The sequence below is a fragment of the Saccharopolyspora sp. CA-218241 genome, assembly GCF_050954615.1.
GTDB lineage: Bacteria > Actinomycetota > Actinomycetes > Mycobacteriales > Pseudonocardiaceae > Saccharopolyspora > Saccharopolyspora cebuensis.
Genome location: NZ_CP191860.1, coordinates 5,035,039 through 5,265,724, shown reverse-complemented (window position 1 = coordinate 5,265,724; position 230,686 = coordinate 5,035,039). Strand labels below are relative to the sequence as shown.

Here is a 230,686-nt window from a genome sequence, read left to right as displayed (position 1 = left end):
GCCGACGCCGCCGCCGCGCGCCGCGACTACCTCGACGAGACCGGCGGTCGCTACGTGCACGTGATCGCCGACGGCGCGCTGGCGTACTCCGGCGAGATCGCGAAGGCCATCGCCTGCGGCGCGGACGCGGTCATGCTCGGCGAGGCCCTCGCCGAAGCCACCGAGGCCCCCGGCCAGGGCTACTACTGGACGCACGCGGCGGCGCACCCGAGCCTGCCGCGCAGCGAGATCGTCGGCTTCGCCGGTTCGGACGCGGACCTGGAGCGGTTGCTGTTCGGCCCGAGCACCGACCCGTACGGGACGACGAACCTGTTCGGCGGCCTGCGGCGCGCCATGGCCAAGACCGGCTACCGCGAGCTGAAGGAGTTCCAAAAGGTAGGACTCATGCTCCGCGGCTGACTTTGCTTCTTGTGTTGTGGTCCGGTTGGCGCGCGGTGCGGGTGACCGCGATCGACGTTCGCGCCGGGTGCGCCGCCGTGGCCGTCGGGGACCATCGTCAGGCAAGCGGCGAAGCCGCTTCCGCTTTGCCCACCTACGCAGCTTGCACCGCCGCGGGTTCTCAGCGGCCTTCTCGCGAGGACGCCCTGACGCTGTGTACGTGGTTGGTACATGAGGAAGGGCGCCCGGAGCGAGAAGGCCGCTGAGGTTCCGCTACCCGCACCGCCACGCAAAGCGACCACGGCTCTGGCTACTCGTGAGTAGTTCGGTTTAGCCTGTCCGGCATGGCTGGAGCGCGCGACTTCGACGTGGTGGTCATCGGTTCCGGGTTCGGCGGCAGCGTGGCCGCGTTGCGGTTGACGGAGAAGGGCTACCGCGTCGCGGTGCTGGAGGCGGGCCGCCGCTTCTCCGACGACGAACTGCCCAAGACGTCGTGGGACTTGCGCCGGTTCCTGTGGGCGCCGCACCTCGGCTGCTTCGGCATCCAGCGCATCCACCTGCTGCGGGACTGCCTGATCCTGGCCGGGGCCGGGGTGGGCGGCGGATCGCTGAACTACGCCAACACGCTCTACCGGCCGCTGAAGCCGTTCTACACCGACACCCAGTGGGCGCACATCACCGACTGGGAGTCCGAGCTGGCCCCGCACTACGACCAGGCCACCCGGATGCTGGGCGTCGTCGAGAACCCCACCGAGACCCCGTCGGACCGGGTGATCAAGCAGGTCGCCGGGGAGATGGGGGTGGGCGGGACCTTCCACCGCACCCCGGTCGGCGTGCACTTCGGCGAGCCCGGCCGCACCGCCGAGGACCCGTACTTCGGCGGCGCGGGCCCGGCGCGCACCGGGTGCACCGAGTGCGGCGCCTGCATGACGGGTTGCCGGGTCGGCGCGAAGAACACCCTGGTCAAGAACTACCTGCACCTCGCCGAGGCGGGCGGGGCGCGGATCTTCCCGATGACCACGGTGCACCGGATGGCGCGGGGCCGGGACGGCCGCTGGCGGGTCGGCACCCGGCGCACCGGGGCCGCGGCGGCGTTCGACCCGCAGGTGTTCACCGCCGACCAGGTGGTCGTGGCCGCGGGCACCTGGGGCACCCAGAACCTGCTGCACCGCTGCCGCGAGCGGGGCGACCTGCCCGCGCTGTCGTCGACGCTGGGGCGGCTCACCCGGACCAACTCCGAGGCCATCATCGGCGCCCAGACCCTGTCGGTGGACCCCGAGCGCGACTTCTCCACCGGCGTCGCGATCACCTCGTCGTTCCACCCCGACGAGGACACCCACATCGAACCGGTCCGCTACACCAAGGGCGCCAACGCGATGGGGCTGCTCCAGACGCTGCCCACCAAGGGCGGGCTGGACACCCCGCGCTGGAAGCAGTGGCTGGCGTTCCTCGTCGCGCACCCGCTGCGGTCGCTGCGGCTGCTGTGGGTGCGGCACTGGAGCCAGCGCACGGTGATCCTGCTGGTCATGCAGAGCCTGGACAACTCGCTGACCACCCGGCTCAAGCGCCGCTTCGGCCGCGCCCGGCTCACCTCGGAGCAGGGCCACGGGGCGCCGAACCCGACCTTCATCCCGGCCGGGGAGGAGGCCAACGAGCGGGTCGCGGCGGCGATCGGCGGCGTCGCGGGCGGGAGCTGGGGCGAGCTGTTCGACATGCCGATGACGGCGCACTTCATCGGCGGCTGCCCGATCGCCGAGGACCCCGGTCGCGGCGTGATCGACCCCTACCACCGGGCGCACGGCTACCCGACGCTGTCGATCGTGGACGGCTCGGCGATCAGCGCGAACCTGGGCGTGAACCCGTCGCTGACGATCACCGCCCAGGCCGAGCGGGCGTTCGCGCTGTGGCCGAACAAGGGCGAGGCCGATCCGCGACCCGAGCAGGGGGCGGGCTACGTGCGGCTCGACCCGGTCGGACCGCGCCGCCCGGCGGTGCCCGAACACGCCCCGGCGGCGCTGCGGCCGCGGTGAGCCCGGAGGGCGGTGCGGGTCGGTCACCTGGGACAATGGGGGCCAGCGCACCGATCCCGCCAGGAGGTTTCGACGACGTGTCAGGTACCACGAGCAACGGCGACAAGGGGCCAGTCCTCGTCGTCGACTACGGCGCCCAGTACGCCCAGCTCATCGCGCGGCGGGTGCGGGAGGCGCAGGTCTATTCCGAGGTCGTCCCGCACGACACGCCGGTCGAGGAGCTGATGCGCCGCGATCCGGCCGCCATCGTGCTCTCCGGCGGGCCGTCCAGCGTGTACGCCGACGGGGCTCCCCGGGTCGACAGCGCGCTGTTCGACCAGGACGTGCCGGTGTTCGGCATCTGCTACGGCTTCCAGGTGATGACCCAGGCGCTCGGCGGCACCGTGGAGCACACCGGGACCCGCGAGTACGGCCGCACCGAGCTGGGCGTCACCGGCGAGGGCGGTGCGCTGCACGAGGAGCTGCCCGGCCACCACCCGGTGTGGATGAGCCACGGCGACTCGGTGAGCAAGGCGCCGGAGGGCTTCACCGTCACGGCGGGCACCGACGGCACCCCCGTCGCGGCGTTCGAGGACGTCCAGCGGCGGCTGGCGGGCGTGCAGTACCACCCCGAGGTGGCGCACTCGCCGCACGGCCAGGAGGTGCTGCGGCGCTTCCTGCACGACATCGCCGGCATCAAGCCGCAGTGGACCACCGCGTCCATCGTCGACGAGTCGGTGGCGGCGATCCGGGAGCGGGTCGGCAGCCGGCGGGCGATCTGCGCGCTGTCCGGCGGCGTCGACTCGGCGGTCGCGGGAGCCTTGGTGCAGCGCGCCATCGGCGACCAGCTGACCTGCGTGTTCGTCGACCACGGGTTGCTGCGCGCGGGGGAGCGGACCCAGGTGGAGCGGGATTTCGTGGCCGCCACCGGGGTCAACCTGGTGACCGTCGACGTGGCCGACCGGTTCCTCGACGCGCTGGCCGGGGTCACCGACCCCGAGGAGAAGCGCAAGATCATCGGCCGGGAGTTCATCCGGACCTTCGAGCAGACCGCGCGCGACCTCGTCGAGCAGGCGGGCGAGGCCGGTGAGCAGGTCGACTTCCTGGTGCAGGGCACGCTCTACCCGGACGTCGTGGAATCCGGCGGCGGCTCCGGCGCGGCCAACATCAAGAGCCACCACAACGTCGGCGGCTTGCCCGAGGACCTCCAGTTCGAGCTGGTGGAGCCGCTGCGGGCGCTGTTCAAGGACGAGGTCCGCCGGGTCGGCCTCGAGCTGGGCCTGCCGGAGACCATCGTGCACCGGCAGCCGTTCCCCGGCCCCGGCCTGGGCATCCGGATCATCGGCGAGGTCACCGCGGACCGGCTGCGCACGCTGCGCGCCGCCGACGCCATCGCCCGCGAGGAGCTCACCGCGGCGGGCCTGGACCGCGACATCTGGCAGTGCCCGGTGGTGCTGCTCGCCGAGGTCCGCTCGGTCGGCGTGCAGGGCGACGGCCGCACCTACGGTCACCCGATCGTGCTGCGCCCGGTCTCCAGCGAGGACGCCATGACCGCCGACTGGACCCGCCTGCCCTACGAGGTGCTGGAGCGGATCTCCACCCGCATCACCAACGAGGTCGCCGAGGTCAACCGGGTCACCCTGGACGTGACGTCGAAGCCCCCGGGGACCATCGAGTGGGAGTGACCCCCGACTCCCGGTGACCCCCGACTCCCGGTGACCCGGGGCCCCGGTGAACCCAGGGCCCCGGTGACCCCCGGCGGCCCGTCCTCACCCGTTCGGTACCTGAATGAGGGGCACCTCCATCCGGCATGGTCGGACGAAGGTGCCCCTCATTTCATTCAGGTCGATCGGTGGGTCACTGGCGGGCCAGGGAGGCGATCAGGAAGGCCCCGCCGAGCAGCACCGCTCCGGCTCCCAGCGCCCACCGCAGGTCCCAGGTGAGCCCGAGCAGCAGGTAGCCGGAGACCGCCAACGTCAGCAGCCCCGCCACCAGGGCGAGAGGGTCGGGTCCGCGCTCAGCCACGGTGCACCTCCACGTTTCCCGTACCGACGGACAGGTCCAGGACCAGCCGTCCGCCGCCTTCCCCGTCCGCACCCCAGTCGTGGTGGGTCCGGTGCACGCCTTGGCCTTCGAAGCGGCGGTCCAGGCACTGCACCGAGCCGGTCCCGGCCGAGCAGGTCGTCACCACGTCCATGTCCGGCGGCAGCCACACCACGACGTCGCCGATCGCGACGTGGACCTCGGTGCGCAGCATCCGGTCCGGCGGCAACACCAGGTCTTCCAGGTCGAGCTGCACGGTGCCCATGCCGGTCTCGTAGCGCGGGGCCAGCGCCTCCGGCGTGGTCGGGCTCGCGCTGTGGTCGCCGATGCCCTCGAGCTGGTCGGGCAGCGTCGCCGAGCTGACCAGGAGCGCGAACGCCCCCACCGGGATCGCCACCGCGATCAGACCCCGGCCGCCGCGCAGGAACGCGCCGAGCACCATGCCCAGTCCGAGCACGCCGAGCGCGCAGGCCACCACGACGGGGGCCGCGATCCCCGACGCGTGGAGCAGCACCGCCACGCCCGCGGCGACCAGCAGCGTGCTCAGGGTGATCCAGCGGCGGTTCCGGCGGGGCGGCGGCGGGGGTTCCTCGGGCGCGGGTTCGGGCAGGTCCCAGGCGAACGGCGCGGCCCCGAGCGGATCCCACGAGGGCGGTGCCTGCTGGGTCTCCGAGGGGTAGACCCAGACGTTGTCGCCGGTCGGTCGGACCGGCGCGGTCGGCGCGGTGGTCGGCGGGGCGGCCGGTGCGGCGGCGGGCGCGGTCACCGGCTGCACGCGGTCGCCGTGGGAGCGGTGCAGCAGGAACAGCCCCAGCAGCCCGAGGGCGACGCCGAGGAACCCGGTCATGTGCTGGGCGAACGCGGTGGCGGGCAGCATCAGCAGCACCAGCACCGCGGCGACCGGCATCGAGGTGGGATGCCGCCTGCCCTGGTCGTCCTCCCTCGGGAACAGCAGCGCGCCCAGCAGGTACAGCAGGATGCCCGCCCCGCCGTAGCAGGCCGCGACCACGAAGGCCACGCGCACCAGCACCGGATCGATGCCGTAGCGCAGGCCGATCGCCGCGCTCACCCCGCCCAGCTTCCGGCCGACCTTCGGACGCACCGGACGCGTCGCCCAGAAGTCGCGCATGGTGTCCTCGAAGCCGCTCGGCTTGGACCGCTCGCTCATGGTCCCCACTATTCGGGTCGGTGATCGGTCGGTGCATCAGGGTCCTCCCTGAGCGCCCCCGGAACGGTGCGGGCCGTTCCCCGATGTGGTCGCCCGTGCGATCGTGTGAACATCGATGACGTGAAGGTCAAGGACAGGCACCGCCCGAAGGCGTCGGCGGTGCGCCGCGCCGCGCAGCGGGCGATGGCCCCGGTCCCGGAGCAGCACTCGTTGCGCAGGCGGCGCGACGGCCGGTTGATCGCCGGGGTGGCGGGCGGCGTCGCCGAGCACCTCGCCATCCCGCTGCTGTGGGTGCGCGTCGCGTTCGTCCTGCTCGCGGCCTTCGGCGGCTCCGGCGTCCTCGCCTACGCGATGCTGTGGGTGTTCGTGCCGCAGCGCGCCGAGGAGGAGCAGCGGCCGGCCAGCGCGCGGGAACGCCAGCAGGGCTACGGGCTGGTGCTGCTCGGCGCCGGCCTGATGGTCGCGGTCGGCTCCCTGATCTCGCTGCCGCAGTGGGTGACCCTGCCGATGGTGGTCGGGCTGGTCGGCGCGGCGGTGGTCTGGCGGGAGGCCGACGAGTCGCAGCGCCGCCGCTGGCGCGAGGGCGCCCGCTCGGGACTGCTCGAAAGCGGCTGGAAGTCGCCGGTGCGGCTGCTGGCGGGCGCCGCGCTGGTGGTGCTCGGGATCGTGCTCTTCCTGGTCACCGCGGCCTGGGAGAACCAGGTGCAGTTCGTGCTGCTGGCGGTGCTGGCGACGCTGGTCGGGGTCGCGGTGCTCACCGTGCCGTGGTGGGTCCGGCTGGTGCGCGACCTCAACGTGGAGCGCGCCGACCGCATCCGGTCCGAGGAGCGCGCCGAGATCGCCGCGCACCTGCACGACTCGGTGCTGCAGACGCTCGCGCTGATCCAGAAGCAGGCCGAGTCGCCGCGCGAGGTGCAGCGGCTGGCCCGGGGGCAGGAGCGCGAGCTGCGCGGCTGGTTGTACGGCGCGGACGGCTACGGTGGTGGGCGGCAGCAGACCGTCGCGGCGAGCGTGCTGTCGGCCGAGCTGGCCCGGATCTGCGGCGAGGTGGAGGACGGCTTCGCCATCCAGGTCCAGCAGGTCGCGGTGGGCGACTGCGACCTCGACGAGCGGCTCGCGGCGCTGCTGGCGGCGGCCCGCGAGGCGATCGTCAACGCCGCCAAGCACGCCGGGGTCGGCGAGGTCAGCGTGTACGCCGAGGTGGAGGGCGAGGCGGTGTCGGTCTACGTGCGGGATCGGGGGCGGGGCTTCGACCCCGAGCAGGTCCCGGACGACCGGCACGGGCTGGCCGATTCGGTGCGCGGTCGGGTCGAGCGCCACGGCGGCGAGGTGCGGCTGCGCACCGCGCCCGGGTCCGGTACCGAGGTGCAGATGCGGATGCCGCGCGCGGACGCGGCGTGAGGGGAGTGGATCGTGACGAGTCCGGAGGGTGACGACCAGCGGCCGGTGCGGGTGTTCCTGGTCGACGACCACGCGCTGTTCCGCGCCGGGGTTCGGGCCGAGCTCGCCGCGGCGGCCGACCGGGTGGAGGTCGTCGGCGAGGCGGGATCGGTGGCCGAGGCGGTCGCGGGCATCGGGCACTGGGCGCCGGAGGTCGTGCTGCTGGACGTGCACATGCCCGACGGCGGCGGCGCCGAGGTGCTGCGCCGGGTCAAGGCGGGGGAGTCGGCGGCGGTGTTCCTGGCGCTGTCGGTGTCCGACGCCGCCGAGGACGTCATCGCGGTGATCCGGGCGGGTGCCCGCGGCTACGTCACCAAGACGATCTCCGGTCGGGAGCTCGCCGACGCGGTGGTCCGGGTCCGGGGCGGCGACGCGGTGTTCTCGCCCCGGCTGGCGGGGTTCGTGCTCGACGCGTTCGCCGAGGGGCCGGGGTCGACGCCGGTGGGCGATCCGGAGCTGGACCTGCTCACCCCGCGGGAGCGCGACGTGCTGCGGCTGCTCGCGCGCGGCTACGCCTACAAGGAGATCGCCGCCGAGCTCTACATCTCGGTGAAGACGGTGGAGACCCACGTCTCCAGCGTCCTGCGCAAGACCCAGCTCTCCAACCGCTACGAGCTCTCCCGCTGGGCCACCGACCGCCGCCTGGTCTGACCCGCGCACGGCCGGTGACCGGCCACCACCCGATCGTGAGCCGAGTGAGGGGCACCCTGTACCGAGTCATGTGGTGCAGGGTGCCCCTCACCAGGTTTCGAGTTCACTTCATCGGGTGGTTGCGGGCGAGGTCGGCGTAGACCCGGAGGCCGTGCTCGCGCTTCGCGGTGGTTGCCGTCGGGGTGGCGGTGGTGGGCTGCTGGATCGTGGCCGGACCCGCCGTGGCCGTCGCCGCCGTCGTTGTGGCCGCCGGTGCGGTGGGGGGCTCCGGTGGCGTCGGCTCCGCTGGCGTCGGGGTGGTGGGGCGGTGGTTGCGGGTGAGGGCGACGCCGAGGAGGACGACGGCCATGCCCGCGAGGACGCGCCAGCCGAGGGGTTCGTCGAGGACCAGGCGGCCGAGCAGCACCGAGACGATCGGCATCAGGTAGGCGACGGTGGAGGCGGTGGTCGCGCCCTCGTCGGCGATGAGCTGGTAGTTCAGCGCGAAGGCGAGCCCGGTGCCGAGGACGCCGAGCACCGCGACGGCCAGCAGCGCCACCGGGTCCCACCCGATCGGCCGCAGCCCGTCGATCGGCAGCGCCAGCACCGCGAGCCCGGTCGCCGCCACCATCTGCATGGCCGCCAGCGCGAGCGGCGGCGGGATGTCCGGTCCGGTCAGCTTCCGCCCGATGTAGACGTAGCCGACGCCGTAGCTGGCCGCCGCGCCGAGGCAGGCGAGCACTCCCCAGCTCAGCTCCTCGCCGCCCCGCCACGGGGCGAGGATGAGCAGCACGCCGAGGAAGCCGAGCACCAGCCCGCCGATCCGGGTGCCGGTGAGCCTGGCCTCGCGGCCGACGAGCAGCCCGAACAGCAGGGTCCACAGCGGTGTCGTCGCGTTGAGCACCCCGGTGAGCCCGGAGCCGACGGTCTGCTCGCCGACGCCGAAGAGCACCCACGGCAGCGCGCTGGCGAACAGCGCCGCGACCGCGACCCGCCGCCACAGCGACGGCCCGCCGCGCGGTCGCAGCCCGCGCAGCGCGCAGAGCCCGAGCAGCACCAGCGCGCCCAGCGCGATGCGGGCCAGCGCGATCTGGGTGGGCGCCAGCGCGGCGAGCGCCAGCTTGATCAGCAGGAAGCTCGATCCCCACAGCAGGGCCAAGGCGCCGAGCCGCAGGTGGCTCATCGGGTTGTTCATCACCGCTCCGCGTGATCGCCGGGTCGTACCGCTTCACCATGCGCGCGAACAGTGGTAAGGACAAGTGAAAAGTTCTCCAATGACATTTCAGCGATGCTGTAAGGTGGCGCCATGCTGGACGTACGCCGGATGCAGGTGCTGCGCGCGGTGGTCAGCAGCGGATCGGTGAGCGCGGCGGCGGCCAACCTCGGCTACACGCCCTCGGCCATCAGCCAGCAGCTCGCCACCCTGGAACGGGAAGCGGGCATCCCGCTGCTGGAGAAGGCCGGTCGCGGCCTGCGCCCCACCCCCGCCGGGGTGCTGCTGGCCGAGCGCGCCGAGGCGCTGGCCGGGTTGCTCGGCGAGACCGAGGCCGAACTCGCGGATCTGCGCGCCGGGCGGACCGGGCTGCTGCGCCTGCGGTTCTTCCAGACCGCCTCGGTGGGCCTGGTCCCCACCGCGGTCGCGAAGTTCCGGGCCGACCACCCCGAGGTGCAGCTCGACCTGGAGATGCAGGAGGAGCACCTGCTCGCCGACCTCGCCGCCGGGACCGCCGACGTCGCGGTGCTGGTGGTGTGGCGGGATGTCCCGCAGCGACGCGGGATCCGCTTCGCGCACCTGGTGGACGACCCGTACCGGGTGGTGCTGCCGCTGGACCACCCGGCCGCCGGGCAGGACCGCGTGGACCTCGCCCGGCTCGCCGACCAGCCGTGGGTGAACAGCGCCCCCACCGGCACCGACGACGTGTGCTCCCGCGCGCTGGCCGACGCCTACGCCAGCGCCGGGTTCACGCCGCGGGTGGTGCTGGAGGCGCCGGACAGCTACTCGGCGCAGGGCTTCGTGGCCGCCGGGCTGGGGGTCGCGCTGGTGCCCCGGCTCGGCCTGGAGGTGGTGCACCCCGGGGTGGCGGTGCGCCCGGTGCGCCGGCCGGAACCGGTGCGCAGCCTGCACGTGGCGGTGCGCGAGTCGATCGCGGACCTGCCCGCCACCCGGACGATGGTGCGCGCGCTGCGCGAGACGGCGGAGATCACGCCAGCCGGTCGGAGTTGATCAGGACGGTGCCGTCCCCGCGCATGGCCATGCCGAGCACGTGCCGCTCGGTGCTGTCCTCGCCGTCCTTGGTGAACCTCAGCGTCACCACGACGTTGTTGCCGGAGGCCTTCGGGCCGTCGACGATCTTGACGTCGTCGATGCCGTCCCAGAAGTTCTCGTAGGACTTCTTGCCCTGCTGCTTCAGTCCCGGCCCGAGCAGCTCCCAGCCCTCGTCGGTGTCGTCGGGCATCAGCTTGTAGTACTCGCGGACCGTCTTCTCCAGGTCCTTGGCGGTGGGCTGCTCGCGCTCCTGCTCGCTGGTCGTGGTCGGCGTGGAGGTCGTCGTCGTGGTGGTGGCCGCCGCCGTCGTCGTGGTGGGCGCCGCCTCGGTCGTGGTCGGCTGGGACGCGACCGGCGGCGGGGCCGGTTCGGACGGCGGAGGCGCGCTGGACTGCGCGTCCCCGCCCCGGCCGCCGAAGGCGTTCGCGGCCAGCACGCCCACCAGCACCGCCGCGATGACCGCGGCCACCCACACCGCGATGGTGCGCCAGTTGCGCTGCGAGGAGGGGGATTCGGCGACCGCCGGGCCGTAGTGGGTCGCGGGCGCGGCACCGGCCGCGACCCGGGTGCGCGAGGGCGGCTGCTGCTGGCGGGTGGTGCCCGCCGCCGGGCGCTGCCAGCCCGCGTTCGGCGTCGCGTTCGGGATCGGGCGGCCGTCGACCACGGCCTGCAGCAGGTCCCGCGCCTGGGCCATGGTCGGGCGCTCCACCGGGTCCGGCCGCAGGAGCTGCATCAGCGCGGGGCCCATCGGACCGGCCTGCTGCGGTTCGTCGACCTCACCGCGCGCCACCCGGTGCAGCAGGCTGATCGCGTTGTCGTCCACGCCGAACGGCGGGGTGCCCTCGATCGCGGCGTAGAGGGTGGAACCCAGGGAGAACACGTCGGAGGCGGGCGCCGGATCGCGTCCCAGCGCCACCTCCGGGCCAGGTAGGCGGGCGTGCCCGCGAGGATGCCGCTCTTGGTCACCGCCACGTCGCCGATCGCGCGGGAGATGCCGAAGTCGGTGATCTTGGCCATGCCGTTGTCGCCGAGCAGGATGTTGCCCGGCTTGAGGTCGCGGTGCACGATGCCGGCCATGTGGGCGGCGGCCAGCGCGCCGGCGACCTGGAGGCCGATCTTGGCCACCTGCATCGGCGGGAGCACGCCGTGCTCGCTGATCACGGTGGCCAGGCTCTGCGACGGCAGGTATTCCATGACCAGCACGGGCTGGCCCTCGTCCTCCGCCGTGTCGAACACGACGATGGCGTTCTGGTGCTGCAACCGCGCGGCGATCCGGCCCTCGCGCATGGTGCGCTGGCGGGCCTCCTCGGTTTCCTCGGGGGTGTAGCCCGGCTGCACGATCAGCAGCTTGACCGCCACGGTCCGGTGCAGCCGCTCGTCGACGGCCCGCCACACCACGCCCATGGCGCCACTGCCGATGCGCTGTTCCAAGCGGTAGCGGCCCGCGATCAAACGACCTTCGGCGCTCACAGGTGTCTCCTGGTACTGGCTCTGCCTACTCGAACAGGACTGACCGGACCCCCGTGGCCAGCTTCACCCGACGGTGTCCCACGTTACTGGGCCGCACCCGGCCCGCTGCACGCCGGGTGCGCCAACCGCCCAAAACGGGAGGCCGGGGCGCCACGCCGCGGTGCGCACCCCGGCCTCGCCGGTGTTCGTCGTCGACCCGTCAGCCGGTCGACTCCGCGCCCCCGCTGGCGGTGGAGGTGGCGCCGCCGGTGGGCTCGCCGCTGCCGCCGTCCTCCTGGCTCTCCGACGTCGGCGCCTCCGAGGTCTCCTCGGACGGCGTGGTCTCCTCGGAGGTCTGCTCCGAGGTGGTCTCCTGCTGCGTGGTCGTCTGCTGCTCCGTCGTGGTGACCGAGGTTTCCTCCTCGTAGGTCTGGGACTGCTCGGTCGACTCGGTGGTCGGCGCCGGAGGTGGTGGCAGCGCCGGCTGGGTGTTCTGCGGCTGCTGGTTGCCCGCGTTCTCCGGCTGCGACGGCGAGCGCAGCAGGGCCGTGGTCACCAGCACCGCGATCACCGCGACGGCGACCATCGCGATGCCCGAGACCACCATCGGGCGCTTGCTGCGGCGCTCCCGGACGTCGTCGGCCCGGGTGTCCTTGCCCATGTACGAGGTCGCGTCGTCGTACTCCCGCTCGGTGTACGGGTCGTCCTCGTAGTGCGCGACGGTGGTGCGGTCCTGCGGCGTGACCGAGGTCGGCGCCAGGTCCGGCCTGCTGCTCTCCGGCGCCAGCGCGGGCGGGATCGGTGCGGCCATCGTCGGGATCGAGGTCACCGCGGCGCCGTCGGAGACCTGTTGCAGCATCTCGCGGACCTGCGCCATGTCCGGCCGGTCCTCGACGCGCGCGGCCATCATCGCCATCAGCGGGTCGGTCATCGCACCGGCCTGCTGCGGCGGCTCGATCCGGCCCGCCGCGACCGCGTGCAGCAGCGCGAGGGTGTTCTCGTTGAGGCCGAACGGCGGGTGGCCCTCGATCGCGGCGTAGAGCGTGGCGCCGAGCGAGAACACGTCGGACGCGGGCGTGGGTTCCTGCCCCATCGCGACGTCCGGCGACAGGTAGGCGGGCGTGCCCGCGAGCATCCCGGTCTTGGTGACCTGGACGTCGCCTTGGGCGCGCGAGATCCCGAAGTCGGTGATCTTCACCATGCCGTTGTCGCCGAGCAGGATGTTGCCGGGCTTGATGTCCCGGTGCACCACCCCGGCCGAGTGCGCGGCGCCCAGCGCGGAGGCGACCTGAGCACCGATCCGGGCCACCTCGCGCGGCGGCAGCGGACCGTGCTCGGACATCATCGCCCCGAGGCTGGTCGACGGCAGGTACTCCATGACCAGAACAGGCTGGCCTTCGTCCTCCGCCACGTCGTAGACCGAGATGGCGTTCGGGTGCTGGAGCCGGGCCGCGATGCGGCCCTCCCGCATGGCCCGTTGCCGCGCTTCCTCGGCCTCACCCGGGTCCAACCCGGGCTGCAGCAGCAACTGCTTGACCGCGACCGTGCGGTGCAGGCGTTCGTCGACACACTCCCACACCACGCCCATCGCGCCACTGCCGATGCGTCGCTGCACTCGGTAGCGTCCGGCGACCAGGCGACCTTCGTCGCTCACCGACGTCTCCCCGTACTGCTATCGATGCCCGAAGCGGCCGTTGGCGGCGGTCGTCCCGGCCGCGCGACCCCGCCGGACATCGGCGGATACGGCGGGCCGTGATCGGCTCGCCGACATGTACACGTTGCGGCGCGGCCCGGCTGTCATCCCGACCGCGTTACGGCAGCCTAGCCCACGCCGGTTCGGCATAGGCCCGAAGTGCGGAAGTCGGCGCCTCCGATCCGACGGTACGCGGCCCGGCCGGTCCCGCGGTGCGGCGGGGGAGGTCCGCTCCCCGCGGCGGTGTGGTGCAGGTCATGGGCGGTACGGGCTCGGGGTGCGGTGCCGGGCGCGCAGCAGCTCGGCACCGACGATCCGCGGCGCGATGCCGACCTCGACGTCGAGCCGCTGGTGCAGCACCACCCGGTGCCCGTCCGGGTAGTCCACCTCGACCTCCGCCCGCACGGCGCCGCCGCGTTCGACCCACGCGGAGTGCCGGGTCGCCGACACCGCGTCCCAGGCCCGCACCAGGTCGGCGCGGTCGCCGATCAGCTCGGGGGCGATCAGCTCGGCGGCAGCGGCGGCATCGTCGGCCACCAGCGCGTAGAAGTCGGCGACCACCGCCAGCGCGGCTTCGGAGCTGCCCGCGATGGGGTTGGCCACGACGTCGGGGCGGACCGGGTCGGGCACCGGCGGGGCGGGGAGCTCGGCGGACGGCCAGGTGGTCCCGGCGTACGGCCAGCTCGCCTGCCGCGCCACGTCCGGGCGCAGCGCCGCGGCACCGATGATCGCCTGGGTGCGGGTCACCGGGTTCGGGCGCGGGACGGGCAGCGCGATGATCGTGCTCGCGGCGGCGCCCGACCCCAGCACCAGGACCGCTCCCAGGGAGAGGAAGACGAGCCGGCTGCTGATGGTCGGCGTGCCCTCGTTGGCCTGCGGCGGGCGGAACAGCAGCTCGGAGAACCACCGGTGGTGCTCGGAGGCGGACCGCTGCCTGCTCCGCAGCTCCTCGACGGTGCGCGCACGGGTGTCTCGGCCGTTGCTGCCGCTGGCGGGCGAGTGGTCCACGTCGGGGTCCGTCTTCTGTCGGTTCCAGCCTCTGGTGCAACTCGTACCGCCTCTCGGCGGCGGGTTGGTCGGCTGGTCCGCTGGTTCACCCGGCGTTACCGGCAGTGATCACACGATCGGAGCAGTCGCCGTGATCAGGTTGCCGTCCTGGCGGTACCGGGCGGCGCCCCGGTCGCCTCCGGGCACCGGTCGGCGAACGGCCAGGAGTGCTGCCCCCGGCGCGCCTGGTCGCAGAACCGGTGGAGCTCTTCGCGGGTGATCTCGTCGAGGTACTGCTGCGCGGCGGATCCCGGAGGCTGCGGGGACGTCGCGGTGGGCTCGGCCGGTTCCGCGGTCAGCGGGCTCGGCAGCGGCTCGATCAGCGGTTCCCGGTCCGGCGGCGCGGTGGTCGCCGACGGCGGGGCGGGCGCGGTCGCGGCCGGGGACGGCGCGGGCGGGGGCACCGCCGGGGGCGGCGGTGCGGGGGACGGGGTGGTCGCGGTGCCCGGTGGGCGCGAGGTGGCGGGCGGTGCGGGCACGGGCCCGCGGGACGGACCGGCGGATTCCCCGCGCACCGCGGCGGGCGCCCGGTCCGAGGAGTCCGGCGCGGCGGGCGGGGTGGGGGCGTCGGTGCGGCGCAGCAGCGGCGGGTACTCGCCGCCGCGCGGCATGCTCGGCAGTTGCAGCCCGTCGATGGTGTGGCCGCCGCCGACCAGCATGGTGGTGGCGACCAGCAGCCCGCCCAGCGACGCGGCGGAGGCGGTGATGGCGAACCAGGCGGCGTGCCGCCAGGTGCGCGGCGGGGTGACCGAGGCGGGCACCATGCCCAGGTTGAAGGCGTGCAGCCCGTCGGCGTCCGGATCCCGGTCGTCCGGGGCGGACGCGCGTGCGTGGTGCATGGGAACCCCCGATCCCGCGTAGTCCTCGGAGTTCACGACGTGTCGACCGCGTGGAAGACCTCGGCGAGGCGCCCGGCGGCGAGGCCGTGCCGCTGCGCGTTGCGTTCGAGGTGCTGCCGCATGGTGTCCCGGAGATCGTCCAGGTGCGCGGTCTGGGAGCGGTGCGCCGCGAGGGCGGCGAGCTTCGCTTCGAAGTGATCGGTGATGTCGACCGCGCGGTTGATCCGCTGTTCGGGTGAACCGGAGAGCCACAGCGCGGGCACCGTCCACGGCGCCAGGCCCTCGTCGAGCAGCTCCGGGTGGGCGTGCTCGTTGCGCGCGTCGGGGTAGACCGCGGCCAGCGCCGCTTCCCCGACCGCGCGGTGGTCCGGGTGCGAGACCACGAGGTGCTCCCAGGCGATCTCGGGCGAGTGGCTGACGACCAGCTGCGGCCGGACCTGCCGGATCACCCGGGCGATGTCGCGGCGCAGCCCGAGGTCGGCGACCACCCGGCCGTCCTGGTGGTCGAGGAAGCGCACGTCGGAGACGCCGACGGCGGTCGCGGCGGCCCGCTGCTCGTCCCGGCGCAGCCGGGCGACCTCGCCGCGCGGGACGCCCTCGAAGGCCCCCGAATCACCCGCGGTGCAGACGCAGTAGGTGACCGCGATGCCCGCGCCGGTCCACGTCGAGACCGTCCCCGCCGTGCCGAAGTCGACGTCGTCGGGGTGCGCGGTGACCACGAGCGCCCGCTCGACGTCGACATCCGGCGGAGTGGTCATGGTCACATCGTAGTGCCCCGACCCCCCATGATCCTCCCGGACGCGCCCCCATCACCCGAGTTGATCAAAGGTTGTTCACGCCCACCCGTGCCAAAAACCCAACCCCGGTCAGGCAAACGGCGAAGCCGAAGCGCCCACCCACGCGCCACCAGCAACCACCGTCAGGCAAGCGGCGCGAACCGCTTCCGCACTACCCCACCCTCGCAACTTGCACCGCCGCGGGTTCTCAGCTGTCTTCTCGCGAGGACGCCCTGATGCCGTGTATTGGAATACATCAAGAAGGGCGCCCGGAGCGAGAAGACAGCTGAGGTTCCGCCACCCGCACCGCCACGCAAAACGACCACCGCACAGATCAAAACTGGCCGTTGCGGAACTTTGCTTGCGTGTTCTGCAACTGCTTCAGCGAGTAGAACCCGCCGCCACCGGCGAGCAGGATGGCCACGATGTCGGTGCCGCCGTCGCCGAGGGAGAACAGCAGCGCGAGCAGCCCGATGCCGAGGCCGACGCCCGCCGACGGCATCCGCTTCTTGGCGAAGTCGACCGCGGGCTGTCCGCCGGGCCGCTTCTTGGCCGCCGAGGACAGCATCCCGAGGTAACCCGCGTGCCCGGCGCCGATCAGCACCGCCACGAGGGTCACGAGGGTGGCGACAACTCCGATGATGAACATGCCCCCAGTCTGCCTTGTTCCGGGCCTGCCCGGTATGGGTGATATCCCGGAGAAGGCCTGAGCACCGGGGTGCGGGGCCGCCGGGGCGGCGCTCCGTGAGGTCCGGGCGCGGAAACGGTTGTGCTCCGGGGCTGGATTGAGACGCGCCTCACGCCTAGGTTGCGTGGGTATGAGCGCCCTTCACACGCCGGAGCACGTGCTGGCCGGCAAACGCGCCGTGGTCACCGGCGGGGCCAGCGGGATCGGGGCCGCCGTGGCGCGCGGGCTCGTCGGGGCGGGCGCCGAGGTGGTGCTGGCCGACCGCGCGGCGGAGGCGGTGGAGGCGGTGGCCGCCGAGCTCGGCGCGGAGGCCCGGGTGGTGGACCTGAGCGATCCGGAGGTCGCCGGTGCGCTGGGGGAGCGGGCCGACGTGGTGGTCAACAACGCCGGTTTCCAGCACGTCGCGCCGGTGCACGAGTTCCCGCCGGAGACCTTCAGCGCGATGCTGCGGGTGATGGTGGAGTCCCCGTTCCGCATCGTGCGCACCGCGCTGCCCGGGATGTACCGGCGCGGCTGGGGCCGGGTCATCAACATCTCCTCGGTGCACGGCCTGCGCGCGTCCCGGTACAAGTCCGCCTACGTCACCGCCAAGCACGCGGTGGAGGGGCTGTCCAAGACGATCGCGCTGGAGGGCGCCCGCTACGGCGTGACCTCGAACTGCGTCAACCCCGGCTTCGTGCGGACCCCGCTGGTGGAGCGGCAGCTCACCGAGCAGGCCGAGCTGCACCGGGTCCCGGAGTCCGAGGTGCTGGAGGACGTGCTGCTGGCCCGCAGCGCGGTCAAGCGGCTGGTCGAGCCGGAGGAGGTCGCCGAGCTCGTGGTGTGGCTGTGCGGGCCCGGGACCAGCTCGGTCACCGGGGCGTCGATGGCGATGGACGGCGGCTGGACCGCGCACTGAGGGCCGTCCCGCCGCGGACGACGAGGACGTCGAAGAAGGCCCTGATCCCGAGGAGGCGCCGCGATGCGCACCGAACCCGACAGCACGCCCGCGCGGACCGGCACCGGTCGCGTGGTGTTGGCGAGCCTGGTCGGCACCACCGTGGAGTGGTACGACTTCTTCCTCTACGGCTCGGCGGCGGCCCTGGTCTTCAACCGCCTGTTCTTCCCGACCGGCGATCCGCTGATCGGCACCCTGCTGGCCTTCGTCACCTACGCGGTCGGCTTCGTCGCGCGGCCCATCGGCGGTCTGGTGTTCGGCCACTTCGGCGACCGGCTCGGCCGCAAGAAGCTGCTGGTGCTGAGCCTGGTGATGATGGGCGGCGCGACGTTCCTGATCGGCCTGCTGCCCACCCACCAGGCGGTCGGGGCGGCGGCACCGCTGCTGCTGACCCTGCTGCGGCTGGTGCAGGGCTTCGCGATCGGCGGCGAGTGGGGCGGTGCGGTCCTCATCGTCACCGAGCACGGCTCGGCGAAGCACCGGGGCTTCTGGGCGTCCTGGCCGCAGGCCGGGGTGCCGCTGGGCAACCTGCTGGGCACCGCGGTGCTGGCGGTGCTGGCCGCGGTGCAGACCGAGGAGGCGTTCCTGGCCTGGGGCTGGCGGATCGCGTTCCTGCTGTCCGGCGTGCTGGTGCTGGTCGGGCTGTGGGTGCGGCTGGCGGTGGAGGAATCGCCGGTGTTCCTGGCCGCGCGGGCGGAAGCCGAGCGCACCGGCGCCGCGGACAAGCCGCCGGTCGTCGAGGTGCTGCGCCGCTACCGGCGCGAGGTGCTCACCGCGATGGGCGCCCGGTTCGCCGAGAACGTCGTCTACTACATGCTGACGTCGTTCGTGCTCACCTACGTGACCACGTTCCTCGGGCTGCCGCGCGGGGTCGCGCTGAACGCCTCGCTGATCGCGGCGCTGGTGCACTTCGCGAGCATCCCGCTGTGGGGCGCGTTGTCGGACCGGGTCGGGCGGCGCCCGGTGTACCTGGTGGGCGCGGTCGGCACCGGGCTGTGGGCGTTCCCCTTCTTCACCATGCTGGACACCGAGTCCTTCGCGGTGATCACGGTGGCGACCACGATCGGGCTGGTGTTCCACGGCGCGATGTACGGCCCGCAGGCGGCGTTCTTCTCGGAGCTGTTCGGCACCCGGGTGCGCTACTCCGGCGCGTCCATCGGCTACCAGCTCGCGTCGATCGTGGCCGGCTCGCTGGCGCCGATCATCGCGACGGGGCTGCTGGCCGCGTTCGGCTCCTCGGTGCCGATCTCGATCTACGTGGCGCTGTGCGCGGTGGTCACGGTGGTCGCGGTGGTGTGGTCGCCGGAGACGCGCGACCGGGACCTGACCGCCGACCACGCGGTGTGAGCCGCGAGCGCGGCGGCGACAGGCCCGCGGCATCCTGGCTCCCCCGGCGATAGGTTCCACCTATTCGCCGCGGGAGGCTTCGGATGGATTCACGACAGTTGAGCTACTTCCTGGCGGTGGTCGACCACGAGGGCTTCGTGCGCGCCGCCGAACACCTGCACCTGGCGCAGCCGTCGCTGTCGCAGGCGATCAAGGCGCTGGAACGCAAGCTCGACGCGCCGCTGTTCCACCGCCACAGCCGGGGGGTCACGCTCACCGAGGCCGGGCGGGCCCTGGTCGGACCGGCCCGTCAGGTGCTGCGGGACCTCCAGGTGGCCGGGGAGACGATCAACGCGGTCAAGGGGCTGCGCCACGGCCGGATCGACATCGCCAGCATGCCCTCGCCCGCCATCGACCCGCTCAGCGACCTGATCGGCGAATTCGGGCGCCGGGCCCCCGGTGTCACGGTGAACGTCGTCGCCGCGGCCACCGCCGAACGCACCATCGAGATCGTCCGCTCCGGCTCCTGCGAGCTCGGCGTGCTCGGCACCCCGCACCCGCTGCACGACGCGGACCTGGTGACGCGGCGGTTGCGCAGCCAGCGGTTCGTGCTCATCACCAGCGGCGACGACGAGGCGCCCGAGGGCGCCCTCCGGCGCGAGGACCTGGCGGGCAGGCGGCTGATCGCCGGGCCGCGCGGCACCGGGATGCGGTCGCTGATCGAGGAGATGCGCAGCCGGGGGATCGACCTGGACGTGGTGGTCGAGACCGAACACCGCGAGCAGGTCCTCACGCTGGTCGCCGGCGGGGTGGGCAGCGCCGTCCTCACCGACGGCTGGGGGGCCGTCGCGCGCCGGATGGGCTTGCGGGTGCTCGACCTCGAACCGCCCGCGCACCTCGACCTGTGGCTGATCACCAGGCGGGCACCGATCACGCCCGCCGCGCGGGAGTTCTGGGACATGGTCGAGCGCGACGACCGGTAGGAGCATCCGCGCGCGGGGCCCGTTCCGGCCACCCCGCGCGCGGGTCGGTCACCCGAGGCGGCCGCGGCCGAGCCGCAGCAGGATCATCGCGAGCTCGCGTCCCTCGGCGCCCAGCTCGCGGTAGCGGGCCAGCACGTCCATCTCGCGGTTGTAGACGATGCGCGGACCACCGGCGGCCATCCGCGCCCGGCCGACCTCCTGGGAGACCTCGGCGCGGCGCTTGACCAGACGCAGGATCTCCGCGTCCAGGTGGTCGATCTCCTGGCGGAAGCCGTCGATCGCGGCGGCGGCTTCCTCGGCGTCGGACTTCGGCTGGTCACCGTCCACGGTGGCGTTCATCGGGCGTTGTCCTCCGGCTCGTCGGCCCCGTCCCGGCCCGGATGCGCGAAACGCCCCGAGTCCGCGGACTCCGGGGCGTCGTAGTGGTCGTGTGTGCTCACGCTGCCACGGGCGCCGGAGTCCGGGGCCCGTAGAAAAACTCGTACATCCGCGTCAGCACCCCACCAGTCTGCCACAGCGCCGCGAGGCGGGGCCATCAGGTGAGGCAGCTCTCCCACCTGCTGGACGCGCCCCGCGCCGGTCAGCCGACCGGGGTGCGCCGGGCGGCGCGCTGCCTGCGCAGCGCGCGGACCAGGAGCACTCCCGCCGCGACCACCCCGGCACCGGTGACCACCGCGGCGGCCCAGCCGTAGCCGATCGCCTCGGCCGCCTGCCCGAGGAGCAGCGAGGCGGTGGTGTGCACCGAGGCCCACAGCAGCGAGCCGATCACCGCGGGCAGCAGGAAGCGGGCGAAGGGCATCCGCAGCGAGCCGATCACCGCGGGCACCAGGGAGTGCACCACGGCGACGAACCGGAGCGTGATCAGCGCGCGGCCGCCGGTGTCCCGGACCACCGCCTCAGCGGTCTCCCAGCGGGCGGCGCCGATCGCCCGGCCGACCCGGCTGCCGCGCAGTCCCGGCCCCAGCCCCCGGCCCAGCCAGTAGCCGCCGACCTGCCCGAGCAGGCTGCCCAGCGCCGAGGCCGCCACCACCAGCGGCGCCCAGCGGGGCCCGAGGGCGATCGCCCCGAGCAGCAGCACCGCCTCGCCGGGCACCACCAGCCCCACGAACAACGACGCCTCCAGGGCGATCACCGCGCACAGCGCCGCCGCGCACGCCCACGGGTCGAGCGCCGCCGCGCTCGCCACCAGGTCGGTCAGGAACGCGTCGAGGCGCCCGATCCACTCCACCACGCGCCCCACCGTCGTCGCCGCCGCGGACCGGGACATCCGGGGCGATCCCCGAGGCATCCCGGAGGAATGCGCGGGCCCGTCGGGGGCGACCGGTAACGTGGAAGGACGATGAGCACCCTCTTCGACCTCCCGCAGGGTTCCGACCGCACTCCTGGCTCCGGGTCCGGTGGCTCCGACTCCGGTGAATCGCTGCTCACCGGGCTGAACCCGCAGCAGCGCGCGGCGGTCGTGCACACCGGCGGCCCGCTGCTGGTGGTGGCGGGCGCGGGCTCCGGCAAGACCCGGGTGCTCACGCACCGCATCGCCTACCAGCTCGAACGCGGCGCGCACCCCGGGCAGATCATGGCGATCACCTTCACCAACAAGGCCGCCGCCGAGATGAAGGAGCGGGTGGCCGCGCTCGTCGGCAGGCGGGCCGGGGCGATGTGGGTGTCGACCTTCCACTCGATGTGCGTGCGGATCATCCGCCGCGAGGCCAAGACCCTCGGCCTGTCGTCGAACTTCTCGATCTACGACGGCGACGACTCGCGCCGGTTGATCACGCTGGTGGCGCGGGAGCTGGAGCTGGACTCCAAGCGGTACCCGGCGCGGACCCTCGCGGTGCAGATCTCGAACCTCAAGAACGAGCTGATCGGGCCGGAGGAGGCCGCCGAGCAGGCGGGCAACGACGTCGAGCGCAAGGCCGCGCAGGTCTACGCGACCTACCAGCGGCGGCTGGCCGAGTCGCAGGCGATGGACTTCGACGACCTGATCATGCGCACCGTCGAGCTGCTGCGCGACCACCCGGCGGTGGCCGAGCACTACCGCAGGCGGTTCCGGCACGTGCTGGTCGACGAGTACCAGGACACCAACCACGCGCAGTACGCCCTGGTTCGCGAGCTGGTCGGCACCGCGACCACCGACAGCGGCGTGGAACCGGCGGAGCTGTGCGTGGTCGGCGACGCCGACCAGTCGATCTACGCCTTCCGGGGCGCCACCATCCGCAACATCGAGGAGTTCGAGCGGGACTTCCCGCAGGCCACCTCGATCCTGCTGGAGCAGAACTACCGCTCCACCCAGACCATCCTGTCCGCCGCCAACGCGGTGATCCAGCGCAACCCGAACCGGCGGGACAAGCGGCTGTGGAGCGACGCGGGCGACGGCGAGCGGATCGTCGGCTACGTCGCCGACAACGAGCACGACGAGGCCGCCTTCGTGGCGGGCGAGATCGACCGGCTGGTCGACGAGGGCGCCGCGACGTTCAACGACATCGCGGTGTTCTACCGGACCAACAACCAGTCCCGGGTGTTCGAGGAGGTGTTCATCCGGCTGGGCCTGCCGTACCGGGTCGTCGGCGGGGTGCGCTTCTACGAGCGGCGCGAGGTGCGCGACGCGCTGGCCTACCTGCGGGTGCTGGACAACCCGGAGGACACGGTGAGCCTGCGCCGCATCCTCAACGTGCCCAAGCGGGGCATCGGCGACCGGGCCGAGGCCGTGGTCGCCGCGCACGCCGAGCAGGAGCGGATCTCGTTCGCGGCGGCGCTGCGGGAGGCCGCCGAGGGCCGGGTCTCGCTGCTCGGCACCCGCGCGCGGCGGGCCGTCGCGGAGTTCACGGCGCTGCTCGACGAGCTGCACGAGGTGGCGGCGGAGTCCGACGTGGCCGAGGTGCTGGAAGCGATCCTGGAGCGCACCGGCTACCGGGGCGAGCTGGAGGCCAGCGACGACCCGCAGGACGCCACCCGGGTGGAGAACCTGACCGAGCTGGTCACGGTGGCCCGGGAGTTCGTCGAGTCCCGCGCCGGCGCGCCCGCGGGCGAGGCGTCCGAGGACGCCGAAGCCGCGCTCACCGAGCCGGAACCCGAGGGCCTGCCCGCCGACGACTCGCTGTCGGCGTTCCTGGAGCGGGTGTCGCTGGTGGCCGACGCCGACTCGCTGCCCGAGTCCGGCGACGGCGTGGTGACGCTGATGACGCTGCACACCGCGAAGGGCCTGGAGTTCCCGGTGGTGTTCAGCAGCGGCTGGGAGGACGGCGTCTTCCCGCACAACCGCGCGCTGGGCGATCCGGCGGAGCTGGCCGAGGAGCGGCGGCTGGCTTACGTCGGCATCACCCGGGCCAGGCAGCGGCTCCACCTGTCGCGGGCGCTGATGCGCTCGGCCTGGGGGCAGCCGATGACCAACCCGGCGTCGCGGTTCCTCGCCGAGATCCCGGAGGAGCTGCTGGACTGGCGCCGCGTCGAGCCGGAACGCGCCGCTCCGCAGGTGCGCAGCACTTGGGGCAGTCGCGGCTTCGACCGCGCCGGCGGGGATTCGGCCCAGGCCGGGGTCGCCGCGCGGGGGATGCGCAGCACCCCGGCGACCGGCTGGAAGGACTCGGTGGCCATCAAGCTCGCCGCGGGCGACCGCGTCACCCACGACAAGTACGGCCTGGGCACGGTGCTGGCCACCGAGGGCGAAGGCCCCCGCGCCACCGCCACCATCGACTTCGGCAGCTCCGGCACGGTCCGCCTGATGCTCATCGGCAGCGTCCCCCTCACCAAGCTCTGACCGGACCGCCGCCGCGCCGCCATCACCCGATGGGGAACTGAGCGAGGGGCACCCTTGCCCGAGTGAGGACCGCTTTCGCCAATGATCTGCGTGGCGGTGCGGGTGGCGGAACCTCAGCGGTCCCCTCGCTGCGCCGATCGCCTCCTGATGTACCGACGACGTACCCGGCGTCGGCGCTGTCCTCGCGAGAAGACCGCTGAGCGGTCACGTCCGAGCGCGGGCCGCGGTGCACGCTGCGTGCCTCACCGCATGCGGCTTCGCCGCATTCCGAAAGGACCCCTAACTTGGGCAAGGGTGCCCCTCACTCAGTGCGCGAACGGGTGGCGTCGGCGTGTCGGGCAGCCGGTGCGGTGCGGTTCAGGTGGGGCGGACGTCCGGGTGCCAGCCGGTGCGGACCAGGGCCTCGGCCGGGCCGAACAGCGGGGTGGGCAGCGCATCCCAGCGGTGCCAGCTCCAGCCGTCGACCTTGTCCGGCTCGCGCACCTCGGGTTCGCCCTCGGCGCGGACCGCGTGGTGCAGGGTGATGAAGTGCAGCCCCTCGTCGGGGAAGACGTCGCTGGTCCAGCGCAGCGGGACCACCTCGACCGCGCGGAGCCCGGTCTCCTCGGCGAGCTCGCGAGCGGCGGCGTCCTCGGGCGACTCCCCGGGGTCCACCTTCCCGCCGGGGAACGACCAGGTCCCGGCGCCGTGCGCGCCGCGCCGCCTGCCGAGCAGCACCCGATCGCCGCGCAGGACCACGGCGCTGGTCCCGGCGAACGGGCCTCGCAGGAGTTCCACGGCCGCCGATCCTGCCAGTCCCGGCACCACCGGGTCACGCACCCCGGTCGTCGACGCCGGAGCGCAGCTCGCCTCCGGAGCCGGGACGGCCCGGGCCTCCCACGAGGACACGTCCCGCCGTCATCCGGCGTGGTGAGACCAGCGGTCAGAACCGGTAGTGCAGCACGCGACCCATCCGGCGCAGCGGGGTGATCCGCCCCCAGGCGCGCAGGAAGAGCCGGAACGGCGGGGAGAAGCGGGCGATCTCGGGTGCCTGGTCGAAGGACCACTCCTCGGCGAGCTCCACGCCGGGGACCGGCAGCTCCCGGGGGTCGTCGATGGCCCACCCCAGGCGCGCTCCGGCGGTCACCACGGCGGGGTTGAACCGGCGGGAGAACTCGACGCCCAGGGTGTTGAACGCGTCGAAGATCAGGTGTCCGGCGGGGAAGTGCGCGGTGATCCGGCGCAGCAGGTCGCGTCCGTCCTGTTCGGACAGGTACATGGTGAGCCCCTCGGCGATCACCAGCACCGGCCGGTCGCCGGGAATCCCCCGCAGCAGCGCGGGATCGGTGACCGACGAGCCGACGGCGCGGTACCCGGGGGCGTCCACCGGCAGCACCGCGCGGCGCAGCGCGATCACGTCGGGGTGGTCGACGTCGTACCACGCGACGTCGGCGGGCGGGGCGATCCGCTCGTACCGGGCGTCGAGGCCGCAGCCCAGGTGCAGCACGGTCATCCCCGGCCGCAGCACCCGCCGCACCTCGCGGTCCAGGGCCTGCGCGCGGATCGCGACCGACGCGGGATTGCGGTCCAGCTTCCGGAACCGGTCGAAGTCGTAGTCCAGCCGCCGCACCGCGCGTTCGGCCCACCGGTCGCCGAGGATGGGGTCGGCGCCGCGGGCGTCCAGGGCGCGCAGCCGCAGGGTGGCGAGCATGGTCTCCGGGGCGCCGCGCAGCGACACCGGTCGCCGCTCGCGCTCGAAGGCCAGGCGCAGCACCCGGAACCCGTCGCGCGGACCGGGCAGCGCGCTGGCCACCCGCGCGGCGACCCGCGACCCGATCGGCAGCCGGTCCAGCTCCGGCCGGGTGGTCATCCGGACCTGGTGCAGCAGGCGCAGTCCCGGCACCCGCGCGGTCAGCCCGCGCGGATCGCCGAGGCCCCAGCGGAAAGTCGTGCCGGTCTGGCGCAGCGCCGACACCCGGTGCGCCAGGGCCACCACCCAGGGGTGGATCACGTCGAGGACGATCTCGCCGCGCGGGAACCGGGTGCTGATCCGGCGCAGCAGCGCGAGCACGTCCGCCTCGTCCAGGTACGGCGCGAGCCCTTCGGCGAGCACCAGCACCGTGCGGTCGGCGGGCACCTCGGCGAACCACTCCGGGTCGGTGACCGAGGCGGCGAGCAGGTGGTGGTCCGCGCCGGGCGGCGGCTCGCCGAACACCCGGCGCCGCAGCGCGATGACCTCGGGCTGGTCCACGTCGTACCAGCGCACCCCGGGCGGGACGGTGACCCGCCAGGCCCGCGCGTCCAGGCCGCAGCCCAGGTTGAGCACGACGGCGTCGGGGTGCGCGGCGAGGAACCGCTCGGTCCGCTCGTCGAACAGCTTCGCGCGCAGCGCGGTGAACACCGCGCCGGTGCCGCTCATCCCGGTGTCGCCGAGGTCCGCGCCGAGCCGGTCGGCCACCCGCGCGGCCTCGGCGTCGCCGAGCACCGGACGCACCGAGCGGTGGTCCAGGGCCCGCGCGTGGAGGGTGCTGAGCAGGGTGCGCTGCACGGCGCCGAGCTGCTTCGGGGTGAGCGGCTTCGGATCGGTCACCCGATCACGCTACTGCGCGGCGGGCGGATCAGGAGACGGAGACGCCCTTCTCCTCCATCCACGGCAGCGGGTTGATCTTCTTGCCGCTGGCGTTCCAGATCTCGAAGTGCAGGTGGGTGCCGGTGGAGAAGCCCCGGTTGCCCATGGTGGCGATCTGGTCGCCGGCCTGCACCCGGTCGCCGACGTCGGCGGTGATGGTGTGCACGTGGCCGTAGACGCTGATCGTGCCGTCGTCGTGCTGGACCCGGACCCACATGCCGAAGCCGCTCGCCGGCCCGGCTTCGATCACCACGCCATCGGCGAAGGAGACGATCGGGGTGCCCTTGGAGTTGGCGATGTCGATGCCGTAGTGGGTGGTGCCCCAGCGGCCGCCGAACCCGGAGGTGAACCAGCCTTCCGCGGGGACCACGTACTTCGGCCGCGCCGCCTCCTTCTCGGCGGCGATGCGGGCGGCCTCGGCGGCGGCGCGCTCCTCGGCGAGGCGGGTGCTCTTGGCGAGCTTCTCGACCTCGGAGTTGCTGTCGGTGGCGTGCGCGACGGGCAGCACCTCGGGGGTGCTGCCGCCACCCATGCCTTCGTAGGTGACGTCGTCCGCGGCGCTGCCGAAGGAGGCCGACGCGCCCTGCGGGTCGAATTCGTCGTGATCGGTGGCCGCGTGCCCTTCACCCGCCGCGATGGACTGGCCCGCGGCGGCGAAGGCGCCCGCGGCCACGGCGGCCACGACCACGCGGCCGCGCCACACCGATGCGGTGGATGGTGCTTTCCGGCCGCGCTGCGCGTCGGGGGACGCTGCCCGGACCGGAGAAGGTCGTTCGCCGCTGGGGGAGCGGTGCTGAGACAAGGCCTGCCCTTCCGCCTCGGGGAGTCCGATCACGACGTCGGACGGGGGATCCGACTACCGGTCGGGGAACCGGCGTTGACTTTCGTGATCAGACCGTGACAACGGACCGGAGGACAGTAACCAAGCTGATCCCCTAGGGGCAAATCCCGGATCGTGGCCCCGCGGATACGGGGAGTGGTCGGCGGTGGTGGGGGTCCGCCGGTCGTCCGGCGCGCGGCGGGGCTGGGGCTGCGCGGCAGGGGTGTGCACTGCCTGCGACTACGTGATCGGAGGTCGGGGGCCCGGTGGTACCAGGAGGCCCCGACAGGTGCCTCGATCCAGATACCCGCGAGTAAAGAGTTGTGTCACAAATCACATACAAAGAGCCGCTTGATGGGCAACCTGTCGTGCTCCGTTCGGGTCTGATCACCTCAGGGTGATCATCGAGTCCCCCTCCCGTGCGCGCGATTCCCCCGTCCGCGTGCCCCCTCGGGGTGTCCGTCCGCTCCGCGCGGGTTGCTAGCGTCGGCGCGGTGACTGCGCGGCCAAGCCCCACGTCCGGCGGTGCACCGGCGACAGCCGTGGCGCCGCGGTCCACTCCGTCCTCCCGGCCGACCGCGGCGCTGGTGATCGCCGCCGCCGGAGCCCTGCTGGTGGGCCTCGGGCCGCTGCTCGGCCTGGTCTCCGCCGAGTCCTCGGCGGCCTTCACGGCCTGGCCGGCGCTCCTCGTGCTCGCCCTGCTGCCGCCCGCGCTGGCCCTCGCGCTGCTGCGCACCGGCCGGTCCACCGCCGCGGCCGCGGTGTTGGTCGGCGCCGCCGCCCTCGCCCCCGGTCGCCTCGCCCTGGACGTCCAGTTCCTGGTCGACGCCGGGCTGGCGGCCCGGCCGGAACTGCTCCGGCTGGAGGTGATCGACGCGGGAGCGCCCGGGGCCGGTCTGTGGCTGCTGCTGGCCGGACACGTCGCGGCGCTGGTCGCCGGGGTGCTCGCGGCCGGCGAGCGCGGTGACGAGGAGACCGCGAGCGGCCCACTCGCCCTCGGCCTGCTCGCCGGCGTGCTCGGGGCGGTCGGCGTGCTGTTGACCCCGTTCACCTCCGCCGATCCCTTCCTGCTGCCGCGCGCCGCGCTGGACTCCCCGGTCGCGGTGCTGGTCGGCGGCCTGCTGCTGGCCGTCGCGCTGCCCACCACCGCCGCCTACGCCGCGGGCTCGGGCGACCGGGAGTTCGCCCGGGGCGGCCTGCTCGGCCTCGCCGCCGCGCTGGCCGCGGTCGTGCTGCCCCCGCTGATCGCGGTCGCGGCGCTGCCGACCGCCGGGATCACCACCGGCCCGCTGCTGGGCCTCGGCGCGGTGGTCGCCCTGGTGGTGCTGGCGTGGGCGCCGCGCCGCACCGCCGACGCCGGCGACGACCTCCGGCTGCCCGCGCTGACCCGGCTGCACCGCACGGCCGGTCTGCTGGCGCTGGTGGCGGGGGTGCTCGCGGTGGTCGGCGCGCTGACCCCGCTGCTGCGGATGCCCGCCGGGCTGAGCGACCCCACCGAGTACCCGGGCCGGATGCTGTGGCCCGCCGGGCTGGTGCTGGTCGCGGTCGGTGCGGCCCTGCAGCTGCGCTCCGCCGAGCGGGTGCGGCCGGTGCTCGCGGCGGTCTGGGCCGTGGTCCCGATGGCCGCGGCGGGCGCGCTCGGCTCGGTGTTCGCCGGGCTCCAGGTCGGTGCCCGGGCGGGGGCGGGCGCGTGGGCCGTCGGCCTCGCCGTGGTCCCGGCCGCCGCCGCCGTGGTGGTCGCCGCGGTGGCCGGGGCGGTGGAGCGCGACGACGTGGACCTCACCGAGATCGCGATGCGCCGCGCGGTGCTGGTGCCCGTCCTGGTGGCGCTGGTCCCGGCCGCCGGTGCGTTCGCGTTCCCGGTGCTCACCGCGCCCGGGTACGCCCCGCCGGGGATCTTCACCGACTTCGACACCGCGTCCTGGGGCCTGGTGGTCGGCCTGGTCGCCGTCGTCGGCGCCGCGGTGCTCGCCCCGATGTGCCGACCGCCGCGCGCGGCGGCGCTGCTGGCCGGTGCGGCGCTGGTCGTGGCGGTCCGGGTCGCCGAGCTGCCGATCACCGCCGGTCGCGTCGACGGATCGACCCCGGGCGTCGGGACGTGGTGCGGGCTCGGCGCGATCGTCGTGCTGCTGGTCGCCGCGGCGGTGGCCGGGCGGCGACCGGAACCGGGCGGAACCGGGGCGGACCGGACATCGCGGCGATTGTGAATTGCGCGGCGACCGAGGTCCGAAAAGGCGTGCGAAAACCACTGCCCGTGATAGGGAATTGCTGTTCTGTTCGTCACCAGGGACCCCGGAAGGCGAGGGCTCGACCCTGCTCCTGACGCGTCCACCTGCGGAAAAGCGCTGCTCACGTGAGGCAGTTCACCGGGTGCGGCGCCCCGCGCGTCATCGCAGGTCGATATCGTCACCGGGTCCGACACCGACGTCGCAGGAGACTCGAGTGGACCTGTACGAGTACCAGGCGAAGGAGATCTTCGCCTCCCACGGAGTGCCGACGCTGCCCGGCTCCGTGGCCACCGACCCGCAAGGGGCCAAGGCAGTCGCCGAGGAATTGGGCGGGCCCGTAGTAGTCAAGGCCCAGGTCAAGACCGGGGGCCGTGGCAAGGCCGGCGGCGTGAAGCTGGCCGAGAACCCGGACGAGGCGCAGACCAAGGCCGAGGCCATCCTCGGGCTGGACATCAAGGGCCACGTCACCCGCAAGGTCCTGGTCACCGTCGCGTCCGACATCGCCGACGAGTACTACTTCTCCTTCCTGCTGGACCGCGCCAACCGGAACTTCCTGGCGATGGCGTCGGTCGAGGGCGGCATGGAGATCGAGGAAGTCGCCGCCACCAAGCCGGAGGCGCTGGCCAAGGTCGCCATCGACCCTATCCAGGGCGTCGACGCCACCAAGGCGCGCGAGATCGTCGAGGCCGCGAAGTTCCCGGCCGAGATCGCCGATCAGGTCGCCGACATCATCGTCCAGCTCTGGGACACCTTCGTCGCCGAGGACGCGACCCTCGTCGAGATCAACCCGCTGGTCAAGGACCCGCAGGGCAAGGTGCTCGCGCTCGACGGCAAGGTGACGCTGGACGAGAACGCGGCTTTCCGCCAGCCCGCGCACGCCGAGCTGGTCGACAAGGAGGCCGAGGACCCGCTGGAGGCCAAGGCCAAGGCGAAGGACCTCAACTACGTCAAGCTGGACGGTCAGGTCGGCATCATCGGCAACGGCGCCGGACTCGTCATGTCCACCTTGGACGTCGTCGCCTACGCCGGTGAGGCCCACCAGGGCGTCAAGCCGGCGAACTTCCTGGACATCGGCGGCGGTGCGTCCGCCGAGGTGATGGCCGCGGGCCTCGACGTGATCCTGGGCGACCCGGACGTCAAGTCGGTGTTCGTCAACGTCTTCGGCGGTATCACCGCCTGCGACGCGGTGGCCAACGGCATCGTCCAGGCGTTGGAGATCCTGGGCGACGAGGCCACCAAGCCGCTGGTCGTCCGCCTCGACGGCAACAACGTCGAGGAAGGCCGTCGCATCCTGGCCGAGGCGAACCACCCGGTCGTGACGATGGTCGACACCATGGACGGCGCGGCCGACAAGGCCGCCGAGCTGGCTGCGGGGGCGTGAGACCGATGGCTATCTTCCTCAACGAGAACAGCAAGGTCATCGTCCAGGGCATCACCGGCTCCGAGGGCACCAAGCACACCGCCCGGATGCTGCGCTCCGGCACCAACATCGTCGGCGGCGTGAACGCCCGCAAGGCCGGGCAGACCGTCGAGATCGAGGGCAAGGAGCTCACGGTCTTCGGCAGCGTCGGCGAGGCGATGAAGGAGACCGGCGCCGACGTGTCGGTCGTGTTCGTGCCGCCGAAGTTCGCCAAGGACGCCGTGATCGAGGCGATCGACGCCGAGATCGGCCTCGCCGTGGTCATCACCGAGGGCATCCCGGTGCACGACTCGGCGTACTTCTGGGCGCACGCCTGCGCCACCGGCAACAAGACCCGGATCATCGGGCCGAACTGCCCCGGCATCATCTCGCCCGGCAAGTCCAACGCGGGCATCATCCCGGCCGACATCACCGGCGAGGGCAGGATCGGCCTGGTGTCCAAGTCGGGCACGCTGACCTACCAGATGATGTACGAGCTGCGCGACATCGGCTTCTCCTCCTGCGTCGGCATCGGCGGTGACCCGATCATCGGCACCACCCACATCGACGCGCTCCAGGCGTTCCAGGACGACCCGGAGACCGAGGCCATCGTGATGATCGGCGAGATCGGCGGCGACGCCGAGGAGCGCGCGGCCGAGTACATCAAGGCCAACATCACCAAGCCGGTCGTCGGCTACGTCGCGGGCTTCACCGCGCCGGAGGGCAAGACGATGGGCCACGCGGGCGCGATCGTCTCCGGTTCGTCGGGCACCGCCCAGGCGAAGAAGGAGGCGCTGGAGGCCGCGGGCGTCAAGGTCGGCAAGACGCCGAGCGAGACCGCCGGGCTGATGCGCTCGATCATCAAGGGCTGAACGCCACCGTTCGAGCCGTTGTCGGGGGCCGGGCACCTGGATCAGGTGTCCGGCCCCCGCCTGCTGTCCGGGCCCCGGAGCGAGGCGCCCCCGACCCCGCTCCGCGCCGGACGGGCCGGCGGTTCCGCTTCCGCGCAGCTCGTGCTGAGCAGTCCTTAAGCCCGCTGAAACGATCACTTCCGGACACGCCGGACGCGGTCCGATACCGTCGAAAACCGGCCCCCAATACCCCGAGGAGTCCGAGAACCATGTCCTACCCACCGCCCCCGTCCGGACCGAAACCGGCGGCCTCATCCGGATTAAGGAAGGACCTCGACGGGATCCTGCTGCTGGTGGCGGCCGGCGCCGGCGTGGTCGGCTACCTGATCGGCTTCTTCAGCGACACCGCGGGCGTGCTCGTCGGCGGGATGACGGGGTTCTCCTCGATCGTCGCCGCCGCGCTGGCGGGCATCCGGTTGCTGCCCAAGGCGCCGGACACGCTGTACTGGGCCGCCCCGCTGGCGGCCTACGGGATGCTCGCGCACCTCCAGGACCTCGTGCGCGGTGCCTCCGGCGGCATCGTGGTGGTGCTCCTGCTGCTCCAGATCGCCCAGGCCGGTGCGCTGGTGGCGCTGCTGCTGTTCGAGCAGGGCCTGGTCAAGCGCCCGGGTGCGCGCGGTGAACCGGGGACGACCCGGGTGCCCGCCTCGGCGACCGGACCGCACCCGTGGAACAGCGGCCCCGGCTCCGGCCAGTTCGCGCAGCAGCCCGGCGGCCCGCAGACCGGGCCCCAGCAGACGGGGCCCCAGTCGGGCGGCCCGCAGCAGGGTGGCCCGCCGACCGGGCCGCAGCCGGGTGGCCCGCAGCAGGGTGGTCAGCCGCCGGTCCCACCGCCGCCGCCGTGGAACCAGCAGCCCGGCGGCTGGAACCCGGGCTCGAACCCGCCCGGCGCGCCCCAGCAGGGCCAACCGGCCCCGTTCCCGCCCGGCCAGCAGCACCAGGGCCAGTCCCCGCAGGGGCAGCCCGCGCAAGGCCAGCAGGGCCAAGGCCAGCAGTCCCAGGGCGGGCAGTCCGGCGGTCCGTCCGGCACCCAGAAGATGCCGCACCCCGGCGGTTCCGGTTTCTGATCCACACCCGCACGCGCGGTCGAGCCCGCTCGGCCGCGCGTGCGCGCGTTCGGGGCGGAGTCGCCCGATGGGCGGATGCGGCGGCGTGTTGCGGGCGGTCCGCTGCGGGCCCGGTGCGACATTCGCCGCGTGTCGCTGCTCGCCCAGATCCCGCACGCCATCGCCGAAATCCCAGGTCGACGGGCTCTCGGTCGCTGGCTGCTGACCCCGGCCGCGGCGCTGGGCGTGCTGCTGACCGGCTACCTCGGAGTGGTCGGGCTGCTCGCCTTCGCGGTGGCCACCGCCCCCGGCGCGGACGTCGACCTGCCCGCCCTGCTGCTGGTGGCGCTGCCCGGCTGGCTGGCCGCCCACCAGGTGTCGCTGACCATCGACGGCGCGCCGCTGGGCGTCCTGCCGCTGCTGCCCACCTGCGGTCTCGCGCTGCTGGTCGCCGTCGCGGCGGGTGCGCTCGCCCGTCGGCTCCGGCTGCGCCGACCGGACCAGGCGTGGCCGGTGATCGCGGTGTTCGGCGCGGTGCACGCCCTCGCGGGCGGCGCGCTGGCGCTGCTGGTGCGCGGCCCGGTGCAGGCGCTGCCGGTCGACGCCTTGCTGAGCTGCGGGTTGCTCGGCACGGTCGCGGCCACCGCCGGGCTGGCCAACCGCTGCGGACTGATCTACCTGGTGTGGGGGCGGGTCGAGGCGCACGTGTGGTCGGGCTTGCGGATCGGCGTGCTCGCGCTGGCCGGGGCCCTCGCGGTCGGCGGGTCGGTGCTGCTGCTGGCCGTGCTCGTCTCGGCCGGGGAGATGGCCGGGGTGCTGCGCGGTCTCGGCGGACCCGGTGCGGCGATCGGCGCGACCCTGCTCTCGGTGCTCTACGTGCCCAACGCGGTCGTCGGGAGCTGGGCGTTCGCCGCGGGCCCCGGCCTGTCGCTGGGCGCCCTGCACGTCCGGCCGGTGCTGTCCACGCCGGGCCCGGTGCCCGATCTGCCGCTGCTGGCGGTGCTGCCCGCCCAGGAGTCCTCGCCCTGGTGGCTGGTGGTCTTCGCCGCCCCCGTCGCGCTCGGCGCGCTGGTCGGCCTCGCGGCACTGCGGGTGCACGACGACCTCGCTCCCCGGCTGCTGGCCGCGGGGCTGGCCGCCGTCGTGGTGTCGGTCGGAGCGCTGGTGGCCGCCGCGGTCGCGGGCGGGCGGCTGGGCGGCGGCGACTACGGCCCGGTGTCGCTGCACCCGGGATCGGTGGGCGTGATGACGTTGTTCTGGCTCGCCGTTCCGGCGCTGCTCGTCGCGTGGTTCGGCGAGCCGGCGGCGACGGCGGAGGAATCGGACGTCCCGGAGCAGCGCCCGGCCGAGCCCGACGACCCCGACGCCGACCCCCCGGACGTCCGGCCGGACTGAGGACCGCTCGCAGAATGGCTTGCGTGGCGGTGCGGGTGGCGGAACCTCAGCGATCTTCTCGCTGCGCCGATCGCCTCCTGATGTACCCACTTCGTACCCGGCGTCGGCGCTGTCCTCGCGAGAAGAGCGCTGAGCGGTCACGTCCGGGCACGGGCCGCGGTGCAAGCTGACGGCCTCACCGCATGCGGTTCCGCCGCATTCTGCAAGGACCCCTAGGCGGTACCGCAGGACGCGCTCGGCGCGGCGGGAGGACCGCCGAGGTTCCGCGCCGAGCGGGCCATCGGTGACAGCGGTCCGCAGCGGGTGTTGAGTGCTGCGCCACCGGCACCTCACCCTGGCGCCACCGCCCCGGCGGTCGACGCATACGCTGCGGGAAGAGATCGTGCCGCGCCCATGTCAGGAGCGAAACGCTGAACCCGAGTACGCCTGGCTCGGAGCCCGACCGGTTCACCACGTCCCGCCCGGCGCGGGTGGTGGTGCTGGTCTCGGGCTCCGGAACCCTCTTGCAGTCCCTGCTGGACGCCACCGCCGCCCCGGACCACCCGGTCCGGATCGTCGCCGTCGGAGCCGACCGCCCCGGCATCGAGGGCCTGGCCCGCGCCGAGCGCGTCGGCCTCCCGACCTTCGTCGAGCGGGTCCGGGACCACGCGTCCCGCGAGGAGTGGGACCGCGCGCTGACCGAGGCGTGCGCCGAGCACGAACCCGACCTCGTGGTGTCCGCGGGCTTCATGAAGCTGGTCGGCACGGATTTCCTCACCCGCTTCGCGGGCCGCTACCTCAACAGCCACCCGGCGCTGCTGCCCTCGTTCCCGGGGATGCACGGCGTGCGGGACGCCTTGGAGCACGGCGTCCGGATCACCGGGTGCACGCTGTTCGTCGTGGACGACGGGGTGGACACCGGGCCGATCCTGGCGCAGGAGGCGGTCGAGGTGCGTCCCGACGACGACGAAGCGAGCCTCCACGAGCGGGTCAAGGCGGTCGAGCGGCGACTGCTGGTGGACACCCTGGAAAAGCTGGCGCTGCACGGCTGGACCGTGCAGGGACGGAAGGTGAGTATCCCGTGACCGCGAATCCCCAGGAGCGCAAGCCGGTCCGCCGCGCCTTGATCGGCGTGTCGGACAAGTCGGGGCTGCTGGAGCTGGCCACCGGGCTGCACGCCGCCGGTGTCGAGATCGTCTCCACCGGTGGCACGGCCCGCACCCTCGCCGACGCGGGCGTGCCGGTGACCCCGGTCGAGGAGCTCACCGGGTTCCCGGAGGCGCTGGACGGCCGGGTCAAGACGCTGCACCCGAGGGTGCACGCCGGGCTGCTGGCCGACGTGCGGCGGCCGGAGCACGCGCAGCAGCTCCGGGACCTCGACATCGCGGCGTTCGAGCTGCTGGTCGTCAACCTCTACCCGTTCGTGCGGACGGTCGCCTCCGGTGCCGCGCAGGACGAGGTCATCGAGCAGATCGACATCGGCGGGCCGGCGATGGTCCGCGCGTCGGCGAAGAACCACGCCAACGTCGCGGTCGTGGTGGACCCGAGCCGCTACGAGTGGGTGCTGGAGCAGGTCCGCGGTGGGGGCTTCACCACGGCCGAGCGGGTGGACCTGGCCGCCGAGGCGTTCCGGCACACCGCGTCCTACGACGTGGCGGTGGCGACCTGGATGAGCAAGGTGCCGACCGGTGACGACTCGGTGTTCCCCGGCTGGATCGGGGAGACCTGGGAGCGCCGCTCCTCGCTGCGCTACGGCGAGAACCCGCACCAGCCCGCCGCGCTGTACGTCTCGGGCGGTGAGGCCACCGGCCTGGCCGCCGCCGCGCAGCTGCACGGCAAGGAGATGTCCTACAACAACTACGTGGACGCCGATGCGGCCTGGCGCGCCGCGCACGACCACGCCGCCCCGTGCGTCGCGATCATCAAGCACGCCAACCCGTGCGGCATCGCGGTCGCCGACGACCTCGCCGCCGCGCACCGCAAGGCCCACGAGTGCGACCCGGTGAGCGCCTTCGGCGGCGTCATCGCCACCAACCGCGAGGTGTCGGTGGCGATGGCCGAGCAGGTCGCCGAGATCTTCACCGAGGTCGTCGTGGCGCCGGGCTTCGCCGAGGGCGCGGTGGAGGTGCTCAGCCGGAAGAAGAACATCCGCATCCTGACCGCCCAGCCGCCGAGCCCGGGCCGGGTCGAGATGCGCGCGGTGTCCGGCGGCGTCCTGGTGCAGGGCTCGGACGAGCTCGACGCCGAGGGCGACTCCCCGGCGAACTGGACGCTGGCCACCGGCGACCCGGCGGACGAGGCGACGCTGGCGGACCTGGAGTTCGCCTGGCGGTCCTGCCGCGCGGTGAAGTCCAACGCGATCCTGCTGGCCGACGCGGGTGCCACGGTCGGCGTCGGCATGGGCCAGGTCAACCGGGTCGACTCCGCGCGGCTCGCGGTCTCCCGCGCCGGGGACCGCGCCCAGGGCTCGGTGGCCGCGTCCGACGCCTTCTTCCCGTTCGCCGACGGCCTGCAGGTGCTGCTCGACGCGGGCGTGCGGGCGGTGGTGCAGCCGGGCGGTTCGGTCCGCGATGCCGAGGTCACCGCCGCCGCCGAGGCCGCCGGGATCACCCTCTACCTGACGGGCACCCGCCACTTCGCCCACTGACCGAGGCGAGGGGGACCCTGTACCAAGTGACGTGGTACAGGGTGCCCCCCACTCACGTCACGAACGGGTGGCGCTCCCGTCCCGCAGGGTTCTGAGTGAGGGGCACCTTCATCCGGCATAGTCGGATGAAGGTGCCCCTCACCTGCGTGTACGCCATCCGTTCGAGTGGATTCGAACTGACGTTCGCCCGAGCCTTGACGGCGGGGTGGGACGCGGGGTTTAATCAAAGTGTTCGAACTGAGGTTCGAAGATCGAAGTGGCCGGGTCGGGGTGGTCGCTTCGATCAGGAGCGGCGCTGCGTTGGGTGCAGGCGCAGTGCTGCTCCGCCGCTGTCTTCCCCACAGCGGCGGATGGGTGCCCGGGCCGGGGTCGGGCACCCATGCGGTCGCGATGTGGGGAGGCAGCAGCGATGTCCGCGATGGCGTCTTTGGCGGCGCTGGACGGGGTGTCCACGGCTAACGGGGTGTCCGTGGGTTTTCCCGCCGCCGGGACCGAGGGCGGCTCCGATGCGGGTCGGATGCTGCCTGCGCGGGCGGAACTCGCCGCCGTGCTGCCGTGGCCGGGCCTGCGCCGCGGCAGCACGGTGGCGGTGGACGATTCGGTGTCCCTGCTCTTCGCGCTGCTGTCCGAGGCCACCGCCAACGGCTCGTGGGCGGCGGTGGTCGGCCTGCCCGGCACCAACCTGGTGGCGGCGGCCGAATCGGGCGTGGCGGTGTCCCGGCTGGCCGTGGTCCCGGACCCCGGGGCGGAACCCGCCGCCGTGGTCGCGGCGCTGCTCGACGGCGTCGACCTGGTCGTGGTCGGGGGAACCCGGCGACTGGCCGACCAGGACGCCCGCAGGCTCTCCGCGCGCGCCCGCAACCGAGGTGCCGTGCTGGTCCCCTTCGGCCCGTGGCCCGGTGCCGACGTGCGGCTGGACTGCTCGGGCGCCCGGTGGCGCGGCCTCGGCCGGGGCCACGGCCACCTGCGGGAGCGCGCCGTCACGGTGCGGGCGAGCGGACGCGGGGCCGCGTCCCGCCCGCGTTCCTGCCGCCTCCTGCTGCCCGGTCGGGACGGCGCTCCCGCGCGCCTCGTCGAGGAGCAGCCGGAGCGGATCGCGCGACTGCGGCCGGTGGTCGGATGACCCCCGCGACCGACACCCCGGACCGGCCCCGGCGACTCGTCCTGTGGTGTCCGGACTGGCCGGTGGTCGCCGCCGCCCAGGAGGGCGGCTTCGGCCCGCTGGTGCCCGCGGCGGTCTTCGCGGCGAACCGCGTGGTGGCCTGCTCGGCGACCGCCCGGGAGGCCGGGGTGCGCCGGGGGATGCGCCGCCGGGAGGCGCAGGGGCGCTGCCCGGAACTGCTGGTGCGCGAGCACGACCCGGCGCGGGACGCGCGGTGCTTCGAGCGGGTGGTGCTCGCCGTCGAGGCCCTGGTCCCCGGGGTCGAGGTGGTGCGCCCGGGACTGCTGGCGATGCCGGTGAAAGGCCCGGCCCGCTACTTCGGCGGCGAGGAGTCCGCCGCCGAGCGGCTGGTGGACGAGGTGGAGGCCCGGATCGGCGTGGAGTGCCTGCCGGGCGTCGCGGACGGGTTCTTCGCGGCGGTGCTGGCCGCCCGGCGCGGTGCGGTCGTCGAGCCGGGCGGCAGCGCGGAGTTCCTGGCACCGCTGGGGGTCGAGGAGCTCGACCAGCTCCCGGCGCACGAGGTCGACGGCGGGCTGGTGGACCTGCTGCGGCGGCTGGGCATCGGCACCCTCGGCGGGTTCGCCGCGCTGCCGGCCGCGGACGTGCTGACCCGGTTCGGCGCCGTCGCGCTGGTGGCGCACCGGGCCGCGGCGGGCCTGGAGGAACGCCCGGCGCTGCGCCGCGAGCCGCCGCCGGACCTGGCGGTGACCGAGCAGCTCGACCCGCCGGTCGAGCGGGTGGACGCCGCGGCGTTCGCGGCCAAGGTCCTGGCCGACCGGCTGCACGCCGAGCTGGCCGAGCGCGGGCTGGCCTGCACCAGGCTGGCCATCTCGGCGCGCACCGAGAACGGCGAGGAGCTGCGCCGGGTGTGGCGGTGCGCCGATCCGCTGACCCCCGCGGCGACCGCCGACCGGGTGCGGTGGCAGCTGGACGGCTGGCTGAACTCCCGGCGCGGCGAGCCGCGTCCGACGGCCGGGATCAGCGTGCTGGGCCTGTTCCCGGACGAGGTGGTGGGCGCGGGTTCGCTGCAGCTCGACCTGCTCGACGCCGCCACCGGGGAGGCCGATGCCCGCGCCGGGCGGGCGTTCGCCCGGGTGCAGGGGATGCTCGGCCCGGACGCGGTCCTGACCCCGGTGCTCGGCGGCGGTCGGGATCAGCGCGACCGGGTGCGCTTCGTGCGGTGGGGCGACGAGCGGCGTCCCGCGCTGGAGCCGGAGCACCCCTGGCCGGGGCGGCTCCCGGCGCCGTCGCCCTCGGTGCTGCCGGAGTCGCCGTGGCCGGTGGACGTGCTCGACGCCGAGGGCGCTCCGGTCGGCTTCACCGAGCGGCACCGGCTGACCGCGGCACCGCACCGCGTGGTGGCGGGCGGCCGGTCCCGGGAGGTGACCGGGTGGGCCGGGCCGTGGCCGGTCGCCGAGCGCTGGTGGGTCGAGCTGCTGGCGGTGGGGGAGCTGACCCCGGCGTCGCAGGTCCCGCCGCGTTCGGTGGCGCGGGTGCAGGTCGTGCTGGCCCCGGACGCGGCGGATCCGGAGGCGGACGAGGTCGCGCTGCTGCTGGTGCACGAGGGCGAGCGCTGGTGGGGGCACGGTGCCTACCGGTAGCCGAACACTCGTTCGAGTGTATATCGGCGCCGCTGCTGGCGATCGCGGTTCGAACAGGAGTTCACTGGTCCCATGAGTTGGTTCAACCCGCCCCGGACGTGGTCCGAACTGGAGCGCGCGCTGTCCGGCCGCCCGGCACCTGCCGGGGCGCCGCCGGAGGCGGGTGGTCCCGCGCCCGCGCCGCCCCCGCGCGAGGTGCCCGCGGTGCCCTACGCGGAGCTGCACGCGCACTCCAACTTCAGCTTCCTCGACGGCGCGAGCCACCCCGAGGAACTGGCGGCGGAGGCGGCGCGGCTGGGTCTGGAGGCCATCGCGCTCACCGACCACGACGGCATGTACGGGGTGGTGCGGTTCGCCGAGGCGGCGGCGGAGCACGGGGTGCGCACGGTGTTCGGCGCCGAGCTGAGCCTCGGGCTGCGGGGACCGCAGAACGGCGTGGCCGATCCGGAAGGCGGGCACCTGCTGGTGCTGGCGCGCGATCCGGAGGGCTACGCGCGGCTGTGCCGGGCGATCAGCACCGCCCAGCTCCGCGGTGCGGAGAAGGGCCGCCCGGTCTACGACCTGGCCGAGCTGGCGGCCGAGGCGGACGACCACTGGCTGGTGCTGACCGGCTGCCGCAAGGGTGCGGTGCGCGCCGCCCTGGCCGGTTCCGGGCCGGAGGCGGCGGCCGGGGAGCTGGACCGGCTGGTGGCGCTGTTCGGCCGGGACAACGTGGCGGTCGAGCTCACCGACCACGGCCTGCCGCTGGATTCGGCGCGCAACGACGCCCTCGCCGAGCTCGCCGCGGCGGCCGGCCTCCCCGCGGTGGCGACGACGGGGGCGCACCTGGCCGCGCCGCACCGGGCGCGGTTGGCCGCCGCGGTGGCGGCGATCCGGGCCCGGCGCAGCTTGGACGAGATGGACGGCTGGCTGCCCGCCTGGGCGGGGCACTACCTGCGGTCCGGCGACGAGATGGCCGAGCTGTTCGCCCGCCATCCCGACGCGGTGCGGCGGGCCGCCGAGCTGGGCCGGGAATGCGCCTTCGACCTGCGGCTGGTCGCCCCGGAGCTGCCGCCGTTCGACGTCCCGGCGGGGCACACCGAGGACAGCTGGCTGCGCGAGCTGGCCCACCGGGGCGCGCGGGAGCGCTACGGCCCGCCCGCGGCGAACCCCGAGGCGTACCGGCAGATCGAGCGCGAGCTGGCGATCATCGAGGAACTGGGCTTCCCGGGCTACTTCCTGGTGGTGCACGACATCGTGGCGTTCTGCGGCCGGGCCGGGATCCTGTGCCAGGGCAGGGGTTCGGCGGCGAACTCGGCGGTGTGCTTCGCGCTCCGCATCACCAACGTCGACCCGGTGCGCTACCGGCTCCTCTTCGAGCGGTTCCTCGCCCCGGAACGCGACGGGCCGCCGGACATCGACCTGGACATCGAATCGGACCGCCGCGAGGAGGTGATCCAGCACGTCTACACCCGGTACGGCCGGACGCACGCCGCCCAGGTGGCGAACGTGATCAGCTACCGGCCCAAGTCGGCGGTCCGCGACGTGGCGCGGGCGCTCGGCCACTCGCCGGGGCAGCAGGACGCGTGGAGCAAGGAGATCGACCACTGGGGACCGCTGCCCGAGGACTCCGGGATCCCCGGGCCGGTGCGCGAGCTGGCCGACGAGCTGATCGGCTTCCCCCGGCACCTCGGCATCCACTCCGGCGGCATGGTGATCTGCGACCAGCCGGTCAGCGAGGTGTGCCCGGTGGAGTGGGCGCGGATGCCCGGGCGCACGGTCCTGCAGTGGGACAAGGACGACTGCGCGGCGGTGGGCCTCGTCAAGTTCGACCTGCTGGGCCTGGGCATGCTGTCCGCGCTGCACTACGCCATCGACCTGGTCGCCGAGCACCACGGCGTGCGGGTCGACCTCGGCGAGCTGGACCTGGCCGACGACGAGGTGTACGCGATGCTGCGCCGCGCCGACGCGGTCGGGGTCTTCCAGGTGGAGAGCCGCGCCCAGCTGGCCACCCTGCCCCGGCTCCGGCCGAGGGAGTTCTACGACCTGGTGGTGCAGGTGGCGCTGATCCGGCCCGGGCCGATCCAGGGCGGCTCGGTGCACCCGTACATCCGGCGCCGCAACGGGCAGGAGGACTGGGACTTCGAGCACCCGCTGATGGCCGGGGCGTTGCAGAAGACCTGCGGTGTCCCGCTGTTCCAGGAGCAGCTCATGCAGCTCGCCGTGGACGTCGCGGGGTTCTCCCCGGCGGAGGCGGACGAGCTGCGCCGGGCGATGGGCGCCAAGCGCTCCGCCGAGCGCATGGAGCGCATCCGGGACCGGCTGTTCGAGGGGATGGCGGCCAACGGCATCTCGGCGGAGCTGGCCGAGCGGATCTACCAGCGGATGCTGGCCTTCGCCAACTACGGCTTCCCGGAGAGCCACGCGCTGAGCTTCGCGCTGCTGGTGTTCGCCAGCTCCTGGTTCAAGCACTACTACCCGGCGGCGTTCTGCGCGGCGCTGCTCCGGGCGCAACCGATGGGCTTCTACTCCCCGCAGTCGCTGGTGGCCGACGCCCGGCGGCACGGGGTGGTGGTGCGCGGGCCGGACGTCAACGCCAGCCGCGCCCGCGCCGACCTGGAACCGGAGGGGAGCAGCACCGGGGGCGAGGCGGTCCGGCTGGGGCTGGGGTCGGTGCGGCTGCTCGGCGACGATCTCGCCGAGCAGCTCGTCGCCGAGCGCGCTGCGGGCGGCCCCTTCCGGGACATGGCCGACGTGGCGCGGCGCCAGGAGTTGTCCGCCGCGCAGATGGAGGCACTGGCCACGGCGGGGGCCTTCGGCTGCTTCGGCCTCTCCCGCCGGGAGGCGTTGTGGAACGCCGCGGCGGCGGCAGGCGATCGCCGCGACCGGTTGCCCGGTACGACCGTCGCCGCCGAGGCCCCGGCGCTCCCCGGGATGGACGGCGTCGAGCTGGCCGCCGCCGACGTGTGGGCCACCGGGGTGTCCCCGGACAGCTACCCGGTGCAGTTCGTGCGGGCGCGCCTGGACGAACGCGGGGCGCTCAGCGCGGCTCGGCTGTCCGAAGTGGAGCACGGTACTCGGGTGCTGGTCGGCGGCGCCGTCACCCATCGCCAGCGACCGGCGACGGCGGGTGGGATCACCTTCCTCAACCTGGAGGACGAGACGGGGATGATCAACGTGATGTGCTCGCCGGGGCTGTGGGCGCGCTACCGCAAGGTCGGCCGGACCAGCGCGGCGCTGCTCGTGCGCGGCATCGTGGAACGGGCCGAGGGGGTGATCAACCTGCGCGCTGACCACCTGCAGAAGCTGGACGTCCGGATTCCCACCACGTCCCGCGACTTCCACTGAAACGACGAGGGTTCCCGCCCGGCCGCGGCACGGTCCGGAGCGCGGCGCGCACGACGCGCCGCATCGAGACCCGGTGCCGGTCCACCCGCGTCACACCGAAGCTGTCCATCCCCTCCCAGGACGGGCTCACCAGGTGACGCGCGGAGCCAGTGGACCAGCACCTCGTGGCCCGGGTGCGGTCGGCCGGCATACCGGCCGCACCCGGGTCCTCTCCGGAAACCGCGCAACAGGCGACGTCCACGCCCGTGGTCCTACGGCGTCGCCGCCGCACCGGTCCGGTGCCCGGCTCGGGGCTCAGCGCTGCGGCGCCGGGGCGGTCCTGCCGGTGCGGTGCGGCGCGGCGCCCCACCACCGCCGCCACCACATCCGGCGCTGGAATACCGCCGTACCCGGTCCGGCGATCAGCTCCGGCCTTGGTGCCACGACATCGCCGAGGACTGTCGAGTTGCGCCCCACCGATCCGAGCGCGGCAGCAGCACCACACCGGAACCCGGCCTGAGCAAGTCCCTGCCGTCGAGAGGTGCTCCGTGAGTCGTGGGCCACGCTGAAGCCCTGCGCCGGTCCGCCGCGACACCGCGAAGCAGTTCGTTCCCTCCCAGGACGTTGCTCCAGGTGCGCGTGGAAACGGTGGACCGGTGTCCCCTGGTTCGGGGGTGGTCGGCTGGCATACCGACCACCTCCGCACCCTCTTCGAGCGCCCGTGCCGGAGACGACAGCCGGAGCTGGACGGGAGCAGCCGGGTTCGCTGCGCGTGGTGGTGACCGCGTGGGCCGAGGCCGCTCCCGCTCGCGCACTTCGAGGAGTCATTCAGAAAGCGGCGGAGCCGCTGCGCGGTGCGGCCCGCAGCCGGTACCGCGGCGGTTCCCGGCGGTCCTTCGCGAGGACAGCCGTGATGCCGGGTCGGCCCAGGTGCAGCAGGAGCGGTTCGGTGGCGCGAGAAAACCGCTGAGGTCCTGCCATCGGCGCCGGTGGCGAACATTCCAAGAGCATTCCTCAGGAACGGGAACGAGCTGTGCGGGTGTACCGGCCCGGAGTCGTGCCCAGGAACCGCCGGAAATGCCGGGTGAGATGGGACTGGTCGTAGAAGCCGACGGCGGTCGCCACCTCGCTCGGCGGTCGTCCGTCGAGAAGCAGGCTGCGGGCGAGATCGACACGGCGGGAGGTCACGTACTGGTGCGGTGCGATGCCGAAGGCGGTGCTGAAGGTGCGCACGAGATGAGCGGGATGGACGTGGAGTTCGCTCGCGGCCTCCGCCAGGGCGGTGCCTTCGATCACCCGCTCATCGAGGAGGTCGCGCAAATCGCGGGCGACCCCCGGGCCGCGTCCCGCATCGCCCGCGGTTGTTCGGGGGCGCAGGTGCGCGCGCAGGCGTTCGCCGACCAGCGCCAAGTGGCTCTCCGCTTCGAGCGTCTCCCCGGGGTGGGCGAGGGCCGTGTGCAACCGTCCGATCCGGTCGCGGAGCAGGGGATCGGTGAGGTCGGGCCGGTCGACCGCCGGGCCGATGAAGCTCTCGTCGAGCTGGGTCGAATCGAGGTAGAGCACCCGCTTGCGGAAGCCGCGGGCGGTGGCGGGTGAACCGTTGTGCGGCACCCGGGGCGGGAGCAGGCTGACGGTGCCGTGCGGAGTGCTCCGCTCGTGGCGGTCGAGGTCGTAGCGGACCGCGCCGTCGTCGACGATCAGCAGCGTCCAGGCATCGTGGACGTGCATGGGATACGCGTGCTCGGTGAAGTGGGCGTGGAAGACCTCCACGATGCCCGGTACCGGCGGGCGCCAAGCGGAGACTTCCTGCCGGGATGCCACGTGAAGAACGTACAAGACGGTGGAGCGGGCCTCCGGCAGTCTCGCGGCATGACGACGAATCAGATGGCGGCCGAGGCCGGGACGGCGGAGCAGGCGCTGGTCCGCTTCGACACGAAGATCGCCGTCCTCTTGCGCGACGACTTGGAGACCTGGCAGCGGCTGAACGTGACCGCCTTCGTGGTCAGCGGGCTCGGCACGGCATCCCCCGAGCTGATCGGCGAGCCGTACGCGGACGCCGACGACACCGCGTACCTGCCGATGTTCCGCCAGCCGGTGCTGGTCTTCGCGGGAGCGGAGGAGGTGCTGACCCGCGCGCACGCCCGGGCGCTGTCCCGCTCGCTGACCACCGCCGTGTTCACCTCGGACCTGTTCAGGACGGGACACGACCGGGAAAATCGGGCCGCCGTCCGGGCCGTGGGCACGGACCAGCTCGACCTGGTGGGCATGGCCGTCCACGGACCGCGCAACGCGGTGGACAAGGTCCTCAAGGGCGCGCGAATGCACCCCTGAGCGCCCCACCTGCCCCCGTTGGTCGATCAGCTCGGGTTCGACCGGTACCGCTGCCGCCCCCGCTCGCACCACTGCCCGAACCCGCTGGCGACGCGACGCCGCGAACCGTCAGGCGACGCCGCAGCGTCGCAGGGCGAGCAGGACGTAGGCGCGGGTGGTCTGCTCCAGTTCGGCGATGGAGACGTGCTCGTCGTGGGCGTGCGCGTAGCGCACGTCACCGGGGCCGTACTGCAGCGTCGGCACGCCCGCCGCCGCGTACTGCCGCAGGTCGGTGCCGTAGGGCGCGCCGACCGGGGTCGGTCGGGGAGCACCGGCCTGCTCCGCGGCGTCCTGGGTTTCGGCGAGCAGCGGGTGTCCGGCGGGCAACCGTCCGCTGGCGAAGATGCCGCCGGGCCAGCTCACCCGCACCGGGTGCTCGGCCAGCCACGGGTCGGCCGCGCACGCGCGGGCGATGGCGTCGTGGAACTCCGCCTTGGCCGCGTCGACGGATTCGCCGATCCGGACGCCGTAGCGCCCTTCGGCGACGGCCAGGTCGGGGACGGTGCTCGCCCAGTCCCCGGCGCGCGCCACACCCACCGACAGCGGGTACGGGATCTCCAGGTGGGCGACCAGCGGGTCCGGATCGGCGTTGCGGCGCGCCTCCAGCTCGCGGAGCATCGGCAGCAGCCCGGCGAGCGCGTCCAGCGCGCTCACCCCTCGGTAGCGGGTCGAGCCGTGGGTGCCCTGGCCGGGGATCTCCAGCCGGAAGGTCAGCGACCCGCCGTTGGCGGCGACCACCGTCCCGGCGCTGGGCTCGGCCAGCACGCAGGCGTCGGCCCGGTGACCGCGGCGCAGGGTCGCGAAGGCGCCGAGCCCGCCGTCCTCCTCGCCGACCACCGCGTGCACCGCGAGCGGTCGCGCCAACGTGATCCCGGCGGCCCGCAGCGCCCGCACCGCACCGAGGATCGCGGCGACCCCGCCCTTCATGTCGCAGGTGCCACGACCGGCGGCGATGCCGTCGTGGATCCGCAGCGCGTACGGGTCGCGGTCCGGCCACCGGTCCAGGTCACCGGGTGGCACGACGTCGGTGTGGCCGCACAGCGCCAGCGCCGGTTCGCCCGGGCCGGTGGTGGCCACGCAGCCGTAGGCCACGTCGCGCTCGGCCTCCTGGCCCGGGAAACCGTCCTGGGCCGCGAGTTCCGGCACGTCGATGCGCCAGTGATCGACATCGCACCCGAGCTCGCCGAGCCGGTCGGCGCACCACCGCTGGGCGTCCTGCTCGCCGGGGGTGCCGCCGACGCTGGGGATCGCGACGAGTTCGCGCAGGTCGGCCAGCACTCCGTCGAGGTCGACGGCCTCCAGCGCGCGCCGCGCCAGGTCTTGAGAAGTGCTCACATCTCGAGTGTGTCGCATCCGTCCGACTCACCGGCACCGGCCCACTACCATTCCCGCGTGGCCGAAGGCGACAAGACCGAGCGGGAATTCGAGATCGGCAAGGACGGGCTGGGCGGCATCGTCGTCGGGATGGACGGCAGCCCCGCCAGCTTCCACGCCGCGGCGTGGGCGGCGGGACTGGCGCGCCGCGAGCGGGCGCGGCTGGTGCTCGTCTACGTCGAGGCGGTGGGCGGCGTGGCCTACTGGTCGCCGATGGGGGTCGCGGTGGCCAGCGAAGCGGCCGAGAGCCTGGTGGAGGAACTGAAGAAGGAGGTCGTCTCCCACCTCAAGTGGATCGACATCGACTGGGACTTCGTGCACCACCGGGGTGATCCGGCGGTGGGCCTGGAGCAGGTCGCCGAGCAGTACCGCGCCGACCTGATCGTGGTGGGCCGCTCGCGGCGGCGCGGCGGCTTGCTCGGCACGGTGCCCGCGACCCTGGTGGTGGAGGCGGTGCGACCGGTCGTCGTCGTGCCCTGATCGCCTGCTGGCATGCTGGTGCGGTGCACGCCGTCGACGAAACCTTCGAGGATGCGGTGCTGACCGGGCAGCAGTGGTCCGGCCGGAGCTTCGAGCGCTGCGACTTCAGCGACGCGGATCTGCGCGGGCTGCGCACCGAGAACTGCGTGTTCACCGACTGCACCTTCAGCGGGGCGGACCTCAAGGACTCCACGCACCGGGCGTCGGCGTTCCGCTCCTGCCGCTTCGAGCGCACCGTGTTCGGCCGCTCCGAGCTGACCGGCTGCAGCCTGCTGGGTTCGGCGTTCCTGGACTGCGGTCTGCGCGCGATCCGCCTCCGCGAGACCGACCTGACGTTGACCGGCATGGGCCGGGCCGACCTGCGCGGACTCGACCTGCGCGGCCTGCGGTTCCGCGAGGCCAACCTCGGTGATTGCGATCTGCGCCGCAGCGACCTGCGCGACGCCGACCTCACCGGTGCCCGCCTGCACGGCGCCCGGCTCCAGGAAGCCGACCTGCGCGGTGCCCGCCTCGACGCCGACGCCCTCGTCCAAGCCCAGCTCGTCGGCGCCCGCGTCGACGCCCCCACCGCGCTCGCCTTCGCAGCCGCCCACGGCCTCCGCGTCGACGACTGACCCCGGAACACGCCTCCCCCGGGACCAGGGCCGCCTACACCCAGGTGCAGCCCGGACCGCAGCGCATCCAGAATCCCAACGCAGCCAGAAGACCAGCGCAGCCAGAATCCCAGCGCAGCCAGAAACCCAGCACGGCCAAGAACCCCAGCGAAGCCGGAACCCAGCGAAGCCGGAACCCCAGTGCGGCCAGACCCCCGGTGCGGCCAGAACCCCCAGCGCAGCCCGGCCGCAGCGCAACCCGGACCACATCGCACAGCAGGCCGAACCGCACAGCAGCCCGAAATCCCCAGGGCAGACCGAAATCCCCAGGGCAGACCGGGCAACAGGGCAGACCGGGCAACAGGGCAGACCGGGCAACAGGGCAGGCCGAACCGCAGCGCAGCCGGAAGCACAGGGGGCCGTCGAAGCCGGGGCCGGTCGCCGAGGAAGCGCAGACGGGGAGCCGACCCGCGCGAGCCGATGTCCGGCTACTGCCAAGAAATACCCGAACGGGTGGTGAGTGAGGTGCCCCTCACCTGGCCGAAGATCAGCCGGACGAGTGGGGTGCGGGTGTGTTGGTCACCACTGCCCGGACTGGGTGTCCACTGTGTCACCACTTCGGCGGACCGCTGGAGAAGCTGATCCGGCCGGGAATTCGGGCCGACCCGGGACTGCGGGAGGCGGCGGACGGCCGTGCCGGGCGGGATGTGGGGCCCGCGCCCGTGTCCCCCGGCGGGTGGGCCGGGGGACACGGGGCGGCTCACTCCATGGGCGGGCGCTGGACCTCGTTGCCCGGGATCTCGACCAGCGCGCCGTCGGCGAGCAGGTCGTTGACCGCCGCGGGGAGGACGAACGCGGTGCCGCCGCCGGGCTGCTCGAACCACGGGACGGCGACGCCGCGCAGCGCCTGGAGCGGTCGCTGCACCCGGTACGCCACATAGCTGCGCTGCGCCCACTGCGGCGGAAGCGACCGCTGGCTGTACGGCGTCCGCGCGGCGTAGGTGACGTTCCCGGCGGGTTCGCCGAAGCGGTCCAGCTCGGTGCCCGGCTGGAGCATGACCACGCGGCGGTCCCGGAACAGCGTCAGCGGCGGTTCGCCGTTGAGCGGCTGGATCGGCTGACCGGCCGGGGGCTGCTGCGGCGGGCGCGGCGGCTGCTGCGGCGGGGCCTGGCCCTGCCAGGGCGGCCCGGCCATCCCGGGGCCGCCCGGACGCCGTTCCTGGCCTCCCTGCCCGCCTTGGCCCGGCTGCCCGCCTTGGCCCGGCTGGCCACCCTGGCCCGGCTGCCCGCCTTGGGCGGGCGGGGCGCCCTGGGCGCCTGGGCCCGGCTGCGCCGGTCCGGCCGGGGGCGCCGGAGGCGCACCGGCGTCGGGCTGCTGGGCCGACCGGGGCTGCCGCTTGGGCAGCGGCGGCGGACCGCCGGGACCGGTGGGGCCGGTGGGCCGGGGGCCTGCGCGGGCTGGCCCATCGGGGGGACGCCGGTCCGGTGGGCGGCATCGGCCGCTCCGGTCGCGGCGGCGCCTGGAAGCGGGTCGCCTCCTCCTGCGGGGCCGCGGGTTCGGGCCGCGGCGGCGGGGGCTCGGGCAGGTCCTGGTTGGCGGTGAACAGCGGGTTCGAGCCGTTCGCCGCGGCCGGGCGCCGCTGCTCGGGTTCCGGCGTCGCGGGCTGCCTGCGCGGCAGGTCGTCGGGCTCGCCGTAGGACTCCGCCGGTGCTTCGGCGATCGGCTCCGGCTCGGGCTCGACGACCGGTTCCGGCGGTGCGACCGGTTCGGGGGCCGCGGCCTGCTCGGGTTCCGGCGCGGCGGGCTCCGGAGCGGCGGTGCGCTCCAGCAGCAGCGCCCCGAGCAGGAACGCCGCGGCCTGCTCGGCGCGCTCGAAGCGCACGTCGCCGCCTTCCTCGGCGTTGCCGGTCACGACCCAGTCCGGGCCTTCCCGCAGCAGGCAGCGCGCGTCGACGCTGTGGGTGCCGACCCGGTAGCGCTCGCCGTCCACGCCGTGCTCGACGAGGCGGTCGTGCAGCCGGGCGAGCACGGCGGGCTCGTCATCGTCCGCCGACTCGGGTTCGGACGACAGCTCCGGCTCCACCGCGGGCTCGGGCTCGGGCGACAGCGCCGGCTCGGCGGGCAGCGCTGGCTCGGCGGACAGGGCCGGCTCGGCGGGCAGCTCCGGCCCGGGCTCCGGTTCGGGCGCGACCTCGTCGACCTCCGGTGCGCGCTCGGGTTCGTCCGCCGGCTGGTCGAGCAGCTCGCCGACCGCCGCGTCCCGGGTGGCGTCGTCGACCTGCGGCAGCGCGAAGTCGCGGGACCGGATGTGGTCGATCAGCGCGGCCTCCGGCGGCACGCCGTACTGGGCGAGGTAGTAGGCGACCGCGCCTTGCCAGAGCCAGGTGCCGTCGGTGTGCCAGGTGCCGGGCACCGCGGTGGTCCGATCGGGGTCGAGCTGGTCCTCCTCGTCGTCGCGGGAGGCCAGCACGATCGGCGCGTTCTCCAGGTAGTGCCGCAGCGGCCCGGCCTCGTCCGGGCTGACCGGCTCGCGACCGCCGACCAGCGGCCTGCCGTGCTCGTCGACGTCGGCGAAGACGCTCGCGATGTGGAAGCCCTCCGGCGGCACCGAGGCGACCGGCCCCGGGTCGACCGGCCCCGGGTCGACCGGCCCGGGCTCGACCGGCGCCTCCGCGGGCGGCCCGCCGTCGAGCCGTTCGCGCAGCCAGTCCGGGACGTTGGCGTCGGTGCGCGGGAAGCGGCGCAGCTCGTCGAGGTAGGCCGCGCGGGGCAGCGGCTGCTGCCAGCTCGGCTCGGAGTCGAAGTTGATGTCGATGCGGTAGCTCGACGGGCGCTCCACGACGTAGAGCGCGCTGAGCCAGGTCCCGACGTCCGGGCGGTACATCCCCTCGCGCAGGCCCTCGAAGATGTCCTGCAGCTCGGCCGGCGGCTCCCACGGCCGGCTCGAGCCGTCCTGCAAGGTGAGCTCACCCAGCAGGTCGTGGTACTCGCCGGTGGCGCGGTACTCGACCGTGATCTCCTGCCAGTCCTCGGGAGCGGCTTGCAGCAGCAGCACACCGATCTTGCGGGCTGCCTGCTCCTGCTCCTCGGGACTGATCGCTGTCGGACGCGACATGGGTGACATCCTCCCCCTCTCGACCGGGCACACCGACCCCACCCCGGCCAGACGCTACGCGATGCGGTTCGCGGGCTGACGCGCCGAGGCAGGTTCACGGCAGGCACCGGTCGTCCGTCCGGGTTTCCGCCGATGCCGGACATGGTGCCGCGCCACGGCGTGCTGGTGGAAGCGATCGCCGAACATCACACCTCCAGGTGCGACGCGCCCGCGCGTCGCGCGGGCGGGAAACGCAGTAGCGGTACGCGCGTGCCAGATGTCAGGATGGGTGATCGTGCTTCATCCGTACCGGTTGCTGCTCGGTGTGCCGCACGCCCCGGCGCTGATGGCGGCGAGCCTGCTCGGCAGGCTGCACACCCCCGCCGTCGCGCTGGTGCTCACCTTCCTGATCGTGGACTGGACCGGCTCCTACACCACAGGGGGGCTGGTGGCCGGGGTCCTCACGGTCGGCCAGGGCATCGCCGGGCCGCTGCGCGGGCGTGCCGCCGACCGCAGTTCCGCGCCCCGATTGCTGCTGGTCACCGGGGTGCTGTGGGCGCTGGGGATGCTGGTCGTCGTGCTGCTGGCGACCCGGCTCGACCCGGCGCTGTGGTGGGTGGTGCTGCCGGTGGCGCTGCTGACCGGGCTGTCCCACCCGCCGGTGACGCAGGTGGGCCGCGCGATCTGGCCCCGGCTCTCCGGCGGCGCCGCGCGCGAAGCCGCGTTCGCGGTCGAGGCGACGCTGCAGGAGTTGCTGTTCATCATCGCGCCGATGGCCGCGGCGTTCCTCGTCGCGTTCTGGGGGTCGGCCCCGGCGGCGCTGGCCCTGGCGGGCTGCTCGGTGGTCGGCCCGGCGCTGTTCGCGGCGGCCCTGCTCCGCGCCGGGCTGCGCGCGCCGCTGGCCGGGGCCGGACCGGTGGCGGGTTCCACGGCGCTGTTCCGGGTGCCGGGTTTCGCGCCGATGATGCTGTTCGCGGTGCTCGTGGTCGGCGGCCTGATCACCGTCGACCTGGTGCTGGTCGGCTGGGCCCGGGAGCGCGGCACGCCGGAGCTGGCCGGGCTGCTGGCCGGGGTGTGGGCGCTGGGTTCGCTGCTGGGCGGACTGCTGGTCGGCGGGCTGCGCGGACCGTCCCGGTTGGGGCGGCGCGCGGCGCTGGCGGCGGCCGGGCTGGTGGCGATCGCCCCGGTGCTGCCGCCGGTGGCCGACCCGGCGTCGCCGTGGCTGGTCGCGGCGGTGCTGCTGGTCGGCGGCACCGCCATCGCGCCGACGCTGGCCGCGGTCAACGGGCGGCTCGCCGGGCTCGTGCCGCAGGCCCGGCACAACGAGGCGTTCGGCTGGTACGCCAGCGCGACGATGCTCGGCGGTGCGGTGGCCAGCCCGCTGGCCGGGTGGGCCCTGGACGGGGCCGGTCCGGCGGCGGCCGCCGCGCTGGGCGGCGGGCTGGCCGTGCTCGGCGCGGTGTGCGTGCTGCACCGGGCGTTGCGCGGCGAACCCGACGCGACGCGGGAAGCGGTGCTGCCGTGAACGCGCGGGCGCTGGGCATGATCGGCGCGGCCGTGGTCGGCGTGCTGCTCGCGGCGCAGGCCCGGTTGAACGGGGCGCTGGGCGCCGAGCTCGGCGACGGCGTGATCGCGGCGCTGATCTCCTTCGGCGGCGGGCTCGCGGTGCTGCTGCCCGCGGCGGTGCTGCACCCGGCCGGTCGGCGCGGGGCGCGGCGGCTGGTCGCCGAGGTGCGCGGGTCCGGCGGGCTGCGCGCCTGGCACTGCCTCGGCGGGGTGTGCGGGGCGTACCTGGTGATCACCCAGGGCGTCGCGGCCGGTGGGCTCGGCGTCGCGCTGTTCACGGTGTCGGTGGTGGCCGGGCAGGTGACCAGCGGTCTGGTGGTGGACCGGTTCGGGTTGGGGCCGGCGGGTCCGCAGCCGGTGACGGTGCTGCGCCTGGTCGGCGCGGCGCTGGCGGTGTTCGCGGTGCTCATCGCGGTCTCGGCGCAGCTCGGCGACGCGCAGGTGAGCTGGCTGGTGCTGCTCCCGGGGCTGGCCGGGCTCGGCCTCGGCTGGCAGGCGGCGGTCAACGGCCGGGTGCAGCAGGTCGCCTCCACGCTCACCGCGGCGACGCTGAACTTCGGGGTCGGCACGCTGGCGCTGGTGCTGGCCTCGGCCGCGGTGCTGGTGCTCCGCGGCGCGCCGGAGCGGTTCCCGACCGAGCCGTGGCTCTACGCGGGCGGGCTGATCGGCATCGTGGTGATCGTCGGCAACGTCGCCCTGGTGCGGTTCACCGGGGTGCTGGTGCTCAGCCTCGGGTTGATCGCCGGTCAGCTCCTCGGCGCGCTGCTGCTGGACGTGCTGGTGCCCGTGCCCGGATCGGTCGTGGTGCCCTCGACGGTGTTCGGCGTGCTGCTCACGCTCCTCGCGGTCGGCGTGGCGGCAGTGCCGGACCGGCGGAGCCGCCCGGATCCGGGTCTGCCACGATGAGAAGCCGTGAGCGCGACGATTCTCGACGGCAGGGCGACCAAGGACGCGATCTTCGAGGAGCTGCGGCCGCGGGTGGCCCGGCTCGCCGAGCAGGGGCGGACGCCGGGGCTGGCGACGGTCCTCGTCGGCGACGACCCCGGGTCGCACTCCTACGTGCGCGCCAAGCACAACGACTGCGCGAAGGTCGGGATCAACTCGATCCGCCGCGACCTGCCCGCCGACGTCGGCCAGGCCGAGCTGGAGGCGGTGCTCGACGAGCTCAACGCCGATCCGGCCTGCACCGGCTACATCGTGCAGCTCCCGCTGCCGAAGCACCTCGACTCGGGCGCGCTGCTGGAGCGCATCGCCCCGGCCAAGGACGCCGACGGCCTGCACCCGATCAGCCTCGGCAAGCTGGTCCTCGGCGAGCAGGCGCCGCTGCCCTGCACCCCGCGCGGCATCATCGAGCTGCTGCGCCGCTACGAGGTGCCGCTGGCCGGCGCCCGGGTGACCGTGGTCGGCCGGGGGATCACGGTGGGCCGGCCGATCGGCCTGCTGCTCACCCGCCGCAGCGAGAACGCCACCGTGACGCTGTGCCACACCGGGACCCGCGACCTCGCCGAGGAGGTCCGCCGGGCCGACGTGGTGATCGCCGGGGCGGGCGTGCCGCACCTGATCACCCCGGACATGGTCAAGCCGGGCGCGGCGGTGCTCGACGTCGGCGTCAGCCGCACCGAGGACGGGCTCACCGGTGACGTGCACCCGGACGTCGGCGAGGTCGCCGGGTTCCGCGCGCCGAACCCGGGCGGGGTGGGGCCGATGACCCGCGCGATGCTGCTCAGCAACGTCGTCGAGGCCGCCGAGCGCGGTTGACCCACCGCGCCCCCGCCGGGCGCGTCGAGCACGGGAGGACGCTTTGCACGATCGGTTCGGGGACAGGTCGCGGTTCTCGGAGCACGTGGCGTTCGGACTCGTGGTGCTGGTCGCGCTGATCGCGTTCGTGCTCATCGCGCTCCAGCACTGGCGGCGCGGCGCGACGCTGCTCGGCGGGGCGCTGGTGCTCGCGGCCGTGTTCCGGGCCGTGCTGTCGCCGGAGCGCGCCGGGCTGCTGGCGATCCGCAGCCGCCCGGTCGACCTGCTGCTCTACGGCGGGCTCGGGACGCTGATCATCATCGACGCGGTCACCATCGTCGGCGGCCCGTTCTCGTAGGTCCCGCCGGGACCGGCGCCGCGACTTCGGCGGACGTTCACCTTCCCGGCCGCCGCGCCCACCGGCGGTGACGCTGGGCGTTCCGGCCCGCACGGTGCGTCCGCGGGACCCGCGCCCCGGGCACAACCCGCTCTGCCTGTCGCGGGCCGTTCACCGCCGATTCGCCCGGCTTCCACAGCACGTTGGTCCCCGGCCGGGAGCGTGGTGGCGTGCGAGAGCGGAATGCCGCGCCACGCGGCCGTGCGACGACCGGAGGTGCCCGATGAGCGCCATCAGCTTCGACCGGGTGACCACCGAGTTCGGTGCTGTCCGAGCCCTCGACGAGGTGACCCTGGAGGTGCCCCGCGGCGAGGTCGCGGTGCTGCTCGGCCTGTCCGGCTCGGGCAAGTCGACGCTGCTGCGGCACGTCGACGGGTTGCAGCGGCCGGGCAGCGGTTCGGTGCGGGTCCTGGGGTCCGACGTCGGTGCGCTCAAGGGCGCCGAGCTGCGCGCGTTGCGCCGCAAGGTCGGCTTCGTCTTCCAGCAGTTTCACCTGATCGGGTCGCTGACCGTCCTGGAGAACGTGTGCACCGGGGCGCTCGGGGCGCTGCGCGGGCCGCGCCTGAGCCTGCTCGGCTACCCGAAGCGGGTCCGGCACGCCGCGCTGGACCAGTTGGCGCGGGTCGGGCTCGCCGACCAGGCGTTGCAGCGCGCCGACACCCTCTCCGGCGGTCAGCAGCAACGGGTCGCGGTGGCCCGCGCGCTGCTGCAGAAGCCGGAGGTGCTGCTGGCCGACGAGCCGGTGGCGTCGCTGGACCCGGACTCCGCCGCGCAGGTGATGGACCTGATCGCCGAGATCGGCCGCGAGGACGGGCTCACCGTGCTGTGCAGCCTGCACCAGGTGGACTTCGCGCTGAACTGGGGCCACCGGATCATCGGGTTGCGCACCGGGCAGGTCGTGCTGGACACCCCGGCCGAGCGGCTGACCCGCGACGCGGCGATGGCGATCTACTCCCGCACCAGCACTCCGCTGGCCGCGGTCGGCTGACCCGATGACCACGCTCGAAGCGCCCCCCGCGCGGGGGCGGACCCTGGCGCGCCCGCGGCCGGGCGGCACCGCCGCGACGCTGGTCGCGCTGGCCCTGCTCGGCGCCGCCGTGTGGTCCCTGATCGACCTGCGGATCAACGTGGCGACCCTGGTCGACGGCACCGCCAACGCCGTCGACTTCGTCTCCCGCGCGCTGCCGCTGGACTTCCCGCCGATCGGTGAGCTGCTCGCGCTGTCCGGGCAGACGCTGGCCATCGTGGTCTGCGCGACGCTGCTGGCCTCGCTGCTCAGCGTGCCGGTCGCGGTGTTCGCCGCGCGCAACACCAGCCCCGCCGCTCCGGCCCGCTCCGGCGCCCGCGCGCTGATCGTGCTGGCCCGCGCGGTGCCGGACGTGGTGCTGGCGATCCTGTTCTTCCGGATGTTCGGCTTCGGCGGGCTGACCGGGGTGCTGGCCATGGGCCTGCACTCGGTCGGCATGATCGGCAAGCTCTACGCCGACGCCATCGAGCAGATCGACGAGGGTCCGCGCACCGCGATCCGCGCCGCCGGGGGCGGTCGGTTGCAGCAGCTGGTCAGCGGGGTGCTGCCGCAGGTGCTGCCGTCGTTCGTGGCCACCTCGCTGCACCGGCTGGACATCAACCTGCGGGTGTCGGTGGTGCTCGGCTTCGTCGGCGTCGCCGGGCTCGGCCAGGCCATCGCCGATTCCCTGCGCACCCTCGACTACCAGCGCGGGATCGCGCTGGCCGCCGTGGTGTTCGTGCTCTGCGTGCTGGTCGAGATCCTGTCCGGGACGATCCGCCGGACCCTGCTGGGCGTGCGGACCCGGCGGCGGGCGCGCCCGACCGGGGCGCGGATCAGCCCGCCGTGGACGCTGGACCGGGTGCTGCACACCGGTGGCCTGGTGGTCGCGGCGCTCGTGGTGGTGGCGTCGATCGGCGGCGCCGGGCTGTCCTGGGAGCAGTGGTGGCGCGGCATGGCCGACCTCGGCGGGGTGCTGGCCCAGTTCTGGCCGCCGGAGACCGGCGGACTGCTGCCGACGCTGCTCGAGGAGCTGGTCGTCACCGTGCAGATCGCGCTGGCCGCGACCCTGCTCGGCGGACTGCTGTCGCTGCCGATCGGGGCGCTGGCCGCCGACAACGTGGCGCCCAGCCCGGCGGTGGCGAAGTTCTTCCGCGGCGTGGTGCTGGCCGTGCGCGGGGTGCCGGAGCTGGTGCTGGCCATCGTGTTCGTGGTGATCACCGGGCTCGGCGGGGTGGCGGGCGCGCTGGCGCTCGGCGTCGGTTCGGTCGGCCTGCTCGGCAAGCTCGTCGCCGACTCGCTCGAAGAGGTCGACCGCGGCAAGGAGCAGGCGCTGCGGGCCACCGGGGCGAGCCGGGTGCAGGTGTTCTTCGCCGCGACGGTGCCGCAGGCCGCGCCCGCGTTCGCCGCGCACCTGCTCTACCAGCTCGACACCAACCTGCGCTCGGCCACGCTGCTGGGGCTGGTCGGCGCGGGCGGCATCGGCTACTACCTGCTCAACGCCTCGCGGGTGCTGGAGTTCGGCGTGGTGACGACCGTGGTGCTGCTGACCTTCGCCGTCGTGCTGCTGGTCGAGCTGCTCGCCGTCTGGATCCGCAAGGTCCTCGCCTGACCGACCCGCACGAGCGTCCGGCTCGCCCGTTCGTGAATTGAGTGAGGGGCACCTTCATCCGACTATGCCGGATGAAGGTGCCCCTCACTCAGGACCCCGTCTGCGCCGGGACGGCCGGGCGTTCACTCCCACCAGAACGACCAGCTCCGCCGTCCCCTGATCTCCTGCGCGTAGGCGGTCAGGCTGCCGGTGTCCTGCATGATCCGGTCCGGGCAGAACGTCCAGTGCTCGGCGGCGACCTCCGCCGCGTGCCGGACGTCCTGCGGCGGAGCGGCCACGCTGAGGTCGAGCCGGTCCGGGCCCAACCGCAGGACGCGGGCGCCGAAGCGCTCCTCCCAGCTGCGCACCATCGCCGAGAGCCCCGCCGTCCGGGACACGTGGTTGGCCGCTCCCGACCAGCCCAGGGCCGTCAGCACGTCCGCCCCCGGAGCACCGGCACCAGCGCCAACCGGGTCTCGGCGTCGATGAACCGGGGGAGCTGCTGGTTGGCCAGGATGTCCGGGTCGGCCAGCAGGTTCCCGGCGCGCGCCGGCCCCGGGCAGGTGTAGTCGAACGGCGCGATGGCCTCCAGGTCGTAGGCCGGTCCGAGCTCCTCGTCGGCTTGCACCAGCCCTTCCCAGATCCGGTCCATCACATCGGCGACCCGCCACCGGTCGATGTGCTCCCTCGGTTCCGGCGGCACCACGCCCACCGTGCAGCGCTCGCCGAACACCTCGTCGCCGTCGCACAGCAGCAGCGGCCACAGCCCGGTGCGGTGGTGCTCCCCGCGCAGCGCGGCCACCAGCTGCGGCGCCGGTTTCTCGGCGCTGATCCAGCACAGCGGCGCCGGGTGCGAGGCGAGCACCGTCTGCTCGGTCAGCACCTCCCCCGGCGGCAGCGGCGTGGTCGGGTCGGCGTTGGTGCCGAAGATCGTCGCCAGGTCTCCGGGGGGTCCTGTTCGCTGTTCCTCCAGCACTGCGTCACCGCCCTTTCGCGACAGCGCCCCTCATCGAGATCAGCTTAATTGGGAGCGGTGATCGTTCCGGACGGGCACGGGCGGACGACCGCTCCGGGCACGTGCCCGCGGCGCCTCCCGGGGCCGGGACCGACCGGAGCAGAACCACCCGTTCGTGTGGACCTGGCATGAGTGAGGGGCACCCTTGCCCCAAGTTGCTCGGACAAGGGTGCCCCTCACCTGTAGCACCGACGGGTGAGCGGTCGGTCAGGTGCCGCGGCGGGGTGCCACGACCTCGCAGTCGGCGCCCGGGTACATCAGGCGCTCGTGGCCGTCGTCGAACCGGACCAGGTACGGCGGGGCGCCGCCCTCGCCGCGGACCTCCAGGATTTCCCCGCCCCGGTCGGTCTCCTCGACGGTCCGGCTGTGCACGAGCAGGTGGTCTCCTGCGGTAGCTCGCATCGCCCATCACCTCCCGACCCCAGGGTAGGTGACGCGCGCCACCCGCTCAGCCGCCGATGGTCGAACAGGTGGACGTGACCTGCTGGTACTTCTCCAGCTGGGCCTCGGCCCAGTCGGCGCTGCCGTCGATGGTGATCTGGCCCTCGGCCACCTGCTGCACGGACTGCTGGACCTCCAAGAGGTTCTGCTTGAGGGTCTGGTCAGCGGTCTGCGCGGCGAGTGCGCCGAGCTCATCGACCTTGGCCTGGGCGTCGGCCTGGGCCTGCGCGGGATCGGCGAAGTTCGGCATGAAGCTCGCCGCGTTCAACGCCTCCATGCAGGCCTGCGCGGTGTCGAGGCCCGCTTGGGCCTGGTCGAGCTGCTCCTGCGCGTCCTGCATGCCTTGCTGCGCTTCCTGGAGCTCGCCGCACGCGGCGAGTCCGGCCAGCACCGGCAGCGCCAGGACTGCCGCGACGAACTGCTTACGGGCTCGCATCATTCCTCCGGGGACTTCAGCGCGGCACCGCAGCGGTGCCGCGCGTGCACCCTATCTACCCGGGCGGCATCGGATGGGCGGTTTGTCGCATCGATCGCCCCGAAGTCGCAGCGGAGCCGCGCGGCGCGCGCTGTCAGGTGGCGGCGATCCAGCCCATCAGCTCGGGCGGCAGGTCGAGCTGCGCGAGCCACGGGGCGGCGCCCACCCGGAACAGCACGACGGCGCTGAGCAGCACCGCGACCACGGTCAGGCCGGGGCCGATGAGGGCCATCTCGACCTTGCCGCCGGTCCGCATCCGCATCGGCTTCGGCGGGGCGACCGGGTACCAGGTCTTGCCGCCCAGGGGGATCGGCCACAGCATCGGGCAGCCCTGCTCGGTGATCGCGTCGCCGATGAAGTGCGCGACGCAGCCGACCATCACGGCGACCCCGAAGGCGGCGGCGTCGGTGGGCTGGTCGCCCGCCCACGCCCAGCAGGCGGCGGTGAGCCCGAGCGAGGTGGCGGTGATCAGGATGGCGTCCCGGCGCGGGCACCAGGTGTGCATGATGCCGCGCACCGCGAGCCCGGCGAAGACGAACATCAGCACGCCCAGCGCGGCGCCCTGGCTGGTCTGCACGATGGCGGTGGTGATCAGCCCGGCGAGCACGGCGAACACGACGGTGTGGGTGAAGCCGCGGTGGGTGCCCTCCCGGTTGCTGTCCCGCTTGGTGCGGGTGAGCCGGTAGGTGAACCCGCTGAACCCGCTGATGGCGGCGGAGGCGCCGCGCGAGACCGCGCCGAAGGTGCTGGCCACGGTCGACTTCGGGTGGTCGATGTCGGGCAGCAGCGCGGCCCCGGCGGCGAGCGTCGCGCCGACGACCCAGGTCTTGGGGGACAATTGCCCGATCGCGTGCGTTCCCGCGAAGGCGGTGACCGCCGCCCACGCGGCGAGCCCGCTCATCGCATGCGTGGGTCCGGTCGCCACGGTCGCCTCCAAGATCGCTCGTCCGGGGGTCGAGCGTAGAAGAAGATCCTTCACCTCCGGGCCGGTACCGCCGGAGGTGAACGGGTGGCGACGAACACGCGGGCGAGCCACACAACGCGGCCGGTTAGCAGTACGCTTGTACCGCTTGCATTCTCGCGAGAGGAGCACCCCGCCACATGAGCAAGATCAAGGTCCAGGGCACCGTCGCCGAACTGGACGGCGACGAGATGACGCGGATCATCTGGTCCTTCATCAAGGACAAGCTGATCCACCCCTATCTGGACATCAACCTCGACTACTACGACCTCGGCATCGAGCACCGCGACGCCACCGATGACCAGGTCACCGTGGACGCGGCCAACGCCATCGCCAAGTACGGCGTGGGCGTGAAGTGCGCCACCATCACCCCGGACGAGGCCCGCGTGGACGAGTTCGGCCTGAAGCGGATGTACCGGAGCCCGAACGGGACGATCCGCAACATCCTCGGTGGCGTCATCTTCCGCGAGCCGATCGTCATCTCGAACATCCCGCGGTACGTGCCGACCTGGACCCAGCCGATCGTCATCGGCCGCCACGCGCACGGCGACCAGTACAAGGCCAGCGACTTCAAGGTTCCCGGCCCGGGCACCGTCACCGTCACCTACACCCCGGAGGACGGCAGCGAGCCGATGGAGCTCGAGGTCGCGAAGTTCCCGGAGCAGGGCGGCGTGGCGATGGCCATGTACAACTACCGCCGCTCCATCGAGGAGTTCGCGCGGGCGTCGTTCCGGTACGGCCTGGACCGCGGCTTCCCGGTGTACATGTCGACCAAGAACACGATCCTCAAGGCCTACGATGGCATGTTCAAGGACGTGTTCCAGGAGGTCTTCGACGCCGAGTTCAAGGCCGACTTCGAGGCCAAGGGCATCGACTACGAGCACCGGCTGATCGACGACATGGTCGCCAGCGCCCTGAAGTGGGAGGGTGGCTACGTCTGGGCCTGCAAGAACTACGACGGTGACGTGCAGTCCGACACCGTCGCGCAGGGCTTCGGCTCGCTGGGCCTGATGACCTCGGTGCTGATGACCGAGAACGGCACCGTCGAGGCCGAGGCCGCGCACGGCACCGTGACCCGGCACTTCCGGCAGCACCAGCAGGGCAAGCCCACCTCGACCAACCCGATCGCGTCGATCTACGCCTGGACCCGCGGGCTGCAGCACCGCGGCCGGCTGGACTCGACCCCGGAGGTCGTCGGCTTCGCCGAGGCGCTGGAGAAGGTCGTCGTCGAGACCGTCGAGAGCGGCAAGATGACCAAGGACCTGGCGCTGCTGGTCGGCGGTGAGCAGGGCTACCAGACCACCGAGGAGTTCCTCGCGTCGCTGGACGAGAACCTGCAGAAGCGGATGGCCGATCGCTGATCCGCCAGCTCGTGCGAACGCCGCTTCCGCTACTGCGGAGGCGGCGTTTCCGCATCCGGGGGAACCTCGGGTGCGCGCGGTTCGTTGACCGCGCGGCACGACCATCGACCGAGGAGCGCGGATGCCGTACCAGTACAAGGTCGTCGAACTCAGGGAGAAGTGGCTCGGCGGCAAGATGTCCGGCGACAAGCTGGAGAAGGTGCTCAACGACCACGCGGCCGAGGGCTGGCAGCTCAAGGCCATCACCGGCGCCGACGTCAAGGGCAAGCTCGGCCCGGGCGGCGTGGAGGGCCTGCTGGTCACCTTCGAACGCCAGGTCTGATCCCCGTGTCGGGCCGCGAACGGGCTTCGGATATAGTCGTTCCCGCACGCGGCACCGCCGCGACGCGCGATTAGCTCAGTGGGAGAGCGCTACCTTGACACGGTAGAGGTCACTGGTTCAATCCCAGTATCGCGCACCACCCCAGGAGCCCCAGCCGACGATCGTGGTCGGTTGGGGCTCCTGCTTTGCCGGGAGCGGCCGACCGCGATGTGCGTGGGGTCGGGCGGCTCGGCGAACGTCGGCACGGATGGCGGGCCGGTCGTCGGCCCGGAGTGGCACCGGCTACGAGGCGTCCTCCGCCGGCTCCTCGTCGTGGTCCGGGTCGAGCCGCGCCCAGATCTCGGCGAGGCCGCGCAAGTGCTCGTCGTCGAGCCGGTCGAAGAAGAGCGTGCGCAGATCGCCGTGCTGCTGGCGCCACGCCTTGCGCAGCAGCGCCCTCCCGTCCCGGGTGAGGACCGCGTGGAAGCCTCGGCCGTCGCTGGGGGACCGCTGCCGCTCGATCAGCCCGCGGCCTTCGAGCCGATCGGCGAGCCGGGTGAAGCCGCCGCTGGACATCAGGCTCCGCTGGGAAAGGTCGGACATCCGCATCCCGGTGCGGCCGGCCTCGCCCAGGAGGGCCAGCACGCCGTACTCGGCCATGCTCACGTTCAGCGGAGCGATCCCGGCCTCGATCGCACGCCAGATCCGGTCGTGGGTGACCAGGAATCCTTGCCACGCCGCGTATTCGAGCTCGCCGAGCTCGTCCTTCGCCATGAGCGGCATGGTATCGGCGGAGAGCTGCGGAGCCAACCGCGGTAACTGCCTGCGCACGCACCGACCCGACTCCGGTCAGGCGTTGCCGGCGGGGCCACCAGCAGGCCCGACGGCAGCGTGCCCCAGCCGGGCAGCTCAGCCGTCCAGGGGCGGGTGTTCGCGTCCACCCGGCCGAACGGTCCCATCGTGGCCAGTGCGGAGGCGCGATTCGCCGACCCGTTCGTCAGGTCCGTCGCACCAGCGGAACCCGGGCGCAGTGCACCCGTACGGCCCTGTTCTATTTAGCTGCACAGGCAGATACTTGAGCCGTTCTACGGCCACGCCCCCGCGTGGAAGCAGCAGGGGCCCTGACCACGGCCGTCCGCGCGAACGCGACCAAGTAGGTCCACCACGGGCGTCGGACCAGATCGGCGTCCGCCACATCGACACCCCACGAGGAAGGCAGTCCGATGGCAACGACACCTCTCACCCGCGAGAACAGCGCGATCGTGCTGATCGACCACGAGGTCGGCTTCTCCAACCTGGTCAAGTCCCACAACATCGAGGAGACGGTCAACAACACCGTCGCCCTCGCCAAGGTCGCCCAGGTCTTCGACCTGCCGCTGGTGGTCACCGCGGCGCGCGAGACCGACCCCGCCGGACCGCTGTACCCGGAGCTCAAGAGAGTGCTGGGGGACCACCCCGTCATCCACCGGGCCCCGGTGTTCGACTCCTTCGACAACGACGAGTTCGCCGCCGCCATCGAGGCGACCGGGCGCACGAAGCTGGTCATGGCGGGCATCCAGACCGACGTGTGCCTCGCCCTCACGGTCCTGACCGCGCTCAACCGCGGCTACGAGGTCTACGTCGTGGTCGACGCCTCGGGCGCCACCACCGAGGAAACCCACGACACCGCCGTCATGCGGCTGGCCCAAGCCGGCGCCGTCCCGGTGAACTGGCTCGCCGTCGCCTCGGAGCTCCTACGCGGCTGGGTCGACGAGCCGCTCGCACCCGCCATCGGCGAGATCATCTACGAACACCTGCCCTCGTGGGGCCACCAGCACGTCCTCACGGCAACGGTGGCGGAGCACTCCGCAGCACAGTAGGTCCGCTGGAAGCCGGGCCACCTCCGCGCACGGGGAAGTGGCCCGGCTTTCGTGGTGCCCACCACGAATCCCGTTGGTGCCCGCCGCGCGTCCCGGTGCTCAGCGCAGCTGCGGCGGCTCTTCCTCGGCGGTCAGGCCGACGAGCTGCTTGGTGTCGTCCCACAGTTTCACCGCGCGCGGTTGGTCGTAGGAGAGCCGTGCCGATCGCACTGCCGCGAGGGACCCGTCGTTCGCCTGGAAGTACTTGCCGGAGGCCGCCGCGCAATCGGGGTCGGCCGCGAGCGCCGCCAGGGAACCGCCGGAGAAACCGACCTCGGAGGTGGTGATGCCGATGAGTTTCGAGGCCCATTTCATGGCAGCGCTGGTGGCGACCCGCCGCACCGGCTTCGGCATGTCGCGCAGGAAGCCGGTGTCGGGTACGGACCCCGGATCGAACGCGATCGACGAGATCGAACTGCCGGCCCCGCGGAGGCGGCGGTCCAACTCGTAGGCGTACATCACGGTGCACAGCTTCGAGGTGGAGTAGCGCTTGCCGGCCGACAGCGCCTTGTTGCCGTCCTTGCCCCCGTTCGCCAGCGCGAAGGCGTCCGGCTCGACGGCGGTGCCGACCATGCGGCCGTCCATCGAATCGGGGTCGTGGGTGCCGCTGGCGGTGTAGACGACCCGGCCCTTCTCGGTGAGGTTCGGGAAGAGCAGCTCGACGAGCAGGAAGTGCCCCAGGCAGTTCGTCGCGAAGGTCGTCTCGTATCCGTCCGGGCTGTAGGAGAGGGCGCCATCGAAGCGACCGCCGGCGTTGCAGATGATCGCGTCGAGCGGGGAGACGGCGCCGGAGTCGAGCATCATGTCGAACCGCGTGGCGGCGGCCCGGACCGACGCGAGTGACGCGGTGTCGAGCACGAGCGTGTTCGCGGTCGTACCGTGCTGCGCGCGCAGCTCGTCAGCGACCGGTCGCATGCGCGCCGCGCTGCGACCGGCCAAGATGAGGTCGATGCCCTTCGCGGCCAGTGCTCGCGCCGCGGCAAGACCGATGCCCGAGTGGCCGCCGGTGATCAGGATCGAGGTCATGTCCGTTCCCCTTGCGATGACGAGGTGTGCTCGCGATGCCGGATCGACGGCGTCGGCCCGGTGATGCGGGAGACCCCAGCGCCCGGCGCCGCACGCCCACCGCCCAGGCGGACACCGGCGAGCTGAGGTGCGGCCAGCCTCGCCGATCGGGTGCGGTCCCAGCCAGGGACGACCTGTCCCCGGCTGACGGACACCCGGGGAGGTGATGTTGAGGTGTACTGGGAGCGTGATCGACCGACCTGGTCTCGCTGACTTCCTCCGCCGTCGCCGGGAGCTGCTCCGCCCGGCCGACGTCGGCTTGCCCGAGGGCGTTCGGCGCCGCACACCCGGCCTGAGGCGCGACGAAGTCGCTCAACTGGCCAGCATCTCCACCGACTACTACGCCCGCCTGGAGCAGAGCCGCGGCGCGAATCCGTCCGAGGCCATCGTGGCGTCGCTGGCTCGCGCGCTGCGCTGCGATCCCGATGAGCGCGACCACCTGTACCACCTGGCGGGGTTCTCCCCGCCGGCACGCCACTCCGGTGGGTACGTGCGGCCCGGGCTGATGAGCCTGCTGGACCGGCTCCACGACGTCCCGGCCTGCGTCGTCACTGATCTGGGCGAGGTCCTGCGGCAGAACGCCCTCGCCGAGCTCGCGCTGGGGTGGACGACGCCGAATCAGTCCGGCCGCTCCCGCAACGTGGTGTGGCAGTGGTTCACCGAGCCGGCCTCGCGCGCCTGCTTCCCGGAGGCGGACCGGCCACGGCATTCCCGCGCGCACGTGGGCGACCTGCGGGCGGCCCATGCGCGGCGCGGGGGTGATGCCGACATCGCCGAGCTGGTCCGCGGTCTGCTGGAGCGCAGTCCGGAGTTCCGCGCTCTGTGGGAACGCCACGAGGTCGCTGTGCACCGCTTCGACCGCAAGAGGTTCCTGCACCCCGAGGTCGGTGTGCTGCACCTGACCTGCGAGGCGCTGCTCTCACCCGAGGCGGACACCAAGGTGCTGGCGTTCTTCCCGACCGAGGGCACCGACGCACGCGAGAAGCTCGAACTGCTGCGAACGATCGGAGCGCAGGACTTCCGGACGCTCCGATGACCGGGTCGCGCCGACAGCGCGCACCCGGGGACGGTCTGGTCCTGGTTGCCCCTCGCGAGCCGCCGCAGAGTGGGGCTCGTCCATCGAGCACGCACCTGATGCGAGGGCCCGTCGGCTTCGCTGATCCGCCGAGTCGACGAAACGCCCCGGGAGGAACGGGACACCATGCCAGAAACGCCAGTACCGATCTTTTCGACAGCCGAGCGCGACCGCCGGTGGGACCTGGCCAGGGACTTCATGGCCCGCGAAGGAGTCGATGCGCTGCTGGTCTTCGGCGAGCACGAAGACGCGGGCCCCGCCCCGGTCGCCTACGACACCTGGTTCACCAACGGCCGACCCGGTGCGACGGTGATCTTCCCCCGGACCGGCGAGCCGATCGCACTGCTGCCCGGCCCCATGTTCATCATGGACCACCTGGAATCCTCCCGCCGGGGCGAGACCATGTGGATTCCCCCGCACGATCTCCGCGGGGCGCGGACTTCCGGGACGATCATCGAGACGCTCGACCGGCTCGGGCTGGCCGAAACGGCGATCGGTGTCGTCGGTCTGGGGCCCCACATGCCGTGGCACCCCGAAGGGATCATTCCGCACGGATTGTGGAGCGAGGTCGTGTCCCGCCTCCCCGGGGCCGATTTTCGTCCGGTGGACCTGCCCTTCGGGCAGCTCGTCATGCGGTTGAGCCGGGAAGAGATCGCCGTGGTGCGGCACTCGGCCGGGATCGGCGACGCCATGGTGCAGGCCATGGTGGCCACCGCCGCTCCCGGCGTTCCGGAAAGCCGCGTGTACGCAGCGGGCATGGCCGCGGGGTACGGTCGCGGATCACTGCCCCCGGCCATGCACCTGTGGTCCGGACCGGACGTGGTCGCGGCGGGGCCGCCGGCGTGGGGATACCGCCCGCAAGCCCCTCGGGTCCTCGGCGACGGGGACGTCGTCTACGCCGAAGTGTTCTCCCGCTTCGGCGGGCGTCACACCCAGAGCCAGGTCACCATCGCCGTCGGCGACGTGCACGAGGACTTCCACCGCGCTGCGGACGTCGCGCGCGCCGCCTACGACGCGGGCCTGGAAGCGCTGCGCCCGGGACGCACGTTCGGTGAAGTGGTCGACGCCATGCACGAGCCCCTCGACGCCGCCGACGGCTGGTCGTTCCTGATCGCGGTGCATTCGCTCAACCCCGGCCTGTCCGTGGGCAAGGGCCGCGGGCTCGTCAGCCGGATTTCCGGTGCCGAAGGATATCCCCGCGTACCCGACCACCCCGCCTTCCTGCCCGACCTGGAACTGGTACCCGGCATGAGCTTCGCCTTCGAGCCGAACTACGCGTTCGGACGCCATCTGGTCCACCTCGGGGGCACGGTGCTCGTCGGCGAGGACATGCCCGTCGAACTCAACCCGTACTCGGCGCGACTGCTCCGCGCAGCCGGGGACTGAATTTCCAGGTCCAGCGGCGGCTTCCGGGCATCACCGCGACGCGTGCGGTCGAGCGACCGAACCGTAGCCGGTGATGGCTGACCGGCACGACTCCGGAGATCTGCTGCACCGTGCGAGGCGCGCCGGGCAGGTTGCCGGAACCCGGCCGCCGGGCCGACCGGCCCGAGGGCGCCGCCGCGTCCGCTGTCGTGCGGTGGCGGGACGGTTAGCCTGGCGGGAGTTGCGCGGGAACTGCGATCGGTGGAGTGCGGTGGTGGACGAGGAAGTTCGCGCTTCGGACGCGGAGCGGGAGCAGGTGGTCGAGCGGCTCCAGCGGGCGTTGTCCCAGGGGCGCTTGGCGGTGGCCGAGTGCGATGAGCGCATCGCCGCGGCCTACGCGAGCACGACCCGGGGCGAGCTGGCGGAGCTGACCCGGGACCTCCCGGGCAACCTCTGGTAGCGCCGGTCAGGTCGGCCCGCTCCGGTCGATCTGGTCGCGGTCGTCGCGTCGCCGCGCCGGTTCGGTGCCAGCCTCGGGGGTCTGGCCGGTGGCGTGTTCGAAGAAGCGCAGCAGCTCGACCGGGAACGGCATCACCAGGGTGCTGTTCTTCTCGGCCGCCACGTCGACGACCGTCTGGAGCAGGCGCAGCTGCAACGAGCCCGGCGCGGCTTCCATCGCGTCGGCGGCCTCGGCCAGCTTCTGCGAGGCCTGCAGCTCGCCGTCGGCGTTGATCACCCGCGCCCGCCGGTCGCGCTCGGCCTCGGCCTGCCGCGACATCGAGCGTTGCATCCCCTCGGGCAGCGACACCTCCTTGGTCTCGACCCGGTCGATGCTGATGCCCCACTCGTCGGTCGGGGTTTCGATGACGCCGCGCAGCTCGCCGTTGACCTGATCCCGGTCGGTCAGCAGCGTGTCCAGGTCGACCCGGCCGATCACCGAGCGCAGCGACGTCTGCGCGACCTGGGACGTGGCGTGCAGGTAGTCCGACACGTTGATCACCGCCTTCACCGGATCCGACACGCGGAAGTACACCACCGCGTCCACCCCGATCGAGACGTTGTCCCGGGTGATGGCGCCCTGCGCGGGAACGTCGAGCACGAGGGTCTGGACCGGCACCTTCTCCATCCGGTCCACGAACGGCACGATCACCCGCAGCCCCGGCTGGCGCACCGGGGAGAGCAACCGGCCGAAGCGCAACACCACACCGCGCTGGTACTGCTGCACGGCGCGCAATCCCGTGCCCACGATCAAGAGCACGAGCAGGACGATGATGACGATCGCCGTCCACACCACGCCCATCGGCGCACACCTCCCTCTCGCCTGGCGCAACCTCCCCGCATCGTCCGCCCGAGCGCCGGAATGCGCCTCGTGGCGGGGGTACCCGAGGTCTCCCCGCGACCCACCCGCCTCACGGGACCGATTCCGACCCCAAACTATTACACCTGTGCTAGTTTGAGCGGTGTGGTGCGAACGATCGATTCCGAGGCCAGGCGCCGGGTGCTGGCCGATGCCGTCTGGCGCCTCATCCGGCAGGGCGGGCTGGAGGCGGCCTCGGTGCGCGCGGTCGCCGCCGAGACCGGCCTGTCGGCCGGCTCGGTGCGGCACTTCTTCGCCACGCAGGACGAGCTGCACGTGTTCGCCATGGAGGAGCTGCTGCGCCGGATGACCGCGCGGGTCGAGGACACCCTGGGCGCCGACGCGGCGGAGGGCCCGGCGAGCCCGGCGCGCGCCCGCGCCCGCGTGCGGGCGGCGCTGCTCGACCTGCTGCCCACGACCGCCGAGAGCGCGGCGGACTTCCACGCGCACCTCCAGTTCATCGTGAAGGCCGTCGTCCACCGGCCGCTGGAGCCCACCGCGCGCCGGGTCCACGAGGAGTTGCAGCGGTTCTACGAGCGGTGCCTGGACCACCTGGTGCTGACCGGAGCCGCCCGGGCCGACCTCGACCCGACGGCCGCGGCCGGGGAACTGGCCGTGGTCATGGACGGCTTGGTGCTGCGACGGCTGACCGCACCGGAGCTGCTGGGAGTCGAGCGGATGTTCGACGTCCTCGACGGGCACCTGCGCGGGCTCGCACCCGCCCGGGAGGCGTCGTGATCGTCGCGATCCTCGCGGCGGAAGCCGCGTTCTGGGTGTTCCTGCTCGGCGGGCTGGGCCTGCGGTACCTCGCCGGGACCCGGCGGGCCGGCTCCGCCGTGCTGGCCGTGGTCCCGCTCGCGGACCTCGCGCTGGTCGCCCTGGTCGGCATCGACGTCGTGCGCGGGGCGGAGCCGACCCGCGCGCACGCGTTCGCGGTGGTGTACCTGGGCGTCACGGTCGCCTTCGGGCGCCCGCTCGTCCGCGGGGTGGACGCGTGGTTCCGGTACCGCTTCGCCGGCGGCCCGCGGCCGTCCAAGCCCGCCAAGGGCTCGACCGCCGAGGTCCGGGCGCTCTGGCACGAGTGGTTCCGCCTGGTGGCCGCCGCCGCCACCGCTGCCGCCGGCCTGCTGGTGCTGATCGCGCTGGAGGGCCGGCCCCTGCCGCCCACCATCGAGGCCGCCGCCACGCACCCGTGCTGGGCCGTGCTCCTGCTGCTGGCGATCGTCACCGCGGTCTGGTTCCTCGCCGGTCCCGCGTTCGCCGGACGCGGTGATCCCGCCCTCGACGAGCCCCGCGACGAGCGGAGCACCGGTGACCTCCCGATGTGCCGGGTCCCGCCGGGGTGAGCGATGCCGTCGGCGACGGAGCCGGGTGCGTGGCGCCGTCCGGCCGCAGCACCGCCGCGACCGGAGGTCCGTTCGACGATCGGGTGGCCGCTGGTTCCGCTCCGCGATGCTGCTCTCCACCGTCATGCGCGACCCGACGAGGAGCCGGCCTGGCCGACCGGCGCGGCCAGCCGGGAACCTCCTCGGCCTGCTCCGGCGAGACTCGCGCGGGTCGCCGCGTGGTGGCCGTTCGGGCACGGCGCCCGCCCCGACGGCCTCGTGCCGCCGTGGAAGGCGGCGTGCCGCACCGGGTTTCGGTTGGATGGCAGCGCAGGACACTCCGAGCTGAAAGGAATCCCCTCATGCGCAGCACCATCGAGCGCTGGACCGCACGTGGTGTCGCCGGTGCGCTGGCCGTGGGCACCACCCTGGCGCTGGCCCCGCTCGGCGCCGCCCACGCGGCCGTTCCGCACCAGTTCACCCTGTGCTCGGAAGGCGGCTACGCCTCCTGGGCGGAGTTCCCGGACCGCCACATGGCCACCACGGTCGTCCAGGCCGGCGACTGCGTCACGCTCTCGGTGCGCGGCACCGCTCCCGAGCCGGTGCTGATCAGGCAGGGCAACGGCGCGCTGATCGGGCCGGTCACCTACGACGGCCGGGCCGGGCTGAACGTCACCACCGTCCCGGGGCCGAGCTTCTACGTCCACTGATCGACCGGCGAGCGGCGGTGGGCACGCCGCCGCTCGCACCGGTCGGGGCCGGTCGCCGTTCATCCGAGGGATACCCCGGGGGCTTCGCCTGATTCGTTCCGTCTCCGCTCCGCCGCCGCAGACTCGTGGGGCAAGCACGCGAGTCCGCGGGCGGTCGGGACCGCCGCGGCCGACGGCGTTCGGAGGAAGCGGATGGCAGCCAGGGTCGAGCCGGGCACGACCACGTCCGAGCGGCGGACCGACCGGGTGCGGGTGTCGGTGTGGGCGGCCGACCCGATCACGCTGGTCGGTCTGACCGAGACGCTGGTGAGCAGCCTCGACGTGTTCGTGGCGCCGGACGATCAACCATCCGATGTGGACGTCCTGGTGTTCGCGACGGACCGGGTCACGCCCGCCGTGGTGGCCAGCATGCGGCGGACGGCCGCCGCGTCCACCGCTCCCGTCGTCCTGGTGACGCGGGAGCTCGACCACGAGCACCTGATGAGCGTGGTCGAGTGCCGGGTGGTGGCGGTGCTGCACCGGGAGGCGGCGAACGAGGAACGGCTGGTCGGCGCGGTCCGCGCGGCGGCGGCCGGTGGCGGTGTCCTGCCGCCCAACCTGCTCGGGGAGCTGCTGCGGCAGATGCAGGCGCTCCAGCAGGAGGTGCTGGCCCCGCGCGGCCTCAACTCCGCCGGGCTCACCTCGCGCGAGATCGACGTGGTCCGGCTGATGGCCGACGGGTGGGACACCGAGGAGATCGCGAACCGGCTCTGCTACTCGGAGCGCACCGTGAAGAACATCATCCACAACATGACCAACCGCCTGGAGGTGCGCAATCGTCCCCAACTGGTCGCCTACGCGATGCGCGCCGGGCTCATCTGAGCGCCTGCCGTGATCCCGCCCCTCCGGCGACCCGAAGCGGTGTTCACGAGGTTCCCGGCGCCCCAGCGAGGACGATTCTCGGCGGAGCAGGCCGGGAACCTCCGCGTGCTGCGGTCAGGAGCAGGTGCTGAGCCGGGGTGCGAGCTCGTGGCTGAGGGTGGCGGTGGTCAGCTCCGCGCGGGAGCGGTAGCCGGTGCGGTGGAAGAACCGGGTGAGCCGCGCCTCCACGCCCTTCTCGCTGGTGCCGACCACGGTGGCGACCTGCGAGTTGGTGAGCCCGTTGGCGATGAGCACGGCGAGCAGCCGTTCGTTCTCGGCCACGGTGGCGCCCCGCCCGGGGACGGTCACCTCCCGCTCCCGCATCAGCAGCCGCAGCCGGGCCCGGGGGACGAGGGCGTCGAGCTCGCCGTACAGGCCGTAGGCCTCCAGGAGCAGCTTCTCCTCGCCCAGCCCGCTCCACGCGACGGTGACGAGGGCTTGGGCGAGTTCCCAGGGGTGGCCCGCGCGCCTGCTGAGCTCGACCACCTCGTGCGCCGCCGCCCGGTCGCGGTGCAGCCCGACGTGGGCGAGCAACTGGTGGTGGCGGGGTTCGCCCGAGTGCTCGACGAGCCGGTCGATCCGCTCCACGCAGCGCCGCGCGGCCTCCGACGCGCCGGCGGTGAATTCCGCTTCGGCCAGCCACAGCCACAGCTCGGCGGTGCCGGCCACGACGCCGCGCTCGTCGGCCGCGGCGATGCCCTCCTCGACGAGCTGCCGCGCCCGGCGTTGCGCGCCCATCGCGCGTTCCAGCTCCGCCTCGGGCAGGGCCAGCAGGTGCGGCAGCACCAGGTGCCGCGAACGCGCGTCGGCGAGGACGGCGCGGGCTCGGTTGAGCTGCCCGCGCGCGACGAGGATCGTCGCCATCTCGCGGACCGCGGCGGTCCGGCCGGGCGCGCTGCCGTGCACGGCAGCGGTGGCCAGGCCGCGCCGGGCGTGGTCGAGGGCGCGGTCCCACCGCCCGGTGCCCGCGGCACCGATGGTGGCCGCGGCGGCGGTCTTGGGCCGGGAGTCGTCCTGGCCGGGCGAGAGCGCACGCAGCAGCACGCGACGCACGTCGGCGGCGGTGCCGCTCGTCGGCTCCGGTCCGGTCCCGGGTTCCTCGATGCCCAGCGGCGCGCCGGCCAGCCGGAGCACGAGCCTGCCGAGCGGGGACGTCGGGCGGGTGGCGGTGAGCTCGGCGTGCGCCTCGGGCCACCGGTCCAGCAGGCACAACGCGACCGCGCGGGCCACCGGGTCCGGCTCGGGCGAGGCGAGGAACTCGTGCAGCGCGTCCGGGCCGGAGCCCGCCAGCGCCACCACGTGCACGAGCAGCAGTTCCTGCCGCACCTCGGGCGGGAGCCGGTCGAGGTGGTCGCGCAGCACCAGCCCGGTGGAGCCGGCGGCGGAGGTGAAGCGCTGGAGCAGCGCGCAGGTGGTGGCGTGCCGGTGCAGCGCGGCGGCCCGCCGGTCGGGGTCGGTGCTCAACTCGGCGGCCGTCCGCAGCCACCGGTCGGCGAGGTCGGGGCGCCGGGTGGCGACCTCGGTGCCGCGCGCCAGCAGCTCGGCCGCCGCGCGGTCGCGGTCCACCAGCCCGCCCGCGTCGGCCAGCCGCTCCCCGAGCCGGTCGCCGTCCGGGTAGGACGCGGCGCCGGACCACACCGCGCGCACGGCGAGCTGCGCGGTGCGGGACCGCTCGTACGGGCCCAGGCAGGCGGTGAGCAGGGTCGCCAGCATCGGCACCCGGAAGCGGTTCGACCCGGGCAGCAGCACGCCGCTCGCCCGCAGCTCCGCCAGCGCCTCGTGCACCCGGACCGGGGGAGGCCGGTGGATTCGGCGATCAACCCGGGGACGTCGCCGCGCAGCGGTCCCAGCAGCGCCAGAGCTTTGACCACCGACCAGCTCGGCGAGTCGGGACCACCGAACGCCGCGAACAGTGGATGGGTCAGCGGCATCCGGGGAATCCGCTGCTCGACCAGGTGGGCGTGGTGGTCGACCACGCGCAGGCAGCCGGTCCGCGCGTACCCGTCGACGGCGGCGCGCATGACGGCGGGCAGCCCCCGGCTCTGCTCGCGCAGCGCGGCGGCCGTGCCCGGCGCGGGCAGCGCCCGCAGCAGGTCGGTGAGCATCCGCTCGACGTCCGCCGTGCCCAGCGGGCGCAGCCGCTCCTCGTGCAGCAGGCCGCGCGCCCGCAGGGCAGCCGCGGCGGCGCCGTGCTCCTCGGACGGAGTCCGGAACGAGCAGACGAAGGTGACCTGGGAACCGGCCAGCGCGGCCACCGGACCGGCCAGCGCGGCGAGCGCCTCGGGCACGATGCGGTGGGCGTCGTCCAGCAGGACCACGACCGGCTCGCGTCGCGCGGCCAGCGCGGTGAGCGACCGCCCTGCCCCGCCGGGTCCGCGCACGCCGGGCAGGCCGAGTTCGTCGCCGATCCGGGAGACCAGGTGGGCGGCGTCCGGCTCGTCCCGGACGACCGGGACCTCCGCGGTGGTCACGCCGCTCGCGGTGAGCTCGGCGCGCACCCGCGCCAGCACGAGGCTGCGGCCGATGCCGCCGGGGCCGGTGACCGCGACGACCGGGGTGTCCGAGCGGCAGGCGTCGAGCACCCGGGCGATGACCTCCGCGCGTCCACGAGGGTGCGGCGTGACCCCGCGTTCGGGGCGCGCGGGCGATGACGGGAGCGGGTGCTTCGAGTTGACCACGACCGCGAGTATTCCCGGCCGCCGCGGTGCCTTCAGCGGCCGGGACATGAGGAAATCCTTACGCAATTCTGAACCGCTGACCTGCGGGTTCGGAGTTGTTGCGCAGTTCTTAAATGCTCCGGTCGAGCTCCTTGCACCACGGGTTTTCCCGGCCGCTCCGGAGCTACCGTGCCTCCCGGCGGACGAGGACCGGTGGCACCGCGCGGTGCCGGGGGAGGGGAGCATGGGACGCGAACAGGTGGCGGTCGAAGGCCGGGACGGGGTGCTGGCGGCGCTGCGCGACGCCCCGCGCGCCGGTGCCGGCCGCGGTCGGCTGGTCGTCCTGCGCGGTCCCGCCGGAATCGGCAAGACGCGGCTGATGGAGGCCGTGGCCAAGCGCTGGCGCGGCGACGGCACGCGGGTGATCGACGTGCGCTTCGGCGGCTCCGCCGCGGGGCGGAGCGGATTCGGCGCCGTCCTCGACGCGCTGCGCCGCGACTTCACCCTGCTCGGCGAGCCCGCCCTGGTCGACCGCATCGGAGCGCTGAGCCGGCTGTGCGCGTGCGACGGCGTCCCGGGCTGGTCGTCGCACGCCGTGGCCGAGTGCAGCGAGGTGTTCGACCGGATCGGTGCGCTCGGACCGACCGCCGTGCTCGTCGACGACGCGACGGCCGTCGCCGATCCCCTCCTGCCGCTGCTGGCCGCCCGCCGCCCCGGCTGCCTGGTGCTGACCTCGGTCCGGGAGGAGGCCGCGCCCACGGCGGCGGCGTCCGAGCTGTTCGCCCTGGCCGACGACGTGCTCGACCTGGAACCGCTGACCGGCGAGGACATCGCCGCGGTGACCGGGGACGAGCTGGACGGCGGCGTCCACCGGGCGCTGCGCGCGGCCCTGGGCCCGCTCTACGGCAACCCGGGCGCGGTGCTGGCCACGGTGGCCCGGCTGCGGGAGCGCGGTCGGCTGACCGGCGCGGGCGACCGGCTGGTGCTGGCCGACCCGACCGAGGCCATCGCGTTGCCCGGCGAGCACCACCTGCCGCGCCGAGTCCGCGAGCTCGGCGACCTCGGAGCGCGGATGCTCGCGAGCGCCGCCGCCCTCGGCGGGCTCGGCGTCGAGGAGCTGCCGCTGGTGGCCGAGGCGCTCGGCGAGGACCTCCTCGCGTGCGGTCGCACCGTGGACCGGCTCGTCGAGCTCGGCGCGCTGACCGGTGAGACCTGGGACCGCGTGGTGTGCCTGTGCCCGGCGCTGGCCGCCTGGGCAGCAGCCGAGGACCCCGCCGCGGTGCGCCGGCTGCGCGCCGCGCGGATGACCGGTGCCCGGACGTTCGCCCCCGGAGCCGCGCGCCCGGTGGTGCGCGACGACGCGGCGTCGGCCCCGACCCTGTCGCGCACCGAGTCCCGCATCGTCGAGCTGGTCAGCGACGGGCTGACCAACCGGCGGATCGGTTCGGAGCTCAATCTGAGCGAGAAGACCGTGGAGGGCTACCTGACCAGGCTGTTCGCCCGGACCGGGTGCCGGTCGCGGGTGGAGCTGGTGGCGGCGAACCTGCGCGGGAGCCTCGACCCCGGTACCGCTCACGGGTTCGCCGCGTGACCACGGCAGTGCCCGCGCCGCACCACCCCGGATCGCCAGACCCCGTCCCCACTCCCGCGCAGCGCCTCGTGCTGGTCGTGCAGGACGAGCCCACCGTCGCCGAGGTGATCAGCGACTACCTTCGGGCGGCGGGGTACCTGGTGGTCGTCGCCGCCGACGGCGGCACCGGGCTGGAGCTGGTCAGCAGGCTCGCACCGGACCTGGTGGTGCTCGACACGTCCCTGCCCGGGCTCGTCCTCGACCGGTTCCACGCCGACCTGCGCGCGGACAGCGGGCCGCTGCTGCTCACCCTGACCGGGCCCGCCCCGGACGACGCGCCTCGGCGGTTCAGCCCGCGCGAACTGGTGGCGCGGGTACGCCGTGTCCTGCTGGACGACGGCGTCGCGGTCGAACCCGGCAACCCGGTGCTGGTCGTCGGGGACCTGGTGGCCAACCGGGACACCCGCCTGGTCAGCAAGTCCGGGCGGGAACTGGTGCTGACCGACCGCGAGTTCGAGCTGCTGTGCTTCCTGATGCAGCACCCGGGCCGGACCTGGCGCAAGGACGAGCTGGCGCGCGGCGCGTGGGAGGGGGAGGACACCGCCGCGGTGCTGCGCACCGTGCGCCGGCTGCGGGAGCTCGTCGAGGACGACCCGTCCCGGCCGCGACGGCTGGTCACCGTGTGGGGCGTCGGCTACCGCTTCGAACCCGATGACCGTTGAGGTGGCGGCCGGTACGGTGGGCACGGCCGCCTCAGTACCCGAAATTCTGGGTCCACCAGGGGAGTTTGCCGCCGTCGATGTGCAGGCCGACGCCGATGGTCCGGAACTCGCCGTTGAGGATGTTGGCGCGGTGCGGGATGCTCTGCATCCAGGCGCGCACCACGCTCGCCGGGGTTTCCTGGCCGACGGCGATGTTCTCCCCACCGGGGTCCTCGAAGCCCTCGGCCAGCATCCGCTCGAACGGCGAGGGTCCCCGGAGCCCCTGGTGCTGGAAGTAGTTCCGCCGCGCCATGTCGGCGCTGTGCCCGCGCGCCGCCCGGCGCAGCCGCTCGTCGACCTCCAGCCTGCCGAGGCCGCGTCGGGCCCGTTCGACGTTGACCAGCGATACCACCTTGTCCTCGGTCCGGGATCGCACCGCGTCCCGGCTCGCCCCGAGCGCCATCGGACGCCGACACCTCCCATTCTGAATGGCAGGTTTCCCTTATATCCCGAAATTGTTCCGGCGCGGCCGACGGCGGGTGCGAAAGTGCCCGTTCGGGCAGCTGTGCGCGGCCTTCGGGCACGGCTGATGCCGCTCGGGTGCGGGCGGGGAGAGCGTGCGACGAGACTGGCGGGTGCCCGCGCACGCGCGCCGGTGCGCCGGTGAAGTGGTGCGCGGCGAGCAGATTGGGAGGAATTCCACATGACAGGGCAGCAGCCAGTTCAGACAGCCAGCGCGGGAATGCAGCAGGCCGCGCAGCGATTCGACAGCACCGCGGGCGAGTTCAACCGGGACCTGCAGAACGTCATGTCCACAATCTCGACCTTGCGGTCGACTTGGACCGGCGAAGCCAGCGTGGCGTTCAACCGGGCGATGGACGACTGGGGCAGGGCTTTCAACGTCATCATCGCGTCGCTGAACGATCTGAGCACCAATATGGTGGGCAACAGGAGCAGCTACGAATCCACGGAGGCCGACAACGTCGGTGCCGCGGGTTCCGCCGGGAACACTATTCCGTCGCTGCCCGGGGTGTGAGCGGCTTCTTTCTCCACCGACGTACGGATTGATGAGGAGAGCACATGTCCGACTACGGGGTAAACTTCAGCGCCGCCATGGCGGCCAGCGCGGATCTGAACGCGATCAGCGGCACGGTGCGCTCGAGGCTCGACAGCTTGATCGCGGATGTCGACAAGAGCACCGCCGACTGGACCGGTGATGCGAAGGCGCATTACTCCGAGGCCAAGTTGCTGTGGAGCCAGCAGACCGACCAGATGAGGACTGCCTTGCAGCAGGCGCAGCAGATCCTCAACCAGATCATCGACCGGTACCAGCAGACCGAGAGGAGCAACTCGTCGGTCTGGCAGGGCTGAGGCCGGAGCCGTCCTCGAGGTGATGACCGGCCGTCGGGGGTGGCGCCCCGAGCCCTCCCGACGGCCCTCGCCGCGGACTGGACCAGGCCCGGTGCCGATCGGTTTCGGAAATTGCGATGCGGCTCGGCCGCCGGGGTGACCCCGGCTTTCCCGACCGTCCCCACCGCGGCCATCGGGGCCGCTTCCTGGAAACGAGCGCGTGGAGGATGTCATGAGCGACAAGACGGGGATCGACTACTGGCTCGAAAGCGACATGTGGGAGGACACCGAGTACGCCGATTGGAACAAGATCGACTCCTTCGTCGAAGAAGGAATTCTGACGGAGGAAGATCGGGACCTCATCCAAGCGCGAGGTAGCGCCGCCGCCGCGGGACATATCGACAGTCCGGATGAGACGGAAGGTAGCTGGTCGAAGTACCTCGATGCCAAGGAAGAGTACAAGGACGACCCGAGGTTCGGGGACAACGGCACTGCCGACGACCTGCCCAAGCCCGACGGGTACGAGGAAGGTCCGAAGGGCGACAGTTACGTCGAGGACTCGGGCCTGGAGTACCCCGGGGACAGCAAGCCACCGGAGGTCGGGGACGGCCCGAAGCCCCCGAACTACGGCGGCGAGGAGGGCGACGGCCAGCAGGTCGTGGTGAGCACCGAGGCGATTCGACGCTTCATCGGCACCGTGGGAGAACTCAGCGGGATGCTCGACCCGGCCAAGGGCTACATCGGTGACATCGACGTCAAGCCGGGGGCTTTCGGTGCGGCGTACGCCTTGCGGGACCGGGTCATGGGGCAGGGCAAGGATTCGGTCGGGCTCCAGCCGACCATCCTGAGCTTCCTGGAGGACATCACGCTCGGGATGAAGCACCTGGAGGACGACCTGTTCAAGGTGCTCAAGAACTACGAGGACGCCGAGGAGCTCAACAAGGCCAATGCGGCCGATGTCGAAGGTCTCATGGTGAATTCCACCGCCAGGCTCGGCGGCTCGCCGGGCGCCTGAGGTCGGCGGTGGAGGCGCTCGCGAGGTGCGCAGGCGGACCGGCGCCCGTGCACCGAGCGGCGCCGCGGCGCGGCCGCTCGCCTGCCGCCGGGGCGGCGCGTTCCGGCGTCGCGGCGGAGCTTTTTCGAAGTGGTGCGCCGGGGCCTCCCGAGGGCGGGGCCGGGCCGGTGCGACGAGGTGACCAAGGGCGGTAGGAGCGGGACGTGGCCGACGATCAGAGCGAACACGAGAAGACGTACGGCTCGGAGGACGGCAACACCAAGACCATCGAGGGCGATGACCTCACCGTCGTCGGCAATGCCGACGGGCAAGCTCCCGAAGGTGGGACGAACGACTTCAGCGGGTGGGACTGGAAGCAGATCAAGGCCGCGTTGTTCGGTGCCGCGGCCATCTCCGGGAGCGCGGACGTCAATCCGCTCGACATCGTCGACCCGATGACCCTGGAGCAGGCGGCCAACAACTTCGACCACGCCCAGCAGACCCTTGCGGTCGTCGCGCGGAGCCTCCGCGACCACGCCCAGGCCACCGCGGGACCGGAGGGCGCGTGGAAGGGCGAAGCCGCGAACGCCTTCCTGGCCAGGATGGAGACGCTCGCCAACACCATCGAGTCGTACGCCCTGATGCTCAGCGAGGGCGCCAGCGGGTCCGACAGCCCCTCGATCGGCACCACGCTCCGGCACAACGCCAACTTCCTCGCCTGGGGCCGGGAAGCGGTCGACAAGTACGACGCTTTCTACGCCGATCTCGCGCTGGATCGGGGCATTGCCGATACGTTCATGAGCGACGGCAAAGAACTGGTCATGGTGAGCAAGGACCCGGAAGTGGTCGAGGCCATGACCACCGCGATGCGCGATGTCATCGTCAAGGTCCAGGACAACTACACCTGGAGCGTGACCAACGACGGCCAGCCCTACATCCCCGACCCCGTCAAGCCGACCCCGGAGATCGACAAGCCGGGCGGGCCGGGTGACGGGCCGGGTGAAGGACCGCCGGAGCCGCCGCCGATCGAGGGGCCGCCGGATGGGCCGCCGGTCGGTGAGGGGCCGCCCGTGGGCGAGGGACCGCCGGTCGGTGAAGGACCGCCGGTGGGCGAGGGACCGCCGGTCGGCTCGCCGCCGCCGGTGGGCGAGGGGCCGCCGGTGGGAGACGGGCCGCCCGTGGGCTCGCCGCCGCCGGTGGGCGGTCCGGATACGACCACGAGCGCCGTCGACACACCTCCGCCGGTGACCAGCCCGCCCCCGGTGGACCCACCCGCGTCCATCGGTGGACCCGACGGCACCGGCACGCCGCCGCCGGTCGGCACGCCGCCGCCGGTCGGCGCGCCCCCGCCGGTCGGCGCACCTCCGCCGGTCGGCGGAGGGAACCGCACGCCGCCGCCGGTCGGCGGTGGGAACCGGGAGCGGCCCGGCGACGTGCCGCCGGTGACGACCCCGCCGCCCGTCCCGGAGGTCCCGGGGCCGAGCGGTGGCGGGTTGGGCGACCTGCCCCCGGTGGGCAGCGCGCCGCCGGTCGGCAGCCCGCCGCCGGTGGGTGACGCGCCGCCGGTGGGTAGCCCGCCGCCGGTCGGCGAGACGCCGCCGGTGGGAACGCCGCCCCGGTGGCCCCGCCGGAGCAGTGGTCGCCCGGTGCGGACGGGCCCCAGACGCCCGGCGGCAACTCCCGCGGTGGGATGCCGATGATGCCGCCGCCGATGATGCCGCCGGGTGCCGGTGGCCAGGGCGGTGGTGCGGAGCGCTCGGATTCGTCGGGTCTGCTCGACGCCGGGAACGGTCCGTGGGAGTCCCTCGGTTCCGGACCGGCCGTGGGCGATCCGGCGGCCCCGGGCGGTGCTCTGCCGGGCGTCCCGGATGCGCCGCCGGTCGGCGAGACGCCGCCGGTGGGAACCCCGCCCGAGGTGTCCTCGCCGGAGGAGTGGTCGCCCGGTGCGGAGACGCCGCAGGGTTCCGAGCACGGCGGTCGCGGGATGCCGATGATGCCGCCGCCGATGATGCCGCCGGGTGCCGGTGGCCAGGGCGGTGGTGCGGAGCGCTCGGATTCGTCGGGTCTGCTCGACGCCGGGAACGAGCCGTGGGAATCCGTCGGCTCCGGGCCCGTCGTGGGCGATCCGGAAGCCCCGGCGGGTGCCCTGCCGGGCGGTCCGGGTCTGGACGCGCCGCCGGCCGCCCCGGTGGAGACGCCGCCGGTGGAGGCCCCGCCGGTGGAGGCACCGGTCGCCGAGGAACCTCCGGCGGAGACGCCGGTGGCCGCCGGCCCGCAGCAGGTCGGGCCCGGGATGCCGATGATGCCGCCGCCGATGGTGCCGCCGGGTGCCGGTGGCCAGGGCGGTGGTGCGGAGCGCTCGGATTCGTCGGGTCTGCTCGACGCCGGGAACGAGCCGTGGGAATCCGTCGGCTCCGGGCCCGTCGTGGGCGATCCGGAAGCCCCGGCGGGTGCCCTGCCGGGCGGTCCGGGTCTGGACGCGCCGCCGGCCGCCCCGGTGGAGACGCCGCCGGTGGAGGCCCCGCCGGTGGAGCCCCCGGCCGCCGAGGTGCCCGATCCGGGAGGGAGCTGGGTCCACCTCACACCGCCGCCGGTGGTGCCGCCGGTGGCCGGTGCGCCCGAGCGCTCGGACGCCTCGGGCCTGCTCGACGCCGGTGCTGAGCCGTGGGCCGGCTCCGCTCCGGCCGCAGGGGATCCGGTGGTGCCGGGCGGCGAGGTCCCGCCGGAACGTGCCGGGGTGGCGGACGGCCCGGCGCCGATGCCCGGTGTCGTGCCGGTCGTGCCCCCGGTGCTGCCTCCGGTCGGCGGCCCCGGCACGCCCGGGGACCGGCGACCGGACCCGGCCGCCGGTCCGCCGTCGGAAGCCGCGGCACCCGAACCCGCGCCGTCGGAAGCCGCGGCACCGGAAGCCGCGGCACCCGAACCCGCGGTGCCCGAACCGGAGGCGCCCGAGCCGGAGTGGGCACCGGACCAGGTCCCGGTGGTCCGGGAGGACGAGTCCACCAAGGACACCACGGCCTGGGACGCCCCCGGCGTGCTGCCCTGGCTGGTGCCGTTCCCGGTGGGCGGCTCCGCCGAGCGCAAGCGGGAGGAGCCGGCTCCGGACCACGCGCTGCGGGACACCGCCCCGTGGGAACCGGAGGACTCCGGCTTCGCCACGTGGCGGCGCGCCAACCTCGCCGAGGGTGAGCGGATCGAGCCGGAGGCATCGCCGGTGCGGTGCGGCGGGCCGAACTACACCCGCGAGCAGCTCGCGGCGATGCGCGCCGAGCAGGAGGCCGAGGCCAAGGCGGAAGCCGAGGCCGAAGAGGAGGAAGAGGAGGAGAAGGAGCGCACCAGCTCGGATCTGCTCGTGAGGGATACCTCTGCGTGGGGCGGACGGACCTCCGCGCCGCCTCCCGGCGTGCTGGGATGAGGCCGTTTCCCGGGTCGAGCGACACGAGCGAGGCACAACCATGAGCACCATCACGGTGAAGCGGCCCCCGCGGGCCGCCGGGCCGGAGATGCCGGAGGGCGTGGTCGAGCTGCAGGAGCCTCCGGTGATGGAGGAACCGGCAACGCTCGACTTCCGCTCCATGGCGATGATCCTGCCGATGGGCATGGGCTCCATGGCGATGATCATGATGGTCTCGTCGCGGGGCGGCTCGTCGATGATGTACCTCATGGGCGGGGCCATGGCCTGCGCGATGGTGGTCATGATCATCATCCAGATGACCCGCAACGCCGCCGACCGCAAGCGGAAGATGGCCTCGGAGCGCCGGGACTTCCTGCGCTACATCGCCCAGTTGCGGGAGAAGGCCCGGGAGTCCGCCGACCAGCAGCGCCGGGCCGTGGTGTGGAACAACCCGGAGCCGTCCTGGTTGTGGTCGATCGCCGCCGGTCCCCGGCTGTGGGAGCGGCGGGCCAACCAGGACGACTTCGGCCGGGCCCGGATCGGCCTGGGTACCCAGGCCGCAGCGGTGGAGTACACGGCGCCGTCGACCAAGCCGATCGAGGACCTGGAACCGCTCGCGGCGGTCTCGCTGCGGCGGTTCCAGGAGGCCTACGGCACGGTGTCGGGCATCCCGATGTCGGTGGGGCTGCGCAGCTTCACCAGCGTGGAGTTCGCCGGGGCCCAAGAGCCCGCGGTCGACCTGGTCCGCTCGATCCTCGGTCAGCTCGTCACCTTCCACTCGCCGGACGAGCTGCGGGTCGCGGTGCTGACCGGGGAGCCCAGCCTGCCCGAGTGGGACTGGGTCAAGTGGCTGCCGCACAACGCCCACCCCGACGCGCACGACGCGGCCGGACCGCTGCGGCTGCTGGCCAGCGACCACGACGAGCTGATGGACGTGCTCGGCGCGGACATCACCGACCGGCCCGACCACGACCCGAGCAGCCGCCCGGGCACCGTCGAGCCGCTCGTCGTGGTGGTGGCGCACTCGGTCGAGATCCCGGAGTCCTCGCGATTCCTCGACAACGGGCTGCGCAACGTGGTGCTGCTGGACCTGACCGGGCGGATGCCCGGCGGGCCCAAGGTGCTCCGATTGACCGTCGAGGACGGCGAGGTGAGCTTCCCGGTGGGGGAGACCACCGGGGCCGCCCGGTGCGACGGGCTCAGCCGGGTGCAGGCCGAGGCGCTGGCCCGGTCGATGGCGCCCAAGCGCACCAGCGGCTCGGTGGACGTGGTGGACCAGCCGCTGGAGAGCGACTTCGAGCTCACCACGCTGCTGGGCATCCGCGACGCGCGCACCTTCGACGTGCCCGCGCAGTGGCGGCCCCGGGCCGTGCAGCGCTCCCGGTTGCAGGTGCCGATCGGGGTGACCACCGACGGCGAGGTCGTCGAGCTGGACCTGAAGGAACCAGCCCAGGGCGGGATGGGCCCGCACGGCATGCTGATCGGCGCCACCGGCTCCGGCAAGAGCGAGCTGCTGCGCACCCTGGTGACCGGACTCGCGGCCACCCACTCCTCGGAGATCCTCAACCTGGTGCTGGTCGACTTCAAGGGCGGCGCCACGTTCCTGGGCATGGACAAGCTGCCGCACACTTCGGCGGTGATCACCAACCTGGCCGACGAGCTGACCTTGGTCGACCGGATGCAGGACGCGCTCAACGGCGAGCTGGTGCGCCGCCAGGAACTGCTGCGGGCCAGCGGCTACTCCTCGTCGTTCGAGTACGAGAAGGCCCGCGCCGGGGGCGCGCAGCTCGTGCCGTTCCCGGACCTGCTGCTGGTGGTCGACGAGTTCAGCGAGCTGCTGGCCAGCAAGTCCGAGTTCATGGACCTGTTCGTCTCCATCGGGCGGCTCGGCCGCAGCCTCGGCGTGCACCTGCTGCTGGCCTCCCAGCGGCTGGACGAGGGTCGCATCCACCGCGTCGAAGGGCACCTGTCGTACCGGATCGCGCTGCGCACGTTCTCCTCGATGGAGTCCCGCGCGGTCATCGGCCAGACCAAGGCCTACGAGCTCCCGTCGGAACCCGGCAACGGCTACCTCAAGATCGACACCAGCACGCTGGTGCGGTTCAAGGGCGCCTACGTCTCGGGGCCGTGCCCGGAGCGCGAGGGCTCGGCGCCGGTCACGGCCGAGGCGCGGGCGTTCTCCGAGGTCGTCGCCTTCCGCTCACAGCCGTACCCGAGCCTGCACCAGATCCGGGAGATCGCGGCGGAGCAGGCCCAGGAGGAGCCCGTGCCGAGCGCGGAGCCGGAGTCCGGTGAGGACGCGCCGTCGCTCGTCGAGGTCCTCATCGACCGGCTCCAGGGCGCCGGGCCGCCCGCCCGGCAGATCTGGCTGCCGCCGCTGTCCGAGGCGCCGAGCCTGGACGGCCTGCTGCCGAGCGTGGTGCCCGACCCGGAGCGCGGGATGTCGGCGAACCCGCGACGCGACCAGCACCCGCTGCGCATCCCGGTCGGCGTCATCGACCGGCCCTACGACCAGCTCCGGGAGCTGATGGTCGCGGACCTGTCCGGTTCGGAGGGGCACGTGGGCGTCGCGGGCGCGCCGCAGACCGGCAAGTCCACACTGCTGCGCACCCTGCTGCTCGGCTTGGCGCTGCACAACACCCCGGAAGAGGTGCAGTTCTACTGCCTGGACTTCGGCGGTGGCGGCCTGATGTCGATCTCCGGACTGCCGCACGTGGGCACGGTGGCCACCCGGATGGAACGCGACCGGGTGGTGCGCACCGTCGCCGAGCTGATGCAGTTGCTGGAGCGCCGGGAGGCGTTGTTCGCCGAGCGCGGCTTCGAGTCGATCGGGGCGTACCTGAAGGCCCGGGAGCGCGGCGAGGTCGACGACCCGTACGGGCACGTGTTCCTCGTGGTGGACGGCTGGTTCACGGTCAAGCAGGACTTCTCCGACCTGGAGGAGCGGTTCGGCGAGCTCGCCTCCCGCGGCCTGTCCTTCGGCATCCACCTGGTGGTCGCGGCGACCCGGTGGTCGGAGATCCGCACCTGGCTGCGCGACCTGCTGGGCACCAAGTTCGAACTGCGCCTCGGTGACTCGATGGAGTCCGAGATCGGCCACCGCAAGGCCGCGACGGTGCCGAACCAGGTCGGGCGCGGGATGACCGCGGACGGCCACCACTTCCTCACCGCGCTGCCCCGCCTGGACGGCAGCTCCGAGGCGGGCGACGTCTCGGAGGCGACCAAGACGGTCGCCGAGGAGATGCGCGCGTTCTGGCCGGGGCGCACCGCGCCACCGGTGCGGATGCTGCCGACCAGGCTGCTCGCCGCGGACCTGCCCGCGCCGCAGCAGCAGTTCCGGATGGCCCTGGGGCACGACGAGCAGCGGTTGCAGCCGGTGTGGCACGACTTCTTCACCCACCCGCACCTCATGGTCCTGGGCGACAGCGCCACCGGGAAGACCAACCTGCTGCGCCTGGCGCTGCGCTCGATCCGGCAGCGCTACGGCCCGGACGAGGCCAAGATCGTGCTCGGCGACGCCCAGCGCGACCTCGACCGGGAGGTCCCCGCCGAGTACAACGTCGGTTTCGGCTTCACCCCCGACGGGATGCACGAGCTGGCCGGGCAGACGGTGTCCTCGCTGACCAAGCGGTTGCCGGGCCAGGACATCTCCTCGGAGCGGATGCGCAAGCGGGACTGGTGGACGGGCCCGGAGCTGTTCCTGGTGGTCGACGATTACGAGCTGCTCAACGGCTCGATGGGCTCGGTGCTGGACCCGCTGCTGCCGATGCTCCCGCAGGGCGTCCACATCGGACTGCACCTGGTGATCGCGCGGAGCACCTCCGGCGCGATGCGGGCGATGGCGGACCCGGTGCTGCGTCGGCTCTGGGAGCTCGGCACCCCGGCGCTGCTGCTGTCCTACCCCAAGGAGGAGGGCAAGTTCCTCGGGGAGGCCGCCCCTCGAACGCTGCCTCCCGGCCGCGCCCAGCTCGTCACCCGGCGCGGCATCCAGCTCATCCAGACCGGCCTGGTCGAGGGAGATCCCGCGCTGGTCCCCCAGGCGGCGAACGCGAACGCGAAGGAGAACCGATGACCAGCGCCAGGGTCGCGGAGCTGTGCCGCATCACCGTGCACGGCCCGGACGGCAGGGCCGACCTGGCGGTGCCGGTGTCCACCCCGGTGGCCGACCTGATGCCGGTGCTGCTCAGCCACACCAAGCGCCAGCCCACCGACGACGATCCGGGCTCCTGGGTGCTGCAACGGCTCGGTGAGCAGCCGCTGGACCAGGACGGAACCCCGGAGACGCTGGACTGGCTGGAGGGCGAGCAGCTCCACCTGCGCCCGGCCGCCGACCCGCTGCCGCAGCTCGACTACGACGACGTCGCCGACGGGATCGCCACCCACGTCGAGGACCGCCCGGACCGGTGGAAGCCCGAGTACGGCGCGCCGCTGTTCCGGGCGCTGTCGGGCGCGGTCGCCGCGGTCGTCGCACTGGTCCTGCTCGGCCCGGGACCGACCGGGCTGCACGGCGGGTTCGCCGCCGGGCTCGGGGTCCTGCTGGCCGCCGCCACGGCGCCCCTGGCGAAGAAGGTCAAGGACGTCGCGATGATCCGGCTCACCGGGCTGGGCGGGGTCGCCTTCGCCGGGATCGCCGGGCTGATCGCCGCCGACGGGGCCGCCGGGATCGCGGTCCCCACCGTGCCCGGCCTGCTGGTGGGCACCGGGAGCGCGGCGCTGGCCGCCGCGGTGGTGCTGGTGCTGCACCGCTTCGCCGACCGGCGGATCCCGTTCACCCCGTTCCTGGCCGCGCTGCTGCTGGCCGTCGCGGTGCACGGCGCGGTGTGGACGGCGGTGGGCTTCGGGCTGACCCCGGGCCAGACCGCCGGGATCGCCGCCACCTTCGTGTTCGGCATCGTGGTGTTCGCGCCCAAGGTGACCATCCGGGCGGCCTTCCTGCGCGGACCGCAGCTCCCGCGCAACGCCAAGGACCTCCAGGAGGACATCGACCCCGCCGGTGCCGAGGAAGTGGCCGACCGCACGACCAACGCCGACCGCTACCTCAGCGCCGCCCTGGTCTGCGCCGCTGCCGTGCTCGTCGGGGCCTTCCCGCTGATCATGACCGAGACCGGCTGGGTCACCTGGACGCTGACCGGCGTGCTGGCGAGCGCGGTGCTGCTGCGCACCCGCGCGCTGCTCGGGATGTGGCAGCGGGTCTCGCTGGCGGTGGCCGGGACGGTCGGGCTGAGCCTGGTGGTGCTGCACTTCGCGCGGACGTTCACCCCGGGGTGGCGCGCGGTGCTGATCCTCGGCGTGCTGCTGGTGCTGGTGGGTCTGGTGCTGGCCGCGCTGCGCCCGCTGAACCGCCGGATGCTGCCGATCTGGGGCCACCTGGCCAACGTCTTCGACACCGTCACCGCCATCGCGGTGCTGCCGCTGCTGTTCCAGCTGCTCGGGCTCTACGCCTGGGCGCGCGGATTGGGCGGGTGAGCCGTGCAGACCCAGCGGGACCACGTCCACGCCTACCAGTTCCTGATGAACCGGATGAGCTCGGCGCTGGTGCTCGGCGATCCGGCCAGCGCGGAGGTCCCCGCCAAGCGGGCGAAGACGGGGCTGATCATCGGGCTGGTGCTCACCGTCCTGATCGGCGTCGGGTTCGGCGTCTACGGGATCTTCGTGCCCGGCGGCAACGAGAAGTGGAAGGCCCAAGGCGCGATCGTGGTGGAGAAGGAGACCGGCACCCGGTACGCCAACGTCGGCGGGGTGCTGCACCCGACGCTGAACTACGCCTCGGCGAAGCTGCTGCAAGGTCCGGGGTCCACCGTGGAATCGATCTCGCGGGCGTCCCTGGAAGGAGCCCCGCGCGGGGCGCCGATCGGCATCCCGGGTGCCCCGCAGACGCTGCCCCCGGCGGAGGCCCTGGTCGGTTCCCGCTGGCTGGTCTGCCTGCCGAGCGCCGGTGCGGACGGGGCGGTCAACCTCGACTTCGATCCGGCCGCCGCCTCGGTCGCGATGCCCGCGGGCACCTACCTGCCGGTGCGGTCGGTGGACGGCACCCAGTACCTGCTGTGGCAGGGGCGCAAGCACCGGATGGCGGACCCGTCGGTGGCGGTCGCCCTGGGCATGGCCAACGCCCGTCCGGCGACCGCACCGCAGTGGTGGCTCGACGTGGTGCCGGAGGGGCCGGTGCTCCAGGCGGCGCCGGTGGAGGGCGCGGGCACGACCGAGGTCGGCGGCACCGCGCACCCGGTGGGGCAGCTCTTCGAGCAGCCGGTCCCCGGCGCCGAGCCGCAGCGGTTCGTGCTGCTGCCGGACGGCCTCGCGCCGCTCAACCGCACCGAATTCGCGCTCCAGGCCGTGCGGCCCGGAGCCGCCGACCCGGTGGTGCTGGATGCCGCCGCGGTCGCCGCGGCACCCCGCTCGGCCGACCGCTCGCTGCTGGACCGGCTCCCCGACCTCGGTGGCGCCCGCCCGCACGTCGGCGGTGACGCGCTCTGCCTGCGGCAGGCCCCGGCCGGCGACCGGGTGCGCAGCGAGGTCGTGCTCGCCCCGCCTCGGCAGGCGAGCGCCCCGGGCGGCACGGTGCACGTGCCGCCGGGCTCCGGACTGGTGGTCGGGGCGGTGCCGCTCCCGGCCGGCCAGCGGGTGCCCGACCGCTACTTCATCACCGACCAGGGAACCAAGCACCTGATGCCGGATGACGAGTCGATCCGGTCCCTCGGCCTCGGCTCCGCCGCGGTGCGCCCGATCTCGAACGAGCTGCTCGCCACCCTGCCGACCGGTCCGGTGCTCAGCCGGGCGGCGGTGGGCGCGGGCGGGAAGGTGAGCTGATGCCCGCGCTGACCAGGCGTCGCCGCGACGAGCCCGACGTCCCGCTGATGAAGCAGACCGTGGGCAACGCCCTCGTGGTGTCCCCGGAGCGCCGGATGACCCCCGCGGCCCAGGAGATGGCGCTGGCGGTGGCCCCGGACACCGAGCACGACATGGTGGTCGTCGACCTGCCCGGCGACCTGCCGATCTCGGCGTGGGACTCGGTCGCCGCGCTGCTGCCCCGGCACCGGCGCGGGGTCCGGCTGGTGCTGGGCGGGCGTTCGCGGGAGGCCACCGCGCTGGCCGGGCAGTGGCTCTCCGAGCGCCTCGGCCGCACCGTGGTGGCCCCGGACGGCGTGATCTTCCGGGGGACCGGCGGGACGCTGTTCGTGCACTCCGGCAAGGGCAGCGGCTGGGTCCGGTTCCGGCCCGGCAAGGCGCCGGAGTGGGAAGCCAAGCGGTTCCCCCGGCCGATGTGGGACGCCAGCGTGGTCGAGTCGTGGCCGACCAGCTCGGTCGGCGTGGCCGAACCGATCCCCGGCGGGGTGTGGATCCACCCGGCGGTCCGGGACGCGCGCGCCGGCGGGCACTGGGAGCGGCTGACGCGCGGGATGCCGTGCCAGCCGGAGGTGCTCACCATCGTGCTCGGCTGCCCGGGCGCGCCCGCGCTTTCGCTCGACGACGTGGCGCGGTTCTGGCGCCGGCTGGACCCCGCGCTGCGGGACCGGGTGCGCTTCGTCCAGTACGGACCGGTGCACCTGCCCGAGGGCGACGCGCTCGGGCAGGCCCTCGCGGACCTGCTTTACACCAAGGTCGCCTGCTACACCGGGATGCCGGTCGGCTCGCCCCACGCGCCCGACGTGTACACCATGCTGCCGGACGGCGAGCTGGGCTGGCACTCCTTCGCCCGCGAGCTCGGGTACGCGCCCCGCGGCCACGCCGCGCACCAGGACGCTCCGGTGTTGCTCAGCCACCGCCCGCCGTTCACCGGCCTGGAGCAGATCGCCCCGGCGGTGTACTGGTACACCCCGGACGCGGTCCTGGAGGTCGTGCAGTCGGGGCTGTGGGTGCGTCCGCCGGAGGACGCGCAGAACGCCGACGCGGTGCGCGCCGAGCCGGGCAGCGCGGAGGTCAACGTGCTGTCCTACGACGCCGCCGACGAGCGCCGTGCCGCCCGGATGCGCCGGCTCGCCGAGGACGTGCTGGCCCGGCTGGACCCGGCCACCCGGGTCCGCTGCCGGATCGCGCCCGCCTCGGAGGCGGGCCGAGGGGCGGTGCGCGTCACCGCTCCGGCCGGGGGCGCGCTGGGCGCGGCCCACGCGCCGGCCAACGGCGCCCCGGTGACGGGGTCCGCCGCCCCCGCACCGGAGGCCGTCACCGACGTCTTCTCCCCGGTGGTCGACGCGCCCTCGGACGGGTTCGCCGCGAGCCCGGTGCCCGCGCCCGCCCCTCCGGCCCTCGACGTCCCGCCGCCCGCCGGATCCACCGCACCGCCGCGGCCCACCGCACCGCCGGAGCCCACCACGCCGCCCGCGTCGGGCGACGAACCCGCCTCGGCCATGCCGATCCGGCTGGAGAGCTCCCCGGTCCCCGACATCGGTGCCCCGGCGGAGCCGCCCGCCGCCCCCACCGAGTCCGCGCCCCCGGAGCCCACACCCCCGGAGCCCACACCCCCGGAACCCGCGCCCCCGGAGCCCCGGTCCGAACCGGAGAGCCGGCCGGAACCGGAGAGCCCCGAACCGGAGCCCGAGGTCGCCGCGGAGCGGCCCGCGCCTGCCCCGACGCCGCGCGCGCAGCCGGTGCCCCAGCCCGGGGCCTCGGCGCTGCTGCCCAGCACCGGCATCGCCGAGGAGCGCGCCTGGCTGCGCAAGGCGCTCAGCCGCGAGTTCGACGCCACCGCGCACTCGGTGTCCCGGGTCCTCAGCGAGCACCCGGGTTTCCAGGGGGACGCCCGGTCCTCGTCCGACGTGCTGACCGACACCGTGGCCGTGCGGCTGTACCTCCAGGCGCACGGCGCGGCGGTCGACGCCGCGCTGCGGACCGGTGCGAACGGCCCGCACGTGCCCTTCGCCCGCTGCGTGGTCTCCGGGCTGAGCAAGCTGCCCTCGCACCGGGGGGCCACGGTGTTCGCGGCCTCGCCCTCGCCGGAGCACTGGGAGCTCTACCGGAAGCGCGCGCTGGTCACCGAGTGGGGCTTCACCCACGCCCTGACCGAGCCCAGCGCGGAGCAGGAGGGCGAGGTCGACGTGCTGGTCTGGTCGATGACGGCCCGGCGCACCAAGCTGCTCGAACTCGACGGTGCCGATCGGGTGGACCACCGCGTGGTGTTCGTGCCGGGCACCAACTTCAAGGTCCTGGAGCTCGTCGAGCCGGGCGCCGAGGGGGAGCGGGGCCGGATCCTGCTCCGCGAGCTGGCGCACTCCGAGGTGGACGAGGAGGGCCGGGTGGCCGCGCGCGCCGCGCTGGACGAGCTGGCCGGGACCTCGTTGCGGCGCTGCGTGGAACGGTGGGCGGCGGCCCGCTCCAGCGGCGTCGTCGGCGAGGGGGCGCGCGCCCGGTTCGGCGTCCTGCCGGGGCTGGTGTAGGCGGACGTGCCGGTGCGGAGGACGAGGACAGCGCGACGAGGGGACGGTCGATGAACGGCGAAATGCTGGTGGTGGGGCAGGGCGGCGCCTTCGGGTCGATCGGTGCCGCGCTCGCGGCGGCCGAGGACGGCGCCACGATCAGCATCCGGCCCGGCCGGTACGAGGAGAACCTGGTCGTCGACCGCACGGTCAACCTCGTCGCCGAGGGCGGCGAGGGCACCGTCGAGGTGCGCGCCGCCGAGGGCAGCGTGCTGGTGGCCGACGGCGAGGGCGCCCAGTTGCGCGGGCTGGTGCTGATCGGCGACGACTCGCGGTACCCGGCGGTGGACGTGCGGCGCGGCGAGGTCGCCCTCGACGGCTGCCGCGTCGAGGGCGCCTCGTGGGCGGCCCTGCTGACCAGGGGCCGGGGTCGCTGGCCGCGCGCGGCTGCCGGGTGACCAGCAGCAGCGGCGCGGGCATCGTGATCACTTCCGCGGCGCCGAGCACGGTGGAGGACACCGAGGTCGTCGACGTCGCCTCCTCGGCGGCCGTGATCGGCGAGGACGGTGCGCTGACCCTGCGCCGGGTCGCGGTGCGCACCCCCGGCGGCAACGGGATCTGCGTCAACGGCCGGGGTCGGTGCGTGCTCGAACGCGGGACCATCACCGAGGCCGTCAAGCCCGCGATCGTCGTCGAGCAGCAGGGCCGGTTCCAGGCCGCCGAGCTGGAGGTGCGCGACGGGGCCAACGTCGACCTGTACCTGACCGGCGGGATCTCGGTGGAGATCACCGACTCCCGGTTCTCCGGGGCGGCGGGCCAGGCCGCGCACATCGCCGAGGGCGCGCAGCCGGTGCTGCGGGGCTGCACGTTCGCCGCCGCGCGCTGCGGGGTCCAGGTGACCGGGCGGGCCGCACCCCGGCTGATCGGGTGCACCGTCGAGGACTCCGCGCTCGGCATCGTGGTGGACGCCGAGGCGGCCCCGGTGTTCGAGGGGACCTCGGTGCGCGGGTCGACCGAGGCGATCGCGCGGCTGTCCTCCGCCGCGACCACCCGCCTCTCCGGGTTCCGGGCCACCGCGGAGTCGGGCTCCGGCGTGCTGCTCGCAGGCACCGGCGAGGCCGTCTTCGACGACGTGTCGATCGAGATCGGCTCGACCGCCGCGCTGGAGTCGACCGAGTCCGCCCGCGCGGTGCTCACCGATGCCCGGATCACCGCGAGCGCCGAGGCCGCGGTGGTGCTCGGTGGCGGCCGGGCGGAGCTGACCTCGGCGCTGCTGCGCGGCGGCGGGCTGCGCGCGGACGGCGAGGTCGCGCTGACCGACAGCGAGATCGTCGACGCGGTCGCCGACGGCCTGCTGGTCACCGACGGCGGTGCGGTGACGGCGGCTCGCTGCCGGATCCGCGCGGCGGGCGGGCACGGCGTGCACGTGACCGCCGGGGGCGGCGCCGAACTGGACGCCTGCGAGGTGGTCGACAGCGCCCGCGACGGTGCGCACCTGGACACCGCCGAGCCGGTGTCGGTGCGCGGCTGCGTGGTCAAGGGCAGCGGCGGCGTCGCGGTCCACCGGCCGGAGAACGACGCGCGGATCGCGGTGCACGACCTGGTCACCGATCCGGCGGCCGGCGGCGCGCCGGAGCCCGAGGTCCCGCGCGCCGAACCGCAGCCGGAGCAGGCCGACTCGCTGCGCGGCTACAGCGGCGCGGACCTGAGCGGGCCGCTGGCCGACCTCGACGAGCTGATCGGCCTGACCGGCGTCAAGCAGGAGGTCCGGGGGCTGATCAACCTGATCCGGATGTCCCAGGTGCGGCAGGAGAAGGGCCTGCCGATGCCGCCGATCAGCAGGCACCTGGTCTTCGCCGGCCCGCCCGGCACCGGCAAGACCACGGTGGCCCGGCTCTACGGCGCGGTCCTCGGCGAGCTCGGCATCCTGTCCCAGGGCCACATGATCGAGGCGTCCCGGGCCGACCTCGTGGGCCAGTACATCGGCTCCACCGCGATCAAGACCACCGAGCTGGTGAACAAGGCCATCGGCGGGGTGCTGTTCATCGACGAGGCCTACACCCTCACCGCCCAGACCGGCGGCGTCGGCCCGGACTTCGGCCAGGAGGCCGTGGACACCCTCATGAAGATGATGGAGGACCACCGCGACGAACTGGTGGTGATCGTGGCGGGCTACTCCGAGCTGATGCAGCGGTTCCTGGAGTCCAACCCCGGCGTGGCTTCCCGCTTCACCCGGACCATCGAGTTCCCGAACTACAGCGTCGAGGAGCTGGTCACCATCACCAGCAACCTCTGCCGCAAGCACTACTACGAGTTGACCGACGACGCGGTCGAGGAGCTGACCAACTACTTCACGCGGGTCCCGAAGGGCGAGACCTTCGGCAACGGGCGCGTGGCGCGCAAGCTGTTCGAGGAGATGATCAGCCTCCAGGCCTCCCGGCTGGCCATGAGCCCGCCGGCGCGGGACTCCGACCTGAGCAGGCTGACCGCCCAGGACATCACCCCGCAGACCGCGCAGCTCGAACAGCTCCCGGCGGGCTCGGACGAGCCCGACGCCGCCGACGACCCGCGTTCGGCGCTGGGCGCCACCCGCACCTGGCGGCGGCTGGCCGAGCTCAGCGGGCTCGACGGCCCCCGCAACGCGATCGGCGCGGCGCTGGTGGGGCTGTGCGAGCGGCGCAACCAGCGCCGGGCCCTCGGCGGGCACGGCAACGCGGTGCTGATCGGCGCGCGCGGCAGCGGCCGCACCGAGCTGGCGCGCCTGTACGCCCAAGGGCTCGCCGAGCTCGATCTGGTCCCGGTCGGCCAGTTGGTGCGGGTTGCGCTGGGCGAGGACCTGAGCCCGCAGTGGCCGGGCCAGGCAGAGAGCCTGGTGCGCAAGGCCGTCGAGGACGCCCGGGGCGGGGTGCTGGTGGTCGACGCCGACGCGGCCGAGGAGGCCGAGCCGGAGGAAGCCGAGGCACTGCTGGCCGCGCTGCGCGGGGACACCGCCGACCTGGTGGTGCTGCTCACCGGCACCCGGTCCGCCGTCGACGCGGTGTTCGCGCGGGTGCCGAAGCTGCGGGAGTGCTTCGCCCTGCGCTGGGAGGTCGGGACCTACTCCGCCGCCGACCTGGCGGCGATCGCCGTGCGGTACCTGCGGGAACGGGGGCACGAGGTGCCCGACGAGGTGTGCGCGGCGGTGCGCGACCACCTCGCGAGGTCGGCCGAGCCGACCGCGCACGCCGCCCACCTGTTCTCCCGGCACCTGGCCCGGACCGCGGCCTCCCGCACGCTCACCGTCGCCGACCTCGCCGGGCTCGCGCCCCGGGCCGAGCCGGTGCGCGCCGGGCTGACCTCGGTGGGCTGACCTCGGTGGGCTGACCTCGGTGGGTTGGGCGGGGACGTCCGGGCTGACCTGTTGCCCGGACGTCCCCGATCGCCCCACCGCCGGGCCCGGGTGGGTTTCAGTGGAAGACGACCTGTGCGTCGAGGAGGTTCCATGTCCGAAGTGGATCGGTCCCGCATCGAAATGCTGCGCGAGGAGGCGGAGCGCCACCGCGCGAACCTCGCCGAGATGCAGCAGCGCTTGAGCGAGCTCTCGGCGACCGCGGTCTCCCCCCGCAAGGAGGTGTCGGTGACCGTGGGCAACCAGGGCGTGATCAAGGACCTGCACTTCCCCACCAGCGCCTACCGCAAGCTCCCCAAGAAGGAGCTGGCGGAGCTGATCACGAACACGATCGCCGAAGCCCGGGAGAAGGCGACCGCCGAGATCGCCGGGATGGTGGCGCCGAACCTGCCCGCGGGCATCGACGCCAAGGCCATGGTCAACGGCGACATCTCCGCCGAGGCCCTCATCCCGAACGAGTCGCGGATGCCGCAGGTGTTCGAGGAGATGCGCAAGCGCCGCGCCGCGATCATCGAGAGGGGTCCCGAGCGATGAACGACTCGCTGTGGGTGGACCCCGAGCGGCTGGGCCGCAGCGGGGCGGGCTACTTCGACGCGCAGCAGGAGCTCGAGGGCGTCTCGCAGGAAGCGCGCGACATCACGCTCCGGTACTACAACAGCATCGGCAACGACGAGGAAGGCCAGAAGTTCCGGGCCGTCCTCGAACAGGGGTTGCAGCAGTACCACAACGGCATCGACATGCTCAGCGCCGCGATGAACTACGTCGGCGAGGGTCTGCGGAGCAACGGCGAGCTGTACGGCCGGGCCCGGGACAGCGCCGACGAGGCCACCTTCGGCCTCGAGACCGGGATGGAGCAGGGCGCCGCGGCGCTCGGGGCGAACCGGCCGCCCGGGCAGCAGGAGAGCGAGGTTCTGGCGGAGCCGCTCAAGCGGCGCGTGGAACCCATGGAGCAGGGCGTGCGGTTGCGGGCGCCGATGGCGCCGCTCGTGGGGCAGGAGGCCGAGGTTCTGGCGGAGCCGCTCAAGCAGCGCCTGGAGCCCATGGAGCCCGCGAAACCCGCGGAGGAGCCGTTGCCCAACGAGCCCGCGAACGGTGGGACGCAAGGGCAGGAGGGTGGCGCGTTCATCCCGGCCCATTCCCTGGGCATGCGGGGCGAGGACGGTCAGATGAAGTACCGGCTCCTGGGGATGGACGAGATCAAGACCGTCCCGAGCAACACCATGACCTCGCAGATGTCCATGCAGGCGTTGCGGTCCGGGGAGCAGGTGCTGGCCGGGGGCGAACCGCTGCCCGAGGGCTACCAGCTCATCATGGCCTCCGAGCTGCCCGGTGGCGAGGTCCGGCTCAACGTCGAGGACTACGCCGACGTGGTGCCGTTGACCGGCGACGTGCAGGTCGCGAACCAGGACGACCCCTCGCAGAGCCGTGACCTCACCGAAGACGGCATGCGGCCCTTCGCGGTCAAGGCCCGCGGCGAGGACGACCCACCGCAGCAGCCGGGGCTGCACATGGCGTTCGGCGAGGACGGCAGGTCCGCGTACTTCCGGTACGAGGACGAGTGACCGGAGGTTCGTGATGGGTTTCCCGGCGGGGCGCCGAGGGCGGGTCCACCGCAGCCCCCGCCGGGAGAGGGTGATGCCCGGACGGGTCCGCGCGGGAGGGAGGTGAGCGGTGGCCGACATCATCGTCGAGCTGCTCACCGGCATCAACCCGCCGGACTCCGACGCGGCGGCCATGTACAACATGGCCTCGGAGTACCGGGACAACGGCAACAGCCTGATGAGCAAGGGCGCCCACCTCCACGGGCTGTCGGGCGCCGCGCTGAACAGCGTCGACGGCGCGACCGCGGAGGCCATCGCCAGCTACACCAGGAACCTCTCGCTCCCGGTGGAGCAGTACGTGACGGGGCTGTACAACAGCGCCACGCTCATCGACGACTTCGCGCTCAACGCCGAAGAGACGATGTACGAGCTGTACACCATGGCGTCGTTCTGGGCGTGGGAGATCTACTCGGCCATGTTCTCGCCGTGGGGCTCCCTGGCGCTGCCGGCCCTCTACGCGGCCGCCCGCATGTGGCTGGACGACATCGCGCGAGCCAGCAAGGAGGCGGCGGAGTCCCTCACCGACTGGATGCGCCACGTCTGGGAAATGACGGAGGCGGTCGCCGAAGGCGCGGCCCAGGCCCTCATCCCGCAGTTCGCCACCATGGACAAGGGCAACCGGGACAGCGTCGACGGCGAGAAGGTCGGGCAAGAGATCACCGGCGAGGTGTTCGGTCAAGCCGCCGCCGGGGCAACGATCGCGGCGGCCAAGAAGAACGACCACACCAAGGACCTGCCGAAGACGGCCACCGGCGCGGGCGGCGTCGAGATCAACGCGGAGATGGCCGGCGGTGGCGGGGTGGCGGCCATCTGGGGCAGCGAATTCAACCCGGTGACCGCCGCCTCCTCGGGTTTCGCCTCGGGATTCACCACTCAGGGCGCGGCGAACATCTCGCAGGACGCCAGGAACGAGTACGACGAGCGCCACCGCGACTCCGACAACCAGTCGACGGACATCAGCTCGAAATCCCCGGACTTCAGCTTCAACCCGCCGCCCGGAGGCCGGGACCAGTCCGCCGGAGCGGGGGACGACCCGGACGGGCCACCGCCGAACGGCGGTGATGAGCCCGCGAAGCAGCCGCCACCGCAGGAGAAGCCGCCGGTGTCCTCCGGCGGGGAGCACGACTCCAAGGCCCCGCCCGCGCAGCACGGCGACGAGAAGGCGCCGCCCGCCTACACCGGCGGCCCGGTCCCGCCGTCGACGTCCCACCAGGGCGGCCAGACGCCGCCCGGTGCCCCGCCCCGCCCCGGCCAGGCCCCGCCGCCGGGCACCGGACCCGTCGCGGGCGGGAACACGCCGTCCGGTACCGAGCAGACCCCGCCACCCCCGTACGAGCCCACCGCTCCGCCGGGACACGCCCCGCCGTCCTACTCCGAGGTGGCGGGACCGACCCCGCCGGGTTCGACGCCGCCGGGCACGCCGCCGGTGGCGGGCGAGAACGCGCCGCCCGGCGGCCAGCAGGGGCCGCCGCCCGCGTACGAGCCCGCTCCTCCCGGGGTGGCCCCGCCCAGCTACACCGACGCCGTCGGGCCTCCTCCGGCGTACGCGCCACCGGACGCCCAGACGCCGCAGGACGTCTTCGCACCGCAGGAGGACCGGAAGCCGCCCGTCGAGGGCGCGGACCCGCCCGGCGGGCGGCAGCCGCAGGACGGCCCCGGCGACTCCCAGTCCGGCAACGGTCCGATGCCCGAGAAGCCGGGTGCGGTGCCGGTCGAGTCCGGCCCGAACGGCGGTGGCGTGCGTCCCGGCACCGAAGCGCCGCCTGCCGGTGAGCAGAGCGGAACCAACCGGCCGGTCGACGCCCCCGGCACCACGCCGACGGGCACCCCGCCCACCTCCGGGCAGACCCCGCCGCAGGGCGCGACGACCCCGCCCCCGGCGGGGACCGACGCTACGCAGCCGCCGGTCGCCGGGAACCCGGCCGCGCCACCGGGCTCCGCGCAGCAGCCGACCGGGACCACCGGAGCGGATCGGGGACTCCCGGGTTTCGACACCTCCCTGACACGACCGGAGGAGGGCCCCGGCGCCCAGCGGCCCCCGGCCGAGCAAACGTCCGGGCAGCCGACCCCGGGGCGTTCGGATGTCGTGCCGCCGGGCGCGGACCGGCAGGGGCAGCAGCAGCCCCCGGGCGAGCAGGGCCCGGGTCAGCAGGGCCCCGGTCAGCAGAGCCCGGGTCAGCAGAACACCGGTCAGCAGAGCCCGGGTCAGCAGAACACCGGTCAGCAGAACACCGGTCAGCAGAGCCCGGGTCAGCAGAACACCGGTCAGCAGAACACCGGGCGCTCCGAGGTCGATCAGCAGTCCCCGGGCGAGCGGAGCTCCGAAACCGGTCCGGTGGGCCAGGAGTCGACCCAGCAGCAGCCGACCCAGCCACCCGGCCAGCGGGACACGACCGGCCAGCGGGAGCAGGACTCCCCGTCCCGCGGGCAGGACTCCCCGAACTCCGAGCAGCCCGGTGCCGAACGTCCGAACTCCGGCCAGCCCACGACATCCGCGCCGCCGGTCGTCACCGGACCGGCCGGTCGATCCGAGAGCACCTCGACCGCGACGACGCCCTCCGGTCAGCGGGAGTCCACCGCGCCGACCCCGACGGCGGCGCGGGGCGGCGACCCGGCGACGTCCGGCTCCCGTCGCGGGCGCACCGGCGCCTCGCGCGAGCAGGTCCCGACCGAGGTGCCGACCACCGGACCGGAGCTGTCCCTCGAACGCGAGGCGCCCACCGACGGCCCGGACACCGGGATCACGTTGTCGACCCCCGCACCCGAGATGTCCACCGAGGACGGCGATCGGCACGTCACCGAGGAACAGCACCAGCAGCTCCCCGCCGGTCCGCCCCCGACCGGGACCACCCCGGAACCCGCGGCCACCAAGGACGCTCCGCCGGTCAGGGACGCCCCGCCCGTCAAGGGGATTCCGCCGACCAGGGATGCTCCGCCCGCCAAGGACGCCCCGGTGCCCCGCGATCCGGGCCCTGAGCGCGACGACAGCGGATCGCGGGAGGCACCGCCGAAGGAGACGACCACCGGCCCGTCGCGTCCGGTGCGGGTGGTGTCGGCGGCGAACCCGGAGGCGACGTCGACGTTCAGCCGGGGGGTGCTGGCGCGGGCGAAGCAGGTCAACGGCACCGAGTACGCGCGCGGTGTGCCGGGCAGGCAGCGCAACTGCGGTCCGGGGTCGGTGGCGTTGGCGAACGCGTTGCGGCGGCGGGGTGAGGTGCGGTCGGCGCCGGAGAGCGGCGCGGTGCACCGGGACGACGTCGAGCGGGGGCTGGCCGGGGCGAAGTTCGAGCGGGTGTCCGGTGTCGATGCGGTGCAGGACCGGATGGTCGAGGACCGGGCGCACGATCTGGGCATCGTGTACCGGGACCACGGCGACGGCACGGGGCACTTCTTCCTGGCGGTGCGCGGTCGGGACGACAGCGGCGGGATGGAGATCGTCTACGTCGACCCGGTGACCGGCGCCCCGGAGCGGATCGATGTCCCGGCGGTGGAGACGTGGTTCGCCCCGCTGAGCATGGCGGATCGGACTCGGTTGACGCCGGTGGTCTCCCCGGTCGGAACGACGGGCATCCCGACGGATCACGCACCGGGCACGCCGCTGGGCATGGGCGGGATGCCGAGCAGCGGGGGCAATCCGCGTCGCAGCGGTGGCCGCTCGGTGCCGTCGATGCCTTCTGCTGAGGGGCCGTTGTCGGGTGCGCGGGATGGTGCTGAGGCGGGTCCGTCGAGCGGGGGTGGTCGGCGTCGTGGTGGTGGTCGGCCGGTGCCGTCGATGCCTTCTGCTGAGGGGCCGTTGTCGGGTGCGCGGGATGGTGCTGAGGCGGGTCCGTCGAGCGGGGGTGGTCGGCGTCGTGGTGGTGGTCGGCCGGTGCCGTCGATGCCCTCTACTGAGGCGCCGTTGTCCGCGGCGTCGGAGCTCGACCCGCAGCCCCCGGCGCACGAGGAGGCCCCGCCGAAGCGCGCGGCGTTCGACGAGCGCTACCAACCGTCGCCGGAGGAGGAGTCCGCGGCGATGGCGGCCGTGGCGAACGAGATCGTGGCGCGGTACCCGTCGGATCGGTTCCTCCGCGTGGCGATGGGGCGCGGCAGCTCTCCGGTGGTCTCCGCGCTGCGGGATGGGGGCCACGGGGTGGTCGAGGCCCCGCCGCTGTCCTTCCACGTGGCTTCGGAGCCGGGTTCCATCCAATACGCGGCGCTCGCCAGTTTGGGATGGTCCAATCCGAGTGACGCGGAGCGAACGGCGATGGAGCGGTTCTTCGGGGAGCTCGTGCGTGGCGCGGAGGGACGGGACATCGTCCTCATCGACCCCAACCCGACCGGGCTCCCGCTGGTGGCGGCGCAGTACTACTTGCAGCGGCACCTCGAAGTGCGGAGCGACCGTGCGAGGGTGTACGCCCTGGCGATTCAGCACGAAGCGGATCGTTCCTCCTTCGAAGAACTGAGCGAGACGGTCCGCAAGCAGGATGACGCGGGAGACCGGTGGCGGCGGTGGACGTTCCGCAACCGGATGTTGTCGCTGAGTCCGACGGGGCCACTGGGTGCGCACGGACCGGTGGTCGATCACATGATGCGGCGACAGGATCGCGCGAGGCTGGCGCAGTTCGGGATCTCGGCGGCGAACTTCGCGGACGATCGGGCGGCGGGTCAGGCGTTCCTCCGGAACGACGTGCCGAATTTCGGTGCGGTGCGCGCGGCGTTTCACCGGACGGGCGTACCGGTTCGGGATTCGAACGGTGCGGCGGCGGCGTGGCACGGCACCGCAATCGCCAATTCTCCCGAACATGCCGGGGATCTCACGGTCGACCCGTTCGTCGAGTTGAGCCGTGGCAACCTGGCCGACTGGGCCCGCCTGACCTTCTCGGTGCATCCGGAGGGGTACGCCGGGATCGCGGAGGACCTGGCGGCTCGGCCGCCGGGTTCCCAGGCGATCGTGCACGAGCCGGATCGGGAAGGCGGAGACATCTTCTTCCGGGCGCAGAACGTCGATGGACGGGCTGTGTTCCTCAACGATCGGGCCAGCTGGTTCGCGCGTCTGGACCCCGATCCGGGCCTCGTGTGGGTCGCTCAGGTGGACGTCCATGCCACGCCGCTGCCGTCGTACGAGTCGGACCGGGGGCCGCAGCAGACCCAGGACCCGCCGCCGTCGTACGACTCGGCCCTCGAGGAGGGAGCGCGGCAGCAGGAGGACGGCGATCGCGCCGGGGAGAAGGAGCCTTCGACCGGGCCGGAGCGGGGCACGTCGCCGAGGGTGATCGCCAGCGGCAGTTTCGTCACTCCGGAGGAGGAGGATCGCTACCTCGACCGCTACCGCGATGCGCTGTCGGTCAACAGCGATGAGCACGACGATCCGGCTGACCAGCAGGTCGCGCGCGGGCGGGCCTTCAACTGCTTGAACGCGGTGGTGCAGGCTTTCAACGCCCTCACCCGTGGCAGGCCGTTCCGGGCGGAGCCGAGTGGTCCGGTGAGCCGGGCCCGCGCCCAGGATGAGCTCGGTGTGGAGTTCCGGCGCTCGGGTAGTTGGGCCGAGTTCGAGGACCGGTTGCTGGCCGATGATGTGCCCAACGGCACTGCCGGCATCGTGATCGACGGTTCGCAGGCGTTGCTGTTCCACCGGGATTCCGACGGTGTGTTGAACGTGCTGAACCCGCAGGACGGGTGGCTTGCCGATACTCCGCCGGGTTCCCGCGACATCCATTGGGCGCCGTTGTCGGCGGAGGCGGTGCTGCCGCAGATCACCGCACCGCTGGACGCCTCGACCGACGGCCCCGATCTGGTCCACGGTGGAGCCCGCAAGCTCGCGGTGCGCACCGCTGGCCAGAAGCGAGCGCTGTCGGTGGGTCCGGAGAACAGCGCCGAGCCCTCGAAGCGGGCGCGCGGGGATGACGCCCAGGCCGGTGATCAGGCCATGGACACCGACGACGCCGAGGTCCCGGAGCGGGTGCGCGGGGACTACACCTGGCCCGGTGTCGCGACCACGGCCGTCAACTCCGCCTTCCGCGACCTGGTGCGGCCGACCGACACCCGCCGGAGCGGGGAGTTCAAGGAGAACTACCTCGGCGCGCTCCAGAAGAGCATCGACGAGGACCGCGAGCTGGGCTTCGTGGTGAACGCGATCGTCCCGGCCCGCGACCTCGGCAACATCCAGCAGGTCGTCGAGGCGATGACCGCGGACATGCGGGGGAAGGACGGCCGGGTCGCGATCGTCCTCGGCGTGAACGGGATTCAGACGGAGCACGACACCAAGGAGGCTGCGGACGAGGCGGTGAACGCCGCGGTGCGGGAGGCGCAGGCGTCCGTCGACCGGCTGGGAGTTCCGGTCGCCCTGGTCGCCGTGGGCACTTTCGCCCACTCGACGACGCGCGGCGCCCCGAAGGTGCCGTACGGCACCCTGCGCAACCGGACGTTGGGCAGCGCGGCGAACGCCGACGTCATCGCCGCGCTGACCGACGAGGGCACGCACCCGTACCTGTCGTTCCAGGACTACGACACCGGGCGGCGGACCGCGCCGGACGGTGAGCACGTGTTCAACCACTTCGAGACGCTGGTGCGGCCGTCGCGAACCTGGGAGGGGCCGTCGAACGACGAGGAGGGGCCCCCGCCGCCGAGCCGACCGCTGATGATGTCCGGCGGCTACCGGGTCGGCCCCGGCAACGTGTTCGACGACGTGATCGCCTCGCTGGAGCGTGAGCGGGACCGCCTCCAGGCGCAGCTCGACGACCCGGAGGTCGCCGAGCGCGATGGGCTGCTCACCGAGATCAGCGACCTCGACGCTGAGATCGAGGCCATCCGCGACGACCGGGTGGCGCTGCACGAGGAGTTCAGCAACCAGGTCCTCGCCGACATGGTGACCCGGGACCGGCAGGCCGCCGTGCACCCGCTGCTGCCGTACTCGCCGGAACCGAACCTCTACGTCGACGCCACCCTGCTGCTGCGGCCCGACAGGGGCATCGGCAGCGGTCAGGACCAGTTCGGCTTCGGTGACGGCGCTGCCGAGTTCGACAAGCTGGCCCGCAAGGTCAACCGGGAGAACGCCAGGGAGTTCGCGGAGCACTACGACGACCTCTACGACCAGGCCTACGACACCGAGGTGCAGGCCGTAACCCGCGACGTGGTGGAGAACGCGGGGAAGGCCGAGGAGGCGGCGGAGCTCGACGCGGGTGCGGATCGGGCGGAGCCGTCGAAGGCTCCGCCGCAGACCAGGAACGAGACGAAGGACGACGTCGTCCAGCGGGTGAAGTCCGACGCCGCCGGTGGTCACCCGGTCCGCGAGGTGCCGTTCCTCACCGGTTTCGTGAACAACGCCATCGAGACCGACATGACCCGCATCGCCCGTGGCTGGTACCGGGGCGGGCGGACCACGCGGGCGCTGCCGCAGACCCACCTCGACATCAACGCGCTGCGGAACCGGTTCTGGCAGGCCAGCGAGGACAGCGGCGGGAACCCGAAGAAGCCCATCGGGGCGTCCAAGGGCACGAAGATCGGGACGTACCAGAAGGAATACCCGGGGCGGGCCGACAACGAGCGCGACCCGCTGGGCGTCGCGCTGAACTCCACGGACCTCGCCCACCTGGGCGCCGGGGAGAGGAACGTGCTGCACGGGGCGCTGTCGATGAAGCTGCGCTTCAGCCGCCACCCGGAGTTGAACGACGTCCGCATCGGACTCCCGACCGACCCCGAGGGCACGGTCCGCCCCGGCAACCGCTCCGACTCCGGGGCGAGGGCGACGGCCAACCCCAAGACGATGATGGCCCACAACACGGCGCTGACCCCGCAGGCGCCGACCATGGTGCGCAACCTCCAGATGTTCGCCGACACCTACCTCGACTCACGCACGTCGGGGCCGGTGATCGGCGCGGGCTCGTTCTACCGGCGGGTCGCCACCGCACTCGGCGGTGAGATCGACCCCGCCCGGGTCCGCGAGGACGTGGTCGGCACCGCGACCGCGCTGTTCGCCTCGGAGTCGGGCAAGGAGACGGGGCCGGGCGGCGCGTCGCTCGCCGACCAGCCCGCGACCGAGTTCACCGTCCAGCACCGGATCGACCAATCCGTGGGACCGCTGGTGCTGGCCCTGGCGCAGGGCCCGACCCCGTCCGGCAACCGGGTCGACGAGCTGGTGGGCCGCCTGGTGGCGACCCACCTCAACCGGGCGGTGCACGCCGAACGGCCCGACGGCACCGTGGACGTCTTCGAGCCGTTCCCGCACGAGGGCGCCGGCGAGCGCGGTCCGGACCTGCACGTGCCCGCGCCCGGCACGGAGTCCGACGCGTCCCAGCACGCCCCGATCCCCGGCTCCTCGCTGGACGCGCTCGTGGTCGCCTCGCGGCAGACCTTCGCCGGGGACCCGGAGGGCGAGGCCCGCTTCGTGCGGGAGCACCTCGCCCCCGTGCTGCTGGTGAACAAGGACGCCTACGACGCCGACCTGCCCGGGCACCGGACGAACTGCCTCGACTCCGCCGTGCAGGGCCTCAACGCGGTGGCGGACCCGGAGGGCGCGGAGGCCGGGGAGTACCGGGCCCGGCCGAGCGGACCGGTGCACCACGAAGCGGCCGCCGAGAAGCTCGGGGTGCGCTTCGAGCGGCAGCCCCGCGGCTACCACGACATCACCGCGCAGATGCTGGGCGAGCCCGACGGCTCCCGGGGCCTGGTGTTCACCACGGACGGGAAGAACGGGCACTTCTTCACGGTCCACAAGGCCGACGGCATGGTCGTCTTCCTCGACCCGCAGACCGGTCGGCTCGCCGATCTGTCGAAGAGTCCCAGCAAGGTCCTGTTCGCCCCCGTCCCGAGCGGCCAGGTGCTCGACTCCGTGCGGACGCCGGTGGACCACGCCATTCCGGAATCCGAACGGGGCGAGTACGGCGGTTCGAGCGAGCGCGACGGCGGGGCGGAGACCGGGAGCCGTCGGAACCCGAGGCGGGGCGGCAACCGGCCGGTGCCGTCGCTGGCGGGGGATGGGGCGCCGACGCAGGACGGGGGCGCCGAGCGGCCTGGTGGGAGGCGTCCGCGCCTGACCGGGAGCGGATGGGTTCCCTCGTTGGCCCGTGGCGGGCAGGTGAACGCGGACTTCGTCGCGGGTACGTCGACCGAGACGGCGGCGGATCTTTTCGGGAGCCATCCGCTGCCCCAGGAACAGCGCAATCCGATCGAGGGTTTCGGGGAGTACATCCCGGAATCGGAGCGGGTGCCTCCGTACGAGCTGCCGGCGGACCACCAGCGGGTGGATCCACCGCCGTACGAGTCCGCGCAGGAGGGTTCGCACGAGGCTCCGCCGCCGTACGAGTCGACCGGGCCGGTGCGGGGCACGTCGCCGAGGGTGGTCGCCAGCGGCAGTTTCGCCACTCCGGAGGCGGAGGCGCGTTACCTGGATGAGCGCTACCGCGATGTGGTGTCGGTCAACAGCGATGAGTACGACGATCCGGCTGACCAGCAGGTCGCGCGCGGGCGGGCCTTCAACTGCTTGAACGCGGCGGTGCAGGGTTTCAACGCCTTGGCCCGTGGCAGGCCGTTCCGGGCGGACCCGAGTGGTCCGGTGAGCCGGGCCCGCGCCCAGGATGAGCTCGGTGTGGAGTTCCGGCGCTCGGGTAGTTGGGCCGAGTTCGAGGACCGGTTGCTGGCCGATGATGTGCCCAACGGCACTGCCGGCATCGTGATCGACGGTTCGCAGGCGTTGCTGTTCCACCGGGATTCCGACGGTGTGTTGAACGTGCTGAACCCGCAGGACGGGTGGCTTGCCGATACTCCGCCGGGTTCCCGCGACATCCATTGGGCGCCGTTGTCGGCGGAGGCGGTGCTGCCGCAGATCACCGCACCGCTGGACGCCTCGACCGACGGCCCCGACCTGGTCCACGGTGGAGCCCGCAAGCTCGCGGTGCGCACCGCTGGCCAGAAGCGAGCGCTGACGATCAGCCGGGAGAACAGCACCGAGGTACCGAAGCGGGCGCGCGGGGACTACGCCCAATCCGGGGAGCGGGTCACGGTCGCCAACTCCGCGTTCCGCGACCTGGTCCGGACGACCGACACCGGCAAGAGCGACGAGTTCTCCCACGACTACCTCGGTGCGCTCCAGAAGAGCATCGACGAGGACCGCGAGCTGGGCTTCGTGGTGAACGCGATCGTCCCGGCCCGCGACCTCGGCAACATCGAGGACGTCGTCAGCGCGATGACGGCGGGGATGCGGGGGATGGACGGCCGGGTCGCGATCGTCCTCGGCGTGAACGGGACCAACGCGGGCCGCGGGGACAAGGCCCGCGCGGACAAGGCGGTGCGCGACGCGGTGCTGGCGGCGCAGGCGTCCGTCGACCGGCTGGGAGTTCCGGTCGCCCTGGTCGCCGTGGACACCTTCAACCCCTCGACGGGCAGCGGCAAGCCGAAGGTGCCGTACGGCACCCTGCGCAACCGGACGTTGGGCAGCGCGGCGAACGCCGACGTCATCGCCGCCCTGACCGACCGGGGCACGCACCCGTACCTGTCGTTCCAGGACTACGACACCGGGCGGCGGACCGCGCCGGACGGTGAGCACGTGTTCAACCACTTCGAGGCCCTCGTGCGGTCCTCCGAGGCCGGGACGGACCTGCCGCCGAGCCGACCGCTGATGATGTCCGGCGGCTACCGGGTCGGCCCCGGCAACGTGTTCGACGACGTGATCGCCTCGCTGGAGGCCGAGCTGGACCAGGCCCAAGCGGACCTGGCCGCGGCGAAGGACAAGAAGGTGCGCAACGCGCTGCACCGGAAGTCGCTCGGCCTCGACGCGGAGATCGAGGACATCCGGAAGAACCGCACGTCGTTGCACGAGGAGCTGGCGAACCAGGTCCTCGCCGACATGGTGACCCGGGACCGGCAGGCGGCCCTGCACCCGCTGCTGCCGTACTCGCCGGAACCGAACCTCTACGTCGACGCCACCCTGCTGCTGCGGCCCGACCTGGCCATCGGTCACGAACCGGCCCAGTTCGGCTTCGGCAAGGACGGTGCGGAGTTCGACAAGCTGGCCCGCAAGGTCAACCGGCAGAACGCCAGGGAGTTCGCGGAGCACTACGACGACCTCTACGACCAGGCCTACGACACCGCGGAGCAGGCCGAGGCGGCCGACGCGGTGGAGAACGCGGGGAAGGCCGAGGAGGCGGCGGAGCTCGACGCGGGTGCGGATCGGGCGGAGCCGTCGAAGGCTCCGCCGGAGACCAGGAACGAGACGAAGGACGACGTCGTCCAGCGGGTGAAGTCCGACGCCGCCGGTGGTCACCCGGTCCGCGAGGTGCCGTTCCTCACCGGTTTCGTGAACAACGCCATCGAGACCGACATGACCCGCATCGCCCGCGACTGGTACCGGGGCGGGAAGACCACGAACGCGTTGCCGCAGACGCACATCGACACCAACTCCCTGCGGAACCGGTTCTGGCAGGGCAGCGAGGACAGCGGCGGCGACACGCGGGTCGTCATGAACGCGGCGAGCGATACGGGGATCCGGGCCTACCAGAAGGACTACCAGGAGCGGGCGGAGAGCGAGGCCGACCCGCTGGGCATCGCGCTGCGCAACGCGGAGGACCTCACGAACCTGGGCGGCCAGGAGAAGAACGTGCTGCACGGCGCGCTGTCCATGCGGTTGCGCTTCAGCCGCCACCCGGAGTTGGAAGACGTCCGCATCGGACTCCCGACCGACCCCGAGAGCACGGTCGGTCGCCACGTCAACCGGTTCGAGCCCAAGGCGCGCGAGACCTTCGACCCGAAGACGATGGTCGTCCACAACGCCGCGCTGAGCCCGCAGGCACCGGCCATGATGCGCGAGCTCCAACTGTTCGTCGGCACCTACCTCGATCCCCGGACCTCCGGGACGGTGATCGGCGAGGGCTCGTTCTACCGGCGGGTCGCCACCGCGCTCGACGACGGGACCGACGGCGCGGGGTTGCGCGAGCACTCGGTCCGCACCGGGATCGAGCTGTTCGCTTCGGAGGCGGGCAAGGAGACCGGCAAGGGCGGCGCGTCGCTCGCCGACCAGCCCGCCACGAAGTTCACCGTCCAGCATCAGGTCCTCGACGCGAAGGGGCCGCTGGCGCTGGCCCTCGCGCAGGGGCCGTCCCACGCCGGGCGGGGGACCGACGAACTGGTGGGCCGCCTGGTGGCGACCCACCTCAACCGGGCGGTGCACGCCGAACGGCCCGACGGCACCGTGGACGTCTTCGAGCCGTTCCCGCACGAGGGCGCCGGCGAGCGCGGTCCGGACCTGCACGTGCCCGCGCCCGGCACGGAGTCCGACGCGTCGGCGGGGAGGTACGGCGAGCTCACCGGCGCCGGGCCGGACACCCCTGGGACCGCCTCGCCGCAGACCTCCGCTGGAGGGCCCGAGACCGGGTCGCAGGACCTGTTGGAGTTCCTGGACTGGCAGGGTCCGTTGCCTCGGGTGGTGACGCGGGAGGCTTTCCCGAACGACGTGGCCGCGAGTGCGTGGGCGCATCGGGAGTACCCGGAGGCCGTCATGGTGAACCGGGCGCCGGAGGGCAACACCGATCCGGCGGTGGCCGATGAGGCGCCTGGTCGGCTTTCGAACTGCTTCCACACCACGATCCAGTTGTTCCGGAGCCGGAAGCTCGGTCAGCAGTTCCACGCGGATCCGTCCGGTGTGACATCGGTCGCGGATATGAACCGGTACTTCGGGGGCGGGGCCACGTTGCACAAGGACGGCGTGCCCAGCCTGGAGCGGACTGTGACGCAGGAGTGGCCTCCGGGTTCGAGGGGTGCAGTGTTCCTGTTGCCGCAGCGGCCGGACGGGCGGTTGCCGGTGCCGGGGGAGCAGCAGCAGGGTCACTTCTTCTACGTGGAGAAGACCGAGTCGGGCCGGGTGGACTACCTCGATGGCCAGTGGGGGACCGCGACTTCGCTGCCTGAGGGGAGCTCCTTCCACGCCATCTCGTGGTTGGCTGCGCCGAAGCATTCCGCCGGCCCGTACACCCAGTCCGGTCCGGTGTCGTCCCCGGCCCGAGGCGCGGAGTCAGACTCGTCCGGCGATGAGGGCGTTCTGTCGCAGGTCGGCGGCAGCACTGATGGTGATGTCCGGGATGTGAGGGGGCAGGACGGCTCGATCGCTGGGCGTGAGTCGGGGTCGGCTGAGCGGGGTCGGACGCAGGATGAGGGGCCGGGACAGCGGCGCAATCCGAGGCGGACGGGGAACCGGCCGGTGCCGTCGCTGGGGCGGAGCGGGCCTCGGTCGGAGGTCGGCGGGAGCGCTGAGCGTGGTGAGGACGCGCTTCCGCCGGGGGAGCGGCGCAATCCTAGGCGTTCGGGGAACCGGCCGGTGCCGTCGTTGGGGCGGAGCGGGCCTGCGCCGGATGGTCCGGATGGCGGCTCGGACGACCGCGGCGATGCTGGGCAGCGGCGTTCTCGGCGGTCCGGTCCGGGTGATGCGGTGCCGCGGTTGGCGCGTGACGGGCGGTCGGGGGACCGGGATGGCGTCGCGCGGATGGTTCCGGACGACGAGCCGTTGGATCCGGCGGAGGCCGAGCTGGAGCGGCTGCGGTGGCGGCAGGAGCAACTGCGGTTGCAGGAGGAGCGGCTGCGGCAGTTGGCGCCCCAGTCCGGGGAGGAAGCGACGATCGCCAACCCGGTACCGCCGTACGACCCGGCTCGATTGCCGCCGTACGAGACGTTCGTGGGTTCGCGGGCGGAGCGCGGGGATCCGCCGCCGTTCGAGTCGTTCCGCGCGGAGCGGTTCCTGCGTGGTGGGCGTGACGAGGCGCGCGGGGATGAGCGGGACCGTGGTGGTCGGCGTCCGTCGGGTCGTGGTGGTGCGGCCGGGTCGGACCGTGGCCGGGAGCTGTTGTTGGAGCAGCAGCGAATGGTCGAGGCGACGAACGAGCTGGCGCGGCGGATCGTCGAGAAGTACCCGCCGGATCGGTTCTCCTACGTGGGGGTCGGGCGCAGTCCGGCGCCGGTGATCGCGGCGTTGCAGGCGCGTGGTGAGCAGGCGGTGTCGTTCCCGCTGTCGGGTTTCCGCGTGGCGCCTGATCCGGATTCGACGGCTTACGGCGCGTTTTCGGGATCGGGTGCTCGGCTGTTGTCCGACTCCGAGCGGGTGCTGCTCGGGGATCACTTCGACGAGTTCCTGGGCGACCTCCCGGCGGATCGGGATGTGCTGCTGGTCGACTACACCGTTTCCGGCCTGTCGTTGGTGGCGGCGCAGCATTTTCTCCAGGAGCACCTGGGTGAGCGGTCGGTGCACGCGCTGGCGATGTACAGCGGGCAGACGTCGGGGGTGTTGCGGCGGACGCGTGAGAAGATCCTGGACAACGGGACCGCCTCCGAGGGGCGGTTGTGGGATTCGCGGTTCGATTCGGTGGCGCTGGATTCCGGCGAACCTCTCGTTGCCGAGGGCCCGCTGGCGTCGTCCGGTCGGGTGGAGTCGACCGGTCCGCTGGGTGCGGGCGGGCCGCTGCTGGGTGCGGCGTTGGGGAGCCAGACCTTCGACGAGATGTCGGAGCACGGTGAGTTCCCGTTCCTGAGGCGGGCCGTGGATTCGGCCGGTATGCCGGAGTTGTTCGACGTGTACCGGCCGCGTCCGGGTGACCGGGTCGGGTACATGGACCGGGTGGGCAGCGGTTACCAGGCGTTGGAGGCGGCGCTGCGGTACGGCCCGGGTGGTCCGGAGTCGGTGGAGGCGCTGACCGATTCGGGGTCGCCTGGGGAGGGTGCGGTCGCTGGTGGTGGGCGGTCGTTGCCGGGGGTGTTGTCGGCGGGGACCTTCGCGGACGATCCCCTGGCCGGTTCGAACTTCCTGCAGGAGAAAGTGCCGCGTTTCGGGTTGGCGAACGCGGACAACTACCGGCGGGGGGTGCCCGGGCACGACACGAACTGCGCGGTGGCCGCGGTCCAGGGTGCCAATGCCGACAACCATCCGGAGCGCGCTGCCGAGTTCGAGGCTGCGCCGAGCGGTCCGATGTACCGGCAGGAGGTGGAGCGGCAGACGGGTCTGGAGTTCTCGCGTCGGCCGGATGGTTATGCCGGGATCGCGGAGCACGTGGCGAACCAGCCGGACGGGTTCCAGGCGGTGGTGTACCGGGACCAGCGCAGCGGTGACGGGCACTTCTTCCGGGTGAAGAACGTCGGTGGCCGGGTGGTGTTCCTGGACGACCAGACGGGGTGGTTCGCGGATCTGGACACCGATCCGGTGGAGGTCTGGCTCGCCCCGGTGCCTTCGGACGCCGAGCTGACCTTGCAGCCGAAACCGCTGGGCGGCGAGGAGGAGCCCGTCGGCGACGGCCCCACCGGCCGCGGCGGCTCGAGCCGGAGGACCGGCACGGCACCGCAACTGGCCGTGGTGCACGAGGACATCGAGCTGGACACCCTCCGGCCGGAGGAGACCGCGCCGGTACCGCAGCCGGTCGCGAGCGGGAGCGAGCGCACCGAAGCCGAGCGCACCGAAGGCACCGAGGACGGCACCCAGCAGGCCGGGCCGAGCAGCGCCCCGATCAGCGCGCCGGCGATCACCCTCACCGAGCCGGACAGCGAGCACTCGATGCTGCTGGACCTGAGCTCGGCTCCCGACTACGTGCAGGACGGGAAGGCGCTCGGCCGGATCCTGCTGACCGGTCTGGAAACCGACGCGCTGGTCGAGCGGGTGCGCGCCCGGGTGCCGAACCCGGAGAACCTCGGGACCGAGGGTTTCGACGCGATCGGGCGGGTGGCCAAGCAGCAGTTCGAGAACCTCCAGGGCCGGGCCGGACGCAAGTTCCCGGTGCGCGTGGGCAAGAACTGGTACGAGGTCACGGTGCGCGCCACCCCGCGGCTGCCGCAGGACTTGCACTCCGTGGCCGCCGAACCCACCCAGGGCGACACCCAGATCGACATGACCACGCAGACCGGCGGCGGCAGCTCGCGCACCGCCACCGTCGCGACGTCGAGCGAGGTCGGGGTCACCGTCACCGGGGGCCAGCTCGTCGGCGCCTACGGCACGCTCGGGGCCCACGCCCCGCTCGCTTCCCCCGCCGTCTCCCGGCCGGGCGAGTCGTCCTACCAGGCGGCGTCCAACTTCCGCTCCGCGAAGGGCTCCACCCACGCCGAGGTGCCGGTCGACTTCGTCATCGAGGTGCACGACGCCGCCGGACGGCCCGTTCCGCCGCCGGAGGGCCAATCGGGCACGGTCACCGAGTCGGCCCACCTGCGCATCCCGAACGACCTCGGGATGACGCGCTATCCGGAGGTGGCCTCGACGACTCCCCCCGAGGGGTGGGCGTCGCGCTTGGAGAACTTCGGTGTCGAGGCCGTGGTCGACATCGACGACCGGTTCGCCGAGGTCGCCGCGCAGATGCATCCCTCGATCACCAAGCTGGGCGCACCGGGGCGCAGCACGCTGCAGGACTTCCTGAGCCCCGGCAACCTGCGGAACACCATGGCGCAGATGGTGCGCGGCTGGACCACTTCCCAGGACCTGGTCAGCCCGCACGCCAGTCACGGCACGGCGGTCCAGATGCGGGCTTCCCACGGCGAGGTCGAGCTGCTGGGCGTCTCCGGCTCGACGTCCATGCGGCTCACCGAGGCCGCCACTTCGAGCAGCAGCACTTCCGCGGCCAGCAAATCCGGGTTCGACGTCAACACCGCCGTCGGTGGCGGCGCCAGCGTCCCGGGAGCCGTGGGCGCCCGGGGAGGGCCCACCGGCAGCTACGGCACGAGTCGATCCTCTACCTCCACCACCGGCGTGGAAACGACCACCAAGTCCGGGATGCAGGTCAAGGGGAACACCGGGCTCTACAAGGTGCACACCACCATCGAGGTGCGCACGGCGAACGGGCGGACGATCACGGTTCCGGCCACGACCTACCTGCGTGCCGGTCTGCGCGAGGCCGCCGCGCAGGGCCTGCCGGTGCCGCCCGGCACCCCGAACTCGATCACCACCGCCCCCACCGAGCGGCTGTTCCCGCCCCCGTTCCTGGGTGCGAAGGCCGCTGCGGGGGACATCAAGGTCGGTGCCTCCCCCGCGTTCGACCAGGTGCAGGGGGAGGTCGAGCGGGCGCTGCGGCAGCTCAAGAGGTTCGGCGATTTCCTGCCCAACTGGCGGGACACCAAGCTCAAGGCGCGCAACAACGGCAAGCACTACTCCGACGCCCAGGAGCAGTTCGCCAACCTGCGCAAGATCGACGCCGAGCTGTCCCCCGCGGCGTTGCGCACCAAGCTGGGGAGCCTGCTGGGCCGCGGGGTGTCGGTGAACCTCAAGCGGCGCGGGTTCTTCACCAGCGATTACGTCAACGTCAACGTCAAGGTCCGACTCGGCGAACCCGAGCACCTCGGCAAGGCCGACGAGCGCACCGTGCGCTCGATCGCCGCCAGCTCGCCGAAGTGGGAGAACAGCACCACCCAGGAGCACGGCTGGTCCGCCGGTGCCGAGGTGATGCTGCGGGGGCCCGTGGACGCCGACCCGGCCCGGACGACCTTCATCCCGTCGGCCGGGCTGAAGTACAGCGACTCCACGGCGTACAAGTCGTCCGCCAACCCCACGACCAGCCACCAATCGGTGCTGGTCGCCGGCCCGAACTCGCAGTTGTTCCGGTATCCGGTGGAGTTCGACGTCGAGATCACCCGCTACAGCCGCAGCCGGTCCTGGGTCAAGCGGCTCACTCCCGGATCGCCGTTCCGGGTGGTGCCGGAACCGGCGGTCGTCGCCCGCACCGCCACCCCGGAGCGACCGGCCGAACCCGGCGTCGTCGGCATCCCGGAGATCACGGGCCCGGCGTCGATGTGGGTCCCGGACGGGTCGACCTCGAAGAACGACCTCTCCGCATTCACCCCGGGAACACCGTCGATACGGGAACTCGACGACTCCGACCCGAGGACGATCCGGGACCTGCTCGGCCGCAAGGACCGCCCGAAGGCGCCGAACTTCCTGCACGTCGAGGCGGTCGCGAACACCGATGTGCTGCACCGGGAGGGCACCCGGCAGCTCGCCGAGGCCGGGGACGGCGACGGGGTGCTCGGCCTGCCGGGCAGCGACTCGGGCGGCATCCTGGACCGGTTCTTCAGCCCGGAGTTCATCGAGTCCGAGTTCCGCCAGCTCCTCGACCACGGGGTGCAGGAGGACGCCCTCGTCCACAGCCGCCGGGTGTACGACCGCACGGGCGCCCTCGGGATGGACGTCACGCTGACGAACCCGCGGCTGGTCTCCGTCGCCGAGGACTTCAGCACCGACAACAACGGCGCGGGCGGGTACAAGGCCGCCGAAAGCAAGACGCGCAAGCGCGGCTGGGACCTCAACGTCGGCCTGAACGTCTCCGCCAAGCCGCTGACCGATCCGGCCGACGGGCCGAGCGGGAGGGGCGTCGGCGGGGTCGCGGGCAAGCCGTGGAGCCGGTCGAAGTCCAAGACCCGGGGCAGCGAGGTCTCGGGGAGCCTGGAGCGCAACCGGGGCACGCCGCCGGATGCGCGCACGGCGCTGGTGCAGATGGACGCCGACGTGACGCTGCTGGTCGAGAGCCGCAAGCGGAACCTGGTGCACAACACCGAGCCGCAGGCCAAGGGTTCGGTCGTGACGTTGCCCGGCTGGGTGTTCCTGCGCGTCACCGAGCAGGAGGCGCGCGATCTCGGTGTGCTCGGCGAGCAGACCGCGGTCCCGCAGGCCAGGACCGAGCGGATGGCCCCGCCGGCCATGATCCGCCCGCACGGGCCCAGCTCGCTGGGCATGAGCGTGGTCGAGGACGTCCCCGACCTGACCCCGCTGATCGAGGAGATGCGCGAGCGGCTCGGCCCGGAGGGCAAGAAGCTGCTGCCGGATTCGGTGCTCGACGACTCGATGCGCAACCTGCGGCAGTTGGGCAACCTCACCTCGCGGCGCAACGTGGCCGCGCTGGTCGACAGCGTGGTGGACGACAGCATCCCGCTGCTGGTGCACCGGCCCAAGGTGTTCGGCCGGGACAGCTACCAGGTGCTGCTCGGCGCCAAGCTCGGTGAGCCGGAGTACCTCGACGTCGTCAACGACGGGGTCAAGCTCGACCACAACCTCACCCGGGGCACCAAGGCCACGGATTCCGAAGCCAAGGCCCGGAAGTGGGACGTGGCGCTGCGCACGTCCGGCGGCGTCGCTCCGCAGACCAACAACCCGAACCTCTCGACCACGGCGGGCACCGGGCTGGCCGCCGAGGCATCGGTGGGCCAGAACCGCACCGCGACCCGGTCGCACTCGGAGACCGAACAGCAGACCTACGCGCGCAACGGCGGCGGTCCGGCGGCCCGCTACCGCATCCCCATCCGGTTCGAGTTGACCGTGCTGCGCGACGGCGAGCCGCCGGTGACGGTCACCCTGGACGATCACCTGCAGACGCGGCTGCTCGCCGACAACCTGACGGTCGCCTCGGACGACGCTCCGGCCCGCACCGGTGACCACCGGCCGCGGCAGATCGTGCGCGGACCGGACGACGCCACCCCGGAAGCGCTCCGGGAGTGGCAACGGGAGAACCCGGTCCTGCCGTCCAACGCCGCCCCGGAGGGGTTGCACGGTGCGGGGGCGCTGCGCAGGGCCGGGCTGGAGGCACTGCGGCGGGCCGGGGCGAAGAAGGGCCTGCTCATCGACGGCGCCGCCGCTGCGCACACGATGCGCACCACGGCGAGCACCGAACTGGTGCAGGCGCACCTGCCCGGGATGCTCTCCGGGCCGCTGTCGGTGCCGAAGCTGCACGAGGCCGTGCTGGGCAAGAAGCAGCACGCCGACGTCGAGATCTACGCCCGGTTGCGCAACCCCCGGCTGGTCGGTCTCAGCGACGAGGTGACGATCGGCGGCTCCCGCAACGACTCCGAGTCCAACACCGTCGACTTCAAGACCGAGGACGTCGGGAGCGCCACGGTGGCTCCGGGCGCCGGCCGGGCGCGGTGGACCGAACCGGGTGGCCTGCTGCGCCCCGGCGGTGTGGAGTTCAAGCGCTCGGCCGAGGAGAGCGAGGCCATCGCCGAACGCCCGGGTGGCGGGCAGAAGAGCAACGTCAAGCAGCAGGGTCGCAGCGGGCTGATCGAGTACGACGTGGAGTACCGGGCGGTGGCCCGGATCGGTGATTCCGTCGGCGTGGTCGATCTCTCCGTCCCGGCGTCGACGAACCTGCGGGCCCGCGGGTCCGACCTGGCCGGGTTGCTCGGGCGGGGCCTGCCCCAGGAGCTCTCCGACGCCCAGGACGAGGTCAAGGCCAAGGCGAAGGCGTGGCGCACTGCCGAAGTCGCCGTCGACAAGGCCCGGCACGAGTCCGTCGACAAGCTGAACGAGATCGCGCCCCGCCGCACCGCTGCCGAGCAGTCGCTGGCCGGCCACCGCGACGACCTCGCCGCGGCCCAGCAGCGGGTCCGGGACGCCGAGCGGAACGTCGAGCGCAGCGGCGCCCGCGAGGCGGAGGTGCGGGAGGAGCTCGCCACCACCTCGACGCGGGTCGACGCGGCCGTGAACCGCCTGTGGCGGGCCGGCGTTGAACGCTCCGCCGCCGAGGGCGCGCTGGGGGAAGCCCGGGCAGCGCAGGAGGCGCTCGACGCGCAGCACCGGGCGGCGGCCGAGCAGCGGGAAGCGGCCGAGGATGGGGAAGCAGCCGAGCAGGGGGAAGCGGCTCAGCGGCAGGCGGCGGCCGAGCAGCGGGAAGCGGCCGAGCGGCGCGAAGCGGCTGAGCAGGCGGCGGCGGCTGAGCGGCGAGCGGTGGTGGCTGAGCGGCGGCTGGCCGAGGCGAGGGCCGAGTACGATGGCGCCGCCCTCGAACGGGAGCAGGCGGGCGAGGCGGCCGAGCGGGCCCGGAACGGGTTGGCGGACGCGACCGAGGCATCGCGCTCCGCTCAGCAGGGACTGGACGCGGCCGGGGCCGACCGCGAGCTGACCGGTGCCGAGGTCCGAGCCGCCGAGCGGGCCGCGAACGAGGTGGGCGAGGAGATCGCCGCCGTGGAGCGCGTCCTGGACCAGGCGCGCGTCAAGGCCCACGATGCCCAGACCGCGTGGTGGCGGGCGAAGTCCGAACTGGACCGGCAGTTGGCCGCGTTCCGCGCCGCGGGTCAGCGGCCGACCGAGGCCGCCCCCGAGGACCGGACGACCGAGCGTTCCGACGACACCGCGGACGGTGTCGAGCCGGGCCCGGTTCGCCGGAGCGCCTCGGAGACCGAGGGCGAGGTCGGGACGGTCGCGGGTCCGGTGCGGGTGGTGTCGGCGAGGAACCCGGAGGTGCGGTCGGAGTTCACGCGTGGGGTGTTGGCGCGGTGGAAGGAGGTCAACGGCAACCAGTACGACCGGGATGTGCCGGGTAGGCGGCGGGCTTGTGGCCCGAGGGCGGTGGCGTTGGCGAACGCGTTCCGGCGGCCCGGTGAGCAGGTGGCCGCTGCGCCGCTGAGCGGTGCGGTGCACCGGGATGACGTCGAGCGGGGCCTGAACGGGGCGAGGTTCGAGCGGGTGCCGGGTGTTGGTGCGGCGGTCGATCGGATGGCGCCCGAGTCCGGTCCGGATCTGGGCTTGGTGTACCGGGACCACGGGGATGGCACGGGCCACTTCTTCGTCGCGGTGCGTGGTCGGGATGACAGCGGTGGCGTTGAGGTCGTATTCGTCGATCCGCTGAACGGGGAACCGGAGTCGGTCGAGGTCGCGGCCCTGGAGACGTGGTTCGTTCCGCTGGGCCTCGGCGATTCGTCGATGCTCACCCCGGTGTTCTCCCCGGTGGGCACGACGGGCATCCCGGACGGTTTCGAGCCGGGCACGCCGTTGGGCATGGGCGGCGAGTCCGCGCCCAACCCGGTGATCGAGCGCTGGGACAACGAGAGCGACTCCGATGCGCCGGTGATGATCCGCGGCTACGTGCCGGGGCACGGTCACGTGCAGTTCAAGGCGAGCGACGTGGCGCCGATGCTGCTGCCCGACGCCCAAGGCCACGACGTCGTCCTCACCTTCTCGTCCGGGCAGGACGCCGAGATCGATCGGGAGTGGGCGCGCGCACCGCTGCGGGGGCGCTACACCTGGCGGACGGTGCCAGGTGAGAGCGGTGTCTTCGATCCGCTCCACGCCCGGTTCCGCGAGCAGGCGGGACTGGGAGCGCGGGTCGACGCCCCGGACGCGGAGTACTTCGACGAGAACCCGCTCGGGCCGATCGACGTCGCCACCCACGGTGTCCCCGGCGGCGACGTCGGGGTCACGCTGCGCCGCGGAACCCTGCTCTCCAACGGCGTGCGACTGGACAAGGCCACCGAGGCCGAGGTGCCCGCCCCGCAGTTCAGCGACGTGGTCGACCGGTCGGCAGCTTTCCGCCAGCTCTACCGGAGCAGGGCCGATGCACCGATCCGCTTCATCGTGTGCCAGCCGGACGGCGACATCACGGGCGCCTGGTTGCTCATGGAGGGCATGTACGCGAAGGACTACCCCAACCGGCTCTCGATCACGGGCGACACCGTCTGGATCGCTGGCGATGTCCCGACCGCGAGCGGCACCATCCAGCACGGCGACCTGTCCGTGGCCAACAACGGCGGATGGGGGTCCTTCACGCCGGATGCCGACGGCAACCCCGTCGAGGACGCCGAGGTGTACGGGCGGACCATCTATTCCGACGACGAGGTGGAACGCCTCGCCGACCTGTACCTCGGAGACAGCTTCACGAACTACGTCGCGAGCCAGACGACCCAGCAGGGCGGGTCCCTGCCGGCTGGTGCGCACGCCACGTCCGGCCAGGCTCCGCCGCCGATCGGGTCGTCCGGCGCGGACCGGCCCCTGCGGGGTGCGCGTGAAGACCCGCGTACCGGCGGGCAGGACCGCACCGGCGACGAGGTCCGCACGGGTGATGGGCGGCGTCCGTCGGGTCGTGGTGGTGCGGCTGGACCGGGCCGGGGGCGTCCCACTGCGCCGCTCCGGGGCCGGGATGAATCCCGATACGAGGGCGAGTTCGACCGCCGGTCCGTGCGACCCGGGATGCTGCGCGACGCGGACGGCCGCGAGGCCGGCATGACCCTGGAAACCTCCCCGTACTGGGCGAACAAGACCCGGGACTGGATGAGCCGTGGCGGGGGCCGCATTCGCGTGGTGCGCCTGATGCCGGGTGAATTGCCGAGCGAGGCGATGGCCCGTCCGGGCAGCGAGGTGGATGCACCTTTCGAGAACCCGGTCGTCTTGGCGATCGAAACGAAGGAGAGCAATTTCCTGCTCCCGGTCGACGGCGACCGCGGCGCCACCACCATGCAGGTGAGCGGCACCACCGTCGCGGATTACCTGGCCGGGGAGGAGGCGTTCGAAAGGCTGGTTGCCGCCGCGGAGCGCGGTGGGCGGCGGGCGTCCCTGCTGTTGACGCAGGCGTGTTACGACGGCGGGAAGGGTGTCGCGGCCCTGACGTGGCGGCTGGCGCAGCTCGGGTACGACCTTGATGTGTTCGTCAGCGAGCAGCCGACGGTGCTGCTGGACGGCGATCGTCTTGCGGTGGCCAACAACGGCGGCTTGGTGCATTACCGGAACCGCGAGTACGCGAGCAACTCGATATTCCAGGGTTTCCGTGGCTCCGGGCGCGTCCGGAATGTGATCGAGCGGACCGTGGTCGAAGCCACCCGGTACTCCTCGGAAAGAGTAGCGGCAATCTTGTCGGCTGCCCGCGCGCAAGCCGCCGGCGGGATTGTGGTCGTATCCCAGGAGACCTTCGCCGATGATGCAGCGGGCAGGTCGCGGTTCGTGCGCGATCACTTGCCGCAGTCGCGGTTGGTGAATCGGGACAACTACCTGAGGAATGTCCCGGGGCACGATACGAATTGTGTGCCGGCGGCTATGCACGGGCTGAACGCGCAGGAATTCCCGGAGCGCGCGGAGGCCGGTGAGTTCCGGGCAGGTCCGAGCGGTACGATGACGATTCCCGAGGCGAACCGCGTCGAAGGGGTGACCTTCCGGCGGCAGTATAGTGGTTACTACGGCGTCGAGAGTTTCCTGGCGGGTCAACCTGATGGTGCCCGTGGTCTGGTGACCCACTTCTTCGCGGATAAGGCCCTTGGGCACACCTTCGCCGTGCACAAGATTTCCAATTGGGTCGTGTATTCGGATTCGCAGGTCGGGGATTTGGCGGCACTGGGGAAGCCGTCGGCGGTGTGGTTCGCTCCGGTGCAGAGGGGCCGCGTGCTGACGCCGGTGTACACCCCGGTGGGCCCCACCAGCTCGGTCGCGGGTTCCGCGGCGGGCGCGATCGGTGATTCGCGTGGTGGGGAGAACCCGAAACCCGCGGACCACGATCCGGCGCGGCAGCCGTCCCAGGACGGCGCTCCCCGGCCGCCGCGCGAGGACGGCACCGAAAGTTCCGGCACCGGGCGGCAGCCGCTGGATTCGGCGGAGGACGACGTCGTGCCGGGGCGGGGATCGGTGGAGTCGTCTCGGCCGGAGTCGGCGGACGCTGGTCCGCAGGGCGACGATTCCGCTCGGGGCCGGGCGGAGGGCACCAGTGGGTCGAGGGTCATCTCGTGGGAAACCTTCGCAGGTGATCCTGCTGGTCGGAAGCGGTTCGTGCGGAGGCACTTCGCCCCGGCGCTTCCCGTGAACCGGGACAACTTCGAAAGAAATGTCCCCGGGCACCGGACCAATTGTGGTCCGGCGCAGATCCAAACGTTGAATGCGATGAACTTCCCGGCGCGCGCCAGGAGAGGTGAATTCCAGGCCAGGCCGAGTGGGCCGGTGAATTCGCTTTTCCTTGCCGATATCGCGAGGGTGAAGTACGACGAGAATGTCCGGAGTTACGCGGACATCGGGAATTACATCCTGAGTCGGCCCAGCCCCTCCCGTGGGTTGGTGTTCCAGGAACGAGCCGATGTCGGCCACTTCATCACGGTGCACAACCTGGATGGCTGGGTTGTGTACTTCGACGGCCAGGCGGGCGATTTGGCGAAGGTGGAAACGCCTGTACGGGGGGTGCGATTCGCGCCTGCGCCTGCTGACCGGGTGATGTCGCCGACGTATATGCCGCTGGGCGACGTCGGTTCGAATGCCTCCGGCGGAGCACAGCAGGGTCGTGGCCACCGACGTTCCAAGCCCGCGTACCGCGGTGAGGACGAGAACGGCGACCCGGTCCAGTTCCGGGGTCGCGACGTGCGGACCGAGACGTTGCGCACCGCAGACGGCCGCGCGCTCGGGTTGATCCTCCAAACCGACGTGGAGAAGGCGCGGCGGGTCGAGGACTGGGCGGAGGGCATCCGGGACCGCATTCGCATCGTGCGGACCGCACCGGGGCAGACTCCGCGCGCAGCGGCGGCCCGGCCGGGCAGCGAGGTGGAGGCTCCCTTCACCGACCCCTTCGTGGTGGCGATCGGATCGGACGACGGCGAGTTCGTGCTCCCGGTCGAGCGGCGGGACGGGACCGCCGACGTGTGGACGAGCGGTGCCACCCTCGCGGAACGCCTGGTCAAGGAAGGCAAGTTCCGGCGGTACCTGGACGCCGCGAAGGAGGCGGGGCGCAGGCCCGAGCTGTTCCTGGTGACCTCGGCCCAGGAAGACGATCGGGCGATCGCCGACCTCACGCGGCGCCTGTCGCAGCTCGGCCACGACGTCGACGTGTACCTCGGCTACCACCCGTCGGCCCTGCTGTCCGGTGGGCGCTTCGCGGTGGCCGACAACCAGGGCCTCGTGCGCTTCCGGGCCCGAAAGCGGGTCGAGACCATCAAGGCCAGAGCCCTGTTCTTCTCGGTGCGGGGCCAGAAGGTCCGGCACGTGGTGGAGAAGACGACGTTCAGCTCGACCCGGTACAACGCCGAGGAGCTGGCGGAGATCGAGCGCGAGCGGGCGTTGGACGACAGCACCGGCGCCGGTACCCGCCCGGCCCGCGCGCGGGCGCCCCAGCACGAGTCGAGCGAGGAGACCGAGGACGTCGAGGTCGGCGCGGACTTCGAGGTGGACTCGGAGGCCGGGTCGGAGTCCGCGTCGGAGTCGGAAGCTGAGTCCGAGTCCGAGTCCGAATCGGAGGCGGAGCCCGAGCCGGTGCGACCGGAGTCCTCGCGGACACGGCCGACTCCGGCGCCGGAGCCCGGCGTGCGGAAGCCTGCGGCTCAGCCCGAGCCCGCGAAGCCCCAGGAACGGCCGGTGCGCCCGGAGGCGGAAAGCGGCGCGCGTCCGTCGGACGAGCTCTACGCCGCGTTGGGCGTGGAGGTCGGCGCTGAGCTGCGGTTCCTGGACAAGGCGCTGAGCAACCTCCAGCTCAAGTACGGAGCAGCCAGCCCGGGAACGGCGGAAGCCGGGCGGCTGCGGGCGGCCCGGCATGCGTACGACGTGCTGACGAATCCGGAGGCGCGGGCGGAGTACGACAGGCCCCTCGACCCGCCGGACCCGCGGCCGGAGGCGTCCCGGCGGTCGAAGACGGCGTATCCGTCGGCGCGGGGTGAGAGGTTTGATCCGCATGCTGGGGTGGCGTCGGATTCGCAGCCGGAGGTGAAGCCGGAGGCGCCGCAGTCGCAGCAGCCGGACCCGCAGCCGGAGCCGTCACGGAGGCCGAAGTTCGAGTATCCGGCGGCGCGGGCGGAGAAGTTCGATCCGCGTGGTGAGGAGGACTCCGGTGCGCAGCCGGGGGCTTCGAAACCGGAGCCCAAGCCGTCGCCGCAGTCGCAGTCGACGTCGGAGCAGGGGCCGGGGCCGTCGCGGCGGCCGAAGACGGAGTATCCGTCGGCGCGGGGTGAGAGGTTCGATCCGCGTGCTGGGGCGGCGTCGGATTCGCAGCCGGGGGCCGAGTCGGAGGGGCCGAAGCCCAAGCCGAAGCCGTCGCCGCAGTCGCAGTCGACGTCGGAGCAGGGGCCGGGGCCGTCGCGGCGGGCGAGGACGGAGTATCCGTCGGCGCGGGGTGAGAGGTTTGATCCGCGTGCTGGGGTGGCGTCGGATTCGCAGCCGGGGGCCAGGTCGGAGGGGCCGAAACCGGAGCCCAAGCCGTCGCCGCAGTCGCAGTCGACGTCGGAGCAGGGGCCGGAGGCGTCGCGGCGGTCGAAGACGGAGTATCCGTCGGCGCGGGGTGAGAGGTTCGATCCGCGTGCTGGGGCGGCGTCGGCTCCGAAGTCGGAGGCCCAGGCGGAGTCGGAGTCGGGGCGGAGGCCGAGGACTGAGTATCCGTCGGCGCGTGGCGAAAGGCTGGATCCCCGCGCTGGGGCGGCTTCGGGTTCGCAGCAGTCGGGGGTGACGCCGGAGGGGGCGAAGCCGGAGGCGCCGTCGCAGGCGGCACCGCAGCCGGAGCCGGAGCGGAGGCCGAGGACTGAGTACCCGTCGGCCCGGGGTGAGAGGTTCGATCCGCGTTCTGGTCCGCAGCCGGAGTTCGGAGAGCCGGAGCCGACTGCTTCGTCGCAGCAGGAGTCGAAGGCCGCTCCGACGTCGACGCCGGAGCAGGAGCCGGCTTCGGAGCCGAGGCCGAAGTTCGGGTACCCGAAGGCGCAGGGCGAGAAGTACGACCCGAAACCTGGTGCACAGCCGAAGCCCGAGGAGTCCCGGTCGACCTCCGGGACGTCGCGGGAACCGGAGTCGGGGTCGAGGCCGGAGTCCGAGCGTCCGAAGCAGGAGAGGTACGACCCGCGCCCCGGACCGCAGCCGCAGCCGGGGACGACCGGTGCGGGATCGGCGCAGCGTCCCGAGCCCGGACCGGCGCACCCGGGACCGTCGTCCGACGCGAAGCCGGACGGTGCGAAGGTGCCCGGGCCGCAGCAGGAGTCCGGGTCGGGTGGTGCGCGGCCGGAGGCGTCGCCGAACGATGCGGGGACTGCCGGGAAGCAGCCGCTGGAGTCGCTCCCGGATGGCAACGAGAGCCCCTACGAGGTGCTCGGGGTCGGGCGCGATGCGACGAAGGCCGAGATCATCAAGGCGTACCGGAAACTCGCGCTTCGGCACCACCCGGACAAGCATCCCGGGGACGACAACGCCATCGCCCAGCAGAACACCGCCAGCCTCAACAGCGCCCGCGACCTGCTGGTGGATCCGGAGAAGCGCGCGAAGTACGACGAGCGGCAGGCGGCGAAGGAGGCGTTCGCCTCCGCGTTCAGCACCGAACAGGAGCAGGACGCCACCGGCCAGCGGTACGCGACCCGGACCCCCCGGCGGGAGCCCGAGGCGGAGCCCACTCGGGAGCACCGGCGTCCGCGTCCGGGCGGTGCCACCGGCCGGCCGGGGCCTTCCGGCGCGCGTCCGCGTCGGCGCGACACCGCCGGGGAGCCGGGGCCTACTCGGGAGCACCGGCGTCCGCCTCGGCGCGACACCACCGGCCGGCCCGGGTCGTCCGGCAGGTACCCGGATTGGCGCGACACCGGGGGCGGTGCGCGGCCGGGCCCCGGCGGGCAACCGCAGTTCTCCCCGGAGCAGGCCGGGTGGGTGCCGGGCCGGAGGCTGGCCGCGTTCGACGGCGTGACCTTCTGGGAGCCGCTGTGGTTCAACCCGGCGGCGCCCCGGCAGCGGGCGGTCTACAGCCAGGCCCGCTTCGACCCGCGCGGCAGGACGGTGATCGGCACCAGCTTCGTGCGGGGCAGCGAGCTCGCGGACATCTACACGAGCACGGGCATGCCGGTGATGGACCGCCTGGTCCGGACGACCTCGGTGGAGCGGCTGGCGGATGCGCTGATGTGGAACCGCCCCGGCGGCACCCTGCGTCCCCCCTGGACCGGTTATGCCGGCGTTCTCGCCGACATGATGGGCACGCCGGACGGCTACCGCTTCGAGCTCCCCGCCGAAGGGGTGTACATCCCGGGGCGGGACTTCAACCCCTTCCGGCCCGACGAGCAGGTCTTCACCGACGAGGGGGGCGTCGTGCTCGCGCACTCCCGGCACTTCCGGGAGGCCTACGCGCGCAGGGGCTCGGATTCGATGTTCGTGATGGCCTGCGACCTGACCATCAACCAGCACGACCTCCGGATGATGCAGACGCTGCGCGCCGCCCGGTACAACCTCGCCACCCACTTCCCGGACGGCCGCCTGGACCTGCGCATCACCACGGACGGGCGCCACGTGGAGCTCGGCGTCGCGTACAACCGCGGCCTCGTCACCTACCCGGCGGCCCCGGACACCGACCCGTGGAGCACGCGGGCGTTCGTGCGGGCGGAATCCCGGTACTCCGCCGGCGAGATCGACGACATCGCCTTCACCGAGTACGGGTTCATCCCGCCCAACTACGCACCGGTGACCGAGCACCGCGGTCCGGACGACGGGACCGACCAGCCCGCCGGTGAGCGGGCCGCCCAGGACAAGCGGGTCCGGTTCGAGGCCCGGACCGCCCTGCTGGAGTTCGAGCCGGGCCGCGCGACCCGCGACGGCGGCTCCGAGCGGGCGGGGGACCTCGCCGCCGAGCCCGGGGCCGGGCCGGTGCGGGGACGGCCGGTGGCGGCTCCGCGCTCGTCGGACGTCCTGGACGCCGATCCCGACAGCGCTCGCCGGACGGCGCTCGACGAAGCCCAGGCGCTGCGGGCGGAGCTCGTCGGTGCGGAGCAGGCCGCGGCGGAGCGCACGGCGGCCGAGGACCTCCGCAGGGAACAGCGGAAGGCGGCGCGCCGAGCCGCCCGGGACCGGGATGCCACGTCGGTCGAGCAGGACCCGGCCGTCCGCAGCAGCCGGGGCGAACCGTCCCCGGTGGCGGCGCGCAACGCGGACCGGATGGCGCACCTGCCGGGCCCGGTGGCCGCGGGTGCGCACCCGATCCGCACCGTCGGGCACCGGGTGCGCGGCGCGGCCAAGCAGGGGACGCGTGCGCTGACCAACTCCTCGACCGAGCTCGCGGCGGCGCTGGCGACCTGGACCAGCGCGCCCGCCGACCGGCGCGGCGTTCCGATCAAGCCCGGCATGGCCGGTGCGCTGCTGATCGGCGACGTGGTGGTGCCGCGCTCCAGCATGCGGCGCCGCCCCGGCGGATCCGCCAGGCCCGACCTGCACCCCGCCGTCAAGCGCGCCCTGGAATCCGTGCCGGGCAAGGGGTCGGGCGTCGGGCACGGCAAGTGCGCCGAGGTGGCGGCTGTCTCGGACTACCTGGACCAGGCCGACCCGGGCCGGACCTGGTCGGTGGAGCAGGCGCGGACGCACCTGGAGCGCGCCGGGGCGGCCATGACCGCGCACAACCTCAGCGGCACCCAGCGGTCGGCGTGCGGGAGCTGCCGCCACATGGCGGGCGAACTCGGCATCACCGAGCTGTCCCTGCCCCGCCGGGCTCCGGTGGTGGTGTCGGCGGAGACCTTCGCGGGCAATCCGGAGGCCGAACGGGAATTCCTGGGCGACGACCGCTACGCCGACGCCATGTCGGTGAATTCGCCCGCGTACCAGGAGAACCGGCCCGGCCACCGCACCAACTGCCCCGCCAGCACCGTGCAGGCGGCCAACGCGCTGCGGTTCCGCGACCGGGCGCGCCGGGGCGAATTCCGGGCCCCGGCGAGCGGTCCGCTGCCCTTGGAGCGGGTCGAGGAGTGGACGGGCGTGCCGTTCAGCCCGCTGCCGCACGGCGACGACGCGATCGAGCGGTACCTGGGCGACGCCCCCGCCGGGACGACCGGGCTGCTGTACCGGGAGTTCGGCGACCAGCCCGGGCACCTCTACCTCGTGGACAAGCCTCTCGACGAGCGGATCGTGCTCCTCGACCCGACGGCCCGCCGCCTGGCTCCGCGCCACGAGCCGAACGTCCGGGAGTGGTACGCACCGCTCGACCACCACGACGTGATCGCGATCAACGGCCTCACCGAGGTCGGGAGCTCCGGCGTCCCCGAGGGCCACGAGCCGGGGGCTCCGCTGCGGATGGCCGGGATGCCGAGGCAGGAGCCGGGGGCCCGTCCTTCGGACGCGCTGTACGGGGTGCTCGGCGTTCCGGTGGGCGCCAACCCGTTCGAGCTCGACCGGGCGCACACGAAGCTGACCCTGAAGTACGCGCGGGAGCGCGACGCCGGGGACGCCACCGCCGCCCGGCGGCTGCGCGAGCTCGACGCGGCGCACGCGACGCTGTCCGACCGCGCCGCGCGGGCGGAGTACGACGCCGAGCACTCCCGCCGGGACGCGGGGCAGTCCGCCCGGCCGGAGCCGGGGTCCGGGGCGCGCCCGTCGGACGCGCTGTACGCGGCGTTGGGCGTGGACGCCGGTGCTCCGCTGCGGGTGCTGGACCGGGCGATGACGGCTTTTCAGTTGAAGTACGGCACGGCGCCGGAGGGGTCGGCGAGCGCCGCGCGGCTGCGGGCGGCCCGGGACGCCTACGCCGTGCTGTCCGATCCCGCCGCGCGGGCGGACTACGACCGCGAGCACGCCCGCGGGGACGCGGCGGGAACCGCGCGACCGAAGCCGGAACGGCAGGGCGGCGGGGAACCCCCATCGGCGGCGCCCGGGTTGGAGCGGCTCTCGGCAGCGGACGACTACGCCGTCCTCGGGGTGGCGCGGGACGCGACCCAGGAGGAGATCAGGAAGCAGTACCGGAAGCTGTCCCTGCGCAACCACCCGGACAAGAACCGCGGCGGTGACCGCGAGACCATCGCGCTGGAGAACACGCAGCGGATCAACGTCGCCTGGGAGCACCTGGGGACCCGGACGCGCGGCGGGAGTACGACGAGCAGCTCGCGCGGCAGGAGAACCCGCGCCAGGAGTCCGAGTCCGAGTCGGAGTCGGATGCTGGTGGGTTCCGGGAGCACGCGCGTTCGGGGCAGTGGGGTCGGCGTTATGCGGCGGCTGATTCGGGGTCGGAGTCGGAGCCGGATGCGGGCGGGTTCCGCGAGCACAGGCGTCCGGGACGGGACGCCGGGCCGGAGCGCGGGTTCCGGGGGGCGCGGCCCCGCCGGCGCGCCACCCAGCCGGATCCGGGTGCCCGGTTCGGGCAGGCCCGCCCGGGTGCCCACCGCCGGGGCACCGCGGCGGACCCCGGGGGCTTCCCGGAGTACGGCACCGGCCGGGGGCCTCGCCGGGGCGGCACCGGACCGGGGACGGGATCGGCCCGACCGGGCACGGGACCGAAGTTCACGCCGGAGCAGCTCGGCATGATCTCCGGGTACGTCGACCTGGACAACGCCACGCGCAAGGTGTGGTTCCGGCCGCAGGACGTGCTCACCAGCCCGGTCTACGACGGGGCCGCCTCGGCCCCGGGCGGGAAGATGGGCGCCAGCTTCGCGCACCGCAGCTCCACGCTCTCCCAGCACTTCATCAGCCCCGGGATGCCGCGCATGGACCGGCAGGTGCGCACCCTCTCCGACGAGGACCTCGCCGATGCGCTGAGCTGGATGCGCGGGGACGGCCTCGTGCGCCCCCAGTGGTACCTGGACCAGCCGCGCAGGCAACCCCTGGTCCTGGAAGGGCACGTCAACGGGCGCCTGGCGTCGATCATCCTCCGCCCCGGGGTGCGGGCGATCGACGACGAGCGGGGCGTGCTCGACCGCGTGCTGCCGATCGGCGTGCGGGGAACGGAACTGGCCGTCGTCACCGACGCCTCCGAGCACTTCCGCGCCGCCTACGAGCGCAAGCGCAACGCGACGCTGGTGGGGCTGGCCTGCGCCATGGGCCGCTCGGAGCTGGCCTACCAGTACATGCGCGAGATGCGGCGCCGCGGCTACACCTTCGGAGCGATGTTCGCCAAGGACGCCCTGGACATCCGCATCACCCCGGACGGCAGGCACCTGGAGCTCGCGGTCGCGAACAACGCCGGCTTCCTCGCCTTCGAGCCGGCACCGGAGGACCGGCCGACCCGCCTGGAGGTCGGCCCGCCCCCCACGGGCAGGTACTCGGCCGCCGAGGAGGCCGCGCACCGGCGCAACCGCGTCGGCAGGCCGCCGTACCCGAGGCCCGGGACGGAGCGGCGCGGCCCGCTGCCGCGGGGGCGGGACCTGCTGCCCCGGGCGCGGACCGCGCTGCTGGAGTTCCACCCGACCTCGTCGCGCCGCCCGGTCGAGCCCCCGGCGGAGGAGCACGAGCTCCAGACCATCCCCGAGGAAGCCGCCGAGCCGGAGTCGGCGCTCGACCGCGCCCGGGAGGAGCGACCGCAGCTCGACGGCGGGATCGACGGCGCGGCGATCCGGGCGAAGATCAAGGAGCTCGTGTCCGACCCGGACGTGGACGAGCGGGTGGACCTCGCCTTCTCGGACGAGAACCTGGCGAAGAAGTTCCAGCAGGGCGTGGAGGGCCTGCACATCGAGGACCTCGGGGAGGGCCGCGGGCGCGGTCCGCGCGTGGTGCTGGACCTCGTGGAGCTGTCCGAGCCGAACGCCGCGCTGCCGGGCACCGGGGACGTGACGACCTCCGGATCCCGGGCGCAGGTGCTGCACGACACCTCCAGCAGCCGGGCCAAGGTGGGTACCGACTCGTTCTCCTTCCGGGTTCCCGCGGTCTTCGTGCTGGTCGGCGGCAGGGTCTCCGGCGCCGCCCACCAGCGCGACTCGGGCGCGCGGTCGAAGGCCCAGCGCACCAGCAAGGTCGAGATCACCGAGACCGGTGTGCCGGCCACCAACGCCCGCCACCAGGCCCGTTACCGGATCAGCGTGCTCCGCCCGGGGCTGCGCTCGAAGGACGCCGGTGATGACGTGCTGGTCGACCTGGGGCTGAAGTGGCCGAACCGCCGGGAGCTGGCCCTCGAGGGCGGGCCCCGGATGGGGAACCCGGAGTCGATCGAGCACGTCGAGTTCTCCGGCACCGGCGGCATCTACCGGGCGGTGCAGGACAAGCTCGGCAAGGACTTCCGCCCGAACGACGAGGCGGAGCAGGACTTCCGCACCGTGCTGGACCGGCTCGGTGACGAAGGCGAGGACCTGCTCAGCGGTCGGACGCTGCGCAAGACCTTCGACTTCGGCGGCAAGCCGGTCGACGTCCTGCTCTCCGTCGCCGAGGTCAAGCCGCGGCGCGTCACCACTTCGGCCGCCAAGGTCACCCGCACCGAGGCGGTGACGGGCGAGGTCTCCACCAGCGAGGCGATCACCTACAAGCGCGGCGGGGGCGCGGAGGTCGGCGGCGGGGACGTCAGCGGCCTGACCGGCCTCGCGATCGGCCCCCACGGCGAGCAAGCCCGAACCACCAAGCACAGCGGGTCCAGCGCCGCGAGCCACGAGCACGAGACCGCCGAGACCTACGAAGGGCCGCTCGACCGGCACCTGGCGGACCTGGTGTTCCTGGTCGACGTCGCCCGCGATGGCGTGCCGTCGGGCAGTCCGACCAAGGTCGAGGCAACGGCGGCGAGCCGACTCGAGCCGCGCACCGCCGCCCGGCACGGGTGGAGCTCCAGCGCCACCACCGATCAGGACCCCACCGATCAAGACCACGAGCAGCCGGTCGTCCCCGAGTCGGCCCGCCGCGCCCCGGACCGGGTGGACGCGACCTTCCAGCTTCCGGCGGCCACCGTGGACGCGCTCGTCGGGCCGGTGCTGCACGAGCTGGCCGTGCGGGGGCACGTGCAGCCCCGCGAGCTGCCGCGCGTCGCGCAGCGGATGCGGCGCTTCGTCCGCGAGCACGCGCGGGCGATCGCCCGCGGCGACGGCGCCCGGTTCCCGCTGAGCGCGCAGTACGGCGCCGCGCCGGACGTGTTCTTCCACGGGACCATGCACCTGGACCGGGCGACGGCCTCCGCCGACGCCCGCGGCGGCACGATCGGCGGCAAGCTCGGCTCCGCGCACGAGCGCGCCACGGCCAAGAACGAGGGCCGCCACACCAGCGCCGGGATCATGGGCATCGGCTACAGCGACATCTTCTGGCCCGCCTCCAGGGGGTGAGCCTGGATCGCGTCAAGGGCCGGGGTGACGTCGCGGTGCGCAAGCTCGGCCACGAGCAGCCCTTCGCCGGGAAGGCCGGGGTCCACCGGTACGACTACCCGACCGACTTCACCGCGCACCTCGGCGGCACCTGGTCGAACCCCGGTCCCGCCCTCACCCCGGTCACCGGCGACGTCACCGTGGCGGCGCCGAAGTCCCCGGGGACCCCGCTCGCGGAACGGCCCCGGCCCGCGGCGGGTCCCGAACCCACCTGGCAGGACGGCGAGCCGGAGCCGCACGAGCGCGACGGCGAGCTGGCCGCCGGGGCCGAGCTGGACTCGCAGCTCCCGACGCCCGGGCAGCGGCGCACCGCCGCGGACATGCTGGGCGCGGGCCCCGCGCACACGTGGCGGGAGCGGCTGAAGACGCCGTTCATCGGGCGCATCCCCCCGAAGTTCGACGAGCACCGGGGGCACTGGCTGCGGCGGAACGCGGGTCGGACGCAGGAGCCCGGCGAGCACGCGCTGAACGAGCGCAACGCCGGGCTGGGCGCGCTGGAGGTGTTCACCTCGCCCGAGGCGCGGATGGCCCGGTTCGACCGGGCGGTGCTGCACGAGGACCGCAGCGAGCTCAAGAGCCACAGCCACGGCGCCCTCCTCGGCACCCGCGAGCGGCACGGCGACCTGTCCCTGCGGACCCGGCTGGGCAACCCGACCGTCGTCGAGGTCGACGAGCAGCACTGGTTCGCCGACAAGAGCAGCGCGGAGACCGAGCGCGCGACCGACGAGGAGAAGACGTGGCGCGCCCGGTTCCGGGCCGCGCTGACCTTGTTCATCCCGGTGAACCCGTTCTTCACCTCGGGCGCCACGGTGGGCGGGGAACTCTCCTACACCCGGGGTTCCGGATCGGCCGACGCGGGCAAGGCGAAGAGCAGCGACGCGGCGGGCCACCACGAGCGCGGCTACCTGGTCCGCTACGACGCCACGCACACCCTGCGGACGTCGGTGCGGCGGCACTGGGAGGACGTCTTCCACAAGGTGCGCGGCGGCACCGCGCGGACGGCGACCAAGTCGCTCCGCCAGCCCGGTTATGCCGAGGTGTGGGTCCCGGCCGGCTCGATCGACCAGGTCGGCGAGCTCACCGAGGCCGACCTCGCGAAGCTGCGGCCGGAGGACGCCGAGCGCTACCGGGCCGCCCGCGGGACCGGCGAACCGGATGCCGAGCCGCGCGAGGTCCCGGCGGTTCGGCCGCCGGACGACGTCGGACGCGGCCGGGGCGACGTCACCGCGCACCGGCCGGAGGCGGGTCGCGAGCTGGCCGAGGGGATCTCCCGGGAGCTGGACACCTGGGCGCGGGAGCACGGGCAGGTGGTGAGCTCGCCGACGCGGGTGCTCGCCGCGGTGCAGCGGGCGATGCGACTCGCGGGGACGTCCGACCGGTCCGCGATCCAGCGCCGGTTCGACGAGCTCAACGACGGCCTGATGCGGAGCTCGGTGTGGCCCGTGCTCGGTTCCCGGCTCGCGGACCCGGCGCTGCGCGAGATCGTCTCCGGCGGACTGCCGATCCTGGTGGTCAGCGACCACCCCGTCGGCCGCCTCGAACAGCTCGTGGTGGTGAGCGGTCGCCCGTCCGGTGGCCGCTACCACGACACGATCGGGAAGCCGACGGATCCGGGCGGGGCCGAGCGTTCCTCCGGTCACGAGCTCGTCCGCAAGGCCGGTCGCCACGACACGCGGGGATTCCTGGCGTCGTTCGCCGCCAGCGGCGTCGTCTACCCGAGGGGGTCGGGCAGCCCGGCGAGCCTGATCTCCCCCGGCGGGTCGGCCACCTACAACGCGGTGCGGCGGCCGGAGCGCGTGCACGAGCACACCGCCGGGGTGCTCGCCGGCCTGAAGGGGCCCTCCCACCGGTTCGTCCACGACCTCGACGCCGAACTGTGGGTGTTCCCGCAGGCGTCCCCGGGCACCTACCGCAAGCTGATGCCGGACTGGGCTTCCGCGCTCAACGCCCCGGAGTTCAGCCGGCCGTGGACGGCGGAGTTCACCGTGCCCGACGCCCTGCGCTCGACGGTGCCGGAGGCGGAGACCATCCCGCTGGATGCGCCGGCACCCGGACCGCTCGCCGTGCACGCGCCGCTCGACCGGCGCCGGGACGCGGCGGTGTTCTCACCGAATGCGGTGGTGCACGTCGGGCGGTTCGCCGCGCCGAACCTGCACGCGGCGGCGAGGACGCTCATCCTCGGCGGCGCCGGGCGGGACCGCCCCGGGATGAAGCCCTCCGACGCCTACTCCCTGCTGACCGAGCTGCACGTCGACAAGCTGCGCAACCACCTGCGGGAGGCCTCGTCCGGAGGTCGTTCGATCGAGTTCAAGACCGGACCGCTCTCGGGGGTGACCGTCAGCGTCGACCTGGCGCAGCGCGAACTGCTGCAGGTGCTGGAGGGCTCGCTCAAGCCGAGCGAGGTCGACGAGGTGATCGCCAAGTGGGCGGCCGAACGGGGCCTGTCCGCGGCGCCCGCCCTGTCGATCGACTTCCGGGAACCCTACGTCGACGAATCGAAGATCCCGCCGTCCCAGCAGGTCGGCGAAATGGCGGCCGACCTCGGCCAAGCCGCGCGGAAGCGCTCCGCCGAGGTGTCGTCGAAGCGGACCGGCGACGGGACCGAGCACCGGACGATGTACCTGGCCGCGGTCGTTCCGAAGTGGACGCTGGAGCCGCGCTACCGCGGCGCGGACAACCCCGCGGAGTGGTCGGAACCGCTCACCACCGGCGCGGACCAGCCGATCCCGGTCCTGGTCGACCGGCAGGGCGTGCTCGACCTCGGGTTCCAGGTGCCCGGGGAGGCCGACGGCGGCCTCTCGCGGATCGAGGAGCTGCCGGAGGACGAGGAGGTCCCGTCGGACGAGGAGACGCTGCCGGAGGCAACTCCGTCGGCGTGGACGGAGGACCTCCCCGACCTGGGCGCCGATCTTCCGGACCTGGGTGCCGACCTGCCCGACCTGACCAGCGATCTGCCGGACCTGGAGGTGGATCCGCCGACCGGGGTGCCGCCGTCGTCGGAGCCGGAGCGTCCGCAGGCTCCGCCGGTGCGGGAGTCCACCCCGACGGCCCCCGGCGCGCGACCCACGCCGGAGGACCCGGCGTGGCGGTCGGCTCGGGTGCACCCGGTCTCGGCCGATGGCTACGCGCCCCGGTTCGAGGTGCGTCGGTTCTCCTCGGACGGCGCGGAATTCCTGGCGGCGTCGCTGCGGTTGGGGCTCGAGCCCGGACCCGGCGTGCGGCCGGAGCAGGTGGACGCGGCGCACCGGGCGTTGCGGGAGGCCGCCGAGCGGCGCCTCGGTGGTGCGGTGCTGCCCTCGGGCGATTTCGCCGGGGCCGGGTTCGCGCTGGACGTCGCACGCGACGACCAGGCGCCGCACACCGGGTTCACCGTGGTCGACGGCCCCGCCCGGGAGGGCGAGTGGTCGCTGGACAGCAGCGGGGACGAGCTGCTGGACCAGGTGCTCCAGCAGATGGGGGCGCCGCCGGCGGACGGGGACCTCGCGGGGCCGCGGCAGCTCGCCGGGATCGCCGCCGCGATCGAGGCCAACGTGCCGATCCACCCCGATCCGCGCCTGCGGGAGGAGCACCCCGCGCTCATCGCCGGGTACGACGTCGCGGAGTACGACGCGGCGCGGGCGATGGCGAAGGAGGTCCCGGTGGACGCCGACCTCACCCTGCCGTTCTCGGCCGCCGGGCACGGTCCCCGGGCGCGCTTTGACGTCCGCCGGTTCGAGGTTGGCGGGGAGCGCGTCGTGGAGGCGACCCTGCGGCTCGACCTCGACCCGGTGGGGCGAGCCCCGAGGAGGCCGACGAGATCTGGCGCTCGGCCGTGCACGGGCTGAACCTGGTCGTCAACGGCGAGGGTCTGCTGTTCGCCAACGGCGAGCTGGCCGGGGAACGGCTGCTGGTCCGGGCCGAGCGCACCGGTGAGGACCCGCACCGCCGGGTCGAGGCGGCCGAGCGGGGCGTCCGGGCCCAGGACGATCGCTGGCCGGTGGGCAAGTCGCCGCTGATCTACGCGCACGAGGTGTTGCACCTGCTGGGGTTGCGCGATGAGCACCTGCGGAAGCGGGAGCTGCCGGCGAACCTGCTCCAGCACATCAAGGACCGCAAGTACCCGGTGGCCAGGCACATGGCGGGCTGGGGCGCGACCGTGAAGGGCGTGCACACCGTCGGTGGCAACGTGATGGGCGCGATCGATGCCCGCGACCTGACCGTGGCGTCCCGGGTGGGGTCGCACCACCTGTCCCAGTTGGGCCGGACCATCGAAGGCGCGCTGGCTTCCCCCGCACCGCACCGCGCCACCGCCGTCCGCACCACCGGGCAGCACGCCCCGAGCCGGGGAAGACCCTCCAGGTGCGGGTGCGCGACTACCTGGCCGCCCCGGGGCCGGACAGCACGGCCATCTGGCGCGGGGTCGACGGCAGGGAGCGCCGGGGCACCGAGCAGGAGTGGGAGGACTGGATCCAGCGCGGCGAGGAACTGGCGCGGGAACTGGACGACGTGACGGACGGTCGGCCGTTGCCCGAACGGTCGGCGCTGCGCGACCGGATCGCCACCGTGCGCAAGGAGCACGGGGTCGCGACCGGCACCGACGACGTGTGGACCGTGGCCAGTTTCGGACCGAGCGTGCACACCCAGAACGGCCTCGGTGTGCTGAGGACGGACGTGGCCAAGCAGGCGAGGGAGCTCGATTCCTACGTCGACCTGCTGGGCGACACGCTCGGCGATCTCGGTGTCAACACCGGCGCCACCGGTTCGTTCCTCCGCATCCAGCGCGGTCTTCGGGAGCTGTACACCGAGGTGAACTCCTGGTACCGGCAGTCGGCGCCCGGACCGGTTGACCGCGCCCGGTTCGTCCGGCTGCACAGTCGGTACCGGGGGCTCTCGGAAGCGTTCGCCTCCCGGTACGGGGACTTCGAACTACTGGACTCCGCCGCCGGTTCCGACACCGGGCACGAGCTGGTGCGCGAGACCGATGGCGTGTTCGGGATGGTGGTCGCGCGCAACGACGTCCGGGGCAAGCGGGTGTCGGCGATCCAGCCGGCGAACGCGTTCGACGCGGCGGTCCGGCCGGTCACCGTGGCCGACCTGCGGCTGTTCGACCGCGCACTGGACGGCGGGAACTTCATGTGGCGCACCGACAGGGCGCCGCTGTTCCGGACGGACGGCCGGGGCGATGCGGTCCGGCGGATCGGGATGACCCCGTGGAACGACGAGTCACCGCCCACGTTGGACGAGTACCAGTGGAGGTTCATGCGCACGTTCATGGTCTCCTCCTCCCGCAGCAAGGCGTTCGCGTTCCACTTCGCGCGGCGGCACGGCCACGACCGGGTGTGGAAGATCGACGCCCCGGGCGGGATCGACCTGGCGGCGTCGTTGGGCCGCCAGGCCGCCGTCGACCAGCAGGAGGTGGTCCATCCCGGTGGGATCCGCCCCGAGTTCCTCGAAGGGCACTGGCTGCTGCACCCCGACGGCTCGGACGAGTTCGTCCCCAACCCCGGTTACCAGCCGCAGGACGCGGCGGAACCGCCCGCGGTGCCGTCGGCTCCGGTGGTGCCGCGCGGCGGTGCCTCGGACCGCGCGGTGGGCGTCCGGGGGGTGTCCTACCCGGGGCCGAGCCGACCCGACCTGCTCTCCGAGCGCACGCCGCGCACGGGCCCGTTGCCGCCGGTGGTGCACCGGGGGGAGTTCGAGATCGAGGACGTCGACGGGCGCCCGCACGTCCGCCTCTACACGGTGGTGTCGATGGCGCAGTTTCCGCAGTACGACGCCAAGACCGGGAAGCCGTCGGCGGCGTGGGCGGGTGACGTGCAGCAGCACCCGGAGTCCGGGAAGATCACGGTGCTCACCTCGCAGGTGGGGCGCCCGCTGTCGGTGATCGCCGGGCGTCCGCTGTCGGCGGTGCAGTTGCTCTCGGCGGCGGAAGGCGTGCTGGACCGGTCGGAGCCGTGGCGGCTCGGGGGGAACCCGCCGCTGATCCGGTCCTACCTGGCGCCGCTCGACGTGGTGCGCGAGCTGAGCCTCGCTGCGGCGGCGCGCGAGGACTACCCGCGCCAGTCCGAGGGCCGGGTGGTGAACGTGTGGCCGGGCGCGGGGCCGAACCTGTTCACCGTGCCGCAGGAGAAGCTGCCCGACCTGGTGGAGTCGCTGGCGCCGGGTTCGATGGTCACCTACACCTCCGGGCTCGGGCAGGGCACGCTGCCGCGCGGGGAGTGGGCCGGCTCGGTCGAGCACGTGGACGGGCTGCGCGACCGGCTCGGCGTGCCGCGCACCGACCAGGAGTTGGCGCCGCGCTGGCGGCCGTGGCCGAGGCAGGAGGAGCTGGAGGGCGGCTCCACCTGGCGGGCCCGGCGGGTCGGGCGCGAGCTGCGCCAGCACTACGCCACCTGGCTGGAACTGGTGGCCCCGGAGCGGACGGGCGCGGCCCTCGCCCTGCTCGACGACGACCCGGTCGTCGGGCACCACGAGCGGACCGAGGCGCTGCGGAAGTTCCTGGAGGAGCACGGGCACGGCGGCGACCGGCTGGTGGACTGCGCCGACCACGGGCCCCAGGACTCCTGCGAGCTCGACCGGTTCATGGCGGACGTGGTGCGGCCGTGGGCCGACCAGGCCGCCATCGTCGAGGTCCTCGCCGAGGACCACGGCCGGATGCAGGCCGATCTCGGCATCACCGGCAAGGGCGCGGAGAACGAGTACTCGACCTGGCAGCAGGAGCAGCCGTCGCGGCAGGCGCACCAGCGCGCGGTGGGCGAGCGGATCACCGAGCTGTGGCGCGGCGGTGCGATCCCGCAGCAGATCGTCGGGCAGGTGGACGCCGCGTTCGAGGAGCTCTCCGGCCAGTACGACGAGCCCGTCGGCCCCGCCGACGAGCGCACCCACCGCGAACGGGTGCGCGGCGTGCTCGGGCAGTACCTGGCGCTGGCCGGGAACGAGTCCGACGCGCAGCGGGTCGTCCCGGTCGACGTCGTGGTCAAGGCGATCCTGTTCCGCGGCCTGGCGCGGGAGAACGCCGAGCGCCAGCACAGCGCCCAGTACGCCCAGTACCGCGAGGAACATCCGGACCTGGAACGGCGGGACCAGGACGACTACCACGCGGAGCAGCGGCAGATCCAGCGCGTGGTGGAAGGGGCGCACCGGTCCGGCGTGGCGCCGGGGGACGTGCTGGCCCTCGACCTCGCCCGGCGCCATGCCGGGATCTTCGCCGAAGGCGAGTTGGCCACCGCCCGCGAGCTGATCACCTCCCGCGCGTTCGACTCCTACGTGCCGGCCCCGGGCGGCGCGGAGCGGGCCTTCGAGTCCCTCGTCGCGACGGCGCTGCGGCTGACCGGGCGGGACGCCGACGATCTGGCCTTCGCCGCCGGTCTCCCGGACGAGGTGGTGCGGGACGTGCGGCGGGTCTACGACGAGCTGCGCCAGCTCCACCAGGCCGAGCTCTCCGGGCGGACCAGCGCCGCGCTGCGGTGGAACCCCGGCGGCGGTTCGGAGCCCCGCAACGACGGGTACTTCGAGATCCGGGACGGCCGGATCGCCAGGACGCCCGACGGCAGGCACTGGCAGTACTCCGAGGACGCCCGCGACCTGTTCGCCGAACTGGATGAGCTGTTCGAGTCACCGCAGGCGGTGCGGCAGACCTACGCGCGGGTGTTCCACGGCCGCTGATCGGCGCCGGTGGGGGTTTCCCGCAGCCCGGCCCCCCGGTCGGCCACCGCGGCGGTCGGCCGTCCACGATGGCGGCGAGGCGGTTGTCCCCGGCGACGGGGCCCCACGAGCGACCGAGGTGATGATGAGCGAGGAATCCGCCCGCCGGGCCGCGGAGTGGCTGGACCGCACGTACGGCGGGCTGGTCACCCTCACCAGCGAGCAACCGGTCTTCGAGACCGAGCGCAACCTGCTGTTCGGTTGCGACTACGTCTCCCCGGAGCCCGAACCGCTGCTGGCCGTCACCATCGCGGTGCCCAAGGACGGTGGCGAGCCGTTCCCCGTCGCCAACGCCGAGCCGCTGGACGACGTGATCAACTCGGCGGACGCCGGTTCCTGGCGCTCGCGGGTCAACGCGCGGGGCTGCGTGATCGCGACGGACGCCGCGGTGGACCGCCACCCGGCCTCGGCGCTGCCCTGGGAGCCGCTGGACGAGGCGCCGGGCTGGTGGGACCGGATGCTGGCCGCGCACTTCCCGGGCGCGGAGGTGTTCACCTGCTCGACGTGGCAGGACGCCACCTCGATGATCCTGGAGGGCGGCCCGGGCACCCGGGCCGTGGTGTGGCTGCGCAGGCAGCGCGGCGGCGTCGAGATCACCGGCCACCTGCTCTACGCCTTCCACGACGAGGACCAGGTCGTCGTCCTCGACGGCCAGCGGGGAGCGCTGGCCCGGCTCGACGACGACGAGGTCGCCCAGATCGCCGTCGCCCGGTTCCACCGGCCGCTGCCAGGGGCGGTCGAGGTCCTCGCGCTGCCGTGGGAGGGCGCGGCGACCGACCTGGACGCCGCCGTGGACAAGGCGGAGCGCTGGCTCCGGCACACCTACGGCGACGAGGTGGTGCTGGTGGCGCCGGACCCGGCGGACGAGACCGAGCGGGGCTGGCTGTTCGCGTGCACCACCCGGCGGTTCCTGGAGACCGGCGACTGGCGCGACCAGATGCTGGACGCGGCGCTGGTGGTGCCCAAGGCCGAGGGCGAGGCGCCGTTCGGCCTGCCCAACAACGACCCGTGGGCCTACCTGTCCGAGTGGGACTCGGGTTCCGACGAGCTGCCCGAGCCGCCGATGCCCGCCTACGCCGCGTGGTTCGAGCCCACCATGCGGGAGCTCGGCGAGCCGCTGAGCCTGTCCGAGCACGAGCACTGGGGCGGGGTGCTGTCCGAGCTGGCGGAGGCCGCCGAGGGGGCCAAGGCGCTGGTGTGGATCCGCCGCCAGGACGCCCGCGAGCGCGAGACGGTGGGCAACCTCCTGGTCGCGGTGCAGCAGGACGGTGAGGTGCGGTTGGTCGACTCGATGGCCGAGCAGGGCATGCCCGCCTTCGACCAGCAGCCGCTGGGGCTGCACGTCGTCCGCTTCGAGTAGGGCCAGCACGCATCGGGAGCCGACGCGGGTCGGTGTCAGGAGGAGGTCGGATGGACGAGCGGGCCGGGACCGACGAGCGGGCCGAGGCGCTGGCCGACGCCCGGGAGCGCGCCGCGTTCGGCCCGGACGACCGGTGGTACTTCCTGCTCGATCCGGCCTGGGAGGGCGCGGACGAGGAGGCCGAGCCGCCGTCGGCTGCCGTGGTGGGCGGCTGGTTCGTCGAGGAGGGCGAGGAGCCCCTGTTCCGCCCCAACCCGGACTACGAACCGTCCCGGCCGGGCCTGCCGACCGATCCGGTCGATGCCGCCCTGCAACTGGTGGTGGAGGGCGCGGTCGACGGCGGTGAGGTGCTGGACGCGCTGGGCCGGGTGGTGCTGGGCCTGGCGGTCGACGAGGAGGGCACCACGGTGGTGACCCGCGCGCCCGACGAGCTGCTCTCGGTGCTGGTGGCCACCGCCCCCGCGCACCGGCGACGGGTGCCGGACGCGTGGTGGGTGGAGGTGACCATCGACGAGATCGCCGACGGCCTGCCCGAATCCGGCTTGGACGTGCTGCTCAACCCGGGAGCCCCGGCGTCGATGCGGATCGGCGCCGCCACGCTGAAGGACGCCTTCGCGACCGAGGAGCCGACCGAGGACGAACCGGAACCCGCCCCGGCGAGCTGAGCCGCGCTCAGCTCGTGGACAGGTTCCCCTGGAGGTTCGTCGACCACTCGTGCCACGGCCCGGCCGCCGGGCCGCTCTGCCGGGTGCGGGTCAGCGAGCCGTCCGCGCCGATGCCGTACACGCAGAGCCTGCCTTCGAAGTCCTTCACCACGGCGGTCAGGTCGACGAGGTCGCCGCCGCGGTCCTGCCACTCCTTCCACCCGGTGCGGCCCGGGCCGGACTGGAAGCTCTCGTGCACGGTGCCCTCGGTGTCCCGGGCGAACACCACCAGCGAGCCCTTGGCGTCCATGGCCACCTCCGGGCGCTCGGCGAAGACCTCGGGCCCGCTGCGCCAGGTCTCCCAGCTCCGCCAGTGGGTCCACCGGTTGGCGTCGGGACCGAGTTCGCTGCTCTGCAGGATCTCGCCCGTCGGGTCCACCGCGAACAGTTGCAACCGGCCCTGGTGGTCCAGCGCCACGGCCGGGGAACTGGCCACGGAGCCGGTGATGCCGCGCGCCGGGCTCCACCCGTCCCCGCCGGGGTGGAGCTGCGAGTGGGTCCACACGACCCCGTCCGCGCCCAGGGCGAAGAGCTTCAGCACGTGCCGCGCGTTGACCTGCACCACCGGGTCGTCCGCGACCGGCGGGGTGGACATCGTCCGCAGCCCGGTCCACCGACCGGTGCCCGCCATCGTCTCGTGGGTCTCCCACAGGGTGCCGCTCGCGGAGCGGACGAACACGAACAGCCTGCCCAGCGAGTCCTGGGCGGCGGCGGGGGTGCCCACCAGGTCGTGCCCGCCGAGGCCCTGCCACTCGCCGGACCGCTCGGCGCCCGGGTCGACCTGCGGGTTGTAGGTCAGCCCGCCGTCGGTGCCGACCGCGAACGCCGCCATCCTGCCGTGCACGTCGGTGAGCACCACCGGGTCGCCCGCGACGCTGCCGCCGAGATCGGTCCACCCCGCGCTGGTGTCCGCGGCGGGTTCGCTCTCGCGGGTCCGGACCACGGTGTCCAGCTCGCTCCTGGCCACGTGGGTGACCCGCCATGCGCTGTCCGGCATCGCCGCCGCCGCGTGCTGCTCCGAGTAGCCGTTCATGACCCCGCCGCCGGGCTGGGACGGCGCGTGCGGGGCTTGGGGCCCGGGTGCCGCGCTCGGCTGGTCGGCATCGCGGAAGATGCCGATCATCCCGATCGGTGCCGCGATGAGCAGCGCACCGACCGCGCCCACCGCCAGGAGGCGCTTCCGGTCACCGCCGCGGGCGCGGATCCGCGGGATCGGGATGGTCGAGACCTCGTCCGGTTCGGGGAGCCGTTGCGGGTTCGCGGGCCGGCTTTCCTCCGGGGACTCACCGGACAGATCGTTGACCGAGTACAGAGGCACTGGCACCTCCACCGTGCACCGCAAGATCTTTTGAACCTGAAACTACCACCCTTCCGGGTGAGGGGTTCGGGAACCCGGTGCACCTCCGCGAGGGGATCACGCCCGGGACAGCGGGAGCCGCACCTCGAAGCAGCAGCCGCCCGGCACGTTGCGCACCGACACCTGACCGCCGTGGGCCTGCACCACCCCGCGCGCGATGGACAGGCCGAGCCCGCCGCCCCGTTCGGCGCCGGGCGTGCGGGGAGCGCCCCGCCAGCCCACGTCGAACACCGAACCCAGGTTCTCCAGCGGGATGCCTCCGCACTGGTCGGAGATCCCGACCACCGCCCACCCGCGCACCGCGCGCACGTCGAGCGACACCGCCGTGCCCGCCGGGCTGTACTGCATCGCGTTGGACAGCAGGTTGTTGAAGACCCGGGTCATCATCCGGTCGTCCACGGCGGCGGTGACCGGCTCGACGCGGTTCGGCCGGAGGCGGATGCCGCGTTGCTCCGCCAGGTCGTCGAAGCCCGCCACCGCGTCGCTGACCAGGTCGTCGACGGCCACCTCGCGCAACGTCAGGCGCAGCGTGCCGGATTGGAGCTGGGAGAGTTCGAAGAGGTCGTCGACCATGTCGGTCAACCGGTCGGCGTCGGCGCGGATCTTGCGGCAGTAGTGCGGCAGGTCGTCGGCGACACCGTCCTCCAGGGACTCGGTCATCGCGCGCAGCCGGGCCAGCGGGCTGCGCAGGTCGTGCGAGATCCACGCGACGAGCTGCCGCCGGGACGCCTCGACGGCCTGCTCCCGCTTCCGGGACTCGGCGAGCTTGTCGCTGGTCACCCGCAGTTCCCGGGCCAGTTCGGCGAGTTCGGCGGTCGGCGGGTCGTCGGTGAGGTGGAACCGCTGGTCCCGGCCGAAGGCGCGCGCGGCGTCGGCCAGCTCCCGGCTGCCCCGCACCACCGAGCGGCCGAGCAGCAGGCCGATCGCGATGGAGACCGTCCCGGCCACGAAGTTGACCGCCAGCGTCGTCGACACCGGGAGCTGGGCGGACCGGCTCACCAGGACGATGGTGATCGTGCTCGTGTTCATCGCGCACACGGCGATCACGATGACGGCCACCAGCGACACGTTGACCGAGTACCGGCGGAGGGCGCGCAGCACCACCGCGCCGATCAGTCCCACCCCGGCCGACTCGCACGCCGCGATCAGGGCGACCAAGGCGGGATTCACCGCTGCGGCCCCGGCGGGTCGAACCGGTAGCCGACGCCCCACACGGTCACCAGCATCGCGGGCCGCGCCGGGTCGTCCTCGATCTTCGAGCGCAACCGGCGCACGTGGACGGTCACCGTGGAGGCGTCGCCGAAATCGTAGGACCACACCTCGCGCAGCAGCTCGTCCCGCCGGAACACCCGGCCGGGGTGGTCCAGCAGGAACACCAGGAGCTCGAACTCCTTGTTCGTCATGGTCAGCGTGCGCCCGGCCTTGGTGACCACCCGGGCGGTCTCGTCCACCGCCAGGGAGCCGGCCCGGCGCACCCGGTCGACCGGGGCGGGCGGCGGCGCGGTGGTCCGGCGCAGCACCGCCTGCACCCGCATCACCAGCTCGCGCGGGCTGAACGGCTTGGTCACGTAGTCGTCGGCGCCCACTTCGAGGCCGCGCAGCCGGTCCTCCTCGGTGTTCTTGGAGGTCAGCATGATGACCGGGGTCTGGCTGCTCGCCCGGAGCTGCCCGAGGACCTGGATGCCGTTCAGCCCGGGCAGCACCACGTCGAGGATGACCAGGTCCGGCGCGGTCTGGCGGGCCAGCTCCAGCCCGACCGCGCCGTCGGAGACCACCACCGCGCCGTACCCGGCGCGGTGCAGGTAGTCGGAGATCACCTGGGCGACCGCGTGGTCGTCCTCCACGACGAGCACCCGCCGCGCGGCGCGCGAGCGGCCGTTCGTCGTCTGGTCCGGCTGCGTCGTCATGTTCTGGACCCGTTCCCGATCTCGAGCTCGCCGCACACCGTCCGTCCCGGAGGGGTGACGCTGCGCAGCGGCGGTCGATCCGCCGTACGGGAGGGATCTTCCTCCGGTCGGGTAACGGGCAGCCGACCGGGTGGCACCCGTTCCGTCACAACGGTGCCGTTCGCGCAGGTCGTCCGGAACGCGACGGAGCCCCCACCCGGGGTGGGGGCTCCTCGTGGGTCGCGGGTCGCCGGGCGGGCCCGGCGTGGATCACCAGGGGCTGACGCCGCCGTAGAAGGTGTCGGCGGAGAGGTCGCGCTGCTTGCGGTAGACCCCGTCCCCGTCGTTGCTGCCTTCGCCGTTGGTGTTGCCCTCGATGGTGGTCACGGTGCCGTCACCGTTGACCTTCTCGACGATGGCGATGTGGGTGCTGCTGCTGGCGGAGTTCGGGCTGGTGCCGAACAGCAGCACGTCACCGGGCTGGGCCTGGGAGAGCTGGTCGCTGCCGTAGGCGGTGCCCTTCTGCTCGCCGGTCGTGTAGACGTTGCCGGTGAAGGCCATCTTCTCGTTGTCGACGTCCACGCCCGCCTGCTGCCACATCTCCATCGCGAACAGCGAGCACCAGACGACGCACTGCTCGGAGTACTTGGAGCAGTTGTCGCCGGTCTCCTTGGTGCCGATCTCGGCACGCGCGGCCTGCAGGATGCGCTCGCGCTGGGCCTGCTTGGCCTCGGCGGCCTGCTGGGCCGGGTCCGGGGCGTCCTGGGCCTCGGCCGGGCGGGGGCGGCGGGCTGGGCCGGCGCCTCGGGCTTCTTCTCGTCCTGGCCGCCGAACAGGTCCCACAGCCAGGAGCCGAAGGACACGCCGGCCGCGGCGCCGGCCGCGTGCGTGCCGGTCTCGGGGGTCTGCGCCTCGGCGGCACCGGCGGTCAGGGGCTGGCCGACCGCGGCGAAGGCACCGGCGGCGGCGAGGACCGTGACGGCCTTGCGCACGGGCTTGCGGTTGCGGGTCGGGGGGGTCCGCAGCGCGGAGGTGCGCTCCTCGTTGAAGTCAGTCATGAGCCACTTTCGTCTCGGGGGGCGTCCGGGCACGTGTCCGCCGGGGGATGCGGAAGTGCCTCCGGTGGGGTCCGGAGGCCCGGCCGTGACCGAACCGTGACATGGACAAATGTAGCGGTGGGTAATCGCTGCTTCAAGCAACCACCTGATCGGGTCGACATGTTGCCGAGATCAACCCCGAGATCGACACGGTGCGTGTTGGGGCCTGGCTGCTGCTTCCGCTCGCCCTTCCGGGACGCGGAAGCGTTCGGAGATCGGCTCGACGGCGCTGGGGAATCGGGTTCCCGCTGGTCAGCAGTGCGCGGCGGCGTCGGCGGACGGGCGCGGCACCCGGCCCCGCGGGAGCCGCCCGTGATCGGAGCCGACCGCGCCGGAGCGGACGAGCGGGTCCGGCGGTGAACTCGCGCACACCCGGCGCGGGGCGGCCCTGCCGGTGCTCGTGGGCAGGGCCGCCCGGGTCCGTCAGCAGCCGCGCGGTCCGTCAGCAGCGCCCGGCGAGCTCCAGGGGGACGGAGCGGAAGGTCAGCTCGTCGAAGCTGCCGCCCGTCCCGTTCTCGGCGAAGACGCCGACGCGGCCGTCGGGCAGCATCGCCAGCGCCGAGTACCCGGCGGGCCCGTCGTGGAGCACCTCGCCGTCGCTCCAGGTCTCGCCGTTGTCGCAGCTCAGCCGCAACGTCAGGGTGCGCCGTTCGGCGGGGTCGGCCGGGTTGCTGAACAGCAGCCAGTCGCTGCGCGCACCGTCCTGGGCCGGGTCGACCCGGATCTCGTCGGCGTTGACGCCCGGATCGGGCAGGGCGGGGATCGGCGTCGCCTCACCGAAGGTCGCACCGCCGTCCGGCGAGACCGAGCGCATCCGCGTGCCGCCGCCGACGGCCCTGCTGTTGTGCACGACGCGGCCGTCGGAGAGCTCGGTCACCTTGGTCTCGTCGGTGCCCGGGGACAGCAGTTCGCCGGTGCGCCAGGTGCGGCCGTGGTCGTCGCTGATGATGTTGCCGCTGCGGTGCCTGCCCTGGGCGTCGCGGACGACGATGGGCTGGAGCAGCCGGCCGTCGGCGGTCTGCACGCCGTGCCCGGACGAGGCGAACACCCCGGCCCAGGCCACGTCCTTGATCTGCGAGGTGATGTCGACCGGGTCGCTCCAGGTCCGGCCGTCGTCCTCGCTGGTGCTGACCCGCACGTGCAGCGTGCGCGGATCGCTGTCGTCGGCGCTGCCGGGTTCGGAGCTGCCGAAGCCCACCTCGCCGTGGCTGAACGTGCAGAACAGCAGGAGCCGGTCGGACACGCGGTCGGCGAGCAGGCTCGGGTCGCCGCAGCCCTGCGGCGCCGGGTAGTCGACGACGGTCCGCGGATCGCTCCAGGTGGCGCCGCTGTCGGTGCTGCGGCGCACCACCGTGTCGATGTTGCCGGGCAGGTCGCCCGCCCCGTCGTTGCGCTGGTCGTAGGCGACGACGACGGTCCCGCTGGAGGTCGTCGTGATGGCCGGGATCCGGTAGGTCGTCGAGGAGTCGCTGACGGCGAGGTCGACCGCCCGGGGCGCGGCCTGGGCGGTGGTCGGGGTCAGCACCAGCGCGCTCAGCGCCAGCAGGACGATCGGCGTGCGGCGTGGTCTTCGGGCCATGACGCTCCTCCTTCTCCGGTGGTCCCGCCCGGGTGGCGGGACCGGGCAGGTGTTCAGCGCCCCACGTGCTCACCACCGGCGGTGGTGACCGCTTCCGCGAAGGAGCGGGTGATCCAGGTGGGGTCGGTGATGGCGGTGCCGACGACGACGGAGGCGGCGCCGGCGCGGATCGCCTCGGCCGCCTGCTCCGGTGCGTGGTAGCGGCCTTCGGCCACGATCGGGACCTCGGGGAGCGCGGCGGCGAGTTCGCCGACCAGCGCGAGGTCCGGACCAACGGTTCGCCGGGAGCCCGGCGTGTACCCGGACAGGGTCGTGGCGACGAGGTCGGCCCCGGCGTCGGCGGCGGCGATCCCTTCGGCCGCCGTGGACACGTCGGCCATCGCGAGCTTGCCGAGCTCGTGCACCGCCGCGATCCCGTCCCGCAGGGCGGAGCCGTCCGGGCGGGGGCGTGCGGTGCCGTCGAGCGCGACGACGGCGGCGGGCGTGGCGGCCACGGACCGGGCGGCCTCGACGGTCGGCGTGATGAACACTCCCTCGCGACCGGACTTGGTCAACCCGATCACCGGCACGTCCACGGCCTCGGCCACGGCGGTCACGTCCGCCACCCCGCCGACCCCGCCGCAGCGGATGGCGGCGGCGCGCCCGTCCGCGGCGGCCCGCGCGACCCGGGCGAGGGTGCCGGTGTGCCGGAGCGCGTGGCCCTCCGAGGCCTGGCACGAGACGATCAGCCGGCCGTTGATGGCGCTGAGCAGGGCGTTGAGCTTCATCGGTGTTCCCCTTCGGTCGCGGTGGTGAGCAGGGCCGCGCCGAGGACCGGACCGTCGCGCTGGAGCAGCGCGGGCAGGACCGGGGTGCGGCGCTGCGGCGGGCGGGTCTCGGCGTCCAGGGCGCGGGCCATCGGGTCCAGCAGCGCCGCGCCGAGCCGGGCGGCGCCGCCGCCCACGACGACGGCGTCCAGGTCCAGGGCGGTGACGAGGCCGGAGAGCACCCGCCCCAGGAGCGCTCCGGCCGCGGTGACGGCCTGCCGGGCCCGGTCGTCGCCCGCCCGCATCCGCCGCTCCACCTCGGGCAGCTCGACCGGCTCGCCCCCGGCGAGCGCGGTGTAGGCGGCGGCGATGGCGGGACCGGAGGCGACGGCTTCGAGGTGGTCGTCGCGTCCGCACCCGCAGGGCTTGGCCCCGCGCGTCGGCACCAGCAGGTGCGCGATCTCGCCCGCGGTCGCGCGCTCGCCGCGCACCGGAACGCCGCCGCGGCTGAACGCGCCGCCCACCCCGGTGCCCACCGAGACGTGCAGCACGAGGTCGTGCCCGCGGGCGGCGCCGAGCCGGCATTCGGCCAGCGCCATCGCGCGCACGTCGTTGTCCACGGCCACGGGCAGTCCGGTCCGGCGCGCCAGCTCGGCGCGGACCTCGGCGCCGTGCCACCCGGGGACGGTGTCGGTGGCCGAGCGCACCGTCCCGCTGACCGGGTCGACGATGCCGGGCGCCCCGATGCCGAGCGAGGTGACGGGCGGGCCGTCCGCGCGCAGCTCGGCGACGGCTCCCGCCACGGCGTCGAAGATCGCCGCGCTGCCCAGCCGCGGTGTCGCCCGCCGGGTGCGCCGGACGATCGTGCCGTCCACCACCAGTCCGGCGGCGATCTTGGTGCCGCCGATGTCCACCCCGATCGCGGTCACAGCAGCCCCGCCGAGATCAGCCGTTCCTTCACCCGCAGCACCTCGTCGGCGGTGAGCGGCAGCTGCGGGGGAGCGGTGACCGGGCAGTCGATCACCCCGCGCAGGTGCAGGGCCGCCTTGAAGGCGCCGAGCGCGGCCGAACTCGCCCCGATCCGCGCGGGGTCGCCCGCCTCCACCAGGCCGAACAGGTCGAACAGCCGCTCCTGCTCGGTGCCGGCCGCGTCCCACCGCCCGTCCGCGCAGTGCCGGAACAGGCGCGCGTAGCCGTCCGGGTCCACGTTGGCCAGTCCGGGGACGACGCCGTGCGCGCCGGTGCGCAGCGCGCTGTCCACGGTCAGCTCCGAGCCGGTGAGCACGCTGCACGAGGTGATGCCGCGGTGGCGCAGGGCCAGCAGCAGCCGCCGCATCCCCGCGTCGTCGCCGCTGGAGTCCTTGACCCCGGCGAGGACGCCGTCCCCGGCCAGCCGGACCAGCAGGTCGGCGTCGAGCTTGGTGTGGACCGACACCGGCAGGTCGTAGGCGTACAGCGGCAGCTCGGTGCGCTCGGCCAGCAGGCGGAAGTGGTGCTCGACCTCCGCCGGGTGCGTCCGGGTGTAGAACGGCGCGGTCGCCACGATCCCGTCGCACCCCGCCTCCTCGGCGGCGCGGACGTGGTCGAGCACCCGCAGCGTGGTCATGTCGATCGCCCCGGCCAGCACCGGCACCTGACCGGCGACCGCGGCGGTGGTCGTGCGGAGCACTTCCGCGCGGTGCCGGTCCGGCAGGTACGCGGTCTCGCTGGTGGAGCCGAGCACGAACAGCCCGTCGACGCCGCCGTCGAGCAGGTGCGCCAGGAGCCGTTCCAGGGACCGGTGGTCGACCTCCAGGTCCGGGGTCAACGGCGTGCACACCGGCGGGACGACGCCGCGGATCGGTCGGGAGTGCATGGTGCTTCCTCGTCTTTCTCGGTCGGGTCAGGTCTTGGCGCGGGACAGCGCGGCCCCGTCGAGGGCGTCGGCGGAGCGCACCGCGTCGGGGCGCAGCAGGCGCTGGAACCGGGTCGGGGCGTCGATGCCGATGAGGAGCAGGACGACGAAGGTCAGCCCGAACGACAGGACCGCCAGCGAGGTGCCCAGGCTCATCGAGGCGCCGAGCGTGGCACCGAGCGCGGGCGCCACCGCGCCGCCGAGGGCGCCGACGTTGTAGCTGAAGCCCAGGGCCGCGGCGCGCTGGTGCACGTCGAAGTACCCGCCGATCCACTTCGGCAGCAGCCCCGAGATGCCCTGGCCGAAGACCTGCTGCACGAACAGCAGCACCCCGAGCAGCAGCAGGCTGTCGCCGCCCACCGCGAACACCGGGAGCACGACGACCTGGGAGATCAGCAGGCTGATCCAGTACGCCCGGCGGGTGCCCAGCCAGTCACCGGTGAACCCGGCGACCCAGCAGCCCACGGCGGCGCCGAAACCGGAGAAGAACAGCACGTTGGCGACCTCGGCGGGATCGTAGCCCAGGTCGATCTTGAGGTAGGTCGGCAGCAGCGACTGGATGGGCCAGGAGTACAGGAACGCGGCGAACACGATCAGCATCACCATGATCCCGGTCGGCCAGCGCGGCCCGGCGAACTGGACGACGTAGGAGGTGAACACGGCCGCGCACACCACGCCCAGCACCGCGATCAGCCAGGTCTGGTCGACGATCGGGGTGAAGATGAGCACCAGCGCGAGGAAGGTGATCGCCGCGGTGGTGAAGTTCAGCGGCGCCCGCTTGCCGGTGAACAGGGTGCCGAGCACCGAGGGCGCGGCGTCGTCGGCCCCGGCCCGGTTCGCCTGCTCCCAGTCGTCGGATTCGGGCAGCGCGCGCCGCAGCCACAGCGCGACGGCGATCGGCAGGATGCCCAGCAGGAACAGCGCGCGCCAGCCGAACGCGGGGACCACGACGCTGTAGGTCATGGCCGCCACCACGGTGCCGATCGAGTACCCGGAGATCAGGAACCCGCTGGCCTTGTTGCGCAGGTGGCGCGGCCAGCTCTCGATGACGTAGGTGGAGCTGGCGGTGTACTCGCCGGCCATGCCCAGGCCGATCAGCAGTCGCGCCACGAACAGCACGCCGTAGGACGGGGCCAGGCCGCAGGCCAGCGTGCCGACGGAGAACAGCACGATGCTGAGCACCATCGCCGACCGGCGCCCGTAGCGGTCGCCGAAGCCGCCGAGGGCCAGCCCACCGGCCCACCGCGAGATGAACGCCGCGGAGACCAGCGTCGCGGCCTGCACGGTGGTCAGCCCGAACTCGGCGCTGATCTCGGTGAGCACGAGGGTGATGAGGATGAAGTCGAAGCCGTCGAGCAGGTAGCCCACCCACGCGGCGACGAACGCCTTCCACTGCTGCCTGCTGATCTGGCGGTACCAGGGGCCTGGTGGTCTCCCGCCCGCCTCCGGCCGCGCCGACGCCGATCTCATGGGCCGCACCTCCGCTCCGGGCTGCGCTGCCCGAGTCGCGTGTCCAAGACGTTGGACGTCCAACGTCTATTGGCGGATGAACATAAAGTAGGATCGGGACGCTGTAAAGACCTCAGGGGCACGACCGCCGTGGTCGGAGTCGCCGGGCGGAAGAGAGGCGGGAACACGTGCGGGCGGCGGAAACCGGTGCTTCGGAGCCCTACCCTTCGACGCCCTACCCTTCGACCCTGGGACCGCTGTCGCGGCGGATCCTCGACCTCATCCGCGAACGCGGGCTGCGCTCGGGCGATCCGATGCCCACGGAGGTGGAGCTGATCGACGTGCTGGCGGTGTCCCGCAACAGCGTCCGCGAGGCCCTCCGGTCACTGCGCACCCTGGGCATCATCGAGGTCCGGCACGGGTACGGCACGGTCGTCGGCGAACCGTCGCTGCACGTGCTCTCCCCGTCGTTGGTCTTCCGCACCGTCACCACCACCTCGGGCGTGCTCGACGAGCTGCGCAACCTGGTCGAGATCCGCGAACTCATCGAGACCGGCGTCGTCGAGCGGTTGGCGGGCACCGTGCCGGAGTCCACGTTGGACGCCCTCGACGAGCTCTGCGACACGATGACCCGCTCCCCGCTGGACCCCGAGACCGACCGCGCGTTCCACCGCCGCCTCTACGCCGAGGTGGACAACCCGCTGGTCGGCCAGCTCATCGACGTCTTCTGGGACGCCTACCACGCGGGCGGGGCCGCCCTGGACGCGCCGAAGGGCAGCGAGACCGCGCAGACCCTCCGCAGGCACCGGGCGATCGTCGCGGCGCTGCGCTCCGGCGACGGCACCGCGGCGCGCTCGGCGATGACCGACCACTTCGCCGAGATCAAACGGCGCCTCGACACCGCCCGCTCCACCGCGCCGTGACGCGGCGCCCCGTCACGCCCGGCGGCGGACGGGGGCGAGGATGAGGCCGGCCAGGGCGTCGGAGAGGAAGCTGCCGACGCCGTCCCAGGCGGGGGCGCGGTCGCGGACGTGGATGTCGGCCTCGTGGTCGGCGCAGACGTGGGCGACGGTGAGGCCGGCGAGCCGGGCGCGCTTGCGGACCAGGGACGGGTCCAGGTGCCGGGTGGTCTCCATCAGCCGCCGGGACGCCTCGAGGATGTGCGGGGACCGGGACAGCTCCTCGGCGACCAGGTCGCGCCACGGCGGGTCGACCATGACCTGCAGCGTGAACCGCGCGTACCAGGTCGGGGCGCCCAGTTCGTCGAGCAGCGCGACGATCGGCAGGTTGAGCGAGTCGATGTGGTCCTGCGGGTCGGTCGAGCCGGCGGTGCGCTCCAGCATCCGCACCCGGTGCGGCTCGGTCTGCTCGTTGCGGTGGCGCACGATGGCGAGCACCAGGTCGGTCTTGCCGCCGAAGTGGTAGCCGACCGCGGAGTTGTTCGCGGTGCCCGCCTCGGCCGCCACGGTCCGGTTGGACACGGTGGTGATGCCCTGCTCGGCGTAGAGGCGTTCGGCGGTGCGCAGCAGCGCCTCGCGCGTCGTCCTCGCGGTCTCGTCGCTCACCGGTACATCCTCTCGCAGGTCGTGGCGTCGCCGGCGCCCGGTTCGCCGGGAACCGGGCGGGATCGCTATCCTCGGATTTTAAGTCAGGTGACTTCGGCGTCGTCGCGGTCGGCGGCCGGTGTCCGAGCACCCCGTCGAAAGGACGCGCATGTCCGACGAGTCCGCACTCCTGGAACAGCTCGAATTCGACCCGGACGAGCTCCGCGCCCGCTACCGGGCCGAGCGCGACCGGCGGATCCGGCCCGACGGCAGCAAGCAGTACCACCGCGCCACCGGTGAGTTCGGCTACTACGTCGAGGACCCGCACGCCGATCCCGCCTTCACCCGCGAGCCGCTGCACGACACCGTCGAGGCGCTGGTCATCGGCGGCGGCTTCGGCGGTCTGCTCGCCGCCGCGCGGCTGCGCCAGGCCGGGCTCGGCGACATCCGCGTGGTGGAGAAGGCGAGCGACTTCGGCGGCACCTGGTACTGGAACCGCTACCCGGGCATCCACTGCGACATCGAGTCCTACGTCTACCTGCCGCTGCTGGAGGAGGTCGGCTTCGTGCCGTCCTGGAAGTACTCCCCCGGCGAGGAGATCCGGCAGCACGCGCGGGCCATCGGGCGCACCTTCGACCTCTACGGCCAGGCCTGCTTCCAGACCGAGGTCACCGGCCTCACCTGGGACGACGACGCCTGCGAGTGGGAGGTCGCCACCGACCGCGGCGATCTGGTGCGCGCCCGCTACGTGGTCATCTCCAGCGGGCCGTTCAGCCGGCCGAAGCTCCCCGGCATCCCCGGCATCGAGGACTTCCGGGGCCACACCTTCCACACCAGCCGCTGGGACTACGACTACACCGGCGGCGGCCCCGACGGCGGGCTGCACCGGCTCGCCGACAAGCGGGTCGCGCTGATCGGCACCGGGGCGACCGCGATCCAGGTGGTGCCGCACCTCGGCCGCGACGCCGGGCACCTCTCGGTGTTCCAGCGCACCCCGTCGCTGGTCGACGTGCGGGACAACCGGCCCACCGATCCGGAGTGGGCGGCCTCGCTGCCCCCGGGCTGGCACCGCCGCCGCCGGGACAACTTCCTCACCCTGGTCACCGGCGGGCAGGCCGAGGAGGACCTGGTCGACGACCGCTGGACCAGCAGCGCGCGGTTCCTGCAGGACCTGATCCCCAACGGCGCCGGCCGGGAGCAGGGCCTGGCCGCGGAGATCGCCGACTTCCGCAAGATGAACGAGATCCGCGCGCGGGTGGACGAGATCGTCGCGGACCCGGCGACCGCCGAGGCGCTCAAGCCCTGGTACCGCTACATGTGCAAGCGGCCCACCTTCAGCGACACCTACCTGCAGACCTTCAACCGGCCCACCGTGTCGCTGGTCGACACCGGGGGCCGGGGCGTCGAGAGGATCACCGCGAACGCCCTGGTGGTCGACGGCGTGGAGCACGAGGTGGACTGCATCGTCTTCGCGACCGGCTTCGAGGTCGGCTCCTCGCTGTTCGACCGCACCGCCATGCGGATCACCGGTCGTGGCGGCACCACCCTGCTGGAGCACTGGCAGCGGGGTCCGCGGACGCTGCACGGCTTCTACAGCCACGGCTTCCCGAACCTGTTCCACCTCGGCGCGATGCAGAACGCCTCGTCGGTGAACTTCGTGCACGTGCTCGACGAGCAGGCCGTCCACGTCGGGGAGGTCGTCGCCGAGGCCGAGAAGCGGCAGGCCGCGCGGGTCGAGCCCAGCGCCGAGGCCGAGCAGCGGTGGGTCGCGCGGATCGAGGCCCAGGACACCAGCGCCCAGCACGCCTTCCACGCCGAGTGCACCCCGAGCTACTACAACAACGAGGGCGCCCCGACCGGCCGCTCCTTCCAGTACGCGGGCGGACCGGTCGAGTTCTACGAGCTGGTGGCCCGCTGGCGCGCCGAGGGCGGCATGGACGAGGTGCTCGCGTGACCGCCGCGGCGAGCCGGTTCGGACGCCCCGTCGAGGCCGGGGTCACCCGGGTGACGCCGCCGAGCCGGCTGTGGGGTTCCAACGGCGTGGCGTTCGGCCCGGACGGGCGGCTGCACGTCGCCCAGTTCCTCGGCGGCCGGATCAGCGCCGTCGACCTGGCCTCGGGGGACGTCGAGGTCGTGGTGCCGGTGGACGGCCCGGTCCGGGCGCCGGACGACCTCGCCTTCGGCGCGGACGGCTCGATGTACATCGCCGACCTCGTCCCGGGGAAGGTGTGGCGGCGGACCCCCGCGGGCGAGTTCTCGCTGGTCTCCGACGAGCTGATCGCGCCGAACGGCATCACCTGCGTCGGCGATCGGCTGTTCGTCAACGAGATGCGCCCCGGCGGTCGGCTGCTGGAGCTGACCGCGGCCGGTCCCGCGCTGCTGGCCGAGGAGCTGGCCTGGGGCAACGCGATGCAGCTCGGGCCGGACGGCCACCTGTACTACCCGCACATGATGACCGGGCAGGTGTGGCGGGTGCCGGTCGACGGCGGCGCGGCCGAGCTGGTCGCCGAGGACCTCCCGCAGCCGGTCGCGGTGCGGTTCGACCGGGCCGGGACGCTGGTCGTGCTGTCCTCCGGCGCCGCGGGCGCGGTGACCCGCATCGACCTGGACACCGGGAGCCGCTCGACGTTCGTCACCGGCATCACCGGGCTGGACAACGCGGCGTTCGACGCCGGGAACCGGATGTTCGCCTCCAGCTTCGCCAGCGGCGGCATCGCCGAGGTGCGCGTGGACGGGCGGTTCCAGGAGGTGGTGCCGCGCGGGTTCAACGGCCCGTTCGGCGTGGCGGTGGACCGGGGCGGCGCGGTGCACGTCGCCGACCACTTCAGCCTCGCGCGGCTCGGCGAGGAGGTGACCCGGGAGCTGCTGGTCTTCTCCCGCGGGGTCGCGACCGAGGCGGAGCTGCTGCACCTGACCACCGGGCGCGGGGAGGTCCGCAGCCACGACCCGGCCACCGGGACGAACCGGGTCCGGGCCACCGACCTGCGGGAACCCACCGGCATCGCGGTCGCCCCGGACGGCGCGCTGGTGGTCGCCGAGACGGGGGCGGGCCGGGTGCTGCGGATCGACCCCTCGGACGCGGTGTCGGTGCTCGCGGAGGGCCTCGGCGAGCCCGTCGACGTGGCCCTCGACGCCGACGGGCGCTGCTACGCCGCCGACGGGGCCACCGGTGCGGTGCTGCGGCTCGACGCCGAACCCGTGGTGGTCGCCGACGGGCTCGACGTGCCGCACGGCCTGGTGGTGCGCGGTGGCGAGCTGGTCGTGGTGGAGACCGGGCGGCGCAGGCTGCGCGCGATCCCGCTCGACGGCGGCCCGGCGCGGACGGTCGTCGAGGACCTGCCGGTCGGACCGCCGCCGGGCACCACGCCCCCCGAGCCGGACCCGTCGTCGGGGGTGACGATGCAGCCGCGCGCGTTCGCCGGTCTGGCGCTGGACCCGTCGGGCGACCTGCTCGTCGCCGCCGACGGGGAGGGCAGCGTGCTGCGCGTGCCGCGCTGACCGCCCGGGGAGCGCGGCGGGACCCCGCGCTCCCTCAGGCCAGTCCGGCGTCGTGGGTGATGATCGCGACCTGGGTGCGGTTGGCGGCGTCGAGCTTGGCCATGATCCGGCTCAGGTGCACCTTCACCGTGGACTGGCTCATGAACAGGTCGGTCGCGATCTCGGCGTTGCTGTGGCCCTGGGCGACGGCGACCGCCACCTCGCGCTCGCGGGCCGTCAGCTCCGCCACCCGCGATCGGGCCTGCGGCGCGGCGGTACCGGCGGAGAAGGTGGCCAGCAGCTTGGTGGTGATGCGCGGGGAGAGCATCGCCTCGCCGCGCGCCACGACGTGCACCGCGTTCGCCAGCTCGCGCGGCGGGGTGTCCTTGAGCAGGAATCCCGCCGCGCCGTGCTGGAGCGCGGCGTAGACGTACTCGTCGAGGTCGAAGGTGGTGAGCACCGCGATCGCCGGCGGCTCGGGCAGCGCGGCGAGCCGCCGGGTGACCTCCAGGCCGCCGACGCGCGGCATCTGGATGTCGGTCAGCACCACGTCCGGGCGGTGCTTGGTCACCAGGTCCACCGCCACCGAGCCGTCGCCGCCCTCCGCGACCACCTCGATGTCCGGATCGGCGTCGAGGATCAGCCTGATGCCGCCGCGCACCAGTTCCTCGTCGTCCAGCAGGACCACCTTGACGGCCACGCCATCACCTCATCCGAGCGCCGGGAACACCGCCCGCACACGGTATCCGCCGTCCTCGGTGCGCCCGGCGCGCAGTGCCCCTCCGGCCAGCGTCACGCGTTCCCGCATGCCGATCAGGCCGTAGCCGGAACCCGGGACGGCCTCGGCCCCGTCGTCGCGCCCGGGGCCGTTGGTCACGGTCACCTCGACGTCGTCGTCGGCGGTGATGTCGACGCGCACCGGGGCGCCCGGGGCGTGCTTGCCCGCGTTGGTCAGCGCTTCCTGCACCACGCGGTAGGCGGCCCGCCCGACCTCGGTGGAGGTCTCGGGCATCGGGTCGGGCCTGGTCAGCCGGACGTCGGCGCCCGCGGCCGCGGCGTCCTCGACCAGGTTCGCGATGCCTTCGGCGGAGGCGTCGTCGGCGAGGTCCCCGGTCGCCTCGTGGCCGTCGTCGCGCAGCACCTGCAACATGCTGCGCAGCTCGGTGAGCGCCGTGGCGCTGGTGCTGCGGATGACCTCGGCGACCTCGCCGGTGCGCTCGTCCGGGGCGGTCATGGTGAGCGCCCCGGCCTGGAGGGTGATCACGCTGCACCGGTGGGCGACCACGTCGTGCATCTCCCGGGCGATGCGCCTGCGCTCGGCGGTGACGGCCCGTTCGGCCAGCAGGTCCCGCTCGCGCTCGGCCTGCTCGGCGCGTTCCCGCAGGCTGGCCAGCAACTGCTTGCGCTGGAACACCCACAGGCCCAGCAGCAGCGGGAACGCGGTGATGAGCAGCAGGCCGAGCACGACGGGCACGACGTCGACCGGTTCCAGGTTCTTCGCGCCCAGCATGGAGGCGCCGAAGGCCACCGCGTAGGCCGCCCAGAGCTGCATCGACGGCCCGCGGTACCGGGCCATCGTGTACACCGCGACGAAGATGGCCGGGCCGGGGTCGCTGAAGATAGACAGCGGCACGAGCATCGCGATCGGCACCCACGGGAACCGCCTGCGCACGAGGAACGTGGCGAACACCACGAGGATCTGCGCGGCGTTGACGACCACCGAGTCGGTGGGGATGCCCCAGTCGCCGCTGGGGATGCAGAGGAACGCCACCGCGATGTCGAACAGCAGGGACCGGATCCGGCCGTCCCACCAGGACAGCCATCGCCGTCGGGACTTCAGGAAACGCACGGCCCCACGGTAGTGCTCCTCCACGCCGCCTCCTGGCAGAGCCCGGTACCCGTGGCCGGGGACCGGACGTGTCGTGCGCGTTCTCGCGCTGCGGTGGGCCGGGACGGCCCGCTTGCCCCGTCATGGTCGGCCGGGCGGTGCCCCGGGCGCGTCCCGAATCCGGCCGGTGCGCCCTACCACTTTCGGCCAAGTCGGCCCGAGCGGGAAGGGTGACGTGCGGTCGGGGCCGGCGGGGCAGGATGGAACGCGTCGGGGCCGGAGGGTTCCGATGTGGACTGACGAGAGGACAGTGGGAACGATGTCGATGCTGCTCGCGCACGGCGGCGCCGCGGCCGCGGAGGCCGGGGGCCAGATCTTCGGGTTGGCGCTGTTCGGCGCGATCGCGCTGGGGCTGCTCGCCTACGCGGTGCTGTTCATCGCGGCGCTGATCAGCATCGTGGCTTCTCCGCACGGGATGGGGATGAAGGTGGTGTGGATCGTCTTCGCCTTCATCGCCCCGTTCATCGGGAGCGTCCTGTGGTTCGCCCTCGGCAGGCGGGACGCCTTCCGGACGGCCTGACCGATCGGCCGAGGCCGGACGTCGCTACCTGGCCGGAAGTACGAGATCGATCCCGGCCCCGCGGCTGAGCCGCGGGGCGGGGTGACCCGCATACGGTCGACAGCACCGAATCGCACGACGGTCGGCGTCCGAGGCGCGCCGCCCGCGGAACGCTTTCGCACCCAACACGAGGAGGACGACATGATGGTGGACTTACCGAGCAGCGGTCCTTCCGGGCACCGGTCGCCCCGCGGCGGTCGGCACCGGTCGTGGCTGTACGGGCTGCTGGGCGCGTTCGCGCTCACCGGGGCGCTGGTGCCCACGGCAGCGGCGGACGTCGGGGCGAAGATCATCGGCGGGGACGACGCCACCGAGCCGTACCCGTTCATGGTGTCCCTGCAGCAGGCGAGCAACGGGATGCACTTCTGCGGCGGCTCCCTGGTGGACGACGAGTGGGTCGTCACCGCCGCGCACTGCGCGGCCGGCTGGGCGCCCGGCGACATCACGACCCGCATCGGCAGCGCCGACCGCTCCAGCGGCGGCACGGTGACCGGCATCAGCGAGATCGTGGTGCACCCGGAATACAGCATGTCGCCGTTCCACGCGGACATCGCGGTGCTGAAGCTCGACCGGCCGGTCGAGCACGAGCCGATCGCGATCGCCGAGGAGGCGGGGCCGGTCGGCACGCCCACCCGCGTCCTCGGCTGGGGGATGACCTGCGAGGACGGCGCGGAGTGCCCGGCGCCGCCGGAACGGCTCCAGCAGCTCGACACCGAGCTCGTCACCGACGAGAACTGCACCACGGACTTCGACGGGGCGACCGAGCTGTGCACCGACAGCCCGCGGGAGAACGCCCAGGCCTGCTACGGCGACTCCGGCGGGCCGCAGCTCCAGGGCAGGCCCGGCCAGTGGGAGCTGATCGGCGCCACCAGTGGCGACGGTGACGACGACCCGATCTGCGCCACCGGGCCCGGGATCTGGACCGACGTGACCGCCTACGCCGACTGGATCGAGCAGCACGTGGCGGCCTGACCAGGCCACAGCGCCGCGCCACCTTCCGGATCAGTCGATCCGGGAGGTGGCCACCGCACCGTTGAAGACGTCGTCACCGGCGGTGTCCCGGGATCGTCGACGCGCTTGTCGACGACGACCTTCCACGGGGTTCCGCCGGCGTTGCGGCACAGCTCCCGCTTGCGCCACAGCTCGCCCCGGGCCCCGGCCGGTAGGTCAACGTGAGCACCGGGCACGGGCGACCGTCCACCCGGCAGTCCGCGACCGTGACGGGGGTGTCCGCCCCGGGCGCGGCGGGCAGCGCCGCGCGGGGACCGGTCACCGGCCGCGGTCGCCGTTCTGGGGGTTTCTGTTCTCGCCGTCACCGTGCCCGTCCCCATCGGGTGCGGCGGCGTCCGGGGCGGGCCGGTGCTGCTGCGCACGGCGAGGGTGGGCGCGAGCACGATCGCCTCGGTGTCGGTCCGGTCGTCGTCGAGCCGCTCGGCCGCGGCCCGCACGGCGCGTTCGGCCATCGCGGTGGCGTCCTGGCGAACGGAGGTGAGGGACAGGAACGACAACCGGGCAGTCCTGCTGTCGTCGTAGCCGACCACCGAGAGGTCCCGGGGGGCGTGGATCCCGGAGCGCACGAGCGTCTCCAGCAGGCCGCAGGCGCAGAGGTCGTTTCCCGCCACCACGGCGGTGGGCAACGTCGGCTCGGCGAGCAGCGTCCGCGCCGCGCGGGCGCCGGACTCCTCGGTGTAGTCGCCCGGGAGCACCCGGAGGTGCGCGCCGAGACCGCGCGCCCGCATCTCCCGCAGGTAGGCCTGCCGCCGCTCGGCCGCGCCGGGGAGCTCACCGCCGTCGACGTGGACGATCTCGCGGTGCCCGAGCTCGACGAGGTGGTCCACGGCGAGCCGGATGCCGTCGGAGTCGGAGGTGCGGACGCTGTCGGCGCCCGCCGCTCCGGTGCGCTGCCCGATCTCCACCACGGGTACCTGCTGGGACACCGTGGCCAGGTGCGCCGGTGCCTCGGCGGACAGGCCGATCAGGATGAGCGCCTCGCACCGGAGCCCGAGCAGCTCGTCGATCGCCTCGCGGACACCGCGGCTGGGCAGCATCGCGCTGAGCACGATGCTGTAGTCCAGGCGCGCGGCGGCCGGGTAGAGCGCCTCGACCAGGTGCGGGTCGAGCGAGTGCTCCATGGTGAACAGCACCCCGAGCTGGCGGGTGCGGGCGCGGCGCAGCAGCCGGGCGGCGGTGTCGGCGTGGTAGTCGAGGTCCTCGGCGGCGCGCAGGATGCGGTCGCGGGTGCCCGCGTTCGGGCCGGGTCGACCGGCCAGCACCAGGGAGACGAGCTGGCGGGACACGCCGACGCGCGCGGCGACGTCGGCCATGGTCGGGCGCTTGCCCCGAACCGGCCCCGCGCGGTCCGGTGCCGGGCGAACCGGCCCCTCGCGGTCCGGTGGCGGGCCGTCCGATCGCGCGCCGTCCGGTCGCGCGGGGTCCGGACCTCCCGGCGGACTCGACATCCACGTCCCTCCTGCTCCCGGAAGCCGGCGTTTCCCGCTGCGGTCACCGCCCCGGCCCGGTGCCCGCCATCCCGGCGCCGGGCCCTCACGTCGACCGGCTCGGCGTCGACCGGCCCGGCTTCCCCGGTCCGTGCGCTGCCCGGTCCTGCGCCGACCGGCTCCCGCGCCGTTCGGTCCGTGCGCCGGGCGATCGCGGTCCCGGCCCGCCCTGGCGGGCGGTGTTCGGCACCAGTTCTACCGCGTTCCCGGTCGCGGTACGGCGACGTGGTGCGGGTCAGCTCACAACGCCTACCGATTGAAGGCGCGGGGGACGCCTGCGACCCTGGATTTAGCACGTGCCAAACGTGATGCCCGCGGGCTCCGGGCGCGTGCGTTCTCCGGCGAGCGCCGATGCCGCCATCCCGTTCCCACGTCTGAAAGGTCCGCGCGTCATGGCCTTGGCCCTGTTCGCTCTCGCTCTCGGAGCGTTCGCCATCGGCACCACCGAGTTCGTGATCATGGGCCTGCTGCCCGAGGTGGCGTTCGGTCTCGACGTCTCGATCCCCGCCGCGGGCAGCCTGATCTCGGCCTACGCGGTCGGTGTGGTGCTCGGCGCTCCGCTGCTGACCGCCCTGAGCACGCGGCTGCCGCGCAAGTCGGCCCTGCTGCTGTTCCTGGGCGTGTTCATCGCCGGGAACCTCGTGACCGCGCTCGCCCCGTCCTACCCGACCGTGTTCCTCGCCCGGCTGCTCGCCGGTCTCCCGCACGGCGCGTTCCTCGGCGTCGGCACGCTCGTCGCCGCGAACCTCGTCGGTCCGGCCGGGAAGGCCACCGCGGTCTCCCGGGTGCTGCTGGGGCTGACCGTCGCCAACATCGTCGGTGTCCCGGGCGGCACCTTCCTCGGCCAGGTCTTCGGCTGGCGGGCGGCTTTCCTGGTGGTCGCGGCCATCGGTGCGGTCGCGGTGCTCGGCGTGCTCGCCTACGTCCCCCGGATGCCCGCCCCGGAGGGGGTCGGCCTGCGCCGGGAGATCGCGGCTCTCGGCCGCCGCCAGGTGGTGCTCGGCCTGACCACCGGCGTGTTCGGCTTCGCGGGCGTCTTCGCGGTCTACAGCTACATCTCGCCGATGATGACCGTGCTGGCCGGGATGCCGGCGGGCGCCGTGCCCGTGGTGCTGGCGCTGTTCGGCGTCGGGATGACCGCCGGGTCGCTGGTCGTGGGGCCGCTGGCCGATCGCGCGCTGCGCCCGACGATCTACGCCTCGCTGGCGCTGCTGGCCGTCGTGCTCGTGCTGTTCACCTTCGCGGTGCACAACCCGTGGACGGCGGCGATCGGCGTGGTGCTGCTCGGCGGGGCGGGCTTCGGCGTCACCGCGCCGCTCCAGGTGCTGGTGATGAACGAGGCCCGCAGCGCCCCGACGATGGCGGCGGCGTCGAACCACTCCGCCTTCAACCTCGCCAATGCCGGGGGCGCGTGGCTGGGCGGCGTGGGCATCAGCGCCGGGCTCGGCCTGATCTCCCCGGCCCTGATCGGTGCCGTGCTCACCGTCGTGGGCCTGGCCCTCGCGCTCATCGCCGGACGCAGCGCCCGGCGCCCCGGCACCACCGCAGCCCCGGACCGGGAACCGGTCGAAGCCGCGCGCTGACCTCCCACCAGGACCGGGCACAACCATCCCCGGCGCGCCACCTCGCAAAGCCACCCCACCCGCTCGTTCAGGTGATCTCGATCCAGGTGAGGGGCCCCTTGCCCCAGTAAGGACCGCTTTCGCCAATGGCCTGCGTGGCGGTGCGGGTGGCGGAACCTCAGCGGCCTTCTCGCTCCGGGCGCCCTTCCTGATGTACAAGCGCGTACACGGCGTCAGGGCGTCCTCGCGAGAAGACCGCTGAGCGGTCACGTCCGAGCACGGGCCGCGGTGCCGGTTGACGGCCGCACCGCATGCGGCTCCGCCGCATTCCGAAAGGACCCCTCACTCGGGCAAGGGTGCCCCTCACTCACCCCCCTTCCGGGTGAAACGCGGCACCCGCGCTCAGCCGTCGCGCTCGGTGGGCGCGATCGTTCGCGGGTGGCCGAGGCCGGGAAGGCGCCGAGAATCCGGGGCGGTCCCCGGCGGAGTCCGGTGTGGACGGACGGGGCGGTGTTCGGTCACCTCGTCGAATCCCGTCCGGTCGATCCGGGTGCTCTGCCGGGCATTGGCCCGGCCGACCTCGGGCGGCTGGCCTCGGGTGGTCGGCCCGTTCGGGCGATCCGGGGTGTCCCGGTGCGGAGGTGTGCGCGCGTCCGGCTCGGGTGGGGGCCGCACGTAGACTGCGCCGGTGCGACGCGTGACCGGTAAGCAGGTGGTCGAGGTGGGGGCCGCCGAGTTCGACGCGATGGTGGAGCGCCACGACGGCGTGGTCCTGGACGTCGGCACCGGCGACGGCAAGCACGCGTTCCACCTCGCCCGCGAGCGGCCCGACGAGCTCGTGGTGGCGCTGGACGCCGCGAAGGACAACATGCGCAAGGTCGCCACCAAGGCGGCGGCGAACCCGAAGAAGGGCGGGCTGCCGAACCTGCTGTGCGTGTGGGCCGCGGCGGAGCGGTTGCCCGCCGAGCTGCGCGGCGTGACCGAGCTGCACGTGCTGATGCCGTGGGGCAGCCTGCTGCGCGGGATGCTCGGCTCCGATCCGGCGATGCTGTCCGGCCTCGCCGAGGTGTGCGTGCCGGGCGCGAAGCTGCTCATCACGCTGAACCTGCACGCGTGGCGACCGCCGGTGCCGGAGGTGGGGGAGCACCCGGAGCCGACGCCGGAATCGGCGCTGGTGGACCTCGCGCCGCGCTTCGCCGCTGCGGGGTGGCGGCTCGACGACGCCCGCTACCTCGACGCCGAGGCGGTCGCGGCGCTGTCGACCTCGTGGACCCGGCGGCTGAACTCCTCGCGCGAGCGGTTCGACGTGCTGGAGCTGACGGGGGTCATCCCTTCTTGAGGGCGAGCACCGCGTCGTAGGCCAGGCGCCGGGTCCAGCCGGGTTGCGCGGCCAGCGCGGCGGCCAGCGTCTTGGGGGAGACGTCCTGGTCCAGCAGCGATTCCAGCAGGGCGGGCCACCGCGCGTCGGGATGCTCGGCGGTGCTGGTCGCGGTCGCCACCGGTTCGAGGCAGCAGACCAGTGCGCCGCTGCCCGGCTCGGCGTCCTCGACCGGAGTGCGCCGGGGGCGTTCGGCGCGGCCCGGCGCGGTCGGGGCGAGCACGGCGGTGCGGGTGCCGAGCAGCCGGCGCGCCTGGTTGAGCAGCTTGGGCAGTTCGGCCGCCGTGGTGCGCAGCACGATCCGTGCGGCGTGGTGGGTGCGCAGCAGGTCGGGCAGGGTCCGGCGGTCGACGGCTCCGGCGAGCACGACCGGTGCCGGGGTCGGTGCGGCGGCGGCGACGGCGAGATCGGTGGGCACGCCGAGCAGTTCGACGTGCTCGGGCGCGTCGGCGGGCAGCGGGGTGGTCGGGTCGACGCCGGTGACCACGAGCGTGCGGCCGGGCGCGGGCGCGCGGTGCTCGGGGGCGTGGTCGCGGACGGCCTGCTCGGCGATCGGGTCGGCGGTGATCACCTCGTCGGCGGCGGCGAGTTCGGCGGTCAGCCGGGGGTCCGCGCCGGGTCCGGCGTGGTAGCGGATCAGTGCCGGTGCGGCGTCGGTGTCCCGGCGCACCGCCACGTCGATCTCGGCCGCCGGGTCGGCCAGCAGCTCGACCAGGTCGCGGGGCAGCGCCGAGGCGGCGAGCCCGGCGTCGGTGGCGAAGGTGGTGGGCAGCCGTTCGGCGCTGCGCCGGACGATCGCGGTGCCGCCGGGGCGCCAGCCGGAGTGGGCGAGCGCGCGGAACTCGGTGCTCAGCGCGCCGCAGCGGATCTCGATGCGCACCGGTCCGGCGACCGGGTGGGCGGGCGCGGCGGTGGTGCCGACCCCGAGGACGCAGGTGGCCCGCGCGGTGATCTCGGCGTCGGTGGTGAACTCCAGGGTCTTGCCGTGGGTGGCCCGGACGTCGTGGTGCCCCCGGGCGCGCAGCCGCAGCAGTTCGGCGGCCATGGTCAGGAGCGCACCAGCCGGGCGATGGCCTGGTTGGCCTCGCGGAGCTTCTCGTCGGCGACCTCGCCGCCCTCGGCCAGCGCCTCGGCCACGCAGTGCTCCAGGTGGTCCTCGAGCAGGCCGAGCGACACCGCCTGCAACGCCTTGGTGACCGCGCCGACCTGGGTGAGCACGTCGATGCAGTACTCGTCCTCGTCGATCATCCGCTGCAGGCCGCGGATCTGGCCCTCGACGCGGCGCAGCCGCTTGAGGTAGGCGTCCTTGTCCTCCGCGTATCCCCGCATCAGCCCTCCGATCGGTTCCGGCGGTCCACGATACCGGCGCGCCCGCCGCTGCCCGGCCAGGCGCCTCCCGGAACCCCGGCCCCACCACGACGGGCCCCGCGAGCGGCCCGGGACCGATCACCCGGAAGGGTGCTGAGTGAGGGGCGCCTTCATCCGACTGTGCCGGATGAAGGCGCCCCTCACCTGGACATACCTCGTGGGGGTATCAGGTGTCGGTGTTGCCCGGGAGGGGGCGGAAGCTCCGCAGCCGGAGGCTGTTGGAGACCACGAACACCGAGCTGAACGCCATCGCGGCCCCGGCGATCATCGGGTTGAGCAGCCCGGCCGCCGCCAGCGGCAGCGCCGCGACGTTGTAGGCGAACGCCCAGAACAGGTTGCCCTTGATGGTGCCGAGGGTGCGCCGGGACAGCCGGATCGCGTCCGCGGCGGCGCGCAGGTCGCCGCGCACCAGCGTCAGGTCCCCGGCCTCGATGGCCACGTCGGTGCCGGTGCCCATCGCCAGCCCCAGGTCGGCCTGGGCGAGGGCCGCGGCGTCGTTCACGCCGTCGCCGACCATCGCCACCGCGCGGCCGTCGCGCTGCAACCGGGCCACCGCCTCGACCTTGTCCTGCGGCAGTACCTCGGCGATGACCTCCTCGATGCCCACCTCGGCGGCCACCGAGCGCGCCACCGCCTCGTTGTCGCCGGTGAGCAGCACCGGGCGCAGGCCGAGGTCGCGGAACTGCCGGATCGCCCGCGCCGAGGTCGGCTTGACCACGTCGGAGACCACCAGCACCCCGCGCGGCACGTCGTCCCAGGTCACCACCACGGCGGTGGAGCCGGCGCGTTCGGCGGCCGACTTCGCCCCGGCCAGCTCGCCCGGCAGTTCCCGGGCCGCGCCCGGAGCGGTGCGGCCGACGACCACCGCCCGGTCCTCGACGGTGCCGCGCACGCCCAGGCCCTCGTCGTTGCCGAATCCGGTGACGGCGGGCAGCGCCCCGACCCGGTCCCGCCCGCCGGTGGCGATGGCCCGCGCGATCGGGTGCTCGGAGGCGTCCTCCACGGCGGCGGCGAGCCGCAGCACCTCGTCGGCGTCCTCGCCCTCGGCGGCGTGCACCTCGGTCAGGGTCATCCGCCCGGTGGTGACGGTGCCGGTCTTGTCCAGCACCACGGTGTCCACCCGGCGGGTCGACTCCAGCACCTCCGGGCCCTTGATCAGGATGCCGAGCTGCGCGCCGCGACCGGTGCCGACCAGCAGCGCGGTCGGCGTGGCCAGCCCGAGCGCGCACGGGCAGGCGATGATCAGCACCGCCACCGCCGCGGTGAACGCCGCCGTGGCCGTGCCCCCGGTGAACAGCCAGAACGCGAGCGTGCCCAGCGCGAGCACGATGACGATCGGCACGAACACCGCGGAGATCCGGTCGGCGAGGCGCTGCACCGCGGCCTTGCCGTTCTGCGCCTCCTCGACGAGGGCGGCCATCCGGGAGAGCTGGGTGTCGGCGCCGACGCGGGTCGCCCGCACCACCAGCCGCCCGCCGGAGTTGACCGTGGCGCCCACCACGGTGTCGTCCGGGCCGACCTCCACCGGCACCGATTCGCCGGTGATCATGCTGGCGTCGACCGCCGAGCTGCCGTCCTCGACCACGCCGTCGGTGGCGATCTTCTCGCCCGGGCGGACCACGAAGCGGTCCCCGACGGCGAGCCGCTCCACCGGGATGCGCTCCTCGCGGACCTCGCCGTCGGCCCCGGTGCGCAGCACCGCGACGTCCTTCGCGCCGAGCTCCAGCAGCGCCCGCAGCGCCGCCCCGGCGCGCCGCTTGGACCGGGCCTCGAAGTAGCGGCCGGCCAGGATGAAGGTGATGACGCCGGCCGCGACCTCCAGGTAGATCGCGCTGGTGCCGGACATCGCGTCGGCGCCGAACTCGAACCCGTGGGTCATGCCCGGGTGCCCGGCGGTGCCGAAGAACAGCGCGTAGAGCGACCAGGCGAAGGCGGCCAGGGTGCCCATCGAGATGAGCGTGTCCATCGTCGCCGCGCCGTGGCGCAGGTTGGTCCAGGCCGCGCGGTGGAAGGGCAGCCCGGCCCACACCACGACCGGCGCGGCCAGCGTCAGCGACAGCCACTGCCAGTAGGTGAACTGCAGCACCGGGATCATCGCCAGCAGGATCACCGGGATCGACAGCGCCGCGCTGACCAGCAGCCGGGTGCGCAGCCCGGTCTCGTCGCGGTCCTCGGCGGCGGGCTGCTGCTCCGGTTCCTCCGGTTGCGGGAGGGCGGCGCCGTAGCCGGTCTTCTCCACCACGGCGACCAGGTCCTCGGGCGCGACGGACCCGGGGTAGCTGACCTTGGCCTTCTCGGTGGCGTAGTTGACGCTGGCCGCCACGCCGTCGAGCTTGTTGAGCTTGCGCTCGATGCGGGCGGCGCAGGAGGCGCAGGTCATGCCGGTGATGGCCAGCTCGATCCGCTGGTCGGTGCGCTCGGTGACCGCGCTCATCGGTTCTCCTCCAGGTCGGGTGGTGCGGTCGGCGGTGCGGGCCGCCGACCCGGTCGCGCCCGTCACGATCGTCCCACCAGCTCGTATCCGGCCTCGGCGACGGCCTCCCGCACGGCGTCCTCGTCCGGGGTGGTCTCGCTGGTCACGGTGACGGCCCCGGAGGGCAGGTCGACCGCGACGCCGGTGACGCCGGGGACCTCGCCGACCTCGGAGCGCACCGCGGACGCGCAGTGGTCGCAGGTCATGCCGGTGACGGTGTAGGTGATCTCCACGGTTGGCCCCTTCGTCGGTGTGCTACTGCGTTCATACCATACCCCCCTAGGGTATTAAGTCAACCCGCCGCGCCGGACGATCGCCGCCCTCGATGTTGGGCCGTTCGAGCGAATTCCGCCGGACCGGGGCCCGCGGCGGCCCGGCTCCGGCAAGCTGCGTGACCAGCGGGGCGGGACCGCCCCCGGACCGGGAGGAGCGCCGTGGCCGTCCAGCACGCCGGCAGCGGACCGGTGCAGGCGCCGGCGGAGGAGCACGACACCACCCGCCACCTGTCGGCCGCCGTGCACGTCGACGAGGTCTTCGCCGACGCGCTCATCGAGGAGTGCCTCTCCGAACCCACCCGGGCCATCCCGCCGTCGCCGGGCATCGACCCGGTCGCGGTGCTCGCCGAAGCGCTCGCCGGACGCCGCACCCGCGTGCTCCGGGACTCGGTGCTGCTCGGCCTGTTCGTCCTGGCGCTGCTGACCAACTTCCCCCTGGTCCTCGGCTGGGCCGTCGTGGGCGGCTTCGGGTATGGCACGTACCGGGCGTTGCGGCGCCTGGGCGGCCGGGACCGCCTCCGGCCCGGCGCGACGGTGCTGGTGGGCGTCCTCAGCGGTCAGCTGGTGCTGGCGGTGCTGGTGTTGTCGCTGCTGATCACGACGCTGGCCTACCTCGACGGCGCCGCCTTCGGCGCGGCGCTGGTGGGCACCCTGGCGGCGCTGGCGGTCGCGGCGATGCTGGGCGTCGACCGGTTCCAGGTGCGCGCGCTGCTGCGCGACCGGTTCGCCCCGGAGAAGTACCCCGCCCAGGGACCGGCGATCCCGTGGCCCCCGGCGCCGGACTCCTGGTACGCGCCCCGGCTCGGCCTCATCGCCGCCACCGCGAACCGCTCCAACGTGCTGGTCCACGACGGCTTCGACCCGTTCGTCGGGTCCGGTGAGCTGGCCCACGCCTGGTCCATCGCGATCCAGCTCCGGCCGGCCGGCTCGGCGACGCCGACCCCGCTCACGGCGGGCGCGATCCTGGAGAAGGTGCGCACCGAGATCGCCGACCTGGCGCACCCGGGCACGCTCGCCCCGGGCGGCCGGTTCAGCGGCCTGCAGCACGCGGAGGAATACCTCACCTCGGCGACCTCGCTGCTGCGGCACGGCCGCGAGCCGGCCGGGACCGCGGTGCTGCCGGACCCGGACCAGCCGCCGCGCGCGTGGGTGGACCCGGACCAGCCGCCGGTCGGCGCGGCCTCCGAGTGGCTGCGGCCGTACCAGGTCTTCCGGGTGGCGTCCTGGCAGCAGGACCTGGTGGTCTCCAGCTACCTGCACGTGGCCTGCGACGACCGGACGCTCTACCTGGAGTGGAACGCCTGCGCGCTGAACCCGATCAAGGAGGAGTACCGCTACGAGCGGATGCGGCTGCGCGGCGGCGGGTTCGCGCTGCTGAGCGGTCTCGCCGACGCGGTCGCCTTCCCGGTGACCGTGCCGCGGCGGGCGCGCACCCTGTTCCGGGCGGCGCGGGACGCGGCGGGGTGGCGGCGCCGCACGCCGGACGACCCGTCCCGCTACGGCGCCCGGTTCAGCGTCCGCGAGCTCGCCGCCGACGAGCACCGGCACACCTACCTCCAGGAAGTCGACGGCCTGCGCTACACCAAGTTGATGGAGCGCCGCACGCTGGCCGCGGTGGACCACGTCCTCGCCGAGCACGGGCTGGAGACCGAGGAGTTCGCGAACCAGGCGACCACGGTGGTGCAGTCGACGGTGATCAACGGCGGTCAGTTCTCCGGCACCACCGTCGTCGGCCAGGACAACACCACCCGCGTCGACAAGGGCAAGGAACAGCGCCGGGAACAGCGCAGGGAGCAGCGATGAGCGACGGGACCGAACCGACCCCGGGCCAGTCCGCCTCGGTCAGCGGCGGCACCTTCCACGGGGTCACCGTGGTCGGCCAGGGCAACCAGGTGCACGCCGCGGTGGGCGGCGACGGCGCGCCGGACCGCGAGGAGCTCCGGCGGCTGGTGGCCGAGCTGGTCGAACGCCTCGGCGACCCGGAGCCGATCGACGCCGAGCGCGCCGTGGCCCGGGACCGCGCCGAGCAGCTCGTCGAGGAGCTCGACGGCGACGCCGAACCCCAGCAGATCGGCAAGCTGTGGAACCGGTTGTCGCTGGCGTTGCAGGCGGTGCGGGTGGGCATCGACGTGGCCCGGATCGGCGACCTCGTCGCGAGCGTCACCGGCGGCTGACCATCACCCGGGCGTCGCGACCGGACCGGTCGGCTCGGGAGCCCGGGCGAACCGCTCGATCGCCTCGGCCGCGGCCGGTGGTCCGCCGGTGGCCCGCACGACGTCGCGCATCGCCGCGGTGCGGGCCCCGATGGCCGGGTCGGCCGCGACCTCGTCGACGGTGTCGCGCAGCACCGCGGCGTCGAGCCCGGTGGCGGGCAGTTCCACGCCGAGGCCGAGTTCGACGACGCGGCGGGCGTTGGCCGCCTGCTCCGGCATCTGCGGCACGGCGACCAGCGGCACTCCGAAGTGCAGCGATTCCATCGTGGAGCCCATCCCGGTGTGGGACAGGAACACCGTCGCGCGCCGCAGCACCGCGGGCTGCGGGAAGTACGGGCGGATCTCCACGTTGGCCGGGATCGGGCCGAGGTCCGCGGCGGACACGTGCTCGCCGATGGCCATCGCCACCTGCCACCGGGTGTCGCCGAAGGCCGCCAGGCACAACCGGAAGAAGTCCGGGCGCGCGTTGAACGCGGTGCCCAGGGAGATGAACAGCACCGGCCCGTCCCCGGCGGGCCACCAGCTCGTGTCCTCGCCGCGCGCGCCCAGCGACGGCCCGACGAACCGGAACCGCTCGTCGAAGGTCGCGCCCTCGTACTGGAACTCGCGGGGCAGGAACACCACGTTGCGCTCCGCCGGGCGGCTCAGGTCGGGGGCGGACACGCCGCACTCGGCGGCCAGCCCGGCCAGCTGCGCCTGCAACGCGCCGAGCAGCCCGAGCGCCGGGTGGTCCGCGTCGCCGGGCGAGATCCGCTCCAGCAGGTTGAACTCCTCGTTGCTGGCGTGCGACGGGTGCAGCGCGATCGAGCGCGTCCCGGTCCGCTCGGCGGCCATCCGCCCGGCCTCGGTCATGGTGTCGTAGCACAGCGCCTCGGCCGGATCGCGCCGCAGCAGCGCCGCCAGGGTGCCGAAGTCCTCCCGGGCGCCCGCGATCATGGTGTCCAGCGCCTCGCGGAACAGCGCCGGGTCCGGTGCCGAACCGGTGGTGGGCGGCGGTCCGGGCAGGTGGGTGGCCAGCGGCAGCAGGGTGGCGCCCGCGGCCTCCACCGCCCCGCGCCACTGCTCGCCGGTGCCGTAGGTGACGCGGTGGCCGGCGCGGACGAGTTCCGCGACGACCGGCAGCGTCGGGTTCACGTGCCCGGTCGCGGGCACGCTGGCGAAGACGAAGTGCACCGTTCTCCTCCCAGGGGAATCACAGCGGACGGCGGAAGCCCTTGACGGCCAGGGCGATGGCGAGCGCGCACAGCACACCGCTGGTGATCACCGCCGAGAGCACCCCGGTGCCCAGCGGCAGCGCCAGCGAGAGGTTCCGGGAGGCGTCCACGGCGTAGGTCAGCGGGTTGACCGTGGCGACCGCCCCGAGCCAGGCGGGCAGCGAGTCGATCGGCACGAAGGCGCTGGAGGCGAACATCAGCGGGAACATGGCCAGGAAGCCGATGCTCTGCATCACCTCCTCCTTGCGCACCCACACCGCGATGGCGAGGAAGACCCAGCTCAGCGCCCAGCTCACGAACACCGACAGCAGCAGCGCGCCGACCGCGCCGGTGATGCCGCCCGCCGGGGAGAAGCCGAACAGCACCGCGCCGACCAGCAGCAGGAAGGCCAGCTGCACCGCGGTGCGCACCAGGTCGGAGAGGCTGCGCGCGAGCAGGATCGAGCTGGGCCGGATCGGCATCGTCCGCAGCCGCCGCAGCACGCCGTTCTTGAGGTCGGTGATCAGGCCGACGCCGGATTGCAGCGCCGCGCCGATCCCGGTGGTGACCAGGATCGCGGGCATCAGGTAGTTGATGTAGCTGCCGCTGTCGGTGGCGACGCTGCCCATCATCGCCTTGCCGAAGACCTGGCTGAACAGCGCGAGCATGATCAGCGGTTGCAGCAGGCTGAAGATGAGCACGCGCGGGTCCTTGACCAGCGCCCGCAGCGAACGCCCGGTGAGGACGAGCACCTGGGTGCCGAATCCGGCGCCGCGCCAGCTCCTCGGATGGCTCGTCCGGGCAGGCGGGGTCGCGGTGGTGGTCATGGCCGTCCTCTCCGTCAGGCCGTGGTCGGCGCGGGGTGGGCGAGGCTGAGGTAGACGTCGTCCAGCGTCGGTTCGCCGAGGCCGAGGTCGCCGACCTCGACGCCGGCTTCGTCGAGCGCCCGCACCACGCCCGCCAGCTCCCGCGAGGCGCCGACCGGGATGGTGAAGGCGCCGCGCTCGGCGTCGTGGGCGGGGTGGAACCCGGCGCCGGACAGCGCCCGCGACGCCCGGTCGGCGTCGGCCGGTTCGGCCAGCCGCGCGGTCACGGTCCGCTGCCCGACCTGCGCCTTGAGCTCCGCCGACGTGCCGGAGGCGACCACCCGGCCCGCCGAGAGCACGGTGATCGAATCGGCCAGCCGGTCGGCCTCGTCGAGGTACTGGGTGGTCAGCAGCACGGTGGTGCCGTCGACGACCAGCGACTCCACGATCGACCACAGCCCCATCCGGCTCACCGGGTCCAGCCCGGTGGTGGGCTCGTCCAGGAAGATCACGTCCGGGTGGCCGACCATGCCCGCCGCCAGGTCCAGCCGCCGCCGCATCCCGCCGGAGTAGGTGCGGGCCGGCCGCCCGGCCGCCTCGCTGAGGTCGAACAGCGACAGCAGCTCGTCGGCGCGCTCCCTCGCCTCGCGCTTGCCCGCGCCGAGCAGCCGCGCGATGAGCACCAGGTTCTCGATCCCGGAGAGCTGCTCGTCGACCGAGGCGAACTGGCCGGTCAGGCCGATCCGGGAGCTGACCTCGCGGCTGCGGCGCACCACGTCGAACCCGGCGATCCGCGCCGTGCCGGCGGTCGGCGGGCGCAGCGTGCTCAGGATGTCGATCAGAGTGGTCTTGCCCGCGCCGTTGTGCCCGAGCAGCCCGAGCACGGTGCCCGCCGGGACCTCCAGGCTCACCTCGTCGAGCGCGAGCACCTCGCCGAAGCGCATGCTCACGCCCTCGACCTCGATGATCGGGTCAGCCATCGTCGTCCTCCTCGTGCCGGGCCAGCGCCCCGCGCAGCAGCACGTCGATGCGGCGGCGCACGGCGTTCCGGCGGTCCTGGTCCTGGTCGAGGTGCAGGCCCATGAGCTGCCCGAGCAGCATCGCGGCGAGCTCCTCCGGCTCGATCCGCAGCGCGGCGGCCTCGGTGCCGGTGGCCTCGGCCAGCGCCGCGCGCATCTCGCGGAAGTAGGCGGTCCGGGCGCTGCCCGGATCGTCGTCGGGGTCCAGCTCCCGCAGGTCCTGGCCGGTGGTGACCAGGGCGTGCATCAGCTGCCCGGCGCGTTCGAAGTGCGCCAGGAACAGCTCGGCGGCGTCGGTGAGCCGGTCGGCGAGCTCCGCGTCGGCGGGCAGCGCGCGGATCTCGGCGGTCACCTCGCCGGTGTCGAGCAGGGCGCCGACGCAGGCGCGCAGGATGGCTTCCTTGTCGGGGAAGACGCGGAACAAGGTGCCCTCGGCCACGTCGGCGGCGAGCGCGATCTGGCGGGTGGTGACCGTGGCGCCGTGCTCGGCGAGCAGCGGCAGTGCGGCGTCCACGATCGCCGCGCGGCGCTTGTCGGCGCTCATCGCGGGGGAGCGCCGCCGACGTGCTTCGGTCACGCTCGCCAAGGTATGAGTGAGTGCTCGCTCAGGTCAATGAGCGAGCACTCACTCATTCGGGGGCGCCAGTGCTGTCTCGGGGTCGCGGGGCTCCGTCAGGCGGAGGCCGCGAGCATCGCTGCGGTGTCCCTGGTGCCGGTGACCCACAGGCCGTGGTCGTGGTTGCCCAGGTGCAGCATCTCGTGGATCACGTCGAGCGCCCGGCCGCTGGTCCGCCACAGCGGGCGGCGCGGCGAGAGCACGTCGTGCTCGTCGGCGGAGACCCGGGCGGCTTCCGCGTCGTCCTCGGCGAAGAGCTGCAGGACGTCGATCGTGCCTCGCCGGTGCACCCGGATGCCGAGCACGGCGACCAGCTCGCCCGCGTCGTCGCGCGGGTGGGCGAACTGGAAGCCCGTGGCCACGAGTGCCTGCAGACCGTTCGTAATCTCTCTCATCAGCGCCACCGGTTTCTTTCGAGGGCGGGCCGCCGGCCGTGCGCGCCGGGCCCGGCACGAGCTCAGACGATCAGGTCGTCGAATTCGCCGTCCTTCGCTCCGCTGAGGAACGCGGCCATCTCGTCGCGGCTGTAGACCAGAGCCGGACCGTCGGGGTAGCGCGAATTGCGGACTGCGATCCCGCCGTCGATCAGCGGGGCCACCTCGACGCAGTTGCCCACCGATCCGCTGTACCGGCTCTTGCGCCACGAGAGGCCCGGAAGGTGCTGCGCGGGCATCCCGTTGTGGATCTTCGTCATGCTCGGCGTTCCGCCCTTTCCCCCGACGTCTTGCTGCACGGCCATCTGCACGTGCAGATGATCGTGCGGTCACCGTATCAGGCGATCTTGCACGCGTGAATGCACGTGCATCCGCCCGGGATGTTGATCACTCAGCCGGTCGATCAGGGAAAACGCAGCGTGATCGACCCAGGACCCAGCGCAGACGAAGGCTCGGCGAACGGCACCCCGACGGCCGTCCGCCACGAGCACCAGCACCCGCACCGGCCGCGCCGCCCCCGGCCCACGTCACCCGCCGGTGTGCTGAGTGAGGGGCACCCTTGCCCGAGTAAGGACCGCTTTCGCCAATGTTCTGCGTGGCGGTGCGGGTGGCGGAACCTCAGCGGTCCCCTCGCTGCGCCGTTCGCCTCCTGATGTACCGACGACGTACCCGGCGTCGGCGCTGTCCTCGCGAGAAGACCGCTGAGCGGTCACGCCCGGGCACGGGCCGCGGTGCCAGCCGCGTGCCTCACCGCACGCGGCTCCGCCGCATTCCGAAAGGACCCCTAACCGGGACAAGGGTGCCCCTCACCTGGATTCGCTCGGGTGGGCGTGTCGTCCGGGTCAGAGTTCGCGGAGGGCGGCGCTGAGCGAGCGGCGGGTGGCCTCCGGGGTCAGGGCGTCCACCGCGAGGCGGTGGCTGACCTTGCTGTACACCTCGACGTCCTCCTGCTTGTCGAGGTACAGGGCACCGCAGAGGTGTTCCAGGTAGACGATGTCCGGGATCTCCGGCTCGGCGAAGCGCAGGACGGTGAACGCGCCTTCGGCGGCCGAGCGGCCGAGCTCGAACGGGACGATCTGCAACGAGATCGTCGGCAGCGCGGTCACCTGGAGCAGGTGCTCGAGCTGCGCCCGCAGCACGGCGCGACCGCCGATCGGCCGGTGCAGCACGGCTTCGTCGATCACCGCCCACAGCCGGGGCGCCCGCGGCTGGGTGAGCAGCCGCTGCCGGTGCAGCCGCAGCCCGACGCGGCGGTCCACCTCGGCGTCCGGCGCTTCGGGGCGGCCCTGCGAGGCGACGGCGCGGGCGTAGGTCTCGGTCTGGAGCAGCCCGGGCACGAACTGGATCTCGTAGGTCTGGATGCGCGAGGCCGACTCCTCCAGGCCCACGTAGTCCTGGAACCAGCTCGGCATCAGGTCGTTGTAGCTGTTCCACCAGCCGGGCTCGTTGGAGCGGCGGACCAGTTCGAGGAACGGTTCGCGCTCGGACTCCTCGGTCACGCCGTAGAGGCTCAGCAGGTCGGCGACGTCGCGTTCCTTGAACCCGACCCGGCCCAGTTCCAGGCGGCTGATCTTCGACCCGGAGCCGCGGATCGAGTAACCCGCCTCGTCCCGGCTGATCCCGCTGGCTTCGCGCAGTCGCCGGAGCTGGGCGCCGAGCACCAGCCGACGAGCGGTGGGGCCGCTGCCTGCGGCACCATCCGTGGCCACGTCGAGACCTCCTGGGCTTCGTTCGGCGTGCTGTCGGGCGACAGCGGTCGGTCAACGTCGGGGGATCTTAGTAGAACGCGGATCCGCGTCCACCACGTCCGCGCAACCACGCGTCCGACCACAGCTCCTACGCCTCGAATTCACCCGTTCGTGAGGCGCTGACCGGTGCGTTCGCCTCCTCGCCGAGCGCGACCGCCGGGCCGAGCGGTGCGGACGGGAGAGGCGTGTCGCCGGTGCCGTGCACGAGATCGCGCACGCCGAACCAGACGAGGGCGATCGCCACCGCCGTGGCGGCGAGCCAGGCGGTCAGGTAGCCGAGGACGCGTGTCACGGATGGGTGATCCTGACCTAGTGCGGTGTTCCCGCGCAAGACCCGATCGGTCCGGCGCATCGGTCGGGGTGAAGTCGCCGCGCCGCCCGGCGGTGTGCTCCGGTTCACCCGCCGCAGGAAGGTGAAAATCGTTCAAGGAGCCCTGTAGCGTCGGTCCACATGGCTGTGGTTCTGGTAGTCGAGGACGATCCGGTCGTGCGGGCGGCGATGATCCGCGACCTGAGCGCCCGCGATTGGGTCGTGCGCAGCGTGGGCACCGCCCTCGAATCGCTGCGCGAGGTCGCCGAGCACCCGCCGGACGCGATCATCCTCGACCTCGGCCTGCCCGACCTCGACGGCGGCGAGACGCTGAAGATGATCCGGGGCATCTCCAACGCGCCGACGATCGTGGCCACCGCCCGCGACGACGAGTCCGAGATCGTCCGGCTGCTGCGCGCCGGGGCCGACGACTACGTCGTCAAGCCGTTCTCCAGCGAACACCTGCACGCCCGGATCGAGGCCGTGCTGCGCCGCTACCGGGGCGCCCAGCCGTCGAAGGTCGTCGAGGTCGGCGGGCTGCGCATCGACCTGGACAGCCGGGTGTCCACGTTGGACGGGGTCGAGCTGGAGCTGACCCGCCGCGAGTTCGACCTGCTCGCCTACCTCGCCGCGCGGCCGGGCAAGGTGGTGCCGCGCCGCGAGCTGCTCGCCCAGGTGTGGCGGCAGTCCTACGGCGACGACCAGACCATCGACGTCCACCTGTCGTGGGTCCGCCGCAAGCTCGGCGAGACCGCCGCCGCGCCCCGCTACCTGCACACCGTGCGCGGGGTCGGCGTGAAGCTGGTGGCGCCGTGACGCGGGCCCGCCGATGAGGCGTGCGCTGGTCCTGGTGGCGCTCGCGATCACCTCGGCGGTGGCGCTGGCGTTCCTGGTGCCCTTCGGCGCGGTCCTCCGCGAGGTGGCGCGCGACCAGGCGTTCCAGGACGCCGAGCGGCAGGCGGTGGCGCTCGCCCCGGTGCTGGCCACCGGCGGCGACCACCAGCGCGTCCAGCGCGCCATCGGCGGGACCGAGGCCGGTCGCGCGGGCCGGCTCGCGGTGTACCTGCCCGACGGCGGGGTGGTCGGCCCGGCGCGCGCCGGAGCGGGGGACGTGCACCTGGCGACCGCCGAGGTGCGCACCGCGGTGCTGCCGCTCGACGGCGGATCGGCGCTGCTGCGCCCGATCCCGCTGGCCGGTGGGCGCACCGCGCTGGCCGAGGTCTTCGTGCCCGCGGAGGCGCTGCACCGGGGTCTGCTGCGCTCCTGGGCGGTGCTGGCGGCGGTCGGGCTGCTGCTGGTCGGCGGCTCGGTGCTGGTGGTCGACCGGCTCGCCGCGCGGGTGGTGCGGTCGGCGACCCGGCTGGCCGACGCCTCGGCCGCGCTGGGCGGCGGGGACCTCACCGTCCGCGTCGATCCCAGCGGACCCCGCGAGCTGGTCGAGGCCGGACGGGCGTTCAACGCGATGGCCGACCGGGTGCGCCAGCTCCTCGCCTCCGAACGGGAGCTCTCCGCCGACCTGTCGCACCGGCTGCGCACCCCGCTCACCGCGCTGCGGCTCAACGCCGAAGCGCTCGGCGACGACGCGGCGGCCGAGCAGACCCGGCAGGCGGTGGACCGGCTGGAACGCGAGATCGACCTGGTGATCGCCAGCGCGCGGCGCACCGGCCCGTCCGAGGACGTCGACACCGACGTGGCCGAGCTGCTGCGCGAACGCGTGGAGTTCTGGTCGGCCCTGGCCGACGACCAGCTCCGGCCGTGGAACCTGCGCGGTGCCGACGAGCCGCTGCCGGTGCCGGTGTCGCGCGCGGAGCTGGCGGCGGCGATCGACTCGGTGATCGGCAACGTCTTCCGGCACACCCCGGAGGAGACCGAGTTCGTGGTGTCGGTGCAGCGCAACGACGGGGTGGTCGGCGTCGTCGTGGAGGACGCCGGGCCCGGGGTGGCGGAGCTGTCGCAGGCGGTGCGGCGGGGCAGCAGCAGCGCCGGATCGACCGGGCTCGGGCTGGACATCGCCCGCCGGGTCGCCGAAGCGACCGGCGGACGCCTGTCGGTGGACCGCTCCAGCCTCGGCGGCGCGCGGGTCTGCCTGTGGCTGTGGCAGCGCCCGGCGGCGCCGAACCGGTCCCGCCGCCGCCACCGCAGGCGCCGCCGCTGAGCTAGCCGAAGCCGACGACCTCGCCCCGGGGACCGAATTCGGCGACTGCCGCGTAGGCGATCTCCCAGCGGTTGCCCTCCGGGTCGGCGAAGTACGCCGACCGTCCGCCCCACGGGCGTTCCTGCGGCTCGGCCACCGCGCGGGCGCCCGCGTCGAGCGCGGACGCGTACGCCTCGTCCACCGCCGCCCGGCTGTCGACGTTGATCGCCAGGGTCACCCCCCGCCACGGCCCGGCGGCGGCTTCGCCCGGCGCGGCCTCCGCGGCCAGCGATTCTTCCGGGTAGAGGGCGAGCACGGCGCCACCGAGCAGGAAGCCCGCCCACCGGTCGCCGCTGCCCGGCACCTCCGGCCAGCCCAGCCGTCCGTAGAACGCGCGGAGTTCGCCGACGCCGGCCGCCGCCAGCGTCACCACCGAGAGCCGAGCCGGAACGTCCATGCCCGGAGACTACTGGCCGCCGCTGAGCCGGGCGTCACGCCGCGCGCCGCCGGTGCCGGATCGCCCGGCCGGTCGTCGTTACCCTCGGCGGCGTGCTGACTGTGTCGACCGCGAACGTCAACGGCCTGCGCGCCGCCGCCAAGAAGGGCTTCGTCGAATGGCTGGCCGCCACCGGCGCCGACGTCGTCTGCCTGCAGGAGACGCGCGCCGAGGCCGACCAGCTCACCGCGGCGGTGCGGGAGCCGGATGGCTGGTACCCGGTGCTCGCGCCGAGCAACGCCAAGGGCCGGGCCGGGGTGGCGCTCTACACCCGCGTCGAGCCGGAGGCGGTGCGGATCGGGTTCGGCTCGGCGGAGTTCGACGAGTCGGGCCGCTACGCCGAGATCGACCTGCCGGGGTTGGTGGTCGGCAGCCTCTACCTGCCCAGCGGTGAGGTCGGCACCGCCCGCCAGGACGAGAAGGAACGCTTCATGAAGGAGTTCCTCGCCTACCTGGTGGACCGCCGCGAGCGCGCCGCGGCCGAAGGCCGGGAGGTGCTCGTCTGCGGCGACTGGAACATCGCGCACCGCGAGGCCGACCTGAAGAACTGGAAGGCCAACCGCAAGGAAGCCGGGTTCCTGCCCGAGGAGCGCGCCTGGCTCGACGAGGTCTTCGCCGCCGGCTACACCGACGTCGTCCGCGCCCTACACCCCGACGTCCAGGGCCCGTACTCCTGGTGGAGCTACCGGGGCAAGGCCTTCGACAACGACAGCGGCTGGCGGATCGACTACCACGTGGCCACCGGGGGGCTCGCCGCGCGGGCCACCGAGGCGCGGGTGGAGAAGGCCCCCAGCTACGACCAGCGCTGGTCGGACCACGCCCCGGTGACGGTCGTCTACGACTTCTGAACGCACCGCGCGGACGGCCGGACCGGACCCGCCGTCCGCGCGGTGCCAACGGATCAGGCCTGCGCGAGGGTGTTCTGCCGGGCCACGACCCACCAGCGGCCGTGTTCCTCGACCAGGACGTAGAGGGCGATCATCGCGGGGTCGACGTCGATGAGCTCGCCATCGGGCCGGGTGGCTCGCGCGTGCTTGTGCGCGATGGCCACGTCGGGACGGATGAAGGCGATGTCGCTGACCTCGTAGCGCACGTGCTCGTCGCGCAGGAATCCTGCGAGGCCCTTGCGGTTGGCGTCGAGCAGCGCGTCCCGGCCGGACATCAGCATCCCGACGGCGTTGACGACCGAGGCGTTCCGGGAGAAGTGGGCGGTCATGAGGTCGGGATCGTTGGTGTTGAAGGCGGTCTCAACATCGGCGATCACCTGTTTGATCGCGATGATGTCCGACTCGTGGTCGGTCGTGGTGTCCTCGATCAGGGGAGGCTCGGTGGCATCGTCGTTCATGGGTACGAGCTTGGTGCCTCTATCAAAGTGGAGATCCACACCTAGTGTCGCGCGTCACTTCCGGGCGTTGCGGACCACGGGCAAGGGCGTCCTCGGGTGGTGTCGAGGACGAGGGCTGAGCAGGTCCGGACGTTTCGGGCGCGGTCGCCCCTGTCCGCGCCGCGCCGGACGTGGAAGTCTTGCCGCCGTGAAGAACTCGATGAGGGCGCTCGGCACGCTCGTGGTCGGTGCTGGGTTGGCGGCCTGCACGTTCCAGGGATCGGCGCCGCAGCGCCCGCCGGCCCCGACCGTGCCGCTGGCCGGACACGACCTGTGCGGTGACCACGTCGGGGTCTTCTTCGACACCGACGAGGAGATGCACCGCCGGGCGGCGGCCGTGGCCGCCGACGACCGGGTGCGCCAGGTCTACACCGAGACCAAGGAGCAGGCGTACGTGCAGTTCAAGGAGATGTTCGCCGACGACCCGCACCTGGTGGAGCTGGCCAGTCCGGAAGCCCTGCCCGCCGGTCTGCAGGTGCTGCCGCTGGCGGGTGCGGACGTGCGCGCGTTGGCCGATGACCTCCGGCAGGAGCACCCGGGGGCGCGGATCGAAGTGTTCGTCCGGCCTCCCTTCGTGCCGGGCCAGCCGCCGTGCCCGCCGAACGGGCTGTGGCCGCCCCGATGACCGGCCGGACCGGATCACCGGCCCGCCCCCTCGGGGACACCCCGCGCTGACGGTCGCGGTGGCCTGCGACCGTTGATCAGGCAGGTCGGGAGGTGGCGGTGGTGCACGAGCTGATCGAGGCGAACAGGCACGAGATCGAGGAGCTGTGCCGCACGCTCCCGGTGCGGCGGCTCGGTCTGTTCGGCTCCGGTGCGGACGGCTCGTTCGACGCCACGACCAGCGACGTCGACGTGCTCGTCGAGTTCGACGTCGGCCCCGGGTTCGACCACTTCGGCACCTACTTCGACCTGAAGGAGGGGCTCGAAGGCATCCTCGGCCGCCCGGTCGACCTGGTCAGCGTGGGCAGCGTCCGCAACCCCTACTTCAAGCAGCGGATCCTGGACACCCGGGAGCTCCTCTACGCAGCGTGACACCCGGGCGTACCTCTGGGATGCGTTCCGGGCCGCGGACCTGCTGCGGGAATTCACCCGTGGTGAGGGCTTCGCCAGTTATCAGGCGAACGCCATGCTGCGATCCGCCGTCGAGCGGCAGTTCGAAATCATCGGCGAAGCGCTGAACCAACTTTCCAAAGCGGATGCCGAAATCGCCGCGCGCGTACCGGACCTCGGCCGCATCGTGGCATTCCGCAACAGGCTCCACGGACGATCAACGCTCGACGACGACGTCGCTGGTCAACGATGGCGGATGTGCCAGTCGGGTCAGCGCGGCGGCGGTCGCCGAAGCGGGCACTCGCATCGCGGCATGGGGCAGGAAGCGCACGGCGGTCCCGGTGCTGATGCCCTCCTCGATGGGGATGAGGCCGGTGACCGGGAGGCCGTGTTCGTAGCGCTGGGTCCACGAGCCGTTGCGGCGGCGGTTGGTGTGCACGAGCCATGTGCTGAGGGCGGCGACCACGGACATGCCTCGACGCGGATGACCATCGGGGAGGATCTGCGCTGCCGCGGAATCGAAGAATCGCAAGTCCTTCGTGGACATGACCGCTTTCTTGATCGGGGTGCCGTTCCCGTCGTGGCGGGTGTCGGTGCCGCGTCCGTCGTCCGAGACAGTCACCGAGCCGTCGGTGTGCAACGTGACGACGCAGTGCCCGGAACCGGTGCACTCGGCTTCGTCGGCGGCGTAGGCGAGTACCTCGGTGATCAGGTGCAGCACGCCGCCCGGCGCGAACTCGCCCGGCCGGTGGCGGATCTCGGCCAAGTGCTCGGGATCCACGGTCTCGGCCCAGTCGTGGGTGGTGTTGCGCCATCGCGTCCCGAACTCGTCCACGGTCCCAGCATCCGGCATGGACCGCGGAATCGTCCGCGGTCGTTCGGTGGGACGGATGGACGTGCGGGCGATGGCTCGGCAGGATCGTCGGCGTGGGCAACGATGCGGCGGGCTCCGCCGGGGCGATGCGCGGGCTGGACTCGCGCCTGGGGACCGCCGAGAACTTCCGGCGGTTCGGCGCGGCGGCGCGCGGGCGGTCGCCCGCGTACGGCCGCCTGGCCGAGGCGGTCGCCGCGGACACCGGGGTGCTGGACTTCCTGGACGGGCTGCCGGTGGTCAAGCGGCAGCCGAACCTCCTGTTCGCCGCGGCCCGCTACCTGCTCGGGACGCCGCCGGGGATCGACGCCGTGCGCCGCCTGGTGCGCGAGCGCGCCGACGAGCTGGCGGCGGTGCTGCGGGCGAGGCGGACCCAGACCAACGAGCCCGCCCGGTGCGCCACGCTGCTGCCCGCGCTGGCCGGGTTGCCCGAGCCGCTGGCGCTGCTGGAGGTCGGCGCCTCGGCCGGGCTGACGCTGCTGCCCGACCACTACTCCTACGACTACGCCGGGCATGCGCTGGCGGGCGATCCGGGGGCGCCGACGCTGGCGTGCCGCCCGCACGGGCCGGTTCCGCTGCCGGACCGGCTGCCGACCGTGGCGTGGCGGCGGGGGCTCGACGTCAACCCGCTCGACCCGGCCGACGCCGACGACGCCCGCTGGCTCGAATGCCTGGTGTGGCCGGGGGAAGGCGACCGCGAGGCGCGGTTGCGCGCGGCGCTGGACCTCGCCCGCCGCCACCCGGTGCCGGTCCACCGCGGGGACCTCGTGGACGACCTGGCCCGCGTCGCCGCCGACGCGCCGTCCGGGGCCACGCTGGTGGTCTACCACTCGGCGGTGCTCGCCTACGTCGATGCCGGGACCCGCCGCGCCTTCGCCGCCGCGGTGCGCGACCTGGGCGCGGTGTGGCTGTCCAACGAAGCGCCCGGGGTGCTCCCGGGCACCGAGGCGACCGGGCACCACGAGGACCCGTTCCTCCTGGTCCGTGACGGGCGCGAGGTGCTCGCCGCCACGGACCCGCACGGCACGTGGATCGACTGGTCGGCGCGCTGAGGGCCGCCTAGCGGGGGCGCAGCACGACCGTGACCGTCCGGTTCCGCGCTCGGTCCTCCGGGTCCGCCGTGGGGAACGGGGGGTCGGCGGTGCCGGAGCTGAGCAGCGCGAACGCCGACAGCGGCAGGCCGCCGGCCTCGGACATCCGCTCGGCGGCGGTGCGCGCGCGGGCCAGGCCGAGTTCCGCGTCGGTCGGGGAGTCCGACGTCTGCACGTCCGCGGTGTGCCCCACCACGGTGATCGACGTGCCGTCGGTGAGGGGGCCGAGCCGTCGGGCGAGATCGCCCAGCGCCGCGGATCCGGTGCGCGACAACGACGTCCCGGTGCGGAACACGCCCGTCGGGAACGTGACCACCACCGCGTCCGCGTCCGCGCGGGCGAGGAACGCGGGATCGCCCGCGAGCACCGCGCCGAGGGCGTCGAGCCTCCGCTGCCGGTCGAGCCGTTCGGCGAGGGAGCCGAGGCGTTCGGCCTGTTCGCGCTGGCCGTCGCGGACTTGGGCGAGTGCGGCGAGCACGGTCGGGTCCGGGTCGGGCGGCTGCTCGACCAGCACGCCGACGGCCACGCCGGTGCCGGTGACCAGGACCGCGGCCAGCGCCGCCAGGGCGACCCGACCGCCCCGCGGCCGCATCCGGTGGGCCACCAGCGCCGCGATCCGCTGCCGACCGGCGCGGGCCGGGGCGAAGTCGGCGTCCAGCCGCAGCGCCAGCGCCCAGCATTCGTCGGCGTCGAAGAGCTCACCGCGCTGCGCGTGGATCCGCGCGAGCAGGTCGAGCACCGCCGGGTCGGTGCTGCCGCGACCGCCCAGTTCCCGCAGCAGGTGCTCGGCCCCGGCGTAGTCGCCGTTGCCGGCCAGCCCGGTGGCGCGGGTGAGGGTGGTCGGTGCCCCGCTCACCGGTCGCCCGCCCGGACCGTGCTGCCGAGCCCTCCCGCGGCGTCGGCGCCCTCCACGGCGCGCGGTGCGGCCTGCTCCAACTGGGCGTTGACGCTGGTGAGCAGGGCGTCGTCGCCGTGGTCCAGGCCGCGCCTGCCCTGCTGGAGCAACTCCTGGACGCGCGGGTCCGGGTGGTCGGCGAGGGTGCTCTCCCGCACCGCGAAGATCACCGCGGCGAGCTGGCCGCTGTCCTGCAGCACCTCCCGGAGGATGTCGCGGAGCACGTCGATCCGGCGTTGCAGCAGCGTGCGGTCACCGGCGGCGATGGCCGACTCCACGGCCCGCGCGGCGTCGTGGAACGCGCTCCGGTGCCGCGCGGTGCCCGACCGGGCGACGAACTCGCGCAGGTCCGCCACCATCGCCCGCCCTTGGTCGACCAGTGCCGGGAACTCCAGCGCGGCCTCGATGTCGTCCAGCGCCGTCTGCGCGTCCCGCAGCCGGTTCTCGCAGGTCGATGCGGCGTCCGGGTCGACGCTGGCCGCGTCGGCGAGCCGCCGGACGTCGGCGACGACGTCGTCGTCGCGGAACCGGTCGGCCAGCTCGCCCGCCTCGCCCGGGTCCACGCCGCGCGAGCGCAGCTCGTCGAGGCGTTCGGCCAGTTCCTGGAACCGGCCGGTCAGGTCGTCGGCCGCCCCGCGGAAGTCGGTTCCCGACCCGGTCCGGCCCAGTTCCACCTGGATCGGGAACTCCTCGTCGAGCAGCGGCACGTAGGCGTCGGCGCGCGGGCTGAAGCTGGTGTCGATCCGCAGCGCGACCTCGACCTCGCTGCCGACGGGCACGTCGCGGTCGACCTGGGTCGGCACCAGGTCGAGTTGGCCGATCAGGGTGTTGCGGTCGGCCTTCGGCCGTTCGCCCTCCACGATGGGCACCCGCACCAGGCCGGTCCGCTCGTTGCGCCGCACCGCCACGGTCGAGTGCAGGACGGCCCGCGCCTTGGCCGGGAGCTCGGCGCCCTTGCGCACCAGCCACAGCACCTCGTTGTTGTCCAGGGCGACGCCGAGGGAATGGCTGAGCGTCGGCGCGGTGCCCATCTTCGCCGCGTGCCGGTAGGAGATCCGTTCCGGCTCGGTCGCGACCAGGGTGCCCCGGGCGTCCCGCAGTTCGAGGTCGTAGGTGTTGACCGCGTGCTCGTCGGCGCGCAACCGGGTGGTGAACGTGCCGTCCGGGTTGAGCGGGAGCTGCCCGCTGCGCCAGGGCGGCTTGCCGTCCGGGTGGATGAACTCGACGGTGGCGCCGGTCCAGTCCCGGGGCTGGGCGGTGCGCGGTGGCAGGCCGCCCACCAGCGGTTCGACGTCCGAACCCGCCGCCGGGTACCGCAGGTCCAGCACCACCCGCCCTTCGCCCAGCGCCTGCTCGGCGCGCTGCGGCCGGGCGGGCTGTCGCTGGGTGCCCGCGAAGATCGCCGCTCCCTTGGCGACCACCGCGACGGGGTCGAGGCTGTGGTCCAGCGGGATGCCGAGGCCCTCCTCCGGGTCGGCGAGCAGGTCGCGCAGGGCCGGCGCGATCGTGGTGCCCCCGACGAGCAGGACGCGATCGATGTCGCCGGTGCGCAGGCCCGCCTCGGTGATCGCCCTGCGGCACAGGTCGATCGATCGCCGGTAGTGCGCCAGCGCGTACCGCTCGACGTCCGCCCTCGTCAGCTCGTGCTCGAAGTCGAACGCGGGCGTGCCGTCGGCGTCGTTGAGCAGCAGGTTGATCGGCGCGCTCGTGGTGTGCGACAGCGCGATCTTCGCCTTCTCCGCCGCCGTCTTGAGCTTCGCCAGGTTGCCCGCCGATCTGCGGTGGCCGCGGGCCAGGTCCGGCAGCGGGAACTGGTCGCGCACCGCGGGGATCAGCAGGCCCTCCACCAGGCCCCAGTCGATCAGCTTGCCGCCGAGGAAGTTGTCGCCCGCGTGGTTGATGGTGCTGAACTCGCCGTCGGCGACCTTGACGATCGCGGCGTCGAAGGTGCCGCCGCCGAAGTCGTACACGAGCCAGAAACCGCGGTCGGTCGCGAGGTGCGCGCTGTAGGCCCACGCCGCCGCGCTCGGTTCCTGGATCAGCGGCGCGAGGCCGAGCCCGGCGAGCTCGGCGGCCTTGCGGGTGGCGTCGCACTGGTCGAGCTCGAAGGCCGCGGGCACGGTGATCACCGCGGCGTCGATGTCGCGGCCCAGGTGCCGCTGCACGTCGCCGCGCAGCGACTTGAGCACCTCGGCGGACATCTCCACCGGGGTCAGCCGCCTGCCGGAGTCGGTGAAGTCCCGGTGCGCGTCGCGGTCGCCCATCTGGATCTTGAACTCGCCGTGCGCGTTGTCGGGGTCCTCCTCCAGCCGGCCCTTCGCGGGCTCGCCGACGTGCACCGCGCCGGAGCGGGTGATGTGGACCGCGGACGGCGTGGTCGCGGACTGCCACACGGTCGGGATCACGGTCGCGTCGTCGGCGGTGGCCGCCGCGATGATGCTGGTGGTGGTGCCGAGATCGATGCCGAAGTCAATGGTTTCCGGTGCCATCGCCCTGTCCTTCCTCCGGTACTCCGATGATCACGTGGCCGAACTGGATGCACCGCTCGCCGCGGTAGATCGTCGGCCGTTCGGTTTCCACCACGGTTTCCCGCTCCAGGTGCGGCCGTGGCTCGTAGGCGAGGGCCTGCAACGACATCCCGGGGTCCCACGAGATCCCGTCGTGGCTCTGCACGTGGACCCCGGCCTCACCCAGCCGTTCCGACATCGCGGTGAGGTCCCGGATCGCCATGCGCTGCGCCCTGGACGTCTCGGCGCCGCTGAACCTCTTGAGCACCCGCCACATCCGGGTGGCGACTTCGGCGACCGTCCGGTCGTCCAGATCCGCCGTCGCAGGTTCCGGCTCCGGTTCGCACACCGCTGCCGGCGGCTGCTCCGGCGGCGGGTGGATGCGGAACTCGGGCGGGAAGCGCCGCTGCCCGCGGCGGAAGCCGGTCACGTCGCCGCTCCGCCACCGGCGGTCCGCGCGGCGGCCCACGCGGTGAGCCGGTACCGGCGCAGCCCGAGGGCGGCGGCACCACCGGCCACGATCGCGAGGAAGACCAGCAGCCGCGGCGCGCTCTGGAACGGCTGCGCCAGGAAGAGGGCGAGCAGCAGGGCCACCACCAGCCGCCACCACCTCGCCGCCGTGCTCAACGGCACCTTCCCGTAGAGGTAGTCCGCGTCCCGCAGGTAGGCCGCCATCGGGAAGACCGGGATGAACAGCGCCGTGAGGTAGTGCGTCGTGATGTACGTGCCGGGCTCGGTCGTCTCCCTCGCCCCGTACAGGTAGGCGCCCCAGCCGAAGACCGACCCCTGGAAGGGCATCCCGTTCGGCGGCGTGCGCAACGACTGATCGGCGAGCACCGCGTCGATCCGCCGCCGCAGCGCCTCGTCGTCGGTGCGCCCGCGCCACGCGCGGAGCCGGTCGGCCGCCGCGTTCACCTTCCCGGCCGCGCAGAGCTCGTCGACCTCGCCCAGGATCTCCTTCCCGCCGATCACCGCGGTGTTCTGGTCGATCAGCTCGATCGCGGTGCGTTCGCGGGCCAGCTCCCGCGCCGAGCGCAGCAGGTCCAAGGCCGGGTCGCACGCGCCGGAGTCGTTGTGGTGGGCCACCGCGCACAGGTTCACCGACCTGGCCACCTCGTCGTGGGCGGCGGTGGTGACCGGGTGGTCCTCGCTGAGCAGCCCCCCGATGGTCCGCAGCGGCGCCGCGGTCCGCTCCAGCAGCGCGTGGCCGGCCTCGGCGGCGCCGCGCGGCGCGGTCTCCGCGATGCGGTCGGCGGTCTCGCGGGCGGCGCGCACCCGCTCCTCCGCGGGGCGCACCGCGTCCCGCAGCGCCGCGTCGACGAGGTCGTCGTCGAACGACGAGTCGTCGAGCACCCGGAGGTGCCGGTCCGCGGCGTCGCCGCCGAGCTCTTCGGCCGCTGCCGCCGCGAGCGCCAGGTGCACGTCCACGATGTGCCTCGGCAGCCGGTCGCGCAGGCGCCGGACGGTGCCCGTGGTCAGCCTGGGGTCGTCGATCTCCCGCACCCGCTGCCGCGCCCGGTCCCAGATCCGCTCACCGGAGAGCACCTGCGCCCACGCTTCGACGGCCGCGAGCCACCGCTGCCCGAGCGGGTCGCCGGGCACGTCCGGACCGGTGAGCGGCTCGCCCTCCAGCACGGCGCAGTGCCGGCGCACGGCGGAGTCGTGGTCGTCCTCCGCGCCCCACGGCCACAGCAGCTCGTGCACCAGCCGCAGCACGGGGCTGCGCAGCGACTCGAACGCGGCGTCCACCGCGTCCCAGTCGGGCGCCGGTGCGAGCGGGAGCTCGTCGGACGCGGCGGGCGGGGTGCCGAGCTGCGCCATCAGCGCGGCCTCCTCCCGGCGGCGCCGGACCTGCTTCGGGGACGCGGTGACCGGCAGCGCGGTCAACCGGAACACGTTGTTGCGGTACAGCCGGGCCCCGCCGAGGCCCCGCAGGACCTCGTCGAGCTCGTCGTCCTGCACCGCCCCCTCCGGCGTCCCGGTCCTCATCGCGGTGCGGGGGTGAGGACGACGACGGTCGTACCGTCGCCGAGCGAATCCAGCTTCACCTGGACCGTGGCGTGGCCCCGGGACCCGAAGGACCCGCCGCCACCCGGACCCAGCCTGGCCCGGATCGCGACGCCGCCGTCCGGGTAGGTGACGTAGTAGGTCAGGGCGTCCGGCGTGACGGACACCAGGGTCATCTCCGGGTAGTAGAAGCGGGCCGCGTCGAGCGGAATGGTGAGCGGGCCGGTCACCACCAACGTGCAGTCGGCGTCGAAGCACTCGGCGACGTCGGTGCTCGGCGGCTCCGGACGGGGAGGTGGCGGCGCGGGGGCCTCGGGCGCGGCCGGAGCGGTCGGTGGCGACTCGACGGGTCGCGGGGCACCTGCCTCGGGTTGGGCACATCCGGTCAGCGCCCAGGTGACGGCGGCGGCGCAGGTGAGAACGGCGGATCGGGACGGCATGTCTTCCCCTTCGGCTTGTGGCGGTCAGCGGATCGGCGCGATCACTCGTCCACCGCGTCCTGGTGGTAGAGGTGGGCGAACACGAACAGTCCTGCGAGCAGGGGAGTCAGGCCCACCATGGACCCCCGGTACAGCGCGTAGGCGCCGATCGCCATCGCGAACACCTGGGTGACGGCGGTGGGCACCGCGGCCGTCGAGGAGCCGCGCGCGGTCAGCAGCGCGCAGGCGCCGGACGCGGCCCCGACCGCGAGCACCACCACGGGGGCGAGGTAGTCCACCGCCCCGTAGTCCTGGGCCGCCGCGTCGGCCAGCATCAGGGCGAGCCACAGCCCGCCCAGCCCGGTTCCGAGCACCGCTTGGAGCCCGAGGAAGCAGACCGCGTTGATGACGCGTCGGCGGCCCGCTCCCGGCTTCTCGGTCCTGGTCCTCATCCGAACCCTCCCCGTTCCTCGTGTGCGTGCGATCCACCCGGCCCGCCTCCACCCCCAGTCGCGGAGGCGGGCACCGGTGACCGGACCGAGTTTCCGGACGCGGGTTCAGCGCAGGTCAAAGCCGGTTCATCAGCGGTACATCCGAAGAATCGGGTATTCGGTACACGCACGGTGATCGCCCGCTTACACTGCTCTTGCCCGTCCGGAGCCGTGCGGAGGAGCGGACATGTCCGAACCCGAGACCAGGCACGTCAAGTACTTCGTGCTCGGTCCGCTCCAGGTGCGCGATGCCGACGACGCGGTGGTCGCGGTGAACGCGGAGAAGCCCCGCCTGCTGCTCACCGAGCTGTTGGCGCGCCGCAACCGCTGGGTCGACACCGACGTCCTGGTCGACGCCCTCTGGAACGGGCGCACCCCGCCCGCTTCGGCGCGCGGAAACCTGAAGACCTACGTGCACCAGCTGCGGCAGCTGGTGGCCAGGGACGGCGCGGAGTCGCCGATCTCCAGCCGGCGCGGCAGCTACCAGCTCGCGGTCGACCGGGGCGAGCTCGACTGCGACGTCTTCGAGGACCTGATCGCGCGGGGCCGGGAGGCGCTGGGCGGGGGCGACGGCGCCGCCGCCGAACAGGCGTTGCGCGCGGCGCTGGAACTGTGGCGGGGCGATCCGGGCCGGGTCGCCGCGAGCCAGGGGACCGCAGCCGAAGCGACGCGGCTCCGCGAACTGCGCTGGGTGGCGAGGGACGCCCTCGCCGACGCCCTCATCGCCGACGGTCGCCCCGAGGAGGCGGTGGCCGCCCTGCGGGCGCTCAGCGTCGAGGAGCCGCTGCGCGAGGCGACGTGGGCGCGGTTGGTCACGGCGCTGCGGGACGCCGGGCGGCCCGCCGACGCGCTGGCCGCGTACCAGAAGATCCGCGACGACCTGGTCGCCGAGTTCGGCGCCGAACCCGGGAGCAGGCTTCGCGGGCTGCACGCGGAACTGCTCGCCGAGACCGAGGGCGACCCCGTGCCGCCGCCCCGGCGCTTCGACGATCCCGCCGAGGGCTTGGCGGTCTCCGCGCCGGTCCCGGCGCGGGTCTCGGCCGGTCCGGCGCGGTGGTTCCGGAGTCGGCCGCTCGCCGTCCGCGCCGCGGCCGTCGTCAGCGTGCTGGCCCTGGTGGTCGTCGGCACCGTCCTCGTCAACCGCACGACGGTGTCCACCCCGGCTCCGCCCACCGAGGTGGCCGCGCACCTGCGGCTCGACGCGATCGCCCCGAAGCGCCCGGTCCCGGGCTTTCCGGCGGGGACCGGCGAGCACCCGAAGCTGTTGTTCGGGTTGGGCGACGAGGCGACCGAGGCGGCCCGGCAACCGCTGGTCCACCAGGCCCCCGTCGGCATGTTGACCACCTGGTACGACGGGCCGGACGAACTGGCCCAGTACGAGAGCTGGGGTCCTCAGGTGATCCCCGGGCACTACGCCGCGGGCACGGCGATGCACCTCATCCTGATTCCCACCTACGACGACCCGGAACCGGTCGACACCGAGTACGGGCCGGGCTGCGGCAAGGCCTACCCGCTGTCGCCGGAATTCCTGGACCACATGCGCGTGCTGGCGAAGGCGTTCGCGGGCGAGGCCGACGGCCCGCCCCTCTACGTGTCGGTGTTCAACGGCATGCTGAAGGTCGTCTGCACCGAGGAGGGCTACCACGCCGATCCGCTGACCACGAACTACTACCGGGCGCTCAAGGACCGCTACCTCGAAATCCGGCAGGTCTTCCACCGGCACGCGCCCAACGCCAGGGTGGCGCTGAACTGGGACGGCTGGCAGGCGGAGAAGGACGATCCGCAGCTCGGTTCGGGCCGGTCCCTGATGGACCTGTTCTCCGACGCGCTCGCCGTCTCGGACTTCCAGAGCTTCAACGCCTTCCAGGACGAGGACAACGCCGCCGACGTCGAGCGGATGGTCACCGAACTGGGCAAGTACGGGCCGGTCATGGTGTCGAACTTCGGGCCGTACAAGGACCCCGCCGGGGCCCGCCTGCGCAGCGACCTGACCAAGGTCTTCGCCCCGGAGCAGATCGCGGAGCTGGCGTCACGAGGGCTGTTCGCCTGGAGCTTCTGGACCCACGACTACGTGGACGTCACCCCGGAGTCCTACGCCCTGGTCAAGGACGTGGTGACCCGCTACGGACGACGCTGACCGGCGGTTCGGTCCCTGAGTGAGGGGCACCCTGTACCACGTGACGCGGTACAGGGTGCCCCTCACTCAGTTCACTATCGGGTGCTCAGAGCTGGGGCGGGTGCTCAGAGGTAGGGCTGCGTGATCATCTCGAAGAAGTGGCCCGCCGGGTCGCGGAAGTAGACGCCGCGCCCGCCGTGGCCGTGGTTGATCTCGCCAGGGTGCTGCATCCGCGGGTCGGCCCAGTGCTCGACGCCCCAGTCCACGAGCCGCGCGTAGGCGCGGTCGAAGCGCTCGTCGTCGACGAGGAACGCGTAGTGCTGGTTCTGGATCTCCTCCAGGGGAGGCGCGGCGAACTGGATCAGCACGCCCTCGTCGAGCTGGACGTTGGTGAACGGACCCCAGGAGGGCGCTTCGGCGGCCTCGAAGAGCTCGCGGAAGAAGCGCGCGGATTCCGCGCCGTCCTTCGCGATGATGATGGTGTGGTTGAACGTGATCGGCATAGGTCTCCTCGCCGTGCGCGCGGGCGTTCGAGCCCGCGACAGGGATGTCTAGGGGCTCGTGGTGCGGAGTTCCGCGCGTCTCAGGAGGGCGGCGAGATCACCCCCTCTCGTTGGGAGGGGGCGGGGCGGGTCCAGCGCCCGCCGGGAGTTCAGCGCTCCACCGGATCGCCAATCCGTGCGTGGCTGCGCGCCGGTCCGGTGTTCACGCAGTCGAACCTAGCGGCCGATCACGGCGGGGGCAACGGGTTTTCGCATGTGCCGCAAAGGTGTTTAGGTTCCCGGGCGGTTCTGCTGCCGGTACTCCTGCATCTGGCGCACTACGTCGTCCCAGGCCCAGCGGTGGTGGCCCGACGGCAAGGTCAGTGACGGCTCCAGCAGTCCTTCGCGTACGTACCGAGCAAGCGTTCGCGGCGAGATGCCCAGCTTTCGCGCCACCTCGCCGGTCGTCAGGTATCGCTCACCCGTCACGGTTTCGACGCTAGGGAGTCATTACACCATCCGCTGAACGTTCGTGCCGTCTGTCTCCTAGTTGCACTACAGTTACGACTGACTCGGTTGTCCGTTTTAGGGGATGCTGATGCGGGTGGGGCACTACTGGTTGCCGGTGGCGGTGGGTGAGGGCGGTGTGCGGCATGCCTTCCGGGGGCGGCGGTGGGAGGGCGAGTCGGCGGCGGAGGCGGTCTGCGGCGAGCCGCTGGCGCTGGCGAAGCCGTCGGAGATGGACTGGATCACGTTCCGCTCCTGCCACGGCTGCCGCTGCGTCCTGCTCGTCGAAGCGGGGATGCGGCCGGAGGAGGTGTACGCCGGTCGATCGTCGGCGAGAGCCGCTGCGCAGGCTACCCCGAGTTTGCGCCAGCCGTAGGGCTGGTGCGAACAGCTAGCGGGGTCCCAGGGCCAAGGCGGCGATCGCGCCGACGAGCAGTAGTGCTTCCGCTGCGACAACCACCCTGGCCGACCACGACCGCCACCCCGTGATCGTCACGAGGATCAACGTTCCCAAGGCGCTGGGCACCACGTAACCCAGGAAGAACGTGATGGCGATCCCGCGTTCGGCGGCGGAGTCCCCGTAGCCCTGCATGGCGATCGAGTACAGCGTGACCGCCGCTACCGCTCCGATGGTGAGAAGTGGCCAGGCGATGACATGGCCCGCGATGGACTTCCACCGCACCGTCCGCTCGGTTCCTTGAGTCATCTCATACCTTCAGTCTTGCCGACGGCGAGTCGCGCCAAGCTGTCCAAAGAGCGCTCCTTGTCCCAGTATTCCGTGTGCGAGCCGGTGGGCTCAGTGGGCAGCTCCCGGGCGCCGAACGCCGGGTCGGAGGGATCGAGGCCGTGGATGTGGTAGTCGTCCTCACTGAACCACTCCCAAGGCTTTGCAGAAGCGCCGTATTCGATGATGTCAGCCTCTGAAGTCCCCGAGTAGACGTGGTCAGGGGCTACGCCCAGCTCAGTGGCGTGGTCGACACCGACCCCTGGTGAACCGATGAAACCGATGTCGTCGGCGTGCACGCCGTAGTCTCGTGCGGCTTCGCCCACGACGGTGGAGCCGTAGCTGTGCCCGAGAATCGTGTTGTGTGAGCCGCCCTCTTCATGGGTCGCGCGAAGCCCCTCCTGGAATTGCGCGAGGTCAGCACTCGCGTTCTCCGAATAAGATCCCGACAGCGCGTAGGGGAACACTTCCGCAGGTGTCTCGTAGTCGACCCATGCAACGGCGGCAACCTCTTGGCCTGGAGCGAGCTCTCGGGCTCGATCCAGCATAGCCTCGTTGCGCTGCACGTCTCCCGTCGCTCCACCAAGGTCGGCCGTCGTTCCGGGAACGGTGGTCATCACGTGATCAGCTGTGTCAGGGTTTCCGCTAGCGACGATGACTCGCCCACGACCATCGGCACCAGTGGAATCCAGCCCGAGCAGGAAACGTCCGCTACCAGGTGGGCCGAGCTGTTCCTTGAGCTTATCGATACCCGAGACGGTCTCTTCCATTTGTTCGATGCGTGCCCAGTCGTGGGCGGTCTCGGTATCTGGATCGAGTTGCGACCGGGCTTCGCGCAGCTTGGCCACGATGGCTTGGCGCTGCTGTTCCAATCGAGTTCGATTCGCCTGGTCGCGTGCGGTGGCGGGGACGCCGTCCGCGCTGCCGACGAGCTGCGGGAAGCGGTCGATGAGATCGGCACGTTGAGCAGTGGACAGCGACGACCAGCAGCCGTGCACCGCTGCCGGGCCGTGCGTCATGGCCTGCTCGAACATGCCTCGGGTCGCGTCGGCGGCGCGGCCTTCCACGGCTGTCGCGGCATGTGCGAGGGCAGCCCCCGCCGGGTTCGTCGGGTGCGCTCCGGCCTGAGCCCACTCCGCACCCTGCGGGAGGCCTTGGAGCCCGTCCTTCGCCTCGTTCAGCGCGTGGACGAGCTTCTCGTGCGCGGCGCGCTCCAAACCCCGGGCTTGCTCGACCGTGGTCCTGGCTTCGGCGAACGCGGCCTCCTGCGCGGCTCGCCGCGCTCGGGCCGCCTCTGCTTCGGCGGCCGTCCGGGGGAGTTCCGCCGAGGGCATTCCGGTCGGTTCCGGGCGCGCGGCAGCCGGTGGGTGGATCAGGTCACCTAGGACCATCAATTGACCTTCGGCGGCTGCCTGCTTGGCCTGCTCCATGCGCGCTCGCACGGTGCCGATCTCGTCGGACCACGCTTCGACCGCCCGTGCGGTCGCTACGAAAAGCTCGGCGAGCGTGTCACCACCACCGGCTTGCTCCGCCGCCCAGCGTTGGAAGGCTTCGGACGCTTGCCCTTCCCACTCGGCGGCTGCTGCGGTGCGGACCTGATGTTGTCCCGTGGCGACGCGCTCGGTGTTCGTCCCGAGGAGGTGCACCTGCTCCGCGTAGCCGCGCATCGCAGCCGGATCGCCTGCGACCCACGTGTTCAGCGCCACGGCTGATCAGTGCCCCATCCGTTGGAACAAGCCGGAATTGGCGTCGTCGGTGGAGGCGTAGTCCGCGCTGTTGGCGTCGAGGTCGGCCGCGCCACGATGCGCCACCTCGACGTACCCGGCGGCGGCGCGCAGCAGGTCGGCGGCGGTCGCGGAGACAGCGGCGCTGGACGGCCCCGCGTCGGCCGGTGGCAGCGGGCGTGCCTCACCCAGGGCCTCGGTCGACTGTTCCAGGTCACCGGCCATGCTTCTCAGGGTCGCCGGATCGATTCGCACGGTCACGGATCATTCCCCCTCGGTAGCCGTCCGCGCGGGCGACGGTATCGAACGGGTGCCGACGTGGTGACGGGGTTTCTACTCAACCGGGCGGCATCACTCGTTCAGCCCAGCGCCGGTCAAGTCGAGGGTCCGCACGTCAGGGGAGTCGCTGCGGAGCGCCTCGCCCGCCTGCCGGAGGGAGGGAGCGCAGGGTTTGAGCCCCCCGGTCCGGGCATGGGGGTGCCGGACCAGGGAGAGGTGACTGCCGTCGGTCGGTCGCTTCGGCATCACCCGCGGACGTCGTTGCTCGTCCGCCGGGCCGGGGTGGCAGGGCAGAGCCGGGGAGGGGTGTCCTGCGCTCGCACCCCGCGCTTCCAAGCCTGCTGAGCCGGGTACCGCCTTCGCACAGACGTCGGGGTGCACGCTCGCGCGGTCCCTCTCACGGACGCTGCACGGCTGTGAACCATGACCAGGACGAACGCCGACCCACGGCCTGCCTGGAACGGCCGTGGCGGGGAGCGCTTCTGCTACGCTCGGCTCTGCTGTTTTGTTCGTTTGGCGACTGCAAGATAGCGCGAAGCCCCGGCTTTCCCGGCCGGGGCTTTCGTATGCGCCGCAAGGGTTTTCACGTTTTCCGGAGCTACTCGCGGGTGCGGCGCGAGTGCTCCCGCAACTGCTGCTTCGCGTCTTCCAGCCTGAAGCGCGACTGACCGCCGGGCGTGTACAGCTCGGGCACCAGGATTCCCGCCGCCACGTACCTCGCGATCGACCGACGGCTCACGCCGAGCTCGTCCGCGAGCTGGCTGCTGGTCAACAACTTCGGCGCCATACCACGAACGTGGCACGGATGGCGCGAGTTGGCTCTGTTTGTGTCCCAGTGTGGGATGGTTGTCCCAGTTGGCTCAGTTCTGGGAGATGCTGATGCGGGTGGGGCACTACTGGTTGCCGGTGGCGGTGGGTGAGGGCGGTGTGCGGCATGCCTTCCGGGGGCGGCGGTGGGAGGGCGAGTCGGCGGCGGAGGCGGTGTGCGGTGAGCCGCTGGCGTTGGCGAAGCCGTCGGAGATGGACTGGATCACGTTCCGGTCCTGCCACGGCTGCCGCTGCGTCCTGCTCGTCGAAGCGGGGATGCGGCCGGAGGAGGTGTACGCCGGTCGATCTGCGGCGAGAGCCGCTGCGCAGGCCGCCCGAGTGCGCGCTAGCCGTAGGGCGGGCGCGAACAGCTAGCGGGAGCCGAGGACTAAGGCGGCGATGGCGCGTCGCATCCGCCGTCGCACCGTTTCGTCCGGCTTGGCCAGCGCTGTGACCGCGTCTGCGGACCGCGTCGCTCGGCCGACCCTGCTGAGCACCGCGCACGGGGCACTCGCCGACGCAGCCCCGGACCGGGGGTCCGGGGCTGCGCTGGTCGGGGGTGGGTCACCAGGCCTGCTGGGCCGCCTGGTGGAGGGGGAGGGTGATCTCCTCGGTGAACTGCGGTCCCACGAGGTACCGGGTGCACCCCTCCTGCTCGCCGGTCGGGCACGGGTCGCCTGCGCTGTCGAAGTGGGCGCTGCGGGTGTTGGTGCCGACGACCGTGCCGATGCCGGTCTCCTCGGACAGCTCGGCGAACCGGGGGCCGCCGCTGGAACCGCCGCCCATGATGCAGGCGACGCCCCACAGGTCCGGCGCGGCGGGGTTGTCGGGGGTGCCGAGGTACTCCTTCGCCGGCCCCCGGCAGAAGGCGAGCCGCTCGCCGATGTACTCGGGCAGGCCCTCCCGCTCGGGATCCGACGCGGCGCGGGGGTAGCCGAACGCCGTCGCGGTGCCCGCGCCCGGCTTGTCGAAGCCGATGCGCTGGGCGGCGCCGACCGCGTCCTGCACCCGCTGCCCGCGCTCGTTCGGGTTGAGCACCACGGTGGCCTGGTCGTAGGCGCCGTAGATCTCGCCGTGCTGCTGGTCGTTGTCCAGCCAGGTCGCGTCGACGAAGCTGATCCGGCCGGTGAACCGGCCGAAGGGCTCCTGCCCGTCGTGATAGGCGGGGATGAACAACACGTTGCGGGTCCACTGGTTGTCCTCGCCGAGCAGGTTCGTGGCGTTGACGCAGTGCCCGGCCGTGACGATCGTGCTGCGGTTGGCCGCCTCGACCACGGTCGCCGTGCAGCTCGCGTCCTCGCCGTGGTCGGTGAAGAACAGCCGCCCCACGGTCGCGTTCAGCGCGTTGCGGTTGGTCCACGGGGCCCCGTCCGGCCCGGCCTTGGGCGGGTTGTCCGAGGCGGGCTCGGTGAGCGCGGCGATGCGCTCGGGCGTCCAGTAGTCCTGCACCGCTCGCTGCTCCTCGGCGGTGGTGGCCAGGCGGTGCTCGGCGACGGGCTCGGCCGCGGCGGGCGCGGCGGTCAGCGTTCCCACCGCCAGCGCCGCAGCCCCGACGACCAGGCCCTTCACTGTCGTGCTCATCATGCGGCCAAGCTAGGCGGCGGTTGTCAGGAACTTGTCAGGTTCCCGCGGGCAGCCGCACGGTGAACGTGGATCCCACGCCGGGCGTGCTCGCCGCGGTGGCGCTGCCGCCTTGCGCTTCGGCGAGCTTGCGGACGATCGCCAGGCCCAGCCCGCTGCCCCCGGTCTCCCGGTTCCGGGACTTCTCCGCGCGCCAGAAGCGGTCGAACACGTGCGGGAGGTCCTCGGGGTCGATGCCCGAACCCGTGTCGGCCACCTCGATCACCACCTCCGCGCCGTCCTGCCTCGCCCGCACGGTGATCGAACCGCCCTCCGGCGTGTGCCGGACCGCGTTGGCGACGAGGTTGCCGACCATCTGCCGCAACCGCACCGGATCGGCCACCAGCTCCAGGTCGGCGGGGGCGGAGACCTCGACCGGCGCGGTCGCCACCTGGTCGAGCAGGTCGGCGAGCCGCACCGGTTCGGGGTGCAGCGCGAGCTGTCCCGCGTCGGCCATCGCCAGGTCCTGCAGGTCGTCGATCACGCGTTGCAGCAGCAAGGCCTCTTCCAGCAACGACGTGATCAGGGCCGGATCGCGGTCGCTGACGCCGTCCTCGGCCGCTTCGAGCCAGCCGCGGATGTTGGACAGCGGGGTGCGCAGCTCGTGCGCCACGTCGCCGACCATCACCTTGCGCAGCGATTCGGTCCGCTGGCGGGCCGCGGCCATGTCGTTGAACGCCGACCCGAGCCGCGCGACCTCGTCGCGGCCGTGCACCGCGACCCGGGCGTCCAGCTCCCCGCCCGCCATCCGCTGCGCGGCGTCGGTCAGCGCGTGCAGCGGGCGGACCAGGCGTCGGCCCACGAGCACCGTGACCGCCACGGCCAGCACCAGCACCCCCGACGCGACCACGGCGATGCGGACCTGGTTGGCCGGGGAGAGGTCGAAGGCGCTGGGCGCCGCCCCGCTCCCGGTGGTCACGAACAGCAGCGCGGCCGGCGCCACGAACGGCGCCAGTTGCTCGTGCCGGGCGCCGTCCAGGCAGGTCCCGACCCGGTCGGCGGACACCGCCGGGGCGGGCGCTGTGTCCGCCTGGGTCCAGGACAGGTCGAGCGCCAGGTCCACCGGCGGCAGGCCCTGCCGGCCGAGGCAGCCGTTCACCAGGCCCTGCAACGCGTCCAGCGCGGCGCGTTCGGTGGGTGTCGCCGCGTTGAGCGCGCCCGCCCCGCACCGGGCCAGCACCTGCGGGGCCGCGCCGACGACGCGCGGCCGGCCGCCGGGGTCCGCCGCGATGGCCCCGCGCTCGCCCGCCGACCGGGCGCAGCGCAGGACCCAGTCGGCGCCCGCGTGCAGCCGTCGCCGCTCCGCCGCGGTGAGCCGGAAGGGACCCACCGCCGCGGGGGCGATCCGGTCCTCGGGCGCGTCCGGGACGAGCGCGGCGTCGACCGCGAGCGGATCGACCACCGCGGAGGCGGTCGCGGGCAGCGGCGCGCCACCGGCGGCCGAATCCGCGATGGGCGACCGGTCCTGGGTCACCAGCACGACCCGCCTGCCGGTCTCCTCGGCGAGCGACCGGACCAGCGGGCCGACCTCGGACCAGTCCGGGTGGGTCGCCGCGAAGTCGAGCAAGGCGCTGTAGACGCGGGTTCCGTCGGTGAGGACGACGCCCTGCTCCTGCCGGATGGCGCCGCTGGTGGTCCGGGCGGCGAGCCACGCCGTGGCCGCGACGGCGGCGACGGCCACCAACACCGAGGCCGCCAGCAGCCGCGCGAGCAGGCTATGGCGCATCGGCCGGCCCCGCGGTGAGCTTGTAGCCGATGCCGTACACCGTCACCAGCCGGACCGGTCGGCGCGGCCGCGGTTCGATCTTCTTGCGCAGGTTCGTCACGTGCACGTCGATCGCGCGTCCGGTGATGTCGCGGTCGTACCCGTGCAGCCGCTCCAGGAGCTGTTCCCGGGTGAACACCCGCTCGGCCTGCGCGGCCAGCGCTTCGAGCAACCGGAACTCGCCCGGCGTGCAGTCCACCGCGCGGCCGTCGACGTGCACCTCGTGGCGGACCGGGTCCACCGAGAGCGTCCCCACCCGGTGCACCCGGCCGGTCGCCTCGGCGGGCCGGCGCGCCCGGCGCAGCAGAGCGCGCACCCTGGCGACGAGCTCCCGCGGGCTGAACGGCTTGGTCAGGTAGTCGTCGGCGCCCGAATCCAGGCCGCGCACCATGTCGTCCTCAGTGGACCGAGCGGTGAGCATGAGCACCGGCACGCCGGACTCGCGGCGCAGCGCCCGGCACGCGTCCAGGCCGTCCAGCCGCGGCAGCATCACGTCGAGCACGAGCAGTTCCGGCTCGTGGCGGCGCACCTCCCGCAGCGCCGCGTCGCCGTCGGCGACCACGGCCACCGAATGCCCCTCCCGGACCAGGTACCGGCGCACCAGCTCGGCCTGTTTCGGATCGTCCTCGGCCAGCACGATATGCGCGCACATCGCGCGATCATAGGTCGTCCACCGGGCGGGTTCCGGCGAAACGATCAATGGCGGCGGCGTGCTCCGGTCGCGTGCTGGGTACCCCGGCGGGAGCACGAGCACGAGGAGGTGTGGATGACCACCGTGGCTTTCCTGGGGACCGGCGCGATGGGGGCGCCGATGGTGCGCAACCTGCTCCGCGCCGGGTTCACCGTCCGCGTCTGGAACCGGACCCGGACCAAGGCCGAGGCGCTGGCCGAGGACGGCGCGGTGGTCGCGGACAGCCCTTCCGAGGCCGCCCGCGACGCCGACGTGCTGGTCACCATGCTGATCGACGGCGAGGCCACCGCCGGCGCCGGGCGGGAGGCCGTCGGCGCGCTCGGCGACGAGGCGTTGTGGCTGCAGATGGGCACGATCGGCGTGCGGGGCATGGCCCAGGTGGTGCCGGTGGCCTCGGGCGTGCACTTGGTGGACGCGCCGGTGCTGGGCACCGTGCGCCCCGCCGAGCAGGGGACGCTCACCGTGCTCGCCGCCGCGCCCGAGGCGGTCCGGGACCGGGCCCGGCAGGTGTTCGACGCGCTGGGCCGCACGATGTGGGTCGGTGCGGACGCCGCCGGGGCGGCGGGCACCCGGCTCAAGCTCGCGACCAACGCCTGGGTGCTGGCGCTGACCAACGCGGTCGGGGAGTCGATGGCGCTGGCCGATTCGCTCGGCGTGGACCCCCGCGACTTCCTCGAAGCCCTCGACGGCACCCCCACCGACTCCCCGTACGCGCACCTCAAGGGCACCGCGATCCTCGACGGCGACTACGCGCCGTCGTTCACGGTGCGCGGCGCCTTCAAGGACGCCACGCTGATCGCCGAGGTCACCGGCGGACCGCTGCGCCTCGACGTCGCCGAGGCCTGCCGCGAGCGGTTCCGCCGGGCGGTCGAGGCCGGGCACGGCGACGAGGACATGGCCGCCGCCTACTTCGCCTCCTTCTCCGGGGAGAACGCCCCGCGCCGGTAGGTCAGGTGCAGCACCCCGCTGTCGAAGGGCTGCGTGCGGGCCAGCCGGAACCGGGTGGGGGAGAAGTCCCCGCCGAACAGCGGGATTCCGTCGCCCGCGACGACCGGGTGCAGCTTGACGACGATCCGGTCGATCTCCGGCAGCAGCGCCGCGGCGAGCTTCCCGCCGCCGCAGATCCAGATCCCCGCGCCGGGTTCGCGCTTGAGCTCGCGGACCTTCGCGACGGGGTCGGTGCGCACCAGTTCGACGGTCGGGTCCGGGCTCTCGGCCATGGTCCGGGAGAACACGATGCTGCGCAGGTGCCGGTAGGCGTTGGTGATGCCTTCGCGCAGCCCGATGTCGTAGCTGCCGCGTCCTTGCAGGACGGTGTCGAACTGCGCGTTGGGCACGTCCACCATGCCGAGCATCGGCCGGAAGTGGGTCGGGATGATCTCGGGGAACTCGTCGCGGGTGGGTTGGGCGTGGTCGCCTTCGAGGAGGAAGAAGTCCGGGTTGTCGTTGGCCGGACCGGTGATGCGTCCGTCCAGTGTGGACGCGACCAGGTAGGTGAGTTCGCGCAAGCGGGCCTCCGGAGCACTTCGGGCGGGTCGTCCGAACGTACTCCGGACGGAGTGGTCGGCGAACGCCTTTTCCGGCAGCGGCCTGGGTCCGCAACCCGCAGCGGCGCAGACCGCCCCCTCGGCCCCACAACTCACCCGACCAAGTGAACTTTTCCCGAGTGAGGGGCACCCTTGTCCCAGCAACTTGGGCAAGGGTGCCCCTCGCTCACGTCGCTTTCGGGTGACGCCCGGTCGGGGAGCGCTGGGAGCGGTCAGCGGGCGATGAACTCGTCGAGGCGCACGTCGGGGTCGGCGAGCCTGGCGGTGTCGACCATCGCGCCGGAGCTGATCAGGGTGCCGATCTGGTGCCCGACGTCGGGGGTGTTGACGTTCATGCCCGCCAGCACCCGCCCGTTGTCCAGCCAGAACGCGATGAACTCCTGCCGGTCCACGTCGCCCCGGAACAGCACCTGGTCGTAGTCCCCGGGTTCGGCGTGGCCGAGGTACTCCATGCCCAGGTCGTACTGGTCGGTGAAGGCGTACGGCAGCTCGGCGTAGCGGCCCGCGCCGCCGAGCATGGTCGCCGCCGCGGTGGCGGGCTGGTCGCGGGCGGTCGCCCAGTGCTCCACCCGCAGCCAGCGGCCCAGCACCGGGTGGAAGGCGTTGGCGACGTCGCCGGCGGCCACCACGTCGGGGTCCTCGGTGCGCAGCGCGGAATCCACCACGATGCCGTCGTCCACCCGCAGCCCGGCGCGCTCGGCCAGCCCGGTCTCCGGTTCCACGCCGACCGCCACCACCACCGCGTCCGCCGCGAGCCGCAGCCCGCCGGACAGCCGCACCCCGGTGGCCCGCCCGCCGTCGGCGGTGATCTCCTCGACGCCGGTGGCCAGGTGGAAGTCGACGCCGTTGGACTCGTGCAGCCGGGCGAAGACCTCCCCGACCTCCCGGCCCAGCGCCGGTTGCATCGGCAGCTCGGCGATGTCGACGACGCTCACCCGCACGCCGTTCGTGCGCGCGGCGGCGGCGATCTCCAGCCCGAGCCAGCCCGCGCCGACCACCACCAGCCGCCGGACCTGGGCCAGGGTCGCGCGCAACCGCTCGGAGTCCAGCCCGGTGCGCAGGTGCAGCGCGGTCCCCGCGCCCGGGACCGGCAGCGTCCGGGGACGGGCACCGGTGGTGAGCAGCAGCTTGTCGTAGTCCAGCGCGGAGCCGTCGGCGAGCGCGAGCCGGTGCGCGGCCCGGTCGAGGTCGGTGACCTCGGTGCGGGTGCGCAGCTCCACGTCGTGCTCGGCGTACCAGTTGGGGCGGTGCACGTGGGCGACCTCGAAGTCCTCGGTGCCCATCAGGTAGCCCTTGGACAGCGGCGGGCGCTGGTACGGGCGCCTGCGCTCGGCGCCGAGCAGCACGATCCGGCCGTCGAAGCCCTGCTCGCGCAGGGCCTCGGCGCCCTTGGCCCCGGCCAGTCCGGCACCGACGATCACGAAGGTCTCGGATTTCGCCACGGTGTTCCGCCCAGAGGTAGACGACGCTCCTCTGCGAGCGTGCGGCGCCGCCGGGGCACCGGCAACTCACCGATGGCAACTCACCGGCTGGCGAACGGGCGTCGGGGCGCTCCCGCCGGGGGAGCGCCCCGCGCCGGTCAGCGGACCGCGTCGAGCGCGTCCACCATGCCCGCGCCGTAGAACCCGGCGCCGGTCTTGCCGCCCGCGCACACCGCGTCGACGGTGCCGTCGCCGTCGGGGTCGTAGCGCACCGGGCACTCCAGCGTGTCGGCCTGCTGCTTCAGCGCGCCGACGACCCGCTGCGCGGGCCAGTCCGGGTGGGTGCTGCGCAGCAGCGCCACCACGCCCGCCGCGTGCGGACCGGCCATCGAGGTGCCCTGCATCCAGCCCCAGCCGCCGCCGGGGACGGTGGACAGGACGCGGCCGTTGGCCGACGGCGTGTCCGGGATCTGCCGGGCGTCGCCGCCGGGCGCGGTCACGGTGATGGAGTTCAGCCCGTAGCTGGAGTAGTAGGACTTCACCGACTCCGCGCCGACCGCCGAGACCGACACCACGCCGGGCAGCTCACCGGGCAGCACGTGGCAGTCGTGCCCGGTCCGGCGGTCCTGGGTGGGCCCGCCGTTGTTCGGGCTGTTCGTGTCGTGGATCGGCTTGGACAGGTCCCAGTTGCTGTTGCCCGCCGACACCACGTTCACCACGTCGCGGGACTGGGCGTAGGCGACCGCGCGGCGCACCGCCTCGGCCCCGGCGCGCTGGTCGGGGTCGCTCTCGCACCACAGGTACCAGGGGTCGACGAAGTAGGAGTTGTTGGTGACGTCGATGCCGTGCTCGGCGGCCCAGATGAACCCGCAGACCGCGAACTCGGGGTAGATGAAGCCCTCGTCGCTGATCACCCGGATCGAGGCCAGCGAGACGTCCGGGGCGACCCCCGCGATGCCGACGCCGTTGCGCGCCGCCGCGATGGTGCCGGCCACGTGGGTGCCGTGGTCCTGGCTCTGGTTCTCCGGGGCCCACTTCGCCGGGTCGGTGTCCGGCGTGCCGCCGCCCTCGACGCAGCTCACCGAGCGCGAGGTGTCGAGGTTGGCGCGCAGGTCGGGGTGCTCCGGGTCGATGCCGTAGTCCAGCACGCCGACGGTGATGTCCTCGCTGCCCTGGGAGATCCGGTGCGCCTCGGCGGCCTTGATCAGCGGCAGGTCCCACTGCTCGGGCTCCAGCGGCTCGGCCCCGGGTGCGGCGGCCAGCGCGGCGGCGTCGACGGTGCCTTCGAGCTGTTCGAAGCGCTGCGGCTTCGCGGGCGGGAGCTGCTCGGCGAGGTTGCGGCTGGCACCGGCCTGCTGCACCCCGGGCATCCCGCGCACCGCCTCGGCGAAGGCCGGGTCGGTGGAGCTGGCCACCACGACGCCGATCTGCGGCCAGCTCTGCAGCACGGTGCCGCCCGCCGAGCGCACCGAATCCTCGGTCGCGTCGAGGCCGTCGCCGTAGGGGCCGATCACCACGAAGTGCGCGGGCGCGGCGGTGGACGCGCTCGTCGGCTCCGAAGTCCCGACGACGCCGGCCGGGACCAGCAGCGCCAGGGTGAGGGCCGAGCCGGCGATCTTCGCCACTCGACCTCTCATACGTTTGTGGGACACATGTCCTCCCCAGGACGGCAAATTGGACACAAAGACATTGCCGGAGGATTTTGCGCCTGATCTGGGGACGCCCGGTAGAGCGCAACGGAGTAATTAGGTAGCCGAGAGTGATGTCCTGGTACGCGATCGCGGACTCGGCAGCGCGCCGCCGCCCGACCTAGAGTCGGGGGGTGTCGGTAGATCAAGAAACATCCGAACCGGTCCCGAGCGCATCGGCGATGCGCCGGGCACTCCGCCGCGCCACCGACGGGGTCGCCCTCGACGCCACCGAAGCCGCCGTCCTGCTGCACGCGCGGGACGACGACCTCGACGTCCTGCTCGCCGCCGCGGCCCGGGCCAGGGACGCGCACCTGGTCGCCGAGGGGCGCGCGGGCCTGATCACCTACAGCCGCAAGGTGTTCGTCCCGCTCACCAGACTGTGCCGGGACCGCTGCCACTACTGCACGTTCGCCACCGTCCCGCACCGCGTCGAGGCCGCGTTCCTGGAGCGCGAGGAGGTCCTGGAGATCGCCCGGCAGGGCGCCGCCGCGGGGTGCAAGGAAGCGCTGTTCACCCTCGGGGACCGGCCGGAGGAGCGCTGGCCCGCCGCCGCCGAGTGGCTCGACGCCCGCGGCTACTCCTCGACCATCGACTACCTCCGCTCCTGCGCCATCGCGGTGCTGGAGGAGACCGGCCTGCTGCCGCACCTCAACCCCGGGGTGCTGAGCTGGTCGGAGCTGACCAGGCTCAAGCCGGTCTCGCCGAGCATGGGCATGATGCTCGAGACCACCGCGGAGCGGCTGTGGTCGGAGCCGGGCGGGCCGCACTACGGCAGCCCGGACAAGGACCCCGCGGTGCGGCTGCGGGTGCTCGCCGACGCCGGGCGGGTCGCGGTGCCGTTCACCAGCGGGGTGCTGCTGGGCATCGGCGAGACCCGGACCGAGCGGGCCGAGTCGCTGCTCGCGCTGCGGGCCAGCGCCCGCCAGTACGGCCACCTGCAAGAGGTCATCGTGCAGAACTTCCGGGCCAAACCGGACACCGCGATGCGCGGGACCCCGGACGCCGACCTGCACGAGCTCGCCGCCGCGGTCGCGGTCGCCCGGTTGCTGATGCCCTCCGGGGTGAGCGTGCAGGCACCGCCGAACCTGGTCGGCGAGGAGCACCTGCTGATGCTGCGCGCCGGGATCGACGACTGGGGCGGGGTGTCGCCGGTGACGCCTGACCACGTCAACCCGGAACGGCCGTGGCCGCACATCGACGAGCTCGCCGCGGTCACCGCCGAAGGCGGGTTCACCCTCCGGGAGCGGCTGACCGCCTACCCCCGGCACGTCCGCGCCGGGCTGGCCGGGGACAGCACGCAGTGGCTGGACCTGCGGGTCGCCGGGCACGTCGCCGCGCTGGCCGACGCCGACGGGCTGGCCCGCGAGGACGCCGTGCCGCAGCCGCGGGAGTGGCAGGAGCCCGACGGCGGTTTCGAGTCGATCGGCCGCACCGACCTGCACCGCAGCATCGACACCGCCGGGCGCAGCGAGGACCGGCGGGGCGACTTCGACACCGTCTACGGCGACTGGGACGAGCTGCGCAAGCAGGTCCCCGCGGCGGCACCGGAGCGGCTCGACGCCGACGTGCGCGGGGCGCTGCGCCTGGCCGAGCGCGACCCGGCCGCGCTGCTGGCCGACGACGCCGCCGCGATGGCCCTGATGACCTGCGACGGCCCGGCGATGGAGGAGCTGGCCCGGATCGCCGACGGGTACCGCCGCGAGGTGGTCGGCGACGACGTGACCTACGTGGTCAACCGCAACATCAACTTCTCCAACATCTGCTACGTCGGCTGCCGGTTCTGCGCCTTCGCCCAGCGGGAGCGCGACGCCGACGCCTTCCGGCTCTCCCCGGACGACGTCGCCGACCGCGCCGAGGAGGCGTGGCGGGCCGGTGCCACCGAGGTCTGCATGCAGGGCGGCATCGATCCCCGGCTGCCGGTCAGCGGCTACGCCGACCTGGTGCGCGCGGTGCGGACCCGGGTGCCGGAGATGCACGTCCACGCCTTCAGCCCGATGGAGGTGGTCAGCGCGGCGGCCAAGGCCGGGGTGAGCATCGCCGACTGGCTCGCCGAGCTGAAGGAGGCCGGGCTGGGCAGCATCCCGGGCACCGCAGCCGAGATCCTCGACGACGACGTCCGGTGGGTGCTGACCAAGGGCAAGTTGCCCGCCGCCGAGTGGATCGAGGTGGTGAGCACCGCGCACCGGCTGGGCATCCCGTCCTCGTCGACGATGATGTACGGCCACGTCGACAACCCGGAGCACTGGCTGGGGCACCTGAAGACGCTCGCGCGGGTGCAGGACCGCGCCCGCGAGCACGGGGCGGCCGGGTTCACCGAGTTCGTCCCGCTGCCGTTCGTGCACCGCAACGCGCCGATCTACCTGGCCGGTCTGGCCCGTCCCGGGCCGACGCGGCGGGACAACCGCGCGGTGCACGCGATGGCCCGCCTGCTGCTGCACGGGCGGATCGACAACGTGCAGTGCTCGTGGGTCAAGCTCGGCGACGAGGGCACCGGGGAGGTGCTGGCCGGGGGCGCCAACGACCTCGGCGGCACCTTGATGGAGGAGACGATCAGCCGGATGGCCGGTTCCGAGCACGGCTCCGAGCGCAGCGTCGAGGAGCTGCACGAGCTGGCGGGCCGGATCGGCCGCCCCGCGCGGCAGCGCAGCACCACCTACCAGCCGGTGGGGCGGCGGCAGTTGGGCGTCACGGCCCTCAGCTGAGGCGCCGGGCCCTCTGGCCAGTTGCTCGCGTGTGGCTCATGTCACACTCGGTTGACGGCGGAGGTCGGGCCTGCGCGTCCGGCCTTCGCCCCTGGCCAGCGGCATTCCAAGATCAAAATACCCGCTCGGGTGACCCTCGTGCCGGTCACTATGCTCCCCTCCGTCGCGGCCGGTTCACGCGATGCGACCTCGCTCGTCATCCGCGGTCGCTACCGTCCGCCGTGAGCTCCGCCGAAAACGTCGACCTGGAACGGGTCTGTGTCAAGGGAGGCACGCTCGTGCGCAGCCGAACCACCAGTGGGTACGCGCGCCTGACCGCGCTCGGTGCGGCACTGCTCGCCATGCTCCTGACGGCGCCGAGCGCCGCCGCGGCGCCCGCCGTGCTCGCGCAGTCCACCGCCGTGGACAAGCTGAACATGCCGGTCGGGGTGACGGCCGTCGGCCTCGGCATCGTCGGCATGGTCGCCGGGGTGTTCCGGAAGAAGAAGATCCAGCCGGAGAACCAGCGCAAGAACTGAAGCGGACCCGCTCCCGCGCACCGTCCGCGCACTGGGAGAATCGGGCCGTGAGCAGCGAAAGCCAGTCCGCGGTCAAGCCGCGCGTGTTCTCGGGCATCCAGCCGACCGCCGACTCCTTCCACCTCGGCAACTACCTCGGCGCCCTGCGCGAGTGGGTCACCATGCAGGACACCGCCGACGCCTTCTACTGCGTCGTCGACCTGCACGCGATCACCGTCGCGCAGGACCCCGACGAGCTCCGCCGGCGCACCCGGCTCTCGGCCGCCCAGCTCCTCGCCCTCGGGATCGACCCGGAGCGCTCCACGCTGTTCGTGCAGAGCCACGTCCCCGAGCACGCCCAGCTGAGCTGGGTGCTGGAATGCCTGACCGGCTTCGGCGAGGCCGGCCGGATGACGCAGTTCAAGGACAAGTCGGCGCGGCAGGAAGCCGAGCACGTCGGCGTGGGGCTGTTCACCTACCCGATCCTGCAAGCCGCCGACATCCTGCTGTACCAGACCGACGCCGTGCCGGTCGGCGAGGACCAGCGGCAGCACCTGGAGCTGACCCGCAACCTCGCGCAGCGCTTCAACTCCCGCTTCGGCCCGACCTTCGCGCTGCCCACCGCGCACATCCCGAAGGACACCGCCAAGATCCAGGACCTGCAGGACCCGACCGCGAAGATGAGCAAGTCGGTCCCGGCGGGCGTCGTGGAGCTGATGGAGAGCCCCAAGCGCTCGGCCAAGAAGATCCGCTCCGCGGTCACCGACCTGGAGAAGGAGATCCGCTACGACGTCGAGAACAAGGCGGGCATCAGCAACCTGCTGGTGATCTACTCGGCGCTGACCGGCCGCTCGATCGCCGAGCTCGAAGCCGCCTACGAGGGCAAGGGCTACGGCGACCTGAAGAAGGACCTCGGCGAGGTCGTGGTGGACTTCGTCACGCCGTTCCAGGAGCAGGTGCAGGGCTACCTCGACGACGTGGCCGAACTCGACAAGGTGCTGCGCAAGGGTGCGGAGCACGCGCGCGAGGTCGGCGCCGCGACGCTGCGGACCGTCTTCGACCGCATCGGCTTCCTCGCGCCGACGAGCTGAGCTGATCTTCCGCCAGTAGCCTGCTGCCAGCGTCGATGTTGCGGCAGGAGGTCCCGGGTTGGTTGCAGAGCGGCTTGCGCCGCGGTGCGGGTGGCGGGACCTCGGCCCCGCTCCGGGCGCCCGAGGCACGGCACCAGGGCGTCCTCGCGAGGAGGCCGCTGAGAGCCCGCGGCGGTGCGGGCTGCGTGCGCGGGCGGCTCCGCCGCTTCCGGGAAGGACCCCGTAGTGGCGGCACCGGGACGGCTCGATCGGATGCGCCGCAGGTACCCCTGGCTGGACCGGCTGATCCGGTCCGCCGGGCGGTACCAGCGGCAGTACGGCGACTACTACGCGGCCGCGGTCACCTACTTCAGCGTGCTCGCGCTGGTCCCGCTGCTCATGATCGCCTTCGCGGCGGCCGGGTTCGCGCTGGGCGGCAACCCCGAGCTGCTCGACCGGCTGCGCGCCTCGATCACCGAGTCGGTGCCCAGCCCGGCCATGCAGGAGATGCTCAACCGGGTGGTCAGCCAGGCCATCGAGAACGCGGGCGCGGTCGGCGTCATCGGGCTGCTCGGCGCCCTGTACTCCGGGCTCGGCTGGATGACCAACCTGCGCGAGGCGGTCACCGCGCAGTGGACCCAGCAGCCGACGCAGCCGCCGATGCTCAAGCGGCTCGCCGCCGACCTCGGCTCCCTGGTCGGGCTCGGCGCCGCGATGGCGGTGTCGTTCGCGCTCAGCGCGCTCGGCGGCGGCGTCGGGCGGTGGCTGCTCCAGCTCGCCGGGGTCGAGCGGACCACCGGCGCGGCCATCGGGCTCACCGCGCTGTCCGTGCTGCTCTCGCTGGCGGCGAGCTGGCTGGTGTTCCTGTGGGTGCTGGCCCGGCTGCCGCGCAGCCCGGTCGCGGTGCGCAGCGCGGTGTGGGGCGCGCTGTTCGCGGCGATCGGCTTCGAGGTGCTCAAGCAGGTCGGCGTGATCTACCTGAACAGCGTGACCGGTTCGCCCGCCGGGGTCGCCTTCGGCCCCATCCTCGGTCTGCTGGTCTTCGCCAACCTCACCTCGCGGTTCGTCCTGTTCGTCACCGCCTGGACCGCCGCCGCGCCGGACAACGAGCGGGCGGAGCCGGTCACGACGCCCGGACCCGCGGTCATCCGGCCGGTGGTGCGGGCGGGCGGGCCGCCGAGCGGGCGGACGCTGGCCGGGGCCTTCGGCCTCGGCGCGCTTCTCGGCTGGGGCTGGCACCGACGGCACCGGAACTGATCCCGCGCCACCCGCACCGCCGCTTTCACCCGCAAGGGTGGTGAGTGAGGGGCACCCTTGCCCAAGTATGTGGGGCAAGGGTGCCCCTCACTCCGATGAAGTTCACCTGAACCGGGGGTCAGAGGTAGTCGTCGCCGCGGCGGCGGCGGTTCACCGCTCCGCGGGCCCGGCGGCGCCGGACGGTGAGCGCGCTCGCGAGGCCCAGCGCGGCCGCCGCCAGCATCGCGCCCGCCGCGGCCAGGACGCCGATCCCGGCGGTGTCCTGACCGGTCGGCGTCGTGTCGGCCAGCGGCCCGGCCCCTCGGGGCGTCGGTGCCGGGGGCGTCGTGGTGCGCGGCTCGGCGGTGACCAGCTCGCCGACCGGTTCGTCCAGCCGGAAGCCGTAGTCCAGCAGGTCCATCACCTGCCCCGAGAGCCGCTTCGGCTTGTTGTCGCCGCGCAGCGCCACCGCGACGAGCCGGCGGCCGTCGCGCTCGGCGGCGCCGATGAAGGTGTGCTGGGCGTCGTCGGTGTACCCGGTCTTGCCGCCCAACGCGCCGGGGTAGTTCAGCAGCACCGCGTTGTCGCTCCACACCTCCAGCGGCGGCTGCCCGGGCGGTCCGGGCAGCACGGCGTGGCGGGCGCCGACCGCGGCGGCGAACTCGGGGTGCTGCATGGCGGTCCGGAAGATCAGCGCCAGGTCGTAGGCCGAGGTGCTCATCCCCGGCCCGTCCAGCCCCGACGGGGTGGCCGCCCGGGTGTCGTGCGCGCCGAGGCGGGCGGCCAGCTCGTTCATCCGGTCGACCATCGCGTGCACGCCCCCGGCCATCCCCGCCAGCGCGTGCGCCGCGTCGTTGCCGGACTGCATGAGCAGCCCGTGCAGCAGGTCCCGCACCGAGTAGGTGACGCCCGGGCGCAGGCCCACCCGGCTGCCCTCCCGGTCGGCGTCGGCCTGGGTGGCCACCGCGGTGTCGGTGAGCTCGAACTCGCGGAGCGCGACCAGCGCGGTGAGCACCTTGATGGTGGAGGCGGGCCGGTGCCGGGCGTGCGCGTCGTCGGCCGCCAGCACCGCACCGGTGTCCAAGTCGGCGATCACCCAGCTCGCGGCCGTGATCCCGGCCGGTGGCTCCGGCGCCCCGTCGGCGCGGACGCCCCCGCAGCCGCCGAGCCGGTCCCCGCCGATCGGCTCGGACGGCACCGGCAGCGGCCCCGGCGAGGGCACGCCCGGGGGCGGGACCTCCGAGGAGTCCACCGGCGGCGGTGGCACCGCCCCGCTGGAGCACCGGGCAGGCGGCTGCTGCGCCAGCGCGGGCCCGCCACCGGCCAGCAGCGCGACGGCGAGCACGACCACCGCGGCGCGGCGGGCGGAGGCGGAGAACGTGCGGCCGACCGGAAGGCGGGAGCTCACGGGCACGTGCAGCAGGTTAACGCGTACTCGCAGGTAGTGACTCTGGGGCCGCCCTGACCTGGTCAGGTGAACCGGGTCGATACTGGGGCCGTGACACTCACCCGACGCACCTCGCTGTTCCTGCTCGCCTTCGGCGTCTGGAGCTACCTGCTGTGGCCGAACTTCATCCGCAACATCTGGGGCAGCGACCGGTCCTGGGTCGACGGTGCGCCCACGTCCTACCTGATCGTCCACGTCGTCATCGCGGCCGTCTCCCTCGTCCTGGGCACCGCGATCGGCGTCCTCGGCTGGCGCGGCTTCCGCGCCTCCCGCAGGACCTCCTGAAGCACGACGACGGCGCCCGTCGCGGGGACGGGCGCCGTCGTGCGGGGTGGGTCAGCGGCCGCGGAACATCAGGGCGCGCTTGACCTCCTGGATGGCCTTGGTGACCTGGATGCCCCGGGGGCACGCGTCGGTGCAGTTGAACGTCGTGCGGCAGCGCCACACGCCCTCGACGTCGTTGAGGATGTCCAGCCGCTCCTCGGCGCCCTCGTCCCGGCTGTCGAAGATGAACCGGTGGGCGTTGACGATCGCCGCCGGGCCGAAGTACGACCCGTCCGACCAGTACACCGGGCACGAGGTGGTGCACGCCGCGCACAGGATGCACTTGGTGGTGTCGTCGAACCGCTCGCGCTCGGCGACCGACTGGACGCGCTCCCGGGTCGGCTCGTTGCCGGTCGCGATCAGGTAGGGCTTGACCGCGCGGTAGGCCTCGAAGAAGGGCTCCATGTCGACCACGAGGTCCTTCTCCACCGGCAGGCCCTTGATGGCCTCGACCGACACCGTGGTCTCGCCGCCCTTGCCGAACAGGTCCTTCATGAGGACCTTGCAGGCCAGCCGGTTGACGCCGTTGATCCGCACCGCGTCGGACCCGCACACGCCGTGCGCGCAGGACCGGCGGAAGGTCAGCGTGCCGTCGATGTACCACTTGATGTAGTGCAGCAGGTTCAGCACGCGGTCGGTGGGCAGCGCAGGCACCCGGTAGGACTCCCAGTGCGGGGCGTCGTCCTGGTCGGGGTTGTACCGCAGGAGCTTGACGGTGACCATCGTCGCGCCCTCGGGCACCGGCGGCGCGTCGTCCGGGAGGTCGTGGGTCTCGTTCTGGGTGGTGGTGGCTGCGGTCATCAGTACTTGCGCTCCATCGGCTGGTAGCGGGTGACGACGACGGGCTTGTAGTCCAGGCGGATGTCGGACTGGAACCCGGTGAGGCCGAGCGGCGCGTTCGGGTCGTCGCGGTCCGGCAGCACCTTGTACTGCATGCTGTGCCGCATGAAGTTGACGTCGTCCCGGTCGGGGTAGTCCTCGCGGGCGTGACCGCCGCGGGACTCCTTGCGGGCCAGCGCGGCGTTGACCAGGGCCTCGGCCAGGTCCAGCAGGAAGCCCAGCTCGATCGCTTCCAGCAGGTCCGAGTTGTACCGCTTGCCCTTGTCCTGCACCGCGATCCGGCCGTAGCGCTCCTTGAGCGCCTGCACGTCCGACAGCGCCGTCTTCAGCGTCTCCTCGGTGCGGTACACCGACGCGTTGGCGTCCATCGTCTGCTGCAGCTCGGTGCGGATGGTGGCCACCCGCTCGCCGCCGTGCGCCGTCCGCAGGTGCTCGACCATGCCCTCCACGAGCTTCGCGGGCTCCTCCGGGAGCTCGACGTGCTCGTGGGCCAGCGCGTATTCGGCGGCGGCGATGCCCGAACGGCGGCCGAAGACGTTGATGTCCAGCAGCGAGTTGGTGCCCAGCCGGTTCGACCCGTGCACCGACACGCAGGCGACCTCGCCCGCCGCGTACAGGCCCGGCACCACGGTGTCGTTGTCCCGCAGCACCTCACCGGTGATGTTGGTCGGGACGCCGCCCATCGCGTAGTGCGCGGTCGGGTAGACCGGCACCAGCTCGGTGGTCGGCTCCACGCCCAGGTAGGTGCGGGAGAACTCCATGATGTCCGGGAGCTTGGCCTCCAGCAGCTCCTCGCCGAGGTGCGTCACGTCGATGTAGACGTAGTCCTTGTTCGGACCGGCGCCGCGTCCCTCCAGGACCTCCAGGGCCATCGCGCGGGCCACGATGTCGCGCGGCGCGAGGTCCTTGATGGTCGGGGCGTAGCGCTCCATGAACCGCTCGCCGTCGGCGTTGCGCAGGATGCCGCCCTCGCCGCGGACGCCCTCGGTGATGAGGATGCCCAGCCCGGCCAGGCCGGTCGGGTGGAACTGGTAGAACTCCATGTCCTCCAGCGGCAGGCCCTTGCGGTAGACGATGCCCATGCCGTCGCCGGTCAGGGTGTGCGCGTTGGAGGTGGTCTTGAAGACCTTGCCGAAGCCGCCGGTGGCGAACACCACGGACTTGGCCTGGAAGACGTGGATCTCGCCGGTGGCCAGCTCGTAGGCCACCGCGCCGCTGCACACCGGACCGTCCGGGCCCTCGCTCATGAGCACGTCGAGGACGTAGAACTCGTTGAAGAACTCCACGTCGTGCTTGACGCAGTTCTGGTACAGCGTCTGCAGGATCATGTGGCCGGTGCGGTCGGCCGCGTAGCAGGCCCGGCGCACCGGGGACTTGCCGTGGTCGCGGGTGTGCCCGCCGAACCGGCGCTGGTCGATCTTGCCCTCGGGGGTCCGGTTGAACGGCAGCCCCATCTTCTCCAGGTCGAGGACCGCGTCGATGGCCTCCTTCGCCATCACCTCGGCGGCGTCCTGGTCGACCAGGTAGTCACCGCCCTTGATGGTGTCGAAGGTGTGCCACTCCCAGTTGTCCTCCTCGACGTTGGCCAGCGCGGCGCACATGCCGCCCTGGGCCGCGCCGGTGTGCGACCGGGTCGGGTACAGCTTGGTCAGCACCGCGGTCCGGGCGCGCTGCCCCGCCTCGATGGCGGCGCGCATCCCGGCGCCTCCGGCGCCGACGATGACCACGTCGTACTTGTGGAATTGCATGGTCGTCTCCTCGGGGCCGGCGGGCCCGCTGCTGCCTACCGGGGCAGGACCCGCCGGTGCTCGTCTCAGGTCGGGGTCAGCCGATGTTCGGATCGAACGTGAACAGGACGAAGGTGCCCAGACCGACGGTCAGGATGACCGAGACGTACAGCAGCATCTTCAGCCAGAAGCGGGTGCTGTCCTTGCGGGAGTAGTCGTTGATCACCGTGCGCAGGCCGTTGCCGCCGTGCAGCCCGGCCAGCCAGAGCATCGCCAGGTCCCAGAACTGCCAGAACGGCGAGGACCAGCGGCCGGCGACGAACGCGAAGTTGATGCGGTGCACGCCCCCGTCGAGGAACAGCATGATCAGCAGGTGGAACAGCACCAGGAACAGCAGCACCACGCCCGACAGCCGCATGAAGATCCAGCTGTAGAGCTCGAAGTTGCTGCGTCGGGCGGCGGGCCGCGTCGAGGAGCGCGGCTTGTCCACGGACAGCGGAGCTTCGGTGGTCATGGTTCACAGCCCCCCGAACAGTTCGGTCGCGGCACGGCCGAGCAGGCTGATCGATGCCGGGATCATCAGCACCAGCCACAGGCCCACAACGGTCCACAGCATCGGCTTCTGGTACTTGGTGCCCTTGGCCCAGAAGTCGACGAGCATCACGCGGATGCCGTTGAACGCGTGGAACAGCACCGCCGCCAGCAAGCCCAGCTCGAACAGGATCATCAGAGGGTGCTTGTAGGTCTCGATGACCGTGTCGTAGGCGTTCGGCGAAACCCGGACCAGAGCCGTGTCCAGGACGTGTACGAACAAGAAGAAGAAGGTGAGTACGCCCGTGATCCGGTGGGCGACCCACGACCACATGCCCAGATCGCCGCGGTAGATCCCCTTGGCGCGCGGACTGCCCGTGCGCTCCGGGGTATCGGCCGCGGAGGCGGTGGTGCTGGCCATGGTGAAGGGCCTCCAACCTCGCTGGTGGACTGACGGCCCCGGTCGGGAACCTGGCGACCGGGGCCGAGTCGCAGTGGTTCCCCGTCCCCGGGGCGTACGCCCGTCACCGGCCGCTTGTGCTGGGGCCTTGACGTCTCGGAATGCTAGTCCCGTCCCTGATGCCGGGCCTACTCGCCTGTGCCGTCTGTGATCGACCAGACAAGCTACGTGCGGCTGTGGATCGATGTAGAAATCATTTCGTGACTCCCAAGCGATGCGCATCCGGCGGCGTCAAGACCTAGTTTCGAGAGCCACGTCACCGGATGGCGTGAACCGCGTCCGATCGAATTCGTCCGAGGGAACACCATCGGGTGGATTTCTTCCTGCGTCGTGGTCTTCCGGGGAGCCCGGGGGTCCGATCAGGAGGTCGCGGTGAGATCGACTGGGAAAGGGGAACGGCATGCTGCGAACGCCGACAGGGCGCTCGGGTGCCGCAACGACGCGCCGCAGGCGCACCGCCGCGCTCGCCGCGCTGCTGGCCGGCGCGCTCGCGCTCACGGGCTGCGCCAAGGACGCCGGCGGCCGGGACGGCGGCAGCGCCTCCGGGCAGGGCTGCCGCCTGGCGCCACCGCCCGCCGCGGCCCCGGCCACCACGACGTCGAGCGAGCGGACCCGGCAGCCGCTCCCGGACGCCTCCCAGCTGCGCGTCGGGCTCGCCTTCGACATCGGCGGCCGGGGCGACGCCTCGTTCAACGACGCCTCGGTGGCCGGGCTGGACCGGGCCAAGGCCGAGATGGGCCTGGCCGAGGTCAAGGAGCTCGACGCCGGGGCCGGGGAATCCGAGGACGCCAAGCTGACCCGGCTCCAGCAGCTCGCCCGCGAGGGCTACGACCCGGTGATCGCCGTCGGCTACGCCTACGCCGGCGCGGTCCGGACCGTGGCCCCGCAGTTCCCGGACACCCGGTTCGCCATCGTCGACGAGAACGTCCAGGGCATCCCCAACGTCACCCCGCTGGTCTTCGCCGAGGAGCAGGGCTCGTTCCTGGTCGGGGTCATCGCCGCGCACCGCTCCCAGAACTGCCACGTCGGCTTCGTCGGCGGCGTCGAGACCCCGCTGATCGGCAAGTTCGAGGCGGGCTTCGTGCAGGGCGCCCAGGCCGCCGCGCCGGACATCGAGATCGAGCGCGACTACCTCACCCCGGCCGGTGACTACAGCGGCTTCCAGGACCCGAACAAGGGCGCCGAGATCGCCCAGGGCCAGCTCGACGCGGGTGCCGACGTGCTCTACCACGCCGCCGGGGCCTCCGGGAAGGGCGTGTTCTCCGCGGTGCACTCCGCCGAGGCCCAGGCCATCGGGGTCGACTCCGACCAGTACCACCAGCCCACGGTCGCCCAGTTCAAGGACGTGATCATCAGCTCCATGCTCAAGCGGGTCGACCTCGCGGTCTTCGACTACGTGGCCGCCGTCGCCCGCAACGATCTGAGCACGTTCCCCACCAAGTTCGACCTCTCCATCGACGGTGTGGGGTATTCCACTTCCGGGGGCATGATCGAGGACCTGGTCCCGACGGTGGACGCCTACAAGGCGGCCATCGCGCGGGGTGAGATCCAGGTCTCCGACACCCCCTGACGCGCTGAGAGAGCTCGTCTTGCACCCGGTTTGCAGCGCGGTGCGGGTGGCGGAACCTCAGCGGTCTTCTCACTCCGGGAGCCCCTCCTGATGTACCGAACGCGTACACGGCGTCGGGGCTGTCCTCGCGAGAAGACCGCTGAGAACCCGCGACGGGGCCGGTCGGGTGCATGGACAAGCGGCTGCGCCGCTGCACAAGAAAAGAACCAGACCGACGTCCGATGCGGGTCCCGCGCCGGTGGTGGCGGGTTCACGCCAACGCCGGGCCCGCCACCGCAGCACCCGGCATCGTCGGACGGCCCGGCACCGCCGGACCACCGCGGTCGGCCGTCCCCTCCCCACGGAGCTCCATGAACACCTCCACCGAGCCGGATCCCGGCGGCCCGCCCGCTCGCGCGGGCACGCCCGCCGTCGAGCTCACCGGCATCACCAAGACCTTCCCCGGGGTCGTCGCCAACTCCGACGTGAACCTGTCGGTGGCCACCGGCGAGGTGCACGCGCTGTGCGGCGAGAACGGGGCGGGCAAGTCCACCCTGATGAAGATCCTCTACGGGATGCAGCCGCCGGACTCCGGGACGCTGCGCGTGGACGGCGCCGAGGTCCGGTTCCGCACCCCGGCCGAGGCGATCCGGGCCGGGATCGGCATGGTCCACCAGCACTTCATGCTCGCCGACAACCTGACCGTGCTGGAGAACGTCGTGCTCGGCGCCGAATCCGCGCACGGCATCGGCCGCCGGGCCCGCGCCCGGGTGCTCGAACTCGCCGCGGGCGCCGGGTTCGACGTGCGCCCCGACGTGCCGGTGGAGCGGCTCGGCGTCGCCGACCGGCAGCGGGTCGAGATCCTCAAGGTGCTCTACCGGGGCGCCCGGATCATCATCCTCGACGAGCCCACCGCCGTGCTGGTGCCGCAGGAGGTCGACGAGCTGTTCGCCACCCTGCGCACCATGCGCGAGCAGGGCTTCACCTTCCTGTTCATCTCGCACAAGCTCGACGAGGTCCGGGCCATCGCCGACACCGTCACCGTGCTGCGCCGCGGCACCACCGTCGGCACCGTGCCCGCCGCCGAGGTCAGCTCCCGCCGACTCGCCGAGATGATGGTCGGCAGCGCGCTGCCGGTGCCCGAACGCGGCCCGTCCACCGTCACCGAACGCCCGGTGCTCACCGTGCGCGGGCTCGGCGCCACCGAGCAGGACCGCGCCGTGCTCAGCGACGTCGACCTCGTGGTCCGCGCCGGTGAGGTGCTGGGCATCGCCGGGGTCGAGGGCAACGGCCAGACCGAGCTGGTCGAGGCCGTGATGGGGATGCGACCGCTGCGCAGCGGTTCGATCCACCTCGGCGAACGCGACCTCACCGGGCTGTCCACCCTGGCCCGCCGCGAAGCGGGCATCGGCTACGTCCCCGAGGACCGGCACCGGCAGGGGCTGCTGCTCGACGAGTCGCTGTGGTTCAACCGCATCCTCGGCCACCAGACCCGGCCGCCCGCCGCCCGCGGCCCCTGGCTCGACCTCGCCGGGGCCAAGGCCGACACCCGCCGCATCGTCGCGGAGTTCGACGTGCGCACCCCGGGCATCGACGTCGACGCCGCCGCGCTGTCCGGCGGCAACCAGCAGAAGCTCGTCGTCGGGCGCGAGCTCGCCGGTGATCCCGCCCTGCTCATCGCCGCGCACCCGACCCGGGGCGTGGACGTCGGCGCGCAGGCGGGCATCTGGGAGCACCTGCGCGCCGCCCGCGCCGCCGGGCTCGCCGTGCTGCTGGTCTCCGCCGACCTCGACGAGTTGATCGGGCTGTCGGACACCATCAAGGTCATGTTCGGCGGGCGGCTGGTCGCCGACGCCGACCCGCTGACCGTCACCCCGGAGGAACTCGGGGCCGCCATGACCGGAGCGGGGGAGAGCGCATGAACACCTGGCGCGCCCGACTGCTGCCCCCGGCGCTGGCGATCGTCTTCTCCGCCGTGCTGTGCAGCGCGGTGCTGCTGTTCTCCGGCGCCGACCCGGTCGCGACGCTGGCCGAGATGATCGGTCGCGTCGGCCGGGGCGGCACCGCCGTCGACATCCTGAACACCGCCGCGGCCTACTACCTGGTCGCCATCGCCGCCGCCATCGGGTTCCAGATGAACCTGCTCAACATCGGCATCGAGGGCCAGTACCGGCTGGCCGCCTGCGTGGCGGCCATCGTCGGCGGCGCGATCAGCCTGCCGTTCGGGCTGCACGCCGTCGTCGTGGTCGTCGTCGGCGCCGCCACCGGCGCCCTGTGGTGCGGGATCGCGGCGCTGCTCAAGGTCTACCGCGGCGTGTCCGAGGTGATCTCCACGATCATGCTCAACACGCTGTCCATCGGCGTCATCGCCTACCTGGTGCAGACCTTCGGCGAGCTGCGCGGCAACACCCTGGGCACCGCCGCCATCCCGCCGTCCGGCCAGGTGCCGGGGCTGTCCTTCGGCAGCGCGGGCACCGTCTTCGGGCTGGTGCTGCTGTCGGTGGCGATCGGCGTCGGCTACGCCCTGCTGCGCGACCGCACCCGCTACGGCTTCGACCTGCGGGCCACCGGGCTCTCGCCGACCGCCGCGAAGGCGGGCGGGGTCGACTCCAAGAAGATGGTGCTCACCGCGATGCTGCTCTCCGGGGCCATCGCGGGACTGGCCGGGCTCCCCGAGATCCTCGGCCGGGACCACACCTTCACGATCAACTTCCCCACCGGCTACGGCTTCGCCGGGCTCGCCATCGCGCTGCTCGGCCGCAACCACCCGGTCGGCGTCGCCTTCGGCGCACTGCTCTGGTCGTTCCTGGACAAGAGCTCGCTCACGCTGGACAACATCGGAGTCCCCAAGGAGATCGTGATCATCCTGCAAGGCACCATCGTGCTGTCCGTGGTGGTGGCCTACGAACTGGTCCGGCGGCGCGAGCTCGCCGCCGAGCAGCGCCGGGTCGGCCGCGCCCTCGCCGCCACCGGAGGTGACCGGGCATGACCAGCGCCTTCATCGAGACCGCCGCGGCCCCCGCCCGCCGCCCGATGCCCGGCTGGGCGCGCGCGGCGCTGTGGGTCGGCATCGCCGTCGTCGCGGTGTCGTTCACCTCGTACCAGACCGGGCTGCCCGAGCTCACCGCCTCCGGCACCGTGCAGTCCGCCGTCCGGCTCGGCGTGCCGATCCTGTTCGCCGCCCTCGGCGGGCTGTGGGCCGAACGCGCCGGGGTCATCAACATCGGCCTCGAAGGCATGATGATCCTCGGCACCTGGGGCGGCGCCTGGGCCGGGTACCAGTGGGGACCGCTCGCCGGGCTCGTCGCCGCGGCCGTGTTCGGCGCGCTCGGCGGCCTGCTGCACGCCGTGGCCACCGTGACCTTCGGCGTCAACCACATCGTCTCCGGCGTCGCCATCAACCTGCTCGGCGCCGGGACCGCGCAGTACCTGTCCACCCTGGTCTTCGAACCGGTCTCGCAGAACCCGCGCGAATCGCCGCCGGTGCCCAAGTTCGACACCTACTCCGCCCAGCCCTTCGGCGACTGGTTGCAGTGGCTCGAAGACCTCCAGCGGGTCGGCATCTCCGACGTGGCGGGCATCCTCGGCGGCCTGCTCACCGGCGTCTCGCCGATCACCCTGCTCGCCTACCTGCTGGTTCCGGTCAGCTACCTGGTGCTGTGGCGCTCGCCGTTCGGGCTGCGGCTGCGCTCCTGCGGCGAGAACCCGGTGGCCGCCGAATCCCTCGGCGTCAACGTCTACCTCTACAAGTACTCGGCGGTCCTCGTCTCCGGCGCGCTGGCCGGGATCGGCGGTGCCGCGCTCATCCTCAACCCCGGCCAGGCCGGGTACCTCGAAGGGCAGACCAACAACCGGGGTTACATCGGACTCGCCGCGATGATCTTCGGCAACTGGCGTCCCGGCGGGCTGCTCGGCGGCGCCGCGCTGTTCGGCTACTCCGACGGGCTCCAGCTCCGCGACGGCGAGATCACCGTGCACGCCCTGTTCTACGCCGCCGCGCTCGTGCTGCTCGCCGTCGTGCTGCTGCAGATGTGGCGGCGGAACTGGTTCGCCGGGGGCGTGGCCCTGGTCGCCGCCGGGATCGTCTACTCGATCTACTGGTACACCGACGAGCTCCCCGAGGTGCTGACCGCCTACACCCCGCACCTGGTGACCCTCGTCGTGCTCGCGGCGGCGTCGCAGCGCCTCCGGCCTCCGGCGGCCAACGGCCTCAGCTACCGCAGGGGCAGTTGACCCGGACGAGAACGGAGTGAGGGGCACCCTTGTCCAAGTAACTTGGATAAGGGTGCCCCTCACTCACGTCCCGAACGGGTGACGGCCCGGGCCTGCGGAACCGGGGGGTTGACGCGGGGGTGCGGTGGCGGTGTGGTGGTGGAGTGGGTGGCGCGGTCGACTGGGAAGCCTTGCGGGCGGCGGCGGTGCGGGCCGCCGCTTCGGCGTACTGCCCGTACTCGGGCTTGCGCGTGGGAGCCGCCGCGTTGTGCGACGACGGCCGGATCGTGGTCGGGTGCAACGTCGAGAACGGGTCCTACGGGCTGACGTTGTGCGCCGAGTGCACGATGGCCGGTCAGCTCCGGCTCACCGGCGGCGGCCGGTTCGTCGCGGTGGCGTGCCGGAGCCGGGACGGCGACCTGCTGATGCCGTGCGGCCGCTGCCGCCAGCTCCTGCACGAGCTCGGCGGCCCGGACTGCGCGGTGGACACGCCGCGCGGCGTGCTGCCGATGCGCGAGGTGCTGCCGGACGCGTTCGAGCTGTGACGGGAGGGCGATGGTGTTCGCGGCGACCGACGTGATCCGCGCGAAGCGGGACGGGCAGCGGCTCACCGACGACCAGATCGACTGGGTGATCGACGCCTACACCCGGGGCGAGGTCGCCGAGGAGCAGATGGCCGCGCTGGCGATGGCGGTGCTGCTGCGCGGGATGTCGGGGCAGGAGACGGCGCGCTGGACCGCCGCGATGGTCGCCTCCGGCGAGGTGCTGGACCTGTCCGGGGTGCGGCGGCCGACCGTGGACAAGCACTCCACCGGCGGCGTCGGGGACAAGATCACGCTGCCGCTGACGCCGCTGGTGGCGGCCTGCGGTGCGGCGGTGCCGCAGTTGTCCGGGCGCGGGCTCGGCCACACCGGCGGCACCCTGGACAAGCTGGAGTCGATCCCCGGGTGGCGGGCGGAGCTGTCGGTGCCCGAGATCCGCGCCCGGCTCGACGACGTGGGCGCCGTGGTCTGCGCGGCCACCGCGGGACTCGCGCCGGCCGACCGCAAGCTCTACGCGTTGCGCGACGTCACCGGCACCGTGGAGTCCGTCCCGCTGATCGCGGCGTCCATCATGAGCAAGAAGCTCGCCGAGGGCGTGCGCAGCCTGGTGCTCGACGTCAAGTGCGGTTCCGGGGCGTTCATGAAGGACCTGGGCAGCGCCCGCGAACTGGCCATCGCGCTGGTCGGCATCGGCACCGCGAACGGCCTGCGCACCAGCGCCCTGATCACCGGCATGTCGACGCCGCTGGGACGCGCGGTGGGCAACGCGCTGGAGGTCGCCGAGTCGGTGGAGGTGCTGCGCGGTGGTGGGCCGCCCGACGTCGCGGAGCTGGTGGTGGCGCTGGCCCGGGAGATGCTGGCGCACGCCGGGCTGTCCGAAGTGGACCCGGCGGAGGTGCTCGCCGACGGCCGGGCGCACGAGACGTGGTGCCGGATGATCGCCGCCCAGGGCGGGGATCCGGACGCGCCGCTGCCCACCGCGCGGCACGTCGAGCACGTCACCGCCGCGGAATCGGGCGTCCTGGCGCGGCTCGACGCGATGGCCGTGGGACTGGCCGCGTGGCGGCTCGGCGCCGGACGCGCCCGCAAGGAGGACCGGGTGGACCACGCCGCCGGGATCGTGAGCCTGGTCGAGCCGGGCGGGCGGGTCGAGGCCGGGCAGCCGCTGCTGGAACTGCACACCGACCGCCCGGAGACCCTCCCCGCCGCGCGCGCCGCCCTCGACGGCGCCTGGACCATCGCCGCCGAGGCCCCGGCGCCGCCCCCGCTGGTCCTCGACCGCATCACCTGACCCCCGCCCCCCGACCAGGTGGTTTCGAGCTGAGCGAGGGGCGCCCTGTACCACGTAACGGGGTACAGGGCGCCCCTCACTCAGCTCACGAACGGGTGGGGGAACCCGTGCTGGACGCGCAGCGCGACGCCCCGCTCGCTGGTGCGGGCGGGGCGTCGCGGGGTGCGGAGGCTCAGGCGGTCTCGGCCGGGAGCTCGCCGCCGTCGTCGTCGGAGGCGATGGCCTTGTCCGGCTCGCGCTTGGCGCTCTTGGACCGGTTGCGCCGCTGCTGCTGCCGGGGCAGCGTGGTCGGCGGCGGCGGGGCGGACGGGGCGCCGCCGCCGAGGATCAGCTCGGCGAAGGTCGCCATCGCCTCGTCGAGCTGGCCGGCGTGGCGCCGCTCGCTCTCCTCGTTGGCCTGGCGCACCATCGCGTCGACCGCCTCGGAGTCGGGCCGCGACGAGAGGGTGCCGCCGAGCTGCGAGAGGTTCTTCGACAGCGTGCCGCCGAGTTCCCCGAGCCCGGACTTGACGCCTTCCTCGACGGTGTTGATCCGGTCGCCGAAGCCCTGCTCGACCGCGTCGATCCGGCCGTTGACGTTGGTCTCGACGCGGTCCAGCCCGCCGGCGACCTCGTCGAGCCGGTTGGTGAGCTGCTCCAGCCGCTCGGCCAGCTTGTCCAACCGGTCGGTCGGGTCCACCGCGGGGCGGGAGGCGAGGTGGTCGAGCTTGCCGTCGAGCTGGTCGCGGGACTGCGACACCGACTCGGACACCGAGCTCTGCACGGTGCTCGCGGAGTCGGTGACGGCGCGCTGCAGCGCTTCGCGGGTGCCGTCGAGGTGCTCGTGCACGCCCTCGTCGATCTCGGCGAACCGCCCGCGCAGGCTGGTCTCCAGGGTGTCGACGCGCTCGCGGACCGGGCCGTGCACCGCCGCGGGCAGCGACTCCAGGCGACCGTCCTGCTTGTCGAGGTGCTGGCCGAGCTCGTCGATCCGCTTGTGGATGTGGCCGAGCTTGTCCTCCAGCCCGTCCATCCGGCCGGAGACCCCGTCCATCCGGCCGACGACGCCGTCGAGGCGCCCGTCGAGCTGCGCGAAGGGGGTCGCCAGCTTGTCGACCAGCCCGTCGACGGAGGTCTTGAGCTCGCCGAGCGATCCGTCGTGGGACTCCAGCTTGGCCAGTGCCTCGTCGAGTCGTTCGGCGAGCACGCTGACCTCGGTGCGGTCCGGCAGCTCGGACAGCCGCTTGCGCACGGAGCCCAGGGACTCCAGCGGCGACAGCCGGGCGTGGATCTCGTCGAGCGCGTCGAAGATCTGCTGCTGTTCGCTTTCGCGAATCTCCGCCGCACGCGTGAGCATGTTGCGCATGCGGTCGAACGACATGTTCTCGGTCACGGCTAGGGGTGTCCTTCGTCGAGGGGAAGGTGAGGACTAGAGGAGCGTAGCTACTCGTTCCGGACGTGCCCAGTCGCCCCCCGATCTTCGTCCGCATCCCGATTTCGGATTCCCCGCCGTTCGGACCAGCTCCGCAGGGCCGAACAGACCTGCCCGGAGTACGCCGAATGCGCATCCGGCGGAGCGCGCGGCCGTTCGGGTGAGTTCCGGTGGGCAGGGGGGCGCGGCCCGACCGGCGGCGACGTCGCGACCCGGCCGGGCGATCCAGGTGCGCGGGGGCGGGCGAGTAGCGTGGTGCCATGTCGACACCGGTGAACCTGGACACGATCCGGCTAGCGCCGAAGGTGCTGCTGCACGACCACCTGGACGGCGGATTGCGTCCGGAGACGATCGCCGAGCTGGCCGCCGAGTGCGGGTACGCGGACCTGCCGCACGACGACCCCGTCGCGCTGGAGGAGTGGTTCGCCAGCGCGGCCGATTCCGGCTCGCTGGAGCTCTACCTGCAGACCTTCACGCACACGGTCGCGGTGATGCAGACCCCCGAGGCGCTGTCCCGGGTCGCCGCCGAGTGCGCCGAGGACCTGGCCGCCGACGGCGTCGTCTACGCCGAGGTGCGCTACGCCCCGGAGCTGTTCCAGGAGCGCGGCCTGACCCTCGACGAGATCGTGCGCGCCGTGCAGGAGGGCTTCCGCGACGGGGAGCGGCGCGCGGCGGCGGCGGGCCGCACCATCCGGATCGGCACCCTGCTGTGCGCCATGCGGCAGAACGCCCGGTCCGGCGAGATCGCCGAACTGGCCGTGCGCTACCGGGACGCCGAGGTGGTGGGCTTCGACATCGCCGGTCCCGAGGCGGGCTTCCCGCCCACCCGCAACCTGGACGCCTTCGAGTACCTGCGCAGGCAGAACGCGCACTTCACCATCCACGCGGGCGAGGCCTTCGGGCTGCCGTCGATCTGGGAGGCGCTCCAGCACTGCGGGGCCGAACGGCTCGGCCACGGGGTGCGCATCGTCGACGACATCCGGGTCGACGACGACGGCGAGGTCCACCTGGGACGGCTGGCCTCCTACGTCCGCGACCGGCGCATCCCGCTGGAGATGTGCCCGTCGTCGAACCTGCAGACCGGTGCGGCCAAGTCGCTCGCCGAGCACCCGATCGGCATGCTGGCCCGGCTGCGCTTCCGCGTCACGGTCAACACCGACAACCGGTTGATGAGCCACTGCTCGATGTCGGGCGAGTTCGCCGCGCTGCACGAGACGTTCGGCTACGGCTGGGCGGACCTGCAGTGGTTCACGGTGAACGCGATGAAGTCGGCGTTCCTCGGCTTCGACGAGCGCCTGGAGATCATCAACGACCAGATCAAGCCCGGGTACGCGGCGCTGCTCGGATGAGGCCGCGGGTCCACCGGTGCGGGCTGCCACCGGTGGACCCGCACCCGTCGCGCGGGCGCGGTCGGCGGCTCAGTGCTTCCGGAAGCGGGCTTCCAGCGCGTCGACCACGCCGCGCCAGGCGTCGACCTCCGCGTCGAACGGCGGGCTCGGCGGCAACCGGTTCGGGGTCGGGCGCAGGATGTAGGAGATCAGCCAGCCCAGCCGCTCCGACGAGCGCAGCGCGGTGACCTCCTCCCCGGCCCACGCGGCGGCGTCGAGCACCAGCTCCTCGGCCAGTTCGAGCTGCCAGGAGTCCACTTCGGACGGACCTTCGGCCAGGTCGGCGTCCAGCCCGGTGAGCACGTAGGTGTTGTCCGGGTCCACCTCGACGTCCAGCTCGCCGGCCACCGCCTTGTCCCGCACCTGCGACCAGGTCGCCACCTGCGCCAGGTCGGCGTCCTCCGCGGAGTCCTCGTCGGCCAGGAAGCGGGCCAGCGCGCGCGGCGAGCCGAACACGTCGATCCGGCCGTCGGAGCCCAGGAAGACCGGGTCGTCGCCGAGGTAGCAGCGCAGCGAGTAGAACTCGCCCTCGCTCGTGATGATCCGGATCGGGTCGATGCCGACCTCGCCCCAGAAGCCGACCTCGACCTCCTCGATGTCGTCCACTTCGGACGCCTCGGCGTCGGCGGGCTCCTCGTCGGAGCCGTCGGTCTCCAGCGCCTCGGCGAGCTCGGCCTCGGCGGTGGCCACCGCGTCCTCGGACACCTCCGGCTGGGTCACCACCCCGTCGATGGCGTCGAGCAGCTCGTCCCAGCGCTGCGCGACCACGGTGCACAGCTCGGTCCAGCGGCGCTGCCCGTCCTTGCCGGAGAACGCCAGCATCCCCTGGTCCAGCACGGCGAAGCCGTCCGCGGCGTCGAGCACCTCGTGGACCTGCTCCAGCTCGCAGACGTCGGCCAGCGAGCGGGCGATCTCCACGATGTCGGACAGCTCGCCGAGGGTCCAGGTGTCCAGCGGCTCCGCGACCAGCTCCGGCACCCCCACCAGGTCGAACTGGTGGTCCTCGCCGGGGTTGAGGTCGCCCGCCGAGAGCTGCGGGACGACGTGCCACGCCGGGTGGTCGTCGAGGTCGTGCTCCCGGGCGGAGCGGACGAAGGCCGCCAAGCGGGCGGCGTCGGGGAAGGCGTACAGGCTGTCCTCGTGGCCGAGGAAGGCCTCCCACTCCTCGTCGTCCTCGCGCCAGCGAGGCGCCCACAGGGTGACCACGTCGCCCTGCGGCAGCCCGAGCTCGATGGGGACGATGTCCTGCGCCATCTCTCTACCTCCGGTCACCGAACCAGACGGCGCAGAAGCCTACGGGTTCGCGGTCGCTGCCTTGTCGCCCGGGCCGACTCCTGTGCCGCCCGCCCCCACCGTATCGACTCCCGCGCCGGTGCAGGCGCGGTGCACGGCCAACGGTCGGTCGGAGCGGTCCCGCGGCGGTCGCCGCACCCGGGATCGCCCGTCCGGGGCAGTCCGCTGTGGTCGGTCCCGAGGTCCCGGTTGGCGGTACCCGAACGGCCCGCCCGCCCCGAACATGATCGGAATGGATGTCACGGAGCTGTGGACGAAGATCGTGCTCTGGTTGCGCGAATACGCCCCGGTGACCGCAGCGGCCCTGCGTCCTCCCGACCCGCCGGACCTCGCGCTGCTCACCGCCGAGTTCGCGATCGACCTGCCCGCCGAACTCACCGAGTGGTGGTGCTGCTGCAGCGGCACCGACCCGGACGTGCTCGCCGACGTGCTGCCGCCTTTCTACACGCCCTACGGCCCCGACGGTGCGCTGCGCGCCTGGCGGGCGCACCGCGAGGAGTGGACCGCGCAGTGGGCCCGCCCGGCCTGCGACTACTACGCCGGTTCACCCGGGTCCAGCTACCACCCCGCGTGGATCCCGATCGCGGGCGACGGGTTCGCCGACGAGCTCGTGGTCGACCTGCGCCCCGGCCCGCTGCGCGGCTGCGTGCTGGAGTGGGAGCAGGAGGCCGCCCAGGTGCTGCGCCCCGAGTGGCACGGGGTCTCGGCGATGCTCGCCGCCGTCCACCGCGCGCTCGTGGACGGCGTTCCGGCGGGGCACAGCTATGCCACCGTCACAGAAGACGGCCGCCTGGATTGGCAGATCCGGTGAGTTTTTTTGTGGTCCCGTTGCGTAGGGGTGCGGGTGGCGGAACCTCAGCGGCCTTCTCGCTCCGGGCGCCCTTCCTGATGTACAAGCGCGTACACGGCGTCAGGGCGTCCTCGCGAGAAGACCGCTGAGAACCCGCGGCGGTGCCGGTTGCGAGGGTGGGGTAGTGCGGAAGCGGCTTCGCCGCTTGCCTGACGGTGGTTTCGTTCGGCGCGTGCGTGGGGTGGAAGCGGCTTCGCCGCTTGCGGTCAGGTGCCGATGGGGTGCCAGACCGTTTTGATCTCGGTGACCGCGCGGAGGCGGTGCAGGCCCGGGTCGCGGTACCAGTCCGGCGTCCCGCGCACCGGCAGCACCCGCTTGACGGTGCCCGCGGCGGTCCGCTCCAGCTCGGGGCGCAGCTCCTCCGGTGCCCCGGTGAGGTCCAGGGCGTTGACGTCGGCGTGCGCGGCCAGCCAGGGCGCCAGCTCGGCCACCCGGCCGGTGAGCACGTTGACCACCCCGCCCGGGACGTCGGAGGTGGCCAGCACCTCGGCGAAGGTGATCGCGGGCAGCGGGGCGTCCTCGGCCGCCAGCACCACGCAGGTGCAGCCGGTCGCGATCACCGGCGCCACCGCGCTGACCAGCCCGAGCAGCGGTGACCCGGTCGGGGCCAGCACGCCGACGACGCCGGTCGGTTCCGGGACGCTGAACGAGAAGTACGGGCCCGCGACGGGGTTCGCCGACCCGAGCACCGCGGTGATCTTGTCCGTCCAGCCCGCGTACCAGACCAGCCGGTCGATCGCGGCGTCCACCGCCGTCGTCGCCGCGGTGCCGGTGGCGGCGGTCAGCTCGGCGGCGAACTGGTCCCGGCGGCCCTCCAGCACCTCGGCGATCCGGAACAGCACCTGGCCGCGGTTGTAGGCGGTGGCGCCGGACCAGCCGCCGAACGCGCCCCGCGCGGCGGCCACGGCGTCCCGGACGTCCTTGCGGGACGCCTGCGCGGCGTTGGCCAGGAACGCCCCGTCGGCGCCGTGCACCGGGAAGACCCGGCCGGATTCGGAGCGGGGGAAGGCCCCGCCGATGGCGAGCTTGTAGGTCTTGGCCACGGCCAACCGCTCCCGGGTGTGCTCGTCAGACATCGAGGTACGCCTCCAGTCCCGCGCGTCCGCCTTCCCGGCCGAAGCCGGATTCCTGGTACCCGCCGAACGGCGCGGTCGGGTCGAACCGGTTGAAGGTGTTGGCCCACACCACGCCCGCCCGCAGCCGCTGCGCCGCCCACAGGATGCGGGAACCCTTCTCGGTCCAGATCCCCGCGGAGAGCCCGTAGGGCGTGTTGTTGGCCTTGCCGATCGCTTCCTCCGGGGTGCGGAAGGTCAGCGTCGACAGCACCGGCCCGAAGATCTCCTCGCGGGCGATCCGCATCGACTGCTGCACCTCGGAGAACACCGTCGGGGCGAAGAACCAGCCCCGTTCCGGCAGCCGGCACGGGCTGGTCCAGCGCTGCGCGCCCTCGGCCTCGCCGCTGTCGGCGAGCTCGGTGATCCGCGCGAGCTGCTCGGCGGAGTTGATCGCGCCCACGTCGGTGTTCTTGTCCAGCGGGTCGCCGACCCGCAGCGTCCGGATCCGGTCGCGCAGCTTGGCCAGCACCTCCTCGGCCACCGACTCCTGCACCAGCAGCCGGGAACCCGCGCAGCACACGTGGCCCTGGTTGAAGAAGATGCCGTTGACGATGCCCTCGACGGCCTGGTCGAGCGGGGCGTCGTCGAAGACGATGTTGGCCGCCTTGCCGCCGAGTTCGAGGGTGAGCCGCTTGCCGGTGCCCGCGACGGCGGCCTGGATCCGCTTGCCGACCTCGGTGGACCCGGTGAACGCGACCTTGTCCACCCCGGGGTGGTCCACCAGCGCCGCCCCGACGTCCCCGGCGCCCGGCAGGACGTTCACCACGCCCGGCGGCAGCCCGGCCTGGCGGCAGAGGTCGCCGAACACCAGCGCGGTCAGCGGGGTGGTCTCGGCGGGCTTGAGCACCACGGTGTTGCCGCAGGCCAGCGCGGGCGCGATCTTCCAAGCCAGCATCAGCAGCGGGAAGTTCCACGGGATCACCTGGCCGGCCACGCCGACGGGCCGCGGATCCGGGCCGAACCCGGCGTGGCCGAGCTTGTCGGCCCAGCCCGCGTGGTGGAAGAAGTGCGCGGCGGCGGTCGGCACGTCGGAGTCCCGGGACTCCTTGATCGGCTTGCCGTTGTCCAGCGACTCCAGCACCGCCAGCTCCCGGGCGCGCTCCTGGATCAGCCGCGCGATGCGGAACAGGTACTTGGCCCGCTCGGCGCCCGGCATCCTCGACCACACCTCGTCGAACGCCCGCCGCGCGACCCGCACCGCGCGGTCGACGTCGGCGCCGGACGCCGTGCTCACCTCGGCCAGCGGCTGCCCGGTGGCCGGTTCCAGGGTGGTGAGCGGCTCGCCGGAGCCCTCGACGAACTCGCCGTCGACGAACATCCGGTAGCTGTCGCGGAGACCGGCGACGTCCCGCGATTCCGGGGCGGGCGCGTAGTCCCACGGTTCGGTCATGCTCGGGGGTCCTTTCCGGGATGCGGCGGGCACTCAGTCCACCGCCACGTGGTGCGCGGCGCTGTAGCGGCCTTCGAGCTGGGTGCGGCGCTGCATCAGCAGGTCGCCGAGCAGGCTCGACGCGCCGAACCGGAACAGCTCCGGGGTCAGCCACTCCGGACCGGCGACCTCGTGCACCGCCACCAGGTAGCGGATCGCGTCCTTGGTGGTGCGGATGCCGCCCGCCGGTTTGACGCCGCGCAGCTGCCCGGTGCCGTCCCGCCAATCCCGCACCGCCTGCAGCATCAGGTGCGTCACCGGCAGCGTCGCGGCGGGGGACACCTTGCCGGTGGAGGTCTTGATGACGTCGCCGC

Annotated in this window: 177 protein-coding genes, 1 tRNA gene and 1 pseudogene (2 of these 179 running past the window's edge); 96 read left to right on the top strand and 83 right to left on the bottom strand. The window is 73.3% G+C overall.

Annotated features, from left to right (window positions below; genetic code table 11):
- The 3 genes from ACQP0T_RS24840 to guaA all read left to right on the top strand — a co-directional run.
- On the top strand, nt 1–399 hold the 3' end of the coding sequence (locus tag ACQP0T_RS24840; RefSeq protein ID WP_433870226.1) for a GuaB3 family IMP dehydrogenase-related protein. 732 nt of this gene lie to the left of the window's left edge; only the last 399 of its 1,131 coding nucleotides appear in the window; its start codon lies beyond the left edge, outside the window; it ends in the stop codon at nt 397–399.
- Between the two features lie 323 nt (nt 400–722).
- Nucleotides 723–2,408 carry an FAD-dependent oxidoreductase gene (locus ACQP0T_RS24835; RefSeq protein WP_433870225.1) on the top strand — a complete coding sequence of 562 codons (1,686 nt, stop codon included), beginning with the start codon at nt 723–725 and terminating at the stop codon, nt 2,406–2,408.
- 77 nt (nt 2,409–2,485) lie between these two features.
- Nucleotides 2,486–4,072, top strand: a complete 1,587-nt coding sequence (guaA, locus tag ACQP0T_RS24830; protein ID WP_345357896.1) for a glutamine-hydrolyzing GMP synthase — start codon at nt 2,486–2,488, stop codon at nt 4,070–4,072.
- Nucleotides 4,073–4,244: 172 nt separating this feature from the next.
- On the opposite strand, the gene ACQP0T_RS24825 is transcribed toward guaA, so the two are convergent.
- The gene (locus tag ACQP0T_RS24825) at nt 4,245–4,412 is read right to left on the bottom strand and encodes a hypothetical protein (protein ID WP_433870224.1); all 168 of its coding nucleotides are present in this window, start codon (nt 4,410–4,412) and stop codon (nt 4,245–4,247) included.
- Complete coding sequence (locus ACQP0T_RS24820) at nt 4,405–5,598, bottom strand: PspC domain-containing protein (protein ID WP_433870223.1); 1,194 nt, start codon at nt 5,596–5,598, stop codon at nt 4,405–4,407. The genes ACQP0T_RS24825 and ACQP0T_RS24820 overlap by 8 nt, the downstream gene beginning before the upstream one ends.
- A 111-nt stretch (nt 5,599–5,709) precedes the next feature.
- Here ACQP0T_RS24820 and ACQP0T_RS24815 point away from each other — a divergent pair, with 111 nt between their 5' ends.
- Nucleotides 5,710–6,999: an ATP-binding protein gene (locus tag ACQP0T_RS24815; RefSeq protein ID WP_433873837.1), complete on the top strand. Its 1,290-nt coding sequence runs from the start codon at nt 5,710–5,712 to the stop codon at nt 6,997–6,999.
- 12 nt (nt 7,000–7,011) lie between these two features.
- On the top strand, nt 7,012–7,689 hold the full coding sequence (locus ACQP0T_RS24810; RefSeq protein WP_433870222.1) for a response regulator: 678 nt from the start codon (nt 7,012–7,014) through the stop codon (nt 7,687–7,689).
- A gap of 103 nt (nt 7,690–7,792) precedes the next feature.
- On the opposite strand, the gene ACQP0T_RS24805 is transcribed toward ACQP0T_RS24810, so the two are convergent.
- Nucleotides 7,793–8,863, bottom strand: a complete 1,071-nt coding sequence (locus tag ACQP0T_RS24805; RefSeq protein WP_433870221.1) for a DMT family transporter — start codon at nt 8,861–8,863, stop codon at nt 7,793–7,795.
- A gap of 111 nt (nt 8,864–8,974) precedes the next feature.
- Between ACQP0T_RS24805 and ACQP0T_RS24800 the strand changes: the two genes are divergently transcribed.
- On the top strand, nt 8,975–9,892 hold the full coding sequence (locus tag ACQP0T_RS24800; protein ID WP_345357911.1) for a LysR family transcriptional regulator: 918 nt from the start codon (nt 8,975–8,977) through the stop codon (nt 9,890–9,892).
- 774 nt (nt 9,893–10,666) lie between these two features.
- Here the strand turns inward: ACQP0T_RS24800 and ACQP0T_RS24795 are convergent.
- The 6 genes from ACQP0T_RS24795 to ACQP0T_RS24770 all read right to left on the bottom strand — a co-directional run bounded on the left by ACQP0T_RS24795 (nt 10,667) and on the right by ACQP0T_RS24770 (nt 16,387).
- Nucleotides 10,667–11,404 (bottom strand): serine/threonine-protein kinase, encoded by a 738-nt coding sequence (locus ACQP0T_RS24795; protein WP_433870220.1) that lies wholly within the window; start codon nt 11,402–11,404, stop codon nt 10,667–10,669.
- A 199-nt stretch (nt 11,405–11,603) separates the two neighbouring features.
- Nucleotides 11,604–13,037: a serine/threonine-protein kinase gene (locus tag ACQP0T_RS24790; RefSeq protein ID WP_433870219.1), complete on the bottom strand. Its 1,434-nt coding sequence runs from the start codon at nt 13,035–13,037 to the stop codon at nt 11,604–11,606.
- 294 nt (nt 13,038–13,331) lie between these two features.
- Nucleotides 13,332–14,084: a hypothetical protein gene (locus ACQP0T_RS24785; RefSeq protein WP_433870218.1), complete on the bottom strand. Its 753-nt coding sequence runs from the start codon at nt 14,082–14,084 to the stop codon at nt 13,332–13,334.
- 134 nt (nt 14,085–14,218) lie between these two features.
- The gene (locus tag ACQP0T_RS24780; RefSeq protein ID WP_433870217.1) at nt 14,219–14,962 is read right to left on the bottom strand and encodes a hypothetical protein; all 744 of its coding nucleotides are present in this window, start codon (nt 14,960–14,962) and stop codon (nt 14,219–14,221) included.
- A gap of 32 nt (nt 14,963–14,994) precedes the next feature.
- The gene (locus tag ACQP0T_RS24775) at nt 14,995–15,720 is read right to left on the bottom strand and encodes a PIG-L deacetylase family protein (RefSeq protein WP_433870216.1); all 726 of its coding nucleotides are present in this window, start codon (nt 15,718–15,720) and stop codon (nt 14,995–14,997) included.
- A 352-nt stretch (nt 15,721–16,072) separates the two neighbouring features.
- Nucleotides 16,073–16,387 (bottom strand): hypothetical protein, encoded by a 315-nt coding sequence (locus ACQP0T_RS24770; RefSeq protein ID WP_433870215.1) that lies wholly within the window; start codon nt 16,385–16,387, stop codon nt 16,073–16,075.
- Nucleotides 16,388–16,556: 169 nt separating this feature from the next.
- Between ACQP0T_RS24770 and ACQP0T_RS24765 the strand changes: the two genes are divergently transcribed.
- The 3 genes from ACQP0T_RS24765 (at nt 16,557) to ACQP0T_RS24755 (ending at nt 19,672) form a co-directional block, all read left to right on the top strand.
- Complete coding sequence (locus ACQP0T_RS24765) at nt 16,557–17,324, top strand: 3-hydroxybutyrate dehydrogenase (protein ID WP_433870214.1); 768 nt, start codon at nt 16,557–16,559, stop codon at nt 17,322–17,324.
- A 63-nt stretch (nt 17,325–17,387) separates the two neighbouring features.
- The gene (locus ACQP0T_RS24760) at nt 17,388–18,710 is read left to right on the top strand and encodes an MFS transporter (RefSeq protein ID WP_433870213.1); all 1,323 of its coding nucleotides are present in this window, start codon (nt 17,388–17,390) and stop codon (nt 18,708–18,710) included.
- An 83-nt stretch (nt 18,711–18,793) separates the two neighbouring features.
- Entirely contained in the window at nt 18,794–19,672 is an 879-nt protein-coding gene (locus ACQP0T_RS24755; protein ID WP_433870212.1) for a LysR family transcriptional regulator, read from the top strand.
- Nucleotides 19,673–19,720: 48 nt separating this feature from the next.
- Here ACQP0T_RS24755 and ACQP0T_RS24750 read toward each other — a convergent pair whose 3' ends face one another.
- Nucleotides 19,721–20,011 (bottom strand): chorismate mutase, encoded by a 291-nt coding sequence (locus ACQP0T_RS24750; RefSeq protein WP_345357940.1) that lies wholly within the window; start codon nt 20,009–20,011, stop codon nt 19,721–19,723.
- A gap of 241 nt (nt 20,012–20,252) precedes the next feature.
- Entirely contained in the window at nt 20,253–20,939 is a 687-nt protein-coding gene (locus ACQP0T_RS24745; protein WP_433870211.1) for a DedA family protein, read from the bottom strand.
- Nucleotides 20,940–21,011: 72 nt separating this feature from the next.
- Between ACQP0T_RS24745 and pcrA the strand changes: the two genes are divergently transcribed.
- Nucleotides 21,012–23,426, top strand: coding sequence for a DNA helicase PcrA (gene pcrA / locus ACQP0T_RS24740; RefSeq protein ID WP_433870210.1), 2,415 nt, complete (start codon nt 21,012–21,014; stop codon nt 23,424–23,426).
- A 357-nt stretch (nt 23,427–23,783) separates the two neighbouring features.
- Here pcrA and ACQP0T_RS24735 read toward each other — a convergent pair whose 3' ends face one another.
- From ACQP0T_RS24735 to ACQP0T_RS24725, 3 genes are all read right to left on the bottom strand, one after another.
- Nucleotides 23,784–24,203 carry a nucleotide triphosphate diphosphatase NUDT15 gene (locus ACQP0T_RS24735; protein WP_433870209.1) on the bottom strand — a complete coding sequence of 140 codons (420 nt, stop codon included), beginning with the start codon at nt 24,201–24,203 and terminating at the stop codon, nt 23,784–23,786.
- A gap of 145 nt (nt 24,204–24,348) precedes the next feature.
- Nucleotides 24,349–25,995 (bottom strand): class I SAM-dependent methyltransferase, encoded by a 1,647-nt coding sequence (locus tag ACQP0T_RS24730; protein WP_433870208.1) that lies wholly within the window; start codon nt 25,993–25,995, stop codon nt 24,349–24,351.
- Nucleotides 25,996–26,023: 28 nt separating this feature from the next.
- Nucleotides 26,024–26,737 (bottom strand): M23 family metallopeptidase, encoded by a 714-nt coding sequence (locus ACQP0T_RS24725; protein WP_433870207.1) that lies wholly within the window; start codon nt 26,735–26,737, stop codon nt 26,024–26,026.
- 611 nt (nt 26,738–27,348) lie between these two features.
- Here ACQP0T_RS24725 and ACQP0T_RS24720 point away from each other — a divergent pair.
- The 10 genes from ACQP0T_RS24720 (at nt 27,349) to ACQP0T_RS24675 (ending at nt 42,549) form a co-directional block, all read left to right on the top strand.
- Complete coding sequence (locus ACQP0T_RS24720) at nt 27,349–29,061, top strand: hypothetical protein (RefSeq protein ID WP_433870206.1); 1,713 nt, start codon at nt 27,349–27,351, stop codon at nt 29,059–29,061.
- A 235-nt stretch (nt 29,062–29,296) separates the two neighbouring features.
- Nucleotides 29,297–30,463: an ADP-forming succinate--CoA ligase subunit beta gene (gene sucC, locus ACQP0T_RS24715; protein WP_433870205.1), complete on the top strand. Its 1,167-nt coding sequence runs from the start codon at nt 29,297–29,299 to the stop codon at nt 30,461–30,463.
- 5 nt (nt 30,464–30,468) lie between these two features.
- On the top strand, nt 30,469–31,353 hold the full coding sequence (sucD, locus tag ACQP0T_RS24710) for a succinate--CoA ligase subunit alpha (RefSeq protein WP_433870204.1): 885 nt from the start codon (nt 30,469–30,471) through the stop codon (nt 31,351–31,353).
- Between the two features lie 248 nt (nt 31,354–31,601).
- Nucleotides 31,602–32,459 (top strand): DUF5336 domain-containing protein, encoded by an 858-nt coding sequence (locus ACQP0T_RS24705; RefSeq protein ID WP_433870203.1) that lies wholly within the window; start codon nt 31,602–31,604, stop codon nt 32,457–32,459.
- A gap of 129 nt (nt 32,460–32,588) precedes the next feature.
- Nucleotides 32,589–33,833, top strand: coding sequence for a cell division protein PerM (locus tag ACQP0T_RS24700; RefSeq protein WP_433870202.1), 1,245 nt, complete (start codon nt 32,589–32,591; stop codon nt 33,831–33,833).
- A 410-nt stretch (nt 33,834–34,243) separates the two neighbouring features.
- Complete coding sequence (purN, locus tag ACQP0T_RS24695; RefSeq protein ID WP_433873836.1) at nt 34,244–34,897, top strand: phosphoribosylglycinamide formyltransferase; 654 nt, start codon at nt 34,244–34,246, stop codon at nt 34,895–34,897.
- Nucleotides 34,894–36,459 (top strand): bifunctional phosphoribosylaminoimidazolecarboxamide formyltransferase/IMP cyclohydrolase, encoded by a 1,566-nt coding sequence (purH, locus tag ACQP0T_RS24690; RefSeq protein WP_433870201.1) that lies wholly within the window; start codon nt 34,894–34,896, stop codon nt 36,457–36,459. The genes purN and purH overlap by 4 nt, the downstream gene beginning before the upstream one ends.
- A 409-nt stretch (nt 36,460–36,868) precedes the next feature.
- Nucleotides 36,869–37,582 (top strand): hypothetical protein, encoded by a 714-nt coding sequence (locus ACQP0T_RS24685; RefSeq protein WP_433870200.1) that lies wholly within the window; start codon nt 36,869–36,871, stop codon nt 37,580–37,582.
- Nucleotides 37,579–39,222, top strand: a complete 1,644-nt coding sequence (locus ACQP0T_RS24680; RefSeq protein WP_433870199.1) for a DNA polymerase Y family protein — start codon at nt 37,579–37,581, stop codon at nt 39,220–39,222. Before ACQP0T_RS24685 ends, ACQP0T_RS24680 begins: the two co-directional genes overlap by 4 nt.
- Before the next feature lie 72 nt (nt 39,223–39,294).
- Nucleotides 39,295–42,549, top strand: a complete 3,255-nt coding sequence (locus ACQP0T_RS24675; RefSeq protein WP_433870198.1) for an error-prone DNA polymerase — start codon at nt 39,295–39,297, stop codon at nt 42,547–42,549.
- 993 nt (nt 42,550–43,542) lie between these two features.
- Here the strand turns inward: ACQP0T_RS24675 and ACQP0T_RS24670 are convergent.
- A complete protein-coding gene (locus ACQP0T_RS24670; RefSeq protein ID WP_433870197.1) occupies nt 43,543–44,349 on the bottom strand; it encodes an AraC family transcriptional regulator in 807 nt (268 codons plus the stop codon).
- Between the two features lie 48 nt (nt 44,350–44,397).
- Between ACQP0T_RS24670 and ACQP0T_RS24665 the strand changes: the two genes are divergently transcribed.
- Nucleotides 44,398–44,859 carry a DUF2000 family protein gene (locus ACQP0T_RS24665; protein WP_433870196.1) on the top strand — a complete coding sequence of 154 codons (462 nt, stop codon included), beginning with the start codon at nt 44,398–44,400 and terminating at the stop codon, nt 44,857–44,859.
- Between the two features lie 108 nt (nt 44,860–44,967).
- Here the strand turns inward: ACQP0T_RS24665 and ACQP0T_RS24660 are convergent, their stop codons facing one another.
- Complete coding sequence (locus tag ACQP0T_RS24660) at nt 44,968–46,233, bottom strand: ArgE/DapE family deacylase (RefSeq protein ID WP_433870195.1); 1,266 nt, start codon at nt 46,231–46,233, stop codon at nt 44,968–44,970.
- Nucleotides 46,234–46,290: 57 nt separating this feature from the next.
- On the opposite strand from ACQP0T_RS24660, the gene ACQP0T_RS24655 reads away from it, so the two are divergent.
- Together ACQP0T_RS24655 and ACQP0T_RS24650 are read left to right on the top strand one after the other, a co-directional pair.
- The gene (locus ACQP0T_RS24655; protein ID WP_345357984.1) at nt 46,291–46,752 is read left to right on the top strand and encodes a universal stress protein; all 462 of its coding nucleotides are present in this window, start codon (nt 46,291–46,293) and stop codon (nt 46,750–46,752) included.
- A gap of 23 nt (nt 46,753–46,775) precedes the next feature.
- Entirely contained in the window at nt 46,776–47,366 is a 591-nt protein-coding gene (locus tag ACQP0T_RS24650) for a pentapeptide repeat-containing protein (protein WP_433870194.1), read from the top strand.
- A gap of 739 nt (nt 47,367–48,105) precedes the next feature.
- Here ACQP0T_RS24650 and ACQP0T_RS24645 read toward each other — a convergent pair.
- Nucleotides 48,106–48,402, bottom strand: coding sequence for a TNT domain-containing protein (locus ACQP0T_RS24645; protein WP_433873835.1), 297 nt, complete (start codon nt 48,400–48,402; stop codon nt 48,106–48,108).
- 937 nt (nt 48,403–49,339) lie between these two features.
- Between ACQP0T_RS24645 and ACQP0T_RS24640 the strand changes: the two genes are divergently transcribed.
- From ACQP0T_RS24640 to phnE, 7 genes are all read left to right on the top strand, one after another.
- The gene (locus ACQP0T_RS24640) at nt 49,340–50,467 is read left to right on the top strand and encodes a hypothetical protein (protein ID WP_433870193.1); all 1,128 of its coding nucleotides are present in this window, start codon (nt 49,340–49,342) and stop codon (nt 50,465–50,467) included.
- Nucleotides 50,468–50,729: 262 nt separating this feature from the next.
- The gene (locus ACQP0T_RS24635) at nt 50,730–51,965 is read left to right on the top strand and encodes an MFS transporter (protein WP_433870192.1); all 1,236 of its coding nucleotides are present in this window, start codon (nt 50,730–50,732) and stop codon (nt 51,963–51,965) included.
- Nucleotides 51,962–52,912, top strand: coding sequence for a DMT family transporter (locus ACQP0T_RS24630; protein WP_433870191.1), 951 nt, complete (start codon nt 51,962–51,964; stop codon nt 52,910–52,912). Before ACQP0T_RS24635 ends, ACQP0T_RS24630 begins: the two co-directional genes overlap by 4 nt.
- Before the next feature lie 6 nt (nt 52,913–52,918).
- Nucleotides 52,919–53,764: a bifunctional methylenetetrahydrofolate dehydrogenase/methenyltetrahydrofolate cyclohydrolase gene (locus ACQP0T_RS24625; protein ID WP_433870190.1), complete on the top strand. Its 846-nt coding sequence runs from the start codon at nt 52,919–52,921 to the stop codon at nt 53,762–53,764.
- Between the two features lie 43 nt (nt 53,765–53,807).
- Nucleotides 53,808–54,101 carry a DUF3017 domain-containing protein gene (locus ACQP0T_RS24620; protein WP_345358002.1) on the top strand — a complete coding sequence of 98 codons (294 nt, stop codon included), beginning with the start codon at nt 53,808–53,810 and terminating at the stop codon, nt 54,099–54,101.
- Between the two features lie 262 nt (nt 54,102–54,363).
- Complete coding sequence (gene phnC / locus ACQP0T_RS24615; protein ID WP_433870189.1) at nt 54,364–55,128, top strand: phosphonate ABC transporter ATP-binding protein; 765 nt, start codon at nt 54,364–54,366, stop codon at nt 55,126–55,128.
- 4 nt (nt 55,129–55,132) lie between these two features.
- Nucleotides 55,133–56,758, top strand: coding sequence for a phosphonate ABC transporter, permease protein PhnE (gene phnE / locus ACQP0T_RS24610; RefSeq protein WP_433870188.1), 1,626 nt, complete (start codon nt 55,133–55,135; stop codon nt 56,756–56,758).
- A gap of 122 nt (nt 56,759–56,880) precedes the next feature.
- Here the strand turns inward: phnE and ACQP0T_RS24605 are convergent, their stop codons facing one another.
- The 5 genes from ACQP0T_RS24605 to ACQP0T_RS24585 form a co-directional block, all read right to left on the bottom strand.
- Nucleotides 56,881–57,174: a DUF4253 domain-containing protein gene (locus ACQP0T_RS24605; RefSeq protein ID WP_433870187.1), complete on the bottom strand. Its 294-nt coding sequence runs from the start codon at nt 57,172–57,174 to the stop codon at nt 56,881–56,883.
- Nucleotides 57,168–57,713: a hypothetical protein gene (locus ACQP0T_RS24600; protein WP_433870186.1), complete on the bottom strand. Its 546-nt coding sequence runs from the start codon at nt 57,711–57,713 to the stop codon at nt 57,168–57,170. Before ACQP0T_RS24600 ends, ACQP0T_RS24605 begins: the two co-directional genes overlap by 7 nt.
- Nucleotides 57,714–57,959: 246 nt before the next feature.
- Nucleotides 57,960–58,154, bottom strand: coding sequence for a DUF1918 domain-containing protein (locus tag ACQP0T_RS24595; RefSeq protein WP_345358014.1), 195 nt, complete (start codon nt 58,152–58,154; stop codon nt 57,960–57,962).
- 46 nt (nt 58,155–58,200) lie between these two features.
- Nucleotides 58,201–58,632: a hypothetical protein gene (locus ACQP0T_RS24590; protein WP_433870185.1), complete on the bottom strand. Its 432-nt coding sequence runs from the start codon at nt 58,630–58,632 to the stop codon at nt 58,201–58,203.
- 130 nt (nt 58,633–58,762) lie between these two features.
- On the bottom strand, nt 58,763–59,593 hold the full coding sequence (locus tag ACQP0T_RS24585) for a metal-dependent hydrolase (protein WP_345358020.1): 831 nt from the start codon (nt 59,591–59,593) through the stop codon (nt 58,763–58,765).
- A gap of 176 nt (nt 59,594–59,769) precedes the next feature.
- Here ACQP0T_RS24585 and ACQP0T_RS24580 point away from each other — a divergent pair, with 176 nt between their 5' ends.
- From ACQP0T_RS24580 to ACQP0T_RS24570, 3 genes are all read left to right on the top strand, one after another.
- Nucleotides 59,770–60,990: an NADP-dependent isocitrate dehydrogenase gene (locus ACQP0T_RS24580; protein WP_433870184.1), complete on the top strand. Its 1,221-nt coding sequence runs from the start codon at nt 59,770–59,772 to the stop codon at nt 60,988–60,990.
- Between the two features lie 121 nt (nt 60,991–61,111).
- Nucleotides 61,112–61,312, top strand: coding sequence for a DUF4177 domain-containing protein (locus ACQP0T_RS24575; protein WP_345358026.1), 201 nt, complete (start codon nt 61,112–61,114; stop codon nt 61,310–61,312).
- 64 nt (nt 61,313–61,376) lie between these two features.
- Nucleotides 61,377–61,451, top strand: a tRNA-Val gene (locus ACQP0T_RS24570).
- Nucleotides 61,452–61,594: 143 nt separating this feature from the next.
- On the opposite strand, the gene ACQP0T_RS24565 is transcribed toward ACQP0T_RS24570, so the two are convergent.
- Nucleotides 61,595–62,065: a MarR family winged helix-turn-helix transcriptional regulator gene (locus ACQP0T_RS24565; RefSeq protein ID WP_433870183.1), complete on the bottom strand. Its 471-nt coding sequence runs from the start codon at nt 62,063–62,065 to the stop codon at nt 61,595–61,597.
- 449 nt (nt 62,066–62,514) lie between these two features.
- On the opposite strand from ACQP0T_RS24565, the gene ACQP0T_RS24560 reads away from it, so the two are divergent.
- The gene (locus tag ACQP0T_RS24560; protein ID WP_433870182.1) at nt 62,515–63,150 is read left to right on the top strand and encodes an isochorismatase family protein; all 636 of its coding nucleotides are present in this window, start codon (nt 62,515–62,517) and stop codon (nt 63,148–63,150) included.
- Nucleotides 63,151–63,249: 99 nt separating this feature from the next.
- Here the strand turns inward: ACQP0T_RS24560 and ACQP0T_RS24555 are convergent, their stop codons facing one another.
- Nucleotides 63,250–64,215 carry an SDR family NAD(P)-dependent oxidoreductase gene (locus tag ACQP0T_RS24555; RefSeq protein WP_433870181.1) on the bottom strand — a complete coding sequence of 322 codons (966 nt, stop codon included), beginning with the start codon at nt 64,213–64,215 and terminating at the stop codon, nt 63,250–63,252.
- A gap of 226 nt (nt 64,216–64,441) precedes the next feature.
- Here ACQP0T_RS24555 and ACQP0T_RS24550 point away from each other — a divergent pair, with 226 nt between their 5' ends.
- From ACQP0T_RS24550 to ACQP0T_RS24540, 3 genes are all read left to right on the top strand, one after another.
- A complete protein-coding gene (locus ACQP0T_RS24550) occupies nt 64,442–65,290 on the top strand; it encodes a helix-turn-helix transcriptional regulator (RefSeq protein WP_433870180.1) in 849 nt (282 codons plus the stop codon).
- A gap of 237 nt (nt 65,291–65,527) precedes the next feature.
- Nucleotides 65,528–66,715: a M24 family metallopeptidase gene (locus tag ACQP0T_RS24545; protein ID WP_433870179.1), complete on the top strand. Its 1,188-nt coding sequence runs from the start codon at nt 65,528–65,530 to the stop codon at nt 66,713–66,715.
- A gap of 253 nt (nt 66,716–66,968) precedes the next feature.
- Complete coding sequence (locus tag ACQP0T_RS24540; RefSeq protein WP_345358038.1) at nt 66,969–67,154, top strand: DUF1707 SHOCT-like domain-containing protein; 186 nt, start codon at nt 66,969–66,971, stop codon at nt 67,152–67,154.
- Between the two features lie 6 nt (nt 67,155–67,160).
- On the opposite strand, the gene ACQP0T_RS24535 is transcribed toward ACQP0T_RS24540, so the two are convergent.
- Nucleotides 67,161–67,994: a slipin family protein gene (locus ACQP0T_RS24535; RefSeq protein WP_433870178.1), complete on the bottom strand. Its 834-nt coding sequence runs from the start codon at nt 67,992–67,994 to the stop codon at nt 67,161–67,163.
- Between the two features lie 162 nt (nt 67,995–68,156).
- Between ACQP0T_RS24535 and ACQP0T_RS24530 the strand changes: the two genes are divergently transcribed.
- The 4 genes from ACQP0T_RS24530 (at nt 68,157) to ACQP0T_RS24515 (ending at nt 70,947) form a co-directional block, all read left to right on the top strand.
- On the top strand, nt 68,157–68,789 hold the full coding sequence (locus tag ACQP0T_RS24530) for a TetR/AcrR family transcriptional regulator (RefSeq protein WP_433870177.1): 633 nt from the start codon (nt 68,157–68,159) through the stop codon (nt 68,787–68,789).
- Complete coding sequence (locus ACQP0T_RS24525) at nt 68,786–69,397, top strand: hypothetical protein (RefSeq protein WP_433870176.1); 612 nt, start codon at nt 68,786–68,788, stop codon at nt 69,395–69,397. Before ACQP0T_RS24530 ends, ACQP0T_RS24525 begins: the two co-directional genes overlap by 4 nt.
- A gap of 341 nt (nt 69,398–69,738) precedes the next feature.
- Nucleotides 69,739–70,086: a hypothetical protein gene (locus ACQP0T_RS24520; protein ID WP_433870175.1), complete on the top strand. Its 348-nt coding sequence runs from the start codon at nt 69,739–69,741 to the stop codon at nt 70,084–70,086.
- 192 nt (nt 70,087–70,278) lie between these two features.
- Entirely contained in the window at nt 70,279–70,947 is a 669-nt protein-coding gene (locus ACQP0T_RS24515; protein WP_433870174.1) for a response regulator transcription factor, read from the top strand.
- Between the two features lie 1,499 nt (nt 70,948–72,446).
- Here ACQP0T_RS24515 and ACQP0T_RS24510 read toward each other — a convergent pair.
- The gene (locus tag ACQP0T_RS24510) at nt 72,447–73,712 is read right to left on the bottom strand and encodes an AAA family ATPase (RefSeq protein WP_433870173.1); all 1,266 of its coding nucleotides are present in this window, start codon (nt 73,710–73,712) and stop codon (nt 72,447–72,449) included.
- Nucleotides 73,713–73,887: 175 nt separating this feature from the next.
- On the opposite strand from ACQP0T_RS24510, the gene ACQP0T_RS24505 reads away from it, so the two are divergent.
- Together ACQP0T_RS24505 and ACQP0T_RS24500 are read left to right on the top strand one after the other, a co-directional pair.
- Nucleotides 73,888–75,234: a helix-turn-helix transcriptional regulator gene (locus ACQP0T_RS24505; protein WP_433870172.1), complete on the top strand. Its 1,347-nt coding sequence runs from the start codon at nt 73,888–73,890 to the stop codon at nt 75,232–75,234.
- A 68-nt stretch (nt 75,235–75,302) separates the two neighbouring features.
- On the top strand, nt 75,303–75,935 hold the full coding sequence (locus ACQP0T_RS24500) for a response regulator transcription factor (protein WP_433870171.1): 633 nt from the start codon (nt 75,303–75,305) through the stop codon (nt 75,933–75,935).
- A gap of 31 nt (nt 75,936–75,966) precedes the next feature.
- On the opposite strand, the gene ACQP0T_RS24495 is transcribed toward ACQP0T_RS24500, so the two are convergent.
- The gene (locus ACQP0T_RS24495) at nt 75,967–76,377 is read right to left on the bottom strand and encodes a CAP domain-containing protein (protein WP_433870170.1); all 411 of its coding nucleotides are present in this window, start codon (nt 76,375–76,377) and stop codon (nt 75,967–75,969) included.
- A 240-nt stretch (nt 76,378–76,617) separates the two neighbouring features.
- On the opposite strand from ACQP0T_RS24495, the gene ACQP0T_RS24490 reads away from it, so the two are divergent.
- From ACQP0T_RS24490 to ACQP0T_RS24395, 20 genes are all read left to right on the top strand, one after another.
- Nucleotides 76,618–76,950: a WXG100 family type VII secretion target gene (locus ACQP0T_RS24490; RefSeq protein WP_433870169.1), complete on the top strand. Its 333-nt coding sequence runs from the start codon at nt 76,618–76,620 to the stop codon at nt 76,948–76,950.
- Nucleotides 76,951–76,994: 44 nt separating this feature from the next.
- Nucleotides 76,995–77,285: a WXG100 family type VII secretion target gene (locus ACQP0T_RS24485; protein ID WP_433870168.1), complete on the top strand. Its 291-nt coding sequence runs from the start codon at nt 76,995–76,997 to the stop codon at nt 77,283–77,285.
- Nucleotides 77,286–77,496: 211 nt separating this feature from the next.
- Nucleotides 77,497–78,279 (top strand): hypothetical protein, encoded by a 783-nt coding sequence (locus ACQP0T_RS24480; RefSeq protein WP_433870167.1) that lies wholly within the window; start codon nt 77,497–77,499, stop codon nt 78,277–78,279.
- Nucleotides 78,280–78,482: 203 nt separating this feature from the next.
- A complete protein-coding gene (locus tag ACQP0T_RS24475; protein WP_433870166.1) occupies nt 78,483–79,958 on the top strand; it encodes a WXG100 family type VII secretion target in 1,476 nt (491 codons plus the stop codon).
- Nucleotides 79,955–81,673 carry a hypothetical protein gene (locus tag ACQP0T_RS24470; RefSeq protein ID WP_433870165.1) on the top strand — a complete coding sequence of 573 codons (1,719 nt, stop codon included), beginning with the start codon at nt 79,955–79,957 and terminating at the stop codon, nt 81,671–81,673. Before ACQP0T_RS24475 ends, ACQP0T_RS24470 begins: the two co-directional genes overlap by 4 nt.
- Before the next feature lie 40 nt (nt 81,674–81,713).
- Nucleotides 81,714–85,724 carry a type VII secretion protein EccCa gene (gene eccCa, locus ACQP0T_RS24465; protein ID WP_433870164.1) on the top strand — a complete coding sequence of 1,337 codons (4,011 nt, stop codon included), beginning with the start codon at nt 81,714–81,716 and terminating at the stop codon, nt 85,722–85,724.
- A complete protein-coding gene (gene eccD / locus ACQP0T_RS24460) occupies nt 85,721–87,118 on the top strand; it encodes a type VII secretion integral membrane protein EccD (RefSeq protein WP_433870163.1) in 1,398 nt (465 codons plus the stop codon). Before eccCa ends, eccD begins: the two co-directional genes overlap by 4 nt.
- Nucleotides 87,119–87,121: 3 nt before the next feature.
- Nucleotides 87,122–88,459, top strand: a complete 1,338-nt coding sequence (gene eccB / locus ACQP0T_RS24455; protein WP_433870162.1) for a type VII secretion protein EccB — start codon at nt 87,122–87,124, stop codon at nt 88,457–88,459.
- Nucleotides 88,459–91,023, top strand: a complete 2,565-nt coding sequence (locus ACQP0T_RS24450) for a hypothetical protein (RefSeq protein ID WP_433870161.1) — start codon at nt 88,459–88,461, stop codon at nt 91,021–91,023. The genes eccB and ACQP0T_RS24450 overlap by 1 nt, the downstream gene beginning before the upstream one ends.
- Nucleotides 91,024–91,073: 50 nt before the next feature.
- Nucleotides 91,074–91,460, top strand: coding sequence for a hypothetical protein (locus ACQP0T_RS24445; protein ID WP_433870160.1), 387 nt, complete (start codon nt 91,074–91,076; stop codon nt 91,458–91,460).
- A complete protein-coding gene (locus tag ACQP0T_RS24440; protein WP_433870159.1) occupies nt 91,457–94,351 on the top strand; it encodes a right-handed parallel beta-helix repeat-containing protein in 2,895 nt (964 codons plus the stop codon). The genes ACQP0T_RS24445 and ACQP0T_RS24440 overlap by 4 nt, the downstream gene beginning before the upstream one ends.
- A 132-nt stretch (nt 94,352–94,483) precedes the next feature.
- Nucleotides 94,484–94,924, top strand: a complete 441-nt coding sequence (locus ACQP0T_RS24435; protein ID WP_433870158.1) for a YbaB/EbfC family nucleoid-associated protein — start codon at nt 94,484–94,486, stop codon at nt 94,922–94,924.
- Nucleotides 94,921–95,952, top strand: a complete 1,032-nt coding sequence (locus ACQP0T_RS24430; protein WP_433870157.1) for a hypothetical protein — start codon at nt 94,921–94,923, stop codon at nt 95,950–95,952. Before ACQP0T_RS24435 ends, ACQP0T_RS24430 begins: the two co-directional genes overlap by 4 nt.
- A gap of 109 nt (nt 95,953–96,061) precedes the next feature.
- Nucleotides 96,062–127,873, top strand: coding sequence for a DnaJ domain-containing protein (locus ACQP0T_RS24425; protein WP_433870156.1), 31,812 nt, complete (start codon nt 96,062–96,064; stop codon nt 127,871–127,873).
- Nucleotides 127,870–130,581, top strand: a complete 2,712-nt coding sequence (locus ACQP0T_RS24420) for a hypothetical protein (RefSeq protein WP_433870155.1) — start codon at nt 127,870–127,872, stop codon at nt 130,579–130,581. Before ACQP0T_RS24425 ends, ACQP0T_RS24420 begins: the two co-directional genes overlap by 4 nt.
- Nucleotides 130,578–134,444 carry a hypothetical protein gene (locus tag ACQP0T_RS24415; RefSeq protein ID WP_433870154.1) on the top strand — a complete coding sequence of 1,289 codons (3,867 nt, stop codon included), beginning with the start codon at nt 130,578–130,580 and terminating at the stop codon, nt 134,442–134,444. The genes ACQP0T_RS24420 and ACQP0T_RS24415 overlap by 4 nt, the downstream gene beginning before the upstream one ends.
- The gene (locus ACQP0T_RS24410) at nt 134,432–135,109 is read left to right on the top strand and encodes a hypothetical protein (protein WP_433870153.1); all 678 of its coding nucleotides are present in this window, start codon (nt 134,432–134,434) and stop codon (nt 135,107–135,109) included. Before ACQP0T_RS24415 ends, ACQP0T_RS24410 begins: the two co-directional genes overlap by 13 nt.
- Before the next feature lie 485 nt (nt 135,110–135,594).
- Nucleotides 135,595–138,264 (top strand): scabin-related ADP-ribosyltransferase, encoded by a 2,670-nt coding sequence (locus ACQP0T_RS24405; protein ID WP_433873833.1) that lies wholly within the window; start codon nt 135,595–135,597, stop codon nt 138,262–138,264.
- Nucleotides 138,265–138,388: 124 nt separating this feature from the next.
- Entirely contained in the window at nt 138,389–139,663 is a 1,275-nt protein-coding gene (locus ACQP0T_RS24400) for a YrhB domain-containing protein (protein ID WP_433870152.1), read from the top strand.
- A gap of 50 nt (nt 139,664–139,713) precedes the next feature.
- Entirely contained in the window at nt 139,714–140,328 is a 615-nt protein-coding gene (locus tag ACQP0T_RS24395; protein WP_433870151.1) for a type VII secretion system-associated protein, read from the top strand.
- A 7-nt stretch (nt 140,329–140,335) separates the two neighbouring features.
- Here ACQP0T_RS24395 and ACQP0T_RS24390 read toward each other — a convergent pair whose 3' ends face one another.
- The 9 genes from ACQP0T_RS24390 to ACQP0T_RS24350 all read right to left on the bottom strand — a co-directional run bounded on the left by ACQP0T_RS24390 (nt 140,336) and on the right by ACQP0T_RS24350 (nt 150,396).
- A complete protein-coding gene (locus ACQP0T_RS24390; protein ID WP_433870150.1) occupies nt 140,336–141,685 on the bottom strand; it encodes a hypothetical protein in 1,350 nt (449 codons plus the stop codon).
- Between the two features lie 96 nt (nt 141,686–141,781).
- Entirely contained in the window at nt 141,782–142,894 is a 1,113-nt protein-coding gene (locus tag ACQP0T_RS24385; protein ID WP_433870149.1) for a sensor histidine kinase, read from the bottom strand.
- Complete coding sequence (locus ACQP0T_RS24380) at nt 142,891–143,631, bottom strand: response regulator transcription factor (RefSeq protein ID WP_433870148.1); 741 nt, start codon at nt 143,629–143,631, stop codon at nt 142,891–142,893. Before ACQP0T_RS24380 ends, ACQP0T_RS24385 begins: the two co-directional genes overlap by 4 nt.
- A gap of 249 nt (nt 143,632–143,880) precedes the next feature.
- Complete coding sequence (locus ACQP0T_RS24375; RefSeq protein ID WP_433870147.1) at nt 143,881–144,453, bottom strand: CHAP domain-containing protein; 573 nt, start codon at nt 144,451–144,453, stop codon at nt 143,881–143,883.
- A 696-nt stretch (nt 144,454–145,149) separates the two neighbouring features.
- Nucleotides 145,150–146,286, bottom strand: a complete 1,137-nt coding sequence (locus tag ACQP0T_RS24370) for a sialidase family protein (RefSeq protein WP_433870146.1) — start codon at nt 146,284–146,286, stop codon at nt 145,150–145,152.
- Nucleotides 146,287–146,339: 53 nt separating this feature from the next.
- Nucleotides 146,340–147,053: an N-acetylmannosamine-6-phosphate 2-epimerase gene (locus ACQP0T_RS24365; protein WP_433870145.1), complete on the bottom strand. Its 714-nt coding sequence runs from the start codon at nt 147,051–147,053 to the stop codon at nt 146,340–146,342.
- Nucleotides 147,050–147,961, bottom strand: coding sequence for an ROK family protein (locus tag ACQP0T_RS24360; protein WP_433870144.1), 912 nt, complete (start codon nt 147,959–147,961; stop codon nt 147,050–147,052). The genes ACQP0T_RS24365 and ACQP0T_RS24360 overlap by 4 nt, the downstream gene beginning before the upstream one ends.
- Nucleotides 147,958–148,887 (bottom strand): dihydrodipicolinate synthase family protein, encoded by a 930-nt coding sequence (locus tag ACQP0T_RS24355; protein ID WP_433870143.1) that lies wholly within the window; start codon nt 148,885–148,887, stop codon nt 147,958–147,960. The genes ACQP0T_RS24360 and ACQP0T_RS24355 overlap by 4 nt, the downstream gene beginning before the upstream one ends.
- 27 nt (nt 148,888–148,914) lie before the next feature.
- The gene (locus ACQP0T_RS24350) at nt 148,915–150,396 is read right to left on the bottom strand and encodes an MFS transporter (RefSeq protein ID WP_433870142.1); all 1,482 of its coding nucleotides are present in this window, start codon (nt 150,394–150,396) and stop codon (nt 148,915–148,917) included.
- Between the two features lie 167 nt (nt 150,397–150,563).
- Between ACQP0T_RS24350 and ACQP0T_RS24345 the strand changes: the two genes are divergently transcribed.
- A complete protein-coding gene (locus tag ACQP0T_RS24345; protein WP_433870141.1) occupies nt 150,564–151,298 on the top strand; it encodes a FadR/GntR family transcriptional regulator in 735 nt (244 codons plus the stop codon).
- Between the two features lie 12 nt (nt 151,299–151,310).
- Here the strand turns inward: ACQP0T_RS24345 and ACQP0T_RS24340 are convergent, their stop codons facing one another.
- Complete coding sequence (locus tag ACQP0T_RS24340) at nt 151,311–151,940, bottom strand: TetR/AcrR family transcriptional regulator (protein WP_433870140.1); 630 nt, start codon at nt 151,938–151,940, stop codon at nt 151,311–151,313.
- A gap of 148 nt (nt 151,941–152,088) precedes the next feature.
- On the opposite strand from ACQP0T_RS24340, the gene ACQP0T_RS24335 reads away from it, so the two are divergent.
- Both ACQP0T_RS24335 and ACQP0T_RS24330 read left to right on the top strand, forming a co-directional pair.
- Complete coding sequence (locus ACQP0T_RS24335) at nt 152,089–153,873, top strand: flavin-containing monooxygenase (RefSeq protein ID WP_433870139.1); 1,785 nt, start codon at nt 152,089–152,091, stop codon at nt 153,871–153,873.
- Nucleotides 153,870–155,417 (top strand): hypothetical protein, encoded by a 1,548-nt coding sequence (locus tag ACQP0T_RS24330; protein WP_433870138.1) that lies wholly within the window; start codon nt 153,870–153,872, stop codon nt 155,415–155,417. Before ACQP0T_RS24335 ends, ACQP0T_RS24330 begins: the two co-directional genes overlap by 4 nt.
- 34 nt (nt 155,418–155,451) lie before the next feature.
- On the opposite strand, the gene ACQP0T_RS24325 is transcribed toward ACQP0T_RS24330, so the two are convergent.
- A complete protein-coding gene (locus ACQP0T_RS24325; RefSeq protein WP_433870137.1) occupies nt 155,452–156,096 on the bottom strand; it encodes a response regulator in 645 nt (214 codons plus the stop codon).
- Nucleotides 156,097–156,105: 9 nt separating this feature from the next.
- Nucleotides 156,106–157,245 (bottom strand): sensor histidine kinase, encoded by a 1,140-nt coding sequence (locus ACQP0T_RS24320; protein WP_433870136.1) that lies wholly within the window; start codon nt 157,243–157,245, stop codon nt 156,106–156,108.
- A gap of 298 nt (nt 157,246–157,543) precedes the next feature.
- Here ACQP0T_RS24320 and ACQP0T_RS24315 point away from each other — a divergent pair, with 298 nt between their 5' ends.
- Together ACQP0T_RS24315 and ACQP0T_RS24310 are read left to right on the top strand one after the other, a co-directional pair.
- Nucleotides 157,544–157,804, top strand: a complete 261-nt coding sequence (locus ACQP0T_RS24315; RefSeq protein ID WP_433870135.1) for a PLDc N-terminal domain-containing protein — start codon at nt 157,544–157,546, stop codon at nt 157,802–157,804.
- Between the two features lie 180 nt (nt 157,805–157,984).
- The gene (locus tag ACQP0T_RS24310) at nt 157,985–158,815 is read left to right on the top strand and encodes a S1 family peptidase (RefSeq protein WP_433870134.1); all 831 of its coding nucleotides are present in this window, start codon (nt 157,985–157,987) and stop codon (nt 158,813–158,815) included.
- Here ACQP0T_RS24310 and ACQP0T_RS24305 read toward each other — a convergent pair.
- Nucleotides 158,779–160,167: a LacI family DNA-binding transcriptional regulator gene (locus ACQP0T_RS24305; protein ID WP_433870133.1), complete on the bottom strand. Its 1,389-nt coding sequence runs from the start codon at nt 160,165–160,167 to the stop codon at nt 158,779–158,781. The two genes, ACQP0T_RS24310 and ACQP0T_RS24305, sit on opposite strands and share 37 nt — an antisense overlap.
- 566 nt (nt 160,168–160,733) lie before the next feature.
- Between ACQP0T_RS24305 and ACQP0T_RS24300 the strand changes: the two genes are divergently transcribed.
- Together ACQP0T_RS24300 and kamB are read left to right on the top strand one after the other, a co-directional pair.
- Nucleotides 160,734–161,924 (top strand): MFS transporter, encoded by a 1,191-nt coding sequence (locus tag ACQP0T_RS24300; RefSeq protein WP_433870132.1) that lies wholly within the window; start codon nt 160,734–160,736, stop codon nt 161,922–161,924.
- A gap of 667 nt (nt 161,925–162,591) precedes the next feature.
- Entirely contained in the window at nt 162,592–163,242 is a 651-nt protein-coding gene (kamB, locus tag ACQP0T_RS24295) for a 16S rRNA (adenine(1408)-N(1))-methyltransferase KamB (RefSeq protein ID WP_433870131.1), read from the top strand.
- Here the strand turns inward: kamB and ACQP0T_RS24290 are convergent.
- The 4 genes from ACQP0T_RS24290 to ACQP0T_RS24275 form a co-directional block, all read right to left on the bottom strand.
- The gene (locus ACQP0T_RS24290) at nt 163,229–164,326 is read right to left on the bottom strand and encodes a DUF371 domain-containing protein (protein WP_433870130.1); all 1,098 of its coding nucleotides are present in this window, start codon (nt 164,324–164,326) and stop codon (nt 163,229–163,231) included. The two genes, kamB and ACQP0T_RS24290, sit on opposite strands and share 14 nt — an antisense overlap.
- 2 nt (nt 164,327–164,328) lie before the next feature.
- Nucleotides 164,329–164,610, bottom strand: coding sequence for a metal-sensitive transcriptional regulator (locus ACQP0T_RS24285; RefSeq protein WP_345358162.1), 282 nt, complete (start codon nt 164,608–164,610; stop codon nt 164,329–164,331).
- 205 nt (nt 164,611–164,815) lie between these two features.
- Nucleotides 164,816–167,083: a heavy metal translocating P-type ATPase gene (locus tag ACQP0T_RS24280; protein WP_433870129.1), complete on the bottom strand. Its 2,268-nt coding sequence runs from the start codon at nt 167,081–167,083 to the stop codon at nt 164,816–164,818.
- Nucleotides 167,084–167,145: 62 nt separating this feature from the next.
- The gene (locus tag ACQP0T_RS24275) at nt 167,146–167,355 is read right to left on the bottom strand and encodes a heavy-metal-associated domain-containing protein (RefSeq protein ID WP_345358168.1); all 210 of its coding nucleotides are present in this window, start codon (nt 167,353–167,355) and stop codon (nt 167,146–167,148) included.
- Between the two features lie 201 nt (nt 167,356–167,556).
- Here ACQP0T_RS24275 and ACQP0T_RS24270 point away from each other — a divergent pair, with 201 nt between their 5' ends.
- The gene (locus tag ACQP0T_RS24270; RefSeq protein WP_433870128.1) at nt 167,557–169,200 is read left to right on the top strand and encodes a hypothetical protein; all 1,644 of its coding nucleotides are present in this window, start codon (nt 167,557–167,559) and stop codon (nt 169,198–169,200) included.
- The gene (locus ACQP0T_RS24265; protein ID WP_433870127.1) at nt 169,197–169,571 is read left to right on the top strand and encodes a hypothetical protein; all 375 of its coding nucleotides are present in this window, start codon (nt 169,197–169,199) and stop codon (nt 169,569–169,571) included. Before ACQP0T_RS24270 ends, ACQP0T_RS24265 begins: the two co-directional genes overlap by 4 nt.
- A gap of 3 nt (nt 169,572–169,574) precedes the next feature.
- On the opposite strand, the gene ACQP0T_RS24260 is transcribed toward ACQP0T_RS24265, so the two are convergent.
- The 8 genes from ACQP0T_RS24260 to ACQP0T_RS24225 form a co-directional block, all read right to left on the bottom strand.
- Nucleotides 169,575–170,783 (bottom strand): macrolide family glycosyltransferase, encoded by a 1,209-nt coding sequence (locus ACQP0T_RS24260; protein WP_433870126.1) that lies wholly within the window; start codon nt 170,781–170,783, stop codon nt 169,575–169,577.
- A gap of 19 nt (nt 170,784–170,802) precedes the next feature.
- Complete coding sequence (locus tag ACQP0T_RS24255; protein WP_433870125.1) at nt 170,803–171,630, bottom strand: ABC transporter permease; 828 nt, start codon at nt 171,628–171,630, stop codon at nt 170,803–170,805.
- Between the two features lie 14 nt (nt 171,631–171,644).
- Entirely contained in the window at nt 171,645–172,589 is a 945-nt protein-coding gene (locus ACQP0T_RS24250; RefSeq protein ID WP_433870124.1) for an ATP-binding cassette domain-containing protein, read from the bottom strand.
- The gene (locus ACQP0T_RS24245; protein ID WP_433870123.1) at nt 172,582–173,205 is read right to left on the bottom strand and encodes a TetR/AcrR family transcriptional regulator; all 624 of its coding nucleotides are present in this window, start codon (nt 173,203–173,205) and stop codon (nt 172,582–172,584) included. The genes ACQP0T_RS24250 and ACQP0T_RS24245 overlap by 8 nt, the downstream gene beginning before the upstream one ends.
- A gap of 95 nt (nt 173,206–173,300) precedes the next feature.
- A complete protein-coding gene (locus ACQP0T_RS24240) occupies nt 173,301–173,639 on the bottom strand; it encodes a hypothetical protein (protein ID WP_433870122.1) in 339 nt (112 codons plus the stop codon).
- A 62-nt stretch (nt 173,640–173,701) separates the two neighbouring features.
- Entirely contained in the window at nt 173,702–173,938 is a 237-nt protein-coding gene (locus ACQP0T_RS24235; RefSeq protein WP_345358195.1) for a DUF397 domain-containing protein, read from the bottom strand.
- Nucleotides 173,939–174,520: 582 nt separating this feature from the next.
- Complete coding sequence (locus ACQP0T_RS24230; protein ID WP_433870121.1) at nt 174,521–175,387, bottom strand: helix-turn-helix domain-containing protein; 867 nt, start codon at nt 175,385–175,387, stop codon at nt 174,521–174,523.
- A gap of 127 nt (nt 175,388–175,514) precedes the next feature.
- Nucleotides 175,515–175,718, bottom strand: coding sequence for a hypothetical protein (locus ACQP0T_RS24225; protein ID WP_433870120.1), 204 nt, complete (start codon nt 175,716–175,718; stop codon nt 175,515–175,517).
- 159 nt (nt 175,719–175,877) lie between these two features.
- Here ACQP0T_RS24225 and ACQP0T_RS24220 point away from each other — a divergent pair, with 159 nt between their 5' ends.
- Together ACQP0T_RS24220 and ACQP0T_RS24215 are read left to right on the top strand one after the other, a co-directional pair.
- On the top strand, nt 175,878–176,552 hold the full coding sequence (locus tag ACQP0T_RS24220; protein ID WP_345358204.1) for a response regulator transcription factor: 675 nt from the start codon (nt 175,878–175,880) through the stop codon (nt 176,550–176,552).
- 13 nt (nt 176,553–176,565) lie between these two features.
- Nucleotides 176,566–177,891 (top strand): ATP-binding protein, encoded by a 1,326-nt coding sequence (locus ACQP0T_RS24215; protein ID WP_433870119.1) that lies wholly within the window; start codon nt 176,566–176,568, stop codon nt 177,889–177,891.
- A 1-nt stretch (nt 177,892) separates the two neighbouring features.
- On the opposite strand, the gene ACQP0T_RS24210 is transcribed toward ACQP0T_RS24215, so the two are convergent.
- Nucleotides 177,893–178,327: a VOC family protein gene (locus ACQP0T_RS24210; protein ID WP_433870118.1), complete on the bottom strand. Its 435-nt coding sequence runs from the start codon at nt 178,325–178,327 to the stop codon at nt 177,893–177,895.
- Between the two features lie 92 nt (nt 178,328–178,419).
- Here ACQP0T_RS24210 and ACQP0T_RS24205 point away from each other — a divergent pair, with 92 nt between their 5' ends.
- A complete protein-coding gene (locus ACQP0T_RS24205) occupies nt 178,420–179,214 on the top strand; it encodes an exodeoxyribonuclease III (RefSeq protein WP_433870117.1) in 795 nt (264 codons plus the stop codon).
- 53 nt (nt 179,215–179,267) lie between these two features.
- Here ACQP0T_RS24205 and ACQP0T_RS24200 read toward each other — a convergent pair whose 3' ends face one another.
- Nucleotides 179,268–179,711, bottom strand: coding sequence for an SgcJ/EcaC family oxidoreductase (locus ACQP0T_RS24200; RefSeq protein WP_433870116.1), 444 nt, complete (start codon nt 179,709–179,711; stop codon nt 179,268–179,270).
- Between the two features lie 187 nt (nt 179,712–179,898).
- On the opposite strand from ACQP0T_RS24200, the gene ACQP0T_RS24195 reads away from it, so the two are divergent.
- The 3 genes and pseudogenes from ACQP0T_RS24195 to ACQP0T_RS24185 form a co-directional block, all read left to right on the top strand.
- Nucleotides 179,899–180,375, top strand: coding sequence for a permease-like cell division protein FtsX (locus tag ACQP0T_RS24195; protein WP_433870115.1), 477 nt, complete (start codon nt 179,899–179,901; stop codon nt 180,373–180,375).
- 101 nt (nt 180,376–180,476) lie between these two features.
- Nucleotides 180,477–180,785: a nucleotidyltransferase family protein gene (locus tag ACQP0T_RS24190; RefSeq protein ID WP_433870114.1), complete on the top strand. Its 309-nt coding sequence runs from the start codon at nt 180,477–180,479 to the stop codon at nt 180,783–180,785.
- A 40-nt stretch (nt 180,786–180,825) separates the two neighbouring features.
- Nucleotides 180,826–180,951, top strand: a pseudogene (locus tag ACQP0T_RS24185) (HepT-like ribonuclease domain-containing protein); the annotation flags it as partial.
- A gap of 69 nt (nt 180,952–181,020) precedes the next feature.
- Here ACQP0T_RS24185 and ACQP0T_RS24180 read toward each other — a convergent pair.
- The gene (locus ACQP0T_RS24180; RefSeq protein ID WP_433870113.1) at nt 181,021–181,638 is read right to left on the bottom strand and encodes an ATP-binding protein; all 618 of its coding nucleotides are present in this window, start codon (nt 181,636–181,638) and stop codon (nt 181,021–181,023) included.
- Between the two features lie 92 nt (nt 181,639–181,730).
- Between ACQP0T_RS24180 and ACQP0T_RS24175 the strand changes: the two genes are divergently transcribed.
- The gene (locus ACQP0T_RS24175; protein WP_433870112.1) at nt 181,731–182,726 is read left to right on the top strand and encodes a DUF2332 domain-containing protein; all 996 of its coding nucleotides are present in this window, start codon (nt 181,731–181,733) and stop codon (nt 182,724–182,726) included.
- Between the two features lie 7 nt (nt 182,727–182,733).
- On the opposite strand, the gene ACQP0T_RS24170 is transcribed toward ACQP0T_RS24175, so the two are convergent.
- From ACQP0T_RS24170 to ACQP0T_RS24145, 6 genes are read right to left on the bottom strand one after another with little or no spacing between them, the layout of a single operon-like run.
- A complete protein-coding gene (locus ACQP0T_RS24170) occupies nt 182,734–183,621 on the bottom strand; it encodes an OmpA family protein (protein WP_433870111.1) in 888 nt (295 codons plus the stop codon).
- The gene (locus ACQP0T_RS24165; protein ID WP_433870110.1) at nt 183,618–186,149 is read right to left on the bottom strand and encodes an Hsp70 family protein; all 2,532 of its coding nucleotides are present in this window, start codon (nt 186,147–186,149) and stop codon (nt 183,618–183,620) included. Before ACQP0T_RS24165 ends, ACQP0T_RS24170 begins: the two co-directional genes overlap by 4 nt.
- On the bottom strand, nt 186,130–186,597 hold the full coding sequence (locus ACQP0T_RS24160) for a hypothetical protein (RefSeq protein WP_433870109.1): 468 nt from the start codon (nt 186,595–186,597) through the stop codon (nt 186,130–186,132). The genes ACQP0T_RS24165 and ACQP0T_RS24160 overlap by 20 nt, the downstream gene beginning before the upstream one ends.
- Nucleotides 186,594–188,156, bottom strand: a complete 1,563-nt coding sequence (locus tag ACQP0T_RS24155; RefSeq protein WP_433870108.1) for a hypothetical protein — start codon at nt 188,154–188,156, stop codon at nt 186,594–186,596. Before ACQP0T_RS24155 ends, ACQP0T_RS24160 begins: the two co-directional genes overlap by 4 nt.
- Nucleotides 188,153–188,614, bottom strand: a complete 462-nt coding sequence (locus tag ACQP0T_RS24150) for a hypothetical protein (protein WP_433870107.1) — start codon at nt 188,612–188,614, stop codon at nt 188,153–188,155. Before ACQP0T_RS24150 ends, ACQP0T_RS24155 begins: the two co-directional genes overlap by 4 nt.
- A 41-nt stretch (nt 188,615–188,655) precedes the next feature.
- The gene (locus tag ACQP0T_RS24145) at nt 188,656–189,045 is read right to left on the bottom strand and encodes a hypothetical protein (RefSeq protein WP_433870106.1); all 390 of its coding nucleotides are present in this window, start codon (nt 189,043–189,045) and stop codon (nt 188,656–188,658) included.
- A gap of 226 nt (nt 189,046–189,271) precedes the next feature.
- On the opposite strand from ACQP0T_RS24145, the gene ACQP0T_RS24140 reads away from it, so the two are divergent.
- Nucleotides 189,272–191,221, top strand: coding sequence for an AfsR/SARP family transcriptional regulator (locus ACQP0T_RS24140; protein ID WP_433870105.1), 1,950 nt, complete (start codon nt 189,272–189,274; stop codon nt 191,219–191,221).
- A 104-nt stretch (nt 191,222–191,325) separates the two neighbouring features.
- Here the strand turns inward: ACQP0T_RS24140 and ACQP0T_RS24135 are convergent, their stop codons facing one another.
- Together ACQP0T_RS24135 and ACQP0T_RS24130 are read right to left on the bottom strand one after the other, a co-directional pair.
- A complete protein-coding gene (locus tag ACQP0T_RS24135; protein ID WP_433870104.1) occupies nt 191,326–191,703 on the bottom strand; it encodes a VOC family protein in 378 nt (125 codons plus the stop codon).
- 270 nt (nt 191,704–191,973) lie between these two features.
- Entirely contained in the window at nt 191,974–192,171 is a 198-nt protein-coding gene (locus tag ACQP0T_RS24130) for a MerR family DNA-binding transcriptional regulator (protein WP_433870103.1), read from the bottom strand.
- A gap of 103 nt (nt 192,172–192,274) precedes the next feature.
- On the opposite strand from ACQP0T_RS24130, the gene ACQP0T_RS24125 reads away from it, so the two are divergent.
- Nucleotides 192,275–192,565 (top strand): hypothetical protein, encoded by a 291-nt coding sequence (locus tag ACQP0T_RS24125; protein WP_433870102.1) that lies wholly within the window; start codon nt 192,275–192,277, stop codon nt 192,563–192,565.
- 15 nt (nt 192,566–192,580) lie between these two features.
- On the opposite strand, the gene ACQP0T_RS24120 is transcribed toward ACQP0T_RS24125, so the two are convergent.
- The 4 genes from ACQP0T_RS24120 to ACQP0T_RS24105 all read right to left on the bottom strand — a co-directional run bounded on the left by ACQP0T_RS24120 (nt 192,581) and on the right by ACQP0T_RS24105 (nt 195,703).
- A complete protein-coding gene (locus ACQP0T_RS24120; protein WP_433870101.1) occupies nt 192,581–192,895 on the bottom strand; it encodes a hypothetical protein in 315 nt (104 codons plus the stop codon).
- Nucleotides 192,892–194,619 (bottom strand): alpha/beta hydrolase, encoded by a 1,728-nt coding sequence (locus ACQP0T_RS24115; protein WP_433870100.1) that lies wholly within the window; start codon nt 194,617–194,619, stop codon nt 192,892–192,894. The genes ACQP0T_RS24120 and ACQP0T_RS24115 overlap by 4 nt, the downstream gene beginning before the upstream one ends.
- A 6-nt stretch (nt 194,620–194,625) precedes the next feature.
- Entirely contained in the window at nt 194,626–194,862 is a 237-nt protein-coding gene (locus ACQP0T_RS24110; protein WP_433870099.1) for a hypothetical protein, read from the bottom strand.
- A gap of 652 nt (nt 194,863–195,514) precedes the next feature.
- Entirely contained in the window at nt 195,515–195,703 is a 189-nt protein-coding gene (locus ACQP0T_RS24105) for a helix-turn-helix domain-containing protein (protein WP_433870098.1), read from the bottom strand.
- A gap of 59 nt (nt 195,704–195,762) precedes the next feature.
- Between ACQP0T_RS24105 and ACQP0T_RS24100 the strand changes: the two genes are divergently transcribed.
- Nucleotides 195,763–196,098 (top strand): hypothetical protein, encoded by a 336-nt coding sequence (locus ACQP0T_RS24100; RefSeq protein ID WP_433870097.1) that lies wholly within the window; start codon nt 195,763–195,765, stop codon nt 196,096–196,098.
- Nucleotides 196,099–196,287: 189 nt separating this feature from the next.
- On the opposite strand, the gene ACQP0T_RS24095 is transcribed toward ACQP0T_RS24100, so the two are convergent.
- Genes ACQP0T_RS24095 through ACQP0T_RS24085 form a run of 3 tightly spaced genes read right to left on the bottom strand, consistent with a single transcriptional unit; the run spans nt 196,288 to nt 199,760 of the window.
- Nucleotides 196,288–197,307: a trypsin-like serine peptidase gene (locus ACQP0T_RS24095; RefSeq protein ID WP_433870096.1), complete on the bottom strand. Its 1,020-nt coding sequence runs from the start codon at nt 197,305–197,307 to the stop codon at nt 196,288–196,290.
- A gap of 34 nt (nt 197,308–197,341) precedes the next feature.
- Nucleotides 197,342–199,069, bottom strand: coding sequence for an ATP-binding protein (locus ACQP0T_RS24090; RefSeq protein WP_433870095.1), 1,728 nt, complete (start codon nt 199,067–199,069; stop codon nt 197,342–197,344).
- Entirely contained in the window at nt 199,059–199,760 is a 702-nt protein-coding gene (locus ACQP0T_RS24085) for a response regulator transcription factor (RefSeq protein ID WP_433870094.1), read from the bottom strand. The genes ACQP0T_RS24090 and ACQP0T_RS24085 overlap by 11 nt, the downstream gene beginning before the upstream one ends.
- Here ACQP0T_RS24085 and ACQP0T_RS24080 point away from each other — a divergent pair.
- The gene (locus tag ACQP0T_RS24080; RefSeq protein WP_433870093.1) at nt 199,680–200,747 is read left to right on the top strand and encodes an NAD(P)-dependent oxidoreductase; all 1,068 of its coding nucleotides are present in this window, start codon (nt 199,680–199,682) and stop codon (nt 200,745–200,747) included. The genes ACQP0T_RS24085 and ACQP0T_RS24080 overlap by 81 nt on opposite strands.
- Here ACQP0T_RS24080 and ACQP0T_RS24075 read toward each other — a convergent pair.
- The 3 genes from ACQP0T_RS24075 to ACQP0T_RS24065 all read right to left on the bottom strand — a co-directional run bounded on the left by ACQP0T_RS24075 (nt 200,705) and on the right by ACQP0T_RS24065 (nt 204,392).
- Nucleotides 200,705–201,307, bottom strand: coding sequence for a dihydrofolate reductase family protein (locus ACQP0T_RS24075; RefSeq protein WP_433870092.1), 603 nt, complete (start codon nt 201,305–201,307; stop codon nt 200,705–200,707). The genes ACQP0T_RS24080 and ACQP0T_RS24075 overlap by 43 nt on opposite strands.
- 251 nt (nt 201,308–201,558) lie before the next feature.
- Complete coding sequence (locus ACQP0T_RS24070) at nt 201,559–202,788, bottom strand: NAD(P)/FAD-dependent oxidoreductase (protein ID WP_433870091.1); 1,230 nt, start codon at nt 202,786–202,788, stop codon at nt 201,559–201,561.
- A 137-nt stretch (nt 202,789–202,925) separates the two neighbouring features.
- Entirely contained in the window at nt 202,926–204,392 is a 1,467-nt protein-coding gene (locus ACQP0T_RS24065; protein WP_433870090.1) for a S8 family peptidase, read from the bottom strand.
- 197 nt (nt 204,393–204,589) lie between these two features.
- Between ACQP0T_RS24065 and ACQP0T_RS24060 the strand changes: the two genes are divergently transcribed.
- From ACQP0T_RS24060 to ACQP0T_RS24045, 4 genes are all read left to right on the top strand, one after another.
- On the top strand, nt 204,590–207,160 hold the full coding sequence (locus tag ACQP0T_RS24060; RefSeq protein ID WP_433870089.1) for a bifunctional FO biosynthesis protein CofGH: 2,571 nt from the start codon (nt 204,590–204,592) through the stop codon (nt 207,158–207,160).
- Between the two features lie 221 nt (nt 207,161–207,381).
- Nucleotides 207,382–207,678 carry a hypothetical protein gene (locus ACQP0T_RS24055; RefSeq protein WP_433870088.1) on the top strand — a complete coding sequence of 99 codons (297 nt, stop codon included), beginning with the start codon at nt 207,382–207,384 and terminating at the stop codon, nt 207,676–207,678.
- A 47-nt stretch (nt 207,679–207,725) separates the two neighbouring features.
- Nucleotides 207,726–208,748: a tryptophan--tRNA ligase gene (gene trpS, locus ACQP0T_RS24050; protein ID WP_433870087.1), complete on the top strand. Its 1,023-nt coding sequence runs from the start codon at nt 207,726–207,728 to the stop codon at nt 208,746–208,748.
- A 252-nt stretch (nt 208,749–209,000) separates the two neighbouring features.
- On the top strand, nt 209,001–209,984 hold the full coding sequence (locus ACQP0T_RS24045; RefSeq protein ID WP_433873832.1) for a YhjD/YihY/BrkB family envelope integrity protein: 984 nt from the start codon (nt 209,001–209,003) through the stop codon (nt 209,982–209,984).
- 118 nt (nt 209,985–210,102) lie between these two features.
- Here the strand turns inward: ACQP0T_RS24045 and ACQP0T_RS24040 are convergent, their stop codons facing one another.
- A complete protein-coding gene (locus tag ACQP0T_RS24040; RefSeq protein ID WP_433870086.1) occupies nt 210,103–211,377 on the bottom strand; it encodes a D-alanyl-D-alanine carboxypeptidase family protein in 1,275 nt (424 codons plus the stop codon).
- A gap of 84 nt (nt 211,378–211,461) precedes the next feature.
- On the opposite strand from ACQP0T_RS24040, the gene ACQP0T_RS24035 reads away from it, so the two are divergent.
- The gene (locus tag ACQP0T_RS24035) at nt 211,462–211,695 is read left to right on the top strand and encodes an SCO4848 family membrane protein (protein WP_433870085.1); all 234 of its coding nucleotides are present in this window, start codon (nt 211,462–211,464) and stop codon (nt 211,693–211,695) included.
- 51 nt (nt 211,696–211,746) lie between these two features.
- Here ACQP0T_RS24035 and ACQP0T_RS24030 read toward each other — a convergent pair whose 3' ends face one another.
- The 4 genes from ACQP0T_RS24030 to sdhC form a co-directional block, all read right to left on the bottom strand.
- Nucleotides 211,747–212,535: a succinate dehydrogenase iron-sulfur subunit gene (locus tag ACQP0T_RS24030; protein WP_433870084.1), complete on the bottom strand. Its 789-nt coding sequence runs from the start codon at nt 212,533–212,535 to the stop codon at nt 211,747–211,749.
- Complete coding sequence (sdhA, locus tag ACQP0T_RS24025) at nt 212,535–214,322, bottom strand: succinate dehydrogenase flavoprotein subunit (RefSeq protein ID WP_433870083.1); 1,788 nt, start codon at nt 214,320–214,322, stop codon at nt 212,535–212,537. Before sdhA ends, ACQP0T_RS24030 begins: the two co-directional genes overlap by 1 nt.
- Nucleotides 214,323–214,398: 76 nt before the next feature.
- Nucleotides 214,399–214,815, bottom strand: coding sequence for a succinate dehydrogenase hydrophobic membrane anchor subunit (locus ACQP0T_RS24020; protein ID WP_345358354.1), 417 nt, complete (start codon nt 214,813–214,815; stop codon nt 214,399–214,401).
- Between the two features lie 3 nt (nt 214,816–214,818).
- Nucleotides 214,819–215,253 (bottom strand): succinate dehydrogenase, cytochrome b556 subunit, encoded by a 435-nt coding sequence (gene sdhC, locus ACQP0T_RS24015; RefSeq protein ID WP_345358356.1) that lies wholly within the window; start codon nt 215,251–215,253, stop codon nt 214,819–214,821.
- 439 nt (nt 215,254–215,692) lie between these two features.
- Here sdhC and ACQP0T_RS24010 point away from each other — a divergent pair, with 439 nt between their 5' ends.
- The 6 genes from ACQP0T_RS24010 to ACQP0T_RS23985 all read left to right on the top strand — a co-directional run bounded on the left by ACQP0T_RS24010 (nt 215,693) and on the right by ACQP0T_RS23985 (nt 222,886).
- Nucleotides 215,693–216,862, top strand: a complete 1,170-nt coding sequence (locus ACQP0T_RS24010; RefSeq protein WP_433870082.1) for a BMP family lipoprotein — start codon at nt 215,693–215,695, stop codon at nt 216,860–216,862.
- 350 nt (nt 216,863–217,212) lie between these two features.
- Complete coding sequence (locus ACQP0T_RS24005) at nt 217,213–218,763, top strand: ABC transporter ATP-binding protein (protein ID WP_433870081.1); 1,551 nt, start codon at nt 217,213–217,215, stop codon at nt 218,761–218,763.
- Nucleotides 218,760–219,830: an ABC transporter permease gene (locus ACQP0T_RS24000; RefSeq protein ID WP_433870080.1), complete on the top strand. Its 1,071-nt coding sequence runs from the start codon at nt 218,760–218,762 to the stop codon at nt 219,828–219,830. The genes ACQP0T_RS24005 and ACQP0T_RS24000 overlap by 4 nt, the downstream gene beginning before the upstream one ends.
- Entirely contained in the window at nt 219,827–221,074 is a 1,248-nt protein-coding gene (locus ACQP0T_RS23995) for an ABC transporter permease (RefSeq protein WP_433870079.1), read from the top strand. Before ACQP0T_RS24000 ends, ACQP0T_RS23995 begins: the two co-directional genes overlap by 4 nt.
- Before the next feature lie 143 nt (nt 221,075–221,217).
- The gene (locus ACQP0T_RS23990) at nt 221,218–221,598 is read left to right on the top strand and encodes a cytidine deaminase (RefSeq protein ID WP_433870078.1); all 381 of its coding nucleotides are present in this window, start codon (nt 221,218–221,220) and stop codon (nt 221,596–221,598) included.
- A 10-nt stretch (nt 221,599–221,608) separates the two neighbouring features.
- Entirely contained in the window at nt 221,609–222,886 is a 1,278-nt protein-coding gene (locus ACQP0T_RS23985; protein ID WP_433870077.1) for a thymidine phosphorylase, read from the top strand.
- 172 nt (nt 222,887–223,058) lie between these two features.
- Here the strand turns inward: ACQP0T_RS23985 and ACQP0T_RS23980 are convergent, their stop codons facing one another.
- Nucleotides 223,059–224,258, bottom strand: a complete 1,200-nt coding sequence (locus ACQP0T_RS23980; RefSeq protein WP_433870076.1) for a hypothetical protein — start codon at nt 224,256–224,258, stop codon at nt 223,059–223,061.
- A 299-nt stretch (nt 224,259–224,557) separates the two neighbouring features.
- On the opposite strand from ACQP0T_RS23980, the gene ACQP0T_RS23975 reads away from it, so the two are divergent.
- Complete coding sequence (locus ACQP0T_RS23975; RefSeq protein ID WP_345358380.1) at nt 224,558–225,646, top strand: adenosine deaminase; 1,089 nt, start codon at nt 224,558–224,560, stop codon at nt 225,644–225,646.
- A 69-nt stretch (nt 225,647–225,715) separates the two neighbouring features.
- Here the strand turns inward: ACQP0T_RS23975 and ACQP0T_RS23970 are convergent, their stop codons facing one another.
- Nucleotides 225,716–226,939 (bottom strand): primosomal protein, encoded by a 1,224-nt coding sequence (locus ACQP0T_RS23970; protein ID WP_433870075.1) that lies wholly within the window; start codon nt 226,937–226,939, stop codon nt 225,716–225,718.
- Nucleotides 226,940–227,210: 271 nt separating this feature from the next.
- Here ACQP0T_RS23970 and ACQP0T_RS23965 point away from each other — a divergent pair, with 271 nt between their 5' ends.
- Nucleotides 227,211–227,789, top strand: a complete 579-nt coding sequence (locus tag ACQP0T_RS23965) for an SMI1/KNR4 family protein (protein WP_433870074.1) — start codon at nt 227,211–227,213, stop codon at nt 227,787–227,789.
- Between the two features lie 245 nt (nt 227,790–228,034).
- Here ACQP0T_RS23965 and ACQP0T_RS23960 read toward each other — a convergent pair whose 3' ends face one another.
- The 3 genes in view from ACQP0T_RS23960 to deoC are tightly spaced (at most 33 nt apart) and all read right to left on the bottom strand, a layout consistent with a single transcriptional unit that may run on beyond the window.
- Nucleotides 228,035–228,904, bottom strand: a complete 870-nt coding sequence (locus tag ACQP0T_RS23960; RefSeq protein WP_433870073.1) for an aldehyde dehydrogenase family protein — start codon at nt 228,902–228,904, stop codon at nt 228,035–228,037.
- Nucleotides 228,897–230,333 (bottom strand): aldehyde dehydrogenase family protein, encoded by a 1,437-nt coding sequence (locus tag ACQP0T_RS23955; protein ID WP_433870072.1) that lies wholly within the window; start codon nt 230,331–230,333, stop codon nt 228,897–228,899. The genes ACQP0T_RS23960 and ACQP0T_RS23955 overlap by 8 nt, the downstream gene beginning before the upstream one ends.
- A 33-nt stretch (nt 230,334–230,366) precedes the next feature.
- Nucleotides 230,367–230,686, bottom strand: the 3' end of a protein-coding gene (deoC, locus tag ACQP0T_RS23950; RefSeq protein WP_433870071.1) for a deoxyribose-phosphate aldolase. 652 nt of this gene lie beyond the right edge of the window; the window shows 320 of its 972 coding nt (coding positions 653–972); the start codon falls outside the window, past its right edge; it ends in the stop codon at nt 230,367–230,369.

Bases quoted from the DNA above. Each gene is read 5' to 3' on its own strand.
- ACQP0T_RS24835 (WP_433870225.1), top strand. From the start codon at position 723: ATGGCTGGAGCGCGCGACTTCGACGTGGTGGTCATCGGTTCCGGGTTC.
- ACQP0T_RS24820 (WP_433870223.1), bottom strand. From the start codon at position 5,598: ATGAGCGAGCGGTCCAAGCCGAGCGGCTTCGAGGACACCATGCGCGAC.
- ACQP0T_RS24805 (WP_433870221.1), bottom strand. From the start codon at position 8,863: ATGAACAACCCGATGAGCCACCTGCGGCTCGGCGCCTTGGCCCTGCTG.
- ACQP0T_RS24800 (WP_345357911.1), top strand. From the start codon at position 8,975: ATGCTGGACGTACGCCGGATGCAGGTGCTGCGCGCGGTGGTCAGCAGC.
- ACQP0T_RS24780 (WP_433870217.1), bottom strand. From the start codon at position 14,962: ATGCACCACGCACGCGCGTCCGCCCCGGACGACCGGGATCCGGACGCC.
- ACQP0T_RS24775 (WP_433870216.1), bottom strand. From the start codon at position 15,720: ATGACCACTCCGCCGGATGTCGACGTCGAGCGGGCGCTCGTGGTCACC.
- ACQP0T_RS24770 (WP_433870215.1), bottom strand. From the start codon at position 16,387: ATGTTCATCATCGGAGTTGTCGCCACCCTCGTGACCCTCGTGGCGGTG.
- ACQP0T_RS24765 (WP_433870214.1), top strand. From the start codon at position 16,557: ATGAGCGCCCTTCACACGCCGGAGCACGTGCTGGCCGGCAAACGCGCC.
- ACQP0T_RS24760 (WP_433870213.1), top strand. From the start codon at position 17,388: ATGCGCACCGAACCCGACAGCACGCCCGCGCGGACCGGCACCGGTCGC.
- ACQP0T_RS24755 (WP_433870212.1), top strand. From the start codon at position 18,794: ATGGATTCACGACAGTTGAGCTACTTCCTGGCGGTGGTCGACCACGAG.
- ACQP0T_RS24750 (WP_345357940.1), bottom strand. From the start codon at position 20,011: ATGAACGCCACCGTGGACGGTGACCAGCCGAAGTCCGACGCCGAGGAA.
- ACQP0T_RS24745 (WP_433870211.1), bottom strand. From the start codon at position 20,939: ATGTCCCGGTCCGCGGCGGCGACGACGGTGGGGCGCGTGGTGGAGTGG.
- pcrA (WP_433870210.1), top strand. From the start codon at position 21,012: ATGAGCACCCTCTTCGACCTCCCGCAGGGTTCCGACCGCACTCCTGGC.
- sucD (WP_433870204.1), top strand. From the start codon at position 30,469: ATGGCTATCTTCCTCAACGAGAACAGCAAGGTCATCGTCCAGGGCATC.
- ACQP0T_RS24705 (WP_433870203.1), top strand. From the start codon at position 31,602: ATGTCCTACCCACCGCCCCCGTCCGGACCGAAACCGGCGGCCTCATCC.
- ACQP0T_RS24685 (WP_433870200.1), top strand. From the start codon at position 36,869: ATGTCCGCGATGGCGTCTTTGGCGGCGCTGGACGGGGTGTCCACGGCT.
- ACQP0T_RS24680 (WP_433870199.1), top strand. From the start codon at position 37,579: ATGACCCCCGCGACCGACACCCCGGACCGGCCCCGGCGACTCGTCCTG.
- ACQP0T_RS24675 (WP_433870198.1), top strand. From the start codon at position 39,295: ATGAGTTGGTTCAACCCGCCCCGGACGTGGTCCGAACTGGAGCGCGCG.
- ACQP0T_RS24665 (WP_433870196.1), top strand. From the start codon at position 44,398: ATGACGACGAATCAGATGGCGGCCGAGGCCGGGACGGCGGAGCAGGCG.
- ACQP0T_RS24645 (WP_433873835.1), bottom strand. From the start codon at position 48,402: ATGCTCCAGCCGGGCACCGAGCTGGACCGCTTCGGCGAACCCGCCGGG.
- phnC (WP_433870189.1), top strand. From the start codon at position 54,364: ATGAGCGCCATCAGCTTCGACCGGGTGACCACCGAGTTCGGTGCTGTC.
- phnE (WP_433870188.1), top strand. From the start codon at position 55,133: ATGACCACGCTCGAAGCGCCCCCCGCGCGGGGGCGGACCCTGGCGCGC.
- ACQP0T_RS24595 (WP_345358014.1), bottom strand. From the start codon at position 58,154: ATGCGAGCTACCGCAGGAGACCACCTGCTCGTGCACAGCCGGACCGTC.
- ACQP0T_RS24590 (WP_433870185.1), bottom strand. From the start codon at position 58,632: ATGATGCGAGCCCGTAAGCAGTTCGTCGCGGCAGTCCTGGCGCTGCCG.
- ACQP0T_RS24580 (WP_433870184.1), top strand. From the start codon at position 59,770: ATGAGCAAGATCAAGGTCCAGGGCACCGTCGCCGAACTGGACGGCGAC.
- ACQP0T_RS24575 (WP_345358026.1), top strand. From the start codon at position 61,112: ATGCCGTACCAGTACAAGGTCGTCGAACTCAGGGAGAAGTGGCTCGGC.
- ACQP0T_RS24565 (WP_433870183.1), bottom strand. From the start codon at position 62,065: ATGGCGAAGGACGAGCTCGGCGAGCTCGAATACGCGGCGTGGCAAGGA.
- ACQP0T_RS24560 (WP_433870182.1), top strand. From the start codon at position 62,515: ATGGCAACGACACCTCTCACCCGCGAGAACAGCGCGATCGTGCTGATC.
- ACQP0T_RS24555 (WP_433870181.1), bottom strand. From the start codon at position 64,215: ATGACCTCGATCCTGATCACCGGCGGCCACTCGGGCATCGGTCTTGCC.
- ACQP0T_RS24545 (WP_433870179.1), top strand. From the start codon at position 65,528: ATGGCCCGCGAAGGAGTCGATGCGCTGCTGGTCTTCGGCGAGCACGAA.
- ACQP0T_RS24535 (WP_433870178.1), bottom strand. From the start codon at position 67,994: ATGGGCGTGGTGTGGACGGCGATCGTCATCATCGTCCTGCTCGTGCTC.
- ACQP0T_RS24520 (WP_433870175.1), top strand. From the start codon at position 69,739: ATGCGCAGCACCATCGAGCGCTGGACCGCACGTGGTGTCGCCGGTGCG.
- ACQP0T_RS24515 (WP_433870174.1), top strand. From the start codon at position 70,279: ATGGCAGCCAGGGTCGAGCCGGGCACGACCACGTCCGAGCGGCGGACC.
- ACQP0T_RS24510 (WP_433870173.1), bottom strand. From the start codon at position 73,712: ATGTCCCGGCCGCTGAAGGCACCGCGGCGGCCGGGAATACTCGCGGTC.
- ACQP0T_RS24505 (WP_433870172.1), top strand. From the start codon at position 73,888: ATGGGACGCGAACAGGTGGCGGTCGAAGGCCGGGACGGGGTGCTGGCG.
- ACQP0T_RS24495 (WP_433870170.1), bottom strand. From the start codon at position 76,377: ATGGCGCTCGGGGCGAGCCGGGACGCGGTGCGATCCCGGACCGAGGAC.
- ACQP0T_RS24490 (WP_433870169.1), top strand. From the start codon at position 76,618: ATGACAGGGCAGCAGCCAGTTCAGACAGCCAGCGCGGGAATGCAGCAG.
- ACQP0T_RS24485 (WP_433870168.1), top strand. From the start codon at position 76,995: ATGTCCGACTACGGGGTAAACTTCAGCGCCGCCATGGCGGCCAGCGCG.
- ACQP0T_RS24480 (WP_433870167.1), top strand. From the start codon at position 77,497: ATGAGCGACAAGACGGGGATCGACTACTGGCTCGAAAGCGACATGTGG.
- ACQP0T_RS24470 (WP_433870165.1), top strand. From the start codon at position 79,955: ATGATGCCGCCGCCGATGATGCCGCCGGGTGCCGGTGGCCAGGGCGGT.
- eccCa (WP_433870164.1), top strand. From the start codon at position 81,714: ATGAGCACCATCACGGTGAAGCGGCCCCCGCGGGCCGCCGGGCCGGAG.
- eccD (WP_433870163.1), top strand. From the start codon at position 85,721: ATGACCAGCGCCAGGGTCGCGGAGCTGTGCCGCATCACCGTGCACGGC.
- ACQP0T_RS24450 (WP_433870161.1), top strand. From the start codon at position 88,459: ATGCCCGCGCTGACCAGGCGTCGCCGCGACGAGCCCGACGTCCCGCTG.
- ACQP0T_RS24445 (WP_433870160.1), top strand. From the start codon at position 91,074: ATGAACGGCGAAATGCTGGTGGTGGGGCAGGGCGGCGCCTTCGGGTCG.
- ACQP0T_RS24435 (WP_433870158.1), top strand. From the start codon at position 94,484: ATGTCCGAAGTGGATCGGTCCCGCATCGAAATGCTGCGCGAGGAGGCG.
- ACQP0T_RS24430 (WP_433870157.1), top strand. From the start codon at position 94,921: ATGAACGACTCGCTGTGGGTGGACCCCGAGCGGCTGGGCCGCAGCGGG.
- ACQP0T_RS24420 (WP_433870155.1), top strand. From the start codon at position 127,870: ATGATCTCCGGGTACGTCGACCTGGACAACGCCACGCGCAAGGTGTGG.
- ACQP0T_RS24405 (WP_433873833.1), top strand. From the start codon at position 135,595: ATGGTGGTCGCGCGCAACGACGTCCGGGGCAAGCGGGTGTCGGCGATC.
- ACQP0T_RS24400 (WP_433870152.1), top strand. From the start codon at position 138,389: ATGAGCGAGGAATCCGCCCGCCGGGCCGCGGAGTGGCTGGACCGCACG.
- ACQP0T_RS24395 (WP_433870151.1), top strand. From the start codon at position 139,714: ATGGACGAGCGGGCCGGGACCGACGAGCGGGCCGAGGCGCTGGCCGAC.
- ACQP0T_RS24380 (WP_433870148.1), bottom strand. From the start codon at position 143,631: ATGACGACGCAGCCGGACCAGACGACGAACGGCCGCTCGCGCGCCGCG.
- ACQP0T_RS24370 (WP_433870146.1), bottom strand. From the start codon at position 146,286: ATGGCCCGAAGACCACGCCGCACGCCGATCGTCCTGCTGGCGCTGAGC.
- ACQP0T_RS24365 (WP_433870145.1), bottom strand. From the start codon at position 147,053: ATGAAGCTCAACGCCCTGCTCAGCGCCATCAACGGCCGGCTGATCGTC.
- ACQP0T_RS24355 (WP_433870143.1), bottom strand. From the start codon at position 148,887: ATGCACTCCCGACCGATCCGCGGCGTCGTCCCGCCGGTGTGCACGCCG.
- ACQP0T_RS24350 (WP_433870142.1), bottom strand. From the start codon at position 150,396: ATGAGATCGGCGTCGGCGCGGCCGGAGGCGGGCGGGAGACCACCAGGC.
- ACQP0T_RS24335 (WP_433870139.1), top strand. From the start codon at position 152,089: ATGTCCGACGAGTCCGCACTCCTGGAACAGCTCGAATTCGACCCGGAC.
- ACQP0T_RS24315 (WP_433870135.1), top strand. From the start codon at position 157,544: ATGTCGATGCTGCTCGCGCACGGCGGCGCCGCGGCCGCGGAGGCCGGG.
- ACQP0T_RS24310 (WP_433870134.1), top strand. From the start codon at position 157,985: ATGATGGTGGACTTACCGAGCAGCGGTCCTTCCGGGCACCGGTCGCCC.
- ACQP0T_RS24305 (WP_433870133.1), bottom strand. From the start codon at position 160,167: ATGGCCGACGTCGCCGCGCGCGTCGGCGTGTCCCGCCAGCTCGTCTCC.
- ACQP0T_RS24300 (WP_433870132.1), top strand. From the start codon at position 160,734: ATGGCCTTGGCCCTGTTCGCTCTCGCTCTCGGAGCGTTCGCCATCGGC.
- ACQP0T_RS24290 (WP_433870130.1), bottom strand. From the start codon at position 164,326: ATGGCCGCCGAACTGCTGCGGCTGCGCGCCCGGGGGCACCACGACGTC.
- ACQP0T_RS24285 (WP_345358162.1), bottom strand. From the start codon at position 164,610: ATGCGGGGATACGCGGAGGACAAGGACGCCTACCTCAAGCGGCTGCGC.
- ACQP0T_RS24280 (WP_433870129.1), bottom strand. From the start codon at position 167,083: ATGAGCGCGGTCACCGAGCGCACCGACCAGCGGATCGAGCTGGCCATC.
- ACQP0T_RS24265 (WP_433870127.1), top strand. From the start codon at position 169,197: ATGAGCGACGGGACCGAACCGACCCCGGGCCAGTCCGCCTCGGTCAGC.
- ACQP0T_RS24255 (WP_433870125.1), bottom strand. From the start codon at position 171,630: ATGACCACCACCGCGACCCCGCCTGCCCGGACGAGCCATCCGAGGAGC.
- ACQP0T_RS24250 (WP_433870124.1), bottom strand. From the start codon at position 172,589: ATGGCTGACCCGATCATCGAGGTCGAGGGCGTGAGCATGCGCTTCGGC.
- ACQP0T_RS24240 (WP_433870122.1), bottom strand. From the start codon at position 173,639: ATGAGAGAGATTACGAACGGTCTGCAGGCACTCGTGGCCACGGGCTTC.
- ACQP0T_RS24235 (WP_345358195.1), bottom strand. From the start codon at position 173,938: ATGACGAAGATCCACAACGGGATGCCCGCGCAGCACCTTCCGGGCCTC.
- ACQP0T_RS24220 (WP_345358204.1), top strand. From the start codon at position 175,878: ATGGCTGTGGTTCTGGTAGTCGAGGACGATCCGGTCGTGCGGGCGGCG.
- ACQP0T_RS24215 (WP_433870119.1), top strand. From the start codon at position 176,566: ATGAGGCGTGCGCTGGTCCTGGTGGCGCTCGCGATCACCTCGGCGGTG.
- ACQP0T_RS24210 (WP_433870118.1), bottom strand. From the start codon at position 178,327: ATGGACGTTCCGGCTCGGCTCTCGGTGGTGACGCTGGCGGCGGCCGGC.
- ACQP0T_RS24200 (WP_433870116.1), bottom strand. From the start codon at position 179,711: ATGAACGACGATGCCACCGAGCCTCCCCTGATCGAGGACACCACGACC.
- ACQP0T_RS24165 (WP_433870110.1), bottom strand. From the start codon at position 186,149: ATGGCACCGGAAACCATTGACTTCGGCATCGATCTCGGCACCACCACC.
- ACQP0T_RS24155 (WP_433870108.1), bottom strand. From the start codon at position 188,156: ATGAGGACCGGGACGCCGGAGGGGGCGGTGCAGGACGACGAGCTCGAC.
- ACQP0T_RS24150 (WP_433870107.1), bottom strand. From the start codon at position 188,614: ATGCCGTCCCGATCCGCCGTTCTCACCTGCGCCGCCGCCGTCACCTGG.
- ACQP0T_RS24145 (WP_433870106.1), bottom strand. From the start codon at position 189,045: ATGAGGACCAGGACCGAGAAGCCGGGAGCGGGCCGCCGACGCGTCATC.
- ACQP0T_RS24140 (WP_433870105.1), top strand. From the start codon at position 189,272: ATGTCCGAACCCGAGACCAGGCACGTCAAGTACTTCGTGCTCGGTCCG.
- ACQP0T_RS24135 (WP_433870104.1), bottom strand. From the start codon at position 191,703: ATGCCGATCACGTTCAACCACACCATCATCATCGCGAAGGACGGCGCG.
- ACQP0T_RS24125 (WP_433870102.1), top strand. From the start codon at position 192,275: ATGCTGATGCGGGTGGGGCACTACTGGTTGCCGGTGGCGGTGGGTGAG.
- ACQP0T_RS24120 (WP_433870101.1), bottom strand. From the start codon at position 192,895: ATGACTCAAGGAACCGAGCGGACGGTGCGGTGGAAGTCCATCGCGGGC.
- ACQP0T_RS24110 (WP_433870099.1), bottom strand. From the start codon at position 194,862: ATGGCCGGTGACCTGGAACAGTCGACCGAGGCCCTGGGTGAGGCACGC.
- ACQP0T_RS24105 (WP_433870098.1), bottom strand. From the start codon at position 195,703: ATGGCGCCGAAGTTGTTGACCAGCAGCCAGCTCGCGGACGAGCTCGGC.
- ACQP0T_RS24095 (WP_433870096.1), bottom strand. From the start codon at position 197,307: ATGATGAGCACGACAGTGAAGGGCCTGGTCGTCGGGGCTGCGGCGCTG.
- ACQP0T_RS24090 (WP_433870095.1), bottom strand. From the start codon at position 199,069: ATGCGCCATAGCCTGCTCGCGCGGCTGCTGGCGGCCTCGGTGTTGGTG.
- ACQP0T_RS24080 (WP_433870093.1), top strand. From the start codon at position 199,680: ATGCCCCTCCCGGACCAGGTACCGGCGCACCAGCTCGGCCTGTTTCGG.
- ACQP0T_RS24085 (WP_433870094.1), bottom strand. From the start codon at position 199,760: ATGTGCGCGCATATCGTGCTGGCCGAGGACGATCCGAAACAGGCCGAG.
- ACQP0T_RS24045 (WP_433873832.1), top strand. From the start codon at position 209,001: ATGCGCCGCAGGTACCCCTGGCTGGACCGGCTGATCCGGTCCGCCGGG.
- ACQP0T_RS24030 (WP_433870084.1), bottom strand. From the start codon at position 212,535: ATGACCGCAGCCACCACCACCCAGAACGAGACCCACGACCTCCCGGAC.
- sdhA (WP_433870083.1), bottom strand. From the start codon at position 214,322: ATGCAATTCCACAAGTACGACGTGGTCATCGTCGGCGCCGGAGGCGCC.
- ACQP0T_RS24020 (WP_345358354.1), bottom strand. From the start codon at position 214,815: ATGACCACCGAAGCTCCGCTGTCCGTGGACAAGCCGCGCTCCTCGACG.
- sdhC (WP_345358356.1), bottom strand. From the start codon at position 215,253: ATGGCCAGCACCACCGCCTCCGCGGCCGATACCCCGGAGCGCACGGGC.
- ACQP0T_RS24010 (WP_433870082.1), top strand. From the start codon at position 215,693: ATGCTGCGAACGCCGACAGGGCGCTCGGGTGCCGCAACGACGCGCCGC.
- ACQP0T_RS24005 (WP_433870081.1), top strand. From the start codon at position 217,213: ATGAACACCTCCACCGAGCCGGATCCCGGCGGCCCGCCCGCTCGCGCG.
- ACQP0T_RS24000 (WP_433870080.1), top strand. From the start codon at position 218,760: ATGAACACCTGGCGCGCCCGACTGCTGCCCCCGGCGCTGGCGATCGTC.
- ACQP0T_RS23995 (WP_433870079.1), top strand. From the start codon at position 219,827: ATGACCAGCGCCTTCATCGAGACCGCCGCGGCCCCCGCCCGCCGCCCG.
- ACQP0T_RS23985 (WP_433870077.1), top strand. From the start codon at position 221,609: ATGGTGTTCGCGGCGACCGACGTGATCCGCGCGAAGCGGGACGGGCAG.
- ACQP0T_RS23975 (WP_345358380.1), top strand. From the start codon at position 224,558: ATGTCGACACCGGTGAACCTGGACACGATCCGGCTAGCGCCGAAGGTG.
- ACQP0T_RS23970 (WP_433870075.1), bottom strand. From the start codon at position 226,939: ATGGCGCAGGACATCGTCCCCATCGAGCTCGGGCTGCCGCAGGGCGAC.
- ACQP0T_RS23965 (WP_433870074.1), top strand. From the start codon at position 227,211: ATGGATGTCACGGAGCTGTGGACGAAGATCGTGCTCTGGTTGCGCGAA.
- ACQP0T_RS23960 (WP_433870073.1), bottom strand. From the start codon at position 228,904: ATGTCTGACGAGCACACCCGGGAGCGGTTGGCCGTGGCCAAGACCTAC.
- ACQP0T_RS23955 (WP_433870072.1), bottom strand. From the start codon at position 230,333: ATGACCGAACCGTGGGACTACGCGCCCGCCCCGGAATCGCGGGACGTC.